Here is a 173,179-nt window from a genome sequence, read left to right on the forward strand (position 1 = left end):
ATGACCACACTTCGGTGTGGTTTTTTTGTTTTTCTGCCAAGCCAATGTTAAGAAGTGTATGCTTTATTAATCCAGCTGCCAATTTGGAAAAGCGCATTTTGAAACTTATCTTTGGTGTGAAGGTTCCACCGGAACAAGCGACGATGTTTGGTTTGAGTACATGGACTTTTATCAAATAGAGTGTCAAAGCCTAGTGCATACTAAACGAAATCGAATGAAAGGGGCACGAAATAAAATGTCGACGACAACTCAGGAAAAACCAAAGCAAGCCTTTCCACCGCAGCACCAGAATCAGCAGCCGGGAATAGAGAGCCAGATGAATCCAACTCCGGTATTCGAGGACCGGCAGTATAAAGCGGCCGGTAAGCTAACTGGAAAAACGGCATTAATTACTGGTGGGGACAGCGGAATTGGCAGAGCTGTCGCTGTGACCTATGCCAAGGAAGGCGCTGATGTAGCGATTGTATACTTAAATGAACATAGTGACGCGGAAGAGACAAAACGACAGGTGGAACAAGAGGGCCGTCGGTGCTTATTAATTTCCGGGGATATTGGAAATGAGGCGTTTTGCCAAGAAGCTGTAGAGAAAACAGTGAAAGAATTGGGCTCGCTTCAGATCTTAGTCAATAATGCGGCCGAGCAGCATCCGCAAAAGCAATTTGAGGATATCACGGCGGAACAGCTGGAGCGGACGTTTCGGACCAATATATTTTCGTTCTTTTACTTAACTAAAGCCGCGTTAAAGCATTTGAAGACGGGTGCTTCCATTATTAATACGACATCGATCACTGCGTATCAAGGGAATGAAATGTTAATTGATTATTCTGCGACAAAAGGGGCCATTGTAACGTTTACACGATCCTTGTCCTTAAATCTTATCAAGAAGGGAATCCGTGTTAACGGTGTAGCTCCAGGACCTATTTGGACACCCTTAATCCCGTCAACCTTCGACGAACAGCAGGTCTCCCAATTCGGTGCAAATACACCGATGAAGCGTGCGGGACAGCCAGAGGAGCTGGCACCGAGCTACGTATTCTTAGCAAGCGATGATTCCTCCTACATGTCCGGGCAGATTTTGCATGTGAATGGTGGTACCGTGGTCAACGGATAGGTAGTGATTAAATGGTGTCATGATTGGAATTGAAAAACGAGCCTAAGCAATTGCAAAGGCTCGTTTTTATATTGATATTAAGGAAAATCGCGGGCGTAAGCATCAATCATGCCTCTAAGGCGATACAAGGCGGAGGTAAGCTTTGCATTCATATCGCCATCCCGATTTTGCTTCGTGTACTCGTTAAGCTCCGTGTAAAGCTCGCTCATCGCAAAACGGGGATCTTCTTCAAGCAGTGGTTGTTCACCTGCAGACTGCGTAACGACCCCATTTGTTAGGCGTTCAAAGTCTTTTTCTGAATATTGATTTACATAGGACTGGATTTTATCGACTTGCGCCTGGACTGATGCAGGGATATTTTCTACATTATTAAGCTCCGCCAGTAATGCTGCTACTTCACGTTTATCCATACGACAACGCCTCCTTCAATGAAGCACTTCGAACTTAGGTCCATTCTAGTTTGTCCAAGGGGGTCGCTCCGCATGAATGCATTTATGAAACCGAATTAAACCTTAACAGGAAAGAAAAACGCTTGCCCCAAAAGGAACAAGCGCAGCTTCAATCATTAGGCAGCTCTTCGCATCGTGCTTCCTAGATAAGAATGGTACCAGATCTCGGACACGGCAATCAAAGCAGCAATTAAGAAAGATTCCCCGCTGGTAAGTCCCCATCCCAACTGTGCCGATACGAACCATAAAAACAAAAAAGCAAGACCGAAATCTGCAATGGTTGCGATTGTGTTGTTCGTAGCAGGAAGCACCATACGATCTCCCAAAATATAAGCAATAACGCAAAGTGCGACAGCTGCTATGGCAGCTTCCCAGAAGGTCGCGTCAGAAAGCCAGTAAATGAGCGGTATTGCGATAATTCCGTTCAGCATAAGCTTGACGAAAAATTTACCCATGCGATCAACTCCTTATTTAGAAATGAATGACCCATACTTGGTTTTCCCAAGCATGCTTCGTTTCATTCAGGGAGTATGTGCATGCAGCTTACGCTCACTAAGTGGAAAATGCTGCTTTTTGAGGAAATTGAAGCTCGTAAAGTGTCTTATAACGGCCATTCTCTGCGAGTAATGTGGAATGAGTTCCGCTCTCTATGATGGTTCCTTTCTCTAAAACGCAGATGCGATCGGCATTTTGGATTGTCGAAAGACGATGTGCGATAATTAAACAGGTTCGTCCGGCCAGCAGAGTGGCGAGAGCCTGTTGGATAAGGGTTTCTGACTCCGTGTCCAAAGCTGCAGTTGCTTCATCCAAAATGACAATTCGCGGATTTTTCAATAGTGCTCGAGCAATAGATAAGCGCTGTTTCTGACCGCCGGAAAGCTTGACCCCGCGCTCACCGATGGCGGAGTCATAACCATGCTCAAAGGATAAAATAAAATCATGGGCGTTAGCTGCTTTAGCGGCTGCGATCATTTCTTCATCGGAAGCATCCGGTTTTCCATAGCATATATTTTCACGTATCGTCCCATTCAGTAAAATATTATCTTGCGAGACAATGCCGATTTGTTCCCGAAGCGAACGAAGCGTTACGTCCCTGATCGGAATACCGTCAATCGTAATGTTCCCTTCCTGGGGATCGTAAAAACGAGCGATTAAATGAGCGATCGTAGATTTTCCGGAGCCTGAGGAACCGACTAGCGCTGTCGTTTGTCCTGCTTCAAGCACCAAATTAAAATGGTGAAGCACGGGGTTCGCTGCCTGATAAGCAAACGCGATGTCCCGCATTTCGATACGGCCTCCAACAGGAGGAAGGGACTGCGCTCCTTCCGCTTCGATGGTGTCCGGCTGCGCAGCTAAAATTTCGACGATGCGCTCATAGGCCGCTGCCGATTGCTGGATGGTGTTGATGAGCCGGCTGAAATGTCGAACAGGGCTCTGTAACAATCGCAGATAAGCAAGAAAGGCAACAATTGAGCCGATCGTTAGGCTTTTGTCATGCATAGCGAACCATGCCCCAAATCCGAGAACCGCTGCGTAACCGAGGTAGTTGATCCAATCAATGATCGGTTCATATATGTTACGGAGCTTAACGGAAGCAAGGTTTGCCAACATGTTTTCCCGACTGCGGGCGGCAAAACGCTCGGATTCGTATTCCTCGCTTGCAAATGCTTTAATCAATCGAATACCGGAAAGAGTATCCTGCAAATGGTTGCTTACTTCGGCGTTTGACTTTTGAACGTTCCGGTACAAGCCTCGCATTCGCTTGCTAAAATAACGTGTGGTGAAATACATGAGAGGGAATGTAGCTAGTGCGATTACGGTTAATTTCCAATTCGCGAAAAACATGTAGCTGACAATTCCTACGAAAATAAAAACATCCGTAATGATTTGCAGCATCCCTGAGGAAATCAGCTGCTGCATCATGCCAATATCGCTTGTAACCCGCGACATCAGATCGCCGGTCCGATTGCGGTCGAAAAATTTCATGTCTAAATACTGAATATGCCGGTAGAGCTCATTTCGCAGCTCGAAGATGGCCTGCTGTCCAATTTTTGCCATCGAAAACGTTGTAATATATTGAAAAAGGCCAAGAAAAGCCGATGCCGCCAAAATGCCGAAACCAACCCAGAGCAGCTGGGAATAGGCGCTGTTCGGGATGATGGAATCAATCGTGTATTGTACAAGCTGCGGAATCGCAAATTCAAGTAATGTAATGGCCAGGATGCTGAGAAAAGCGGATAATAATAGTCCATACTTTGTCCGAACATGGAAAAATAGTCGTTTGTACATCGCCCAAACCGTGCCTGGATTCGCTTTTGACATTTGTCCATATCGGGAAGAATTTGTTGATGGCGGTGGAACTGCAGTATTTATAGTCATCCCTCCTCTGTGAATTACTAGTTCAATCCCATCGCAGCTTCGTAGAACCCGAACCCCATCATTATATAGTAATGAGATTGATCGAATGGTGTCAATATCGTCTTCATGGCAGAAGACGCTCCCCCGAATGGAGAGAGCGTCTTCTTTTTTAATGCAGCAAAGGCGTATCGTTCTGCTGTTTCTTTTTTGGCTTCAGCTTTTTGGCGAGCTTCGGCAAATGCTTCATGCTGCGCATCATGTTGCCCTTGCAAATCGGACAGGCTGGGGTCGACTCTTCGACAAGCTCTTCCCGCATCCATGCTTTACATTCGCTGCTTCTGCATCTCCAAATGGGGACGGGGCTTACCTCGGGCTTAACCGTTTCAATATCCATAAGAACGACACCTCCCGCCATAAGATTCCCATTTGAATTTTTGCTCATTCCGGTTGAGGGCTCTGTCTTATTTTACATCTTGAAGGTAGGGTTTTCGAATGAGTCCGCTTCTCCATAAACGTCCATTTACACGGACTTCGATTTTGGCACGAGCGAATTCCTCATTCCAATCGTCTTTCACCTTTTTAAATTGGGAATGGTTTTGCCTATTCATTTCCTCGCCAAGGCCGAAGATATCGGCCTTATATTTGTTTTGTGCTTTTTCGATTACCTTCTTGATTTCCTCTTCCAGCTTCGTTTCAATCTTTTCTTCATACTTGCGGAATGTTTCCGGTTTTTCCAAATCATCGCTGCATTCCGTACTGATTAAACGGGAGCCAAAATAGACGTTGATGAGAAAATGCGGCGAACCGTTTTTGTAGCTTGCTTTTATGATTCGGGTGGTTGAATCGATCTGTACCGTGAATTGTTTGTTTTTTGCACAGGCGATGGATAGATTTGTTCGTTTCAATTTCTTTTGAAGCAGCAGCATGTAGGGTATCTCATGAACCGGAAGAATCCCTTGCAAATGCTGCCCTCTAAATACGCCAGCTCCTTCCATAACGACAAGTGCGCTGGGCTCCACCTTCTTCAGGTTTTCTGTTGAGCCGCCTGATTTTGCGTTGCCTTTGACACGAACGACTGCGGTTACAGGCTCGCGGCCAGGCGAAAGCAGCGCTGAGACAACATCCTTCATTCGGACGTCTGGATCGCCGCCCCATTCCTCGTACAAGGTAGGCATCTGGATGTTTAACTTCATCGTAGAAGCTTTCTGCAGCGGATACGTAATTTTTAATATGTTGGCTGCGGGCACGCCCTTTGAAATCAAGATGTTAAAATCGTCGCGAATTTCGCGGTGTCTTTCGAGAAAATCGAAAAATTCCAGCATTCCGGCTTTTGCGATTTGTTCACTGATGACGATGACACGCATGTGGGAAAAGACGAGATGTCTGGATAATCCGATATTCAATTTTTTGGCCAGCTCGGCAATGTTATCTCCTTCGTGGCTGAATACAACGGTTGGGGCGGAGTCCCCTTTTGTTTTCGGATTGAGTTCCGTTCCATTTAGCACTTCGACCGTTAAGCGATATTTATGGTCCTTTGCTTGATCGATCGCTAAGCCGGTTACAAGGGATATTTCGTTAAGCTCCAATCGATCCCAGCAACCAGTAAGAATCATAAAGAGAAGGAGGGAGCACCAGATTTTCAACCAGATTCGGCAATGTTTCATTGGTTATCTACCTTATCCTTTGATGGTGGTGACGGATTATGTGCGTTGGGCTGTTTCGTTTGATTCGGCGAACGAAAGGTTTCTGGGCGTTTTTTCATGGACCAAGCGGGAAAGCGGACAAACGTGTCCTTCTGGTCTGCGCTAAAAAAAGGCGCAATAGGCGATAAATAAGAAATACCGAATGAGCGTAAGCTGCACAAATGCCCGACCATCATCATCAGCCCGAGTAAGACGCCGTACAAGCCCATGAAGCCTGCGATAATCATAAATACAAAGCGTAATAACCGGGAAGCATTCGAAAAATTGTAGACGGGCGCCACAAAGCTGGCAATCGCCGTTAAGGCCACCACAATAACCATGGCATTGGAGATGATTCCAGCTTCTACGGCAGCTTGACCGATCACAAGGCCGCCGACGATTGAAATCGTGCCGCCGACAGCCCTTGGCATTCGTACACCGGCTTCGCGCAAAATCTCGAAGGTAAGCTCCATGAGAAAAGCTTCAACGACCGCGGGGAAAGGCACGCCTTCCCTTTGCGCAAGAATCGTAATGATGAGCGGCGTCGGGATCAGCTCATGATGAAAGGAAATGACCGCAACATACATAGAGGGAAGCAGCAGTGATATCATAAACGCAAAGTGTCGAATAAGCCGGAGAAAGCTGCCCATGAAAAAAGATTGGTAGTAATCCTCGGAGGATACGGCAAAATCGTTAAATATCACCGGTACGGTGAGTACAAAAGGAGTGCCGTCAACAAGGATGGCCGCTTTCCCTGAAAGGAGATGAGCGGTTACGGTATCCGGCCGCTCCGTATTGTATACAAGCGGAAACGGAGTAAAGCTTTTATCCGTAACGAACTCCTCCACGGTAGCCGATTCAAGGATGGCATTCGTATTAATTTTGTGCAGCCTTGTGCGGATTTCCTCTAAAATTTCGTTGTTAATAATGCCGTCGATATAAGCAAGCACGACTCCAGTGCCGGTTTCTTTTCCTATCGTAAAGCTTTCAAAACGAAGCGAAGCATTTTTTATTCTTTTGCGGAGCAGGTTTAGATTCGTAAATAAATCCTCAATAAAAGATTCCTTCGGACCTTTAATAATCGTCTGCGTGCTTGGCTCGGAAATCGAGCGTTTATTGCTTTGCTCAGCAAATAACAGAAGAACGGACGGTATGCCATCGATCGCGACTAAAGTATAACCGCCCAGCAGCTTTTGCACAGCAGATTGTTCGGATTCGGTATATTCGTGCAAAATGCCGGCGAATAGCTGATCACCAAATTTCGTCCAGTTCTCCGTGCTCCATTCCGTTCCTTTTTCGTTTCGGGTAAGGGCGGATGCTGCGGATAGTGGATGAAGAATCCGGTCTGTAATCGTCTTTAAGTCAGCCATCGCTTGTAAATAACAAACGAGCCCTTTGTTGCCTCCGATGTGAACCGGTTCAATAATAAGATCCATCGATTTCCCGAATATCGTTTGAAGTCTTTTTTCTAAGGCTTCGGTTTGAACTGGCAGTGACGCATGGCTCGAAGCACTAGGGATGCGGGCTTGCATTCTTTTAACCTTCTTTCCATCGGGCTTTGACGTATAAAATAAGAAGCAGCAGCAGTGGAAATCCAATCTGAAAGGGCATATGTAAATAGAGCGGAACGAATTTCACCCCTTCTTCAATATGCTCAGAGAAATTTCCAGCGATCAGCTGTGCAAAAATACTGATCAGTAGTCCCGTGGGAACGATAAACTGTCGGTAAGGGATGCGGAATAAGTATTCCAAGCCCTTGAGGCCCGAGAAAAAAAACAGACTTATTTTCACCAGAATTCCAAGCATCATAATAAACACGACTAGGGCGTCCAGTCGTTCGATAAAGTTCGCGATCGAAACCTCTCGAACAGCGCTCAGAAGTGGAAAGGTGGACCGTTCTGCCATTTCCGGACCTAAGACGGCGAGCTTGAGCGCGGTATGATAGCTTAAAAAGAGCCCCACTGTAACTACCGCCCAAAGGCTCGTTCTTGTAAGCTTTTTGAGAGGGTTAAATTGAGCCATTACAATAGTAATTACAATTGCTTCTCCAAATGGAAAGCCGATGAGGGTCGGGAACACAGCTTTCGCGATGGGCTGTAAACCGTCGGCTAGAATAGGCCTAAGCCGCTGCAGGTCAATATCTCCGCCTATCAGTAAAAAGGCGCTGATCATGAGCAGGAATAAGATGAAATAGGGAAGGAAAATTTGTGCGCTTCTAGCGAGTACCTCCGGTCCGAGATAGAGGATGTAAATAACAGCTATCATAAATAGGATAGAGATCGCTTCGATGGGCGTTTGCGGCAGCACGTCGGTTACGAGCAGCTCGGAAAAATCCCGCAAAACACGGCTTGCAATATAGAAGAAATAAAGGATGTAAGGTAGTGAAAGAAGCATTGCCGCCCATTTTCCGAACGAAGCCTCCATCATCTCGTACAAATTGTTGCCTGGACATAAACGGCTTAATAGACAGTACATATACATTATCAGCACACCAAACAGTGTCGCGGCAAGGACGGCAATCCATGCGTCCTGCTTCGCTTCAGCTGCGATCCCGACCACAACGGAGGTACCGGTTTGATGAAAGAGAATTAAGACGAATAATTGCTGAGGTGAAATAACTTCCTTAGTGTTCATGGGTTGGTTTCGCCTCCGAACGGCTCCGTTTTGCAAGATACCGCCGATAATCGATGTATAATGCCGATCCGAGAGAGAGAAGGAATGTCATCAATAGCATGTATCGGGCATTACTCATAACACTGACGTAAAGATAATATATAGCGGTGAACCAGGGGATACGGTAAATAACCATATCGAAGCTGACGACTGAAATAAAAAGGAAGAACATGATCAAAACAGATGCTGCAGTTACCATGGGTCCTCCCTCAGGATCATATGCTAACCATTTCCTGTTGTTTTTGGTTAGTATGGCAACGCCTCGGACTTCTTATGAATAACAAATAAGGCGTGAATCCTTCCTAGGCTGCATATAGATGAAATAATACGAAAATAGCGGCTGGATTGCCGCATTTACAGGAGGGGGCCAGTTCATGAACCGGATCCGATTAAACCTCTCGAAACGGATTTCTCTGCTTACCATGCTGATCGGAATTTTACTTATTGTGGTTGGAATCTTGCAGGTGATTCCGGAAACTGGACTTCTCGGGTATGTTTGGCTTGTAGGGGCGTTTGGGGTCACGATATTCCATGGAATTAATGTGTGCACGAAGTCTGCAGCTGCCTTTGCGTATGTAGACAAGCTGAGCAGGAGCCGTACCAAGGTGCGGGGGCTTGCGAAATAAGGAATTCAGGCAGCCCGCAAAAGGGTGGACAGGCTTCATGGAGCTTGGCGGATGTCGGTAATCGGATAACCCGATGGGGGGCGTCCGGTTCCACAAAAAAGGACACGAAAACGCATGGTGTGTGCGTTCCATGTCCTTTTTGTTGTAGGTTAGTCTACTCGTACCTCGATCGTATCGGTTCCGCTGAAGCGGCTGCCGTCGGTGAGCCGCCCGCTTACCGTGACCTCGAGTGTGCCGCTTGCACCAGTGAGAGCTTCATTCACTTTGCTGCGATCAAAGGTAACCACGGCGTTATGCTTTGAACCGCGCTCGCCGCGCGAATCGCGGTCATTTCCATGATCTTCGTCGTGCCGGCCTTTTGGAGCTTCGGCGGCAATGACGGAGCCGTATACGCTCATGGTTACGGAAGCTTCGTCAATGGAGGCTCCGATATTTCGGTCCAGCGAAACCCGAACAGTTAAGGGCTGTTTGCCTCCTCTATCCTTTAGTTTCACGTGATTTGGATGAACAGCGATTTTGGCCGGAACGGTGACGTAGATGTTCGGCTTGGCCGGAGCTGTCATGCCTTCTCCAAGATAATAGCTCGTGTGCGGCGGCTGATTGTAGGAAACGTTCTGCCATGCAATCCCTAGCCGATACACCGGATCATGCATCAGGGTGGGCAAACGGTAATCGGTCAGGTGCGTCGTCGTAAAAATACGCAGTGCACTGCTGTCCGCCGTTCTCCAAATTGCTTCTTCTCTCCAATCGCCCAGCAAATCCGCCTGCAAGCTCGGATTGCCTTTCGTGTAGTTGTTGGAACGCGTGTTTTCGGCTGTTAACAGGTTAACGGTTTGCTTCGTCTCATAATTCCACTTATCGATTTTGCCGATACCGTCCGGTGCATTCCAATTATGATCCAGCAGCTCGCGCAGCAGATCGCCATCCCACCAAATGCCGTGATTAATTGAAGAAGGAATTTCGTCGCCGATTTTTTCACCTTTGGCGTTAAATAAACCGAACCCGCCGGATGCCCATACCTCTTCGCCAACATAATTCGGATCAATATCGGCGGACATGCCGCGGCCTGTGTCTTTGCCGGTGTACACTCCCCAGATTGTTTCGCCGCTGTCGGCATCACGGAATTCGAGACCGTACGGGGAGGTTTTTGATTCGTGAACCTGGAACACCTCCATGCCCGGACGAGCAGGGTCTAGATCACCCAGGTGCATCGCATCGCCATGTCCCAGACCGGTAGTGTAGAGACCCGTTCCGTCGTGATCGATCGCGCAGGCGCCGTAAATGATTTCATCCTTCCCGTCGCCGTCGACATCAGCCACGCTGAGGTTATGATTGCCTTGGCCGGCATAGCCGCCGTTGCCCGGGTCGTTGCTGTCGAAGGTCCATACCTTCGTGAGCTGGCCGTCGCGCCAGTTATAGGCTGCCAGGACCGCGCGGGTGTAATATCCGCGTGCCATGATCAGGCTTGGCCGCTCGCCGTCCAAATATGCGACTGCTGCGAGGAAGCGGTCTACGCGGTTCCCGTAGCCATCGCCCCAATCGCTGACATTTCCGCGCGGCGGATCATAAGGCACGGTGGCCATTTCTGCGCCAGTCAGGCCGTTGAAAATGGTAAGGAACTCCGGCCCATCAAGCACGCGCCCTTGATCATTGCGGTAATCGGCATTGGCGTCGCCGATGACGCGGCCTGTTCCGTCGACCGTGCCGTCGGCAGTCTTCATCGCGACTTCGGCTTTGCCGTCGCCGTCCAGATCGTACACCATAAATTGGGTGTAATGCGCCCCTGCACGAATGTTGCGTCCAAGGTCGATACGCCACAGAAGTGTGCCGTCTAGCTTGTAGGTGTCGACATAGACCGGACCGGTAAAGCCGTTTCTGGAATTGTCCTGCGAGTTGGATGGATCCCATTTCAGGATAAGCTCATATTGCCCGTCGCCGTCCACATCGCCAACACTTGCGTCGTTTGCGCTGTATGTATAAGGCGTTCCATCCGGGTTCACGCCGTCCGCAGGCTTCTGCAGCGGAACATCGAGATAAGGGTTAGCCCAAACTCCTGCGGAGGCGGCATCTCTTTGCTCGCGTCCGCCGATGACGGAACGGACGGAATAGGTTCCGGAAGCGCTTCCTTTTTTATCGATAAAGTTGGTGCTTCCAGTAATAGGAGAGGAATTGATTTTTTTACCGTCACGGTAAAGGTTAAATGCGATCTCCGACGGATCGGTTCCGAGCAAACGCCAGCTTACAAAAATCCCTTCATTCGTTCGTACAGCGACAACGCCCCGATCCAAATATTCCATTTGGCGGTTCATCTGGACTGCCTCCGTTTCGGCTGCGGCTGCTTGCTGCAAAGGCATCCCTAATACTGCGACCTGCATACAGCACAATAACGAAAGACCGGTTTTCCCTAGACGGGATTTTGTTTGTTTCCACATCTTCATCAAACCTCCTCGTATGAATTAGTGACCGCGTTTAAGGGTTGGACCCTCCGCGGCTCGGCTCTTTCACGGTAAAGGATAGTGCGCGTTCCCGGCAATCGGATATTTTCGCTCAAGTTGGATTCTTTTGATTGCAAAAAAGTGAAAGGCGCAGCAAAAAAGTCTAACATCTGGATACACGCGGAAAGTGTGGAAGGGGAGCTTTGCAAGAATGTGTCATTGTTGGGAAGGATGCACTTCGTTACGATACAAGATACGAGTACAGTTATCATTTTAACTGGAGAATGAGCATCTCATTATGAAATGAACAAGAGGGAGGACAAAAGCATGCCGGTTACACCGATACAGCCGGCCCTTCTCGGCAAAATCGATATTAGCCGGGCGGGACCGCGAAGCAAGATGCTCCTTGGGGATATAAATGGCGACGGGAAAATGGAAATGGTGATGGTGCAGGCGGACGATCGGCAGGATGTTCGGTATATCCCGCATCAGGTTCAGTGTATTACCGCCTTTGATCTATCCGGGGAGCTCCTTTGGCAAAATGGGACTCCGAGCGAGACGGCGGGAGGTCCGGGCTCGGATTATCCTGCACAAATTTACGATTGGAACGGTGACGGGCAGCTGGAGGTGCTGTGCGTTATGGATAACCGCTTTCGTATTTTGAGCGGTCAAGACGGGACGGAGCTTGCCTCGTATGAGCTGCCTTCGACGGAAGCGCATGACTGCATTATTATTGCCAATCTATCCGGGGCGGACCGGGCGTCGGATGTCATTTTGAAGGACCGGTACCACAACATGTGGGCGCTGGACAACCAGTTTCAGCTGCTTTGGTCGTACACGGGAAACCCGGGACATTTTCCATGGGCGTACGATTTGGATGGCGATGGCCGTGACGAGGTGATGGCCGGATACGATCTGCTCGATAGCACGGGCAGGAAGCTATGGTCGTGCAGTGAGCTTGAAGATCATGCCGACTGCGTCTGGGTAGGAGATGTAAATGGGGACGGTCAGCCGGAGCTGGTGATCGGCGGAAGTGTAACGGTGATGTACGACCGCACCGGCAGGGAGCTGTGGCGCTATGAAGGCTCTATCGAATCGCAGCATGTTGCGCTAGGCAAGTTTCGCAAAGATCTTCCCGGCTTGCAGGTCGCCGGGTTGGATCGGATTGTACGCGGCGATGCCAATAATGCAAAGGGGCGCGACGCCTTGTTTTTGCTGGACTGCGAAGGCAAGGAGGTGTGGAAGGAAGCTCGTACGACGGACGGATGGCTTACCATTATTGAAACGTTGAGCGGCTGGGATGACAGCGGCTTGGATTATATTATGGCCTACCGCAGAGGCGGGGGGCTGCCCCCGACACTGGTTGACGGGGAAATGAACGCGGTTGTGCAGTTTCCTGCGGAAGGTTACGTTGTCCACGCGGATTTGCTCGGGACGGGTCGAGAGCAGGTCATCATCTATGGGGAAGGAAGCGCATCGATCTTTTCAGCGGTGCATATGAGTTTACAGGGGAATGGGACGGCACTCGGGCCGCTGCCGCAGATTAAACGGCTGTACAGCTCGACGTTGTATCCGGGAGGACAATTGGAATAGATATGGGAGGGAATTGAAGATGAGCTATATTCAACCCAAGCAATCGATGGCCGCCAGGTGGGCGGGAAACACCGATGAAACGCTGCGAACCATTGCCAATCGCTTCGTAGGCGTTCATCCCAAGCATCCGCCGGTGCTGCGGACGTCGAGCAGAGCGGGCTTTATACGCGGGGAGGATTATCGCTACGAAATGAATCTGGGCCAGCGCTTCGAAGAACTGCTGCCGGGAAGTTACGTTTATGTGTGGTCAAAGCTGTGGCAGGACAAGGATGGAGAGCTTCCCTTCAGCGTTAGCTGCTACAGCCCTGTTCGTGTGTATATTAATGGGATTGTACAGTTTGAATCGAATTTGAACGATGATGTGTTTCCTGAGCGGAAAACGGGCTTTCGAGGCAAGCTGTTACAGGGATATAACGATATTATGCTTGAATTTACGGCGGTAGGCACCGGCTGCGGCGGCCGCTTCGGAACGGGCTCCGTCAAAGGGGCACCGCTGCATTTCCTCTGTCCGACGCGGGAGCGGGAAGGGCAGGAGGGCTGGATTTACAGCGAGCCGCAGAAGAAGCGATGGGAGCAGCTTCCTGTAGGGGAGCAGTCGGAATCAGAGCTGGCGGAAGGGACGGGCAGCAGATGGTACCCGGAGCGCCATTGGACACCGAAAGAGCTCGAGAAGGGCGTATTCGGCCGGATTTTTGGCGGCGAGGGTCCTGAGCAGGGGCTGCTAGCGGGCTCCATTGGTTTCGCTTGGTCCACGCTGGTCAATCCAATGCCTAGGGAAGCCGTTCTTTCCTTGAAAGGGAACTATTGCGGACCCTTTACCTTGCTGGTCGATGGAAAGCCTATGCATCGGGAGCGGCAGGCTGCCGGCCAATTTGAGCTCAGCCTTAAACTGGGGTACGGCGCGCATGACGTGCTGATCCGTTCCGAATGCGCTTCCACCAGTGAATGGGGGATTACCTTCGAGCCCTTGGACGCGAAGCTGTCCATCCAATGGGCGCAGCCTCGACCGGTGGAAGGGCTAGCGGATCAATGGCTGTACCTTGGACCGTTTCAGGCCGGCAGTGCGCCGGAGTCGTCAGCCCTTCATCGGATCGATACGGTCTACGGGGAAGGCGAGGAGCAGACCTACTGGCGTGCGGATTTGCCGGAAACATGGGTGCGTCCGTTTTTGGAAAATCCGATGTTTGGACGGTGGAATTATCCGCTTGGCGTTACGCTGTACGGCATACTGCAAACCGGGCTTGAGCTGAAAAGCCCGGATTTGACTGAGTACGTGCTTGCGCATATCGAGCAGTGTACGCGTTTTAACCGCTATGCATTATGGGATCTATCGCAGTACGGTGCTCCCGGCTTGAACCACCAGCTGGCGCTGATCGACAGCCTGGACGACTGCGGATCGTTCGGGGCGACTATGCTTCGAGCGGATCGGGTACGGCCGCTAGAGGGAACAGGTGAGGCGGCGGATCGCATCGCCGACTACATTACGAGGGAGCAGGATCGACTGCCGGACGGAGCGCTGTACCGGGTACGCGGCACCACTGATTTTATGAAGGATACGATGTGGTGTGACGATCTATATATGAGCACGCCGTTTCTTTGCCAATATTACGAGCGGACGGGTGATCCGAAGTACGTAAACGATGCGGCGCAGCAATTTATGCTGTACAGATCCTACTTGTTTATGCCTGATCAACAAATCATGCATCATGTGTACGATTTGAAATTTGGCAGAGGAAACGGGGTGCCGTGGGGAAGGGGCAATGGCTGGGTATTGTTCTCCCTCACGGAGCTGCTGGCCGTGCTGCCTGAAGAGCATGAGCGAAGGGAAGAGCTGCTTGCCTTTTTCCGTGAGCTGTGTGTCGGGTATTTACGTTTACAAGGGGATAATGGCCTTTGGCATCAAGTGCTGACCGATCCCGAATCGTACGAGGAGGCCTCGTGCACATCCATGTTCATCTATGCATTTGCAAGGGGCATTCGCTTTGGCTGGCTTCAAGAGCAGGCCCCATACGTGCAGGCGGTTAACCGTGCATGGGATGCGCTCACCCGCAGATGCCTGGATCAATTCGGCAATGTGTACGGTGTCTGCCGCGGCTCTGGCTATTCCCACAACGCAGATTATTATAAGCATCAGCTGGGCTGGCTGCTGAATGATACCCATGGAATTGGCATCGTGCTTCTTGCCGGAATCGAAAAACGAAAGCTCGATACGTACTTAACGTCCATTGGGGTGAGCCATGTAACCGTGGTACATTGATTTTGTAACTGAAAAAACAACCCTCCCCGTAAACTGGATTTCGGGGAGGGTTTTTGCTAAAAACAAGGAATTTTAACGTTTTATCACTGTTTTTTATACAGTCAACTTATTCCGGTTTGAATAAAGTTAAGGCAAGGGAGGCGAGATCGCGTAATGAAGGAATCTTTGTTCACCGTTTGGAAGCGGCTATGGGCCGGGAATCGCAAAAGCAAAGGCACTTTCTATCGGAAAACGTTAATTCTCATTTTGTTCATTACCTCCATTCCCGGTCTAATTACCGGCCTGCTTATTTACGGCTTTGCAGCGGAACGAATTGACCATGAGCTGGTGCAGCTCCATAAAAATCAAATTGCCCGAAGAGCCGAGACACTGAATCAACAGCTGAGTAATTTAGAGCTGACCATTTCACATTGGGCATATGACCCGAAATTTGATTTTGGCCTGGCAGAAATCGATTTTTACCGGGACTTTCATATTACTCGCGATATTACGAGAACCTTGCTTATTATGGAGGGCTCTATGCCTCTAACCGGAAAGCTTGAATTTTATGTAAATGGGACGCTCCCGGCCTTATTTAATCCGAATTTTCACTTGATGTCACCCGATTCTCAGGAGTGGAGCGGCTTTCAGGATATGCTGAGGGATGGGGCGCCGGTCTATTGGACCCTGCTGCCGTCGAAGACCGGGGGTTCCGGGGATCTTGAGCTGGTGCTCGTTCATGAAATGCCGGGGGGAACGATGGAGCCCTTTGGTTTACTTCTGACACGATTGGATGATGAAAAGGTAACGAGTTTGTTGAAAGCGCTAACACCGTATGAAGAGGGAGAAGCATTTCTTATGCGTTCGGACGGGACGATGCTGGCAGCGACCCATTCGCAGGAGCGGTCGGTGCTGCTGCAGCAACAGCTGCGGGAAGAAATCGGCAAGAAGGGGAAGGGGTCATTTTCTTTTCTATGGGAATGGGAAGGGCACACCTATTCGGTATCGTACGGCCAGTTTGAGCGGATCGGCAGCGAATGGATCTATGTATCCGCAGCGCCGATCAGTGCCATTACGAAGCCAGTTGTTTTTCTATCGAAGATTGTTGTGGGATTAAGCGCCGCAAGTATGCTGCTGGCCTGCCTGCTTTCTTGGTTTGCTTCAAGAAAGCTGTACTCCCCGCTGCAGCGCCTGCTCCGGGTGCTCGATGGAGGCGGTGGATCAAGCGAAGCCGGGGGAGACGTGCAGGATGAATTTGCAAGAATTGAGCGTAGATGGCGGCAGCTGTCGCTCAAAAGCCTGGATTTGCAGCTGGAGCTGGAGCGGCAAATTCCACAGGTGAAGCAGGGCTTTTTGTATCAGCTGGTCCAAGGGTATCTCGTTTCGTATTCCGAAAACGAGCTGTTGAAACGGATGAAGCAGCTCGGGCTGCCGGCGGAGGATCGCCGGTTTCATGTGATGTATATTCAGCTTAACGGGATGACGAAGGCAAGTATGAGCGGGAGATATGGTCAAAGGGACGAAGGGCTCGTTACTTTCGCTGCGACGAATATTATTGAAGAGCTTTGCAGTACGCGGCTTCCGGACAGTCCTGTGATCAATTTTCATGATTTATCCGTATGCGTCCTTTACGGTGCCCAGGCTCAAGAGGCCGAAGTCCAAACGAAGCAGAAGCTGTCCGTGCTTGGCGATGAGATCATCCATTCCGTCAGCAAAGTGCTTAAGCTTTCCGTTACGGTTTCGATAGGCGGGGCTTCGGTATCGGTGAAGGATGTGCCCGGACTGTTAGAGGAGGCCAAAATGGCTGTCAGCTTCCGCAGTTGGGAGGAGGCCAATCAAATTGTAGATGCATCCCTTCTTCGAGGAGAGGAAGAGGGTGGAAGATTCCAATACCCGTTTGCGGTGGAAAGGGAAGTCGTGCAGGCCATGCGTACGGGCAGGCTGGAAGAAGCAGAGGAGAAGCTGCAGGCCTTTCTTGGGGAGCTCACTTTTGGCGGGGCTAAAGAAATGGATGTGCAGCAAGGGGTTATGAATTTGCTGGGAAGCCTTGAACATGCCATGATGCAGTCCGGCTTTAGTCCGAATCAGCTGCTGGGACCGTCAACCCGGTATGAGCAATTGAGCTCCCTCCGCGAACCGGACGCGATTCAGCGGTGGTTTGCGGATCATGTCATCGCTCCATTTATTCGAGAAATGGAATGCCGTTCCGACTATAAGCTGAAACGAATGATTGAACAGGCGATGGCGTATCTGGAGCTCCATTATATGCGGGATGTGTCGCTTGACGATTGCGCGGAGCATTGCGGAACGAACGCCTTTTTGCTGAGCCGGTCCTTTAAGCAGGTGTCGGGTAAAAATTTTATTGATTACATTACGGACTTGCGAATGAACAAAGCAAAGGAGCTGCTTCGCGACTCGCAGCAAAAAATTAACGAAATCGCCGAGCAGGTCGGCTATCAGCATAGTTACTTTAATCGGCTGTTTAAACGATATGAAGGGTTAACGCCAAGCCAATACCGGGAAACGGTTCGCAGGATGTAAGCCGCGCCGGGCTAGGCACAGCAACATAGTCAAAATTGCCGCAAAAAAGGATCAGATCTTAGTGTAAGCGCAATCAAGAATGTCTTATTGAAGGAAAGCCAGGTGGACACCAGAATGAGAGCAGTACGAAATCGAAGTAAAAGAAAGGGGTGGAAACGATGAGCGGAATATCTGCCAGCCCTGCAGAGGAAAGGCCGACCGGCCCGGCTCCTAGGAAGGGCCCCTGGTCGGAACGGCGCTTTGCACGGAGGCTGAAACGGGATAAGTGGCTTTACTTGCTTCTGCTCCCAGGCTTGCTGTATTTTCTTGTATTTAAGTACGTTCCGATGTGGGGCGTTGCGCTCGCGTTCAAAGATTACCAGCCGTTTACCGGCTTTTGGCACAGCGAATGGGTCGGCTTCGAGCATTTTAAAAACTTTTTTCAGAATCCGGATTTTTTCCGTATTTTACGAAACACATTGCTGCTATCGCTGTATAACCTTGTTTTCTTCTTTCCGGCCCCGATCATACTTGCCCTTCTACTAAATGAGGTCAGAATCGCCATTTACAAAAAAACGCTGCAAACCTTAATCTACGTCCCTCATTTTATATCGATGGTCATTGTGGCGAGTATAACGTACGTGATGCTGACGACAGAAGGCGGCATTATCAACGAGCTGATCTTCCAGTTCACCGGTGAGAAAATCAACTTTCTCTCGAACCCAGAGTGGTTCAGGGCGTTGATTATTATTCAAACGATCTGGAAGGAGAGCGGCTTTGGCACGATTATTTTTCTTGCGGCTTTGGCCGGCGTCGACGTGGAGCAGTACGAGGCTGCTTATGTAGATGGAGCAAACCGCTGGAGACAGCTGTGGCATATCACGCTCCCGTCGATTCGCAGTACGATTGTCATTTTGCTTATTTTGCGTATGGGGGATGTGCTGGAAAATGGCTTCGAGCATATTTACCTGATGACCAATGCGCTGAACCGTGATGTGGCGGATGTGTTTGACACCTATGTTTATATGGTCGGCATTACACAGGGGGCGTTCAGTTATAGTACCGCCGTCGGCCTGTTCAAGTCGATCGTGGGCGTAATATTGGTTTTCGGCAGCAATTACCTTGCGAAGAAATTTGGGGAGAACGGGATTTATTAAGCCCGAAGGAGGTGAGCCGGAATGGGAAAGTATTACCGAAGCTTTGGGGGAACCTTGTTTGATTGCGCGAACTATATCGTGCTCGGCATCTTCGCCATCGTTACGATTCTGCCCTTTATCTATGTCGTGGCCGGATCCTTCGCAACGGATACGGAATTAACCCAACGATCGTTCTTTTTATTTCCGAAAACGTTTTCACTTACTGGATACGAGTACATTTTCTCCTCGAATACGCTTTTCCGCAGCATTGGGGTCTCGATTTTTATTACCGTGTTTGGCACGTTAGTAAATTTACTGTTTACGGTGACGATGGCCTATCCGTTGGCGAAGCGGGATTTGATGGGGCGAAATACGGTTTTAAACCTGGTCGTGTTCTCGATGCTGTTCTCCGGAGGAATGATTCCAACGTATTTGGTTGTCAAAAGCCTTGGGCTGCTTGATTCGTATATGGCGCTTATTTTGCCCGGTGCCATTAGTGCGTTCAACTTGATTATTGTTAAAAATTTTTTTCAAGAGCTGCCGCCGGGCTTGGAGGAATCGGCACGGATCGACGGCTGTACGGAAATCGGCGTGCTGTGGAAAATTGTGCTGCCGCTTTCCAAGCCGGTATTGGCTACGTTCGCGCTGTTTTACGCGGTTGGCCATTGGAACAACTTCTTCGCGGCGTTGCTGTACATTAATGATTCCGATAAATGGCCTCTGCAGGTGCTGCTCCGCCAAATCGTGCTGCTTTCGCAAAGCAATTTTGGGGATGCGTCACAGCTGGATCCGACCTATGTTCAGCCGCCGGAGCAGACGATTAAAATGGCCGTTATCGTGGTCGGGACCCTGCCGATCCTGCTTGTTTATCCATTCCTGCAAAAGCATTTTGCGAAAGGCGTTTTGATTGGTTCGATTAAAGGCTAACCCATGAAGCCTTATCCATTAGAGGAGGAATATAATTATGAAAAGAAAAATGAAATCGTTTTCAGGGAAAAAGTGGGCGGCATCGCTTTTAGTTACTGCACTATCAGTTACTGCTGCGGCAGGCTGTTCGTCCGGCGGCACAACGGGTCAAGGCGAGCAGCCGCAGCCCAATGGGGAAAAGGGAGCTGAGAAGCCTCTTGAGCTGACGATTATGCTGCCTGTTTATAAAACGACGATGCCGGGCGATAATGGTCCGGTTGTACAGGAAATTGAAAAATACACGAATACGGATTTAAAGTTTGAATGGGTGCCTAACAATTCGTATCCCGACAAATTCAACATTACGCTCGCTTCCGGGAAGCTCCCTAAGATTATGGTTGTTCAGGGCAAGCTGCCTTCCTTCATTAATGCAGTTCGCACCGGAGGATTTTGGGATTTGACGCCTTACTTGAAGGATTATAAAAATTTGAGCCAATTTAATCCAATCGTACAGAATAACGTATCGATTGACGGGAAGGTGTACGGGTTATACCGTTCCCGCGCTCTCGGCCGCTACGGGGTATCGTACCGCAAGGATTGGCTTGATAACCTCGGCATGGAAATTCCAAAGACGATCGACGAATTTTACGAGATGCTGAAAGCGTTCTCTGAAAAGGATCCGGATGGGAACGGCAAGGATGATACGTACGGTATGGTCATTTCCAAATATACCGGTCCGTTTGATATTATGCAGATTTGGTTCGGCGTACCGAACAGATGGGGTGAGGATGCGGACGGCAAGCTCATTCCGGCCCATATGACGCTGGAATATTTAGACGCGCTGCGCTTCTTCAAGAAGCTTTACGATGAAAAGCTGATAAATCCGGATTTTGCCGTTATGGATACGGAGAAATGGGGAGATCCGGTTGTAAACGGGCAAGCGGGAGTCATTGTTGACGTGGCCGATCAGGCGGCGCGGCTGGACGATAAAATTCATAGGGCGCTGGCTCAAGCCGGAAAAGATGAGCCTGATCGCCATTATATTGATGTGTTCGGGGCAGTAGAGGGGCCGAAGGGGCTCCGCAACATGCCGACTTCAGGTTACGCTGGAATGGTCTCCATTTCAAAGTCCGGCGTGAAGACCGAGGAGGAGCTGAAGAAGGTTCTTACCTTCCTCGATAAAATGAACGACAAGACGGGGCAAATTTTAGCAACGAACGGAATCGAGGGCCGGCACTACAAAGTGGTGGAAGGCGGCATCGAGCCAAGTAAGGATGTAGCGATGATGGAATCGGAGCTGGAGGGCTTGAACCAAATATTAAGCTATGTACCGGAAGACCTTGCTTTAAAGGTCAAGCAGACACCGCTTCGCGAGAAGACCGCACTTATCCAGAAGGAAAACGAAAAAATTGTGGTGCCGAATCCGGCGGAGCCGTTCGATTCCACGGTTTATGCACAGAAGGGTGTGCAGCTTGACAATATTATTAGTGATGCGCGCACAAAATATATCGTGGGACAAATTGACGAACAAGGAGTCAAGGATGCGATTGAGCTTTGGAGGAAGAGCGGCGGCGACGATTATATAAAGGAAATAAATGAGATGTATCAAGCGGTGAAAAAGAAATAAGCGAGTTACCTTAAAAGGCTTAAGCGGCGCAGAGCGTGGATGCGCCGTTTTTTGCCGTTTACACATGCTCAGCCTATAATGGGAGAAAAGGGGAGGGGGCGGCCGGATATGCTGCAATGGATCGCGATTGTCACGATGCTGATTGATCATATCGGGTATGTTTGGTTCCCGGAGGAGCCGTTATACCGCATTATTGGCAGAATGGCGTTTCCGATTTACGCGTTTTATGTCACCGTTGGGATGAGCCGCACCCGCAGCTTAAACCAGTACATGCTGCGGCTGGGCATCCTCGCCCTGCTGTCACAGCTGCCCTATGCCTTATTGTTCGGCGAGCGGAGCATTAATGTCATTGGAACGTTTTTTGTCTCCGTGTTTGCATTGTCACGGGCGGAGCAGTCGCAGCGGGGTTATGAGAAAAGCTTCTGGCTAATTAGCGCAGGGCTGCTGCTTCAGCTTCTTGAATTCGACTATGGAGCCTACGGACTATGCCTAATGGCAATCTACCGCTACACTCGTTCCTGGTCTATGGTAGGCTATCATTTGGCGCTGAATATGGCGGCGTGGTTCCTTCTCGGCTGGTGGATCATCCTATGGAGCATTATTCCGACAGTAATCATTGCGTTTGTTGCAGAGCGCAGGGACGGGGCAAGACCGGTGCCCAGCTGGCTTTGGCGTTCATTTTATCCGGCCCATTTGGCTGCACTTGCGCTCATGAAATATACATAAAAAAAAGGGAATCCGTATAGGGCATTGCTGCTCCATGGATTCCCGTTCGTTTCTATTTGTTAAACTGATACCAGTTCTTTTGGTTTTTTAGAATCCTGATTTTGTGATTCTGCTCCGTCTGCAGACGGTTCCTCTGCTGCTTTCATCGAAGCTTCTTTCTCTTCGTCACTTCTCTCCTCCTGCTTGTCCTCCGCTGGAAGCTGATCAGAAGCGGCATCAGAAGTGTTTAGAGATGCGTCTTCATATTTTCCTTCTTCTGCTTTACTGTCGTGTGGCTCCATTCGTTCCGTCGGCGGCTGAAGCTTTTCCTCCAAGGTATCAATTCCTTGTTCCTCTGGAAGCTGGAAGCGCTCAAGCTCGCTGAAGAGCTCGGCTGCCATCTGGTTCATGCGTGCAGCTCCATGAGCCACGCGATTTACGGATTCGTTCTGTTCAATTGTAGTGGAGGTTATTTCCTCAACACCCGCCGCCGTTTCTTCGGCAATTGCTGCCACCTGCTGGAGAGAGTCGACAAAACGCTCATTTTGCTTCAGGGCAGTATCCATTCGCTGATCGACCTCATCGATCTGCGTCCCGATTGCATTGACGGCCTCCCAGATCGCATCAAATGACCGATGCGCTTCGTGGACGAGCGAATTTTGCGTTTGCAGTGAAGATCGGGCGCCTTCCAGTCGATTGCCGACAAGCTCGATTTGCTGCTGCAGCTGCTCGATCGTCTTACTTACAGACTTAGACGATTGATTCGTCTGAACGGATAGGGCGCGTACTTCTTCGGCAATGACAGAAAAGCCTCGACCGTGCTGGCCTGCACGAGCGGCTTCGATGGCCGCATTTAAGGCAAGCACATTCGTCTGGTTTGAAATATCCGTAATCGCGCGGATGATGCCGCCGATTTGCTGCGATGCTTGTAAAAGCTCAGAGAGAGAGCTTCCAACCTGCGCCATTTCCTGATCCGAGTGTTCCGCTGACTCCTGCAGCTGGCGAATCGTTTCAGAGCCGGTATTTACGCTTGAAGACACTTCTTTTTCCGACTGCTTAACCATGTTTGCGAAGCTCTTTACCTCATGCAGCTGATGTCCAAGCTCATGCACGGATGATGCGCTTCGATCGGCTTGAACGGCCTGCTGGTTCGCACCCATCGAAATTTCCTCCATCGCATTGACGATGTTCGCATGACTTCCGGAGGCCGCTTGGGTGAATTGGTGAAATGAAGTCGCCTGCTCCTGCAATGACGATGCAATTTGTTTGGTATGTACCATCATGGATGAAATTCGATCCGCCATATGGTCGATATGATCGCTAAGTCTGCCAAGCTCATCTTTTCGCCTAGCATTAATTTTAGCCCTGAAATCTCCCAATGCGAGCTGTTCAACAGATTGCTGAATCGATTGAATTTGCCGTATAAAGGAACGAATAATCAGGAAACCTATAGCTGCAGCAATAATCATTACTACAACAATTGATGATTGCGACACACGCGAGGAGTCGGAAATCAATTGCTCGGAGGCGGCAATAGAAGCCTCTGCTTTTGCGGAGAATATAGAGACGAACCCGTCAACCAGCTCGAAAATATACTGCTGATGGGCTTCTGAGGTTTGATAGACGCGGATAAGTTCATTGTTCAAAAAATTGGGAGCCAGGGTTTTATCGCCTAGAAGCTCTTTCGCCCGGTCGAAATTTCCGACAAATTCGGTAGACACGGTTTTGAGCTGCTGCGAAGCCTTTCGTTCCTCCGCCGATTCCGCCTTTTCGACGAGCTGCTCGACCTGCTGCAAGAAGGTAGCTTTTTCTTTATTGTAAGCTGCCGCTAATTCTTCATTGCGGCTAATAATGTAACCGGCAAAAATGTTGTTCATGGATTGCACGCTAGCTTTTAATTCGTAAGCATGCTGCTTTTCATCGACTCGTTCATTCTGAAAGTGGATCTGGCTGCGGATTTCGCTCAGCTGGGAAATGCTGTACCATCCCGATAAACCAAAAATAAATAACAATGCTGCAAAGGCGGTGATAAGCTTTCCTTTCATAGACCAATTCGTTATTGCTTTTGAAGATACAGATCGAAGCCGAAAGAACCTACCTGATGGTTTCATTTCATTCCCTCCATATGAGTAAATACCTAATTTGATCTCTTTGATTAGTAATTTTACCTATATTTATTTAACTTTCATGATTACTTTTGTTAACGTTATGTAAAATATGTTCGAACAATGTCGAACGTCCTGAAAATGTACCACGACATATTTTTACATAGCGTTTACAAACTATTAAAATTGCGAAAACAAACAGGGCGTAATATTGGGCTTGTCGAACAAAAATAAAAATGTTTTAAGGAGTGGTCATTCGTGGCAAACAATGTTCTCCGTAAAGGTACACTAGTAGTTGCTTCCGCAGCACTTGCATTATCTCTTGCAGCTTGTGGCGGTAAAGAAGCAACGAAACCAGCAGAAAATCAAGGTGCGGCTCCAGCTGAACAACCAAAGGCTGAGCAGCCTAAGAAAGAAGAGCCAAAAGCAGCGAAGCTGGCAGGCGATATCAAAATCGACGGTTCTTCCACGGTTTACCCGATTTCTCAAGCGGTAGCGGAAGAATTCATGAAGAAGAACAAAGATGTTAAAATCACAGTTGGTCTTGCTGGTTCCTCGAACGGCTTCAAGAAACTGATCTCTGAAGAAATCATCATCGCGGATGCGTCCCGTAAGATTAAACCGACTGAAATCGAAGAGCTGAAGAAGAAAAACTTCGAAGCGATCGAAATGCCAGTTGCTTACGACGGTATCACTGTTGTAGTTAACAAGAAAAATACATTTGCAAAAGAAATGACAGTTGAAGAGCTGAACAAGATCTGGGCGAAGGATTCCAAGATCAAAAAGTGGAGCGAAGTTCGCGCTGGCTGGCCGGACAAAGAAATCAAGCTTTACGGTCCTGGAACAGCATCCGGAACATTTGAATACTTCACTGAAGAAATCAACAAGAAGGCAAAAGAATCCCGTACTGATTACACTGCGTCCGAGGACGACAACGTTCTTGTTAAAGGTGTAGAATCCGATGAGTTCGCAATGGGTTACTTCGGCTTCTCCTACTATCTGGAGCACAAAGACAAGCTGAACGCGGTTGCGATCAAGGTTGATGCTGCTAGCCCTGCTGTAGCACCTACTACTGAAACCATTGAAAACGGTACGTACAAGCCGCTTGGACGTCCGATCTTCATCTACCCGCGTAAAGACGTTTTGGAAAGACCAGAAGTTAAAGAATTCCTGAAGTTCTACATGAGCGCTGAAGGCCAAAAGCTTGTTGAAGCTGTAGGTTACGTTAAGCTTCCGCAAAAAATGTATGACGAAAACCTTGCACATCTGAAATAATTGTCAAAAAATGTGTTGAAAATCATTCTTTTAGAACGGTAAAATGGAAACCGTGGTGTTTTCGGGGGATAACCTGAAAATGCCACGGTTATCCGATTATTAGGTACATATCTCCAAGGGAGCGTTCTATGGACTTTAAAAAGAGAAGGTCATTGTTTTCTGCCGATTCACTGATGCCAAAGCTGCTTCTGGTTTTTGCGGCGATCTCCATTTTAACGACCGTTGGAATTGTGGTTGTTCTATTAGTGGAATCGCAAAAGTTTTTTGAGGAAGTACCGTTTCTAGACTTTATAACAGGAACGGAATGGACTCCGCTTTTTGCGGACGGTAAGTTTGGCGTGCTTCCGCTGCTCGTAGGCACCTTTATGGTTACGGTCATTGCAAGCTGCGTGGCTCTGCCAATCGGACTGGCCAGTGCGATTTACTTGAGTGAGTACGCACACGAGAAGGTTAGAAAGGTACTGAAGCCTGTCCTTGAAATTTTGGCTGGCGTGCCGACCATCGTTTATGGCTTTTTTGCCTTGACCTTTGTAACTCCGATTTTGCGTTTTCTTATTCCGGCGACCGAAGTGTTTAACGCATTGAGTGCCGGCTTGGTTATTGGGATTATGATTATTCCGCTCATCTCCTCGATGAGTGAGGATGCGATGTCCGCAGTGCCTCGCTCTCTGCGCGATGCGGCCTACGCGCTTGGTTCAACGAAGCTGGAAGTAGCGACAAAGGTCGTTGTACCGGCAGCCTTTTCTGGAATTGTGGCATCATTCGTGTTAGGTATTTCCCGTGCTGTAGGCGAGACGATGATCGTTGCGCTGGCTGCAGGTGCGCTGCCGAATATGGAATTCAATCCGCTGAAAAGCGTGGAAACACTGACCGCTTACATTGTTGCTGTCAGCAGTGGGGACACCACGGTTGGTTCGGTTGAATACCAAACGATTTATTCGGTAGGGATTACCTTGTTCACCATTACCCTGATTATGAATATTATCGCGGGTTATATTTCCAGACGGTTCAGAGAGGAGTATTAATACGTGGAACCCAATCAGAATGAATTAAAACGTATCATGGCCCGTAAGCGAAAAAATTCTTTGTTCCACGGCATTTTTTTCGCCTCAACCATCGTCGGTGTTGTATTTCTCGTGCTGCTTATAGGACAAGTCGTAATGAAGGCAATTGGCTGGCTGGATTGGCAGTTCATTACGAGTATGCCTTCGAGAAGACCGGACGCATCCGGAATTTTGGTCGGTATCGTAGGTACCTTTTATTTAATGCTTATAACAGCGCCGCTTACGTTCATTATTGGCGTAGCTACTGCGCTTTACATGGAAGAATATGCGAAAGATACGAAGCTCAGCCGAATCATTCAGACAAACATTTCAAATTTGGCGGGTGTGCCCTCGATTGTATATGGAATCTTGGGATTAACGATTTTTGTGCGTATTCTTGAGTTTGGCAACAGCATATTGGCGGGAGCTTTAACGATGACCCTGCTCGTTCTGCCAATCATTATTGTTGCTTCGCAGGAAGCAATTAAGGCCGTGCCTATGGCTCAGCGTCATGCATCGTTTGCGCTTGGAGCCAACCGTTGGCAAACAATTGTCCGGGTCGTGCTTCCGTCCGCTTTCCCGGGAATTATGACGGGCGCGATTTTATCGTTGTCCCGTGCGATTGGCGAGACAGCTCCGCTGATCGTCGTTGGTGCCGTAGCCTATATTGCCTTTTTACCGGAAAGCTTGCTTGATCAATTTACGGTTATGCCAATTCAAATTTATACGTGGTCGAGCTTACCGCAAGAGGAATTCCAAAATGTGGCGGCTGCAGGAATTGTTTTGCTGCTCGTCATGCTGCTCAGCATGAATGCGATCGCCATTTACTTGCGCAATAAGTATCAAAAACGCCACTAAACCGGACGTTTCCTTGGGAGGCACGAATCATGTCCATAGTAAATGTAAACAATGTTGACCTGTATTACGGTGAATTTCATGCTTTAAAGTCCATAGACATGTCGATCGAAGAAAAATCGGTTACGGCGTTTATTGGTCCGTCAGGCTGCGGAAAATCGACACTTCTTCGTACGCTCAACCGCATGAATGATATGATTAAGGGTGTGCGGATAACCGGTGAAGTGAATATTGGCGGCAGCAATATTTATTCTCCGAGTGTTAACGTGGAATTGCTTCGTAAACGTATTGGAATGGTATTTCAGCAGCCTAACCCGTTTCCGAAGTCCATTTATGATAATGTCGCATATGGTCCACGGATCCACGGAATCCGCGATAAAAAAAGATTAGATGAAATTGTGGAACGAAGCTTAAAAGGTGCCGTTCTTTGGAATGATGTTAAGGATGTGCTTAAAAAGAGCGCGTTCAGTCTTTCCGGCGGTCAGCAGCAGCGCCTATGCATCGCGCGTGCGCTAGCTGTTGAGCCAGACATCCTGCTGATGGATGAGCCGACTTCAGCGCTTGATCCGATCTCCACGTTGAAGATTGAGGAGCTTGTGCAGGAACTGAAAGAAAACTATACAATTATTATCGTTACGCACAATATGCAGCAGGCAGCTCGTGTTTCCGACGATACCGCGTTTTTCTTGAACGGCGAGGTCGTAGAATTTAACAAAACCGAGCGTATTTTCTCGAACCCGCAGGACCAGCGTACCGAAGATTACATTACGGGACGTTTTGGATAAACGAAATCTTCTTGTTTTACAAAAATATGTATAATCGAAATGCAGGCGTATATAATGTACATATGTTTGCATTTAGGCGCCGAAGGAGCGTGAATCTATGGATACGCGAATGAGTTTTCATCAGTCGCTGGAGGATTTGCAGAAAGAGCTTCTTTCCATGGGGAGCGATGTAGAACGGCAGCTGCACAATGCGGTAGAATCGCTGCAAAACTTGGATGAAAGCCAAGCCCGTGCTGTTGTCGATTTCGATGATAAAATTGATGAAGCAATGCTGCGTATTGAAGAGCGCTGCCTTCGCCTCATTGCACTGCAACAGCCTATGGCCAGTGACCTGCGTCTCATTGGTATGACACTGAAGGTTGCAATCGACTTGGAACGGATCGCCGATCATGCAGTAGATATTGCGAAGATTACGATTCGGCTGTTCGGTCAGCAGTTAGTGAAGCCTCTGGTCGATATTCCACGAATGACGGAAATCGCAAGAGAAATGCTGCGCGGCTGCTTAACCGCTTTTGCTGAGAAGGATATCCATAAAGCAGCGGAATTGGCTAAGAAAGACGATGAAGTCGATAAAATCTACAGCACTGTAATGACCGAAATTGTGAGCCTTATGGGTTCTGATTTTACAACCAATAAACAGTTAACTCATCTGCTTATGGTCGCTCATTATATCGAGCGAATTGCCGATCACACCACGAATATTGGGGAAGGTCTCATTTATCTGGTGACGGGTAAGCGGAAGGATTTAAACGTATAATTTACAGAAGATAACCCTCAGACTTTTCGACAAAGGATGGGGGTTTTCTATTTTTTACAATAACTTAACATGATTCTGCAGAATTATACATTTTCCTAAGTTATAATATACGGATAGATAGAGAGTTAGCATACGATCGTTACTGCGAGGGGATTACCGTGATTACTATAAAGCCGTTTGAAGCAGGTTTTATTGACGAGTTGTCGGAAAGAATGACAAGCGGGATTGTTGGAATCAACTATTTGGACGTCGCTCGATTAGCTGAAATTGAGCAACAATATGGACGGCCTTTTTGCGTAAAGCTGATTCAATTTGTCAAAACGACTTTAGCGAATCTAGTAATGGATCTTCCGTTTGTATTTTCGACAAAAACAGTAGGCGATGATTTTTTTATATATGCATATGTTGAAAGCGGCGTAGAGCAATATGTTCAGCAAATGCTGAAAGAGCGGGGAAGCTACTTAAAAACTGCGATAGAAGCTGCGATCAAAACTCAATTTCCGTCTGTTGAAGGTATCACATTACATACAGGCAGTGCTGTATTGACCCATATTGCGGATAAGCCATTGGAGCTGATTGTGTACACAGCTATCAAAGAAGCTATTCGTCAGGCCAAGCAAAAGGCGGTTGAAGCAGAGGAAGATGGCAAGAAGTCTGAGTTTTTAGAAATCTTATCCAATCAATTATTAAGCTCGGTGTATCAACCTATTATTTCATTAACAGATGGAAATGTGTTCGGCTACGAGGCGTTAACGAGAGGACCGATAGGGAGCTCATTTCATTCACCTCTTCCTTTGTTTGAGTTTGCAGAGCAGGAGGGGTATTTATATTCCCTAGATAAGGTAACCCGGGAGAAAGCCGTCGAAGGACTTCGAGGTTTAAAAAACGGACAGCGTGTTTTTATCAATTTAATGGCTCAAATCATAAATGATCCTGATTTTAATCCGGGGCAAACTCGAAAACTACTGAAACAGTATGGCTTAACGCCGAACCATGTCGTATTTGAAATTACCGAGCGCTACTCTGTCGAAGATTTCAAAACGGTCAAGAAGGTGCTCAGCCATTACCGCGCGCAGGGCTACCAGATCGCCATCGATGATGCGGGGGCCGGTTATTCATCCTTGCAAGCCATTGCTGAGCTTCAACCGGATTATATAAAGGTAGATCGTTCTCTCATTCAGGGGATCCACGAAGATAAGGTTAAGGAATATATATTGGAAACCTTTATTTCATTTGGCCGGAAAATGAATGTGAAGATCGTAGCTGAGGGGATTGAGACCGTAGAGGAATTGCACAAGCTCATGCGTATGGGTATTCACTATGGACAAGGTTATTTACTGGGCAGACCGAATAAAGAATTACATATACCGACAGAAGAAATTACCCGGGAAATAGTTCGACAACGCGAAATGTTAGATAGTGTCGTATCGCTCCTTACGATCGGGGATTTGGCGACTCCTGTCAAAACCTTTTTAACTTCCGACCCGTCTTCCAAGGTCGCCAATTACTTCAAGGCAAACGAAGAAGAGCAGGGTGTAGTTATTGTTAATGAGCAAGGAGTGCCGGCGGGGTTAATGATGAGAGACAAGCTGTTTCAGCAGCTTGCAGGCCAATATGGAATTTCACTCTATTGGAATAAAGAGATTCGATTGCTTATGGATAGCGAAGCCCTTATTGTTGAGCATCGTCTTTCACCTGAAATTGTTTCCCAAATGGCCATGGCGCGCGATATTCGTCGCCTGTATGATTTTGTTATTGTCGTTAAAGATCAAAAAATGGTGGGTGCTGCGTCCGTACGTACGATTTTGGAGTCCATTACGCAGGTGCGGATGGAACATGCACGGGTATCCAATCCGTTGACCGGTCTTCCCGGCAATATCCAGATTCAACGCTATATTCGAAATTGTATTTCTCAAGGCGGCAGATTTTCAGTCATATATATTGATCTGGATTACTTTAAATGGTTCAATGATCGGTATGGTTTTCACAAGGGAGACGAGGTCATTCAATACACAGCCGATATTTTACAGCAAACCTTGTCCGCGTGCGGCAATCCGCATGATTTTGTAGGGCATATCGGTGGCGATGATTTCATCGTAATTTCGACGACAAACGAACCGTCTTTGCTTTCTGAGGAAATCATTCGTCGATTTAGCCAGGGCGTCTCCATTCTCTATGAAGAGGAGCAAGAAGAAATCGTCCGTGACCGCTATGGGAATCAAGTTGTAGGTGCAAGCTTATCTTTATCTCTTGCAGTCGTTGTTTGTACAGAGGATGCGGCGGTTACTTCGGAAGGGATTTCCAGAATGGCTGCTGAGCTCAAAAAGCAGGCGAAGGAGCAGCAAGGAAATTCCATGGCAATTACATATTTCAATGAGATGAAGACATCCGTTTAATCCTCAAAAAAGCTGACAAGATCCTCAAGTCGCCGTATGACGGCGATTTTTTTTGTCCCGATCATGCGCATGCCATGGCCTTCTATCCGGTTAGGAGCAATCCAAATCGCGTTCATGCCGTATGACGTGGCGCCGCGAATATCTTTATTCCAGCTGTTCCCGATCATCACACAGTGATTCGGGGCTGTACGGGCTGCATCGGAAGCACGTGCGAATATGGCGCGTCCTGGCTTGCGGCAGTTCACCATTTCAGGAGTCAAAATAAGACGATGCTGAAATAGTTCATTTGTTCCGGATTCTTTCAAAACATGGATCACCCGATCTTTGCTCTTGTTGCTGATAATTCCTAGAGGGCGAAGGTTAGATAAGGCCTGCAGCGTTTTTTTGGCCCCGTTGCGAAGATGGACCGTTTTGCTGCGGGCTGCCTGATATTCTGCATAAAAACGGTCAACCCACTTTCGATTGTATTCAATCGGGTAGAGGTGCACTGCTTTCCGCAGCGCAGACCGGAATCTGGCTTCCTTGCGAAGCTTCCGCTTTCGGGTTAATTGTTTATGCATTTCTTCCATAAAACGGCGATACGCTTCTTCGGGTCTAAAAGCTTCAGAATCCGAATCCGGTGCCCATCTTCCTATCATATCGTTAAGTACCTGAATAAAGCACTCTCTAGAGGCCGCAGCTTCATCGGTAAGTGTATCCGTTACATCGAAGAAGATGACGCTTGACCGTTTATAATTCGCCCAGTTTTGCATAATAGTATGCCCCTCCGTTCGACAAACCGTTCTCTTCTATATTGTATGTGTTTCCCAACTTATTGTGTTATGATGGGTACAGGTTTGTACCAAATTGAGGTGATTTTATTATGAGCAAATTGATTATATTGGACGGGAATAGTATTGCGAGCAGAGCGTTTTATGCGACTCCGCCGCTTACCAATAAGGCGGGGACGCCGACGAATGCTGTATTTGGCTTTACAAACATGCTGCTTCGGTTAATCCGGGAAGAGCAGCCAACGCATTTTCTGGTAGCCTTCGATGCAGGGAAAATCACCTTCCGGCATGAAGGATACACCGAGTACAAGGGCGGCAGAGCCAAAACTCCGCCTGAATTATCGATTCAGTTCCCGTTAATTAAAGAACTGCTTGATGCTTTCAGCATTCAGCGTTTTGAACTGGAGGGGTACGAAGCCGACGACATTATCGGTACGTTAACCAAAGCAGCGGACGAGCAGGGTCAGGAGGTTCTTGTTGTAACGGGGGACAAGGACATGCTTCAGCTTGCTTCGGATAAGGTATCGATCGCGTTGACCCGAAAGGGAATCAGTGAGGTGGAACGATATGATCCGAAGGAAATCCAAGAGAAATACGGGCTAACACCGCAGCAAATTATTGACCTGAAAGGGCTCATGGGGGATTCTTCCGACAATATTCCTGGGATCCCGGGTGTAGGCGAGAAAACAGCACTGAAGCTTCTAGCGGAGTATGGATCGGTTGAAGCCGTACTTGAGAATGCAGACGCTCTTACCGGAAAAATGAAGGAGAAGGTAAGAGATAATGCGGAGAGCGCAAGAATGAGCAAAAAGCTGGCGACCATTTTCCGTGAGGTGCCGATGGAATTGGATTGGGAGCAGCTTAAGTACGAGGGGTATGAAGGATCTGCGTTGAAATCGATGTTCCAGCAGCTGGAGTTCAAATCCTTGCTGGAAAAGATGGACTTCGGATCTCCGGATGGCGTATCTGCTTCAAGCACTGCTCAGGCGAGTGAGCAGCTGGATGTAACGGTGGTTGTAACGGCGGATGACGTGCAAAAGCTGATGGATGCGGTAAAGCACTCCCCAGACGGAACAGCGGTGCATGTGGAAGTGATTGGCGAAAATCCACATGGCGCTGAAATTATCGGTCTTTCCGTATTCACAACAGCAAAAGCAGAGGAGCAAGACGGATTAGCTTTTTATGTACCTTTTGCGAAGCTTACGGATGCTGTTGGGGAGCCGATCCGGCAATACCTTGAGGACGGAAGCCAGCTGAAGCTGATGTACGATGCGCACAAGGCACAGGTTGCGCTGCATTGGCAGGGGATTTCGCTGCGCGGCATTGCGTTTTGCTCGCTGCTTGCGGCGTATCTAATCGATCCGACTGAAGCAGACCATACCTTAAACGGACTTGCGGAGAAATACGGGCTTCCGGCGCTTCCTTCCGATGAGCAAGTGTTTGGAAAAGGCGCGAAGTTCCACGTGCCGGAAACGAATGTAACGGCAGATCTCTTGGGTCGTAAAGCGTTAGCGGTTTCCAGGCTTGTCCCGATTCAGAAGGAGCAGCTGGATAAAGTCGAAATGAACCGGCTTTATTATGAGCTGGAGCTCCCTTTGTCCGGCGTATTGGCGGTCATGGAGCTGCGGGGGATTCACGTCGATGCAGCGGATTTGAAAAATTACGGCAAGGAGCTCTCGGAGCACATCAGCAGGCTGGAGCAGCAAATTTATAGTCTGGCAGGCACGGAGTTTAATATCAATTCTCCAAAGCAGCTGGGTGAAATATTATTTGAAAAATTAGGTTTACCTGCATGGAAAAAAACGAAAACCGGCTATTCGACCGATGCCGAGGTGCTGGAAAAGCTGGCGCCATATCATGAGATCGTGGCGAATATTTTGCATTACCGCCAACTGGCCAAGCTGCAGTCCACTTATGTGGAGGGGCTGCTCAAGGAAATCAACGGGCGTACCGGGAAAGTGCATACATACTACCGTCAGACGATTGCCGCAACAGGACGGCTAAGCAGTCAATTCCCGAACCTGCAAAACATTCCGGTCCGGATGGAAGAGGGCAAGAAGATCCGAAAAGTATTCGTGCCATCCGAAGAGGGCTGGCTAATTCTAGCGGCAGATTATTCGCAGATCGAGCTTCGGGTACTCGCTCATATTGCCGGGGACGAAAAGATGAAGGAAGCCTTCATTTCCGACATGGACATTCACACCAAAACGGCGATGGACGTATTCGGCGTTTCCAACGAGCAAGTCGATTCCAATATGAGACGGCAGGCGAAGGCGGTCAATTTCGGAATCGTATACGGCATCAGCGATTACGGCCTTTCACAGAACTTGAACATAACCCGGAAGGAAGCGGCGGAGTTTATCGAGCAGTATTTGGCGGCTTTCGAAGGGGTACGGCGCTATATGGAAGATATCGTTCAGAAGGCGCGGCAGGACGGGTTTGTATCAACACTGCTGCAGCGCCGCCGTTATTTAGCCGATATTACGGCTTCCAACTTCAATAAACGTTCCTTTGCGGAACGCACGGCGATGAACACGCCGATCCAGGGTACGGCTGCGGACATTATAAAGCTTGCGATGGTACAGATTGAAGAACGGATGCGCAAAGAAAAGCTGAAAAGCCGCATGCTGCTTCAAGTGCATGACGAACTTGTATTTGAGGTTCCACCGGAGGAGCTTGAGCTGATGAAGAAGCTTGTCCCAGAGATCATGGAAGGGGCGCTTGCGCTTGATGTGCCGTTAAAAGTGGATGTGTCCTATGGCACCAATTGGTATGAGGCGAAGTAAGCAAAAGCAATCGCCGCGCACGGCAAATCCGGTATAATGGAGTTTAGAGGTGAAGAATCATGCCGGAATTGCCGGAGGTAGAAACCGTCAAACGAACCCTAAATGAGCTGATCACAGGGAAAACGATACAGAAAGTAAGTGTGCATTTGCCGCGAATTGTTCAGCACCCGGAGGACCCGGGTCTATTTGCGGCTATGCTCGAAAGCCGCACCTTTCGATCCGTTGAAAGACGAGGAAAGTTTCTTAGGCTGCTAACCGATGATTTGGTGCTGGTTTCCCATCTTCGCATGGAAGGCCGTTACGGCCTTTACGCTTCCGACGAACCTGTGGAAAAGCATACCCACGTCATCTTCCATTTTACCGATGGAACAGAGCTTCGCTACAAGGATGTACGCCAATTCGGTACGATGCATTTGTTTGCTTTAGGCGAGGAATTTACAAGGGCGCCGCTGCATAAACTGGGATTGGAGCCTTTGGACGAGCAAACGTTTACGCTTGAAGTGTTCCGAAGGCTGCTCTCCGGCCGAACGACGAAGATTAAGCCGCTGCTGCTCAATCAGGAGGTTGTCGTCGGAATCGGCAACATCTATGTGGACGAATCACTCTTTACTGCAGGCATTCACCCGGAACGCGAAGCTTCGAGCCTAAAGCCCGCAGAGGTGAAGCGGCTTCACCAAGCGATTGTGGAAACGCTGAGCAGCGCTGTGGCTGCAGGTGGTTCATCGGTGAAGTCATATGTAAATGGCCAAGGGGAGATGGGGATGTTTCAGCAGGAGCTAAAGGTATACGGCCGTAAAGGTCTGCCTTGCGAGCGCTGCGGAACGCCGATTATCCGCACGGTTGTCGGCGGCAGAGGAACGCATACTTGTCCGAAGTGCCAGAAGGACAAATCACGCGCATAAGACTGCTGCATAGAATGAACCTGGGGCGTTCGCGCCCAACGTTCATTTTTGCAGGAGGGCTGCTTTATGCCGGGTTTGACATCGTTACTGATGCTCTCGTTAGCGGTAAGCCTGGACGGTTTTGGGGTCGGTATGGCTTACGGCCTGCGGAAAATCCGCGTGCCGCTGCCTTCGATTCTTATTATTGCTTTATGTTCAGGCGTAACCTTATGGTTATCCATGTATTTGGGTTCGTTTCTATTCCATTTCGTTCCGGAAGCTTGGGCGCAATCTATCGGAGCGTGGATACTAATTGCTGTCGGAAGCTGGGCCGTATATCAGGTTATTACGCAATCGTATGAAACCGAGGATCCGGTTCCTGCGCCGCAGGACACCCATGCATCTGTGAAGTCAGACTTATCCGTGATGCAAATATTAAAGACGCCTTTGACCGCAGATAAGGACCGTTCCGGTACCATTTCAGCTGGCGAGGCCATTTTGCTCGGCTTCGCGTTATCTCTGGATTCGCTCGGTGCGGGGATCGGCGCTGCTTTGCTGGGACTGCCGATGCTTGCTACATCGCTGGCAATTATAGTAACCAGTGCGGCCGCACTGACGGCTGGACTGCGTACCGGCTTTTCACTCGGACGGAAGGCTTGGGCCAGAAGGTTATCCCTTGTTCCGGGAGGTCTTTTAATTGTTATGGGTATTTTAAAGCTAATGTAATTTGAGGACGGAGGATGGCGGCATGAATATCGGATTAACGGGAGGCATCGCCTGCGGGAAGAGCACAGTCGCCGATATTTTCGTGCGTCTTGGCGCCGTTCTTGTCGATGCAGACCAAATCGCAAGAGAGGTTGTGCTTCCCGGTCGTCCGGCTCTTCGGCAAATTGCCGAACGATTTGGACAAGCCGTACTGAAAGAGGACGGAACGCTTAACCGTAAGCGGCTCGGCGAGCTCATCTTCGGCAATGTAGATGCGCGAAAAGATTTGGAAGCAATTATCCATCCGCCGATCCGTGCGGAAATTACAGAACGGATTGCATACTGGAGCGCGAATGGCGAAGGAAAAACGATCGTTTTCGATATTCCTCTGCTATTTGAGTCCAAATATGAGGGACTGCTGCCTGATACGGTAGTCGTTTATATCCCGCGGGAGCTGCAGCTGAAACGTTTAATGGCAAGAGACGGCATAAACGAGTCGGAGGCAGAGCAGCGTTTACTGGCGCAAATGCCGATCGAGGAGAAACGAAAGCTCGCAGCACATGTCATTGACAATAGCGGATCTATGCAAGAAACGGAGAGTCAAGTAATCAACTACTTACAAAAGAAAGGCTTATTATGAGTATTTTTCGTAAAAAGCGCTTATACGCTCTTTTGTTTGTCATCATTCTGCTTATCCTATTTTACAATTCGGAATGGTTGTCCCGCTGGCTGTATCCTATCCCTTATCGAGAGGATATTGAAATCAGCGCTCAAAATTACGACGTGGATCCGATGCTAATTGCAGCGATTATCCGTGTGGAAAGCAATTATAAGCCGGATACCCTATCCAAAAAAGGTGCTGTGGGGCTTATGCAGGTTATGCCCGATACCGCGGAATGGATCGTAACGCAGGCTGGCTTTGCAGATTTAACGAATGAAAAGCTGGAGCGGCCGGATGTAAATATTGAGGTCGGGGCATGGTACATACGATCATTAATGCAGCAGTTTGCCAAGGATGTACAAAACGGAAATGTGGAAGACCGTATTGCAATCGTCGCGGCTGCTTATAATGCCGGTCCCGGAAGTGTTCGTAAGTGGTTAAACGCAAAAACATGGGATGGGCAAGTTGTAAACCTGCAAAAAATCCCTTTTGGAGAAACAAGACATTACATACAGCGAGTTTTGTATTATTATAAGAAGTATGTACAAATTTATGATGAAAAAGCGCTGGAAGGCCAATAAGATTGGCCTATCCAACGCCGCTAAAGAACATTACATCTTATCGTGCGAATTGACCTGCTAGGGATTGCTCAGCGATTTGAACAAGACGGCGAGTAATGTGACCCCCGATTGCACCGGTATCACGTGTAGCCATATGGCCGTAGTACCCGTCTTGCGGGATCGCGATGCCCAGCTCTTGAGCTACCTCAAATTTCAGTTGTTCTAGAGCTTGGTTCGCCTGTGGTACTACAAGCGTATTGCTGGAACGAGATTGTCCTGCACCCATTGTTGTCACCTCCTCTGTCGTTGTAATGATAGTATGTGCGAATTCCTTCATCTCATAACAGGTACTAGTTGGGAGGATTTCCATGAAATGCCCCTATTGCGAACATGCCGGCACCAAGGTGCTGGATTCGCGCCCAGCCAACGAGAATAAATCGATTCGGCGCAGGCGTGAATGCGAGAAATGCAGTAAACGGTTCACCACCTTTGAAATGGTGGAAGAAACACCGTTAATCGTCATTAAGAAAGACGGAAGCCGGGAAGAATTTAACCGGGAAAAGATGCTCCGCGGATTAATTCGTGCATGTGAAAAGCGTCCCGTATCGATCGAACAGCTTGAAGTGATCGTGTCGGATGTGGAGCAGGAAATACGGAATACGGCTGATGCTGAAGTCGAAAGCCGTGATTTGGGAGAGCTGGTCATGCGGCAGCTGTATCCTGTCGATGAGGTAGCTTATGTTCGTTTTGCTTCCGTGTATCGTCAATTCAAGGATATCGATATGTTTATGAAAGAATTGAACAGCTTGTTAGGAAAAAACAATTTAGGTCCATTAAAATAAGAGGATATGACAATTAACGACTTCGTTCATTTCGGAACGGGGTCTTTTTTGTGCCCAAAGCTCGGGACCGTGCATATAGTAATGCAAACCCTGTTTGGGAGGGAAGCCGTACATGACAAGGGACGAGTTTATATCGATCGTGGCTCCCATAGCTGTTGAGCTGAGGCTGGAGGGCTCCCCAGTGTATCCCTCTGTCCGAATTGCACAAAGTGTATTGGAAACCGGAGGGAAAATTCAGCCCTGGAATAACTTGGTTGGATTGAAGGTAGGCAGTGGTACTCCAAATCCATACTGGGACGGGAGTTATGTAGACTACTCCACATGGGAAGTCGTGGATGGAGGACGTAACGTTAACGTTAGAGCCAACTTCAGAGCATATAACAGCATCGAGGATGGCTACCGGGATCAAGATTTATTTTTAACCATGAATCGTAGATACATTCCGGTTCAGCAGGCCCAAAATCCGCAAGCTCAAGCCGCAGCTTTTGAAAGCAGCGGGTATGCCACGGACCCGCAGTATGCGGAAAAGCTGATTTCCATTATGAATCAATACAATTTATTTCGGTTTGACCGGGAGGTGGAGGCAGTGTTAGAGCAGCTACGTGCACAAATCGAACAATTACAGCAGCAGCAGGCTCAGCTTACGGAGCAGCTGCGTCAGTTGAATGCAGCTTTAACCGTTGAGGGAATCCCAGATTGGGCCCAAGAAGCGGTTCAGGCCGCCGTAAACAAAGGAGTTCTAAATACGCCCGAGGGCGGCAGCTATGATTTTTATCGTATGATTACGATTTTGCACCGTTTAGGCCTATTCTCTTAAGTACCTAGAAAAAACCCCTTCAAGCATAAGCTCGAAGGGGTTACTGATTTACACGCCCACAGGCTCGGGTCTTTCGATTTGCAGCGGAGGTGGGACAAGCCATCCTTTTTCTTTATTCAGTCTTAAGATTCGTGCGGCGAATACCGCCTTCGTGGCATGGTATTTCGCAAACAACGCTCCGACATCTTCACGAGTAGACATAGCGATCGCTTGGCTGCAGGCAGTAAGGCCAACTGCAGTGTCATGGGCTAAAAACATGGCGATTTCAGGGTCCATAAAACGGGCGCCAACGGGGATGTCTTCCCATTTCGCTTCCGGACGTTCTGGAAGAGCTGGGGCTGGAGTAATGCCGTTGTCCAGAAGGAGCTCATCACATTCCTTGCTTTCGAGCTTGGACTGTTCCATCAAGTCCTTCAGCATTGCTTTAACGTCCTTATCACCTGCGTGGTAGCTCCAAGCTTGATAGCAGGAAAAAAGTCCTTTAGCCATCATTGACATGCTCCAAAGACTGCTAACCTCGCCGTAATTCAACGGTTCATTTTTCGGATTGCCGCCAAGAATTCCCATTGAGTGATGTCTCCTTTTTTTTAAAGTAGAAATCCAATGGTATTGTTCCGCCCAAGGAAGCTGATCATCCGAACCAATATTTAATGCAATGCGCTTAGGTTAATCGTTAGGGGTTCTGTCCAAGTAGAGCCGGGTCACGGAGGTGAAGTCGTGGCTGCGCACCTCTTCTGAAGTCGCTTTTTCTTCCAGCTCATCCTGCATGTTCATTCCCGGAGCCATCGTCGGTTCATGGTTCGTTTTAATATGCTGGTTTTCCTTCAATGTGTTCACCACCTTTCGTTATAGCGTCCTGCGATAAGAAAGGTGTTATTCATGGTTATCGTGGGAAGGCTTACCTATTCTCCTTGACAGCGTTCGCGCGGTATTGCCCAGGGGTCATGCCGGTCCATTTTTTAAAAGCAAGCTGAAAAGCACTTGGCTCGGAATAATGCAAAGCATACGCGATGTCCCCGATCGTAAATTCCTTTCGCTTTAAATATGCGATAGCAAGCTCCTTTCGAACGCGTACCGATAATTCATGATACGTCGTTTGTTCTTCTTTTAATTTATGCTGAACCGTTCTTTCACTAAGGCCTAAAGATTCGGCTGTTTGCTTTAAGGTTGGGAGGAAAGTGGGAATACAGGTTTTCATCCACTGTACGATCCGTTCGGAAAGACGGTCGTCACGATTCAGCTCTGCCTGGGTTGCCTGAGCAAGCGATTGAAATACGCTAAGAAGCTTGGGATCCGAATACAGCACCGGATATTCCAACACTTCTTTATTCATAACAAGCAAATTTTCCTTCTGGGAAAATGCCGGTGGAAGCCCAAAACTCTCTCGATAAGGCTCTGTGTGAGACGGTGCTTCGTGTGTAAAATGTACTGCATGCAAAGGAGTGGAGCGATTGCTCAACCGGCTGATCATGCGCTGCATGGAAACAGCCATCTCCTCGATGCAATGCCTCGTTAAACCGGAGGGATACTGCGCAAACAAGCGAAGTGAAACTTCGAACCCTTGTAAGCTCCAGTCGATATTAAAGCTGCTGCACAAAAGAGTGTTATACCGTTGATATGCCGAGAGCGCATCCGCAATCGTCTTGGAATGCATCATTACATAACCAACGACACCCATATCGGCGAAATCCATGAGTTCCCCTTGGTGCAGTCCAAAATGCTCGTCATGCGTAAAAGCTGCTGCAGCCATAATTAAACGCTCAAGCTCCGCGCCGGGAAGGCGTGCTTCCGGATCCTCAAGAAGAGCCGTGTTGAACCCGACGCTCCGGAAAAAGCTCTGCGTATCGTATCCTTGCTGAACAATCGTCTTCATGATCGGGAAGATCATGGATACGGCTACACCGGAATTTGCCAAGCTAAGCAGCTCCTTTTGCGTGAAATAGTAACTTTCTTGCGCAATTGATCATTTCTAGCGGAAAAGATTAGGTCTATGCTAATTGTAGTTAGAGGATGGAGGAGGAAGCAAGAGATGAAAGGAAAAAATATCGTTGTTATTATCGGACATCCCGATCCGGAGAGCTATTGTGCTGCTTTGGCAAGAGCTTATGAGGAAGGCGCAATTGAAAGCCATGCGCAGGTTCGTACCATCGACCTGGCCAGCATCCAATTTGATCCAAATCTGAAATATGGATATCGCCAAAGAACAGAGCTAGAGCAGGATTTGAAAGAAGCGCAGGAGCTGATTCGCTGGGCTGATCATTTGGTGTTTGTTTATCCGACGTGGTGGGGGGCAATGCCTGCTATATTAAAGGGATTTATAGATCGAATCTTTTTGCCGGGCTTTGCGTTTCAATCCCCGGAGAATTCTTTGCTTTGGGAGAAGCTTCTGAAAGGGAGATCGGCAAGGCTGATTGTAACGATGGACACCCCTTCATGGTATAACAGATGGATTTATAAGCATGCGGGGCACAACGTGATGAAACGCAATATTTTACACTTTTGCGGAATAAAGCCCGTACGCATAACCGAGGTTGGTCCGGTTAAGCCATCCTCGGCCGCGCTGCGGGCCTCGTGGTTAAAGCAAATGAAGCAGCTTGGTTCTAAATTATCATAATTGACGATCCTACCTTGCACGCATGAACCGGTTTCGAAATAGATAACCGCTTGCAAGTAGCGCGATACCTGATACGAGGTAGAGAGGAATCATCATTCCGGCATCGGTAAACCAGGATCCGTCTGTCGAAGACGTGCCTAAGAAGTTAAAGACAGGGGTTTTATTAACCGGACCTAGATACCAAACAATCATATACAAAACCTCAAAGGTTCGGCTTGTATTTGTTAAAACCCCGCAGACTAAAGCGAAACTCGGGATAAGGAATACACCGGTTATCCCATAGGCTAGCAGCTCAACATTATGTTCGAAAAGCAGGCGGAGCAGCATTGGACTTACGACAAGGAAAGTAAGCAGGACTCCGGCAGTCCAAACTGCAATGTATTGGCGGATTTTCCCGTATGGGCTCGATACCATAAGAAATTGAGTGTGAAACACGGCTTCCCTGCTGCCCATTTGTGACCAAAGCAGCATTGGCCATATCCATAAGATCGGCCACAGCATCCACTGGATCGAGACAGCAGAAGGTATAGCCAAACATAATATAGACAGGATACCTGCAATGACGTACCAGCCTGTCGAGGTTTTCTTGGTCAGCAGCCACCATTCGGCTGCAATGAGCTTGGCCAGAGAGCTTTTTCCGGTAGCTGGAGTAAGCTCATCGGCACGAATTTGAGAAACAGGGTGTCCCGTAACCACAGGCAGAGCCTCGAGGTACGGCTCGGAATTCGGTTGGAGTGCTTGCACCGATTGTTTTGAAAGCCTTCTGCCCCTTGGATCCTGAAATCCCGGGAAAAGCAAGGCAGCTACAAGCACGGCAGCAGCGGCGGCGAGCAAGAAAGTGCTTTGCTGCATCACGAGCTCGGTGGTCCAATCTAGACCCTGCCAAACAAACAGCTCAATCGGCTGATCCGGCACAAGAATTCCGATCCCGTAGGTTCCGGAAAAATCCGGCTTGATAGCGGCCATTTCCTTCACCATGTCGCTGGTCACTACACTAACTCCGTAAGACATCGTTTCATTCGAGGAAACCACAAACACGAAGTACAGCACAAAGAACAATACATTTCCAATTCCCCCTTGCAGAAGAGGGCGTGTTTCAAATATGACGGCAATGGCTGCAACGACAGACATGATCGGCAGGGTTACAAATATAAAAGGAGAGACAAGCGGCCAAAGCTCAATTTCAAGCACCTCACCACGAACGAGCTGCATGACCAGCGCCGTTGCCGCAACCGCGGCAACGATTAGCGTAAGCACTGCAAAATTGCTGATCGTCTTCCCGGTCAAGTAAGCGAGTTTATTCACGGGAGTACTGGCGATGATTTGTCCTACTCCAGATAGATAGTCCCGCTGAATGCTGTTTTTAACTAGAAAGAAGCCGAACAGTGTAAGAAATAAAGCAGTTGAAAGCGCAACAGTGCCGCCAACCCATGCGGAATTGTATACGCCGCGGTAATTTTCACCCAAATGAAGGGTAATGTAACCTGATTCCATAGGCGGCACAAAAAAATAAGCGATTAGCATTGATAATCCAATCGCAGCGAGAAATGAAAATTGCCTGATCCGTTCAAGCAAGTCGGCACGGGTAATAGAAAATATCGCACGAATACTGCCCATGCTAGAAGCCTCCTCGTGTTGTTCGAATGTACAGATAGGCATCTTCAAGGGTCGGTGCCAGCGTAGAAGCTTCGGGATGCGGCAGACGATCGGAAACAATCCGCAGCTGCAATCCATTTTCCCGCCTGATCGTTCCGCTGATCGTCCATTGGGAACGGGCGCTTTGCAGCTGGTGATCAGGAATCGTTACGGACCAAACCTTTCCCTGAACACCGCGCAGCAGCTGGGAAGGGTCGGCACTCGTTAATAATTGTCCCTTGGACATAATGGCAATTTGATTGGCTGTTGCTTCGATATCGGAAACGATATGTGTCGAGAATAGGATGATTCGTTCACCGGATAAATCCGTCAAAATGTTGCGGAAGCGCACCCGTTCCTCCGGATCGAGACCCACTGTTGGTTCATCAATGATCAGCAGCTTAGGGTCATTCAGCAGCGCTTGCGCAATGCCAACCCGCTGGCGCATCCCGCCGGAGAAGCTGCCGATCGGACGTTTCAGGGCATCGTGTAAATTCAGGAGCTCTAGAATCTCCAAAATGCGGATTTTTAAGTTCCAGCCCCCTAGACCTTTCAGTGCGGCAACATATTCAAGAAATTCAACGGGGTTTAAATGAGGATAAACGCCAAAATCTTGAGGCAAGTAACCAAGAGTGCGGCGTAATTCATTGGGTTGTTTACGTATGTCGATGCCATTCCAAGTGACGGTTCCTTCCGTCGGCTCGGAAATGGTGGCGAGAATTCGCATTAAGCTCGATTTTCCGGCGCCGTTCGGACCTAATAATCCGATGATGCCGGGCTTCAGTTGAAGGGTTATATCCCGCAGAGCATACTTATCCTTGTTATATCGTTTGCTGACACGTTGTATTTCCAGCATTTCACTTCGACCTCCTGTTTACGATAACCTACTCTCAAACAGTATAGGGTTTGAAAGTAAATACAAAGTAAACAGGAGGCAACATGCAGCTTAATTATGCAGAGGAAAACGGACAATAATTGCGGTTCCCTCTTGTAGGCGGCTCTGTACTTGTATGGAACCCCCATGGGCTAGAACAATTTGATACGCAATTGCCATTCCAAGACCTGTGCCGTCCGAATGCCGTTCTGTTGTTGTTCCGCGATAATACTTATGGAATAGATGCTCCATAGTACCCTCATCCATACCGTTTCCGTTATCCTCAATGCGGATTTCCAGATGCTCGTTATCCTTTTTCAAAAGAACTTGCACAGCGGTTCCCGGAGGATTATGGAGGATCGCATTAACGAGTAAATTATGCAGCGCTCTCTGAAGCAGCTTTTCGTCGAGCATGATGTCAAGAGATGACAGTTCGGATTCAAAGGTGAGGGTAAACTCGGATGCCCGCGGGTCATTCACCGTATCTGCGACGATCCGGCGTATATATTCAACCGCATCCCGGATCTCTAGATTGACGGGAAATTGCTGACCGTCAAGCCGGAAGGAGAGATTCAAATCTCCGATCAGCTCCTCCATATGATCCGCTTTTTGCTGGATTTCGCTTAAAAAGTTGTTTTGCTCGTCCCGATTCCACGTGTACTGCGGAGAAAGCAGCATCGAAGAGTATCCTTTGATATAGGTAAGCGGAGTTTTAAGATCGTGGGAAATTCCTGCGATCCATTCTTTTTGCATATTATCAAGACGAATTCTGTCCTGCTTGCTTGTTTCTAAAGTTTCGGAAAGGTCGTGCAGCTGTTCGATGACTTCTTTATACAAATGATAAGGCCTTTTCAATTTCTTGTCCTTGCTTTTGAAAATGAGCTGATCCTTCGGGTCTGTATAGTTTCCGCTCGCCAAGCGATGAATCATGCCGATGATATAAAAAAGCGGTCTTCCGATATACCATCCATATACGGTTACAGAAGTGCCGACAATCGTAAATATTCCGATAAGTACAGCGAGATCCTGTTGGTCCCCGCTTTGCGGAAACAGTGATTCGGCTGTCACTAAGCCGATGCTTAAGATAAAGCCAAGAAGCATCAGACTTACAGCTAAATGGAAGGCAAGACGGAGAATCATGCGGATATTCGATTTGATTTTCATACTGCAGAACTCTTATGAGGCGGGACAAACTTATAACCGATGCCGCGCAAATTTACAATAATTTTCGGATCACGGGGATCTGCCTCTAGCTTTTTCCGCAGTCGTGATATATGAATAACCACCGTTTTTTCGTCCCCCATGAGAGACGTTCCCCAAATGTTATCGTACAGTTGCAGGGCGGTGAACACTTGTTTCGGGTGGTCGCATAAAAAGCAGAGCAGCTCAAATTCCTTTGCCGGACAAATGATCTCCGCACCACCTACGATAATTTGGCCAGCGCTTTTATCTAATACAAAGGCTCCGTAGTCCAAGACGGAAGGCTTTTGCTGAACCACCGCGGCTTGATATAGGCTCTGCCTGCGCAGCTGCGCTTGAATTCGAGCAACCAGCTCTAGCGGGTAAAAGGGCTTTGTGATGTAATCATCTCCGCCTAATCCAAGGCCCATAACTTTGTCTAAGTCCCCCGAACGTGCGGTTACAAATAGGATCGGGACCGAGGAAATCAAACGGATCCGCTGACAAAGCTCGAAGCCGCTCGTATCGGGCAGCATGACATCGAGGACGATTAAATCAAACGGCTGGGCTTCAAGCAGCCGCAAGGCCTCTGAGCCCGTCGCTGCGGTCGAAATCCGCTGAAACCCTTCTTTCCGCAGCAGGGTTTCCATCATGGTTAAAATTCCTTTTTCGTCGTCTACCAATAAAATGTGCCGGGAGTGCAGAGCTACCACAACCTTTTGTAAATTTGCTCTTCCAATTTGTTCCTGCGCAATGATTATACCAAATATTTCGTGAGCGGGATAAACGCAAACACACCGCTCAGCACTTTAGCTTAAGCGGTGTGTTATTGAATGCTGCTATTATTTTCGGGAAATGTTTGGGAGGAATTTACCTCATGTATGATTTCATTTTTTAAGTCCCGCGTACTCTGTTCCTTGATGGTCTAAATGCTTTAGTTATGTCAAAAAAGCCACCGTTCACATTTTCCTTTTCGGATTCAGAAAGCTCTTGAGGCAGATCGTTTAATTTAATTTCTTGTTTTGCTTGTTCCAATTGTTCTTTGTTTTCGGACATGTAATTCACCTCTGCTTGTTAGTAATCCCATACTACCATCATAAATGGATTGGGGAAATCCCCCGTTTGGGGGATAGGATTCACTGGTTTACTTCGATCTTCGCTGTCGGTTCTTGCGATGAATTTTTCAGCCCATTGCTGGTCGCACTCGTTCCTTCAACGCTGTTGACGCCGGTACCGTTCGCAGTCGCGTCAATATTTTCACTCCCGTTCCCGCATCCTGACAACAGTAATAGTCCTATAAGTCCCAACGTACAAATCTTCTGTGGTATTCTCATCTCACCTCATGCTCTTTTCCTAAACCTCCGGTATGTTACCACCATTGGTAACAAGCGTAAGCTGTATGCGTGCGTCAGCATAAACGATAAAAGGCGTAACCAGTTTCCTGGTTACGCCTAATCTTACGTGTATGGACCCTAGCGGGATCGAACCGCTGACCTCTTCGCTGCCAGCGAAGCGCTCTCCCAGCTGAGCTAAGGGCCCAAAAAATATAGACAATCCCGTATATAGTGACGAATTTGATTATATATTAAAGCATAGCAGAATTGCAAGTTAAAAAATATTTAACCGATGTTATATTTTTCGAAGACTTTTGACATTTTTCGTGTTAAAATGTTGAGCAAAAAAGGAGGATACGCTGACATGGAACAACGTGAACAGTGGGGCAGCAGGGCCGGGTTTATATTGGCCGCTGCGGGCTCAGCGATCGGTCTTGGAAACATATGGCGTTTTCCATATGTGGTTTATGAAAACGGCGGGGGAGCGTTTCTAATCCCGTACTTTTTTGCCCTTCTAACGGCGGGGATTCCAATCCTTTTACTGGAATTCGGCATTGGTAGAATGGGTAAAGGCTCAGCGCCTTTATCGTTCAGTAAATTGTCCCGCAAGTTTGAATGGCTGGGCTGGTGGCAGACGCTCATTTGCTTCGTCATTACCACCTATTATGTCATCATCATCGGCTGGGCGATCAGTTATTTCTTCTATTCCTTTAACCTAAGCTGGGGTGAGGATACGAAGGCGTTTTTATTTGGTTCCCATCTAGGTCTGCCGGATGATGTCGTTACAGAGCAGGGCTGGAATTTCGGGGGCATTCAGTGGAGGGTTTTCGTTCCGCTTGTTGCAGTTTGGGCAGCTACATATTTTGTACTGATTCAGGGTGTGCAGAAGGGGATTGAAAAAGTAAGCAAGGTGTTTATGCCGCTTCTCGCGGTGATTATGGTGATCTTTGTCATTCGTGCAGCAATGCTGCCGGGTGCAAGCCTGGGTCTGAATCACCTGTTTACACCGGATTTCGGTAAAATTTTGCCTCCGATTTTAGGGGGAACGAATGAAGCGTGGTACACGGTGTGGATCGCGGCCTACGGTCAAATTTTCTTCAGCTTGTCCATCGCGTTTGCCATTATGGTAACGTACAGCAGCTATCTAGATAAAAATCAGGAAGTCAATAACAGCGGCTTCATTATGGCCCTGAGCAACAGCGGATTTGAATTTTTGGCGGCAATCGGGGTTTTTGCGGCGATCGGTTTTATGGCGCAGTCCTCAGGTGCAGATGTGAAGGATGTCGCAACTGCAGGCGTGGGTCTTGCTTTCGTCGTATTCCCGAAAATTATTAGCTCCTTCCCGATGTTAAACAGCGTATTCGGAGCCATGTTCTTCTTGGCGCTTGTTATTGCCGGGTTTACTTCGCTGATCTCCATCATCGAGGTGCTGATCGCTTCGGTTATGGATAAGTTTAATATTACGCGGAAGAAGGCAGTTAATCTGGTCGTGGGGTTATCGGCGCTTGTAAGTATCGGTTATGCCACAGGAGCGGGCGTCGTCCTGCTGGATATTGTCGATCACTTCATCAATAACTTTGGTATCGCGGTATCTGGGCTGATTGAAGTGATTTTGATCGGTTGGTTCTACAATATAACGAAGATTCGTAAGGAAAACAATCTGGTATCGGACTTTGCTGTAGGATCCTGGTGGAACGTCATGATCCGGTTTGTCACTCCGATTATCCTCTTGTTTATGGGCTACAAAAACTTGGTTGATGAGCTGGCGAAGCCGTATGAAGGATATCCGGCTCATGCCATTATGACCTTTGGATGGACAGTTGTCGGCATTACATTTGTTGTTTCCTTTGTCCTGGCTTATGCGTTCAAATGGAGAAGGAACCCGATGGAGGTGCGCTCATGACCGGACCGGCTTTAGCGATGTTTGTGTTTGGAGCAGTTCTGCTTTGGGGCGGCTTGGCGCTGATGATCGGAATTGCCTTAAGAAAAAGCAAAAAATAAAGATAAATGTCAACGGAGGTCGGCGATATAAAGCCGCCTCCGTTTTTTTTTTGCATTTTACCTGTGCTCTGTACGAAATTGTGTCGGCGACATGCCGTAGGCTTCACGGAATACGCGGTGGAAGTAGGAGTAGCTCCCAAAGCCCGAGGTGAGTGCAATTTGTTCTAATGTCATTCCCGTGTAGATCATCCGCTGAATCGCTGTTGAAAGCCGAATTTCCACCGCATACTGCAGCATTGTTTTGCCAAAGCATTCTTTAAACAAGTGGACGGCCCGCGATACGCTGAGTCCGACATGCTGAGCAACATCAAGCACTTGAAACGGCTCAAGCGCGTGCTCTTCAATAAAGGATCGCATTCGGAATGCGGTAAAGGTTCGGCCGGTCAGCGGCGCCGATTCGAGGGTGGCCTCGTCTATGGCAAGACATAAGCTTCGCAGCAAATATTCGACCAGCTCGCCGTTCGCACTCCTTAGTCTGCGTTTTTCCGAGATGATTAGTTTCCACAATCCGGTAAGCCGATCCATAGAGTATATGCGGTTTTTTGCCGTCCGTGTTCTTCGGTGCCACCATTCTTCCAGCCATTCCCCGCTGCACATCAAGTAATAATCGCCGCTCGCTCCTGTACCGCCTATCTTTCCGGACTCTTCGCCGATCATAAGCTGATACGGGTCTCCGGGCTTGTAGAGCAGCAGCTCCCCGGCCTCAATCCTTGTGAGACGGCCTTCTACGAATGCAAGACATGAGCCCTCCGTCTGCAGACGGAACAGAAAGCCCTGGACGCCGTCAAGCTGTTGGGTATGAAATGGATGAATATGATAAGAATAACCGCATAGATAAACATTGGACTCCATATTGAAATTGCCTCCGCCCGAAGGAATCAACCCTCATGTTCACTGAAAAAACAGCAAGATCGTTCATGTTTTAGCATCTTTGGTTATGTTCATTGTAAAGCTTTTTGGACTAACATGGAATTAGATCGGTAATGCTTTGAGCATGTTCATAATGTTGGTGAACGGGGGGAAGCTCCAAGTGGGAAAAGTAAGCATTGGCTTGCAAATGTATACGATTCGCGATGCAACCGCGGTCGATTTCAAGGCTGCTCTGCGTCAAGTAGCGGAGCTTGGTTATGAAGGGGTTGAATTCGCAGGATACGGCGACATTCCGGCAGGCGAAATGAAACAGCTGCTGGAAGAGCTGCAGCTTAAGGCGATTGGGAGCCATGTCGGGCTTCATGCACTGCGCACGAATCTGCAAGAGGAAATTCAATATTTAAAGGAAATCGGCGGCACGTATTTGGTCTGTCCCTATATATTGCCGGAGGATCGTGGCAGTGAAGAGGTGTGGAAAGAGCTGTTTCGCTTTTTTGGCGATGTAGCGGAAAAAACAGCAGAGCAGGGCCTCATTTTCGCTTACCATAATCATGATTTTGAATTTGTTGATCAAGCGGACGGTCGTTTCGTATTTGACGCTCTCTTTGCGGCAACACCGGAGGACAAAGTAAAGGTGGAAATGGACATAGGCTGGGTTGATTTTGCAGGACAAAGCCCAATAGAATATATTGGTAAATACAGTGGACGTCTTCCACTTTTACACTTGAAGGATTACCGCAAAAAGGATGACGGGTCCATTGATACGGTCGAGCTTGGCCAAGGGGTGCTGCCGTTGTTCGATATTATTCGGGCGGCGGAGCATGCCGGAACGGAATGGCTGATCGTCGAGCAGGATCAATGCGCAAACCCGCCGATGGAAAGCATTCGCGACAGTATGCGCTGGCTCGTATTGAATGATCCGAGAACATAATGGATATAAAGGAGTGTACTTCAAACCAATGGAAAAATTAAAAGTTGCTGTTATTGGCTGCGGCTCGATCGCAAAACATCGCCATATCCCAGAATACGCTGCTCGTGAGGATGTCCAGCTGGTCGCTTTTGTAGATCCGGTAAAGGAACGAGCAGAGCAGTTTGCACAGCAGTATGGCGGCAGAGCCTATGCGAGCTATGAAGAGATGCTGGCCGCTGAAAAGGTGGATGCGGTAAGTGTATGTACGCCGAATCAGACGCATGCGCCGGCGTCTATTGCCGCAGCCAAAGCTGGGGCGCATGTCCTGGTTGAGAAGCCGATGGCCGCTTCCGTAGAAGAGGCTCAGGCGATGATCGAAGCGGCGGAAGAAAATAAGGTGAAGCTTATGGTTGGCCATAATCAGCGCTTTATGCCTCCGCATGTGAAGGCAAAGGAAATACTGAAGTCCGGCCGGCTTGGCAAGGTGCTGTCGTTCCGCACTTCCTTCGGGCATCCGGGACCGGAGGCTTGGAGTGTGGACGGCCGCGAGAGCTGGTTTTTCCGCCGTTCGGAAGCCATTATGGGGGCCATGGGCGATCTGGGTGTGCACAAAGCAGATTTGATCCGCTGGCTGCTGGATGATGAAGTCACGGAGATCGCTTCCTTTATCGAAACGTTGGATAAAGGCGAGACGGATGTAGACGATAATTCCGTTTGTTTGCTGCGAATGAAGAGCGGTGCGATCGGTACACTGGTAGCCAGCTGGACCTATTACCGCGGAGAAGACAACAGCACGATCGTATGGTGCCAGAACGGTGTGCTGAAAATTGGCACGCATCCCGAAGACCAGGTGATCGTGGAGCTGCGCGACGGTTCCGTCGAGCGGATGAAGGTCGGCGAGATTGCGACGAATACGAAGCAGACGACTAGCGGTGTCATCGATGAATTCGTAAAGAGCATTCGCAACGGCACACCGCCAAGTGTTCCGGGTGAAGAGGGCTTAAAGTCGCTGCAAGTGATTTTAGCGGCTTTCGAAGCGGATGAGTCCCGTTCTGTTGTAGCTATCCCGCAATAAATTACGTGCGATGCCTATCCTCCCCGGACGAGAAAGGGTATAATTGGGTAATGTAACCAACCTGCTGTGGAAAGGGGAACGTAACATTGAACGTACAAGTCGACTGGAAGCAAGCGGAACCAGGAGTTCAGCGTAAAATTACGACCGTGGGCAAAGGCATGATGAGCATGCTCGTTAAGTTCGAAGCCGGTGCAGAGGGATATGAGCACTCTCACCCGCATGAACAGCTGACCCTCGTTGTTAAAGGAGCGTTTGATTTTAAGATTGACGGTCAAACGACAAGAGTCAATGCGGGAGAAAGCATTTATATTCCGAGTAATGCCAAGCACGGCGTGCAGGCTATTGAAGAGGGTATGCTGTTTGATACATTTACGCCGGTGCGCGAGGATCTGCTGGAGAAGGACGGCGTAAAGCTGGACTAAGCTGGACAGTGCCGGTAAAAAATAAAGGCTGCTTATGGATTGCCCTTGTAGAGGGATCCGTAAGCAGCCTTTTCTGCACAGTGGCTGTGAAGCTTACTTGCTATTTCCGAGCTATGGAATTTGATGTTCCGGATTATTTAACCTCAAAGGAGCTTTTCAACGATACGATCCGGTTGTAAATGATTTTTTCCGCGCCTTCCGACTTGGGATCGACGTTAAAGTAGCCATGGCGGAAAAATTGGAACTTATCCATCGGCTTGGCATCCTTCATGTTTTGTTCGACGAAGCCTTCAAGCACCTGCAGCGAATTCGGATTAATGTGAGCGAGGAAGTTATCTCCGTCCTCCTTCGCATCGTCGGTAATGAGCGGTTCATACAAACGGAATTCGGCAGGTACGGCATGCGACGCTTCAACCCAGTGGATGGTGCCCTTCACCTTCCGTCCGGTAAAGCCGGAGCCGCTCTTCGTTTCGGGATCGTACGTACAGTGAATTTCCGTGACGCGGCCGTTTTCGTCTTTTACTACATGTTCGCATTTAATGAAGTACGCATGCTTTAATCGCACCTCATTGCCAGGGAACAGGCGGAAATACTTGGCCGGTGGATTTTCCATAAAGTCATCGCGCTCGATGTAGATTTCACGGGAGAACGGAATTTGGCGATTGCCCATTTCCGGATTTTCCGGATTGTTCTCCGCATCCAACCACTCGACTTGTCCCTCCGGATAATTCGTAATGACGACCTTGATCGGATCGAGCACCGCCATCGTGCGAAGGGCCTTCAGCTTCAAATCCTCACGGATAAAATGCTCCAGCATCCGCTCGTCGACTAAGCTGTTCGCGCGGGCAACCCCGATTTCGCGGCAGAAGCTGCGGATCGCTTCCGGGGTGTAGCCTTTGCGGCGAAGCCCGGAAATGGTCGGCATGCGCGGATCGTCCCAGCCGTCGACCACCTTTTCATCGACAAGCTGCTTCAGCTTGCGTTTACTCATCACCGTGTTTGTCATATTTAAACGGGCAAATTCATACTGCTTTGGCTTCGCATCTGTTTCACAGTGTTCAATGACCCAGTCATAAAGCGGCCGGTGATCCTCAAACTCCAGGGTACAGATCGAATGGGTAACTCCCTCAAAAGCGTCCTCAAGCGGGTGAGCATAATCGTACATCGGATAAATGCACCATTTGTCTCCCGTATTATGATGATGGGCATGAGAAATGCGGTATAATACCGGATCGCGCATCGTAATATTCGGTGAGCTCATGTCGATTTTGGCGCGAAGCACCTTCTCGCCGTCCTTGAACTCGCCGTTTCTCATTCGTTCAAACAAATCAAGATTTTCTTCCACACTACGGCCGCGATAAGGACTTTCCGTTCCCGGCTGTGTCAGTGTCCCACGCTGCTGACGGATTTCCTCTGCTGAGGAATCGTCCACATAAGCTAGTCCTTTTTGGATCAGCACAATTGCTTTCTGATACATTTCTTCAAAGTAGTCGGACGCAAAAAAGAGTCCGTCCCACTCAAACCCGAGCCAGCGTACATCCTCTTTAATCGAGTTGACGTACTCCACGTCTTCCTTTAAAGGATTCGTATCGTCAAAGCGCAGGTTTGTTCTTCCCTTGAAATCGTCCGCAAGCTCAAAATTCAAGCAGATCGACTTCGCGTGTCCGATATGCAGATATCCATTCGGCTCAGGCGGGAAGCGGGTGACGATTTCCTGCATTTTACCCGCCTTTAAATCTTCCATCACGATCGTTCGAATAAAGTTTGACACATTGACATTAGACGTTTGCTCCACCTTCATCAACCCTTCCGAAGCGACAAATGTTTTTGATTATTGTACTATGATACACAACCTTTCGGCAAAAGGCTCGGTTTTTTTGCTAGATTTTACCCATAGCTGCATTCTTTTGATGCCATTGCTACCTTTACGATTCGTTGCGCGTACTCATGACCGTTAAAGGTACTTCAAGCTCCTCGCCGTCATTGCCGGTGCTGCCATAAAATTCGCGGTCCATGCGGATGTTCGCCTGTTCGGTTTCCGTTTTCTCGCGGTTTTCCTCCGGCAGCTCGCCAGATTGCTTGATTTCGTTCATAGTGATGCCTCCTTTATAATACTTTGCCAATAGTGTTGCCCAATAATGGTAATCTCACTCTTTTCATTGCTGTACAGGGTATGCTACATTTGAGGGTAGTTCGTATGCTTGGAATCGGAGGATGCGCATGTCAAACAAAGACGAATTAATCCGGTTCGGCGTCTCCATGCCGGAGCGATTGGCTGAGCAGTTTGATGATTTTATCGCGGCAAAAGGATACGGCAACCGTTCTGAGGCAATCCGCGACTTAGTTCGCAAGGCGCTGCTTGAGCCCGGAGCCATAGAGTCCGATCAGCTTGTCGCAGGCACGATCGTTATGGTATACGATCACCATGCCAGTGAGCTGTCTGCGCTGCTTACCGAGCTGCAGCATCGGTATCACCATGACATTATTTCGACGATGCATATTCATTTAAACCACGAGCAGTGCTTAGAGGTGCTTGTCGTTAGGGGGATGTTAACCCGTCTGCACGAGCTGCATCGGGCGATTCAGGTGCTGAAGGGCGTGCTTTATGCGGAATTGTCTGTGACGCATATTGATATGGATGATATGCACTCCCATTCTCATCCTCATTCGCACCCTCACTCTCATTCAAGCCCGAGGGAGTGAGCTGTCTATCGTGGACGGCATAAATAGAGCATGATATAATGTGAAATTAGAAAATGATCCGATGGGGAGAGGGGGCGGAAGCTGATGAAGAGAATACTGTGGACGGCAATGATGGCGGTTTCCGTGCTGCTGCTTTCGTCGTTTGCTTTACCGGACCCCGATCGGCCCGTGGTCAATCCGTTCGGTGTGACGGATCCGCATGTTCCGACACCGTATATTAAGTTCAGCGAGGACGGAACGGTTCTGTTCGCCGACAGTGTCCAATTTTGCCAATAGCAGATAGGAGCTCACGAATGCTGATTCATGTGGTGATGTTTAAATTAAAGGAGCCGACTGCCGATGTGCTGCAGCGGACAAGAGATGTATTAATGAGCATGAAGGGCAAAATTCCGGAGCTTCTCGATATTCAAGTCGGAATCGACGTGCTGCGTTCGGAGCGGTCTTACGACCTTGTGTTGACAACAACGTTTGAATCTTTGGAAGCGATGCAGGCTTATCAGGTGCATCCGATCCATCAAGATGTGATTGAGTATATCAAAACAGTAAATGAACAATCGATTGTCGTTGATTACATAACGGAATGACATCCGGGCAAGGCGCCTTTTCCAATACGGGAGAGGCGCTTTTCCTGTTTCGGAACGTTCAGGCGATGATGGCGGATTGAAGGGGGAGCGGTATGAGCAAGTTTTTTTTATTTATTTTTTTAGCGTGGCTGCTGGGGAATCCTTTTCTTGCATTCGTGGTGCTGCTTATTATCATTTATGTGCTTGACCGGCGCTTTGTCGGGGTTTTCCCGAGCATCACCCGGCCTATAAAACGGGATGCCCGGCTTCGAAAGCTGCGCCGTGAAATCGCGTTGAACGCTTACGATACAAGCGCCAAGCATGAAGCCGCAAAGCTGCTGATCGAAAAAAAACGCTACAACGAGGCGTTGAAGCTGCTTCATGAGGTTGCAGAAGTAAAAGAAGACTCGGCAGATGTAAAGTGGAAGCGGGGCTTTTGCCTGCTGCGCACCGGGCAGATTGAGCAGGGAGAGCAGTCCATTTGCGAGGCCTTAGAGCTTAACCCCCGCGTTGGATACGGTGAGCCATATTTGCGCTTGGCGGAGGTATTCGCGGCATCGGATCGCGAGAAGGCGCTTCGGTACCTGGAGTCCTTCCGCGGCATTCATTCTTCCTCCTGCGAGGGGAATTATCGGCTAGGGCAGCTGTACCAAGCTTTAGGACAATCGGAAGAGGCGAAGCGAGCTTATCGGGAAACGGTAGACATTTACCGCACCCTGCCGAAATACATGCGGCGCAAGGAGCGCAGATGGGCGCTGCTTGCTGCGTTCAGACGCTAAGCGGGAAGGTAAGCGTCAAAGCTTGACGCTTGTCCGAGCAAAGACTACACTGTAGGTGCGAAAGTGATGCGGGAGGAATTTTACATGAAGCAGGTATATAAAGCGTTAACGATTGCCGGATCGGATAGTGGAGGCGGCGCAGGCATTCAGGCCGATCTCAAGACGTTCCAGATGCTGAATGTTTTCGGCATGTCTGCGATTACGGCGGTAACGGCCCAAAACACATTGGGCGTGCATGGCATATATGATCTTCCCATTGAGGCCATTGAGAAGCAAATTGACGCCGTAGTCACGGATCTCGGCGCAGATGCCGTAAAGACCGGGATGCTCTCCAAGCCCGAGGTTATTGAGGCTGTTGCGGCGAAGGTGAAGCAGCACGGGCTGGAGAAGCTGGTCATTGACCCGGTCATGGTGGCCAAAGGGGGAGCATCGCTCTTGGCTGAGCAGGCCAAAGCATCGCTGCGCAGCATTTTGCTGCCGCTCGCTTATGTTGTTACCCCGAATATTCCGGAGGCGGAGGTACTGACCGGCCGGGAAATTCGCACGTTGGATGAGATGAAAGAGGCCGCCCGGCGAATCGTTGAGGAATACGGCGCCAAGGCTGCTATTGTGAAAGGCGGACACCGTGCGGAAGAGCCGACGGACGTGCTTTACGACGGGAAGGATTTTCGCCTGTATACCGGCTCCCGCTACGTAACGAAGCATACCCACGGAACCGGCTGTACGTTCTCTGCGGCAATTGCGGCGGAGCTGGCCAAGGGAGCAACTCTTCATGATGCAGTTCATGAAGCGAAGCAGTTTATTACCCACGCGATATCTGAGGAGCTTGGAATCGGCGGCGGACACGGCCCGACAAATCACTGGGCTTATTCAAATCGGAATCCAAAGTAGGTGGCGTAAATGAAAGATTTAAAGGATGTCATGGAGGCTTTAACGATATTATTAGTAATCCTTCTGTCCTTTCCGGTAACGATATGGCTGTTGAAGCGCAAAAATAAACGTAATGGATGAACGAAGAAGGAGCGGTCGGGATGTATTATGTGAACGAGGAGCAGATTCAGAGTCGATTTAACGTGCTTCCGGTAATACGTGAAGCAGTAGAGGCTCTGCAGGAGAAAGATGTGTGGGGAGCGGCCGAGTATTTTGCCGGCGAGCGGGCTTTGCATCTTGCCCTGGAAATCGTTACGGATGTCGGAAGCCTGCTGATTGACGGCTTTATCATGCGTGATGCGAGCAGCTATGAAGATATTATCGACATTCTTAAGGGGGAAGAGGTATTCCCCGATTCCCTTTATGAGCCGCTGCTTAAGCTGGTTAAGCTGCGCAGGGCACTTGTGCAGGATTACTCGGAGTTACAACGCTTAGGCAAAGAATCATTGTTCCCGTTAACGGAACTTCCGAGTCTGCTGGAGCAGTTTGCCGAATCCGTGAACCGGTTTATTATAGCGTCCAAGTTTTGAAACATAATCGTTTCATAATTTACGAAAGCCTGAATATAAGGTAAAATAAAGAGAAGTATGCTATTTTCAGGCTTGGGACGGTGAACGGTTATGAAAAACGAGGGGGAACAATCGACAAGGCAGCAGCTGCTCGTTTTGCTGAAACGGCACCGTACGTTAAGCGTTGCGGATTTGGCGCGATTTCTGGGGATTACCGAAATGGCGGTTCGCCGCCACTTAAATACGCTGGAACGCGATGGCTTTATCGATTCCAGCCTGCAGAGACAAGCCATGGGCCGGCCGATGTATGTCTACTCTTTATCGGAGTCTGCCGATGACCTGTTTCCGAAAAATTATTACGGACTCACCCTGGACCTTCTGGAAGAGCTGGAACGGGAAGAGGGGACATCGCTTGTGACCAAGCTGTTTGAGCTGCGTCAGCGGAAGATGGAGCGTGCCTATTCCGAGCGGATGCAGGGGAAGAGCTTGGAGGAGCGGGTGGTCGAGCTTACTGATATTCAAAATGGCGGAGGCTACATGGCGGAATGGGAGCGCGACGAGGAGACAGGCTCTTTTATCGTTCGGGAATACAATTGCCCTATCTCGCAGGTTGCGGGGCGTTTTGAACAGGCTTGTACTTGTGAGCTCAGTTTATTTGAAACCCTATTAATGGCATCCGTTGAGCGAACAGAGTGCTTGGCGAAAGGCGGCGGCAAGTGCGTCTACATCGTACAGCCGTCCGGACAGCGGGAAATTTCGTCCGACATATGAAAGGCGGTTCTCGATAAGAGAATCGCCTTTTTTGACAATATACTGATCTATTTCAGGATTCCTATCGGTATCAAAGCTCTTGTACAGCGGCTGGGACGCGTCGAACCAAAAGCAGTGTCTAACGGTTTATGGCTTGAATCAAGCCTCTAGCTTTTTCTGCAATCCGGTTATATTCACCCGAAGCCATCGCATCACGCTGAATTAAGTAGCTCCCGACCCCTAAGGCATAGCAGCCAATATCCATAAATTGCTTGGCATTTTCCGCGTGAATTCCACCCACAGGGATAAAAGGTATGCGGTCAAACGGGCCCATCAGTTCTTTTACATAAGAAAAGCCAAGGCTGGCGCTAGGAAACAATTTGATCGCAGAAGCTCCTGCGTTCCATGCCCGCACGATTTCGCTCGGCGTCAGCGCCCCGGGATAGATCGGAAGCTGTTTGGAAACGGCGTGTCGGATCAGCGTCTCATCCGTATGCGGCGTTACGAGAAATTGGGCCCCTGCTTCGGCTGCAGCATCGGCGTCCTCGGTCGATAAAACCGTGCCGGCGCCAACCCACATCTCGTCCCCGAATTCCTTCTGAAGTGTGCGGATCAATTGGGTTGCACCCTCGGTGTTCAAGGTCACTTCCAGCACGCGCACACCGCCTTTCAGCAGCGCTTCTGCGGTCTTGAGCAGCTCCTGTTCTGCTACCCCTCTAGCAATTACAATCAGCTTCGTTTGTTCAAGCAGGCGAATGCCTTGATCTTGCTGCATCCTACGTCCCCCCTTATGGTTTGCCCCATTATACAGTTCTTTTTTTTCACTGTAAATTGTGCTACCCTCACAATAGAAAGATGTCGAAGAGAGGAAGATGATCTTGGAATCGTTATCGATAAAATTAACGTCGTTATCAAGCAAAGGCGGCTGCGGCTGCAAAATCGGTCCGGGTGAGCTTTCGCAAATTTTGCGCAGCATTCCGGAAGGCGTGCGTGATCCGAATTTGTTAGTCGGTACAGAGACGAATGACGACGCGGGGGTGTACAAGCTGTCGGATGATTTGGCGCTTGTGCAGACCGTCGACTTTTTCACACCGATTGTTGACGATCCGTATTCCTTCGGGCAGGTGGCCGCGGCCAATGCGCTTAGCGATGTGTATGCCATGGGTGGAAAACCGCTGACCGTGCTGAATATCGTTGCATTCCCGATCAAGACGCTGGATAAGGCGATTTTAGGCGAAATTTTGCGCGGAGCGGCGGACAAGGTTCGCGAAGCGGGCGCAGCCCTTGTCGGCGGTCATTCCATCGATGATCAGGAGCCGAAATTTGGTTTGGCGGTGACCGGGACGATTCATCCGGATCGGGTAAGAACGAATGCCGGCGCGAAGCCTGGAGATAAAATTATTGTAACCAAGCCGATTGGGGTCGGGATTTTGACCACCTCGATTAAGAAGGATCAGCTGTCGCCGGAAGAGGTCAGCCGGGTGACTCGTGTGATGACCACATTGAACAAAACGGCAGCGGAAACCATGGAGCCGTATCACGTTCATGCTTGTACGGATATTACCGGCTTCGGTTTGATTGGTCATACATTGGAAATGGCCAAAGGCAGTGGAGTTGAGATTCGTCTTTATCAGGACCGCGTGCCGGTGCTCCCGCGTGTGCGCGAGCTGGCGGAAGCCGGATTTGTACCGGGCGGAACCAAAAACAACTTTAACCATGTCAAGGATTCTGTAACGTTCGATGCGTCGATCGATCAAATTGGACAATATATTTTGTGCGATGCGGTAACGTCTGGAGGGCTGCTGATTGCCGTTGAGGGATCGCAGGCTGATGAGCTGGTTGCAAAGCTGAAAGCAAATGGCGTGGAAGCAAGCCTTATTGGAGAAGTTTTCGCGGCACAATCGCAGGAAGGCCGAATTACCGTATCCGTATCGGAAGGATGAGACGATAAGTTGGTTCAAGACATCACCGTTCAGCATATGCTGCAGCTTAAAAATGAGAAGGGCGTCCAGCTCGTGGACGTCCGTTCTCCTTCGGAGTTTAAAGAAGGAACGATTCCGGGAAGCGTCAATATTCCGCTGTTTACCGATGAGGAACGGGCGGAGATCGGCACGTTGTACAAGCAAGATAGCATTGAAGCCGCCAAGCAGCGCGGGCTCGAAATTGTATCGGCCAAGCTGCCTGCGTTTGTCCGTGAGTTTGAAGCGCTGCCTGGCCGTAAGGCGGTATTTTGCTGGCGCGGCGGCATGCGCAGTAAAACCTCGGCAACGCTTATTTCGTTAATGGGCAACCGCCCTTATCGATTGTCCGGAGGCGTCCGCGCTTACCGCAAATGGGTGGTCGAGACGCTGGAGGGCTTTGATTTTCGCCCCAAGTGTATCACGATCAACGGGTATACAGGAACCGGCAAGACGAAGCTTTTGCGGATGCTCGACGAGCGCGGGTTCCCGGTTCTCGATTTGGAGGGAATGGCGCAGCATCGCGGATCGATTTTCGGACAAATCGGCCTTGAGCCGAATAATCAGAAGACCTTCGAATCGCTGCTTGTACATCAGCTGCTTGAAGTAAATGACCGGCCTTACGTACTGTTGGAAGCCGAGAGCAAAAGAATCGGCAAAGCCGTCGTTCCCGATTTTATTATGAACGCCAAAGAGCAGGGGAAGCTGCTCTTTATTGAAATTCCTATTGAGGAGCGTGTGCGCAACATAATTGCGGATTACGAGCCGCAGACTCATAAAGAGGAATGTATTGCCGCGTTTGAGCGGATCAAGCGAAAAATTCATACGCCGGTGGCTGCCGAAATTGAAAGTTATCTTTTGAGTAATCGATTCGAAGAAGCTGTCGCTCTGCTTCTGGAATACTATTACGATCCAAGGTACGAGCATGCGATCTCTCAATACGAGAGAGACAGGCTTGTCATAAAAGCCGGAAACGTGGAAGAAGCCGCCGATAAAGTGGCCGATTATCTTAAAAAAATGTCTGATTTCTAAAAAAATGTTCGATATTTGTGTCATCTCCTCTCTATCTTTCTTATAATGGAGGTAGCTGGGCACTAGCCCGGCAGGATTGTAAGCCGAAACGGGGTGAGACGGATGTTCATGGAAATCGGAGTAGGGATTGGTGTTCTGCTTGCATCCATTGCGTTTTGCGTACTGGTCGTGTACGGGGTGCGTACACTGCAATCGCTTCGGAATTCACTTGATGAAGCGAACAGGACACTGCAGGAGGTACAGAAGCAGCTGGATTCCGTTTCTGCGGAAACGGTAAAGCTGATCCAATCCAGCCATCAGCTGACCGCTGATGTGCAAACGAAGATGAAGCAGCTGGACACTGCTTTTGGAGCAGTGCTCGAGGTAAGCGGAGCGGTCCATGAAGTCACGTCCTCTGTCAAGCAGGTCTCCTCAGCCGTATCCCATACGGTCCGATCCAATGTGGAGGGTGCGCTACATAAGCACCAAGGCAAGTTGGCGGAAGCGACGGAATGGGTAACTCTTGCCCTTCAGGCTTGGCAAAAAATCCAATCTTATCGGAAAACGAGCAAAGGAGAGGATTCGAATGTCGAACAATAACATGAACGGGAAAGACTTTTTACTAGGTGCCGTAGTCGGCGGTGTCATCGGGGCGCTGACGGCGCTGCTGGTTGCTCCGAAGAGCGGCAAGGAGCTTCGCGGGGATATTGCGGAAGGATACCGTCAAGCGAGTGAAAAAACACAGGAGCTGGCGCAAAACGTAGGAGCGAAAACGACGGAGCTTGCTTCCACCGTAAATGCAAAGGCTGTTGAGGTGGCTGGTAAGGTGAAGGAAACAGCGAATGTGCTCACTGAGGATATGCGATCTTGGAGAGACGCACGCCGTGAGGCTGCTGCGGCAGCGGAAGATGTCGCCACTGCTGAAGCTGCAGTAGAAGCAAAAGCAGAAGTAGAAGTGAAGGCTTTGGAAGCGCCAATCGACGCCACGGGTACGGAAAATGCGGCTGAGGGTACAGATCCGTTAAAGACGAATACGTAGTGGCTCTACGGATAATGTAATAATGTAAAAAAAAGGGATACGCCCGGATTCATGGGCTGTATCCCTTTTTGGTTAGGATGAGTTACCATTTAGAGGAATCAAACTTGGTCATGTCAATGCCTTCCCAAATGTTCGGCACCTGCAGCTCTTCAGCCTTTTCATGAACGACGAAGGCGGTAGGCAGGTAACGTTCGCCGTATTGACTTGCCGGGCTATTAATCGTTTCAAAGCCGTCCTTTGTCCCCGGAGCCCCTTTCACAAGGACCGTGGAGGAGCCGCCGTCAAGATTAGCTGCGATAACGGCGTCATGCTCGAGAAACACGTTTTGAATGTCGTAAAGGGTAGCTCCAATACTATGAGGCTGACGGCCGTCGATGACAGCAAATAGGATCGTTCCGTCCGCAGTTTGCGCCATACTTGTGCGCGGAGCAATGCCCCAGCCGTCGGCATGGTTTTTAATGAGCCCTTCACCATTGACAATAAAGCGAGGAGCGAAGGTTACCGCTTCTTTGACATTCATTTTAAGCAGTTCGTTCGGTTTATATTTACCGGCTATCATAACGCCGTCCTGATCCAGTCCGACAACATGGATCGGGGTATTCATGTCCCCGTCATGGTATAACACTTTCCCGTCAGAAATGACGATTCCGATCGGCTGGAAACCATTACCCTTCCAATTCGGATCGGCAAAGCCGCCTCCGTTAACCCCGTAAAGCGCTCCGGTTCGTTTTACCATGGAGCTGACCTTTTCACCTTTGCCCGCTTTATTCGGCACTACGAGCCGGATTTTTTTAGGATCATTAACGATAAGCAAATACCCTTTCCAGTTTGCCCCGGAAATTTCCTTCACCTCAGCGAGAGGCTTCTGTTCCTTTTCTTGTGCATTCCTTGACACGACCGGTGCAGAGACCGGCTTGACCTCAGCTTCCGCCATCTCGTCAAATCTTGCCCAGTATTGATTCACGCGCTCTTTCAGGTTTTGTTCACCGATTAAATATTTTGCCCAGTGTCGATGCTGGGTTGTAATAAGCGTATCGGCAGCCAAATATCGGAGCTGGGTTCCCCATGGAGTCAAGTAAAACCAAATGGTAAAGAGGATCGCGCTGATTCCAAGCACACTGAAGCTATAAGCGATCCACCGTTTTCGTTTTAGCTTTTTCTTCTTTTGTCGTCTTCCCGGCGTTGTGGTAGGGGTCGGGTTCATCTCGCTCTCCTTTCAAAATCACAAAAAATCTCTAGTAACTAGACGAAATAGGCACAAAAAAGGTTTCAAAAAGCGAGAAAACGAAAAAAAGCCCCGAAGGGCGTTTTCGTGATGTCGAATCAATGATACAAGGTGATATGGGATTTTAGAAAATGCTCAAAATCCTCAGCAGGCAGAGGGTGGCTAAAAATATATCCTTGTATCTCGTCGCAGCCGCTTCTTTTCAAAAATTCAAGTTGTTCCATCGTTTCTACGCCTTCAGCCAATGATTTCATCTTTAACTGCTGGGACATTGCGATCAATGCAGTTACGATGGCGGCATTATCCTCGTCATCGGTAACATCCCGAATAAAAGACTGATCGATTTTCAAAGTGTGAACGCGGAACCTTTTTAAATAGCTAAGAGAAGAGTATCCTGTACCAAAATCATCTATCGATATTCGCACACCGAGCTGTTTCAGTCTGCTCATTGCTTCCGTTATGAATGAAACGTTCTTCATAGCTACGCTTTCTGTAATTTCAAGGCAAAGCAGGTGCGGAGGCAGCTTTGTTTCCAATAAGGCATCCTCGACAATTTGCACAAATCCCGGCTGATGGAATTGATTCATCGAAATGTTTACCGAGACGCAAAGAGGAGGAAGTCCGTTACGCAGCCATTGTGCATTTTGCCTGCACGCTTCGCGGAGCACCCAGTTTCCAATCGGAACGATGAGTCCCGTTTCTTCGGCGAGTGGAATAAACTCTCCCGGGGAGACCATTCCGTATTTGGGATGTTTCCAACGGACAAGGGACTCCATCCCGAACGTTTCACCGGTATGAAGATCAACAAGCGGCTGATAATAAAGCAGAATCTCGTCTTTTTCCAGCGCTTTGCGCAAGTGATTTTCTAAATTTAATCGTTCCATCGAACGCAAGTTCATTTCCGAATGATAAAACTGATGCGTGTTCCCGCCCTTTTCCTTGGCACGATACATCGCTGTATCCGCGTGCTTTACAAGTGCCTCGGCCGAGCTTCCATCGGCAGGATAAATGCTTACTCCGATGCTTGCCGATACAAACAATTCTTGCCCACCTACCAGGAAGGATTCCCTCAGGATGGCATGAATCGACTGGCAAAACGCATTAACCTCGTCGACATGGTTAATATCCGACAATAAAACGATGAATTCGTCCCCGCCAAATCGGGCGAACAGATCTTTGCTCTGCACAATGGAGGATAAGCGAGTACTCAGCTGTTTTAGGAGCTCGTCCCCCATGTAGTGGCCTAAGGTATCGTTAATAATTTTAAAGCGATCTAAATCAAAAAACAGCACGGCCATTTTTTTGCCTGTTTTTTCACAGTGGGCAAAATGCTGGTTTAATTTATCGTGAAACATCGTTCTGTTTGGAAGGCCGGTGAGGGAATCATGATATGCCATATGGGCAATTTTCTGTTCCGCTCTGCGCTTCTCATTCACGGCATGGATCGTTGCGTACGAACGCAAAAAACGTTCATCCTCATTCTGAGCAATAAACGAATTCAATATTTCATCCGTGCGCTGATCAAGCGTCTCATGCTGTTCATTGGCAGCTGAAAGCATTTTAAGCACGTTCTCAATATGATTCTTATGTATTCTTGCAACGGAAGCCGTTTTTGTTTTTCGGTCATGGGGATTGCCCAAAAAAACGATGCCTTTCGTGCGATCATATTGTTCAATTTGGTTCATGTTCACAAGGTTACCGCTGTCAATCATGCGAAAACCGGCCTCGAATAGCATTTCCTCCAAACTATCAAAAGAAATGCTAAGGTAATAGAGATTATCTTTGGTGTGAACAATATATTGTTGATCTCTTCCTTGATCGATACGTACGATATCCGAAGCATCCAGCATAAAAAAGTCGGATCCCCGTTTACCGTCGCGTGTAACTGGTATTTTTTGTGCCATGACTGTCAGCTCCATGTGGTAGAGAAAGGATGAGGCTGCCCGATAATGGGCAGCCCGGTTATGTGTAAGATTACTTGTTCAGCAATTCTGCCGGAGTTTCCGGACGGTGGAAGTAGAAAGTGCAGCTCGTCGTTGCAAAAAGAGATGCTACTGCTACAAGAACAAGATTTGCGATAATAGCGACTTTTTTCAAGCTCCTCTCCTCCTCTCTAAGAAATTGACAAGCTGGTATGCCTGTTTAGTTATTGTTAATGACTGCGCTAAAAACGCAGCCGATAACAACGAGGATTGAATCATCAGGTTAGAAAGCACTAGGAGTAACGCGGCAAGCTTGAGCAAAGGGTAATATTTCTCATCCAGTCTGCTGTGTCCTTTCAGGCCACTTGGCGCATAGATGAGTATAATAATCGCGCATACAATGGTGCATGCAAATCCTGCGTACCAGTAATCCCAGCTGACGAAGGATAACAGCGTTAGAATGAGCGCGGAAGCAACTGAACAAACCGTTGATGAGGAGAGATGAGCTCCGCCGCTTAGGAAGCGGGCAGCAGCAAAGGCAACGAGGATAATCGCAGCTTTGCCTAAAGTGCCTGCAATAGCGGTCAGGCCAATGGTAAGAACAATAGTAAGCAGATTATTCAGTACAATGATAAGAGAATATACGAGCACTGCTTCGGAGGCAGCCTCGGAATGCTGATTGCGAATGGATCTTGCAATTTTGACAGCCCCATTTTCGATCATGCCCACGTTATTTATTCATCCTCTCATAACGTTCCTCGATTTGCTTTAAATTACGCAAATATATGATATACAAGGATATGCATAAAATAGCAATCAAACCAGTTAAAATCATGATTAGAGAACGCTGTTCCGTGAAAGAAACATAGGCAAATTGGGTGCCTGCAAGAGTAATGATAATGAATATGCCTAAAAAGAGGTTTAAGCTTTTAACAGTGTATTTCAGCTTGAACCGATTCACAATAAACATAAAGCCGAGTCTTTTTTTCTCGATGAAGAATACTAGAAGAAAAATGATAATCGCTGTCGAGGATTGCATGATTGACTCGCTTAGATTCGAGGAAATCAAGGATGCATTCGTTGTTAAGCCGATCTCAGTCAGCAGTGCGACAAGCAGGGTTTGTACAACCACAAAGGTAAGAAATCCCGTAATCATCACTAACGTTGAATATAGAAAAGGCAGGTTAAAGGATAGTGATAGAAGCAGGACAAACAACAGCATGTACGTAACCGGTGCATAAATTTCTAAGTTGAGAAAGTCACGTTGAAACAGCGACATGAGATTGATGACTGATGCGATCCCGATAATTCTGCCAAGGGCATATCGTACAGGAATACGATACATGGAGAGTGATAAAACCACAAAAGCAGTACCTTCAAGGATTGAAGTTACTATTTTAAGTAAGTATGTGTAATCCATGGATGTCTCCTTCGCCCTTTCAGGCTTATTCCTATTTTACGACAAGTGATGAAATATGCAATATAGTCAAAAGGAACTATTTTTTTACAGGTTAATATTTGGAAGAATGCATAAATAGTAAGAATGAAAACGCTTCGAAAACCGTTGAATGTTATATATACGACAATAACTACAATGGTACCACTTTATCGTACAACAATTGATAATCTTTGTCGATATAAGGGATAAATATTCTAAGAGAATAAAGAGAACAATTTCGCGCGTTTCAATTTATTCAACAGCAGGAAGCAGGGCTTTCAAAGACGGATGAAGTTTGCATCGTGTTTACAATTTGGACTGCATTTTTTCTGCATTTTCTGTCGTTGCAAAGGCACCTTTTCTATGAAATAATCATATTCTACCGTATCGAGTGCAATTATTCTCAACATGGAAAAGGAAGCGGTGCAGCTGTGCCATCTTCACAAGCAATAGCAATTTTAGACTCGGGCGTAGGCGGCCTAACGGTTGCCAAAGAGGTCATGCGGCAGCTGCCGCAGGAACAGATCATTTACTTCGGCGATACGGCGAGAACACCATATGGCCCCCGGTCAGCAAATGAAATTGTAAAATTCACGATGGAAATTGTCGATTATTTGCTTCAATTTCAGCCTAAGCTGCTCGTGATCGCCTGCAATACGGCTACAGCCGTAGCCATCGATCATATCCGCGCGATGGTATCGATTCCGGTAATCGGGGTAATTACTCCCGGTGCGAGAGCAGCGATTAAGTCAACACGAAACGGCATTATCGGTGTGATCGGAACGGCAGGGACGATACGCAGCGAAGCGTACGATCAAGCGTTAAAAAGAATTTCCCCAAGCATACAGGTATACAGTAAAGCCTGCCCTTCGTTCGTACCGCTCGTGGAGCGGGGTGTTTTTTACGGAGAAGAAACGGATTTGGCCGTATCGGAAGCTTTAGCGGGGCTAAAGGAAACACCCATTGATTGTTTAATCCTTGGATGCACTCATTATCCATTTTTGAGCGAATCGATTCATTCCTTTATGGGGCCTGATGTGACACTGATCTCATCGGCTGACGAAACGGCAAGAGAGATCAGCACTGTACTATATCACCGAGGGCAATTGGCGGAATCGCAGGAATTGCCGATCCATCGCTTTTTTTGCAGCGGCGATCCGGTGATGTTCCAACGTATTGCGCAAATGTGGCTGAACGAGCATATTACGGTCACACCGGTTGTGTGGCAGGTTCCTCGTTTCATTTAGAATAAGTCGATATCACATGAATAGAGCCCTCTGAGCATAAGGTGGAACATAACCTTGCGCGAAGGGGGCTTTTTCATGTGGTTTTGGGCTGAGGTTGGACCCGAAGACACACTTGGGCGTATGGCGAGACGCTTTCGAATAAATACAGCTTCGCTGACTGCAGCAAACCCAGAGCTGGGTGAAAGCGGAACGGTGGTTCCCGGACAGATGCTGCGGATTCCGAAAGCGGGAGACCGTCTTCATCACATCCAGCCGGGGGATGATTTGGAGAGCATCGCCGAATCGTATCAGATCACGCAGTCAGCTTTATGCAGCGCCAACGGCTTACATGCAGCATCCGGACTTGCGAATCAGAGCTGGATACGCATCCCGGCAAATAGTGAGAAGGCATGTATCGTTGATCCTTCGTATAATTACGGCTTTTTAGAATTGGAGGAAGACATCCAAAGTCTCTGTGCGAAATACCCGTTTCTTCGCTTAGGCTCAGCGGGCGCATCTTTTCTGGGAAGAGAGCTTCATGTGCTGGAGCTTGGAACCGGGCAAAGAAAAGTGCACGTCAATGCGGCATTCCATGCGAATGAATGGATCACCTCTCTTCTACTAATGGGCTTTATGGAAACGGCTGCGGAGGCGGTTGCCCAAGATACGAGCCTGCTGGGCTTTAACATGCGCCGTTTATTGGAAGAGACGACACTCGTTGCCGTGCCGATGGTAAATCCGGATGGGGTCGAGCTTGCGATTCAAGGATTACGAAAAAATCATCCTCTCTTTGAGGAATTGCTGGAGTGGAATGGTGGGTCAACGGATTTTACCCAATGGAAGGCAAATGCAAGGGGAGTTGATTTAAACGATCAGTTTCCTGCACATTGGGAAGTCGAAGCGGCGCGAAGGGAAGCGATCGGTCCGTCGCCCCGAAATTACGGGGGCGATGCGCCGCTCACAGAGCCGGAGGCCATCGCAATGGCTGAGCTTACACGCAGCGGCCGCTTTGATCTGGTGGTGGCTCTGCACACTCAGGGACAAGAAATTTATTATAATTACCGCGGAATGGAGCCGCTGAACTCGATCGATATTGCAAAGCGGATGGAAGCGGTCAGCGGCTATAAGCCGGTTTATTTAGAGGGCAGCGATGCAGGCTACAAAGATTGGTTTATCCAAGAATTCCGCCGGCCGGGTTTTACGGTGGAGGCAGGGCTTGGTGTCAATCCGCTTCCGCTTTGGCAATGTCCGGAAATGCAGAAGCAGATTAACGGAATTATCATGTGCGCACTTGCGGAGCGGTAGCTCCGTTTTTTTTAACGTTATAGAATTTATAAGTTTCGCTGAGGTCGGAACGAGTAAATTCTATACCAAGGAAAACTACCGCTTAATGACGTACCCGCTTCTTTGAAAGGACTTCGATAGAAGTTTTTCTTATAGCGTTGAAATCGTTCACTCTAGACTAAAAATTGAACTTGATGCTGCGGGAAGTTACAATAATAGATGCTGTTTTGATTTTACGTGAGGGGAATTGGAATCCGTTGAATATATTTGGAATAACCTCGATCATTTCTGTCGTATTCATTATCGCCTTGATCGTGTCAGGATCTGTGTTTAGAGAGCGGTCCGAGGCTTATCGTAATCGAGCGAGCTTGATCGTGATCGGGGTATGGATCCTGACCGTAGCCGTCGCGGTTGTGATCACAGCGACTATTTCTAAGGGGTAGGCCGGTCTGATGGACCGCTCCTGCGAGGCAGGGTTGCGGAACAAGCGCCGTTTGGCTACAATAGGTTAAAACTTATTTTGAGGTGCCGGTATGAATTGCAAAATTACAAGAAACGCAGCAAAGGTTATTTTGGCCGAATTAGAAAAGGAAGAAAATAAAGAGCTGAAGCTGCGCGTGATGGTAACACACAGCCATGGCGACCATGCCCACTACGGGATGGATTTAGATACAGCGAAAGAAAACGATGCGGTTGTATCGACGGATAAAGGGGTTGACGTACTCCTTGACCGCAATGAGCCAATGCTTGACGGCGTAAAAATTGATTACTTGTATTTTCCTCAAGAAGGCTTCGTCATTACGAATCCGTCCAAGGGAAATCACGGCGACCATTAATCTATGGCCAATGATATACGCATCTGCGATAAGTGCAAGCATATCCGGTTAAAAACGATCGTTCCGAAGCTGCAGAAGCTTGCACCGGACGATGAAATCAAAATCGGCTGTAAATCGTATTGCGGGCCATGCTCGCGTTTTGCTTTTATCTTTGTTAACGGAAGATATGTAACCGGTAAAACCGAAGATGAAGCAATCGAGAAAGCAACGAAATATATAAAGAAGCCGTAAAATAGGAACGCCGGTTCGGGAAGCGGAAGCTCGCTTACCGAACCGGCGTTTTTTACGTTTTTATTTTATTTTTCTCAAGCAAATGCCTTGCGTATTGAATTGGGGCACGGAAGCCCGCGTCCATCGCCTCCGGACCGAACAGCTGGAGTACGGATTTGCCGGGTTTAATATTGACCTCAATCAGCCATACTCTTTGCTTCCGATCAATCGCAAGATCGACTCCAAGCTCGCAAAACCGTTTGCCGTACACACGCTCCAATACTTTAGGAAGGCGGCGGGACAGGCGTTCCACTTGCTTGAGAATCGCCTTTTGATCCTCATCGTTGAAGCGTTTGGCAAGACCTTCCTCTAAAGGCTCCGCCGTTCCTCCGCTTTTCAGGTTTGAAGTGATCTCTCCATCCTTGCCATGCCGGATCGCTTGTGCGCTTATGATCCATTTTCCCAGACCGTTTTTTTGCAGCAGAATACGAACATCGTTCGTTCGTTCGTGCTCGTCGCGAATGTCGATCCATTGTTGGATCAAGTATCGGCGCTTTGCAAGCAGAGCTTCAAGCCTTGCGGCCGCCTCCGAACGCTTGAACGAATAACCGGGTTCTCCGGATGGCTGAAAGAAGCAGCTTTTATCGGGCTGCTCTGAAAATTTTATAATTCCCTTGCCGCCTTTTCCATTTAACGGCTTAATCATAACCGTGCGATACCGACGTACCATTTGAAATATATCATCCGTGGTTTTGGCCAGCTTCGTTGGAAGCAAGAACGGCCGAATCGAGGTGTTCAAAAGCTGCTTGTGGATTCTCCATTTATTCCCAAGCGCATAGCCTACAAAGGGAATCGATGGATTCGCTTTAATTTGTTTTACTTTACGAATAGTGGCACGATTGGAGTAATAGCCGATATCATGAACGATGGAAGGAAGGGGGCACTCTGTTTTCTCCCAGCCGCTCGAATTCCGTACGAATCCTTGAATGCATTGTTTCGACAAATTAACGCTGCTTGGAGTAAATACGATGATATCGTCAAAATTTTCCTGCTGGGCCGCGCTCCGGTATCGGTCCCAAAATCGAGGCCGCGGCGACTTCGATCCTGTCATGATGCCCAAAATGTGCATATTCACCGCTCCCGTTAACTAAAATCTTTCTTCCCTCTACAGCATATTCATTACTGGGCAAGAATGTTCAGTTTGCCAATCGTTCACTAAAATTGGTTATCGACAAATTGGGTAGATTGAACTATTATAATTATGAAAAACACGAATTGTGTCGCATTGGAAAAATATGCGGCTGAACGTACACTTAAGCAATAAACTCGCAGGGTTTCGAGAGCGGCAAAGCTTGTGAAAGCAAGTGACGCAAAACTACAGGGGCTAAAGCAGAATTGCAATGCCAGCCAGTTGCCGAAAAGCGATGACCGTAAGGAACCATCCAGCTTTTTCGAATAATGCGAGCTCCAAATGATAGAATGGGATAAGGGGAGCCGTACATAACATGATGGATGGTACACAGGAGGCCTTACGGCAGGGACGTATTCTTCAGGTCGGAAAAGACTGGATCGGAGTAATTCATAAAGGGGAAGGTCCTGTTTTTTTTGTCAATCGTATGATGTACCCTTTACAGGGCAGCGATTGGGACATTGAACTGTTTCTCGGAAAATGCGGAGCGATGTTTACTTTTTACTGGGAAGGTGCAGCCGTTATTTCCGTGAAGCTGAAGGAGCATGTCGATGTGCTGCTGGGGATCCATGATGATAGCTATGGCGGCAGGCAAGCAGGCATGCGGTAAGAGAATGTCAATAGGGAATCAGAACGGAGCGTCTTTCTTAGGAATGGCGCTTTTTTGCTTTGAATGGTTCTTATTGGAGATTGGAGCGGTTCGGTCTGTCGTGGTATAATTTTGAAAGGGGAAAGGAGTGCAGAAGCTTGGTTAACATGGATGATGAAGAATTAAAGGAAATTACACGGCAGAGGCAATTTACGCTGCGGTTAAATATATTTTTCTTTGCTACGTTTGTGCTTTTCTCGGTGCTCATTGTAAATTTGGCAATCCTGCAGTTTGTCAGAGGGAAAGAGCTGGCTGCACAGGAGGCGAAGATTGGGTCGATGAGCTCAAAAATTGCGCCGATCCGTGGAAATATTTACGATGCGAACGGTTATCCGATCGCATATTCGGTTTCGACGCAGACGCTGTTTTACCGCATTGAGCCAGGCATGAAAAAGCCTCATTATATTGAGCTGGCATACCGGCTGGAGGACATTTTTAAGAAGCTGGACGAATCGGCGGCCGCCCGGGGCGTGGCTCCGGTGAATGCCGTCTTGACTGCGGAAGAGATTATTAAACGGATGGACGTCGGCTTCGATTTAGAAGGAAAGGCGACCAAGGAGCCAAGCTATTATGCTGTGCCGAGGGTCATTAAATCGGGCTTGAATAACGAGGAAATCGCTTATTTCATGGGGCATCGCGACGAGCTTCCGGGCTTTGAGATCAATGAGGAAAGCATTCGCAAATACCATGATGACAATGATGAATATATCGCCGCCCAATTGATCGGCTATTTGCGTCCGTACAATACGGAGCAGAACAATAAAAATTCCCCGTACTTCGGCAAAAAAACGGACTATCTTCCGAATGAATATGTAGGGATCGATGGAATTGAGCTGATGTACCAGAATGAGCTGCGCGGTAAGAACGGAGTGAAAAGTTACCCTGTCAATGCCGAGCAAAAAATTATCGGGAAGGTTTCCATAGAGAAGCCGGTCAAAGGCGAGAACTTGTTTTTGACCATCGATAAAAACGTACAGCTGGAGGCGCAGCGTGCGATAAGGCAGAATCTTGAGTATATGAAATCAGCAGAAGCAAGGGCGTTAAAATTCCCTTACCTTGGGAAAAATGCTGCTTCGGGATATGCCGTAGCAATGGAGGTTCAGACGGGACGGGTGGTTGCCATGGCCAATTTCCCGGATTACGATCCAAACATTTGGCATGGTGGATTGAGTAATCAACAACTCTTTGATATTAGGTTTCGGTACGCGAACGGTACGATCCGCGAACGGTACACTGATGTCCCAAAAGGGGAGGACCACGGAAATCATCCGAGCTCACTAGTCCCGCTAGGCTCGACCGTAAAGCCTTTAACCGTGCTCATAGGACTCAATGAGGGGATCATTACATCACGGGAACGTTACTACGACTCTGGTAAATTTTCCTATGGACGGGATAATTCGACGATTCGTAATGCCGATGAAACGGCATTTGGCAATATAACTGCGGAATCCGCGATCCGATTCTCTTCAAACACCTTTATGGGGGAAATGATTGCACTTCGCTTGTATAACAAGCATGCAGGCGAGACGATAAAGGTGTGGGATTCGTACATGAAAAAGTTCGGTCTCGGCGTGGATACAGGGAGTGGATTACCTTACGAGAATGCTGGGGATCTTTATTGGGAGAAGCTGGACGAAACAGTGCAGTCACAGATCGTCTTCGCATCCTTTGGACAGATGGCTCGATACACCACTTTGCAGCTTGCGCAGTACACGACAACCCTTGCGAATCGCGGCAAACGGTTGAAGCCGCTGCTTGTCGATTCCATTCGTGATTCCGAGGGGAATCTGGTGAAGCAATTTGAACCGGAAATTTTAAATGAAGAGAAATTCCCTGCAGAATATTGGAATTTGATCCAGCGGGGGATGGAGAGTCCGGTTTCCGGTTTTGACAACTTCCCGCATACACTCGTTCGTAAAACAGGTACATCCCAGTCGAGTATCCGTGGAAGCATTGTCGATAATGCCGTATTTATCGGCTATGCTCCGGCGGAGAATCCGAAGCTTGCTGTAGCGGTTGTCGTTCCAGAGGGCGGGTACGGACGTTATGGTGCTGCTCCGATCGCACGTAAAATTTTCGACGCATACGACCAGTATTACGGATTAAACAAATAGGGGAGAAGAAATAGATGAAGAGATATGGCAAAAAACTAGTTGCAGCTGTTGTCGCGTTCGGGATTTTTGCCAGTCTTGCAGGCGGGCCTGTCAGCGGCTCAGCCGATGAGATTTACCGGGATCTTGGCGGACATTGGGGCAGGGCGACGGTGGAATGGGGCGCGAAGCTCGGGATCGTCAACGGTTTCCCTGACGGTTCCTTCCGTCCCGACGATAAGGTAACTCAATCGCAGTTTGTGACGATGCTGCTGCGGGCTTTCCCGAAAAGCGGGGTAAGGTCCGCGGTGAGTGGGGATTGGTACAAGCCGTATTACGATAACGCTGTTTCCCGGCAATGGCCTGTTTCTCTGGAGCAGCGCGATACTGCGCAGACCCGCGGTGATGCAGCACGAATTGTGGCGGCCGCACAAGGCAAGCTGCTGGGTGTCGATGCAGCTGTTCAATATTTGCTGGACACGGGGTTAGCGAAGGGGAAAACCTCGGCAACCCTCTCCGGTTTTGGCAAGAACGATGCTGTAACACGAGCGGAAGCGGTCCAATTCATTAAAAACGCTCTGGACAGCAAGATGCAGCTTAGCGATTCCGCCCAAGCCGCCAAGGTCCAAAAAGATCGGGAATATGTGATTCGCGGCATCTCGCTCGGAATGAGCGAAAAAGATGTGAAAGCGGCCTTGGGCCAGCCGAACCGGATCGATGCCAGCGAATACGGATTTCAATGGTATATCTATAACAAGGATTATTCGAAGTATGTCCAGGTAGGCGTTCAGAATGGAGAGGTCGTCGGGTTGTATTCGAATTCGAACAATTGGACCTCCAAATCGGGAATTAAAGTCGGTATGGGTGCCGATGATGCCCGCAGGAAAAGCGGATTCGCTCTCGACAGCATTCTAAAGGGGAATACGCGTTACCTCGTGCCGCAGACGGGCGAATTTGATTTGTTTTTGCAGGATGGAGCTTACGTTACGCTATTCTATGATAAGCATGAAGATATGAAGGTGACGGCGGTACAGGTGATTGAGGAGCAGACGGAGCTGGCTAAGGAAGGGTTCTACGGTACCTCAAGCGATGCAATAGGCCGAAGCTATGAGCTGCAAATTTTTGACTTGGCGAATGCAGTCCGTGTGCGTATGGGGTTAAAGCCATTTGCATGGGATGACAAGCCTGCCGGAACGGCAAGAAAACATGCGGTTGACATGGCGGAGCGTGATTTCTTTGAGCATACGAACCCGGACGGTGCGAATGTAGGCGATCGGCTGGAAACGGACCAAATCGCTTACCGTTTAGCGGGTGAAAATATTGCAGCCGGGCAAACCAGTGCTATCTTTGCGCATGAGGGCTGGATGAATTCCGAAGGGCATCGGAAAAATGTGCTGGGCGATTTCGAGCGCCTTGGCGTCGGGGTTGCCTTTGGCGGAAGATACCATGTATATTATGCACAAAATTTCTACACTCCATTCTAAGGATCAGTTATAGGCTCACGTTAAGCGAAAAGCCCTGCACTCCCGTAACGATATGAACGGGGAGGACAGGGCTTTTTTACCGTTTCTAGGGCAAAAAGCTGCACATCACGAACATAGGGAATACCCTTGTGCGGCAGATGTAACAGCTCGAAGCGTCTATCCTAGCTGCGTGGAGGAAGCGGGCCTAGGTATTGATACAATTGACACTCGATCCGTCCGTTGTAAAGCTTGCGCTTCTTCTCGGCTTTGCGTCCGATATACTGCTCAAATTCTTTGTTTGGACTAAGTGCAAACAAAGACCATGAAGGATAATGGATGAAGGAAGAGCCGAATTGCTTAAGCGCTGCATCTGCTTCCTTTTCCGTGCCCAGCCGCTCGCCGTAGGGCGGGTTTGTAATAAAGCAGCCGTAATCGCCGGTTGGGCGAATTTTCGCTGCAGGACCAATGGACAAGCGAATTTCGCGGTGCAAGCCGGCGGCCTTAACCGCTGCTTCCGCGACCTCAATCGCGCTAGGGTCGATGTCGGAGCCGGCGATTTCAAGCGGGATATCGTCCTTTACCGAATCGTACGCTTCATCGCGCACATCGTCCCAGATGTCCTCACCGATCTGCGGCCATTGATCGGAAGGAAACGTCCGCCGCAGGCCCGGCGCAACATTCCACGCAATGAGCGCTGCTTCGATAGGAATCGTTCCCGACCCGCAGAACGGATCGTACAGCGGCCGGTGCGGCCCCCAGCGCGACAGGATTACCATCGCGGCAGCGAGTGTTTCTTTAAGCGGGGCCTCGGTAACGAGCTTCCGGTACCCGCGCTTATGCAGGCTAGGGCCTGTGGTATCAATTGTCAAGGTAGCAATATCTTTCAGCAGGGCTACCTCGATCACATACCTCGGTCCTGTTTCTTCAAACCATTCGGTATGATAGCTTTGCTTCAGCTTCTCGACAATCGCTTTCTTTACAATGCCTTGGCAGGCGGGCACGCTAGTCAGCTGAGATTTATGGGATTTCCCTTGAACAGGAAACTCAGCGTCTCCTCCGATCCACTGCTCCCAAGGCAGCGCTTTGGTTCCTTCGAACAGCTCGTCAAACGTGCTGGCCGGAAAACGCCCCATCCGGATCAAGATCCGGTCGGCCGTGCGAAGCCACAGATTAGTCCTCGCAATATCTCGAACCGTCCCATAAAAGGTAACGGACCCATTATCCGTCTGCTGCTCTGTATAGCCCAGATCCATCAATTCTCTAGCGACAATGGCCTCCAGCCCCATCGGGCATGTGGCAACGAGCTCTAAACGTTCCATCATTTTCACTCCGACTCGGTTGATATGGTAAACTGAATTCATTATAGGGGAAAGCGGGAAGCGGCACAAATAAACGAGATTGAACAATAGGAGATGAATAGCATTGGCAAGAAAAGAAGAAGCATATGATCCGGCTTTGGTTCAGCAATATATGGATTCTTTATACATAAAGGATGCGGAGCTTGAACGAATAAAGGCATCGATCCGTGAAAACAGTATGCCCGAAATATCAGTTGAGGATAGTTATGGGAAGCTGCTGTCTTTGCTGGTCAAAATATCGGGGGCCAAGAAGCTTCTCGAAATCGGTGCGTTGGGCGGTTACAGCGGATTATGCCTACTGCGGGGTCTGGAGGGGGAAGGAAGTCTAACCTCTCTCGAGCTTAAACAGGAATTTGCCGATGTGGCTCATGCGAACCTGAAGCAGGCTGGGTTCAAAGGACGTGTTGAATATCGCATTGGCGAAGCATTGACTACCCTTCAGGAGCTGGAGAACGAGGGGAGGACCTTTGATTTCTTTTTTATCGATGCGGATAAAGGGAATTACCCCAACTACCTGGAATGGGCGATCCGTCTAGCGAATCCGGGAGCAGTTATAGTGGGAGACAATCTTGTCATGAGGGGACGCATATTTAAAGCCGAGTCCACCTCCCCTTCCGTGCAAGCAATGAAACGCTTTAACGAAATGATGGCGGCGGATTCTCGGCTTGAAGGCGTGCTGCTCCCAGCTTATGACGGATTGGCAATCGCCAGAGTTAAGACGAAGTCGAACGATTGACCCCGCGCTCTCGCAGCTGGACGTAAGCCCAAGCTGCGCCGCAGAGCAATATTCCGGTAGCCATAACGAAAACCCCCTGTATGGTGATTAAGCCGGACACGGCTCCTCCGATTGTGGGGCCAAGCATATTGCCAAGGCTAAGGGACGAGCTGCCGAAGCCGTAGGCCCGGCTTTCCATGCCGTCAGGCGTAAATTTGCGGATCAGCGAGTTTACGGTAGGGATCATCCCGCCAATGAAAAGTCCGAGAATAAAGCGGACGGTTAACAATTGGCCAACGTTGGTTACAAAGGCTTGCGGGAGGGTGGCGATTGCTGCACCGATCAGCGATACGATTAATATCTTTTCTCCCCCAATCCGGTCCGAAAGCTTTCCCAGCAGCGGAGAAGCGATCATATTGGAAAACCCGGTAACCGAACCGACCAGCCCTGAGAATAAGGCAAGCCGCTCCTCGCCGTGAATTTGCTGCACGAACAGCGGCATCAGCGGCATGGAGCTCATCATTGAAAATTGAATAATAAAGGTGGTAGCCAATAAGACAGGGATTTGTCTGATTTTCGCCAGCTTCCGAAAGCCCTCTGCAACGCTGATGGAGGGCTTTTTTGCTGCTTCCTTCTTATCGAATTTATCTTTGACGGTTAAGAGCGCGAGCAGGGAGGAGGTAAACAGCAGTCCTCCGGTAATATAAAAGATCGGCCGAAAGCCGCTAATTTCCGCCAAGACCCCGCCGATGACCGGACCAAGAATCGTTCCGGCCACCATCCCCGACTGCAGCGTGCCCATCGCGAAGCCCATCCGTTCTTTCGGCGCGGAGGCTGACATTAAGGCCACAGCCGCTGGAACGAAGCCGGAGATCGTCCCGTTCAGGACGCGGAGCAGCAGCAGCTGCCACGGATTGACGGCGAAGCCCATCAGCGTCATGACGGCCGCCATACCGAAGCCGGATCGCAGCAGCATTACTTTTCGGCCGTAGCGGTCGGCGACCTTGCCCCAGAACGGCTGAAATAGAAACGCCGTAATAAAATTGCCGGCAAAAATAACTCCCGCCCATACCGCCACCTCATGGGGATCCGTAACTCCCATTTCTTGAATATAAAGAGGCAAAAAAGGGACGATCATCGTCATCCCCGACATAACAAAAAATTGTCCGAACCACAAAACGGCCAAGTTTATTTTCCATCGCTCCATCGTTGTCTGCTCCGTTCTGTCCAAGAAAATTGTAATGATTTCCTATAAGTATGCATAAAAACTTCCGTTTTGGCAAAAGGTACCTAATAGAATGTTTATGAAGGAGTGTGAAGGAATTGCCATTCGGAGCTCATGAATCGATGGAAGTTCACGAAGTATTAACGGAAAAGATTAATATGATTGATCACTTTGCAATGTACGCTCAGCAGGCGCAAAGCAGCGAGCTGATGACGATGCTGGAAAATCATTTGCAGGAGACGATTCATTCTTACGACGAACTTGTAAGCTATACTCACGATTATAATCAAGCAGTGCCTGTACCGACGAATGCGGGGATGCCTGCAGCGGATTACGAAAGTATCCGTTATGCGCTGCGTCAGCCGGCGCCGGTTGGTCCTCAAGCCGGAGGAACGCTCGATGACCGGCAAATTGCAACGGCCGTTCTGCTGGCTCATAAAAACTCGGCGAAGAACCATATCACGGCCGCATTAGAATGTGCGGACCCGAATATTCGCCAAATGCTTCTTAATGGTGCGGTGATTTGCACAAATTTTGCTTATGAAATATTCCTTTATATGAATCGTGAGGGGATGTATCAGGTTCCTACGATGCGCGACCATACGGCTAAAACGATGCTGCATGCATTCCAGCCTTCTCAGCCGCAAATGGCGGAACAGCCATATCTGGAAGGAAGCAGCGGACAAGAGAATTATTACGGCTCAGCTGCCCAAAGCCAAACTGGGGGTTATGAGACTGCGAGATACAACGAGATGTCCGCTCAGACGATGCGCCAAGGAGGCGCCTCGTCGGCAGGATACGGTGGTGCCGGGACAAGCTATAATCCAAACAGCGGGTTGAGTTATCAGAGCAATTCATCTTATACCGGATCCAATGCAGCAGGCAGCTATGCCGGCTCGTCTTATCCAAATCAAAGCGGTTATATCGGCACTTCCGCTTATGGCAATCCGGAAAATAACGGGTATATGAACGCTAATCAAACGGGGTATGCTGGAGGACGAAGCCAAAACTACAACGTAAACACGGGCTTTGCAAATAACCGAGAGTTTTCTGCCGGTCAGGGCTATGCCAGCACAGCAAATGCAGTCTATGGCGCAAGCGGTGCAAGCTCGTCCAACGTGTCGGGCGGAATGGGTGAAAACAGCATGAGCTACATGCAGAATCCTTATTACGCCAGCAATGCAAACCAGATGAATACCAGCATGAAAATGGGCTCACCTTACGGAGGCATGAACCCAATGAATACAAGCTACAGCGGCATGAATTCAATGAACCCAAATGCAGCAAATCGTCAAGCTTATGCGAATCCGCAAGCCGGTTATCAAGCACAGGGCGGCTATGAGCAATCGCAAAGTCATGCTCCGTTCCCGGCGGAAGCGGGTGCGCCCGAAAATCTGCTACTGGCCGAGCAGCAGGCCGAGGAGATGAAGGCTAGCACGAAATCTCCGAATCGCGAGGCGGCAGCTCAAGATGGCGGCAAAAAGACGCAAACGGCTTCTTCACGCAGTGCTTCTTCCACAGGGGAGAAGGCGGAAACAACCAGCGCAACGAAAACGGGCGCATCGACAACGGCATCTCGCGTTCGCTCCCGTTCCAAGTCGGCTTCGACGGAGCAGGACAAGCGTGATAATGTGTTTGCCGGCGGTCCAAGCGGCGTCAACCATTAAATAAAAGATCAGCCAGCGGCGATGCAAAAACCGCTGGCTTTTTTCATTTTGTCACGGGTTTGAATCCGCTTCTTCACAGAAACCACCAAGACACGAGCAGTAACCGATGCTATAATATCGATATGGAAAATTCTCGCAAGCAGTCCTTTGAAGCCCGGAAAAAGAAGCTTCGGAAACAACGGTTGCGCAGATTTCGGCTAATAGGCGCCTGCCTTCTTGTCCTTATTATTGTTGGGACCGGAGTTTACTTTTTTAACAGTCAAATGAAGTCGCCGGAAACCGTTTCGGAACGCTCTAGGGAAACGGGAACCGCCAAGGAAGCGGAGGAATCGGGAGAGCGGAACTCAGGCTCGGATGGGGTGTCTGAGCTTCCTGATCATGGAGATCGGGTCAGACTTGCCTTTGTTGGAGATATGATGTTCGCAGATAAGGCCGGGGAAATGCTGGAGCAGCACGGTTACGATTATCCGTATATCCATGTCGGTCGTTTATTGAAAGATGCGGACATCACCGCTGGAAACTTGGAAACCCCGATAACGGAAATTGGGGAGCCTGCGGAAAAGAAACAGTATTCCTATCGATCTTCCCCGAAAGCAATTCCTCCTTTAGCCGATTCGGGCATGGATGTTTTGAATTTGGCGAACAACCACGCCATGGACTACGGAACGGCGGGTCTTCTAGATACGATAAAGCGCTTGCGTAAGGCTGGCCTTCATACGGTAGGAGCAGGAAAAAACGCGGACGAAGCGTACCGGGCGGCAATCTTAGAAGCCAACGGAATTAAGGTTGCGTACGTCGGCTTCAGCAGAGTCATCCCTAAGATTGATTTTTATGCTACGAAGACAAGAGCGGGTATGGCTGAAACTTACAGTAAGGACAAGGCTGTTTCGGCAATTAAGCAGGCGGGAAAGCTGGCTGACCTTGTGATCGTCATCGTACACTGGGGAGAGGAGCGTAAAGAAACTCCTGTCGTTTATCAACGGGAATTAGCAAGAGCTTATATTGATGCCGGGGCGGATCTAGTAGTAGGCAGCCATCCGCATGTGCTGCAGGGCTTTGAGGTATACAAAGGCAAATGGATAGCGTACAGCCTCGGTAATTTTATTTTCACGATAAATCCTAATAAGCTCACATGGAATTCTGGCATTTTGCAAGCGGACTGCGGCAAAAGCGGCGGCTGCTCGCTTTCGTTCGTTCCGGCTATAACGAAGCTGGCTCAGCCTGTTCTTTTGGAAGGCGAAGAAAAACAGGCTCTTTATCGAAAGCTTACCGGCTTATCTATAAATGCAGAATTAGATAAGGAGGGGCGAATTCGGGAACGCAAGCAGCAAGCAAGTAAAGATTGATTTCACAAAGACGGGATGGATACAGTATGAGCCAACAAGTGAGAAATGTATTTTGCGTAGGAAGAAACTATAAGCTGCATGCGGAGGAGCTCGGAAATGACATACCGACCGAGCCGATGATTTTTTCGAAGCCGACGCACGCGTTGGTCCCTATGAACGGGGGAACTGTCCAGCTTCCAGCGGGTGTAGGAGGAATTCACTACGAAGCGGAGGTTGTGATTCGAATTGGCAAACGGTACGAAGCAGGCGCTTCTGCAAACGATGTGATCGATGCCATTGCGCTTGGAATCGACTTTACGCTGCGGGATGTGCAGAGCGAGCTGAAGAAGCAGGGATATCCGTGGCTTGCCGCCAAAGGATTCCGGAATTCTGCGCCGATTACGGCATTTCATCCGTTTCCGGGTCTGGAAACGCTGCAGAGCAGCACCTTTTCGCTGTTGAAAAATGGCGAGGCAGTGCAGCTGGGTGATACCTCTCTGATGATCTTTCCGTTTCAACGGATCGTGGAGCACGTTGGCGGCATCTACGGTCTGGATGAGGGGGATATCATTTACACCGGAACACCGGCTGGAGTTGGAGCTACAGAGGACGGGGATCATTTCGAAATCCGATTCGGTGAGGAAGCCTGGGGGACATGTACGGCGCGAATTGGATAAGCACTAATCCAAATGCAAAAAGGCCGAGGGAGCAATCATGCTTCCTGAGGCCTTTTTTTATTCGGTATGCATTTTGTCCTGATATTGATCACGGATTTGAATGATTTCGGGCAAACAATCCATGAAAGCATCTACGACCTCCGGGTCGAAATGCTGTTCCCGTTCTTCTTGAAACAATTGCAAGATCCGGTCGAGCTCCCATGCCTTTTTGTAAACACGATCGCTCGCCAGTGCATCGAATACATCGGCAATTGCCGTAATCCGGCCAAAAATATGAATTTCTGTGCCTTGAAGCCCGAGCGGGTACCCTTTGCCGTTCCATTTTTCATGATGCTCGTATGCCACAATCGCTGCGGTTTTGAGAATGCGCCGGCTGGAGTTTTTTAATAAACCGTAGCCGATGGTTGTATGTGTTTTCATGATATCGAATTCTTCGTCGGTTAGCTTACCGGGCTTCTTCAGGATCGAATCCGGAATGGCAACCTTTCCGATATCGTGCATCGGCGATGCGATTTTTAACAGCTCGCATTCTTCATCGGGAATACCGAGTCTCTTGGCGATCAAATAGGAGTATTCAGCAACCCGTTTAACATGGTTCCCCGTTTCCTTGCTTCGGCTTTCGCCGATTTCACCCATCGTATAAATGATTTCCTTCTGAGTCTCTTCAATTTCCTGATGCAGCATAACCGACTCAAGCGATTTTCCCGCATAAGATGCAGCCAGCTCCAGGTATTGCAGATCCTGAGGCGAGAACACTTGAGCATCCGTCAGCTTATTTATGGCCTGATAAGCACCAATCGTAACTCCCTCATTATTTCGAAAAGGTACGACCAGCATCGCCTTGGTGCGATATCCGGTCCGCTGGTCAACGGCAACAGCCCCTTTGTCCAGCATTTCGCGGAATTCTGCATTCGTATAGGCATTATCTATGAAAACGGGCATTCCCGTTTGAACGGCGTGTCCGACCAATCCGGCATTTTTGGGAATACGGATGCCTTCTACCCCATGAGCTACCGTTGTGTACAGCTCGTCGGTCGCGGGATCGATGAGCCAAACCGAGCAGCGGTCGGATAATATCATATCCCGGCCCATGTTCGCCATATGTTTAAGTACGCGGGTAAGCGATCGTTCATTGGCGATCTTCGCGGTGTACTCGAATATGACTTTTAGCATTTGCTCAGGGGTTAAATCTTCTTTGCGCTGTTGCTCATGCTCCATGCTGTTTTCATTGCGCACGTTGTATTCTCCCTCATACGGGCAAAGCCCGTTCTTTTGTTACTTCGTCCATGATGTGCATCCCCATTTTACCAAACCTGCGGCCGCCTTCCTACATGTATTTTCGCTGAACACCTTCGAATTTTGGACAAGTTATGGAAAAATTTACTAGTAAATTCGTCGAAAATTCGTTATTCTTAAGATAGTGATGAAAGAAGGAGGCTGCCGTCATGTATCAGCTGAAGGATCGGGAATTGATATTTGTTTTTACGGGTCCGGACGGCTCCGGGCGAAAATCCCTTGCCGATGCGGTTGGAATGACGCTGGAAATGCGGAAGGTGCTTTCCTATACGACCCGGGAGCGCAGAGCATTCGAGGTGGAGGGCCAGGATTATCATTTTGTCACCAGGGAACAGTTTTACAAATGGTTAGGAGCGGGTGAATTTCTTGAGGCGGTCGAAATTGACGGCAACTGGTACGGAATCCTTAAGCAAGGACGTCGAGGAAATGTTCCGAAAAATCGGCTGTATTTATTTGATTATCAACCACGAGGGTGCGGAAATTTTGAAAACGCTTTACGGGGATAATGTAATTCGTTTGTTCATATATGCGGATCGTGAAACGGTTCGAAAGCGGCAGCAGGAGCTAGGCTTAGCGGAGGAAGATATCGAGCGGCATATGAGTCATTATGAGGAAGAAATGAGTTACATGCCAAAATGCGAGCATGCCTTTGAAAATATAGATATCGGGCATACGACGTACGAAATTACGAATGTGCTGGAAGGTTATTTACAGCGCGACTTGGTAGATAAGGATTAAATTCGGTACAATGGGCATAACCGCAAGCGGTTAATGTCCATTATTTTTTTGCAGGATAGGGGTTCGTCACAACATGGAAGCTCATCATTTTCGTATTATAGATAACTCACAGCTTTTATGGCCAAGCCCGCTGTATCCGTTCGCCCTGGAAGACGAGCTAATGAAGCAAGCGGAGCCAGGCGGGGATATTATTGTCCATTTCTGGAAAGAGCCTAGCGGGTTAATTATTGGGCTGCGGGACCGGAAGCTGCCCGATGCACCGGCTGCCATGCAGGAATTGCAGAAGGAAGGAAGACGCGTAGTTGTTCGCCATTCAGGCGGTGCGGCCGTGCCGTTAGATTCGGGTGTGCTGAATGTAACCTTCATTTTCCCTTCCGCTAAGGGGAATAAATCGGCGTTTGCGGACTACCGCGGCGACTTTCAGTTTGTTTCCTCCTTCGTTGCGGAGGCACTAGAGTCCTTTGCGCAGGTCAAGGCAGGAGAAATTGCTGGGTCATACTGTCCCGGCGAATTTGACCTGTCCATTGAGGGACGGAAGTTTTGCGGAATTGCCCAAAGAAGAACGCTGCAGGCGAGAGCGGTTCAAGCTTTTTTCGTCGTTGAGGGGAAAGGAGAAAGCAGAGCACAAGCTGCGAGACGCTTTTATGATCGTGCAGCTCTTGGGGCCGAAGAGGGCCAGTATCCTCAGGTGCTGCCGGAAACCATGGGAAGCTTATGTGAGTTAGCTGGGATCGATTCGACGACACAATTCAAAGCTCTTATTGCAGCGCAGCTGGACAAGCTCGGCAATATTACATGGTCTAAGGACGGCACAGAGCCGCAAGTTATAATGAAGACCGTTGCCGAGCTCGCTGCTAGATACGATCGCTAACTAACGGTGTGTCACTCTCTAGGCGAAGATGCTATTTTTTTAGAAAATAGGAAAGCGCCTCGGGCATTTCCTGCTGCCAAAAGCCCCAAATGTGCGTACCGGGCTTTTCTTGATAAGTGAGCTTCGCCGCCTTCTGCTCCAATAACGCCCGGGTATGGCGGTTCCAGGCAAGGAAATCAAAGGTGCCGCGTTCTGTTTTGACCGCGGTTTCTTCGGTTCCAATTACGCTGTACAGCTTAAGCCAAGACAAGTCGCTTTGTTCGGACAAGGCATCGGCCGTCGTCTGCAGAAAAGCCCCGGACATGGAAATGACGCGTTGAAATAAGTTGGGATATCTTAGGGCAAGATGTAAAGAGACAGTGGCTCCTAAGGAATCTCCGGCCAAGATGCGCCCTTCCCTTTGCACATTCCATTTGGACTCAATAAAAGGAAGAAGCTCCTCGGCGAAAAAGGTTGTGTAAGCTTGGTGCAGATCCCCTTCCGGAGTATACTCCGCTGTCCGTTTTGTTTTGTCCACATCTACGCCTACGACGATAAAGGGCTCGATGCCCTCATCCAAAATCAACTGAACGGCATGTGTTGCAATGCGGCCGAAGTTAAAAAAATCTTCACCGTCCTGACAGTAAACGACAGGTGCCGACACGAGCTCGTGGTATCCAGGAGGGATCAGCACACGGATCGAACGCGCGTCCGATAAGGTGCTCGAAGCGACAGTTTCTTTTACAATTGTCCGGTTATAATAACGTGAGTTATCCATACCATTCACCTTGTTTTCCTCTGTTATATAATTTGCTTTCGTTTTATTATAACAGAAAAACTCAAACAAATAACGACTTCTTATGGAAATATACAATATTGTATTATATAATCTATGAAGTCTGTATTACTTATTTCACATTTGGGTCTTATTTTAAATACGAAGAAACAGTGAGGTGTTCGCATGAGCAAGGCGCATGAAGTACGCATCGACGAAATTAAGCCGTTGTCCGTGCTGGCTGAGGATGGAACGGTCGTAAATCAAGACATGGTTCCGCAAATGTCCGATGAGCAGCTTCGGGAATTGATGAGACGTATGGTATTTACCCGCATTTGGGATCAGCGTGCAGTAAGTCTTAGCCGTCAAGGTCGTCTTGGTTTCTATGCACCGGTTTCCGGTCAAGAAGCGTCGATGGTCGGCAGTGAATTTGCACTTGATAAAGAAGACTGGGTATGCCCAGGTTATCGCGACATGCCGCAGCTCGTATGGCATGGTTACCCGATGTATCAGGCGTTTTTATATTCCCGCGGTCATCAGCATGGCGGCCAAGTACCGGAGGGCGTAAACATTTTGCTGCCGCAAATTATCATTGGCGCGCAAATCGTTCAAGCTCCGGGCGTTGCTATGGGTTTAAAGCTGCGCGGCAAGAAGAACGTAGCGATCGCATACACCGGTGACGGCGGCTCTTCCCAGGGCGATTTCTACGAAGGCATGAACTTTGCAGGCGCATTCCAGCTGCCATGCATTTTCTTCGTGCAAAACAACGGCTACGCGATTTCGACGCCACGTGCAAAGCAAACTGCTGCCGAAACGATTTCGCAGAAGGCAGTTGCAGCGGGCATCCGCGGCATTCAGGTAGACGGCATGGACGTCCTTGCGGTTTACAAAGCAGTAGAAGAAGCGCGTGAGCACGCATTAAATGGCGTTCCGACTTTGATCGAGGCGTTGACTTACCGTTTCGGGCCGCACTCCATGTCTGGCGACGATCCAACAAAATACCGTACAAAAGAAGAAGCGACAGGCTGGGAAGCAAAAGACCCGCTCGTGCGTTTCCGCAAATATATGGAAGCAAAGAAGCTTTGGTCCGAAGAAGACGAAACAAAGACGATCGAAGAAGCAAAAGAATATGTAAACGCGCAAATTAAGAAAGCGGAAGAAACGGAAAAAATGACGGTGGCGGGCCTTATCGATTCGATGTTTGAAACGACGCCTGCGCATCTTGAAGAACAGAAGGCGTGGTTTAAGTAAGTTTAAAATCGAACGATAGGGAGGGCTGCACAACCATGGCACAATTAACAATGATTCAAGCAATTACGGAAGCAATGCGGCTTGAGCTGCAGCGCGATCCGAATGTAATGGTATTCGGGGAAGACGTAGGCCACGTCGGCGGCGTATTCCGCGCGACAGAAGGTCTGCAGAAGGAATTCGGAGAGCACCGCGTATTTGATACCCCGCTTGCGGAATCCGGCATCGGCGGTTTGGCAGTGGGTCTTAGCGTACAGGGCTTCCGTCCGATTATGGAAATTCAGTTTATCGGCTTTATGTTCGAAGTTATGGACTCCATTTGTGCACAGGCGACTCGTCTTCGTTACCGCTCCGGCGGAAGATACAATGCACCGATGGTTATTCGTACACCGTTCGGCGGCAACGTAAAAGCTGCAGAGCTTCATACGGACTCGCTGGAAGGCATGATGCTGCAAACACCAGGCATTAAGGTTGTTGTTCCATCGAACCCTTACGATGCGAAGGGCTTAATGATTTCCGCGATCCGCGATAACGATCCGGTCTTCTTTATGGAGCACCTCAAGCTGTACCGCACATTCCGTGCCGAGGTACCAGAAGGCGATTACACGATTCCATTGGGTAAGGCGAACGTTGTTCGCGAAGGTAAGGACGTAACGATTATCACTTACGGCGCAATGGTTCATACTTCCTTGAAGGCAGCGGAAGAGCTCGCGAAGAATGGCGTAGAAGCCGAAGTAATCGACCTGCGTACATTAATTCCGCTCGATATTGAAACGATTGTGGAATCGATTAAGAAAACAAACCGCGCGATCGTTGTTCAGGAAGCGCAAAAAACAGCAGGTGCGGCAGCAGAAATCATTGCCCAAATTAATGAAAATGCAATTCTGCACCTGGAAGCTCCTGTTCTTCGCGTAGCGGGTCCAGATACCGTTTATCCGTTCGGTCAAGTGGAAGAGCTTTGGCTCCCTGACCCGGCTCGGATTATGAAAGCAGTCAACGAAGTACTGCAATTCTAAACAAACACGGAAGGAGGCTGAACGATAATGGCAAACTTTGAATACCGTTTCCCGGAGCTCGGAGAGGGCCTTCACGAAGGCGAAATCGTGAAATGGCACATTAAAGCGGGCGCCGAGGTAAAAGAAGACGATATTATTATGGAAGTGCAGAACGACAAGGCGGTTGTTGAGGTACCATCGCCGGTTACCGGCAAGGTGCTTGACGTTAAGGTTGCTGAAGGCACGATGTGTACTGTCGGCCAAGTGATCGCTGTGTTTGACGTTGTTGGCGAGCTTCCGCCGCAGGCTGCACACGGCCATGCGGAAGAAGCGGCACCGGCGGCAGCTCCGGCAGCGAAGCCGGCAGAAGCAGCTCCAGCGCCTGCTGCAGCTCCGCAAACGACGACGGCAGCAGAAGCGCGTCCGGAAGCGACGCCGACTGACGTGCTGGCGACGCCAAGCGTGCGCAAGCTTGCACGCGAGAAGGGCGTGCCGATTGCAGAGGTGCGCGGCACCGGCAAGAACGGCCGGATCACTCGCGAGGATGTGCTCGGCTTTACGCCTGGAGCGCAAGGCGAAGCAGCGGCACAACCGGCTGCAGGCGCGGAAGCGGCGAAGGCTCCGGCCGCAGCGGCAGCTCCTGGCGAGCGCGTAGAAGAGCGCGTACCGCTTAAGGGCATCCGTCGCGCGATCGCAAATGCGATGGTGAAGTCGGTATACACGGCACCGCATGTTACGATCATGGACGAGGTTGACGTAAGCGAGCTGATTGCTCTCCGCGAAAAGGCGAAGCCTGTTGCTGAGAAGAAGGGCGTTAAGCTGACTTATCTTCCGTTCATCGTGAAGGCATTGGTTGCGGCTGCCCGCCAATACCCGGTATTAAATGCTTCCATCGATGACGAGAAGCAGGAAATTGTATACAAAAAGTACTACAACATCGGTATCGCTGCCGACACGGATAACGGCCTGATCGTTCCGAACGTCGCAGACGCAGACCGCAAAAATATTTGGACGATCGCAAACGAAATTCGCGACCTGGCTGCTCGCGGCCGCGAAGGAAAGCTTGCTCCGAACGAGCTGAAAGGCAGCACCATTACGATTACAAACATTGGCTCCGCAGGCGGCATGTTCTTTACTCCGGTTATTAACTGGCCGGAAGTGGCGATCCTCGGAACAGGACGCATCTCTCAAAAGCCTGTTGTGAAAAACGGCGAAATCGTAATCGGCAACGTTATGGCGCTTTCCTTGTCGTTTGACCACCGTATCATCGACGGAGCAACAGCACAAAACGCATTGAACTACATCAAAGAGCTGCTTGCTGACCCGCAGCTGCTTGTTATGGAGGTGTAAGCGATGGTCGTTGGTAACGTAACAAACGAGGTTGATGTTGTCGTTGTCGGTGGAGGCCCGGGAGGCTATGTTGCAGCAATCCGTGCCGCACAGCTTGGCAAAAAGGTTACGCTCATCGAGCGCGGCAATGTCGGCGGTGTTTGCTTAAACGTTGGATGTATCCCATCTAAGGCTTTGATCTCCGCTGCCCACCGTTATGAAGAAATGCATGAATCCCATGACATGGGGATCAGTGCGGAAAACGTGAAGCTCGACTTTGCGAAGGTGCAGGAGTGGAAGGACGGCATCGTTAAAAAACAAACCGGCGGTTTGGGCATGCTGTTCAAGGGCAATAAGATTGAAGTTGTTCAAGGCGAAGCGTTCTTCTTGGGCGACAACGTAATCAGCGTTTCCAGCGAGCTGCAGGGCACTCGCTACCAATATAATCATTGCGTGATCGCCACAGGCTCCCGGCCGATTGAGCTGAAGACGTTCCCGTTTGGCGGACGTGTTCTCTCTTCCACGGAAGCGTTGAACCTAAAGGAAATTCCGAAGAGCATGGTCGTGATCGGCGGCGGTTACATCGGCGTTGAGCTTGGTCAAACGTATGCGAAGTTCGGAACGCAGGTTACTATTCTTGAGGGCTCCGATATGGTTCTTCCGGGCTTTGAACCAGAGCTGACTCGCTACGTAGGCAAAAACCTCAAGAAAATTGGCGTTGAAGTTGTAACCAATGCGTTGGCGCAGAGCCAAACGCAAACCGATAAAGATATTACCGTTACGTATACGGTTAACGGGGAAGAAAAGCAGGTAACTGCGGAGTATGTGCTCGTAACTGTAGGCCGCCGTCCGAACACACAAGATATCGGACTTGAGGGCATGGGCGTTAAGATGAACGACCGCGGCTATATCGAGGTCGACAACACGGGCCGTACAAGTGTATCGAACGTCTATGCAATCGGCGATATCGTTGCCGGACCGGCGCTTGCGCATAAGGCGTCTTATGAAGGCAAGGTGGCTGCAGAAGCCATCGCGGGTCATCCTAGCGTGATCGATTACAAGAGTATTACAGCAGTAGTGTTCTCCGATCCGGAGATTGCATCGGTTGGTTATTCTGAATCGGAAGCGAAAGAGAAGGGCATCGAGATTGTAACCGGTAAGTTCAACTATGCTCCGAACGGCCGCGCACAAGCATTGAACAAAGGCGAGGGCTTTGTGAAGCTTGTGGCAAAGAAGGAGAATGGAGTGCTGATCGGTGCGCAAATCGTCGGTCCGAACGCTTCCGACTTGATCGCGGAGCTTGGACTTGCGGTGGAAATGAGTGCAACGCTTGAGGATATCGAGCTTACCATTCACGCACATCCGACGCTGGGCGAAATCGTGAAGGACGCTGCGGAAGCGGCGCTTGGCCATCCGATTCATTCGCTCGGGAAATAAGGAAGCAGCAAAAGATTCATTTTCTTGTACGTAAACGAATAAAAGGCTGACCCGATTTGGCAACCGTCTTGTACGGTGTGCCAAAACGAGGGTCAGCCTTTTTTGTTTGAACAAATTAAACAATTCCGGATTTAAGGCGAAAAGACTAGGCGCAGCCTATACGTATTTCTTCAACCATTCCAGTAAGGCTTCTGTGAACGCTTGGGGCTGTTCCAAATTCGCCAAGTGTCCTGCTTGGTCAATGACCTTAACGGATGCTTCGGAAATGGCGGACGCCATTTGTTTGGCTCCATCTGGAGGAGTAATGCCGTCTTCGGATCCAACCAAGACGAGAACCGGAATTCGGATATCGCCGAGCGAGCTTGTCATGTCTGCGCGTTCCGCCATGGCCAGAGAAGCGGCTGCGATGGCTTCCGGCGATGCTTCTCGGATCATCCGGTCAACTTGCTGTACCAGCTCAGGTTTTACGGTCGAAGCATTCGGAGCGAGCAGCTTGCCAAGCATCGCCTCACTCGCTGCCCCGGATCCATTGGCTATAACTGCTTCGGCCAGCTTGCGTCTTCCTGCTTTACCTTCCTCTGTGTCATTACCGGCTTTTGTATCGGCAAGCACAAGGCCGCCTGCCAGCTCGGAATGGCGTTGGAGCAGCTCGAAGCTCACGTAACCTCCCATCGAAAAACCTACAATAATACATTTGCGTATTTCAAGAGAAGAAAGCAGCTCAGCGACTTGATCGGCCATCTCGGCAATGGTAATCGGGTTCACAACAGGACTTCCCCCAAACCCTGGCAGATCAGGGGCAATCACATCATAATCTTTTGATAACATTTCAATTTGCGGCTCCCACATCGTATGGGAAAAAGGAAAACCATGAATAAGGACTACCGGATAACCTGAACCTTTGCGTACATAATGTAAAGCTGGCATAACATCAACCTCCTGCTATCATTTTGAACTCACTTTATCTACAGCTAGTTCGAGTTACACGAAAATGAAAGGACGTCCGTTAGAAGAGCTTGGGACGTCCTTTCCGCGTAAGGATGTTTTATTGCGCGAGCTTTTCCATTTCCGTCAGCAGATCCTCGAATACTTCCATTGCTTGACGAATAGGCTCCGGCGAGGACATGTCAACACCGGCACGCTTCAAAATATTGATGGAGAAATCGCTGCCGCCGCTCTTTAAGAAGCCTAAGTAACGATCGACTGCCGGCTGGCCCTCCTCCAAAATTTGCTTTGCAAAGCTTGCTGCCGCAGAAAATCCGGTCGCATATTTGTATACATAGAAGCTGGTGTAGAAATGAGGAATACGTCCCCATTCCATTTCGATATCCTGATCTACGACCATATCCGAACCGTGATACTTGAGATTCAGGTTGTAGTAAATTTCAGAAAGCGCTTGAGGAGTAAGGGACTCACCTGCTTCCGCTTTCTCATGGATGATTTTTTCAAACTCGGCGAACATCGTCTGACGGAATACCGTTGTCCGGAATTGATCGGCATAATGCGTCAAGAGGAACATTTTTTCCTTGGCATCCGTTGTTTTTTCCAGCAAGTAGTTATTAAGCAGCGCTTCATTCAACGTCGACGCGACTTCCGCCAAGAAGATCGTATATTGGGCGTCGCGGTATTTTTGTGTGTTGTCCGAGTAGTAGGAATGAATCGCGTGGCCCATCTCATGAGCAAGTGTGAACATGCTGTTTAAGTTGTCCTTATGGTTGAGCAGCACATAAGGATGAGTGCCGTAAGCTCCCCACGAATAGGCGCCGCTGCGCTTTCCTTCATTTTCGTAGACGTCAATCCAGCGATTGTCGTAGCCTTCCTGCAGCACGCGCAAATAATCGTCGCCGAGCGGCTTTAAGCTTTCTTTGACGGTTTGCTTCGCTTCTTCGTACGGAATGTTCATATCGAATTCGTCGACAAGCGGGGTGAACAGGTCGTACATATGAAGCTCGTCAACCTTCAGCAGCTTTTTGCGCAGCTTCATGTAGCGGTGGAGCAGCGGCAAATGCTCATGAATCGTGGAGATCAGGTTGCTGTACACTTCGTTCGGGATGTTGTCGCCGGAAAGTGACATTTCCAGAACCGAAGGGTATTTACGGGCTTTTGCGTAAAATACATTTTTCGTTACGTTGGCGGATAAAGTGGCTGCCAGTGTGTTTTTTTGCTTTGCGTACGTAGAATACATCGCTTGGAATGCATTTTTCCGTACCTCACGATTGCGGCTCTCTAAAAACTGGATATACCGTCCATGTGTGAGCTCAACTTCTTCGCCTTTTTCGTTTTTTACCTTAGGGAATTTCATATCGGCGTTGTTCAGCATACCGAAGATCGTTCCCGGTCCTTGGGCGATGCTTCCAGCCTGGGCAAGCAGTGCTTCTTCCGGCTTGGAGAGGGTATGTGGCTTTTGGCGCAGCATTTCTTCAAGAGTAAACTTATAATCGGCAAGCTTCGGATCGGCAATGAGTGCTTTGAGCTGCTCTTCAGAAAGCTCCAAAATTTCCGGAGTAATGAAGGATAAAGCTTCCGATGCTTCTACGCTCAGCTTTTTTGCTTTATCGGACAGGGCCATGGCCGCCGGCTCCGCCATATCCTCGTGATGCTTCATGTTGGCATAAACATATACGCGCTCGCTATGTAGTCCGATTTCATCCTCAAGAGCGAAGCAATCGCGAATGGCGTCGGCGTTGTTCAGCTTTCCTTGAAATTGCTTTACCTTGGTAAGCAGCTGTCTTACCTCGGCATATTCCTTTTCCCAAGCTTCGAGGTTTGGTACTAAATCATCCAGATTCCAGCGATGCTCTGCAGGAACCTCCGAGCGTTTTGTTACTTGTGTAGCAGTGGTCATAGTATCCCTCCTATATGGGTTTGCCGCCGAGTCAGCCGAAGCGGACGGGACGGCGCAAATCGTTAACGATAAAGCTAAAAGTGCGGGAATCGGTTTCATTGGGGCATTCTCCTTTCACCCCAATAGTATGACCGTTCCATTTTGCCATTATCATATCAAACCTATGCCGCGCCCCGCAAAAAATGAATGATCAAGAGCGTAAAGGCGGAGGCGACCATAACGATGGACAAAAGGGCGAGACCTCTGCGAAATGGAGGAGCGATGGTGTCTTTTTTTAGAATGAGAATGAAGGCAAAGGCAAAGGACACGATGATAAATGCAAATAAGGAGCCGCTTTCTGTCACGTTTTTCCCTCCATCAATTGGTTTAGCAACATTATGACATACAGCCGCATGGATTCCAATTCGCAGGGGGACACTTTGAACGGAAAGGATGCGTGATGACAACATGGCAACAGCCACATTAACCAAACCGAATAATCCGGTAAACGCGGATGAAACGACTCCCTCCTCAGGGCTAAGCGCGGCACGATTTGTATTGGACCAGCTTTCGGCTTGGGGGGTAGAGCGTATATATGGCGTTATTGGCGACGGGAATTTATATTTCCTCGACGAAATTCCAAAGCAGGGGCGAATTGAATATATCGCCTGCAGGCATGAGGAAGCGGCTGCGTTAATGGCCTGCGCCGAGGCGAAGCTGACCGGGCGAATCGGGGTATGCCTTGCGACCAGCGGGCCGGGAATGGTGAATTTGTTGAACGGCCTGGCTGACGCACAGATGGACAGTACACCGGTGCTGGCCATTACGGGACAGGTCGATACGAAAAAAATCGGCACGCCGACAAAGCAGTATATCAATCAGCAAATGATGTCTGCGCCGATCGTTTCCGATGCGCAATCTGTGCAGATTGGATCGCCAGATTCGCTTCCTGATGTACTGCTGAGGCTCCTGACAACAAGCACGGTACAAGGAAGTGTTTCCCATTTAACGGTGCCGAAGGACTTGTGGCAGCAGCCCGTGAAGGGGAAGGTGACTCCGTACCGGAAGCATTTGCACCAGCCTCTTCTTGCTCCGGAATCCGTTATCCGCGAGGCTGCGTCCTCGATTGCCCAAGCGGCAAAGCCGGTTTTATACGCCGGGCGCGGAGTAAAGGGCATGCAGCAGGAGCTGGTTGAGCTTGCCGAGCTTTTACAAGCACCGGTCGTTGTCACGATGCCGTCGAAGGATGTGTTTCCGAATGGGCATCGTTTGTTTGCTGGCGGACTGGGCCAAGGGGGCAGCGAGGCATCTTCGATAATTCTTGACGAGAGCGATTTAATCGTCATGCTGGGGACCTCGTGGTGGCCGGAGGAGTATGCGCCAAAGCATGCGAATATGATCCAGTTCGATATTGCGGCGGAGCAAATTGGGCAAGGACACCCGCTTTCGGCCGGTGTGGTCGGCGATTTGAAGCATGCCCTTCCGTTGGTGCTGGAAGATTGCCGTCGCGCCGCTTCCGGAGTAAACCGCAGCAGCTGGGCGAAGCGGACGGAAGAGATCATCGGGCAGTGGAACGATGTGTTAAAGCAGGAATTGAATTTGGACGGCTCGCCAATTGCGCCGCAGCGAATCATGAAGATTCTTTCTGATGTTTGCGACGAGGATGCGGTTCTTTGCGTGGATACCGGGGATCATACTTTGTGGTTCGGGCGGGCTTTCGAGGCGAAACGCCATGATATCCTTCTATCCGGGATGTGGCGAACGCTTGGTTTTGCACTTCCTGCCGCGATTGCCGCGAAGCGTTCCGCCCCGGGACGTCAGGTGGTAGCGATCGTCGGTGACGGCGGAGCGGTGCAAACCTTGCTGGAGCTGAAAACAGCCGCTCAGTACCAGGTTCCGCTTGTGCTGATCATCCTGAACAACGGATCGTATGCGATGGAGAAAAATAGAATGGAGCAGGCGGGTTTAAATACCCTAGGCAGCTTGCTTCATAATCCGGATTTTGTCGGAGTAGCGGAGGCTTGCGGAGCCAAGGGCTATAAAGTAACGAGTCCTGCGGAACTGGAGAAGACTCTGCGCCAAGCGCTTCAAGAGAATGGACCGGTAGTACTCGATGTGGCGACAGCAGATACCATGGTGCCGCATACATCGATTTAACGAAAAGGCCGGGATCCGCGAAGCGGAAACCGGCCCTTTTTCCATGGTATTGGTGTATTAAACCTCACCGAGCGCTTCCAAAATAGCTTGACGCTCCTCCTCGCTGCCCTGATACCTTTCTTCTGAGAAGCGGTGATTCGCCCAATTCATGAGCTCGGGTCTGCTGAGGAAAGTGCGTGTATCTTCGCCCCATTGATCGGAAATTTCGCGCACGACGAGCTGCTTGCCTTGAATTTCTACGGTGAGCATATTCCATTTGTCATGCTTGTAAATTTGAACTTTCTTGTTCATGTAAAGCATTCCTTTCCAAGATGTTTATGTTATAGTTAGTATTGTACCATTAAATCATGCGTGAGCCTAACGGATCAGTTCATCCGGAAATGCTCAGCGGTGGGTTGGTGGAACGTACAGACGAGCTGAGTTGGTTTGCTAGGTTTGTTGAGAAGAGATGAGCAGAGGAGAGAAGAGCATGAAAGAAGTAAAACCGTATGAACAGGCCGGGTTTGCGATGACCTGCAGGTCTTATCCTGAATATGAAGCGATGTTTTCCTTTAAGGAACGGCCGCTGGGCAGCGGACCGGTGCTGGATGTGGCCGGGGGCGCTTCTTCCTTCGTGGCGGAGGCGTGTGGACAAGGGCTTGATGCAGTGGCGGTTGATCCGTTGTATGGACAAACGCCGGAGAAGATTGATGCAAACGGCTTACAAGAAATTGAAATTTCCGCCGGGAAATTAGCAGCACTGCAGGAGCAGTTCGACTGGACATATTACGGCTCTGTGGAGAAAAGTACGGAAATGAGAATCCGCTCCCTTCGAGCATTTTCAGAGCATTATGCGAAACAGCCGGAACGGTATATCCAAGCCTCGCTTCCGAGCCTTCCCTTTCAGGACGAAGCGTTTGAAACGGTGCTTTGCAGCCACTTTTTATTTTTATATGGCAATGCGGCGCTGTCCGAATCGTTTCACTTGGAGGCGCTCGAGGAGCTGCTGAGGGTTACAAGGCCGGGTGGAGAAATTCGCATTTATCCGCTCGTCACACTGGCATTCAAGCCCTATTCCGGATTGGAGACGCTTGAGCAGCAGCTGCAAAAAAAGGCTTGTTTTATAAGGGAAAATTCGCAGCTTCCGTTCATTCCCGGCTCAAAAACGTATGTAATGATAAGGAAATTTGATAGGTAATCCTAATTGCAAATTAATGACGTTAGATATATAATGATACCAATCGTCACCCAAGTGGCGTCATTTTTAGGAGGTAGTGTACTTGAAAGGCACAGTTAAATGGTTTAACGCAGAAAAAGGCTACGGCTTCATCCAAGTTGAAGGCGGCGACGATGTATTCGTCCATTTCTCCGCAATCCAAGGCGACGGATTCAAAACTCTTGACGAAGGTCAAAGCGTAGAATTCGAAATCGTACAAGGCAACCGCGGACCGCAAGCTGCAAACGTCATTAAATTATAAGATTTATCGTCTTATATAATATATGATGTCGAAAGCGATCAACTCCCGAATCTAGTTCGGGAGTTGTTTTTTTTTATAGCAGTAGTGTAAACTAATAGGTGCAAAATGTCAGGATAGGAGAGTTGTTGATATGCCGAAGTTTAAACTGTTTGCCGCCAAAAAAGGGAAGCAGGACCAGGCGAGAAACAACCAGTGGGTAAAGCTGGCCCGTGAAATTTATGTTCAAGCGAAGCAGGGCGGGCCGAATCCGGACGCAAATTTCGCGTTGAAAACGGCAATTGCTAATGCCCGTGCGGTTAATATGCCGATGGATAATGTAGACCGTGCAATAAAAAAAGCAGCGGGAGCCGGGGAAGGCAACGTTGATTACGAAGAAATTTATTATGAAGGCTATGGCCCCGGCGGCGTAGCCATTATGGTAAAATGCTTAACGGAAAACCGGAACCGGACGGCTGCCGACGTACGAGCAATTTTTAATAAACGCGGCGGAAATATGGGGGAAAGCGGCTGCGTGGCCTATATGTTTGATCAAAAGGGCGTGCTTTCTGTTTCCCGTGAGGAATTCGAGCGTGACGAGGATACCGTCATGATGGAAGCGTTGGAAGCAGGAGCGGAGGATGTGCTTGTAAATGAGGACAGCTTCGAGATCACAACGCATCCGCATGAATTTGAGTTAGTGAAATCGGCGCTGGAGCAGCAGGGCTACAGCTTTGATACTGCTGAGATCCGCTGGATTCCGCAAAATACGGTAGAGGCCTCGGGAGAAAATGCCGAGAAGCTGCTGAAGATGATGAGCGCGTTCGAGGAAAATGATGATGTTCAAGACGTATTCGCGAATTTTGAAATTAGCGATGACGAAATGGCACGGATCGGACAATAAGGTCCGATCCGCCGATAAACACCGTATCCATCAGCTGTTCATGCTGGTTGGTGCGGTGTTTTTTCGTTCCATGTAGCTGTGCAGAGCAAGGAAGCTAAAGAAGGCAATTAATGCGGATATTGCCGCAAACAAGTAGGTCGCCTGGCCGCCAAACTGGTCAAAGATGACACCGCCGATCGATCCGGAGGCAAGACCGGCCAAGCCGAGCCAAGTGACGGCAAACACAGCCTGCCCTGTGGCGCGGTATTCGTCAGGAATGACGTTTTGAATATACCGAATGGCCGTAACTAAAAAGATCCCGAAGGAAAAGCTGTGCATCAACTGAAGAAATACAATAGCGATCGCTGTATCGGCAATGGAGTACAGCGCAAATCGCACGGCATAGACAAGTGCGGCGAACGCCAGCAGCGGCAGCTCCTTAAAGCGGTGGCCGTAGCGGGCCATCAAGAAGAATACCGGAATTTCGCTGACGGCCGACATCATCATCGCCCATCCGATTACGCTTTCTTCCGCTCCCATGGACTGCAAATACAGCGACAAGAAGTTGTCGTTTGCCCGATGCGCTACGGACATCAGGAACAAGAAAAACAAAAACAACAGAAAGGTCGGTGAGCCGATCACCTTCCAAATTCCTGCAAAGCTAAGCTTGGAGACACTGCCGCCTTTCCGATCCTGCAGGCCAAAGGTGACAGCGAGTGTAAGCGCAGCGGCGATCATGACCGTCCACAGAATCGCATCCGAGTGCATCGACTTTAAAATATACCCGACGACCACCGCCGTAACTGCGAAGCCGATGGAGCCCCAAACACGGAACGAAGCGTAACGCCCTTGCTGCCCTCCCAGCGAGTTTAAGGTGAGGCTGTCCTGCAGTGTAATCATTGGGGTCTGGAAAAAGTAGAAGAATGCCATGACGATTGCGACTGCGGCGAACGATTCCAGTCTGCCGACGAAGAATATGGTAACCAGCTGTCCGATCAATATGATCCACAAAATTTTGACGATCGTTTGAAACCTGTCGCTTACATAGCCCCAGAGTAGATTGGAGCCGATTGAAATGAGCGGGCCGAGCGACAGCACGAAGCCGATTTCGGTTTTGCTGTACCCTCTGGCATCCAGCCAAAGCGGAATATAAGATACAACGCAGGCCATCGTCATAAAAATACAAAAAAACGTGATTTTCAAAAAGTACTCGTGACGTTTCATTTATAAGCTCCGATCCGATTTTCTCGTTATAAAATTTGTTTGCGAATGCTTGCTGTGCAGTCGCAAAATGGTTGCAGCGACAAGCAGCTCACCGAACAATCCGAGCGATTGGGCTAATGCTCCGATCATGCCATTCCATGCTGGAACGAAAGCTACGCACACGATCAAGGTTGTCAAGGTAACGGAAACGTTCGCCGTCTGGGACCAAATGGTAGTTTTGGTCTGGCCCTTGAGCAGCAGCAGCCCGTTAAAATAATCGAGCCAAGGGAAAACGAGCGTTAAGATCACAAATACGCGGATCGTCCGCAGGCTTTCCTGCGCCAGCGCCTCCCCGGCATCCATTAAGCTTGTTAGGATCCAATAGCCGACAGGCGTATAACCGATGATGGTAATGAGCAGCCCTGGAATAAAGCTCAAGAGAAGGGTAAAGCGAAACACCGTGCCTGCATCTTTTCGATAAAAATTAAGTACGATTTGGTGTACGTAGGAAAAAAAGCTTGTAACTAGGTTGGTTAAGCTGGCGGCTACCGCAAACGATGCAATCGCCAGCGCCAGGTTTTCGGTTTTTCCTAAAAATGCATTGATGGCCGGACCGATAATGACCGCGATAAAGGATGAGTAGAGCAGCGGCTTATAAAAACGTAAAATATGCGCCGGCCTTTGAACCTCATGCGACTCCAGCTCATTCGGCATTTCTTTAAGAACCTTCCGTCCTTCCCAGACCGCAACCAAGCTTTCAATCATCATCCCGACCAAAAAGATGATTGCACCGACTGCACCGCTGTTGACCGAATCCGTTACAATAAAGTAGCCGGCTGCCGCCACCATGCCGATCAGGCGAATGATCATGCCGATTGTCAGCCATTTGGTGCGCATCGCAGAAATGATAATGCCGTGGTACAGACAGCGCAAGCCGGAGAAAATGCTGACGAACATGAGTACGCGGTAAACATCGATGATTCCGTTAAGCAGAGCTGGCTCGGCATCGAAAAGCGAAGCGAACAGCCAAGTTCCGAGCGGAGTATAGGAAACGATTCCCCCGACAATAAGCACGCAAGCAAAAAGCACTACGGATACTTGCCACATCGCACGAAAGGAGCGCTTGTCGCGCACGAGCGCGGAGCAGGTCTGCCTAAGCAGCACGGCCGGTTTTTCCGTGATGGCCAGCAGGCTCATGGCAATGGCGTACGTGGCAATGATGTATTCCGGATTGATACCGCGGGTCAATGTCGCATTGATGATGACATGGGAAAAGGTGACTAAGCTGGCGGACAATCCGAGCGGCAAGAAGAAGGCAAATAATTGCCGGAACGTGATGCGTTGTTCCCCGCCCATGGGGCTTCGACCTCCCTAAGATATAATACGTGATAGTATACCACGAGATGTGGTGGAACGGGGATAATGATTGTGATACAGTAGAAGGGAAACATTTCTTTTACCTGCAGCGTGAAGGGGAGAGGCTTTATGTTTAAGCCGGAAAGCCAATTTACATATAACGAGAGACTAGGCATTCCGCTTCCCGATCTAAAGAAGGATTGGGAGCTGTTTAATGAGCAGGAACGGGCGGAATTGCTGCTGTATTGGGAAATGGTAAGGGGTACGATTCCCGACCATATCCAAAAGTTCGAGAGAATGATTATCCGAAAGCAGAGAGAGCTGGATCACGAGCCGAATTTTCTCCGCTCCTGCCGTTTAAATTCGGAAATTGCCGAGCTGGCTAGCTGCATCAATGACCTGCATATTTGGTTCCGATTAAATCAGGATGTGCATGCACAGCCGAAGCATCATTAAAGCGTTATGGCTAGTCGACGATGGAGGCTTAACAGGGTGGTTTGCAAAATAAGCTATTGTTTAACAATCAATTGTGCCGGAGGGACCTGCCGTGAGCTCAATAAACGCAACTAGGAGAGTACCGCAAGGCCCCCTCCATCTTATGTATAGAGTTTACCGATATATTCTGCCGGATGTCGATGCAGAGCTTACGCGCTGGGAACGTCGCGCGGAAAGCATCCCTGACCCGGAGCTGCGCAAACAGGCGCTCGCAAGCATTCATTCCAAACGCTTCCACTGCCAAGGCGGCGCAGTATACGCTGCGGCGCAGATGGAATACCGGCATGTGCTGATCCCGCTGATTGTCGCTCTGCAGACGATCTCGGATTATTTGGACAATTTGTGCGACCGCAGCACCTCGCTGGATCCGGATGATTTCCGTCTTCTTCATCAATCCATGCTGGATGCCGTAAATCCATCCGCTTCGGTACAGGATTATTACGCCTACCGGCAGGAGAAGGATGACGGGGGTTATTTGGAGGCGCTTGTAAGAACGTGTCAGACATGCATTTGCATGCTGCCTTCTTACAGCGCTGTTTTTCACGAGGTGACCCGGCTTGTTTCGCTTTATGGCGATTTGCAGGTGTACAAGCATATTCGCAAGGAGCTTCGCGAGCAAGAACTCCTGGCTTGGTGGGAGCGGCATCGGCATGGTTATCCGGATTTACTTTGGAATGAATTTGCCGCCGCAACAGGGTCCACGCTCGGTATGTTCACGCTATTTATGATTGCGGCTGAAGAAGGCGTAACTGCAGACCGGGCCGACGTCATTAAAGATGCATATTTTCCATACGTGTGCGGTCTTCATATTTTGCTTGATTATTTAATCGATCAAGAGGAGGACCGGATCGGCGGCGACTTGAATTTTTGCAGCTATTACAAGGATGTTGGCGAAACCTCGGAAAGACTTTCCCGAATGGTATCCCAGGCAAGGCTGCATATCGGCAAGTTGCCGAACCCGCGTTTTCACCGTATGATTATAGAAGGGTTAGTGGCACTGTATTTGTCCGATCCGAAGGCGCGTATGCAAGGCGCTGTCCGCCTGGTCACTCGAGATGTGATGAAGAAAAGCCCGTTGATGCGGATTTTCTTCTGGGTAAACAGCATCTTTATACGAAAAAAACAGGAAGTAACCCTTACATAACCTATACATTCAAAACATTCGTGACAGGAGGACAAGACAGTGTCGGTAAAATCGATTGCGGTTTTGACAAGTGGTGGGGATTCTCAGGGCATGAACGCTGCAGTGCGTGCTGTCGTGCGGAGCGGGCTGTTTCATGGTTTAAAGGTGTTCGGAGTGCAGCGCGGATATTATGGATTAATTCACAATGATATCCGGCCTATGGATCTCCGCAGCGTAGGTGATATTATCCAGCGCGGCGGAACGGTGCTGCAAACGGCACGCTGTAAAGAGATGATGACGCCGGAAGGCCAGCAGCTTGCAGCAGAAAATTTGCGTAAGCTGGGCATTGACGGTTTAGTCGTTATCGGTGGAGACGGATCATATCAGGGCGCCAACAAGCTGAGCCAGCTCGGGATCAAAACGATGGGGCTGCCGGGAACGATCGATAACGATATCCCGTTCACGGATTTTACGATTGGATTTGATACAGCGGTGAGCATTGTAGTCGACGCGGTTAACAAGCTGCGGGACACGATGACCTCCCATGAGCGTTCTTCGGTTGTTGAGGTTATGGGCCGTCACTGCGGCGATATTGCGCTCTACGCCGGTCTTGCGAGTGGTGCGGAAACGATCATTGTCCCTGAAGTACCCTTCGAAATTGAGCAAGTAGCAAGACGGATGAAGGAAGGCTTTGAAGCGGGCAAGCGCCATAGTATCATTATTGTTGCCGAAGGCGTTGGCAAGGGCGAAGATATCGCGAAGGGGATTTCGGATCGGACGGGTCTTGATGCGCGTGTAACGGTGCTTGGACATATCCAGCGCGGCGGCACGCCAACGCATAACGACCGGATTCTTGCTTCCCGTTTGGGGGATTTCGCCGTCCGTAAGCTGATCGAAGGCGATTCGGGCAAAGCTTGCGGCGTTATTCGCAACGAGCTGGTGGCTACGGATATTGCAACCGTAGTTGCGACTAAGAAGCCGTTTAATATGGATCTTTATGATTTAGCACTGCGGTTATCGCAGTAATAGAAGAGAAGGGCGCAGGAAGCCGATGAAGGCTGAATGCGCCCTTTTTGTAATTAGGAGTACTGGAGCGCCTTCAAAATTTCCGCTGTAGGCGGATTCCCGTCGATGACGGAAGCGATACGTCAGTCCTTGCCGATGACAACGACCGCGCGCTGGACACTAAACAAGCCGAGAAGCTTGCCGATTCCGAACGCTTTGCGGACATTGCCGTCTGGATCGGAAAGCAGCGGAAAATCCAAATTGTATTTTTCGCTGAATTCACTGTGTTTCTCAAGTCCGCCCGGATTTACGCCAAGCACAACTGCATCGACCTGTGCATACTGCGCTTTGGAATCGCGTGCGGCGCACAGCTGAGCGGTACAAACCGGCGTGAAATCGCGCGGATAAAAGATAAGAACAATCGGACGCTGTCCTAGATAATCGGACAAGCGGATCGTACCTTGCGTGCTTTCGGCTTCAATGGCCGGTGCCAGATCGCCAGGTTTTGCCAAAGGAAAGACCTCCCCAGGATTCGTTATTCCGTGTTGTCGTTTCGTTTCAACCTCATTGTACCAAAATATGACCGGTCACATGACGAAACTCACTATGTAATGTCGGTGAATTGGGATAAACTTACATCTGAATGAAACGATGGTTATTATGGTAAGGAGAGAAAACCAATGTCAGAGAAACCCGATATCCGGTCGTTTTTTGCCAACCGCTTTGTGCAGGCGATCTTGATATCCAACTTGTTTTTGCAGGTCGGGATTTGGGTGCGTAATTTTGCGATCCTCTTATATGTTACGGACCAGACGAACAATGACCCGATCGCCGTATCGCTCATATCTGTAGCGGAGTTTGCCCCTATTTTTATTTTTTCGTTCATCGGCGGCACCTTTGCCGACCGCTGGAAGCCGAAACGCACGATGGTATGGAGCGATTTGCTCAGTGCGGCATCGATCTTTTTCGTGCTGCTGGCGCTCGTTTACGGTTCATGGAAAGCGGTGTTCTTCGCGACACTCGTATCTTCGATTTTGTCCCAGTTTTCACAGCCGTCAGGCATGAAGCTGTTCAAGCAGCATGTGCCTGAATCGCAAATGCAAATGGGGATGTCGCTATTTCAGACGACGATTGCTTTGTTTATGATCTTAGGCCCGATGCTTGGAACCTACGTTTATTTTCAATTCGGAATTCAAACGGCGATCGGAATAATGGGTGTATGCTTCCTGCTCTCGGCAGCTGTGCTGATGTTCCTTCCGGCGGATCGGACAACAGAAGCTCCGCGGGAAACGAAGCTGTTACAAGAGATGGGGGCAGGCTTCCGGTATGTGCTCTCCAACCGTCTGCTGATCACGCTGGGCGGAGTATTTCTTACCGCAGGCTTTGCCCTCGGTTTGATTAACCCGCTGGGAATCTTTTTCGTTACCGAGACACTTGGATTGGAAAAAGATTTCTTACAGTGGTTTACAGCGGTTAACGGTGTTGCGATGATCATCGGAGGAGTGCTCGCCATGGGATTGTCCAAAGGGATGGCTCCCCAAATGATGCTGGCGATAGGGATGACGGTGAGCTTTCTTACAATCGGCGTCTTTGGACTTACGGAAACGACCTGGATTGCATTGACGGCACAGTTTTTCTCCGGTCTGCTGCTGCCGGCGATTCAAATCTCGATTAATACGATGATTCTCAAAAACACAGAGGAAGCTTTTGTCGGCCGCGTGAATGGGATTATGACGCCGCTCTTTATGGGAGCGATGGTCGTTACGATGAGTGCAGCTGGAGTTCTTAAACAGCTCTTAAGCTTGCCGATGCTGTATCTTACCGCTTCGGCGCTGTTCTTGCTTGGAGTATTGATATTGCTTCCGGTACTTCGTCTTCCGGCTGCTGCGGCTCCCGTGGCTCCCGTACAGCAAGGTGAGATCTAAACAATTTAAGCAAAATTTTGTCTCGGTCGAATAGACCGGGACTTTTTATTTTGGGTAAATATGATACGATAGCATCACACCAACCCGCAGCTGTGAAGACAGGGGGATCATTCACCGTGGCATTTGTTCTCATATCATTATGGACCGTGTCTTTGTTTTTGTTATTTGCTGATATTCGATCGCCCGTCCTGCGAAGACTCGCGTTGTTGTCGTTTTGCGGCGGAGCGGGAGCGCTGGCCGCTGTGATTGATGAAAGCGTGCTTCCTTACGTTGCTGCTTACAGCGGCGGAGCCTATCATACACTGTATCAGATTATGGCGGCTTCTTCGCTGACTTCGTACTACGGGGTGCCTTATGCATTTCTAATATTCGCGATTGCTTATAACCCGAAGACGGCGGCAAGCGTTTGGTCCAAGAGGCTAATTCTGCCTCTGCTCGTGCCGATCATCGCCTGTCTGTTGCTTACGCCGCCGTATAATCAAATGTATCCGATTACGTATCCGGTCGTCGCAAGCTGGGCCGTTCCCTACATTCTTACAGGGATGGTCATTATGATGTTCCGCAAGGAATACCTCCCGGTAGCCCGCAGAACCCATTTTTTTACCAGCTTAGCTGTGCTTGCTCCGGTCTCGAATTCCATGATGATGAATTACGTGCTGCCCAGCTTCGGTATGCTTCGAATGTGGGTGTACAATACGTGGATGATTGCTTTTGGCGTTTGTGTGTTTTTGTTTGCCTTATTTACCTACGGGTTTTTAGGTACACGGATTCTGGTGGAGCGCCGAAAGCTGGACACGACCCTGCGGGCGATTACCTCTGGTACGGCGATATTAAATCATGCCATTAAGAACGATGTCGGGAAAATGCGTCTTTTTGCGGAAAATATGAAGGATTATGCGCAGAAAACGGAGCAGCCGGAGCTGATGGAGGATCTTGATGCCATGATGTCGGCCGCGCAGCATATTCAAGACATGATTGCTAGAGTTCATGAGAAAACGCAGGATTTGGAGCTGCATCCCGAACGGGTGAGTGCGGATGATTGGGCTGCCGAGGTAGTTAGGCGGTGCGGGCCGAAGCTGCGTCATGTGACTGTCCATACGTCTCTTGCGAAAGGGTATTTCCTTGAAATGGACCCGGTACAAACCGGCGAAGCGCTTCACAATGTGATTGCCAATGCGTCCGAAGCGATGACCGGCGGCGGGGAGCTAACGATTGCGTTATATCCGGCGAAACAGGAGCTCGTGCTTGAAGTGAAGGATACGGGTGTTGGCATGGATAAGAAGGAGCTCAGCCGCGTGATGGAGCCTTTTTATACAACCAAAGGTTCGGCCAATCTTAATTTCGGGTTAGGGGTCCCGTACGCTTATCATGTCATGCGCAAGCATGGGGGATCCCTTCATATTTCCAGTGAAAAAGGAAAAGGAACGAGCGTCTATTTTATATTTCCAAAAAAACGAATCCTTCGCGCATAACCATCATTCGGCAAGGAAAGGAGCAACGGTCATAAATGGAGCAGCAAATCCGTGTATGGATTGTTGAAGATGATAAAGATTGGCTTAGGGGACTGACCTCTTACCTGAATCGTCAGGACGATATCAAGGTGATCGAATCCTTCGGTACGCCGGATGAAGTGAGAAGCCGTCTGGAGTTGGTAACCGGTGGGGAGGCCGATGTGGTCCTGATGGATATTATGCTTGAAGATCGGCCTGAAGGAATTGTGCTTGCCGAAGAGGTGTCGCTTCAGACCGGAGCGAGGGTTATTATGCTTACTTCGATGGAAGAGAAGGAGCTCATATTCCGTTCCTTTCAAGCGGGCGCAATCGATTATCAGCTCAAAACAGGATTTGAGCAAATACCGGAGGCGGTGCGTACGGCCTTTCGGAAAGAATCACCGATTTCTCCGGCTGCCGCCGATCGTCTTCGGGAGGAGTTTCGAAGATTAAAGAAACTGGAGCACGAATTTCATGTTAAGGAAGTGCGGGATAAAGTTACGCCCAGTGAGCTCCAGCTGTTTGAGCTGATCGGCAGCGGATATACACAATCTCAAATTGCCGATAAATTGGTAATCTCCATCCGCACAGTTAAAAATCATGTCGGCAACGCTTTGAAAAAGCTCGGTCTTTCCAGCAGCAAAGAAGCGGTAGAAAAATTGAAGGGTTTAGGAATTTTGGATGTAGAAAAAAAGAAGGAGCAAAAATAAAATAAACCTGTGCCTATGTTTGCAGTAGGGGTGCACCTATAACCGGGCGAATACATACACTGCATCATAGCTTCTAATGGATCACATAAAAAAAGCTTATAAAACTTGAGGTGCAGGAAGTGGAACTCGATATTGCGTTAATGGGGCTGCTGGTCGGTGTATTGGTCGGTTTAACCGGCGTAGGCGGCGCTGCGCTGCTTACTCCTATTTTAGTACTGATCGGCATCAACCCGAGTGTGGCCGTCGCTACGGACTTGTTTTATAATTCAATCACAAAATTGTTCGGAAGTATTCAGCACATTCGCCAAAAAACGATCGACATGCAGCTGGTGAAATATTTGGCGATCGGCAGCGTGCCTAGTGCGCTGACAGCGATTATGCTGCTGCATTTTTACGAGCCGCTGCATCAGCATCAAGAATCGGTCATTAAGCATGCGCTTGGGATTGTCCTTGTGCTGGTTGCGGTTGCAACGATTGTAAAGCAGTTTTACGACCGGCTCGGCTCGAACCGCTGGCAGGATAAACCGATCTCGGAGAAAAAGCTGCTGACGATCGGAATCGGCTGTGTGCTCGGATTTGTCGTAGGGATGACCTCGATTGGATCCGGTTCGCTGTTTGCTTTGGCGATGATTTATTTATACCGGATGTCCTCGGCAACCTTGGTCGGTACCGATATTTTGCATGCGTTTTTGCTTGTTTCCGCGGCGGGTGCGGTGCATGCTTTCTTCGGGAACATTGATTACATGCTGGCGTTTAATTTGCTCATCGGCTCGATCCCGGGAGTGCTTGCAGGCAGCAGCCTTTCTGCGAAGGTGCCCGCCAAGCCGCTGCGGACCGCGATGGCCTTCATCATTTTGATCAGCGGGATTAAGTTGATCTAAAGCAAAATATGCTATGAGAGGCAGTACTAACGAAAGTTAGTACTGTTTTTTTATGGATATTTGTACAAAATGAAAGGGAAGCAACGTTGTGAATGGGGGATGACGCGTATGGAAAAATGGTTTGGAGCGGATGCTGCGGGACTCGGGTTTGTCATGTTTAACCGGGAGCATTGGGCTGCACTCATCGTTTCGCTGGCCGTTTCCGCAGCGATCGTGATTTGGCGGAAAGAGCTGCGACGGGGACAGGTGAACCGCATTGGAAGATGGCTGCTTGTCGGAGTGCTGGTTTCCTTTGAAATCACACTGCAGCTGTGGTATGTAATCAATGGAGAATGGGCGCTGCGGTATTCGCTTCCGCTGCAGCTTTGCAGCATTACGCTGCTGCTCTCGGCCGTAATGGTGGCGAGAAAAAGCCGGACGCTTTATGAGCCTTTATATTTCCTCGGAATCGGCGGAGCGCTGCAGGCGCTGCTGACGCCCTCTCTTGATTTTGCATTTCCGCATATGCGCTTCATTCATTTTTTCGCAGCGCACGCGGCGATTATTGCGGCCAGCATATGGATGACGGCGGTAGAAGAGCTTCGGCCTACCCTCCGCTCTGTGGGACGCGCCATGATGTGGCTGAACGGAATTGCTCTGATTGTATACCCGATCAATGAACTGACAGGGTCGAACTATATGTTTTTGTCACGCAAGCCGCCAAGCGCCTCCATATTGGATTTGCTGGCGCCGTGGCCGTGGTACATTTTACAGCTCGAGCTCATTGCAGCCGGTTGTTTTCTGCTTCTTTGGCTGCCGGCAAGGGCAAAAGGACGTAAAAAAGCCGCTGTTTCCGGAAACGACTAAAGAGAATCTCTCTTTGAAGTCGAAGGATTGACCGGAAACTAGCGGCGCAAGTATAGTTGTGAATTATTTATATTGGACGCCTTCTGTGTATGAATTGTTAGCATCCCACAGCAGGTATTCGTTGACGCCATTATCCTTGAGCGCTTGGATTTGCGCTTCGATTTCTTTGGCGCCGTACGGAATATAGCCCTTTACCCAGGTCGCAGTGAAATCTTGAATCCACGGGCGGACGATCGGCTTAAGCTCTCCGAGCGATTCCAGCTTCTTATGGGTGTCGATGGTCGCGCCGGCGATCGTTTGATACGGCGCAGCATCCGGTACAGGGGAGCCAAACCAGCCGGTTCCGTAATGGCTAGGGTAAATCATCGGACAAATAACGTCCACGTTGGCGGAAATTTTCTCGAAATCCTGCCCGATTCCTTCGGCAGCCGGTACAGATGCCGCGTAACCGAAAATATCGACGCTGACCCGCACGCCGAGCGGTGTGAGCTGCTCCTTGGCGTATTTGACGAAGTCCGCAACAATATCGATGCGCTTGCGCTCATCCTTCTCGTACGTTAAGGTATCCGCCCGCTTTTCAAAGCCTTCCGGGAAACGTACATAGTCAAATTGAATCTCTTTAAAGCCTAATGCTGCCGCTTCTTTCGCTACTGCAATGTTGTAATCCCAAACTTCCTTACGATAAGGATTTACAAAGCTGTCGCCTTTGCCGTTGCTCCATACGCTGCCATCGCCGTTTACAAAAGAAAGATCAGGGCGTTTCTTGGCGAGGAAGGTGTCTTTAAAGACAACGACCCGGGCAATCGGGTACACTTCATGCTCTTTTAACGTGGTCATCAGCTTTTGGATGTCGGGAATCGCTTTTTCGATGGTCGCGAGGCCGGTGATTTCCGGGTTTTCCGTGGCATACGTAATGTATCCGCGGTCGTCCTTAATATCGATGACCAGTGAATTAAGCTCGGTGTCATCCATAAGCTTCAGCAGCTTTTCCAATCGGGCGCCGCCGGCACTGTATGCGGTCGAATAAACGCCTTTAATGACAGGGGCATCGGGCTGCGGATCCGACTTGTTCACGAGCGGTTTACCTGACTGTTCAATGAATGCGGCTTGCCTGGATGCTTCCGCAGCGGCGGTGAGCTGCTCGACGGTAACATCGTTAGCGGTAGAACCATTGGACAACTGACCTAGCAGAAGCATGAAAGCGGCTAATAACTCCATATCTTTGTCTACTCTCCCATTTTGAAGTAACTCTATTATAAGGCAAAAACCGACATGAGCCTATCAAAATTTATTGGTATATGCCATTTGCTGTCGCATCGTGGGATGCTTCTTTTTTTACATGGAATGTTGTAGGATATAGGAGTCAAACGAGAGATGAATTTCACTTTAACGTAGAGAGAAGATGCTGGAGAGAATGCTAAAACAATTTCGAGTACTGCAGGCGATTACGTTTTCGTATTATGCGACTCAAGCGGTGCTGCTGCCTTTATTGCCTTTATATTTCCAGACGAAGGGATACACCTCGCTGCAAATCGGAGCGCTGATGAGCTTCGGCCCGTTTGTCGCCATTTTTGCTCAGCCGCTGTGGGGCTTTCTCAGCGACCGGTTTCAAACGGTAAAGAAAATTGTCTGGGGCCTGTGGGCGCTGATGCTGATCAGCAGCATCGGGTTATTCTCGGCAACAGATTATACACTTTCGTTCCTGTTCATGCTGCTCGTTTATTTCTTTCAAGTGCCCTCAGCGCCGCTGCTGGATTCACTGACGATTAAAGTGGCGCAGGAAACCGGGAAGTCGTACGGAGGCGTCCGACTGTTCGGTTCGTTAGGCTTTACGGCGATTGCGCTCAACTCGCATTGGATTTTGCAGTGGATCGGCGGGATCCAACATTTACAATATATGTATTGGGTATTGTGGATATTTCCACCATTGTTTTTGTTTTTCTTAAAGGATCAGCCGTCCAAAGGGGAGCGGATTTCTCTTAAGTCACTTAGTGTGATTTTGCAAAATAAGAGGCTGCTGTGGTTTCTTGCGATGGTGCTGGTGCTCATGATTCCGCACCGGATGAACGACGCTTTGTTCGGGCTTTACTTATCTGACCTTGGAGCTTCGGCTGCGTGGGTAGCAATAGCATGGGCGCTTGCGTCCTCAAGCGAAGCTCCTACCTTTGCATTTTTGGGCCGGTATTTGAATCGGTTTCAGGAGCTGGCGCTGCTCGGTATTGTAGGGGTGCTCTACACAATCCGGTGGGGGATGTATGCACTTCTGGATGATCCGTATGTGCTCGGAATGTTGCAAACGATGCATTCGGTCACATTCGCGGTATTTTGGATCGTTTCGGTTCAATATGTTGCCCGAACCGTTCCTCAGGAGCTCCAGACGACAGGACAATCGATGCTGGCCTCGGTTTTCTTAGGCTTATGCGGTGTGATCGGCGGGTTCGCGGGAGGAGCGATTCAGGAGGCGTATGGAGGAGACGGAATGTACGCGTTTGGAGCAGTGTTAACTGCGGCTGCCGCTCTGCTGTTTTTCGGTACGAGAGCATATTACAGACGTTTGGATATGCGCATGCCATTAAAATAATACGGAAACAAAAAAACCGCCAACCTTGATGAGCTGTACCCCTAATGTTAGACATAATCTAACGTTGGAGGTGCAGTTCACGGTTGACGGTTTTTTCTATAGATCAAACGCTATTGCAAAAGCTGTTGTTTCTGGTGCTCGCAAATGCTGTACTTAATAATATCCAGTGCATCTTCCGCTTCTAATTGCGCCAGCCCATCCCGCAATACGATAACGGATTCCAATTCTTCTTTCTTGAGAGTGGGATACATCTTTGGGGAACATCTCATGACAATGCTTGCTAATGTAACGGTTTCCATGTTCATGGTAGATCACCCTCCAATAGCAGAATTGGTTTCGATACTTCTCCAGTATATCATATCCCTCTATGTATTTTTAATGGATAATTCAGTGAGTTTAGGTCCGCCTGAATTCTCCCATAACACCGACGGTTTCTACGATGTTCACAAACGCTTTGGGGTCGGTCTCCTTAATAATTTTGCGCAGCTCGGCTAATTCATAGCGGGTGGTGACGGTCATTATCATATCCCGCTCTTGATGGGTGAACGCTCCCTGCGTCTTGATTGTGGTGACGCCGCGCGGAATTTTTAGCAGCTGCTCAATCATTTTTTGTTTCTGTGTTGTAATGATAAAGGCCGTAACCTTGATATGCCGAATATGAATTGTATCTACGATTCTTCCGGCAATGTAGATCGAGAGCATCGAAAACAATGCAGGGTCCCAGCTGCCTTTATAGTAGCCGAGGGCGGCAATAATAATGCCGTTGATGGCAAAAAGGAACGTCCCGAGAGGGAAATCCCGCGTTCTTGTAATAATCGCAGCGATAATGTCCATCCCGCCCGTTGAGCCTCCCGCCCGGAACGAGATTCCTGTGCCGAATCCGATAAGCACACCGCCGAATATGGCCGCTAGCATCGGCTCGCTGTTGAATTGATATTCGGGGATCAGCTGCATGAACCAGGTGGTGACTATAACGGATAAAATGCTCAGCACGATAAAACGTCTGCCGATGGTTCTCCAGCCCCAGATTAAGATCGGAACATTAAGTGCGAAATACGTAATACCGATATTCCAATTGGTTAAATAACCAAGAAACATCGCGATACCTGAGATGCCGCCGCTGATCATCGAATGCGGGATTAAAAATTGGTTGAATCCCCAGGCTGCAAGAGCTGCCCCGATTATGATCGATCCATACTCGAATAGTGCTTTCATTCGTTCGCCTCCAGCTGTGCTTGCCGATTGGGCGGATTCCAAGGGGGAACGTTTATTTCGAAGCACGCATAAAGGAAATCTCCGATTCCGATACGCGCTTCCCTTCCATGGCTACAAATTTCCCGTCCTGCCATTGAAGGTAGAAAAACTGGTTGTTGCCACCCAAATAACGCCAAAGTGTGACGTCATCGCCGCTGCGGAAATCCGTGTTGCCCTCCGTACGCGTAAAATCATTGCGCGTATATTCCAAATTGTAGGTCGTTCTTCCATCAAGCACAAGCTCGGTAGGAACGTCGCTTGGATTATCAAGGGCTCCTTCCAAGAATGTGCAGAGACAGCAATCGTAAATTCGGCCTTTTTCTACGATCAAGCAAATAATTGTACGGCCGTTTTGCAAATAATAAGCAAAACGGTGAGGAGGATAGCCGCGGTCGGAATAAATCACTTTTCCCGACACGATATATTCTTCCAAATCAACGGTTATAATATCACCGACGCTTGTATTTTCAAATGGATTAAACGGCTGCTCCGAAGGGGGGATTCGTTCAGGCTTCAGCAGATTTCCAATGCGTTTAAAAATAGACATAGTGATCCCTCATTTGCTTTAATGTTTACTTAACCATGAAATACGGAATGAAAAAGATTTCGTTTCATCTGTATTGTGATGCGATTGTTGTGTCACTATGGCAACTAAAAGCATATGATGGGAAAACGCCGCTCCATACATTGGCAATTGTCCGGCAAACTATGCTATAATGATTTGAATGTTCTTAAAGGTTACGTCAGTTAGATTAAACTCGGCTCCGGAAGGAGCTTTTGTTTTGGGCGCAAGTGGGAACTTTTAAGGATAATGAGAAAGGGGCAAACTGCCCCATTACAAAGGAGTAGAAAGCGATTGACAACGTTTCAAGATTTTAACCTGGATCCGAAGGTAGTAAAAGCAATTACGGAGATGGGCTTCGAAGAGCCGACCCCAATTCAGGAGAAGGCGATTCCGATCGCGATGGAAAATCGCGACATGTTCGGCCAAGCACAGACGGGAACAGGAAAGACGGCAGCTTTTGCCATCCCGCTTATTAATAAAATTGATCCGGCCGAAGAAAGAATCGTGGCCCTGATTATGACCCCGACTCGCGAGCTCGCCATTCAAGTCGCAGAAGAAATCAGCAAGCTGAGCCGCTTTAAGCAGGTTCGTTCGCTGCCGATCTATGGCGGTCAGGACATTGTACGCCAAATTCGAGCATTGAAGAAGCGTCCGCAGGTCATTATCGGTACACCTGGACGTTTGCTCGACCATATCAACCGTAAGACGATCCGTTTGGACGATGTGCAGACGGTAATCTTGGATGAAGCGGATGAAATGCTGGATATGGGCTTCATGGAGGACATTACGTCGATCCTGAGCCTGGTGCCGGAAGAACGCCAAACGATGCTGTTCTCCGCAACGATGCCGCCGAACATCCAGAAGCTGGCGAATCAGTTCTTGAAATCGCCGGAGCATGTATCCGTCGTTCCGAAGCAGATAACGGCACCGCTGATTCAGCAGGCCTACATCGAATTGAACGAGAAGCAAAAGTTCGAGGGCTTAAGCCGATTGCTTGATATGGAATCACCGGAGCTTGCGATCGTATTCGGCCGCACGAAGCGCCGTGTCGACGAGCTTGCGGAAGCTCTGCAAAAGCGCGGCTATTCGGCAGACGGCCTGCATGGCGACTTGTCGCAAAACCAGCGTGATGCGGTTATGCGCAAATTCCGCGACGGCAGCATTGACGTGCTGGTTGCAACGGACGTTGCAGCGCGTGGACTTGACGTTTCCGGCGTAACGCATGTTATTAACTTTGACCTTCCGCAGGACCCGGAAAGCTATGTTCACCGTATCGGTCGTACCGGCCGCGCCGGTAAGGAAGGCACCGCGTGGACGTTTGTAACGCCGCGTGAAATCGATCATTTGCATTTTATCGAAAAGCTGACTCGCCAGAAAATTGCAAAGAAGCCGCTGCCAAGCTTAGCAGAGGCGATCGAAGGAAAGCAGAAGGTAACGGCGGAGCGGATCCTGGATACGATTCAGGCAGAGGATTTTAATGAATTTAAAGGCCTTTCGATTCAGTTGTTGGAGCAATACGATTCGGTTCACCTGCTGGCTGCAGCGATTAAGCTGTTAACCGGTCCAACAAAGAGCGAGGTTCAAATCGAGCTTACACCGGAGGAGCCGCTGCGTGCCAAGAAGCGCAGAATGGACGTACGCAACTCCGGCCGCCGATTTGAAGGCGGTGGTGGACGCTTTGGCGGTGGAAACCGCTCCGGCGGCGGCTCCGGCCGTTCGGGAGACCGCAAGGAAGGCGGTCGCGGCGGCTACCGTAATGAAGGCGGACGCGGTGGTTACCGCGAAGACCGCGGTGAAGGCGGATATCGCGACCGTACGCGCAGCGGAGATAAAATTACAAGAGGGCCTCGCCCGACGACTGGAAGCAAACCGACGGGTGATTCGAATCCGAAGGATTTTGCAAAGATTTAATGGCTGGGGAAGCCCTCAAGAGGGGGCTTCCCTTTTCTTTCCTAACCGACTGTATTATAGTTAAAGAAAACCGCAAGGAGGAGCTGCTTTGGAATTTCGCGGAATGATGGGCGGGCTGTACCGAATCTCCGAATGGATCATGCGTTTTTCGACCATTAACTTACTTTGGGTGATCTGTTCCATACCGATTTTTTATTTATTAGTTTCCGGGGTTATGGCTCAAACGACGGATCAATTAATCTCGGTCCTTATATTAATGGCCATTTTATCGCCGTTTACTTTGTTTCCTGCTACCTCAGCGATGTTCGTCGTTGTCCGCAAATGGGTGACGGGGAACGAGGATGTTCCGCTGTTTAAAACCTACTTCCGCGGCTATAAGGAAAACTATGTAGCCAGTATGCTTGGCGGCATTATCTATGTGGTTTTAAGCGTCATTATGGTCATAAATTACCGTTTCTACATCGGACAAGAAGGCACCTTAGAGTATTTAAGCATCTTGTTCGTCGCTTTAGGTGTCGTGCTTATGGCTTCTTTGTTCACGTTTTTCTGCATTCAGGTTCATCTTCATATGAAGCTGCTGCACGTTCTGAAAAATTCCATCCTGTTGACGGTAGGACAGCCGATTCGAACGATCATGACAATTTTAACGAACGGTTTTATTCTTTACTTGAGCTTTTTTCAGTTTACGTTTTTAATCCCGTTTTTTATGGGCACGTTAATTGCGTATACGACGTTTTGGCAGTTCAATATCGGTTTTACGAAGATCACAGAGAAGATTCAGGCGTTGGAAGAACGGAACAATGAAGCGGACGGGGAAGACGGTTCGGCTGATGCAAGCGATACATTCACGGAAAAGGCAGCCTCTGTGGAAGAGAAGCAAGACAACGCCGCTGACCGGAAGTAAGAGGGGATCCAGCAGCCCGTATAGGATTGGCAGGCCTTCCAAAACATTCGACCTCGGCGTCGGTTTACTTTCGCAGCGGATGGGGCTATAATAAAAACAACAAAATCCTGCGATGTACGTTACGGTTATTCGTTGTTTTGAACCAATGAATTGTTTCTAGGGAGACCTACATTTCTCTGATGCTGACACGCCCTCGAAAGGGGACTTCAAATAGGCAGAGACGCGGTCACCCACCTGCGAGAGCGGGTTCGAAACACAGGAACCGGACGGCATTGGCGGGTTTTTTGTTTGTTTTTTTGGGGATACATATGAAAAGGGAAGCAGCAGTCTGGTTAAGCCAGACTGGCGCTTCCCTTTTTTGGCGTGTTATTGCTGCTTTGCAGCCGATTCCGTAAGCTTGTGCATCGTACTGCGCAAGATCCCGTATTGCTCGCGGAAAATATCGTACATTTCGTTATAGGCACTTTGCGACTGCGGGTTCGGTTCCGTCCGCGTTACCTCTTGAATCCATTGGCCGCACAGCTCAGGAATGGAGGCGGTCGTTACACCGGAAGCAGCCATGACTGCCGCGCCGTAGGCCGGACCGTCGGTCGAATTGACGGTTACGACCGGAATTCCGAAAATATCCGCCATAAGCTGTCTCCAGAACGGGCTGCGCGCCCCTCCCCCGTTAACGCGAAGCTCCGACACATCAGCGCCGGCTTCGCGGATCAGCTCCAAGGAATCGCGCAATCCGAAGGTGATGCCTTCGAGCACAGCGCGAGTGGCATGCGCTTTGCCATGACGAAGGTTGAAGCCGACAAAGCCTCCGCGTGCCTTCGGATCGGGATGCGGGGTACGCTCCCCCGTCAAATACGGAAGGAAGAGCAAGCCTTCGCTGCCGCGCGGCGCTTCTTCTGCCAGAGCGGTCAGCAGCTCGTATACATCGCGGCCCGACGCAGCGGCCTTGGCCTGTTCCTCTCCGCCGAAATGGTTTTTCCACCATTGGAAGGCGCCGCCTGCGGAAAGCATAACCCCCATGCGATGCCATTTGCCCGGTACTCCGTGGCAGAAGGCGTGAAGCCGCTGCTCCGCATCGGCTGTATATGCGTCGTCGTGGATAAACACGACGCCGGATGTGCCGAGGGCAACGGAGGCGATGCCGGAGCGTACGACACCGACGCCGACTGCGCCGCAGGCTTGGTCGCCGCCGCCGGCAACGACCGGCGTTCCGGCCTTAAGGCCGGTCTTCGCCGCGGCCTCCGCTGTCAGGGTGCCGACAATATCGCGGCTTTCGAATAGAGGCGGAAGCCACTCCATCGGGATGCCGAGCTTATCGCATACATCGGCAGACCAGCTGCGCTGCGCGACGTTTAGCAGCAGTGTGCCGCTAGCGTCGGCAACGTCCATGCCAAGCGTGCCGGTCAGCTGCAGGCGTACATAATCCTTCGGCAGCAGCAAATGGCGCACGCGCGCAAAATGCTCCGGCTCACGGTTGCGCAGCCAAACCGCCTTCGGTGCGGTAAAGCCAGTCAGCGCACGGTTGCCGGTCAGCTCGCCGAGACGCTCCCGGCCGACCTGCTGCTCAATCCACTCGCACTCGGCTTCCGTCCGCTGATCGCACCATAATAGCGCGGGCCGAATAACCTGCAGCGCTTCGTCAAGAAAGACCGATCCGTGCATTTGCCCGGACAATCCGGCTCCGGCGACCTCGTCGGGCTTCACTCCCGTTTTATTTAGCAGGGCTTGAATACACTGTGCGGACGCTTCCCACCAATCTTCCGGCCGCTGTTCCGCCCAACCGGGGTAGGGCTGCAGCAACGGATATTCCGCGCTTGCACTGCCTTTTACACTGCCTGCTTCATCGATGAGGATACATTTGACCGCTGATGTGCCTAGGTCGATCCCTAAAAAATATGCCATTTTTGCCGCGACCCCCAATTAGTTTGTTTAATAACCATACTAAGTATAGTATACTATATTCGCAACAAAAGAAAGAAATCCTCCATAGGACGAAAACGAAATGATATAATCAAATATGAAAGTTTATCCATATGCATCCTTTGCGATGACGATCATTCTTGTAAGGAGCCCGAACTCCATGTTTCCAGAACAACGGTATATGAAGATTGTCGAGATGGTCTCGCAGAAAGGCATGGTAACCGTCGCAGAGCTAAGTGCTGCGCTAGGGGTATCCTCGGTCACCATTCGCCGGGATTTGGAGAAGCTGGAGGAAAACCAGCAGCTGCTGCGAACGCATGGCGGGGCCATTCCTCCGGCAAAGAACGGGGTGCTGGTACCGGGCGAACGCACCTTTACTGAAAAATACGAAGCCCTTTCGGATGAAAAAGAACGGATTGCCGCTGCGGCTGCAGCTATGGTGGAGGCAGGGGAGTCTGTGCTGTTAACCCCTGGCACAACAAGCATGAGCTTGGCGAAGAAGCTGATTGATAAATCAGGGGTTACCATCGTTACTAATGCGGCCAATATTGCGGTGTATGTTAGTGAAAACAGCGAATTAGACGTGATCATGCTTGGCGGCAAAATGAGAAGCTCCTCTTACGCGCTTGTCGGAGCTTTGACCGAGCTGACGCTAAGGCAAATCCGTGTCGATAAGTTATTTTTAGGAGTGGATGGCTTCGATCTGGAGCAAGGCTTAACGACGCCAAGCCTATCGGAAGCGAGCATTAATAAGCTGATGATGGAGTATGCGAAGGAAACGATCGTTGTCGCTGACCGGACGAAGTTCGGGAAAGTGACGCTATCACATATTGCTCCTGTTTCAGCGATAACAGCAGTGATCACGGATTCGATGCTTGATGCAAGCTATGTTCAGCAATTGAAGGAAGCGGGAATTCAAGTGGTACAAGTATAACTAAGAAAAGGATTGCCAAATCCTTCCGCATATTTTACTATTAAAACGAAAACATTCGATCATTCATGATCAATAATGAAACCATGCGGAAGGTGATGCTCATGGAACAACATCATTTGGAGCAGCTGAGACGGCAGTTTATAGATCGTTTTGGGGGAGAGCTTGCGGACATTCGAGCGTACCATTCTCCCGGTAGAGTAAATTTGATCGGCGAGCATACGGATTACAACGGGGGTTCGGTATTTCCGGCGGCGTTGACGTTCGGCACGACCATGCTGCTTCGCCAAAGAGACGATCGGACCGTTCGGTTCGCGTCCTTAAATTTTCCGGAGCAATCGGAAGTGGACATTGACCGGCTTTTCTATGACAAACAGGACGCTTGGGCGAATTACCCGAAAGGGGTGCTTAAGGTGCTGCAGGAACAGGGATATGAGCTTGGGGGCTTCGATATTTTGTATTGGGGCAATATTCCGAACGGAGCGGGGCTGTCGTCGTCGGCTTCGATCGAAGTGGTCACGGGCTATGGTGTGCTGTCAGCCAGCGGACATACGGTTGACCGGGTTCAGCTTTCCCTCCTTTGTCAAAAGGCGGAAAACGAGTTTGTCGGAGTAAACTGCGGGATCATGGATCAGTTTGCGGTGGCCAACGGAAAGCAAAGGCACGCTATCCTGCTGCAGTGCAATACGTTGGAGCATGAGCTTGTACCGTTTCATGCGCCGGGTTACAAGCTGGTCATCGGCAATACGAACAAAAAGCGCGGGCTGGTCGATTCCGAATATAATGCCCGGCGCAGTCAATGCGAGGAAGCAGTCGCTTGCTTACGCAGGGCCTTTCCTGATTTAACGCTGCTGGGCAAGCTTACGCCCCAGCAGTATGAGGAGCATGAGCAGCTTCTAACGAGCGAGGTGCTGAAGAAGCGCGCCCGTCATGTGATCGAGGAGATTGATCGGACAAAACGCGGCGTAGAAGCGCTTCGGTCAGGAGATTTGAAGGAGTTTGGCCGATTGATGAACGGCTCGCATGATTCGCTGCGCGATCTTTATGAAGTGACTGGACCGCAGCTGGATGCGATGGTGGAGGAAGCGAGACGAGTTGCAGGGGTTCTGGGCTCGAGAATGACCGGGGCCGGCTTCGGCGGGTGCACGGTCTCGCTTGTGGAGCAGGGAAGCGTTGATGCATTCATCGAAACTGTCGGATCGCGATACACCCAAAGAACAGGGTTAGCACCTGAGTTTTACGTTTCCGAAATCGGCGACGGTGTTCGAGAATTATTATGATTTTAAAAGGGGGGGACCTTTGATGGCAGTGCTTGTAACGGGTGGAGCAGGATATATTGGATCACACACGGTAGCGGAGCTTTTGGCCGCAGGGGAAGAGGTTGTCGTCGTCGACAGCATGGTTACGGGTCATCGCTCGGCTGTGCTCGGCGGAAAGCTGTATGAAGGCGATTTAAGAGATGCGGAATGGTTGGAAAAGGTTTTTTCAGAGAATGATATTGAGTCTGTAATCCATTTTGCCGCCAGCTCCTTGGTTGGAGAAAGCATGAAGGACCCTGGTAAATACTATCACAACAACGTCTACGGTACGCTGTGCCTGCTTGAAAAAATGGTGCAGCATAACGTCAAGCGTATCGTCTTTTCATCCACGGCGGCTACTTACGGGGAGCCTGAGCAGGTGCCGATTGAGGAAACGAGCCGCACGCTTCCGACGAACACGTATGGAGAGACGAAGCTCTCGATGGAAAAAATGATCGCATGGTTCGAGGCGGCGCATGGCATCAAATACGTTTCGCTGCGTTATTTTAATGCGGCGGGAGCACATGAAAGCGGCCGGATCGGTGAGGATCATCGCCCGGAAACACATTTGATTCCGCTGATCCTTCAGGTTCCGCTTGGTCAGCGGGAGCATATTTCCGTATTCGGCGACGATTATCCGACCGAAGACGGGACCTGCATCCGCGATTATCTTCACGTATCTGATCTGGCGGATGCGCATCTGTTGTCTGTTAAGCGGCTTCGCGAAGGCAAGGACAGCGCTATTTATAACCTTGGCAGCGGCAATGGCTTCAGTGTAAAGCAAATGATTGAGTCTGCGCGCCGAATTACCGGCCATCCGATTCCGGCAGCAGTAGTGCCGCGCAGGGAGGGCGATCCGGCGGTATTGATCGCTTCTTCGGAAAAGGCGAAGCGTGAGCTTGGCTGGACACCGAAGCGGGAGCAGCTGGAGACGATCATCGGCTCGGCTTGGAAATGGCATCAGGCCCATCCGAACGGCTATGATTCGTAATTAAAGAGAAGGAGGCGGGATCCGACGTGATGCAGGAAGAACAAATTGCTTCCCAAATCGAACGCTTATTGGACTACGCCGAATATCATCGGCTTCTTGACTCGTATGACCGGATGGAAACGAGAAATGCTCTGCTCGATTTATATGGGTTATCGGAGCCTGATGCTGAAGTGCTTGAATCGTCGGGAATCCACCAGGCGGCAGGCCGACGTAAGGAAGCGCCGCCGCTAGCCGACATTTTGGAGCCATTGGTGACTGCCGCGGCAGAAAAGGGGCTCATTGCCGATAATACGCCGATTTATCGCGATTTAATGGATGCAAGGCTGATGGGGCTTGTGATGCCTCGCTCGTCCGAGGTTGTGCGCCGGTTTTCGAATACTTCAGGGGATTACGGCATCAAGAGGGCTACGGACGAGTATTACGCAATGTCGATTGCTTCCAATTACATCCGTATGGATCGGATTCGCCTTAACGAATATTGGACGGCTTCCACACCATTTGGCGAGCTTGAGATTACGATCAATTTATCGAAGCCGGAGAAAGACCCGAAGGACATCGCGGCTGAACGAGCCGCCCCTCAGGGGAACTACCCCAAATGCCTGCTTTGTTTAGAAAATGTAGGATACGCCGGCCGGGTAAATCATCCGGCAAGGCAAAACCATAAGGTCATTCCGCTCGTTTTAAATCGGGAGCAGTGGTATTTCCAGTATTCACCTTATGTTTATTATAATGAGCACAGCATTATTTTTAAGGGAACGCATTCTCCCATGGCGATTACAGAAGAAACCTTCGGCCGCCTGCTTGATTTCGTCGAGCAGTTTCCGCACTATTTTATCGGCTCGAATGCAGATCTGCCGATAGTCGGGGGATCGATACTCAGCCACGATCATTTCCAAGGCGGCAGGCATCGTTTTGCAATGGAGAAGGCGGGCGTAATTTCACGGTTTGAAAGTGAGCAATATCCTAATGTTCAGGCAGGCATCGTTCATTGGCCGATGAGTGTGATCCGGCTGCAAGGAGAGAGCCGCGATGAGCTGGTAAGCTGTGCCTCGCGGGTGTTATCCGGCTGGCGGGCGTACAGCGATGAGCAGTGCGGGATTTTGGCTTATACGGAAAATGCCGGCGAGCGCGTTCCGCATAACACGATTACGCCGATAGCGCGTGTGAATGCCGATGGAAGATATGAGCTGGACCTTGTACTGCGAAACAACCGCTGCACGGAGGAGCATCCTGACGGCCTGTTTCATCCGCATCGGGAGCTTCATCATATTAAGAAGGAAAATATCGGTCTGATCGAAGTGATGGGTCTGGCTGTGCTTCCGGGCCGGTTGAGCCGTGAGCTGGAGCAGGTTTGCGCAATGTTAACCGGTCAAACGGCGATGCCTGATATTATGCAAGCAGGACATCCGCTTGAAAAGCATTGGCCATGGATCGAGAGGCTTGTCAAACAGTATGGTGCCTCCCTTCAAGCCGAAGAGGCTCGCAAAATCGTTCGTCAAGAGGTTGGCGAAATCTACAACAAGGTACTGTCCCATGCCGGCGTTTATAAGCAGGATCCTCAGGGGCAGGCTGGATTTACCCGGTTTTTGCAAAACATAGGATTCCAAAATACGTAAGCATAGAGGAGTGTTACTATGGGTGAGGTACGAATCGAGAACATTCAATATCAAGAATGGGGAAATGCTGTACGTATAACCAATGGTATGGTGGAGGCCGTGGTTAGTATCGATTTTGGTCCGCGTGTCCTTCGCTGCGGCTTTGTCGGAGGACAAAATTTCTTTATGGAAAATACGGCCAAAACGCTTTCGGCGGAAGGACCCGAATTTGAAGCATTTGGCGGGGGCAAATGGTATATTTACGGCGGTCACCGTTTATGGACGAGTCCGGAAGCGCTGCCGCGCACATATTATCCGGACAATGCGCCTGTTAGCTGGTGCGCTACCGACAATGGAGCCATGTTCACTCCTCCGGCAGAAAAATGGACGAATATTCAGAAGGAAATTGAGATTTCACTCCAGCCGGAAGGGACCGTATTTACGGTAGATCATCGGATTACGAATGTCGGTCCGTGGCCGGTGGAATTCGCTGTGTGGTCGCTTTCCGTAATGACGACAGGAGGAACGGCGATCATTCCGAACGCTGACCGTGAAACCGGACTGCTCGCTAACCGTTCCGTTGTTTTATGGCCTTACAGCAAAATGAATGATCCGCGTGTAACCTGGGGAGAAAAAGTGACCTTGATTCGTCAAGGAAACGGCCCAACACCATTTAAGCTTGGAACCCCGAATGAAAAGGGCTGGGCTGCATACTTCCTGAACAATCAGCTGTTCCTCAAGCAGCATGAGCATAAAATCGGAGGTACTTACCCGGACGACGGGTGCTCCTTCGAATCTTATGTGTGCGACCACTTTTTAGAGCTGGAAACGCTTGGGGAATTGCGAATGGCTGCCCCTGGCGAGGTGCTGGAGCATAAGGAAAGCTGGAAGCTTGTTGATGGTATTGACATCAACCTGGCTGATGAGACGGAAATCCTAGGCAAAACGTCAGAACTTTTGGACTAATCCCCTTTTTCTCGCATAAAAAGAATGGTAAGATAAACAATAGTTGCTGCAGCGGACTATTGGGGGGGAACGTACAACGTGCTGAAACGAACGCTAATTGGTCTCATTCGCAGTTTTGAGACGACCGGGGAGAAGGCGCGGACGCCCGAGCTTAAGACACGCTATTATAAGCTTTCCAAAGAAAATGCGTGGGAAGAGCTCGTGAGCATTATGAAGAAAAAGCCCGGTTATAAAGTGTTGCACGAAGTAAAAAACGTCGGTGAAATCGTATGCGAGAAGCGAACGATTACCGGTCGTGTACAGGATATTACCATAACCGTCATTGCCGTGAGTCCGGTAAAGACAGCTGTGGACATTTATTCTGCATCTCGAGGTTCTCTAGGGGATTTAGGCTCGAATTACCGTACGATTCTGGATATATTTCGGACGATTGACTCTAAGCTGAGTCAGTATAAGACAGAGTCGTAATTGGGTTGTTAGGCGGCGATTTGCCGTGAGCAGTGGACAATGCTTTAATTGGCCCTCAGTTGGGGGAATTAAGGTGTTGTCTTTTTGTTTTTTCGGTGGTGGTACTGCGATGATAAATAAAAAACCGCCAAAGCATTGAAGCTTCAGCGGCTTTCGATGGGCGCTCCGATTCGGGGCGCTTAATGCACCATATTACACAAGTGCTTTTGCAGCAGCAATTGCTTTTTCGTAATCCGGATGCTCCGTCATTTCACCAAGATATTCAACATAAGCAATCTTGTTGTTCTGGTCAACGACAAAGATCGAGCGCATCAGAAGCTTCAATTCGTTAATGAGGACACCGTATGCTTCGCCGAATGCATTTGTTTTGTAATCGGAGAGCATCACGACTTTGTCCACACCGGCAGCACCGCACCAACGTGCTTGGGCCATTGGAAGGTCTACGGACACGGTCAATACTGCAACGTTGTCGCCAAGGCCTGCAGCTTCTTCATTGAACTTGCGTGTTTGCGCGTCGCAAACGCCTGTGTCAATCGAAGGAACGACGCTGATCAGCTTAACTTTGCCTGCGAAATCCGCAAGAGAAGCTGTTTCTACAAGGGATTTATTCAGCGTAAAATCTGGAGCTGTGTCACCGATCTTCAATTCAGGTCCGACGAGGGTAATCGGGTTTCCTTTCAGAGTGGCTACACCGGTACGTTGTTGTGCCATAATAAGTAAATCCTCCTTATTGCCGTGTATAGTAATTTCACACAGACTATTATAATATGTTTAAGGAAACATTGTCCAACTCGCGGTACTTAAGGTTATGTAAACGGGGAGATTAGTTTTGGAACTTAGACAGCTTCAATACTTTGTGAAAGTGGCAAGAAAGCAGCATGTCACGCAAGCTGCAGAGGAACTGCATGTTGCGCAATCGGCGGTTTCGCGGCAAATTCATCAGCTCGAGGAAGAGCTTGGTATTCATTTGTTTGTGCAGAAGGGTAGAAACGTACAGCTTACACCTGCGGGGAAACTGTTTTTAGCGAGAATTGAAGGCGTGCTTACCGGCTTAGACCGGGCTGTACAGGACCTAAGGGAATTTATGGACCCTGAACTTGGCGAAATCCGCATCGGCTTTCCTCACAGCTTAGGGATTCATCTGCTGCCCTCCGTCATTGCTGATTTCCGGAAGGATCATCCGAATGTGAAGTTTAAACTGCGTCAGGGAACCTATCACAGTTTAATTCGTGATGTGCTGAAGGGTGATCTCGATTTATCGTTTATTTCCCCGGTGCCGGAGCAGCACGAGGCGCTGACCGGTCAGGTGCTGCTAACGGAGGAGCTGCACGCCATCCTGCCGGTTGGACATGTGCTTGCGGATTATCAGCATCTGCGTCTTGAACAGCTGAGAAATGAATCATTCGTTATGTTTAGCGAGGAATATTCGCTTAGAGCAATCGTGCTTGACGCCTGCCGCAAAGCTGGATTTACTCCGACGATCGGGTTTGAAGGCGAAGAAACGGATACGATCCGCGGATTGGTGGCGGCCGGGATGGGGGTTAGCCTGCTGCCCGAAATGGCGCTAAATGAGACGAGCCCCTTAATGCCGGTGCGCTTACGCATTAGTGAGCCTAAGGTGACACGTACGATCGGCCTCATTAATCGCTCTTCCGGTGAAAAGCTGCCACTCGTTACGGAGATGTTCCGGCGGTTTCTGCTTGAATATTTTCAAACCGAATAGTAGTGAAGACACAAGCAACCCCCTTACCGCTGCGGCAAGGGGGTTGCTTGTTAGATTGGAGCTATTCTTCCTGACGGTTAAAGATCCAGATGTACTCAAGCAGCTGGATCACACTGATTAGAGCGGCTGCTACATAGGTTAACGCTGCAGCGTTGAGCACCTTACCGGCTGAGCGTTCTTCCTCGTTGCGAATAAAGCCGAGCGAAACCATCGATTCTCTAGCTCTGGAGGAAGCGTTGAATTCGACAGGCAGCGTAACGAGCTGGAATAATACGGCCGCACTGAAAAGCACGATACCGAGCAGCAGCAGTCCGGAAAGCTTAAAGAAGAAGCCTCCGAGCAGCAGCAGCGGAGCAATGCCGCTCGAGAAGTTTACCAGCGGGAACATGCGATGTCTTGCCACCAGCATCGGATAACGCACTTTATCTTGAATCGCATGGCCGACTTCGTGGCAGGCAACGCTGACGGACGATACCGAGTTTCCGTAATAAACCGGCTCGGAAAGGCGGACAGCCTTCGCGATCGGATCGTAGTGGTCTGTCAAACGTCCAGGAACCGGTTCGATCGGTATATGATGTAATCCATTGTCATCCAGCATTCGGCGGGCCGCCTCATAACCGGAAAGACCTGCAGAGGTGCCTACGGATTCGTATTTTTTAAATGTACCTTTGACGCGGAATTGAGCCCAAAGACTGACGGCAAATGCGATAAGGATTAAGACGGTAAACGGTGTGAAAAACAATGTGTGTCACTCCTTTTAACAATGAGATTGAATATTGGACAACTATTGAACATATATGCCTTATAATTTCCGCCCATTCCTGTCTTATGAAGAAGCAGGATTAAAGCAGCGGGCCTTTGCTTAACAGCAGCAGCAGCGATTCGATGCAGGCAGCGCTGCTTGGGGTTAAAGCTTTCAAAACATGCTTTGCTTGATTTGGCTTCAATTGTTCAAGCATCGGGCTTATTTCTTTAATTTCGCGCTCTAGCTGCTTCATATGAAGCTGAATGGCTGTAAGTTTCTCTGACACCTCTTCGCTCCGGATCGTTTTCCCCCAATGCTCTAGGCTTTCTTTAATTTCCTCCAGCGTATATTTCTCTTGTTTCATCCATTCAATACGCTTTAGACGAGCCAAGGTTTCATCGCTATAAAGTCGATAGTTTGTATTAGAGCGCTTCTCCGGGTGAATCAAGCCGAGCTTTGTATAATAGTCGATGGTTCGAGAGCTTACTCCTAGCATAGATGCAAGTTCGCCGATTTTATAAAGCTTCATATCCCCATGGCATCTCACCTCCAGGTCAAAGGACCGTTTCTTCTATAATAATAAATTTTATATGAGTAAAACCATACAGTCAAACGTTACGGTTTTATGAACGACTCCTTTCATTTCAACGCCAAAAAAAGGAAAGTGAAGAGAGGGAAATTAACATAATGTTTAAAATACGAATTATCGACCCGTGAAAAAACGGTAATTTTCGGCTTTTAAAAAATAATTCCGAAAAAAACATTGTCAAATCAAACAACGGTGATTATAATGACAATAAGATTATCATAAGATGTTATAAAACATCACACAAGGAGTGGTCGACATGGTGAAAAAGTTTTTAGCAGCATCCGGACTTCTGTTGACGCTGTTTCCCGGAATGGCTCTCGCAGCCGATGAAGTAACACCTGCACAGCTCAATCTGGCGATTGATACGGTATGGATTATGCTGGCGGCAATCTTAGTCATCTTCATGCAGGCCGGCTTTGCACTGCTCGAAACCGGTGCAACCCGAATGAAGAACGCGGGTCACGTCGCTGGGAAAACAATTTTAACCTTCGGGATTTGCGCACTTGCATTTTGGATGTTTGGTTTTGGTTTATCGTTTGGTAACGGTAACGGCCTGATCGGCTTGACCGGATTTTTCCCGAATGGAACAGAAGAGCAGGCTGGAATGTTTGAGGCGCTTAGCTTCTCCGGCGTTCCGCTTTCCGTAAAGTTTTTGTTCCAGCTGGCCTTTGCCGGTGTTTCGCTGGCGATCGCTTGGGGGGGCTTTGCCGAGCGGGCGAAATTGTCCGTGTACTTTATTTTCGGCGTACTCTTCACCGTATTGATTTATCCGTTCATTGCGCACTGGATTTGGGGCGGCGGCTGGCTCGCAGCACATGGCAAGCAGGACTTCGCAGGTTCGACGGTCGTGCATTTAACGGGTGCAACAGCGGCTCTTGTAGCAACGCTTCTGCTCAAGCCACGTCTTGGCAAATATAACAAAGACGGCAAACCGAACATGATCCCGGGTCACAACCAAGTGCTTTCGGTATTGGGTGTAATTATTCTTTGGATCGGCTGGTTTGGCTTTAATCCGGGCTCGACGCTTGGCGCAGTAAATGACGGCTTCTTTGGTTATATCGCACTTAACACGAACATGGCGGCTGCAGCCGGCGCGGTGGCGGCAATGATCGTTTCGTGGATTTATTTTGGCAAAGCAGATATTCCTAGCATGCTGAACGGTGTTCTTGCCGCACTCGTTGCTATCACAGCATCCTGTGCTTTTGTAGAAACTTGGGCTGCTGTTGTTATCGGTCTCGTAGCTGGCGTGTTAACCTTCTTTACAGCACAATGGTTTGAAAAGGCAGGCATTGATGATCCGATCTATGCGTTCTCTGTACACGGGATTGCCGGGATTTGGGGATCACTTTCCACCGGTTTCTTCGCTTCACCACGGTTGGTTGAAATTACAGGAGTGGGTAAGGAAGGCCTTTTCTACGGCGGCGGATTCCATCAGCTGGGCGTTCAGGCAATGGGCGTAGTGGTTTGCTTCCTGTTTGTTGCCATCGTATCGTTTATCATTCTCAGCATTATGAAAGCAACAATGGGGCTTCGTGTTACGGAAGAAGAGGAAATCATCGGTCTGGATCTGAGCGAGCATGGTACGTACGGTTATCCGGAGCAAATGAAGAAATCGACAACTAATTCCAACGGAGTAACCTTTTAACAACAAAGAATGTATAAAGTAAGCAATGTCGGGGGAGGAGAGGCATATGCCAAGAGAAGGCGGTTTACAGGCTTGGACGACTGAGGCGCAGAACGCTTCTTCAATTGAGGAGCTGCGTACGATCCGGGAAAAGCTCATCCAAACCAGGCCGCTGCCTCCTGCCGGCCAAATTGTGAAGTGGAGTAAACAAATCAACGGCTTTTACGATCAACTAATCCGGAGGACCATAAAGCTGACCGAGCAGACGATGCTGGACAGCGGGATGGGTCCTCCTCCTGCTTCTTATGCATTCCTTCTATTCGGGAGCGGCGGCAGATCGGAGCAAACCTTATACAGCGATCAAGACAATGGGCTGATTTACGAAGATGATGCAAATCCGCAAACTAAAGAGTACTTTCAATACTTTGCTGAACAAATAAAAAATAATTTGGAATTACTCGGGTTCCCGCCGTGTGATGGAAATGTGATCTGCACGAATCCGATGTGGAACCAACCGTTTACGGACTGGGTAAAGATGTTGTCTATTTGGTTCTCGGAGCCGTCGTGGGAACATGTCAGGTATTTACTTATTACCGCTGACCTACGTTTTTTGTACGGGAACGAAGAGCTTAGCACCCGTCTGCAAAAGGGTTATCGAGAATTAATCAATCAACATCCGGAAATCATCGGGACCATGCTGAAAAATACGCTGCATCATAAGATCACGTTAGGTTTATTCGGTCAGCTGATCCGTGAACGTTATGGAGTCGAGGCAGGCGGCTTTGACATTAAATACGGTGCTTATATTCCTCTCGTAAACGGTATTCGGCTTCTGGCGCTGCGTGAGAAAATTGAGGCTTCCTCGACACTGGAGCGAATTGAAAGCTTACAGCAATGCGAGGAGCTTTCCGCATATGGTTTGGATTGGACGACTGCTTTCGAAGATGTGTTGGAGCTGCGTCTGCAAACTCCTTACGAGGTTAAGGAGGGTGTGTATCACGCGCAAGCGGCCTTAAAGAAGGAACAGCTTAACCCAGAAGTGCTGGTCAAATTAAAAAGAGCGCTTCATACGGGCAAACGACTTCAAAGGCTGGTTAAAAAGCTGGTGCATGAGCCAGGAAAGGGATAGGAGAGTGGGTCTATGAGACAAAATGATCGGCCTCCGCGCATGTGGGACATCTACAAAAAAGGGGGAATCGGTCCTGCCATCGCTTCGATGTTTGGCGTACAGAGCGCACAGCAGATGGCCTTTATCCGCTCCGTAATGAAGGAACAGCGTAAACAGCCTTTATTTGAGACCCCTTTGGCGGAGCTTGAGCTTGCTGTATTTGATCTTGAAACAACCGGCTTTTCGCCCTATAACGGAGACGAAATTCTTTCCGTCGGCGCTGTTCAGGTGGACGGGACCCTAATGAAAGAAAAGCAGTTCTACAGTCTTGTGAACCCCAAAAGAAGAGTGCCTAAAGAAATCACGAACCTCACAGGCATTACGAACGAAATGGCAGCAGAAGCGCCTGAGTTGATTGATGTCCTGCATCGTTTTTTAGAGTTTGTTGATAAAAGAGTGCTTATTGCCCATGGAAGCGGCCATGATAAACATTTTTTAAATGCGGCTCTGTGGAAAACTTCTCGGGTCAATTTAAGCCACCGCCTCATTGATACGATGATGATCGGCAAGTGGCTGTATCCAAAATGGAAGCACTACGATTTGGATTCCATGCTGAATCACTTCGGTATCGAAATTACCGAGCGTCACCATGCCCTTGAAGATTCCCTCATGACTGCCCGGTTATGGACAGCATTATATGAGGAAATCTCGGCAAAGCAGGTGCATACGCTCGGTGATTTATACGCGTATTTGAGCCGTCATTAGCTAGCTGACCTTTTTGTCCGGCTTGATTAAGAAGAACACTAACCCTAAGGTAATTAAAGATAATGCGCCTACTGTCGTAAAGACAAGCTGGTCGGATTTGTTCATTAAAAAGTCGAACAGCGGCGGTCCGGCAGCTACCCCTAGGAAACGAAGGCTGTTGTAAATCGAAGTGATTGCACCGCGTTCGCTTTTTTGCACTGCTCCGGTAATCAGCGTATTAAGGCACGGCAGAAGAAGTCCGGTGCCGATACTGCTGACGGTAATGAATCCAATTAATAAGTAAATGTTTTTCGTAAATAGTGTTGCGACCCCAAGAGCAACGGTCATCATCGCTAACCCAATGTTCATCAGCCAGCGCATTAACACTCCGTTTTTCTTAATTTTGGCCCCTGTAATATAAGACGTGGAAACCATTGCAAGCAGTGGAATTGCCAAAATTAAACCCTTCATGACGCCTTCAATGCTGTACGGCGGTTCTTCCAAAATGTTGGACAAGTAAAACAAAATCCCAAACAGAATAAACAGGCCGAGAGAACCGGCAATGAAGGACGTGATTAACCAACGTCCTTTTTCTTTGAGAATGGAGCCGATCGAGTGCAAATATTCTTTTAATTTTTTGGGTTCCGCTTTTTTCTTCGGTTCCTTGATCAAAAACATTACGGCGACAAGGGCGATTGCACAAAACACCGGAAAAGCAAAAAATGCCGCATACCATACAATTAATGCCAGTGCAGAGCCGATAATCGGGCTAAGCACTTTTCCTGTCCCGTTGGATGCCTCGAGAATACCTAGTACCTTACTTTCCGAGCCGCCTTTGTACAAGTCGCCGACAAGCGCCATGGCGATCGGGGCCGTGCCGGCAGCACCTAACCCTTGCAGGGCACGAGCAATAATGACAATGGTGTAGGAATTCCAAACTGCGCCGAACCCTGCTAAAATCCCGGCAGCCCCGTACACGATCAAGGAAGGAATGATAATTCCTTTTCGCGTAAACCGGTCAGATAAATATCCGAGTATAGGGATGAAAAGACCTGCCGCTAACGAAAACAAGGTTATGGTTAAGCTGGATTGAAACTGGCTGATCCCAAGCTCGCGCTCCATCTGTGGGAGAACCGGAACGATGGTGGAGTTGCCAAGCACCAGTACGAGCGGGATGGTTGCGATAGCCAAATACTCCCACACACTTCCTTTCGCTCCTCCGCCCTTGGAAGAACCTTTTTTTTCGGAGTCAGCGGAGTCATGCTCTTTCACATCAATGTCGCTTTCGAAGAAAATACCTGGTCTTCGGCTCTTTGTATGTGCCATGGATTGATCTGCTCCTCTGCCTTTGGTTGTCTTTACTTTTCCCGAGGGCTGTCCGGTTCATTCGATTGCATACGGTTATGGAAAAAAGTGATGAGAAAGGGTAAACTAATATCAAATTGCAAACACTACAATGAATATAGAAGCTTTCAAAAATGGGGGAATTACGACATGAAACGGAATTCGCTGATCATCTTTACCGTCGCTGTTCTCACTGGACTCGCTTTGTTACAAAGCTTCGTTTGGGCGAAGCCGAAGGAAGAGCTGCCGAAGAAAAACTTTCTGGCTCCATCGTTTCAGTTGGTTGGCATGGACGGCCAGAACATTCAAGTAGGCGGGCCGAAGGACAAGCCTTATCTGATTAATTTTTGGGCTTCCTGGTGCGACCCGTGTCATATGGAGGCTCCGGATTTTGTTAAGGTATACGAGCAATATAAGGACCAAGTCGAGATTTATGCGGTAAATGCAAGGTCCGTAGATAAAGCGGAAGAAGCGGCGGATTTTGCGAAGCAGTACGGCTTTAATTTCCCTGTTCCGGTAGATAAGGACGGAGATGTCATGAAGCTTTATCAAGTGTATGGATTTCCGACGACTTACTTTGTAGACCGGAACGGCATCATTCGTGACATTGCGTTGGGAATGATTCAAGGGGAAGAGCTGGAGAAAAAAGTGAAGCAATTAATCGACTAAAAAGATTGTAGAGAGAGAATGGGCGGGGACGAAATGAAAGGGGACCATCCTTTAATTTTGGTGCTGGGATTTGCTGCATTAACGGTAGTGCAGGCGTTCGTCCCAAATCCACTTGTAACCTTGGGAGTGCCTGTAATTCTTGCACTTTATGGTTTGTATGTGTACCGCAAGGAATGGTTAGCAGCAGATTGGAATGAAGTAAAACGCCCAACGGTATGGGCGGCGGTGTATCGATATTTTGTTCCAATGATTGTTTTGCAAGCGGCAGTGAATGCGATCATGCGTTATGCGGTTGGTTTGAAGCCGCCGGAGCAGGTCTCGGAGCTGGTGCAAATGCTTCCGGCATTGCCGGTGTTTGCTGTCCTGCTTTCTCCGCTAATCGAGGAAATTGTGTTTCGCAAGGCCATCTTCGGAGGAATCAAAAGTAAGCTCGGCTTTCCTGCGGCGGCCGTGATCAGCTCTCTATTGTTTATGACGGCGCACGGCAATTATGCGGCGTTTCCGGGGTTGTTTATCGCTGGATTTTTTCTGTGCCTTGCTTACCACAAGACGGGCAGCATCACGGTCCCCATTATTATGCATGTTGTTCTGAACTTGCTCTCCATCGTCGGTTCAAGTTTTGTTTGAAAAGGAAAGGGCGGCCCGTCGAGGGCCGCCCTTTCCTATGATATGGTCTTAGTGGTTAACGAGCCCGATACGTTCGGATGGGGCTTCCGCGATCGCTTCTCGGCGGGTTTTGCCGATCAAAGCATAACGGATGCTGTCAATAAGTGCTTCCCAGCTGGCTTCGATAATATTTTCAGAAACACCTACTGTGCTCCAGGAGTTATTGAAGTCAGAGGATTCAATTAGAACGCGTACTTTTGCAGCAGTTGCATCGTTTTCATCAAAGACGCGGACTTTATAATCCGAAAGATGAATATTGCGAATATCAGGGTAATATTTCTCCAGAGCTTTACGCACCGCATTGTCAAGTGCATTTACCGGACCATTTCCTTCGGCTGCTTGATAAACGGTTTCGCCATGAACCTTCAGCTTCACTATTGCCTCGGAAATAACGGAGCGATTTTGCGATTTTTCGACTAAAATTTTAAAGGATTCAAGTGCGAAAATTTCCTCGATTTGTCCGAATGCGTCGCGCAAAAGAAGCTCTAAAGAAGCATCGGCACCTTCAAACTGATATCCTTGATGCTCCAGCTCTTTAATTTTCGCAATAATGCTTTTCGTTTTCTCATTCTCATTGGAGAAGTCGAGGCCAAGCTCCTGTGCTTTGAACACAAGATTGCTTTGTCCGGCAAGCTCCGATACGAGCACCCGCTGCTTGTTTCCAACGAGCTCCGGCTCAATATGTTCATACGTTTTCGGATGCTTTAAAATTGCCGAGACATGGATTCCGCCCTTGTGGGCGAAGGCTGCCGTACCGACAAAAGGCTGATTCAAAGGCATATGAATATTGGCTAATTCGTTAACGTAGCGCGCAACCGAGCTGAGCGTTTTTAGCTGATCAGCGGAAATGACATCGTAATTCAGCTTTAGCTGCAGATTCGGAATCACGGAGCACAGGTTTGCGTTGCCGCAGCGTTCGCCGATTCCGTTAATGGTGCCCTGCACCTGCCGCGCTCCCGCTTGAACTGCGGCAAGGCTATTGGCTACGCCAAGCTCACAATCGTTATGCGCATGAATGCCGATTGGAACGGTGAGCTCCGAGCACACTCGGGAAACGATTTCGGAAATTTCACCCGGAAGGGTTCCGCCGTTCGTATCGCAAAGCACAACCCAATTTGCTCCGGCCTCCTGCGCTTTACGAATTGTCTCCATTGCATAGTCGGGGTTGTTTTTATATCCGTCGAAGAAATGCTCGCCGTCGTAGATTACTTCCAGACCTTGCTCCCGTAAATATTTCACGGAATCGTAGATCATAGCCAAGTTTTCATCGAGTGTCGTTTGGAGGGCGGTATGTACATGGAAATCCCATGACTTCCCAAAAATAGTCGCTACCTGCACTCCGGACTCTACAAGACGGTTTAAGTTTACATCCTCGGAAGCCGACATTCCTTTCCGCCTAGTGCTCCCAAATGCGGTAATCTTCGCATGGCGGAGCCCGATGGACTTGGCTTTTTCAAAGAATTCAATGTCCTTGCTGTTTGAGCCTGGCCAACCGCCTTCAATATAATGAACGCCCAATTCGTCAAGCTTTTTAGCGATTTTTAGTTTATCGTCGACGGAGAAGCTGATGCCTTCTCCCTGAGTTCCATCCCGTAGCGTGGTATCAAATATCGTTACGCTTTGCCGCATGGCGGTGAAATCCCCCTCGATACGCAATTATCAAATAATTATACCATTCGTTTTCTTAGCTTGACCAGCCTCTTAACGAAATTGTATGCTTGCACTGCAATATTTTTGATGAAGGAGGCTCCGGTTAATAGGGGAAATCACGGCATACCTTAAAACCGGATGTAAACGCAAATGGTCCATCAATCACAGGCGCCCCGGAAGGCGCGTATCATATTGCATATCGATATGAATGCCTTTTACTGCTCTGTGCACGAAGCGGTGGAACCCCATCTGTACAAAGGGAAGCCAATGGCTGTTGCGGGCAGCGTAGAGCTTCGGAAGGGTATTGTCGTTACATGCTCATATCCGGCGCGAGCCCGCGGAGTCCGCACGGGGATGCAGGTCAGGGAGGCGATGCGCCTTTGTCCGGACTTGATTTTGCTGCAGCCTGATTTTGACCTGTACCGTAGGTTTTCTCTTGCTTTCCTTGAAATTGTAGAAAGCTATTCGCCGCTGGTGGAGGCTACCTCCATCGACGAATGCTTTGTGGATATTACAGGCTCCAGCCAGTTTGGTGAGCCTCTTGAAATTGCTGAAACAATCCAAAAGCGGATTGCTGCAGAGTTGGGTCTTCCCTGCTCGATCGGTGTTGCACCAAATAAATTACTGGCAAAAATGGCGTCCGATATGAAAAAGCCGAACGGGCTGACCGTACTGCGAATTCGCGATGTGCCCAAGGTGCTTTGGGATAAGCCCTGCGCTTCGTTGTTTGGAATTGGAGCGAAAACGGCGGAAAAGCTGAAGCGGCTGCAAATTCACACGATCGGTGAATTGGCCACTTGTCCAGAGGCGGACTTAACGCGCATGTTCGGTGTACTAGGCGTTCATTTGAAGCAGGCAGCCAACGGTATAGACTTGTCCCCGGTTACTGCGGAAAGGGAGCAGAGTAAAAGCGTCGGGCACACGGTTACCCTTCCGAAGGATGTTCTGAGCTTTGAGGATGCCGATCGAGTGTTTCTGAACTTGTCAGACCAAGTGGCCCGAAGACTCCGCAGACAAGGATTAACCGCATCTACCGTACAAATTACAGTTCGCCGGCCGGATATGGTTACGATTACGCGTTCGTTCACGCTGCAAGCTCCGACTGATGACGCAGCCGATTTTTACAGGGAAGCGTGCAGGCTGTATCGAAAGCACTGGATGGAAGGAAAACCCGCGAGGCTTCTTGGCGTAACAGCGCAAAATATAAAGGCTAAGTCGGAAACGCCGATTCAGCTTGATCTTTTTGAGTACGAGAAACAACCGAAGCGGGAGAAGCTTGTGGAAACGATGGATGCGCTTCGGGATAAGTTCGGTGAAAGTGCAGTATTGACCGCAGGAATGCTGGGAAGCGACCCATCGGCCCGCATTCGCGATAAAAAGCGAAGAGGGACGTCTCTGCAAATGGATCATTTGAGGGATCGGCAGCCGAAAGAAGAGCAGTGAATATTGCTTTGTCCGCAGTTTCCGTTTGAACTTTAGGCGTATTTGTATTATATTGTACGTTGAGGGTATGAAATGAGGATGAAATCAGAGGAGGAGTTATTGACATGGCAAAATACACATGGGTAGATAAAGAAACTTGCATCGCTTGTGGCGCTTGCGGCGCGACTGCACCGGACATCTACGATTACGACGATGAAGGTCTGGCGGAAGTTATCTATGAGGGCGATAACAACCGTGGTGTAATGGAAATTCCGGACGATTTGTTTGACGATCTGCAAGATGCAGCTGACGGCTGTCCAACAGACTCCATCAAAATCGCTGAAGAAGCTTTCAACAAATAATACTCGAACTTATAAAAAAGCCTTTTCTGAAAAGAAAAGGCTTTTTTTATTTTTCCGCTCCTGTATAATTCTCCTTATATTTCATCATTTTTCATCAAGAATTAACATAAAATTGTATCTTATTTTGGAAAAAAAGGGGATTTCCATGAAGAAGAAAGACTGGCGTACGGTCGGTTTGGGTAATGTCATCGTTCTTTTGCTGACAGCGATCATTTTTTTATCCAGTACGCTCGAGACACTTACGTACTCGTTGTATGATTTTAACATGAAACAGTCCATGACGAATGCGCCTCATGAGGATATTGTGGTCATTGGAATTAATGACAGTGATTTGAAAACGATCGGCACCTTTCCATGGGACCGGGACGTTTATGTGCCGCTCCTCCATAAGCTGAAGGATGCTAAGGTGGTCGGATTTGATATTACCTTTTCAACGGAAAGCAAAGATCCGGCTCATGACATCGCTTTTGTCGAGGAATTGAAGAAACATAAGAATGTGATTATTCCGCTGATTGGAATGACAGAGGGCGCAATTTCACGAAAGACCACCTTTAATTCAAACGGAATGTCGGTGCGTTCAGTAGACGAAGCGATGCCGGAAATTGCCGCCGCCTCGATTCCGGCACATATCAATCGTATAGAAGATAACGATAAGACGATTCGGCAATCGGTCCTGCAAATTCAGCTTCCGGATGGACGTGCCTTTCCTTCGCTCGCTCTAAAGACTGCGGAGCTGGCAGGTGCGGGTACCGGCCCCTATTTGAATGCTCCAGGCAAAGTCATCGATATTCGTTATGATGCGCACTCGTATGACTTTTTTACGGTCTCCTTCCATGATGTTATCAGCGGTAAGGTGCCGGAAGAAGTATTTAAGGACCGCATCGTATTTGTCGGAATGACTGCCGCAGGATACGATCAAGGCAAAACGCCGGTCGACAATTCGATGTATCTGGTTTATGCGCATGCGAACATCGTAAATCAACTGCTACAGGGCTCGCAGGTGAAGGTGGCGCTTCCGTTCGTATCTGTGCTGCTCATTATGCTGCTGCTGGCGGTAACAGCGGTCGCTGTGTGGAGAATGAAAGCAATCGCAAGTATGCTTTATGTATTTGCTGCAGCCGCTGTGCTGTTGGTTGGACAGTATTTTATTTTCTCAAATACAAGCTGGTTTGTGGAAACCGTTTATCCGATCGCTGCACTCTTTTTGGCGTACTTAGCGAATATTGCGATGAAGACCTTTTACGAGACGAAGCAAAAGAACTTTATAACGAAGCAATTTGGCCGGTACATATCCCCTGAGCTTGTGAAGGAAATCGCCAGCAGCGGTCAGGAGCTGCAGCTCGGAGGCATTAATAAGGAGCTGTCGATCCTTTTCTTGGATATCCGTGGCTTCACTACATTGTCTGAACGACTGAAGCCGGAAGAGGTCGTCGATTTTTTGAATACGATGTTCGATATGATCACCGATCGTGCTCTCAAAAACCAAGGTTCCATTGATAAGTTCATCGGTGACGCTGCAATGATTTTATTTAATGCTCCGCTTGATGTGGAGGAGCATCCGTACTGTGCGGTGAAAACGGCCTGGGATATTCAGCAGGGGATGAAGCAGGTTCGCGAAGAAATCGAGGCAAAGTATGGCGTGACAATTTCATGCGGGATCGGGATTCATACCGGAGACGTCGTTGTAGGCAATATCGGATCCTACTTACGGGTGGACTATACGGCGATTGGCGATAACGTCAACACGGCTGCCCGAATTGAATCGCAGACGACAGCGAATCAGATTCTCATTTCGGAAGCTACGCATGAGCGAGTGAAGGAATTTTTCGATGTGAACTTTGTCGGGGAAAAGATGATGAAGGGCAAAACCGTCGGCGTGAAGCTTTTCGAGATTACAGGGCACAAGGGAATTCCCGTTAGTCTCGCAGGTTCGAAGGACGTTACCAAGGAGCGGGGAATCCGAACGGTGAATGCGGGAGAAGCCATGTGATTTTTTTGCAGGGAAGGATTGTCTGTATAGATAAGCCGAATTACAATGAAATAAAGAATACATTCGAATGCTGTCGAATGTGCGAAATGCTGGAAGGAGCAACGTTGTGAAAAGGAAACTCAGTATTGTTTTAAGTTTGGCGCTGCTGCTTAACTTAATTTGCGCGGTTGGGGCCCCTGTTTCTGCGAAAACAGCCCGTTCCGCTGTTGTCGTAACCGTGGCTGGCAGTGTCGACATTACGAAGGCAGGCGGTTCAAGAAGCTTTCCAGCCTTCGAAGGCATGACATTAAATGAAGGCGATCGTATTGAAACCAGCTCCGGCTCAAGCTTGGTGTTAAAAATATCGGACAGCGGCCATGAAATTACGGTCGGAGAAGATGCGGATGTTTATGTGTCCGAACTGAATGAAAGCGGCGGAAAGAAAAACGGCTTTAAGGTATGGGTCGGGTCGATGTGGAATAAGGTGACCTCACTCGGCGGTTCGGATGAATATGAGGTGGAAACATCGACTTCCGTTATGGGAGTAAGGGGCACGAATTTACTCGTCTACTCGAACCCGAACGGATTGGACAAGCTGTTTGTTGCCTCCGGTATAGTCAGTGCGTCGACGATAACTCAGGCGCCTACCGAAAAAGCAAAGACATCACAGCCTGCAATTAACCCTCAATCTAAATCTGAAGTTAGATCGGGACCTGTTTTAGTGTATCCTACCTTGAACGCGGAATTTTTTATAGAATCAAAAAAACCTGGAATTGAAGTGACTGAAAACATTACCGTCGTTGATTCTGCGGAATTTATCAAACTTGCCACACCAAAGATGATCGAGTCTATAATTTCAAGTAAAAACGCTGTAGATCAAGAGAATGCAGAAATGATTGAAAAATTCCGTAATCAGATTGCCGAAGGCGGACAAATCGAAGGTACGCTCACGATTAGATCGCAGGAGGAGCTGCAGCGTTACGAGCAAAACACTTCGAATTTGATTTCTAATCTTGTGAAGCAAGCGATCGATGAAAAGAAAATCAAAGAGCAGACGGTCAATGAAATGAACAAGGATTTGAATCATAAAATTGATTTGAAAACCGTTCCTGAGTTGGATCCAACGGCGGGAATTGACCCAACAAGCCAAGAGAAGCTGGAAGAAACAAAACGTGCTTTGGATGAGTTGTTGGCAGAGCAGAAGAAACAAAAAGAAGCTGCTTATAACGAAGCGATGAAAAGCTATACGTCTGGACAGCTTTCAAGAATAGTAGAGGAAAAGAAGAAGCAAGAGAATGCGAATACAAAAGCATTAGGAGAGGTTAAGGAAAAGGCTATTGAAAACTATAAAAATTCTCTTGATGCGATGGAAAAAGCAAAGTTCCAGCAGCAAAGTGAAAGCGCGCAGCAAAAGCTGAGCAACCAGCAGCAAAAGTCCGGTGAAACGCAAATCCCTGCAAGGCCGAGCACCGGCACATCCAATGACAGTGGGAGCGGAAGTGATGGAGGAAGCGGCGGAACATTACCAGCCATCGCCTTAACTACTCTCCATTCCAGCATAACTCCGTTGGATGAGGTCATAAGCGGGAAAGCAACCTCAGGGGCCGATGTGAAGCTGTTCGTCGGTTCGAGCACCACGCCGGCTGCAAGCGCGACGGCGGCTGCGGATGGAACCTTCTCGCTTTCTCTAGCGAATAAGCCTGCGATTGGCGGGACGTATAAGGTAACGGCTTCGAAATCCGGCTATACCTCGCAAAGTGTAACCTTAACGGTAAAGCCGGCGGTTTCGGTACAGTCTGCCGGCGATCAACTCAAGGTCAAGCTGAACGGCTTCTCCGGAACAAAAGCGATCAAAGCAGTGCAGCTGCATTTTTCACATTCGACGTCCCTTGGAACCTATGACGGCTATGTACCAAGCGGGCCGCTGAACGCAGCGGAAAATGCCGATATGCTGAAAACGGTAGCTGGGACAAATACCGCGGAAACGATTTTTGCAGGCGTGGCGAATACAAGCGGAGGCTTGGAAGTAACCGGTGACGCAGAGCTTGTAAGCATTCGGTTTGTATCCACACAGCCAAACCAATCTTCCGGTGATGTGAAGCTAGTGAAAGCGGCATTTTATGATGTAAATGGTGTGCTGTTCTATGAATTGCCGGTTGGAAATGCCGATTTGCCTGCTGCTGTAACGATTACGGCAGCACCGCCGGCAGTGACACAATGAGTGAGGGGTATAGAATCATGATGATACGAAAAGCGAGCCTGCTTGCTGGGCTTACCGCGATGCTGGTTGGCGCTGTGCCGGTTTGGGCTGCTGCTTCGGAGCATGTTACAGGAAGCACGGGAAAAACGTTACTAGACGTCGCTGTTGCAGCGGGGTCAGGAACATTTGAGGAAAAGGACGCGAATGCACAGCAGGCCTCCTTTCGAGCTCCAGGTGCAGTTGCAGTGGGCCAGGACGGCAGCCTTGTTATTGCGGACACACGAAACCACAAAATTCGGAAAGCGGCGAACGATAAGGTAACGACCTACGCGGGACCGGCAGTATCGATTTTTAATGACGACAAACAACTGCCGGCTGGTTTACTGTATGACGGAACAAGCACGGAGGCGTTCTTTCAGCGGCCGGAAGGAATTGCATTCGCTAAAGACGGCAGTCTTTATGTGGCGGACGCAGGTAACCATGCAGTTCGTAAAATTTCAGGAGGCAAGGTAAGAACGTTAGCCGGAAGCGGCGTGCTCGGTTATGCAGATGCCAAGGGAGGAGCCGCTCAATTTTATGAGCCCTCCGATCTTGCCGTTACGAACGAGGGCGTGGTGTATGTTGCAGATCGTCTGAACCATGCAATTCGCAAAATTACGCCGGATGGCAGCGTTACAACGCTGAACAAACGTTCCGAACGTGCGGTCGAGGTTTATCCAGGGTATGTTGTGCCTGCAGGGGACTTTAAAGACGGATTGCTTTCGGAGGCGTTATTTAATGAACCCTCAGGTCTTGTGCTTGATCAGAAGGGGAATTTATATGTAAGTGATACGGGAAATCAACGGATTCGATACATCGATTTTACAGCTGGAACCGTAACTACCGTGGCAGGGGGAGCGAAGGCCCTGGCAGATAAAAACAGCTTATATGCGGCGGGCGACTATAAGGACGGTACGGCAGCGGATGCTCGCTTTAACTACCCGCGCGGGCTGGCGCTTGATGCGGAAGGCGGCTTAATCGTAGCAGATAGTCTCAACCATTCGATCCGCTATGTGAAGGACGGATTTGTTTCTACACTAGCCGGCAGTCCGGAAGGTGAGCATGGCTTCAGCCTTGGAACAGAGAGCTCCGCAAGATTTAACCGTCCGGCAGATGTAGCAGTGGCAGCGGACGGAACGATTTATGTAGCGGACACGTTCAACAATCAAGTCCGTTCGTTAAAGTATTATCAGCTTCCGGAGGGATTACCATCGGACGGCACGATTTCCGTTGCACTGGGCTCCAAGCTGATCGCTTTTGATGCGAAGCCGGAGCTGGCTAACAATCGTACGATGGTCCCTGTACGATTTATTGCCGAGGCGGTCGGTTACGAGGTAACCTTCCATCCGAACGGAAATGAGACGATCATTCGTTTATCCAAAGGAGAGACGGCTGTGGAATTAGCTGTCGGCAGAGCCGAGGTAACACGTACCGTAAACGGGGAAAAGACAAGCCGGGCCATCGATGCCGCTCCTTACATTAAGGATAATCGGACTTATGTCCCTGTTCGCTTTTTCGCAGAGGAAATCGGACTGGATGTACAGTGGGCTGCCGATCGTCAGACGGTTGTGCTGCGTACGAAATAACCTTTGATAGACAAGCCTGTTGAGCAATCCTCAACAGGCTGTTTTTATGGCCGTCGGCAAAAGAAAGACAGCTCGCAATAGAGCTGTCTCAGAGTAGAAGAGTCGAATCCATAAAGACGGAATAAGGGCAGTTACCCGTTGATAATAAGTAGAACGGCGACGGCAATAACAATAACTCCAAATACAGAAGAAGCCCAGATGATAGCTTTTTTGTTGACCTGCTCCTTTTTCTTGCCAAGGGTAGGCGCCGGCTTTCGTTTCATTGCCATAAAATCAACCTTTCCATGAACGTTTTATGTCTTATGTATGTATTGTAAACGTTTTATTTTAACCTTTCAATGCTGGCGCGGGTTGTAAACGGATACGAAAAATTTGGAAGCGTAAATAGGCCCGCTTTATTTTTTTGCAGCAAAGCGCTAAACTGAACAATAGATTGCGTAGAATCGGGGGAGTCATCATGCTGTATCGTTCTGTTGTAAAGCCAATCGCCTTCCGGATGGATCCGGAGCGCGCGCATCATTTATTTATCGGGGGCTTGGGAGTATCGCGTTCTGTGCCAGGGGCCGTACCGATGTTTCGAACAATGTACGGAGTCCCGTCACACCCGGCATTGAAAACGGAATTGTGGGGAATCCGTTTTCCCAATCCAATCGGGCTGGCTGCCGGCTTGGATAAGAACGGCGAAGCGGTGACTGCATTTTCCGCCTGCGGCTTCGGTTTTATGGAAGTAGGCACCGTGACGCCAAAGCCGCAGCAGGGAAATGACCTGCCACGCCTTTTTCGGCTGCCGCCCGATGAAGCGCTTATTAACCGGATGGGCTTTAACAATGAAGGGGCCGCTTCCATGGCGGAACGCTTAAAGAAGCTGTATCCGAATTACCGGATTCCGGTAGCGGTGAATATTGGAAAGAACAAAGTAACGCCGAATGAACAGGCGGAAGAGGATTACCGTCTTTGTATTCAGCAACTGTATCCGTATGCTTCTTTCCTTGTGGTAAACATCAGCAGTCCGAATACGCCGGGACTGCGATCGCTTCAGCACGGAGAAGAGCTGAACCGCCTGCTTCAGGCTGTCACTGCCGAAGTGGAGCTGCAGAGAGCAAAGCTTAGTGAAGCAAAGGCAAGGCCGATTTTGGTGAAGATTGCTCCCGACTTAACGGAGGACGAGCTGAGACAAACGGTCGAGGTAATTCAAAGCAACCCGGGGATCGCAGGCATTATCGCGACGAACACAACGCTTTCGCGGGATGGATTAACTCATCCCAACAAAGAGCAGGCAGGCGGCTTAAGCGGACGGCCGCTGACGAAGCGTTCCACTGAAATTATTCGCCAAACCTATGCCCTGACCAAAGGGAAGCTGCCGATCATCGGGTGCGGTGGCATTTTTTCGGCGGAGGATGCATATGAAAAGATACGGGCCGGGGCCAGCCTGATTGAAATTTATACCGCACTTATTTATAAAGGGCCGGATATAAACAAGGAGCTGGCTTCTGGGCTTGTCCGGCTGCTTGAACGGGATGGGTTTACGCACATTTCGCAGGCAGTGGGGGCGGATCATCACGATTAACCGGAAACGGAGGCATCCCGCATGGACGGAAGAGACTGGAGAAAGTTTCTTGTTCCCTACGAGCAAGCGGTGGAGGAACTTAAGGTTAAATTCAAGACGATGCGTTCTGAATTAAAAATTCGCGAGGGATACTCCCCGATTGAATTTGTTACAGGACGGGTCAAAAAAGTGTCCAGTATTTTGGAAAAGGCGAAACGGCTTCAGGTTCCCGCAGATAAGATCGAACAGGGGATCGAGGATATTGCCGGCATTCGCATCATGAGCCAATTTGTCGAGGACATCCAGCGTTTGGCGGAGCTGATCCGGCAGCGTAAGGATTTGAAGGTTGTTTATGAAAAAGATTATATAACGAATACGAAAGAAAGCGGCTACCGCAGTTTTCATATTATTATTGAGTATCCGGTTCAAACGGCGCTTGGGTTAAAGCCGGTGTTGGCCGAAATTCAGATCCGGACATTGGCGATGAATTTTTGGGCTACGATCGAACATTCCTTAAATTATAAGTTTAATGAGGAGCTCCCGCCTAAAGTGCGTGAACGGTTGAAAAAAGCGGCGGAAGCAGCCTATCTGCTCGATGAGGAAATGTCGAGCATCCGTGATGAGGTTGTGGAGGCGCAGCAGCTTTTCGACGAAAAATCAACGATCGTTGCGACGATATTGAACGCGATTCAGGAGCTGTACTTCTACAACCGTGTAAAGGAAGCTGAGCATTTTCAGCTTGCCTTCAATCAACTGGCGGATAGTGATAATGTCCGCGCATTGAAGGAGTTGTCTGGCAGGATACAGAAGGTGCTGAATGAAGCTTTAAAAGAACATTATGATTTGGAGTAAATGCTGCTTATGAAGATGAAGTATGATCCGCTATATGTTGCTTTCATTTATTACTTCAACATCGAGCGGGATTATTTTGAATGTCATGAGGTTATGGAAGAGTTGTGGCTTGAAGAAGGCCGAGATCCGCATTATCAGGGATTACTGCAAATTGCGGTCGGCCTGTATCATTTTCGCAATGGCAACGTTTCCGGCTCCATCAAGCTGTTTTCCCAGGGGATTGATAAGCTCGGAGCGATAGTAGGAGATCGTTACGGCATCCGGCTGCAAAAGCTGGTTGATCAATCCGTGGACTATGTGGAAAAGCTGAAGCGCATAGAGCAGGAGCCGTTTTCATTTTATGATTTGACGATTGAAATCGTGGATCCGGAGCTTGATGGATTGGTTGAAGAGCTGAGAAAACAGCCCCCTGTTAAAGGGGAGCAGGAGCACTAAACCGAGCTTATGGTTTGCAGGATTTTGCGGGGCTTTGTCAGAGGGTATCGTGGGTTATAATAAAATAGATGCATACAAAAACGGCTGATCGTAATCAGCCGTTTTTGTATGTTTTATCAATTTCCATGCGGATTTGCTCGGCGCTTTTTCCTTGCTTAACGCCTTCAATGGTGTCGCGAAGCTCCAGTAAGCAAACGCCGCAGGTTGCACCATGGTTTGTCCATTCGATTCCCTTCTCGGAATGAGAGCGAACAAAGCAGCGGTATAAGGAATCATGCGGGTCATCATAGTCCATGCAGCCGCAGTAGCAGTCGAGCTGCTTTAAAATATCGGCATGCTGTTCTACCTGAGCATAAAGCTGCTGGGTGTTGTCAGTATATTGAGCTAGAAATTTCGGCATCACATCCGCAGATTTCGTAAACTCGAATATTTCCGCATCGTTATGCTTATGGCCGTCATTCCGCGAAAAGCAGCCGGTTAAAGCCAGCAGGATCGTGATCACGGAGAGTCCCGTCCAAATCCATCGTGTGCTCTTCATCGTTTAGAGCCCCTTATATTTGTTCAAGAAATCAGTGAAGGTTTGCTTGGAATGCCCGCCGGTTCCATCCTCAGCGTATCCGCCTTCGATGCGTTCTACTTCTTTACCATCCTTGAAGTAAACGAGTGTCGGAGTATACTGAATGTTATATTTTCTCCAGCCTTCCTGGAACTCGTCCAAATTATACTTTGGAAGCTCCACCTTCAGCTCATTGGCCAGAGGGCTGAGCATTGGCGTCGTCGCGCGGCAGTGCGGGCAGGTTGCGGCGAAGAAGTAGACGAAGCCCGATTCCTTATTGGACAGCTTCTGATCCAGCTGCGCCGGCAAAATGATATTTTGGTAGTTCTCGTCCTTCAGCAGCTTCACCGTCTCCGGATTGAGTTGGTTGTATGGCTTCTGGTAAGGATTGTCCGCATTGCTGTTGACATTATTCGATAGCTGATTAATGATAATGAGTACGGCAATAAGAGCTACGAAAACCGACACATAAGCGATAATTCGTCGGTTTAATGAACGTTTCTTGTTCATGTTCAGTTTCCTCCTTGTCCAACTTGCACATATTATATCATACGAAAGCGCATATGCGCTTATGAAAATATAGTGAACATGAAAAGAGGGTTCTACATGCCGGTTCTATTGCCGGAATTATTTGAGCGTCGGATGAAGGAGCTGCTGGGGCCGGAATTTCCCGCGTTCCTGCAATCGTACGACGAGCCGCGTCTTTATGGATTTCGGATGAATCCATTGAAAGTAACGCTTGAAGGCTGGGCCAACATTTCTCCATTTACGACAGAGCCGGTTCCTTGGTGCGCCACCGGTTTTTATTATAAAGAAGGGGAGCGCCCCGGTAAGCATCCATACTATCATGCCGGCTTGTATTATATTCAAGAGCCGAGCGCCATGGCGCCGGTTGAGCTGTTGGACGTCAAGCCCGGTCTACGCGTGCTTGATTTATGCGCGGCTCCAGGGGGTAAATCGACGCAGATCGCCGGCAAGCTGGCTCAAACGGGGCTGCTCGTGAGCAACGATAACCACCCGGATCGGGTGAAGGCCTTAATGAAAAATTTGGAGCTTTGCGGCGCCAGAAATGTGATTGTGACGAATGAAACGCCTGAGCGGCTTGCGGAAGCATTCGCACAATATTTTGACCGTATCCTGATCGATGCGCCCTGCTCCGGGGAAGGCATGTTCCGTAAGGAAGAGGAAATGGTGAAGGAATGGAGCGAGCAGCTCATCGGCTGGTGCGTACGGACGCAGCGTCACATTTTGGACAGCGCGGCTGAAATGCTTGCTCCGGGAGGGCGGATCGTCTATTCCACCTGTACCTTTGCTCCAGAAGAAAACGAAGGACAAATTGCCGACTTTCTATCGCGTCATGCGGATTTTCGCGTCGTGCCGGCTGCGGGCCCATGCTTTGCGCAGGGCGAATCCGCTTGGGCGGACGCTCCGCCTGAGCTCGACGGCACGGTCCGGCTTTGGCCGCATCAGCTTAAGGGGGAGGGGCACTATGCCGCTGTGCTGGAAAAGATTGCGGATGGCGAGCTGCCCTATCATCAAGCCGAGGATGAGCGTGTGATTGCAGCGGTGCAGCCTGCGCCTAGACAGAAAGCGGCCGATGAACGCAGCAAGGCTAAGGCGCAAGCGCTAAAAGCGGGCCGCCCCACTGAGTATGGCAAGCGGGATAAATTTCAAGCCGTGAATAAAAAGCTGGCTTCAAAGCGCCCGGATAAAGCAGGGCCGGTAGATACATCCGGCGTGTCGAGCTTCCTCGCCAGCTTTGCACCGGAGCTGCCGCCAGGCAAGCTGCTGCTGCGCGGCTCGTATATCTATTGGGAGCCGGCAGGCCTGCCGGCTTTGGACGGGCTTCGCGTCGTCAGGCCGGGCCTGCCGCTCGGCATGCAAACGCCGCATCGCTTTGAGCCGGCTCATGCGCTGGCGCTCGCCCTGTATCCGGAGAGCTGTGCTCGTCGTTTACAGCTGGATCCAAAGTCCGAGCAGGTTATCCGCTATTTAAAAGGCGAGACGTTGAGCATTGAAGAGAGTGAGCTGTACAGAGCCGAAGGGATTCCATCCAAAGGCTATGTGCTCGTATGCGCAGGGGCGTATCCTCTAGGCTGGGGCCGCTGGTCGGAAGGAATGCTCAAAAATGATTATCCTCCCGGCTGGAGATGGACGTAGCCGGGTGGATCGGCAAGGAGGTTCGAGTGATGAAGCAAACAGAACGGCTGGATAAAATATTGTCTCACATGGGTCACGGAACGCGCAGTGAGCTGAAGAAGCTGGTCAAATCGGGGGCCGTAACCGTAAACGGAATAAAAGCGAAGGACAGCGGAATTCAGGTTCATCCCGTGAACGACAGAATCGAGGTTTATGGGGAACCGGTAATATACCGTGAATTTATTTATCTCATGATGAATAAGCCGCAGGGTGTAGTTTCGGCTACCGAGGATAATCGGGATCGGACCGTAATCGATCTGCTGCCGAAACATTTGCGGAACTTCGAGCCTTTCCCTGTCGGCCGTCTGGACAAGGACACCGAGGGCTTCCTGTTGCTCACCAATGACGGACAGCTGGCCCACCAGCTGCTTTCTCCGAAAAAGCATGTGCCCAAAACTTATTTTGCCGAGGTAGAGGGAAAGGTGGACGAGCAAGACGTTTCCGCGTTCCGCAAGGGAGTTACGCTTGAGGACGGATACGAAACGATGCCTGCAGAGCTGCGTGTGCTCTCTGCCACCGAACAGGGGATGGAAGGCTGGCTGTCGAAAATAGAACTAACGATTATGGAAGGGAAATTCCATCAGGTCAAACGGATGTTTCTCGCTGTTGGCAAACGGGTGCGGTATTTAAAACGTTTGTCGATGGGCCCCTTATCGTTAGATAAAGAATTAAAGCTGGGACAGTTCCGGGAGCTTGCCGAGGAGGAGCTGAACCAGCTGCGTGGAGAGGATGACGGCAATGAGTGAAAGAAAGTTCGATCTGATTGCACTCGATGTGGATGGAACGCTGCTGACCGATGAGCACAAGCTTACACAGGCCACGATTGAGGGGCTCCGAAAGGCGCATCAGTCAGGGATTCATATTGTGCTCTGCTCGGGACGAGGACCGTTAAGCGTGTTTCCAATTCTGGACGAGCTTGGACTCGAGGGGGTTGCGGTTACGCATAACGGTGCTGCAGTGGTGAATTCAGCTACCCGGGAAGTGCTGTATGCTTCCCATTTTGGCGTCGAGAACGTAAAGGAGCAAATTGCGTACTGCCGCAGCAATGCCATTCATTTTGACATGTGCACCGTTTTTGACCTACATACAGAACAACTTGATGAAGAAAGACAGGCTCTCTATCGGAGCTTCCTTATCGATCCTGTCAAGCTTGAAAAGATTGAAGACCTGAACGGTACGGTCGTAAAATTTACAGCAACCGGTCCGGAAGAGGTGATGGACCGCGTTGAAAAAGCATGGGGACCCGGGGCAGACGGCTTTCGCAACATTCGCAGCGGAGCTCATTTTGTCGATGTGATGCGGGAGGGCGTGAACAAGGGAACGGCGCTCGCCGAGCTCTGCAAGCTGTGGGGAATTGCCCCGAATCGTGTGATTGCGATGGGGAATTACTTTAACGACATTGATATGCTGCGTTTTGCCGGATTCGGTGTTGCCATGGATAACTCTCCCGATGGAGTCAAAGCGGAAGCCGACGCCGTTACGGCATCCAATAATGAAGAAGGCGTGCTGCGGGCGTTAGAGAAGTATGTTTTATAGGGTTAATTCCCGGATAGTTTCCTCCGATTGGGATACGCTATAGGCGATGTCATATCGAATCTGGAGGGAGTTAGCATGAGTCAAATCGTTTTGAGACCCGACTTGAAAACGGCGGGCGGCGAAGTGAACGACATCATTCACGACGGTCGTTTTGTAGGCAGCGTTACATTGGTTTACCGGGAAGGGGATCGAATTTGCGGCTCCGTCCAACTGGATAAAGAAACGCTGTCCTTTTCCCAAAAGAAAAGAGTAATTCGTCATGTGCAGGATTACGTGCAATCAATGGTAGATGCCGTAGAGGCCATGGATTGTGATGTGATGGTTACTTATGGGCAGTATGATCACGTAATTGCTACGTCCAGGGAAATTGAAGAGGACATCGAGGATGAATTCCTCATGGATCAAGAGCCGTACGCTTATTACGATGAAGTGGTCAATACAGAAGATGAGACACGATTTGATGACGTAGATCCGAATGACTCGGATGAGCTCGTGATGGAAAATCAGAATTTCCGTGAGCAAATGTATGAGCTTGTTATTGTCGGCGAAAGCCGTAACCGTATTGAATACCATGTTTATACGCCGAACATGGAATGGGTTGCGGAGGCGTTCATGCGGATTCAAGGGGATGACGTTACAGGCGACATTACTTTTATGTCTGAACCGACGGAAGATGAAATCGAAGCGATTACCGATTTGATCGTATCGGACTTCGATGAGGATGAAGTGGATACGTTCAATTTCCATATGAAGTTCGATGGAGAAATTATTGAGACGATTGAGCTGACCCATGAGGATCTGGTGGAAGAGGATACGCTGGCGATGCTGGAAGATGACGATGAATACGAAGAGGAGCTGGACGTCTTCCCAGGGAAGGGCTCAGACTATTCCGTAATCATGGTCCGCGATGACGAAGATACTTTGACGTATGAGGTGTATGATCAAAAGCACGGCGGACTTCCGATCGGAACTGCGACCGTAGATATAGCGACTCGTCAGGTGACTGGATTTATCGACCTTCGCGATCGGGGCGCAACGCCTGACCGTGAACTGATCGCTTCTCTGCTCATGCAGGAAATCGACAAGGAACGGGATTACGATACGTTCAATCTAACGGTTATGTGCAATAACCGTCCCGTTGATGAAATGATGTTTGAAATGGAAGCCGTTCATTAAGCATTGAAAAGGAAGCCCGAACGAATTTACGGGCTTCCTTTTCTTATTTCCGGGGGAATATTTCAGTTAGAAATCGATTCCTTAAACACATCGAGCCGCTGCTTTGCTAACTGGTAGTCCAGCGACAGCTCGAACAGCATACGCAGCTGCGGCTGATGCACCACGCGATTTTTGACCATTGTGTATAAAAACGGCTTTTCCTGCTTCATTACCCCGATCAGCTCAGCTAACGGCGGCGGGACTTCGCTTCTGGTCCGTTGGAGTTTAAATAAGAAAGCCAATGTTCGATCTACCTCTGACCAATCATCACGAACGCTATCCATAAAAACAGCAACTTGCTGCTTTAGGTCTGCCTCCACTTTAATTTCCCTCCTTTGGTCTTATGTACATAAGTGTCTATATACCTAACTAATTCGGGGATAAATAGGTAATTCCTCCAATGAAATATGTAGTATTATGTCGAATGGGAATTTTTTTTGGTTTAGATCGGTTGATGTTTTTTCGCTGCTTGCTCGTCTAGGTATCTGCGTTTATCCCCATTGTGGGTGGGAGAATGCCATGATATAATCAAACGTAATGCTTTTTGAGATGTGGTGAATAATTATGGATTATGAAATCCCCCGTAAAGTACAACAGCTAGGGGTAGACATTCAAGAGAGTCAGCTTAAATACCATGATCGGCTGGTGCGTGTGTCCAAAGAATTTACGTTCGACAGCGCCCACCATTTGCACAATTACGAGGGGAAATGCAAAAGCTTGCATGGGCACACGTATAAAGTGCAGGTGGTAATGATCGGTCGTGTAGACGAGCGGGGAATCTCCATCGATTTTGGAGATATGAAGCGAATTGCGAAGGAACGGGTGATCGACGTTCTTGATCATCGTTATTTAAACGATGTGCTGCCGCCGATGAATACGACTGCTGAAAATATGGTGGTATGGATTTACGAGCGGTTGCTGGAAGGCTTGAAGGAAGAAGGCTGGTATCCGCGGGTTCGGATGGACATGGTAAGATTATGGGAAACCCCGACGAGCTATGCTGAAGTGACCCGAGAGCTGATGGAGGACGAGAATGAGCAATAACGACGTGCTGAACATTCGTCTCCCGATGGTTGAAATATTTGAAACGGTGGAAGGCGAAGGCACTAGAGCCGGGTTTCCCACCGTTTTCGTTCGTTTATTCGGCTGTAATTTGCGCTGCGTTTGGTGCGATACGAAATATTCCTATCCGCCCGCTGAGGCGGAGTTTGTAATGAGCATCGGGGAAATTGTGGAGAAGGTCCAGGCTTTCCACTCCACGCATCTCTGCCTGACTGGCGGGGAGCCGCTGCTTTACGGTGAGAGGTCGGTTGCGCTCATTCAAGCATTGACGAGCGGAATAGAGCGTCTGACGGATCTGCACATTGAAACGAACGGGGCCATTGATCTGGAGCCGTTTCTAAAGGGAGTCCACTCTCCAAAAGTTCGTTATGTTATGGACTATAAGCTTCCGGATTCCGGGGAAAACGATAAAATGGTTCTCTCCAATTTGGAGCTGCTGCGTCCTCAGGATGAACTAAAGTTTGTTATAGGCAGTGAGCGGGATTTTGAAGCAGCCGTAGAGGTTTTGCAGGCTTATTCCATTCGGGCGCTTCCCCTGTTTAGTCCCGTATGGGAAACGATGCCGCCGCATAAGCTGGTCTCGCTAATGCTGGAGAGGGGCCTGTCCCAGGTAAAGCTGAACATGCAGCTGCATAAGGTCATTTGGGACCCGGCGGCGCGCGGAGTATAGTAGAGTGAATAGGTTTGCATGAGCATGGATCGGGGGCGAACGTGTGAAAAAGGCAGTAATCATTTTAAGCGGCGGACTGGACAGTACGACGTGTATGGGATTTGCCAAGGAAGCAGGGTACGAGCTGTACCCGTTATCGTTTGATTACGGACAGCGGCACCGCAATGAAATCGAAAACGCGAAGAAGGTGGCTGCGCATTATGGAGTGGCTGACCGGCACCGGATCGTTTCGCTGGGCTTCTTGCGTGAATTCGGCGGCAGCGCGTTAACCGATGACGGCATTGCTATTCCCAAGGTAACAGCGGATGGCGAGGAAGGAGAAATTCCGGTTACCTATGTTCCCGGCCGGAATTTACTCTTTCTGTCGATCGCGACCTCCTTTGCGGAAGTAAATGAGGCGGAAGCGATCTATATCGGGGTCAATGCGCTGGATTACAGCGGATACCCGGACTGCCGGCCCGAATTTATTAACAAATTTGCCGAAGTCGCTACCCTTGGCACCAAAGCTGGTGTTCAGGGCACACGATTTAAGGTGGAAACTCCGCTGATTCAATTAAGGAAAGCGGAAATTATTCGGGAAGGCATGCGCATGGGCGTGCCGTACCATTTGACGACGTCGTGCTACAATGGCGGCGAAGAGGCATGCGGCGAATGCGACAGCTGCAGACTTCGCCTGAAAGGCTTTGCGGAGGCGGGAAGCGTCGATCCGATCGCTTACCGGGCAAGGTAGAATCAATTCGTTTCGTACGGGATCGACCAATACATCGTTTAGAGCTGTGAAAGCTGGGCGAAATGCCCGGCTTTTTGTTTTTCCCGTACCGTTTACAGGGGAAATATGCTACCATGGTGTGGAAAACATTGCCTTTTTATAAGGGGAGGAATTGTGATTGTTTACACGTCCGGAAGCAAACGAATACGCTTCATTCTATGAAGGTTATATCCGGTCCGTACCGGAAGGGGATTTGCTTGTTATTTTAAAGGAGCAGCAGGATGAATTGGTTCGGGTTCTGAAATCCGTTCCCCAAGATAAAGAGGATCATCGGTATGCAGCGGATAAATGGACGATTAAGCAGGTTGCGGGGCATATTGTGGATACGGAACGGATTATGGGCTACCGTCTGCTTTGTGTGTCGAGGGGAGAAAGCCAATCCTTACCGGGCTTTGATCAAGACAGCTATGCTGCTGCCGGCGGTCATGAGGGGCGTACGCTAGCCGATATTACGGAAGAATTCGTCACGCTGAGACAATCTACGATTTCACTAATCCGCGGCATTCCCGAGTCGGCGTGGACGCGTACCGGCGTGATGAATAGTAAAAATGTTTCGGCCCGTGCCATTGCCTGCGTAATTGCAGGTCATGAGCTCCATCACCGAGTTATACTTGAGAAGCAGTATCTAGGAAAATAGTACTTATAATATTGGTAAAAAGATATATATTTATATTTACTCTGTTAAATAAGTAAGGTAAAATGATCCTGAAATTACAGTTAGTATCCAATCCATGATAGCCCGCATCCTCCCGTGACCATATGCCAAGGATCGGGCTTTTGTTCTCGGCCTATGCAAGCAGCTGCCCTGCGGCACGCAGTATAGATTGCTTAATGAGAACTTATCAGTCGAGAGGCGGTAGTTTCTAAGGATGAACGAGCTTGTTCTAATGGAGGCCTATTTAGACTGGCTTCAAGGTATTGAGCCTTACGGTTATCACCTGCTGCTTACTCCAATTTCCGAGCAGAAATGGTCCCCCTTCCACATCATTTGCCATATATGGCTTTGGGACACGTACGTGTTAACGCATATGGTTCCACAAATGAGGCAGAATGCGGTAGTCATTTTTGTCGATCATCATATCATCAATTCTCAGGTCAGCTATTTTATCCCGGAACATGTCGAGGGTATGAAGCGAAGATTTCGCCAATTCCGCGAGACGAGGCAGGAGCTGCTTCGAGAGCTGGAATCGAAATGCAGGGACGCCTTTACGTTTTATGTGGGGAAAAAGGAAACGAAAATACGGGATTTTATCTCTACTTATATTACGATTCATGACCGCCACCATATGGGGCAAATCAATGCTTTTCTTTTCAGAATGAGCAGCGGAGAGGGCGTTAGCTGACATGACTGCAACAATTCGCAGACTCAAGGCAGGCGAGTCTTATCCATGGAGTCTTCTGCTGCTTGCCGATCCGCACCGTGAGATTGTGGAAAGCTATGTTTCCAAGGGAAGCTGTTATGTGCTGCAGCAGGAGCAGGAGGTAATCGGCGTGTTCGTGCTGCTTCCTACTAGGCCGTTGACAGTTGAGTTAGTCAATATTGCCGTAGCCGAAGCCTATCAAGGAAAGGGTTATGGGAAAAAGCTAGTGCTTGAAGCGGTGCGAATGGCAAGGGAGAGCGGATACAAAACAATCGAAGTCGGAACTGGCAACTCCAGCATCCCACAATTGGCGCTGTATCAAAAATGCGGCTTCCGAATAATCGGCGTGGATCTGAATTTTTTCCAGCTGCATTACCCGGAGCCGATTATGGAAAACGGGATGGTGTGCAGGGATATGATCCGCCTGCAGCAGCACCTGTAGAGAGGGGATATCGCCGATGAACGAAAAGCAGATGAGACGATGGGAACGTAAGCGCAGTAATGGAAAATGGAGCTTTGTGATTTTGTCAGGCATGCTTGGATGGGGGATTCCGACGGCCATTTTATTTACGATCTTCACCTTTATTTTAGATCACGGGTTCCAGTGGGAGCAGATCGGTTCCGACTTCTGGGAGACGGCAGTTACTTCACTTATCGTGTTTCCTCTAGGGGGCATTGGATGGGGCCTCATTATGTGGTTTATAATGGAACGCTCCTATGCTCAGGCCAACAATAAAATGAAGTAACTTGGTGTACGCAGATAAGCGGAGCCGGATGGTAAAAGTGATAGAACGTATTTTTTGGGAAAAAGCTGCAACAAAACCGGCTTTCTTCCCGTATGATTATTATCAATGGAAAGAAAATGGAGGGCTTTACGGCACCTCCTTTTGCTTTACCTGTTTATGCAGATCGGATGCTGGAGCATCGGATGGAAACGGGGATTACAGCAAGAGAGGATGATGGGAAATGGCTGTCAAACGCTGTGGAAGCTGCGGGGAATCGAATTCAGAGCACGCCATGATGTGTCTCGTGTGCGGGTCTTCGCTGCGGGAAGCACCAATCGAGGGGACACCGGAAACGGAAAAGGAGTACTCCGGAGTCTTGTCGGCCTCTACCCACGTATCAAGCTGCCCATACTGCAGCGAAAGGCTGGAGCCGGGTGCATTAAAATGTAAATACTGCGGCAGTACGGTGAACCGGGCAAGAACGATGCGGCCGACTTATACACCGAGCAGCTCCTCGTCGATGAACGGGTGCTTTACCATCCTTTTGTTTGTGGTAACTTTTTTTATCCCTATTGTTGGCTTAATCGTAGGGGGATTTGTTTCGTTTAGTGACGATCCCGATAAGAGCAGTATCGGAAAAGCGTTATTTGGTTTTGGGTTTGTAATGCTGGTGATCTTATTCTTATTCGCCCTAATCCGTTAATGATGAAATAAGTATAATGAGGAGTGCAGCTTGCAGATGAGACCGATACGAAATTCGGCCAAGGCGGTTATTATTCAGGATAACCGCCTTCTTTTGACCGTAAATCAGGGACAGCAGGGCCAATATTATTTGTTTCCCGGCGGTGGGCAGGAGCCTGGAGAGACGCTTCGTGAGGCAGTTGTGCGGGAATGTATGGAGGAAATCGGGCAGGAGGTCGAGCCGGGCGAGCTCCTCTGCGTCAGAGAATACATCGGGAAAAACCACCAATTTGCCCAGTGGGATTCGGAAATCCATCAGGTTGAATTTTATTTTGTTTGCCGTTTAAAGGCGGATCCATCTGAGGTAGAGCTGAGAAACGGTGCGGTCCCTGACCCTGCGCAGATTGGAGTAGAATGGGTAGAGCTTGAGCGGTTAAATGAAATTGAGCTTTATCCGAAAACTCTTGGGACAAGCTTTCAGCGAGGTAAAGCAGGGAGCGTGTACATTGGTGATGTCAATTGAAGGATCCGGTCCTAATCGTTCCCTATGATCCGGCGTGGCCCGGACAATTTCGGAGGATCGGCTTGGAGCTGAGGCGGATTTTCAAAGAGGCGGCGATTCGCATCGATCATATTGGATCCACCTCCGTGCCTGGGCTGGACGCAAAGCCGGTTATTGACGTTCAGATCTCCGTACGTCAGCTGGACGATGCTTATATTGACCGGCTGGAAGCAGCCGGTTGGATATACCGCAAGGACAACCCAGATTTGTCTAAACGGTATTTTCGCGAGCCTTTGGGATGCCCGAGAGTACATATTCATGTGCGTGAACAGGGGAGCTGGTCGGAGCAACTGAGTCTGCTCTTCCGCGACTATTTGAGAGCCCATTCGGAGGACTGTTCACGTTATGCGAAGCACAAATATGAGCTGATGAAGCTTTATCCATCTCAACGAACGAAATATATTGAGCAGAAGGGGCCGCCCATATGGGAGATTTTGCAAAGGGCCCATGTATGGAGTCAGCTGACGGGCTGGAAGCCGGGAGAGAGCGACTGCTGAGCCGTAGGAAAGCTAAAATTAATTCTTTACACCGAACCTATTTCGGGATATCATGAAAAAAATCAATAGTAAAAATTCCCATAATACGTAAGCAAGGCGCACCACAGCTTTATGAAGTGGCTGCATCGTTTACATACAAACATCAAAGCCGCCTAATCCTGCGGCTTTTTTTTATCAGGGGGGATTCGGTTGTACGAGAATAACGAAGTCCATAATCAATATCGTTATACCGCCTATCTTTACGACCTGGATCCGCGCCCTGTCGTTAAGGACGATATCCCGTTTTATTTGGAGCGAGCTGCTCATGCGAACGGTGAGATCTTGGAAATCGCTTGCGGGACGGGCAGAGTAACGCTTCCTCTGGCGAGAGCGGGCTTTCCGGTAACCGGGATCGATTTATCCGGAGAAATGCTTGCGGAGCTGAGCCGGAAGCTGCAGTATGAGCGCCAGGAGGTTCAGGAACGGGTTAACACCGTGGAGGCTAACATGGCTTCTTTTGAGCTTGGACGCGAGTTTGCGCAAATTATTATTCCGTTTCGGGCTTTTCAGCTGCTTACGGAAGAAGATCAGCAGCTCGCCTGCCTGGCCTGTATCCGAAAGCACTTAACCGATGATGGACAGCTTATACTCGATGTATACAAGCCCTACGGCATCTTGGATGAATCCTGGGTGCAGCCGGAGACGGAGGATTGGACGCTCGAGCTGCCGAACGGCAGAACGGTACGCCGGACAAGCGTCCGCAAGACCATTGATGTGGAGCGGCAGATTAATTACCCGCAGCTGAATTATTATGTTACGGAAAGCGATGGGCGAACAGAGAAGCAGGTGGAGCCGCTGGCGATGAAGTACTACTACGAGGATCAGCTTCGCGATTTGCTGCAGCGGGGCGGCTTCTCCGTCACGGAATCCTATGGATATTATGACGGGCGTCCAACGGATCACGGGCCGGAGCTCATTTTTGTTTGCAAAAAGCATTAACTCCGCTGATCCATTTCTCGATATTGTACAACGAGGCTTATCCGTGCAGCTATAAGCTTATTGCGAAAGAGAGGTGATTCTCCTTGTTGGTGCTGAAAATGCCGAAGGAACAAAAAGAGCTGCTTGTGGAGAAGGTGCAGGCGTATTTTGAACAAGAGCGGTCTGAGCCGATCGGGCAGCTTGCTGCGGAGCAGCTGCTTGATTTTATGCTTCAAGAGATCGGGCCGCACGTGTACAACAAAGCGATTGCCGATGCCCGGCAGCTTTTGATGGAGCGGATGGCTTCGATTGAGGATGAATTGTATTCGATGGAGAAACCGTTGGTGCGCAGGTAATGCAATTCATAAATGCCGCATCGGAATATGGAACGAATTGAGCACAAGCACCACATGACGCAAATCGAGAAGGAGCTGAAACTATGATTTTAGAAATTGCAATGCTTGAAGTGCGCCCGGATCGGACAGAGGAGTTTGAGCAGGCATTTCGCGAGGCGTCAAACATTATTTCATCCATGAAGGGATATATATCCCATAGTCTTCATCGCTGTTTAGAACAGGACAACAAATATGTGCTCCACGTACATTGGGAAACGTTGGAGGATCATACGATCGGCTTCCGGCGATCGGAGGAATACCAGGAGTGGAAGCGGCTGCTTCACCATTTTTACGATCCGTTCCCGGTTGTGGAGCATTTTGAACGGGTGTCGATTTCGTAGAAGTAAGACTTGAAGGAATCCGAACTTACGATGTAATTGCAGGCAGGAGGGGAAAGTATGAATCAGACGGTTTTTAATGAAGTGGTTGAGAAGCTTCAGTCCTGTACGTGCGGGGGACATCACCCCATTCAATTCGATCAGATTATTGTCGAAGAGGGGGCACTGGCAAAGGTAGCCCCTTATCTTGGCGAAAAAGGCTTTGTGCGTCCAGTGATCATAACGGATGAACCAACATTCGGCGCTGCCGGAGAACGGCTTGCCGCATTTCTGCAGGAAGCTGGGAACAGCAGTTCAGTTTGTATACTGGAAAAAAACGCGGCTTTGGATGTCGTAGCGGACGAAGCCTCTATCGTTCAGGCCATGCTTGCCGCAGCGCCCGGCACCGATGTGCTGCTGGCAGTCGGATCGGGCACCATTCACGATGTGACCCGGTTTGCCGCATTTAAGCTGAGCTTGCCGTTCGTCTCCATTCCTACAGCAGCTTCGGTGGACGGGTTTACTTCTGCGGGGGCGCCCGTTATTTTGCGCGGTACCAAAACAACGGTGCAGACGGTTCCGCCGGTTGCATTGTTCGCCGATCTTACCGTGCTTGTGCAAGCGCCGCGCGAGCTGGCTGCCGCAGGCTTTGGAGATATGCTGGGCAAATGCACTTCGCTTGCGGATTGGCGCGTATCACATTTACTGGCAGATGAGCCCTACTGCTCTTTGGCGGAATCGATAACGCGCGCTTCGCTGGAGCGCTGCCATGCTAACATTGAATTGATCCGCAGCCACTCGAGCGATGGCATCAAGATTTTGCTGGAAGCTCTCATTATTTCAGGCCTTGTGATGCTTTCTCTCGATCATTCGAGGCCAGCTTCCGGGGGAGAGCATCATCTCTCTCATTATTGGGAGATGGCATTCCTGCGTGAGCAGAAGCCGCAAATTTTGCATGGGGCGAAGGTTGGGGCTGCGACGGTAGTGATCGCCAAATTGTATCAGCAGCTTGCTGCTGAGCTTGGCCCGAAGGATGCAGAACGCCTGCCTGAGCAATTCCGCGAGCGATATCAAAGCCGCTGGAAAGAGATTGCCGCAGCCCTGCGGGATGTGCCCGATCCGGCTGAGCTTATCGTATGGCTGCGCACCGCTGGAGCCGGAACCGCCCCTTCAGAGCTTGGAGTCCATGATGACCTGCTCCAAGAGAGCATTCAACGGGCTGACCGCATTCGCCCCCGGCATACGGGGCTTTGGCTGCGAAACCGGCTTAACTCGGGCACATAGGATCGTCACATAACGTGCTTTACCAAAAAATCCAGGCTTTGAGTGGGATTTCTCACTTCTGGAAAGCTATTGCTTATGCCTCTCATTCCCATTACGGCAGCGTTCAGACTCTGGTAAGATTACCGTGTGAGAACTTCTTTTCGCCTCAAGCTGAAACGAAACTGGCTGTTGATACGTTTATAGAGAACAAAGGAGGCGAGAACGAGATGGACTTGAATGTTATTGTAGTGGAGCGTAAAGAGGACGGTCAATTGGTGACCATCGACGAACGCCGCTGGAGTCAAGCTATGATTAATGCGACCCAGCATGCTAATTTCGTCGTAGTCGGCGGTCAGGAATATGAAATGCTGGAAGGCCGGCTCAATATTGAAAAGCAGTTCCTCGAGCTGCTGGTTTTGAAGGTAGTTGCAGAATAAACATCGTGAAAAACAGAGAGTGAACGGAGGATGAACATGTCAGAAGGTGCTACGCCGAAACCTCTTCGTGTGCTTTCCACGTCCCTAGGAGTGCTGCTTGCCGGCCAATTGTTTTTAATGCCTGCCGTTGCAAACGGGACATCGGCTCAAGCGGACGGCGGGCCGAAGCTCGTAGAATGGTCGTCGGAAGAGGTTAAAAGGTATTTTGATCCGGTAGTCGATTGGAACATTCCGCTCCCGGCTCAGGAAGAAAATCAAGAGCAAGCTCAAGGCGGAAGTGGATCCGGCGGCTCCACAGGATCCGGTGGGTCGACAACTGTCGTTCACCATTACGGCGGCTTCGGTTGGGACGATCTGCTGTTATATCATATGCTGCTCGGGAACGGACGCCCTTATTCCACTACAAGCTGGAGCAAGTCACGCCCGGTATACGATGTACGCACGAATAAACCGTATCAGCCAAAAACCTATTCAAGCGGCACATTCCAAAACCGTCCGGTGGCCGGCTCATCCGTCCCGACGACGTCTTCCAAATCGGGAACCTATACGACCAAGGGGACTGCGCCTGCTTCACCAAGCTCCAGCTCCGTATCCAGCAGCAAATCGACATCGTCGTCGCCCGGAGGGATTGGCGGAAAGTCGAGCAGCTTCAGCTCATCCGGCAGCTCGTCGGGCAGCAGCTTTAGCTCATGACGGTATTTGAAGTGATCGGCCGGCCCGATCCGCAGCGCAGCAGGCTGGTGGAAGAGCTCGGTCGTCTCGGATTTACTTGGGCGGATATGGAGGGCGATCCTTATTGGATCGATCAGCTCGTCGTAATGCGAAAGGATGTTTATCAGGAACTTCAGGCTGCTTCCGAGAAGCTTTGGACGATTTTTGATAAAACGGTCCGGTTTGTACACGGCAGTCCGGAGTTTTATAAGGAGTTGGCCATCCCGGAGGTGTTATGGGCTTCACTTGATTTGCTTCCGTTACCGCCTGCGGGTCAAATTAGCCGTTATGCCAGATTTGATTTTTCTATATCGCAGGATGGCGCGATCAAGCTGTTCGAGTTGAATGCCGATACGCCTACAGGTTATGTTGAGGCTTCGGTTGTAACGCCATGGATGTGTGAACGTTTAGGGGCGGAATCCGTGAACGGCAGCATGCCCGGCCTCGTTCAGCAGGCTTGGCAGTCCTGGAAGCCGGAAGCGATGGCCTGCGTTGCTTACGGCCAGCATCTGGAGGACAGCGGGACGATTGATATGCTGGCGAAGCACAGCGGCCTTCCCGTGCGAATGCTGGATTGCCTTGATCTTTGGGTAGACGAAGGGATTCTTAAGAGCCGCGAAGGGGATTCCATTGGCAGTCTTTATGCGCTTTATCCGAAGGAATGGATGGCTGTCGATGAGGGCGGGGAAGCGTTAGCGTATGCGGTGGAAACCGCGCGCCTGCAGCTTTATAACCCGGTGCATGCCATATTGCTGCAGTCCAAAGGACTGCAGGCGGTGATCTGGGGCCTTCATGAGCTCCGTGCCCCCATTTTTTCGGAGGAGGAGCATCGGACGATCAGCCAATACATGCTGCCAACCTACAATATGCCTGTTTTGGAAGCAAATTATGTATCCAAATCGATGTTCGGCCGCGAGGGCGGGTCGGTGAGGATGTATGATAAAGATGGTCAGCTCGATGTGGAAGATGAAGAAGGCTACGATACGAGTGAGATGTTCGATTGTGTTTATCAGCAGCGTGCGGAGCTGCCGAAGCTGTCGTTCGCCGAAGGAAGGCAGCTGCATCTGCTTACAGGGATGTTTGTCATCAATGGAGTGCCATGCGGTCTGCTGGGTAGAGCAGGCGGCTTAATAACGGGCAACTCGAGCCATTTTGCAGCGATAGGAGTGAAATAGTTGAAGCAAAATAACCGAATGACCGGATTTTTGTTCGTTGGTCTCGGCATCGTCATTATTTTATTTATGATCGGCAATGCGTTCAACGACGAGCCGGAGGTTTTGGATTGGCAGCACCAATCGAGCTCCTGGACGACGTCCAGCGGTTCTGTGCAAACCAGTGTTTCGGAAACTCGAACCTCTGTGCCATGGGATTATAAAATTGAGCAGGCGAAGGTTGGCGATCTTATTGGCGCTGACATGGTGATTCTGCCGAACAATGAATTGCTGCCGAATGACCAAAATTATGCTACCGGCGATAACGTTTGGGTGCTCCAGCATATGACCGCGGAAATGCTGACGGATCCGAATGGGCGCAACGACGTGACGATGTCCTCATGGCGGCCGATCAAGTCGTACAAATCGGAAGCAGAGGCCAAAAGCGATTTGGAGAATTTGAAGCTGAGTCTCCAAACCGAGGTTGATTTGGTTGGTGTTTATAAGACGGAATTCGAAGGGAAATTCCGGCATTTCGCCGTAATTAAGCTCCCGACGGGCCACCATATCAAGCAGCCGATTGCAGAAGACCGATACACTGCAATGAAAGACAAAAAGCAGGTAAAGGTCACGCTGGAGGAAGTGCATGATTATGCGGATTATGACTTGGCCATGGCTAAATTCAGGGGGTGGGCGGAATGATCGTTTTTAATATTGTAATCTCTTTAGTCGTTATCGTGTTTTTGCAATTTCTTGGAATGTGGATTTTCAGCATTATGACGCCATATAATGATCTGGATGAGCTCAAAAAGGGCAATCAGGCGGTCGGTTTGGCGATGGGCGGAAAGTTCCTCGCAACGGCGATCGTTCTCGGAGTTGCAGCTTACACGAACTCATCGATTTGGCATATGGGACTATGGTTTTTAATCGGTTATGTGTGCTTGATCGCAACGTACTGGATTTTCGATTGGCTCACACCGGGGATTTCATTGTCGCGTCAACTAAAAGAGGGAAACACGGCTGTAGGTACTTTGCTTGCGTTTGTATATGTAGGCATTGCGCTGGCCATCAGCAGCGTAATTATTTAATTTCATAAGAAAACCGCCTTCTCATCCAGAAAGCATTCCATTTTGGAAGCCGTTCTGAAATTGAGAAAAGGCGGTTTTTTTCGTTATAGTGGATATCGTTCCTAAAGGCCCATCGTCATCATTTTCGGCGCGTAGCGGGTCACTTTATTTTTGCCGGTCGTCTTGGAAACATACATTGCTTCGTCGGCTTCCTTCAACAATTGCTCGGAGGTGATACCTTTGCGGTACTTGCTGAACCCGACGCTCACGGTTACGCCGGCCTCTGCTTCTATTCTGCTTCGAACCCGTTCCGCTGCATCTTCCGGCTTCACGCCGGGCTCGGTAATCAGCATCACGATCTCCTCGCCGCCGTATCGTCCGGCAATACCGATCTCCTCGCTTTCCTCATTGACGATGTTGGCGACATGCTTCAGAGCCTCATCCCCTTTTTGGTGCCCTTGGGTATCATTGAGCTTTTTGAAGTTATCGATATCGCAGAAGATCACGGCTACCTTACGGTTGGCTTGAACGTACCGGGTCACCTGACGAATAAAGAAGGTCCGGTTATAAATTCCCGTTAATCCGTCCGTAATAGAGGATTTATATACAGCCTGCATCAGCTCAACAACGCGGTCAAAGACAAGCAGAAAAAGCATAAAGAAATAAATAAAGGGCAGAAACAGTTCTACGGTTGCAAAAAAGAGAGATTTTCCGTCAGTAATATATTTGTTCAGCATAAAAGCGCCATGAGCTACGAAAAAAGCGGTTAAACCAATTTGATATTTATGGGACTGTCCGATGTTCGGAGAGACGAAGAGAAAGCATCCGAACAGAAGAACGAACATATAAATTTCGAACAGCATATCAATCATCATCAGTGCTTGGTTGTCCGCCGACGGGGAAGCGCCTTTCCAATAAAAATGAAGCACGATCATGGCGATGGATACCAGCAGCGCGAAGGTGAAAAGAAAGCGCTGAAGCTTGCGCGTCGGATTATACAGCTGGTAAATGCCCATATTTGCAAAAAGAAATGCAATCATTTGCATCGCTTCAAAAATGTCCTTATTTCCACCGCTCCCCGAGACGATAAAGAATATGGAGATAAGATAACTGATAATCATCAAGGCGAGCGACAGTGTCAGCGTACGATAAGCAAGCTTTCCCCGACTCATCATTAAACGGACCGACATCGTTCCAATCAGAAGCAGCATAATGATAATGCAGCTGTCTGTAAAGAAGCGTCCCATCGGGCCGGTCACAAAATGAGCGAATGTCATGGTGATTTTTCCCTTCTCCGGCGATTTGTATAATAATTATCGGTCAAAAGCGGCAAATTGTATAGGTTTCTCGGGTCGCATTTCTTTTTTTGCAATCGAAAGCTACAATAGAAAGAAGCATGGACTGGGAGGTGGATGCCGTGAAACGGAAATTGAGCGTCCTGCAAGCGTTATTTTTCCCTCCGGAGCAGCCCGGAGGCGTTTCCTCCATGGTGCCTTATATCCAAGAGGGTTTTCAGAAAATAGGCTGGGAAATGGAGCTGTTTTACTTGCCGAAGCGGGTTCGGCAAAAAGGCTCGGAGGAAATTCGGTTTGAAACGTTTGACTGGACACCCTATGGGGGATGTCCAGTGGTGGACAAATATATCCAGACCATGAAGGATTATATTTGGTGGACGAAGCTGCGTATGAAAAGTACCCCGGATGTGATTCATGCCCATCATCCGATCGCCGCACTGGTGATGAAGCAGCTGTTCCCGGAAATTCCGGTTGTGATGACGATCCACTCCAGCTATGAGCGGGAGCTTTTGCTTAACCGAAAAATTAAGGAAGGCGGACCGGAGGAACGGTTCCTGACCTCCTTATATGGGGAAATGGAAGCGAAGCTTGATCGGATCATGACGGCTTCCGAAACGTTTAGAGGATATTTGTCGGCTTATTTGAAAGAGCCGGAACGAATTGTTGTCATCCCTAACGGTTTTGACGAAAGGCGATTTCGTCCGATCGCCCATGAGAATGCCGTACCGCAGCTGATCACGGTTTGCCGTCTGGTGCCTGCAAAGGGCATCGATATTTTGCTGCAGGCGTGTGCGGAGCTAAAGAAGCGGGGCCATCCCTTTGTGCTTCATATTATTGGAGACGGGCCGATTCGCAAGGAGCTTGAAGGCATGGCCACGGACTTAGGTCTTTATGAAGATACGATATTTTACGGGTACATGCTTCATCCGGAAGAGTTTATGCCGTTTTTTGATGTATTTGTGCTGCCCTCAAGGGCTGAGGCATTCGGTTCGGTGTTTGCCGAAGCTGCGCTTTGCTGGCTTGCTTTGATTGGTACAAATGTCGGAGGAATCGCTGAGCAGATCGAGGACGGAGTCAACGGTGTGCTGGTTCCGGTGGACGATGCCGACGCATTGGCTAATGGAATTGAGAAGGTGCTGGTCGATCCGGACTTCCGCTATCAGCTGTCCCGCGCGGCTTGGGACAATGCGAAGCAGAAATATTCCTTAAGCCGAGTGCTGTTTCAGCTAAAAGAGCTGTATCGTGAGGTAGCTCTCCCGGAATAAGAAAAGCGTGACCGCCGATTGAGGGGTCACGCTTCTTTCCTAATTTAAGAATTATTTCATTGCAGGTCCGCCGAATAGAATGCGGTATTCCCACGAAGTTCCTGCGATGGAGTCAATGCGTACACCGCCGGATTCAGGGGAGTACGTATGAAGCAGGGAGCCGTTTCCAAGGTAGATGCCTACATGTGTGATGGTTTCTGTCGATTTATTAATACCAGCGTAGTCGGAAGCGTCGTTGCCCTTATAAGACATGAAGAATACGAGATCACCGCGCTTCATATCGGCAAGGCTGGCTACCGTGCTGCCTTGGCTCTTCACGTAATCACCTTGCTCACGGGAGTCGCTCGGAATCATGACCTTCAGTGCATCCCAGAACGCTTGCTGCATCAGATCGGAGCAGTCAAAAGTAGCGGTGTCCAGACGCTTGGAGCCGAATTCGTATGGTGTGCCCATATATTTGGAGGCAGCGGAAATGACAGCTTCAATGCGGTCGGCAAGCGGCATCATTACTGAGGTTACAGAGAAGTCGGAAACGCTGTACTTCGAGCCGCTGCTGAAATACCCTTCCATACCATTAAGATCCTGTGCACGGTACCAGTTGTCATTGACTTTTTCAAGAACAAGCATTTCATCGCCCGCTCTGAGAAGTCGGTACGCCGTGGAATCCGTCGTCGGTGCCGGACGGAAGTTTACGTTTGCGATAATAAGTGTATTGGAAATGACTTTAATATACTTTTCATTGCTGGACGAGTAACCAACTTTACCGTTGGAATCTTTCACTTGATACCAGTATTGGTTTACAGCGGCGAGAAGTGTGACAACCTCGCCCTTCTTCAGATAACGCATGATATTGCTGGATGTAGAAGGCTCGTCACGGAAGCTGACTCCGCTGACGACAAGGCCTTTTGTTTCGGCCCCGTTAGCTGAAACGGCTTTCGGGGAACCCATTGCTCCTGCAAAAACGATCGCGAATGCCAGAAAGATAAAAGTAAGTTTTTTCATGTTGTTATTCCTCCGTTTTGTATGTGTTAGTTTTCGTAGTTATGTCAGTGGGACGGGGGATCTGGCAATGAACTTTCGCTTGAGCGGGCAACACCTCCAGTGTGAAATAAAAAGGCACCTCCTCGATTTCCGAAGGAGGTGCCTTAAAGTGCGCACGATCTTTCGGCAGCTGGCTGGCATAGAACGTATTTGTTCGTTAGCCCCTCTAGCTTTGCGTCCCGGTTTTTCAACAGGTTTGCTATTATCGAGATGATGAGGATATGCAGTTTTGACGGCTGCTAGACTAGCTGGTTAGCATGTCCGTCGTGCTTCGTAGCCTTATTATAGTTTGTGGGGGTAGCTCCATAACATACTTCAATAGGCACAATTTTCATAGAGAAAAATTAGTAGATTCCGCAGGCTTGTTTGGTAAAACATAGGACAATAGTATTGGTGGCAGTTTCCTATAGACAAATCGGGATAGCTGCAATCAAGAAAATATACATTAGGAGCGCAATGATGAATAATATCGTATATTGACTGTAGCATGTCCTTGGTGTAAAAAATTTTTGACAAAATGGAAATCTTAGTTTACCTTTTGGATATAATAAAGTACATGTATGGGGAGTGTTGGATATGTCGTACCAAGAAAAGAGAAGTATTGCTTCACTGATTACAGCGATTTTCATTTTGGGAGCGTATAGTATCTACTCATACGGGAAGCTTCAGTCGGGTGCGGTTGCCATAGGCGATTTGAAATTTTGGGCTAATACTATGCTCATGTTTATCGGTCTAGGAATAGTTGCAGTCATTGTCATTCAAATCATTTTTCACATTCTACTTTCTGTGTCGGTTGCAGTGAAGGAAAAAACAAGGAATGGCCGGTGTGATGATAAAACAATCATGAAGACCATTGAATCAGAAATGGTTACCGATGAAATGGATAAGCTTATTGAACTCAAATCCGGAAGGGTTGGCTTCATCGTTGTAGGTATTGGATTTGTTACAGCGCTTGTGTCGCAGACGCTAAGCGATTCAAGTGCAGTCATGCTAAACATCATGTTTGTATCATTCTTTGCAGGCTCTTTGTTTGGGAGTGTAATTCAGCTTTACTATTACCGAAGGGGAGTATAAGGTGGCTAAGAAACTACACATTACAAACAACATTCGAAGATTGCGGTTCTTTGCCAATGAAATGACTCAGCAGCAGCTAGCTGAAAAAGTAGGAGTCTCAAGACAGACCATCAATGCTATTGAAGCGGGAAAATATTCTCCCTCGTTGGAGCTTGCATTCAATATTGCCAAAGTGTTTGGCGTTAAGATCGGGGATGTTTTTGATTATGAATAACAATAAATCGATCGCGAGATTGGTGGGACTTTTGTATATCATTGGGACAGCCGCAGGAATAGTAAGTGTTGTATTTACCGGGGCGGTGATGGGGAGTACGAATGTACTTATGAAGGTTCCAGCAAATGTTGATCAAGTCAAGCTAGGGACTCTCTTTATATTGATCATGGCTATTTCACTTGCAATGGTTCCGGTTATCCTCTATCCCATTGTAAAAAAGGTTAACGAGGCTTTGGCTCTTGGGTATGTTGTTTTCCGTGGGGCTCTTGAGACGGTTACTTATATGGTTACCGCGATTTGGCTGCTGCTGGTGGTGTTGAGTAAGGAATATGCTAATACCGTTTCTTCCGACATGGCAAGCTTTCAGGGCCTAAGTCATTTGTTATTGCAATCAGGGGAACAGATTCATTCTATTACAATGATTATATTTAGCTTGGGGGCTTTGATGCTTTATTATCTGTTATACCAATCGAAGCTAATACCAAGATGGCTATCGGGTTGGGGATTTTTTGCAAGCATAATTTACTTGGTTACAGGTGTATTTGCCTTGTTTGGAACCGTAGTTACCGTTGTATTGCTGCCGCTTGCTTTACAAGAAATGGTTATGGCGGTGTGGCTCATCATCAAAGGATTCAAACAAGAAAATGCTTGAATTCTGAATCATAAATATCATAACCATAATAGATCCCGTCTACTTTATCTTAGATGCGCTAACCGTTTTATGCGAACTGATTTTTGCTATATTTCTGTTTAGTTATAGGGTTCGATCCTGTTAGATAACACCTGGGGAAAACGAAGTGAGCACTTGCTCCCATTAGAAATCAAATCAAATAATGATAAAGTGAGCGGCGGTTCCCTTATGGAATTCGCCTTTTTTCGTTAGGGTAAGTCATACGAATGAGGAACAAGTGTTTGTATTTGTCCTTTTTCACTGGTAAAATAGGAGAACGAAATGGTTAAAGGGATGGGGAAAATGGGGACGTTTCGCTTTATTCATGCGGCGGATTTGCATTTGGACAGCCCCTTCCGCGGGCTGTCGGATATTCCGGCCGCCGTTCGGGAGCGGTTGCTGGACGCTTCCTTCCGCGCGTTAGATTCATTGCGCGAGCATGCGCTGCGGGAGCAGGCCGCGTTTGTAGTCGTCGCGGGCGATGTTTATGATATGGCCGACCGTTCTTTGCGGGCGCAGCTGCGGTTTTATGAAACGGCGTGCGGGCTTGCCGAGCAAGGGGTCGGCATTTTTGTCGTGCATGGCAATCACGATCCGCTGCAGGGCAGACAAATTCGGCTCGATTGGCCTTCGGGCGTTCATGTGTTTGGATCGGAGCAAGTACAGGCGGTGCCGGTGAGAGACGGACAGGGACGGCTTATCGCTGTTGTTCACGGCATTTCCTTCGGACAGCAGGCCGTGACGGACAATTTGGCGCTGCGCTTTCCCGCCGCTGACATTCCGGCCGCGGGGCCCGGTGAGATGCCGCTGCAGATCGGACTGCTGCACGCCAATGTTGACGGCACACCTGATCACGACAACTATGCGCCGTGCCGCAGAGAGGATTTGGCCGGACGGGGCATCGGTTATTGGGCACTTGGGCACGTACATACAAGAGCGGTCCTCGCGCAGGAGCCTTACGTGGTTTATCCGGGAAATTTGCAGGGCAGAAGCGTTCGTGAGACCGGAGCGCGCGGCTGCTATACGGTTACTGTAACCGATGGAAAGATCGCGAAGCTGGAATTTGCCGCGCTGGACGCCGTACGGTGGTTCCGACGCGCAGTTTCGATCGAAGGGCTGAGCCGGGAGACCGAATTGGCCGAGCTTATTGAGCAGGAGCTTACGACTATCCGCGATGAAGCTGAGGGTCGCGATGCGATGGTGCGGATTCAGCTTACGGGCAGGGGGCCGCTGCATGAAGCGATTCGAATCGCAAGCCTTCGAGAGGAGCTGGCTGGCGGTTACCGGAGCGCTGAGGCGGAGAAAGCACGGCGGGGCGAGCCTTTCCTATGGCTGGAGCAGCTGGAGGATCAGACGCTGCCCGAGCTTGATTACGAGCTGCTGCGGGAGCAGCCCGGTTTTCTTGGCGAGGCGCTTCGCTTGACCGACCGTCTTGCGGAGGACGAAGCCGCTTTAGTGGAATTGTGGGAGCAGACGATTGCGCCGATGCAGCACCAGCCGCGGTTAGCTCGATGGCTTCAGACACTGAAGCCGGAGGAGCAAAGAGCGCTCTTACGGGAAGCGGAGCTGCTGCTGATGGAACAATTGGAGCCGGCCGGCGAAGGGGAGGGGGCGCTGTGAGCATGCGGATCGAAAAGCTGGATTTGAAGGGCTTTGGCTCCTTTTCTGACCAGGTGTATACGCTGGATCAGCCGCTGACGCTGTTTTACGGCCCGAACGAAGCGGGCAAAAGCACGATGCTTGCGTTTCTTCGGGCGATGCTGTTCGGCTTTGCCGGCAGGGCGGGCATGCCGGAGCGTTATGCGCCACGCGGCGGAGGGCGTCATGGAGGCGTCGTGACGCTGAAGCGGGCAAGCGGGGAGCGGCTGCGCATTGAACGCTACGATGCAGCGGTCAAGGGCAGGGCTCCGCGCAGCGGGGTGGCAAGAGTGTATGCAGAAGATGGTTCCTTCGGGGGAGAAGAGCTGATTGGCGAATGGCTTGGCGGCATCTCGGGGGAGCTGTTCCGCAGCATTTATGCATTCGGGCTAACCGAGCTGCAGGAGCTGCGGTCACTGCAGTCCGACGAGCTGAACGCGTATTTGTATGGGGCGGGGCTGCATGGAGGGCGCGGGTTGATTTTGCGCGCGGATCGGAAGCTTACGTCTGGTATGGAGCAGGTGTATAAGCCGCGCGGCAAAAATCAGCCGTTAAATATGACGTTAGCGCAGCTTTCCGCTATGGAGTCGGAGCTGCTGCGCGGAGAGGATGAGATTGCCGTATATCAGCGGCTGCAGGAAGAGCTTCTGCGCCTGGAACGGAGCAAACGGGAGCTGGAGGAGCGGCTGTCCGGCGGGAACAGCGAGTCTTCCAGATTGCACGCATTAGTGACAGCTTGGGAGCCGTGGCTTCGATTGCTGCAGGTGGAGCGTTTGCTTGATCGGCTTCCGGAGCTTTCCGGTTTTCCGGAGGATGCGGTGCGCAGATATGAGGCGTTAACGGAAGAAGTGGAGCAGCTGACGGACGGGCTGCTGATTCTCGATGGAGAGCTGGACAAAGCGCAGCGGGAAAGCAGGGAGTATAAGGAGCAGCTGGCGGCGCTTGAAGCGGAAGATGGGGCTATCCGCCGTACGATGACGGCGGAAGAGCTGCGCGACGCCCTGCGCGATGCGGAGGTGGAGCTGGCGAAGCTGCGGCTGCTGCTGGAGGAGTGGCAGCGGCTGCTGAGCGAGGAGCAGGGCCGCACGCCCCCGGCACAAGCCGAAGCGGCTCCAGCCGGGGGCGGCCGCGCCCGCGCGCACTCGCGCACGCGACAGGCCGGCGGCGATCGCGCGCTGCCGTGGCCCGTGTGGGCCGCCGCCGCGCTAACTGCGGCTGGCAGCGCCCTGCTGCTCGCGCTGGACG

General features: G+C 49.4%; 180 protein-coding genes, 1 tRNA gene, 1 other RNA gene and 2 riboswitches. Of the genes, 124 read left to right on the plus strand and 58 right to left on the minus strand.

Annotation, left to right across the window (positions count from 1 at the left end):
* Positions 1–235: 235 nt before the first annotated feature.
* Positions 236–1,111 (plus strand): SDR family oxidoreductase, encoded by an 876-nt coding sequence (locus GQS10_RS11455; protein WP_166242209.1) that lies wholly within the window; start codon positions 236–238, stop codon positions 1,109–1,111.
* 77 nt (positions 1,112–1,188) lie between these two features.
* Here the strand turns inward: GQS10_RS11455 and GQS10_RS11460 are convergent, their stop codons facing one another.
* The 7 genes from GQS10_RS11460 to GQS10_RS11490 all read right to left on the minus strand — a co-directional run bounded on the left by GQS10_RS11460 (position 1,189) and on the right by GQS10_RS11490 (position 8,234).
* Positions 1,189–1,521: a hypothetical protein gene (locus GQS10_RS11460; protein ID WP_166242211.1), complete on the minus strand. Its 333-nt coding sequence runs from the start codon at positions 1,519–1,521 to the stop codon at positions 1,189–1,191.
* A 155-nt stretch (positions 1,522–1,676) separates the two neighbouring features.
* Positions 1,677–2,015: a DUF2512 family protein gene (locus tag GQS10_RS11465; protein ID WP_166242213.1), complete on the minus strand. Its 339-nt coding sequence runs from the start codon at positions 2,013–2,015 to the stop codon at positions 1,677–1,679.
* 97 nt (positions 2,016–2,112) lie between these two features.
* Complete coding sequence (locus GQS10_RS11470) at positions 2,113–3,882, minus strand: ABC transporter ATP-binding protein (RefSeq protein WP_166242215.1); 1,770 nt, start codon at positions 3,880–3,882, stop codon at positions 2,113–2,115.
* A 205-nt stretch (positions 3,883–4,087) separates the two neighbouring features.
* On the minus strand, positions 4,088–4,312 hold the full coding sequence (locus GQS10_RS11475) for a cold-inducible protein YdjO-related protein (protein WP_166242216.1): 225 nt from the start codon (positions 4,310–4,312) through the stop codon (positions 4,088–4,090).
* Between the two features lie 67 nt (positions 4,313–4,379).
* Complete coding sequence (locus tag GQS10_RS11480; protein ID WP_279537997.1) at positions 4,380–5,582, minus strand: Ger(x)C family spore germination protein; 1,203 nt, start codon at positions 5,580–5,582, stop codon at positions 4,380–4,382.
* Positions 5,579–7,132, minus strand: coding sequence for a spore germination protein (locus GQS10_RS11485; RefSeq protein ID WP_166242220.1), 1,554 nt, complete (start codon positions 7,130–7,132; stop codon positions 5,579–5,581). Before GQS10_RS11485 ends, GQS10_RS11480 begins: the two co-directional genes overlap by 4 nt.
* A gap of 4 nt (positions 7,133–7,136) precedes the next feature.
* On the minus strand, positions 7,137–8,234 hold the full coding sequence (locus GQS10_RS11490; RefSeq protein WP_166242222.1) for a GerAB/ArcD/ProY family transporter: 1,098 nt from the start codon (positions 8,232–8,234) through the stop codon (positions 7,137–7,139).
* A gap of 413 nt (positions 8,235–8,647) precedes the next feature.
* On the opposite strand from GQS10_RS11490, the gene GQS10_RS11495 reads away from it, so the two are divergent.
* The gene (locus tag GQS10_RS11495) at positions 8,648–8,899 is read left to right on the plus strand and encodes a hypothetical protein (RefSeq protein WP_166242224.1); all 252 of its coding nucleotides are present in this window, start codon (positions 8,648–8,650) and stop codon (positions 8,897–8,899) included.
* A gap of 149 nt (positions 8,900–9,048) precedes the next feature.
* Here GQS10_RS11495 and GQS10_RS11500 read toward each other — a convergent pair whose 3' ends face one another.
* Positions 9,049–11,331 carry a rhamnogalacturonan lyase gene (locus GQS10_RS11500; RefSeq protein ID WP_424991786.1) on the minus strand — a complete coding sequence of 761 codons (2,283 nt, stop codon included), beginning with the start codon at positions 11,329–11,331 and terminating at the stop codon, positions 9,049–9,051.
* 330 nt (positions 11,332–11,661) lie between these two features.
* Between GQS10_RS11500 and GQS10_RS11505 the strand changes: the two genes are divergently transcribed.
* The 7 genes from GQS10_RS11505 to GQS10_RS11535 all read left to right on the plus strand — a co-directional run bounded on the left by GQS10_RS11505 (position 11,662) and on the right by GQS10_RS11535 (position 22,078).
* Positions 11,662–12,927 carry a hypothetical protein gene (locus GQS10_RS11505; RefSeq protein ID WP_166242228.1) on the plus strand — a complete coding sequence of 422 codons (1,266 nt, stop codon included), beginning with the start codon at positions 11,662–11,664 and terminating at the stop codon, positions 12,925–12,927.
* A gap of 19 nt (positions 12,928–12,946) precedes the next feature.
* The gene (locus GQS10_RS11510; protein WP_166242230.1) at positions 12,947–15,184 is read left to right on the plus strand and encodes a glycoside hydrolase family 88/105 protein; all 2,238 of its coding nucleotides are present in this window, start codon (positions 12,947–12,949) and stop codon (positions 15,182–15,184) included.
* 153 nt (positions 15,185–15,337) lie between these two features.
* Positions 15,338–17,704: an AraC family transcriptional regulator gene (locus tag GQS10_RS11515; RefSeq protein WP_166242232.1), complete on the plus strand. Its 2,367-nt coding sequence runs from the start codon at positions 15,338–15,340 to the stop codon at positions 17,702–17,704.
* A 158-nt stretch (positions 17,705–17,862) separates the two neighbouring features.
* Positions 17,863–18,840, plus strand: coding sequence for an ABC transporter permease (locus GQS10_RS11520; RefSeq protein ID WP_166242234.1), 978 nt, complete (start codon positions 17,863–17,865; stop codon positions 18,838–18,840).
* 21 nt (positions 18,841–18,861) lie between these two features.
* Entirely contained in the window at positions 18,862–19,746 is an 885-nt protein-coding gene (locus GQS10_RS11525; RefSeq protein ID WP_166242236.1) for a carbohydrate ABC transporter permease, read from the plus strand.
* 37 nt (positions 19,747–19,783) lie between these two features.
* Positions 19,784–21,352 carry an extracellular solute-binding protein gene (locus GQS10_RS11530; protein WP_166242238.1) on the plus strand — a complete coding sequence of 523 codons (1,569 nt, stop codon included), beginning with the start codon at positions 19,784–19,786 and terminating at the stop codon, positions 21,350–21,352.
* Between the two features lie 108 nt (positions 21,353–21,460).
* The gene (locus GQS10_RS11535; RefSeq protein WP_166242240.1) at positions 21,461–22,078 is read left to right on the plus strand and encodes a TraX family protein; all 618 of its coding nucleotides are present in this window, start codon (positions 21,461–21,463) and stop codon (positions 22,076–22,078) included.
* A 59-nt stretch (positions 22,079–22,137) separates the two neighbouring features.
* Here the strand turns inward: GQS10_RS11535 and GQS10_RS11540 are convergent, their stop codons facing one another.
* Positions 22,138–24,102 (minus strand): methyl-accepting chemotaxis protein, encoded by a 1,965-nt coding sequence (locus tag GQS10_RS11540; RefSeq protein WP_166242242.1) that lies wholly within the window; start codon positions 24,100–24,102, stop codon positions 22,138–22,140.
* Positions 24,103–24,420: 318 nt separating this feature from the next.
* Between GQS10_RS11540 and GQS10_RS11545 the strand changes: the two genes are divergently transcribed.
* The 6 genes from GQS10_RS11545 (at position 24,421) to GQS10_RS11570 (ending at position 31,273) form a co-directional block, all read left to right on the plus strand.
* Entirely contained in the window at positions 24,421–25,437 is a 1,017-nt protein-coding gene (locus tag GQS10_RS11545) for a phosphate ABC transporter substrate-binding protein PstS family protein (RefSeq protein WP_166242244.1), read from the plus strand.
* Between the two features lie 128 nt (positions 25,438–25,565).
* Complete coding sequence (pstC, locus tag GQS10_RS11550; protein WP_166242247.1) at positions 25,566–26,462, plus strand: phosphate ABC transporter permease subunit PstC; 897 nt, start codon at positions 25,566–25,568, stop codon at positions 26,460–26,462.
* A 36-nt stretch (positions 26,463–26,498) separates the two neighbouring features.
* Entirely contained in the window at positions 26,499–27,338 is an 840-nt protein-coding gene (gene pstA, locus GQS10_RS11555; RefSeq protein WP_166242528.1) for a phosphate ABC transporter permease PstA, read from the plus strand.
* A 29-nt stretch (positions 27,339–27,367) separates the two neighbouring features.
* Positions 27,368–28,120, plus strand: coding sequence for a phosphate ABC transporter ATP-binding protein PstB (gene pstB, locus GQS10_RS11560; RefSeq protein WP_166242249.1), 753 nt, complete (start codon positions 27,368–27,370; stop codon positions 28,118–28,120).
* 97 nt (positions 28,121–28,217) lie between these two features.
* Positions 28,218–28,877, plus strand: a complete 660-nt coding sequence (gene phoU / locus GQS10_RS11565; RefSeq protein ID WP_166242250.1) for a phosphate signaling complex protein PhoU — start codon at positions 28,218–28,220, stop codon at positions 28,875–28,877.
* 158 nt (positions 28,878–29,035) lie between these two features.
* Positions 29,036–31,273 (plus strand): EAL domain-containing protein, encoded by a 2,238-nt coding sequence (locus GQS10_RS11570; protein WP_166242251.1) that lies wholly within the window; start codon positions 29,036–29,038, stop codon positions 31,271–31,273.
* On the opposite strand, the gene GQS10_RS11575 is transcribed toward GQS10_RS11570, so the two are convergent.
* Entirely contained in the window at positions 31,270–32,025 is a 756-nt protein-coding gene (locus GQS10_RS11575; protein ID WP_166242252.1) for an HAD family hydrolase, read from the minus strand. The genes GQS10_RS11570 and GQS10_RS11575 overlap by 4 nt on opposite strands.
* A 110-nt stretch (positions 32,026–32,135) precedes the next feature.
* On the opposite strand from GQS10_RS11575, the gene polA reads away from it, so the two are divergent.
* The 5 genes from polA (at position 32,136) to GQS10_RS11600 (ending at position 37,657) form a co-directional block, all read left to right on the plus strand.
* The gene (gene polA / locus GQS10_RS11580; RefSeq protein WP_166242254.1) at positions 32,136–34,829 is read left to right on the plus strand and encodes a DNA polymerase I; all 2,694 of its coding nucleotides are present in this window, start codon (positions 32,136–32,138) and stop codon (positions 34,827–34,829) included.
* A 59-nt stretch (positions 34,830–34,888) separates the two neighbouring features.
* A complete protein-coding gene (gene mutM / locus GQS10_RS11585; protein ID WP_166242256.1) occupies positions 34,889–35,731 on the plus strand; it encodes a DNA-formamidopyrimidine glycosylase in 843 nt (280 codons plus the stop codon).
* 66 nt (positions 35,732–35,797) lie between these two features.
* Positions 35,798–36,436, plus strand: coding sequence for a sporulation membrane protein YtaF (gene ytaF / locus GQS10_RS11590; RefSeq protein WP_166242258.1), 639 nt, complete (start codon positions 35,798–35,800; stop codon positions 36,434–36,436).
* 22 nt (positions 36,437–36,458) lie between these two features.
* The gene (gene coaE / locus GQS10_RS11595; RefSeq protein WP_166242260.1) at positions 36,459–37,055 is read left to right on the plus strand and encodes a dephospho-CoA kinase; all 597 of its coding nucleotides are present in this window, start codon (positions 36,459–36,461) and stop codon (positions 37,053–37,055) included.
* A complete protein-coding gene (locus tag GQS10_RS11600) occupies positions 37,052–37,657 on the plus strand; it encodes a lytic transglycosylase domain-containing protein (RefSeq protein ID WP_166242262.1) in 606 nt (201 codons plus the stop codon). The genes coaE and GQS10_RS11600 overlap by 4 nt, the downstream gene beginning before the upstream one ends.
* A 37-nt stretch (positions 37,658–37,694) precedes the next feature.
* On the opposite strand, the gene GQS10_RS11605 is transcribed toward GQS10_RS11600, so the two are convergent.
* Positions 37,695–37,922, minus strand: coding sequence for an alpha/beta-type small acid-soluble spore protein (locus GQS10_RS11605; protein WP_166242264.1), 228 nt, complete (start codon positions 37,920–37,922; stop codon positions 37,695–37,697).
* Positions 37,923–38,004: 82 nt separating this feature from the next.
* On the opposite strand from GQS10_RS11605, the gene nrdR reads away from it, so the two are divergent.
* Both nrdR and GQS10_RS11615 read left to right on the plus strand, forming a co-directional pair.
* Entirely contained in the window at positions 38,005–38,478 is a 474-nt protein-coding gene (gene nrdR, locus GQS10_RS11610) for a transcriptional regulator NrdR (RefSeq protein WP_166242266.1), read from the plus strand.
* A 112-nt stretch (positions 38,479–38,590) separates the two neighbouring features.
* The gene (locus GQS10_RS11615) at positions 38,591–39,295 is read left to right on the plus strand and encodes a glycoside hydrolase family 73 protein (protein ID WP_166242268.1); all 705 of its coding nucleotides are present in this window, start codon (positions 38,591–38,593) and stop codon (positions 39,293–39,295) included.
* Between the two features lie 48 nt (positions 39,296–39,343).
* Here the strand turns inward: GQS10_RS11615 and GQS10_RS11620 are convergent, their stop codons facing one another.
* From GQS10_RS11620 to GQS10_RS11630, 3 genes are all read right to left on the minus strand, one after another.
* Positions 39,344–39,862: a DUF3231 family protein gene (locus GQS10_RS11620; protein WP_166242270.1), complete on the minus strand. Its 519-nt coding sequence runs from the start codon at positions 39,860–39,862 to the stop codon at positions 39,344–39,346.
* 99 nt (positions 39,863–39,961) lie between these two features.
* Positions 39,962–40,123, minus strand: coding sequence for a hypothetical protein (locus GQS10_RS11625; RefSeq protein ID WP_166242207.1), 162 nt, complete (start codon positions 40,121–40,123; stop codon positions 39,962–39,964).
* Between the two features lie 70 nt (positions 40,124–40,193).
* On the minus strand, positions 40,194–41,210 hold the full coding sequence (locus GQS10_RS11630; protein ID WP_166242272.1) for an AraC family transcriptional regulator: 1,017 nt from the start codon (positions 41,208–41,210) through the stop codon (positions 40,194–40,196).
* 114 nt (positions 41,211–41,324) lie between these two features.
* Here GQS10_RS11630 and GQS10_RS11635 point away from each other — a divergent pair, with 114 nt between their 5' ends.
* On the plus strand, positions 41,325–41,909 hold the full coding sequence (locus GQS10_RS11635; RefSeq protein WP_166242274.1) for an NAD(P)H-dependent oxidoreductase: 585 nt from the start codon (positions 41,325–41,327) through the stop codon (positions 41,907–41,909).
* Positions 41,910–41,918: 9 nt separating this feature from the next.
* On the opposite strand, the gene GQS10_RS11640 is transcribed toward GQS10_RS11635, so the two are convergent.
* The 7 genes from GQS10_RS11640 to GQS10_RS11670 form a co-directional block, all read right to left on the minus strand.
* Positions 41,919–43,526 carry a hypothetical protein gene (locus GQS10_RS11640; RefSeq protein ID WP_166242276.1) on the minus strand — a complete coding sequence of 536 codons (1,608 nt, stop codon included), beginning with the start codon at positions 43,524–43,526 and terminating at the stop codon, positions 41,919–41,921.
* A gap of 1 nt (position 43,527) precedes the next feature.
* Positions 43,528–44,400: an ABC transporter ATP-binding protein gene (locus tag GQS10_RS11645; protein ID WP_166242278.1), complete on the minus strand. Its 873-nt coding sequence runs from the start codon at positions 44,398–44,400 to the stop codon at positions 43,528–43,530.
* A 90-nt stretch (positions 44,401–44,490) separates the two neighbouring features.
* The gene (locus tag GQS10_RS11650; protein ID WP_166242280.1) at positions 44,491–45,582 is read right to left on the minus strand and encodes a sensor histidine kinase; all 1,092 of its coding nucleotides are present in this window, start codon (positions 45,580–45,582) and stop codon (positions 44,491–44,493) included.
* Positions 45,579–46,301 carry a response regulator transcription factor gene (locus GQS10_RS11655; protein WP_166242530.1) on the minus strand — a complete coding sequence of 241 codons (723 nt, stop codon included), beginning with the start codon at positions 46,299–46,301 and terminating at the stop codon, positions 45,579–45,581. Before GQS10_RS11655 ends, GQS10_RS11650 begins: the two co-directional genes overlap by 4 nt.
* 190 nt (positions 46,302–46,491) lie before the next feature.
* Positions 46,492–46,653 carry a hypothetical protein gene (locus GQS10_RS11660; RefSeq protein ID WP_166242282.1) on the minus strand — a complete coding sequence of 54 codons (162 nt, stop codon included), beginning with the start codon at positions 46,651–46,653 and terminating at the stop codon, positions 46,492–46,494.
* A gap of 80 nt (positions 46,654–46,733) precedes the next feature.
* Positions 46,734–46,880, minus strand: coding sequence for a hypothetical protein (locus GQS10_RS11665; protein WP_166242284.1), 147 nt, complete (start codon positions 46,878–46,880; stop codon positions 46,734–46,736).
* Positions 46,881–47,063: 183 nt separating this feature from the next.
* A tRNA-Ala gene (locus GQS10_RS11670) sits at positions 47,064–47,136 on the minus strand.
* Between the two features lie 159 nt (positions 47,137–47,295).
* Here GQS10_RS11670 and GQS10_RS11675 point away from each other — a divergent pair.
* Both GQS10_RS11675 and GQS10_RS11680 read left to right on the plus strand, forming a co-directional pair.
* Positions 47,296–48,834 (plus strand): sodium-dependent transporter, encoded by a 1,539-nt coding sequence (locus tag GQS10_RS11675; protein WP_166242286.1) that lies wholly within the window; start codon positions 47,296–47,298, stop codon positions 48,832–48,834.
* The gene (locus tag GQS10_RS11680) at positions 48,831–48,932 is read left to right on the plus strand and encodes a MetS family NSS transporter small subunit (RefSeq protein WP_166242288.1); all 102 of its coding nucleotides are present in this window, start codon (positions 48,831–48,833) and stop codon (positions 48,930–48,932) included. Before GQS10_RS11675 ends, GQS10_RS11680 begins: the two co-directional genes overlap by 4 nt.
* Positions 48,933–48,989: 57 nt before the next feature.
* Here the strand turns inward: GQS10_RS11680 and GQS10_RS11685 are convergent, their stop codons facing one another.
* A complete protein-coding gene (locus tag GQS10_RS11685; protein WP_166242290.1) occupies positions 48,990–49,784 on the minus strand; it encodes a helix-turn-helix domain-containing protein in 795 nt (264 codons plus the stop codon).
* 178 nt (positions 49,785–49,962) lie between these two features.
* Here GQS10_RS11685 and GQS10_RS11690 point away from each other — a divergent pair, with 178 nt between their 5' ends.
* The 3 genes from GQS10_RS11690 (at position 49,963) to GQS10_RS11700 (ending at position 52,209) form a co-directional block, all read left to right on the plus strand.
* Positions 49,963–50,733 carry a TIM barrel protein gene (locus GQS10_RS11690; RefSeq protein ID WP_166242292.1) on the plus strand — a complete coding sequence of 257 codons (771 nt, stop codon included), beginning with the start codon at positions 49,963–49,965 and terminating at the stop codon, positions 50,731–50,733.
* A gap of 28 nt (positions 50,734–50,761) precedes the next feature.
* Positions 50,762–51,787 carry a Gfo/Idh/MocA family protein gene (locus GQS10_RS11695; RefSeq protein WP_166242294.1) on the plus strand — a complete coding sequence of 342 codons (1,026 nt, stop codon included), beginning with the start codon at positions 50,762–50,764 and terminating at the stop codon, positions 51,785–51,787.
* A gap of 86 nt (positions 51,788–51,873) precedes the next feature.
* Positions 51,874–52,209: a cupin domain-containing protein gene (locus GQS10_RS11700; RefSeq protein WP_243735119.1), complete on the plus strand. Its 336-nt coding sequence runs from the start codon at positions 51,874–51,876 to the stop codon at positions 52,207–52,209.
* A 133-nt stretch (positions 52,210–52,342) separates the two neighbouring features.
* Here the strand turns inward: GQS10_RS11700 and GQS10_RS11705 are convergent, their stop codons facing one another.
* Together GQS10_RS11705 and GQS10_RS11710 are read right to left on the minus strand one after the other, a co-directional pair.
* Positions 52,343–54,010: a glutamine--tRNA ligase/YqeY domain fusion protein gene (locus tag GQS10_RS11705; protein ID WP_166242296.1), complete on the minus strand. Its 1,668-nt coding sequence runs from the start codon at positions 54,008–54,010 to the stop codon at positions 52,343–52,345.
* Between the two features lie 124 nt (positions 54,011–54,134).
* Positions 54,135–54,302, minus strand: a complete 168-nt coding sequence (locus GQS10_RS11710) for a hypothetical protein (RefSeq protein WP_166242297.1) — start codon at positions 54,300–54,302, stop codon at positions 54,135–54,137.
* 127 nt (positions 54,303–54,429) lie between these two features.
* Here GQS10_RS11710 and nikR point away from each other — a divergent pair, with 127 nt between their 5' ends.
* The 7 genes from nikR (at position 54,430) to GQS10_RS11745 (ending at position 58,464) form a co-directional block, all read left to right on the plus strand.
* Positions 54,430–54,912 (plus strand): nickel-responsive transcriptional regulator NikR, encoded by a 483-nt coding sequence (nikR, locus tag GQS10_RS11715; protein ID WP_207952242.1) that lies wholly within the window; start codon positions 54,430–54,432, stop codon positions 54,910–54,912.
* 84 nt (positions 54,913–54,996) lie between these two features.
* Positions 54,997–55,188: a hypothetical protein gene (locus tag GQS10_RS11720; RefSeq protein ID WP_166242301.1), complete on the plus strand. Its 192-nt coding sequence runs from the start codon at positions 54,997–54,999 to the stop codon at positions 55,186–55,188.
* 17 nt (positions 55,189–55,205) lie between these two features.
* Complete coding sequence (locus tag GQS10_RS11725; RefSeq protein ID WP_166242303.1) at positions 55,206–55,496, plus strand: Dabb family protein; 291 nt, start codon at positions 55,206–55,208, stop codon at positions 55,494–55,496.
* Between the two features lie 92 nt (positions 55,497–55,588).
* The gene (locus tag GQS10_RS11730; RefSeq protein WP_166242305.1) at positions 55,589–56,254 is read left to right on the plus strand and encodes a tetratricopeptide repeat protein; all 666 of its coding nucleotides are present in this window, start codon (positions 55,589–55,591) and stop codon (positions 56,252–56,254) included.
* Between the two features lie 84 nt (positions 56,255–56,338).
* Positions 56,339–57,145 carry a bifunctional hydroxymethylpyrimidine kinase/phosphomethylpyrimidine kinase gene (thiD, locus tag GQS10_RS11735; protein ID WP_166242307.1) on the plus strand — a complete coding sequence of 269 codons (807 nt, stop codon included), beginning with the start codon at positions 56,339–56,341 and terminating at the stop codon, positions 57,143–57,145.
* A 140-nt stretch (positions 57,146–57,285) separates the two neighbouring features.
* Complete coding sequence (locus GQS10_RS11740) at positions 57,286–57,714, plus strand: DUF86 domain-containing protein (protein ID WP_166242309.1); 429 nt, start codon at positions 57,286–57,288, stop codon at positions 57,712–57,714.
* A 90-nt stretch (positions 57,715–57,804) separates the two neighbouring features.
* Positions 57,805–58,464 (plus strand): helix-turn-helix transcriptional regulator, encoded by a 660-nt coding sequence (locus GQS10_RS11745; protein ID WP_166242311.1) that lies wholly within the window; start codon positions 57,805–57,807, stop codon positions 58,462–58,464.
* 118 nt (positions 58,465–58,582) lie between these two features.
* Here the strand turns inward: GQS10_RS11745 and GQS10_RS11750 are convergent, their stop codons facing one another.
* Entirely contained in the window at positions 58,583–59,218 is a 636-nt protein-coding gene (locus GQS10_RS11750; protein WP_166242313.1) for a bifunctional 4-hydroxy-2-oxoglutarate aldolase/2-dehydro-3-deoxy-phosphogluconate aldolase, read from the minus strand.
* A gap of 97 nt (positions 59,219–59,315) precedes the next feature.
* Here GQS10_RS11750 and selD point away from each other — a divergent pair, with 97 nt between their 5' ends.
* The 4 genes from selD to GQS10_RS11770 all read left to right on the plus strand — a co-directional run bounded on the left by selD (position 59,316) and on the right by GQS10_RS11770 (position 62,451).
* Positions 59,316–60,386: a selenide, water dikinase SelD gene (gene selD, locus GQS10_RS11755; RefSeq protein ID WP_166242315.1), complete on the plus strand. Its 1,071-nt coding sequence runs from the start codon at positions 59,316–59,318 to the stop codon at positions 60,384–60,386.
* Between the two features lie 9 nt (positions 60,387–60,395).
* Positions 60,396–61,433: a tRNA 2-selenouridine(34) synthase MnmH gene (gene mnmH, locus GQS10_RS11760; RefSeq protein WP_166242317.1), complete on the plus strand. Its 1,038-nt coding sequence runs from the start codon at positions 60,396–60,398 to the stop codon at positions 61,431–61,433.
* 102 nt (positions 61,434–61,535) lie between these two features.
* Positions 61,536–62,012 carry a DUF948 domain-containing protein gene (locus GQS10_RS11765; protein ID WP_166242319.1) on the plus strand — a complete coding sequence of 159 codons (477 nt, stop codon included), beginning with the start codon at positions 61,536–61,538 and terminating at the stop codon, positions 62,010–62,012.
* Positions 61,999–62,451 carry a YtxH domain-containing protein gene (locus GQS10_RS11770; RefSeq protein ID WP_243735120.1) on the plus strand — a complete coding sequence of 151 codons (453 nt, stop codon included), beginning with the start codon at positions 61,999–62,001 and terminating at the stop codon, positions 62,449–62,451. Before GQS10_RS11765 ends, GQS10_RS11770 begins: the two co-directional genes overlap by 14 nt.
* A gap of 82 nt (positions 62,452–62,533) precedes the next feature.
* On the opposite strand, the gene GQS10_RS11775 is transcribed toward GQS10_RS11770, so the two are convergent.
* From GQS10_RS11775 to GQS10_RS11795, 5 genes are all read right to left on the minus strand, one after another.
* Positions 62,534–63,655, minus strand: a complete 1,122-nt coding sequence (locus GQS10_RS11775) for a phosphodiester glycosidase family protein (protein WP_166242321.1) — start codon at positions 63,653–63,655, stop codon at positions 62,534–62,536.
* 119 nt (positions 63,656–63,774) lie between these two features.
* Positions 63,775–65,580 carry an EAL domain-containing protein gene (locus GQS10_RS11780; protein WP_243735121.1) on the minus strand — a complete coding sequence of 602 codons (1,806 nt, stop codon included), beginning with the start codon at positions 65,578–65,580 and terminating at the stop codon, positions 63,775–63,777.
* Between the two features lie 70 nt (positions 65,581–65,650).
* Positions 65,651–65,773 carry a cyclic lactone autoinducer peptide gene (locus GQS10_RS11785; protein WP_166242325.1) on the minus strand — a complete coding sequence of 41 codons (123 nt, stop codon included), beginning with the start codon at positions 65,771–65,773 and terminating at the stop codon, positions 65,651–65,653.
* Complete coding sequence (locus GQS10_RS11790; RefSeq protein ID WP_243735129.1) at positions 65,770–66,321, minus strand: accessory gene regulator B family protein; 552 nt, start codon at positions 66,319–66,321, stop codon at positions 65,770–65,772. The genes GQS10_RS11785 and GQS10_RS11790 overlap by 4 nt, the downstream gene beginning before the upstream one ends.
* Before the next feature lie 7 nt (positions 66,322–66,328).
* The gene (locus GQS10_RS11795; RefSeq protein ID WP_166242329.1) at positions 66,329–66,943 is read right to left on the minus strand and encodes a hypothetical protein; all 615 of its coding nucleotides are present in this window, start codon (positions 66,941–66,943) and stop codon (positions 66,329–66,331) included.
* Between the two features lie 524 nt (positions 66,944–67,467).
* On the opposite strand from GQS10_RS11795, the gene racE reads away from it, so the two are divergent.
* The 5 genes from racE (at position 67,468) to GQS10_RS11820 (ending at position 70,613) form a co-directional block, all read left to right on the plus strand.
* Complete coding sequence (gene racE, locus GQS10_RS11800; RefSeq protein WP_166242331.1) at positions 67,468–68,283, plus strand: glutamate racemase; 816 nt, start codon at positions 67,468–67,470, stop codon at positions 68,281–68,283.
* Between the two features lie 75 nt (positions 68,284–68,358).
* A complete protein-coding gene (locus GQS10_RS11805) occupies positions 68,359–69,567 on the plus strand; it encodes a M14 family zinc carboxypeptidase (protein WP_166242333.1) in 1,209 nt (402 codons plus the stop codon).
* Between the two features lie 236 nt (positions 69,568–69,803).
* A complete protein-coding gene (locus GQS10_RS11810; RefSeq protein WP_166242335.1) occupies positions 69,804–69,989 on the plus strand; it encodes a hypothetical protein in 186 nt (61 codons plus the stop codon).
* Between the two features lie 90 nt (positions 69,990–70,079).
* Complete coding sequence (locus GQS10_RS11815) at positions 70,080–70,382, plus strand: iron-sulfur cluster assembly accessory protein (protein ID WP_166242337.1); 303 nt, start codon at positions 70,080–70,082, stop codon at positions 70,380–70,382.
* Positions 70,383–70,385: 3 nt separating this feature from the next.
* Positions 70,386–70,613 carry a YuzB family protein gene (locus GQS10_RS11820; protein ID WP_166242338.1) on the plus strand — a complete coding sequence of 76 codons (228 nt, stop codon included), beginning with the start codon at positions 70,386–70,388 and terminating at the stop codon, positions 70,611–70,613.
* A gap of 52 nt (positions 70,614–70,665) precedes the next feature.
* Here the strand turns inward: GQS10_RS11820 and GQS10_RS11825 are convergent, their stop codons facing one another.
* A complete protein-coding gene (locus GQS10_RS11825) occupies positions 70,666–71,721 on the minus strand; it encodes a YheC/YheD family endospore coat-associated protein (protein WP_166242340.1) in 1,056 nt (351 codons plus the stop codon).
* 205 nt (positions 71,722–71,926) lie between these two features.
* Positions 71,927–72,011: riboswitch (cyclic di-GMP riboswitch) on the plus strand.
* An 86-nt stretch (positions 72,012–72,097) separates the two neighbouring features.
* Between GQS10_RS11825 and GQS10_RS11830 the strand changes: the two genes are divergently transcribed.
* The 3 genes from GQS10_RS11830 (at position 72,098) to GQS10_RS11840 (ending at position 76,004) form a co-directional block, all read left to right on the plus strand.
* The gene (locus GQS10_RS11830; protein ID WP_166242342.1) at positions 72,098–72,391 is read left to right on the plus strand and encodes a hypothetical protein; all 294 of its coding nucleotides are present in this window, start codon (positions 72,098–72,100) and stop codon (positions 72,389–72,391) included.
* A 146-nt stretch (positions 72,392–72,537) separates the two neighbouring features.
* The gene (locus tag GQS10_RS11835; protein WP_166242536.1) at positions 72,538–74,544 is read left to right on the plus strand and encodes a peptidoglycan D,D-transpeptidase FtsI family protein; all 2,007 of its coding nucleotides are present in this window, start codon (positions 72,538–72,540) and stop codon (positions 74,542–74,544) included.
* A 14-nt stretch (positions 74,545–74,558) separates the two neighbouring features.
* Positions 74,559–76,004 carry a CAP-associated domain-containing protein gene (locus GQS10_RS11840; protein ID WP_166242344.1) on the plus strand — a complete coding sequence of 482 codons (1,446 nt, stop codon included), beginning with the start codon at positions 74,559–74,561 and terminating at the stop codon, positions 76,002–76,004.
* 161 nt (positions 76,005–76,165) lie between these two features.
* Here GQS10_RS11840 and GQS10_RS11845 read toward each other — a convergent pair whose 3' ends face one another.
* Complete coding sequence (locus GQS10_RS11845) at positions 76,166–77,302, minus strand: THUMP domain-containing class I SAM-dependent RNA methyltransferase (protein ID WP_166242346.1); 1,137 nt, start codon at positions 77,300–77,302, stop codon at positions 76,166–76,168.
* 151 nt (positions 77,303–77,453) lie between these two features.
* Here GQS10_RS11845 and GQS10_RS11850 point away from each other — a divergent pair, with 151 nt between their 5' ends.
* Positions 77,454–78,077 carry an O-methyltransferase gene (locus tag GQS10_RS11850; RefSeq protein ID WP_166242538.1) on the plus strand — a complete coding sequence of 208 codons (624 nt, stop codon included), beginning with the start codon at positions 77,454–77,456 and terminating at the stop codon, positions 78,075–78,077.
* On the opposite strand, the gene GQS10_RS11855 is transcribed toward GQS10_RS11850, so the two are convergent.
* Positions 78,055–79,263 carry an MFS transporter gene (locus tag GQS10_RS11855; RefSeq protein WP_166242348.1) on the minus strand — a complete coding sequence of 403 codons (1,209 nt, stop codon included), beginning with the start codon at positions 79,261–79,263 and terminating at the stop codon, positions 78,055–78,057. The two genes, GQS10_RS11850 and GQS10_RS11855, sit on opposite strands and share 23 nt — an antisense overlap.
* Before the next feature lie 116 nt (positions 79,264–79,379).
* Here GQS10_RS11855 and GQS10_RS11860 point away from each other — a divergent pair, with 116 nt between their 5' ends.
* The 3 genes from GQS10_RS11860 to GQS10_RS11870 all read left to right on the plus strand — a co-directional run bounded on the left by GQS10_RS11860 (position 79,380) and on the right by GQS10_RS11870 (position 82,950).
* A complete protein-coding gene (locus tag GQS10_RS11860) occupies positions 79,380–80,948 on the plus strand; it encodes a spore coat protein (RefSeq protein WP_166242350.1) in 1,569 nt (522 codons plus the stop codon).
* A 263-nt stretch (positions 80,949–81,211) separates the two neighbouring features.
* Entirely contained in the window at positions 81,212–82,294 is a 1,083-nt protein-coding gene (locus GQS10_RS11865; protein WP_166242352.1) for a CapA family protein, read from the plus strand.
* A gap of 26 nt (positions 82,295–82,320) precedes the next feature.
* Positions 82,321–82,950: a fumarylacetoacetate hydrolase family protein gene (locus tag GQS10_RS11870; protein WP_166242354.1), complete on the plus strand. Its 630-nt coding sequence runs from the start codon at positions 82,321–82,323 to the stop codon at positions 82,948–82,950.
* Between the two features lie 57 nt (positions 82,951–83,007).
* On the opposite strand, the gene GQS10_RS11875 is transcribed toward GQS10_RS11870, so the two are convergent.
* Positions 83,008–84,186: an HD domain-containing phosphohydrolase gene (locus GQS10_RS11875; protein ID WP_341805055.1), complete on the minus strand. Its 1,179-nt coding sequence runs from the start codon at positions 84,184–84,186 to the stop codon at positions 83,008–83,010.
* 209 nt (positions 84,187–84,395) lie between these two features.
* Here GQS10_RS11875 and GQS10_RS23655 point away from each other — a divergent pair, with 209 nt between their 5' ends.
* From GQS10_RS23655 to GQS10_RS11885, 3 genes are all read left to right on the plus strand, one after another.
* A complete protein-coding gene (locus tag GQS10_RS23655; RefSeq protein ID WP_341805056.1) occupies positions 84,396–84,752 on the plus strand; it encodes a hypothetical protein in 357 nt (118 codons plus the stop codon).
* Positions 84,730–84,984 carry a hypothetical protein gene (locus tag GQS10_RS23660; RefSeq protein ID WP_341805057.1) on the plus strand — a complete coding sequence of 85 codons (255 nt, stop codon included), beginning with the start codon at positions 84,730–84,732 and terminating at the stop codon, positions 84,982–84,984. Before GQS10_RS23655 ends, GQS10_RS23660 begins: the two co-directional genes overlap by 23 nt.
* Before the next feature lie 73 nt (positions 84,985–85,057).
* Positions 85,058–85,855: a lipoyl protein ligase domain-containing protein gene (locus GQS10_RS11885; RefSeq protein WP_166242356.1), complete on the plus strand. Its 798-nt coding sequence runs from the start codon at positions 85,058–85,060 to the stop codon at positions 85,853–85,855.
* 31 nt (positions 85,856–85,886) lie between these two features.
* On the opposite strand, the gene GQS10_RS11890 is transcribed toward GQS10_RS11885, so the two are convergent.
* Complete coding sequence (locus GQS10_RS11890; RefSeq protein WP_166242358.1) at positions 85,887–86,612, minus strand: alpha/beta hydrolase; 726 nt, start codon at positions 86,610–86,612, stop codon at positions 85,887–85,889.
* A 183-nt stretch (positions 86,613–86,795) separates the two neighbouring features.
* On the opposite strand from GQS10_RS11890, the gene pdhA reads away from it, so the two are divergent.
* Genes pdhA through lpdA form a run of 4 tightly spaced genes read left to right on the plus strand, consistent with a single transcriptional unit; the run spans position 86,796 to position 91,618 of the window.
* Positions 86,796–87,860: a pyruvate dehydrogenase (acetyl-transferring) E1 component subunit alpha gene (pdhA, locus tag GQS10_RS11895; protein ID WP_166242360.1), complete on the plus strand. Its 1,065-nt coding sequence runs from the start codon at positions 86,796–86,798 to the stop codon at positions 87,858–87,860.
* Between the two features lie 35 nt (positions 87,861–87,895).
* Positions 87,896–88,873 carry an alpha-ketoacid dehydrogenase subunit beta gene (locus GQS10_RS11900; RefSeq protein ID WP_166242362.1) on the plus strand — a complete coding sequence of 326 codons (978 nt, stop codon included), beginning with the start codon at positions 87,896–87,898 and terminating at the stop codon, positions 88,871–88,873.
* 27 nt (positions 88,874–88,900) lie between these two features.
* Positions 88,901–90,202 (plus strand): dihydrolipoamide acetyltransferase family protein, encoded by a 1,302-nt coding sequence (locus GQS10_RS11905; RefSeq protein WP_166242364.1) that lies wholly within the window; start codon positions 88,901–88,903, stop codon positions 90,200–90,202.
* A 3-nt stretch (positions 90,203–90,205) separates the two neighbouring features.
* Positions 90,206–91,618: a dihydrolipoyl dehydrogenase gene (gene lpdA / locus GQS10_RS11910; RefSeq protein ID WP_166242366.1), complete on the plus strand. Its 1,413-nt coding sequence runs from the start codon at positions 90,206–90,208 to the stop codon at positions 91,616–91,618.
* A 156-nt stretch (positions 91,619–91,774) separates the two neighbouring features.
* Here the strand turns inward: lpdA and GQS10_RS11915 are convergent, their stop codons facing one another.
* The 3 genes from GQS10_RS11915 to GQS10_RS11925 form a co-directional block, all read right to left on the minus strand.
* Positions 91,775–92,545 carry an alpha/beta fold hydrolase gene (locus tag GQS10_RS11915; RefSeq protein ID WP_166242368.1) on the minus strand — a complete coding sequence of 257 codons (771 nt, stop codon included), beginning with the start codon at positions 92,543–92,545 and terminating at the stop codon, positions 91,775–91,777.
* Positions 92,546–92,663: 118 nt separating this feature from the next.
* Positions 92,664–94,463 carry an oligoendopeptidase F gene (gene pepF / locus GQS10_RS11920; protein ID WP_243735122.1) on the minus strand — a complete coding sequence of 600 codons (1,800 nt, stop codon included), beginning with the start codon at positions 94,461–94,463 and terminating at the stop codon, positions 92,664–92,666.
* A gap of 161 nt (positions 94,464–94,624) precedes the next feature.
* Entirely contained in the window at positions 94,625–94,807 is a 183-nt protein-coding gene (locus GQS10_RS11925; RefSeq protein ID WP_207952244.1) for a hypothetical protein, read from the minus strand.
* Positions 94,808–94,910: 103 nt separating this feature from the next.
* On the opposite strand from GQS10_RS11925, the gene GQS10_RS11930 reads away from it, so the two are divergent.
* Positions 94,911–96,599 (plus strand): thiamine pyrophosphate-binding protein, encoded by a 1,689-nt coding sequence (locus GQS10_RS11930; RefSeq protein ID WP_166242372.1) that lies wholly within the window; start codon positions 94,911–94,913, stop codon positions 96,597–96,599.
* Positions 96,600–96,656: 57 nt separating this feature from the next.
* On the opposite strand, the gene GQS10_RS11935 is transcribed toward GQS10_RS11930, so the two are convergent.
* Complete coding sequence (locus tag GQS10_RS11935; protein ID WP_166242373.1) at positions 96,657–96,890, minus strand: hypothetical protein; 234 nt, start codon at positions 96,888–96,890, stop codon at positions 96,657–96,659.
* A gap of 178 nt (positions 96,891–97,068) precedes the next feature.
* On the opposite strand from GQS10_RS11935, the gene GQS10_RS11940 reads away from it, so the two are divergent.
* The 3 genes from GQS10_RS11940 (at position 97,069) to GQS10_RS11950 (ending at position 98,936) form a co-directional block, all read left to right on the plus strand.
* Complete coding sequence (locus GQS10_RS11940) at positions 97,069–97,776, plus strand: methyltransferase domain-containing protein (RefSeq protein WP_243735123.1); 708 nt, start codon at positions 97,069–97,071, stop codon at positions 97,774–97,776.
* A gap of 82 nt (positions 97,777–97,858) precedes the next feature.
* Positions 97,859–98,056 carry a cold shock domain-containing protein gene (locus GQS10_RS11945; protein WP_166242377.1) on the plus strand — a complete coding sequence of 66 codons (198 nt, stop codon included), beginning with the start codon at positions 97,859–97,861 and terminating at the stop codon, positions 98,054–98,056.
* A 130-nt stretch (positions 98,057–98,186) separates the two neighbouring features.
* A complete protein-coding gene (locus GQS10_RS11950; protein WP_166242379.1) occupies positions 98,187–98,936 on the plus strand; it encodes a YebC/PmpR family DNA-binding transcriptional regulator in 750 nt (249 codons plus the stop codon).
* Positions 98,937–98,966: 30 nt separating this feature from the next.
* Here GQS10_RS11950 and GQS10_RS11955 read toward each other — a convergent pair whose 3' ends face one another.
* Positions 98,967–100,139, minus strand: a complete 1,173-nt coding sequence (locus GQS10_RS11955; RefSeq protein WP_166242381.1) for an MFS transporter — start codon at positions 100,137–100,139, stop codon at positions 98,967–98,969.
* Positions 100,140–101,474, minus strand: a complete 1,335-nt coding sequence (locus tag GQS10_RS11960) for a multi antimicrobial extrusion protein MatE (protein ID WP_166242383.1) — start codon at positions 101,472–101,474, stop codon at positions 100,140–100,142.
* Between the two features lie 129 nt (positions 101,475–101,603).
* Here GQS10_RS11960 and GQS10_RS11965 point away from each other — a divergent pair, with 129 nt between their 5' ends.
* The 3 genes from GQS10_RS11965 to pfkA all read left to right on the plus strand — a co-directional run bounded on the left by GQS10_RS11965 (position 101,604) and on the right by pfkA (position 104,118).
* On the plus strand, positions 101,604–101,930 hold the full coding sequence (locus GQS10_RS11965) for a hypothetical protein (protein WP_166242385.1): 327 nt from the start codon (positions 101,604–101,606) through the stop codon (positions 101,928–101,930).
* Positions 101,931–102,072: 142 nt separating this feature from the next.
* Positions 102,073–103,113: a tetraprenyl-beta-curcumene synthase family protein gene (locus tag GQS10_RS11970; RefSeq protein WP_166242386.1), complete on the plus strand. Its 1,041-nt coding sequence runs from the start codon at positions 102,073–102,075 to the stop codon at positions 103,111–103,113.
* Between the two features lie 39 nt (positions 103,114–103,152).
* Entirely contained in the window at positions 103,153–104,118 is a 966-nt protein-coding gene (gene pfkA, locus GQS10_RS11975) for a 6-phosphofructokinase (RefSeq protein WP_166242388.1), read from the plus strand.
* A gap of 122 nt (positions 104,119–104,240) precedes the next feature.
* Here the strand turns inward: pfkA and GQS10_RS11980 are convergent, their stop codons facing one another.
* Positions 104,241–104,609: a peroxiredoxin gene (locus tag GQS10_RS11980; protein ID WP_166242390.1), complete on the minus strand. Its 369-nt coding sequence runs from the start codon at positions 104,607–104,609 to the stop codon at positions 104,241–104,243.
* A 168-nt stretch (positions 104,610–104,777) separates the two neighbouring features.
* On the opposite strand from GQS10_RS11980, the gene GQS10_RS11985 reads away from it, so the two are divergent.
* The 5 genes from GQS10_RS11985 to GQS10_RS12005 all read left to right on the plus strand — a co-directional run bounded on the left by GQS10_RS11985 (position 104,778) and on the right by GQS10_RS12005 (position 109,949).
* The gene (locus tag GQS10_RS11985; protein WP_166242392.1) at positions 104,778–106,022 is read left to right on the plus strand and encodes an MFS transporter; all 1,245 of its coding nucleotides are present in this window, start codon (positions 104,778–104,780) and stop codon (positions 106,020–106,022) included.
* Positions 106,023–106,138: 116 nt separating this feature from the next.
* Positions 106,139–107,494: an ATP-binding protein gene (locus GQS10_RS23665; protein WP_166242394.1), complete on the plus strand. Its 1,356-nt coding sequence runs from the start codon at positions 106,139–106,141 to the stop codon at positions 107,492–107,494.
* Positions 107,495–107,529: 35 nt separating this feature from the next.
* Positions 107,530–108,222 carry a response regulator transcription factor gene (locus GQS10_RS11995; protein WP_166242396.1) on the plus strand — a complete coding sequence of 231 codons (693 nt, stop codon included), beginning with the start codon at positions 107,530–107,532 and terminating at the stop codon, positions 108,220–108,222.
* 140 nt (positions 108,223–108,362) lie between these two features.
* Entirely contained in the window at positions 108,363–109,103 is a 741-nt protein-coding gene (locus GQS10_RS12000; RefSeq protein ID WP_207952249.1) for a sulfite exporter TauE/SafE family protein, read from the plus strand.
* 108 nt (positions 109,104–109,211) lie between these two features.
* Positions 109,212–109,949: a YwaF family protein gene (locus GQS10_RS12005; RefSeq protein ID WP_166242400.1), complete on the plus strand. Its 738-nt coding sequence runs from the start codon at positions 109,212–109,214 to the stop codon at positions 109,947–109,949.
* A gap of 63 nt (positions 109,950–110,012) precedes the next feature.
* Here the strand turns inward: GQS10_RS12005 and GQS10_RS12010 are convergent, their stop codons facing one another.
* Complete coding sequence (locus GQS10_RS12010; protein ID WP_166242402.1) at positions 110,013–111,167, minus strand: putative glycoside hydrolase; 1,155 nt, start codon at positions 111,165–111,167, stop codon at positions 110,013–110,015.
* Positions 111,168–111,363: 196 nt separating this feature from the next.
* On the opposite strand from GQS10_RS12010, the gene GQS10_RS12015 reads away from it, so the two are divergent.
* A complete protein-coding gene (locus GQS10_RS12015; RefSeq protein WP_166242404.1) occupies positions 111,364–112,530 on the plus strand; it encodes an MFS transporter in 1,167 nt (388 codons plus the stop codon).
* A gap of 110 nt (positions 112,531–112,640) precedes the next feature.
* Here the strand turns inward: GQS10_RS12015 and GQS10_RS12020 are convergent, their stop codons facing one another.
* From GQS10_RS12020 to GQS10_RS12030, 3 genes are all read right to left on the minus strand, one after another.
* On the minus strand, positions 112,641–112,835 hold the full coding sequence (locus GQS10_RS12020; protein ID WP_166242406.1) for a hypothetical protein: 195 nt from the start codon (positions 112,833–112,835) through the stop codon (positions 112,641–112,643).
* Between the two features lie 91 nt (positions 112,836–112,926).
* Positions 112,927–113,745, minus strand: a complete 819-nt coding sequence (locus GQS10_RS12025; RefSeq protein ID WP_166242408.1) for a YitT family protein — start codon at positions 113,743–113,745, stop codon at positions 112,927–112,929.
* A gap of 52 nt (positions 113,746–113,797) precedes the next feature.
* Entirely contained in the window at positions 113,798–114,331 is a 534-nt protein-coding gene (locus GQS10_RS12030) for a DUF4178 domain-containing protein (protein ID WP_166242410.1), read from the minus strand.
* A gap of 309 nt (positions 114,332–114,640) precedes the next feature.
* Between GQS10_RS12030 and cshA the strand changes: the two genes are divergently transcribed.
* The 3 genes from cshA to ssrS all read left to right on the plus strand — a co-directional run bounded on the left by cshA (position 114,641) and on the right by ssrS (position 117,450).
* Positions 114,641–116,260 carry a degradosome RNA helicase CshA gene (cshA, locus tag GQS10_RS12035; protein WP_166242412.1) on the plus strand — a complete coding sequence of 540 codons (1,620 nt, stop codon included), beginning with the start codon at positions 114,641–114,643 and terminating at the stop codon, positions 116,258–116,260.
* An 88-nt stretch (positions 116,261–116,348) separates the two neighbouring features.
* Positions 116,349–117,164, plus strand: a complete 816-nt coding sequence (locus tag GQS10_RS12040) for a YesL family protein (RefSeq protein WP_166242414.1) — start codon at positions 116,349–116,351, stop codon at positions 117,162–117,164.
* Between the two features lie 101 nt (positions 117,165–117,265).
* A non-coding RNA gene (gene ssrS / locus GQS10_RS12045) (6S RNA) lies at positions 117,266–117,450 on the plus strand.
* Between the two features lie 80 nt (positions 117,451–117,530).
* On the opposite strand, the gene xylB is transcribed toward ssrS, so the two are convergent.
* Positions 117,531–119,066: a xylulokinase gene (gene xylB, locus GQS10_RS12050; RefSeq protein WP_166242416.1), complete on the minus strand. Its 1,536-nt coding sequence runs from the start codon at positions 119,064–119,066 to the stop codon at positions 117,531–117,533.
* A gap of 178 nt (positions 119,067–119,244) precedes the next feature.
* On the opposite strand from xylB, the gene GQS10_RS12055 reads away from it, so the two are divergent.
* The 6 genes from GQS10_RS12055 (at position 119,245) to GQS10_RS12080 (ending at position 125,333) form a co-directional block, all read left to right on the plus strand.
* Positions 119,245–120,018 (plus strand): DeoR/GlpR family DNA-binding transcription regulator, encoded by a 774-nt coding sequence (locus GQS10_RS12055; RefSeq protein WP_166242418.1) that lies wholly within the window; start codon positions 119,245–119,247, stop codon positions 120,016–120,018.
* 101 nt (positions 120,019–120,119) lie between these two features.
* On the plus strand, positions 120,120–121,295 hold the full coding sequence (locus GQS10_RS12060; protein WP_166242420.1) for a galactokinase: 1,176 nt from the start codon (positions 120,120–120,122) through the stop codon (positions 121,293–121,295).
* A 22-nt stretch (positions 121,296–121,317) separates the two neighbouring features.
* The gene (gene galE, locus GQS10_RS12065) at positions 121,318–122,304 is read left to right on the plus strand and encodes a UDP-glucose 4-epimerase GalE (RefSeq protein ID WP_166242422.1); all 987 of its coding nucleotides are present in this window, start codon (positions 121,318–121,320) and stop codon (positions 122,302–122,304) included.
* Positions 122,305–122,333: 29 nt separating this feature from the next.
* On the plus strand, positions 122,334–123,920 hold the full coding sequence (locus tag GQS10_RS12070) for a UDP-glucose--hexose-1-phosphate uridylyltransferase (RefSeq protein WP_166242544.1): 1,587 nt from the start codon (positions 122,334–122,336) through the stop codon (positions 123,918–123,920).
* Positions 123,921–123,938: 18 nt separating this feature from the next.
* Positions 123,939–124,865 carry a hypothetical protein gene (locus GQS10_RS12075; RefSeq protein ID WP_166242424.1) on the plus strand — a complete coding sequence of 309 codons (927 nt, stop codon included), beginning with the start codon at positions 123,939–123,941 and terminating at the stop codon, positions 124,863–124,865.
* A gap of 78 nt (positions 124,866–124,943) precedes the next feature.
* Entirely contained in the window at positions 124,944–125,333 is a 390-nt protein-coding gene (locus GQS10_RS12080; protein ID WP_166242426.1) for a DUF1499 domain-containing protein, read from the plus strand.
* Between the two features lie 192 nt (positions 125,334–125,525).
* Here GQS10_RS12080 and tpx read toward each other — a convergent pair whose 3' ends face one another.
* Positions 125,526–126,044 (minus strand): thiol peroxidase, encoded by a 519-nt coding sequence (tpx, locus tag GQS10_RS12085; RefSeq protein WP_166242428.1) that lies wholly within the window; start codon positions 126,042–126,044, stop codon positions 125,526–125,528.
* 118 nt (positions 126,045–126,162) lie between these two features.
* Between tpx and gltC the strand changes: the two genes are divergently transcribed.
* Complete coding sequence (gene gltC / locus GQS10_RS12090; protein WP_166242430.1) at positions 126,163–127,056, plus strand: glutamate biosynthesis transcriptional regulator GltC; 894 nt, start codon at positions 126,163–126,165, stop codon at positions 127,054–127,056.
* 61 nt (positions 127,057–127,117) lie between these two features.
* Here gltC and GQS10_RS12095 read toward each other — a convergent pair whose 3' ends face one another.
* Together GQS10_RS12095 and GQS10_RS12100 are read right to left on the minus strand one after the other, a co-directional pair.
* Positions 127,118–127,798, minus strand: coding sequence for a zinc metallopeptidase (locus tag GQS10_RS12095; protein ID WP_166242432.1), 681 nt, complete (start codon positions 127,796–127,798; stop codon positions 127,118–127,120).
* Positions 127,799–127,898: 100 nt separating this feature from the next.
* On the minus strand, positions 127,899–128,330 hold the full coding sequence (locus GQS10_RS12100; protein WP_166242434.1) for a MerR family transcriptional regulator: 432 nt from the start codon (positions 128,328–128,330) through the stop codon (positions 127,899–127,901).
* Positions 128,331–128,646: 316 nt separating this feature from the next.
* Between GQS10_RS12100 and GQS10_RS12105 the strand changes: the two genes are divergently transcribed.
* The 3 genes from GQS10_RS12105 to GQS10_RS12115 are packed head-to-tail and all read left to right on the plus strand — an operon-like array spanning position 128,647 to position 131,887.
* A complete protein-coding gene (locus GQS10_RS12105) occupies positions 128,647–130,035 on the plus strand; it encodes an ammonium transporter (protein WP_166242436.1) in 1,389 nt (462 codons plus the stop codon).
* Between the two features lie 46 nt (positions 130,036–130,081).
* Complete coding sequence (locus GQS10_RS12110; protein ID WP_166242438.1) at positions 130,082–131,143, plus strand: DUF294 nucleotidyltransferase-like domain-containing protein; 1,062 nt, start codon at positions 130,082–130,084, stop codon at positions 131,141–131,143.
* 12 nt (positions 131,144–131,155) lie between these two features.
* Positions 131,156–131,887, plus strand: a complete 732-nt coding sequence (locus GQS10_RS12115) for an exonuclease domain-containing protein (protein WP_166242440.1) — start codon at positions 131,156–131,158, stop codon at positions 131,885–131,887.
* On the opposite strand, the gene GQS10_RS12120 is transcribed toward GQS10_RS12115, so the two are convergent.
* Complete coding sequence (locus tag GQS10_RS12120; protein ID WP_166242442.1) at positions 131,888–133,192, minus strand: MFS transporter; 1,305 nt, start codon at positions 133,190–133,192, stop codon at positions 131,888–131,890.
* 168 nt (positions 133,193–133,360) lie between these two features.
* On the opposite strand from GQS10_RS12120, the gene GQS10_RS12125 reads away from it, so the two are divergent.
* On the plus strand, positions 133,361–133,879 hold the full coding sequence (locus GQS10_RS12125) for a TlpA family protein disulfide reductase (RefSeq protein ID WP_166242444.1): 519 nt from the start codon (positions 133,361–133,363) through the stop codon (positions 133,877–133,879).
* 33 nt (positions 133,880–133,912) lie between these two features.
* Entirely contained in the window at positions 133,913–134,506 is a 594-nt protein-coding gene (locus GQS10_RS12130; protein ID WP_166242446.1) for a CPBP family intramembrane glutamic endopeptidase, read from the plus strand.
* Between the two features lie 48 nt (positions 134,507–134,554).
* Here the strand turns inward: GQS10_RS12130 and cimA are convergent, their stop codons facing one another.
* Positions 134,555–136,174: a citramalate synthase gene (cimA, locus tag GQS10_RS12135; protein WP_166242448.1), complete on the minus strand. Its 1,620-nt coding sequence runs from the start codon at positions 136,172–136,174 to the stop codon at positions 134,555–134,557.
* Between the two features lie 171 nt (positions 136,175–136,345).
* Between cimA and GQS10_RS12140 the strand changes: the two genes are divergently transcribed.
* From GQS10_RS12140 to GQS10_RS12160, 5 genes are all read left to right on the plus strand, one after another.
* Positions 136,346–137,638, plus strand: coding sequence for a DNA polymerase IV (locus GQS10_RS12140; RefSeq protein ID WP_166242450.1), 1,293 nt, complete (start codon positions 136,346–136,348; stop codon positions 137,636–137,638).
* Positions 137,639–137,742: 104 nt separating this feature from the next.
* Positions 137,743–137,979, plus strand: coding sequence for a ferredoxin (locus GQS10_RS12145; protein ID WP_166242452.1), 237 nt, complete (start codon positions 137,743–137,745; stop codon positions 137,977–137,979).
* A gap of 145 nt (positions 137,980–138,124) precedes the next feature.
* Positions 138,125–139,969 carry a CHASE2 domain-containing protein gene (locus GQS10_RS12150; protein WP_166242454.1) on the plus strand — a complete coding sequence of 615 codons (1,845 nt, stop codon included), beginning with the start codon at positions 138,125–138,127 and terminating at the stop codon, positions 139,967–139,969.
* Between the two features lie 106 nt (positions 139,970–140,075).
* Entirely contained in the window at positions 140,076–142,169 is a 2,094-nt protein-coding gene (locus GQS10_RS12155; protein ID WP_166242456.1) for an Ig-like domain-containing protein, read from the plus strand.
* 17 nt (positions 142,170–142,186) lie between these two features.
* Positions 142,187–143,773: a stalk domain-containing protein gene (locus GQS10_RS12160; RefSeq protein ID WP_166242458.1), complete on the plus strand. Its 1,587-nt coding sequence runs from the start codon at positions 142,187–142,189 to the stop codon at positions 143,771–143,773.
* A gap of 131 nt (positions 143,774–143,904) precedes the next feature.
* On the opposite strand, the gene GQS10_RS12165 is transcribed toward GQS10_RS12160, so the two are convergent.
* On the minus strand, positions 143,905–144,042 hold the full coding sequence (locus tag GQS10_RS12165; RefSeq protein WP_166242460.1) for a hypothetical protein: 138 nt from the start codon (positions 144,040–144,042) through the stop codon (positions 143,905–143,907).
* A 188-nt stretch (positions 144,043–144,230) separates the two neighbouring features.
* Between GQS10_RS12165 and GQS10_RS12170 the strand changes: the two genes are divergently transcribed.
* From GQS10_RS12170 to GQS10_RS12180, 3 genes are read left to right on the plus strand one after another with little or no spacing between them, the layout of a single operon-like run.
* Positions 144,231–145,340: a quinone-dependent dihydroorotate dehydrogenase gene (locus GQS10_RS12170; protein WP_166242462.1), complete on the plus strand. Its 1,110-nt coding sequence runs from the start codon at positions 144,231–144,233 to the stop codon at positions 145,338–145,340.
* A gap of 21 nt (positions 145,341–145,361) precedes the next feature.
* On the plus strand, positions 145,362–146,171 hold the full coding sequence (gene yjbM, locus GQS10_RS12175) for a GTP diphosphokinase (protein ID WP_166242464.1): 810 nt from the start codon (positions 145,362–145,364) through the stop codon (positions 146,169–146,171).
* Between the two features lie 9 nt (positions 146,172–146,180).
* Entirely contained in the window at positions 146,181–146,606 is a 426-nt protein-coding gene (locus GQS10_RS12180) for a DUF309 domain-containing protein (RefSeq protein WP_341805058.1), read from the plus strand.
* Positions 146,607–146,700: 94 nt separating this feature from the next.
* Here the strand turns inward: GQS10_RS12180 and GQS10_RS12185 are convergent, their stop codons facing one another.
* Entirely contained in the window at positions 146,701–147,144 is a 444-nt protein-coding gene (locus GQS10_RS12185) for a PCYCGC motif-containing (lipo)protein (RefSeq protein WP_166242466.1), read from the minus strand.
* A gap of 3 nt (positions 147,145–147,147) precedes the next feature.
* Positions 147,148–147,672 carry a thioredoxin family protein gene (locus GQS10_RS12190; protein WP_166242468.1) on the minus strand — a complete coding sequence of 175 codons (525 nt, stop codon included), beginning with the start codon at positions 147,670–147,672 and terminating at the stop codon, positions 147,148–147,150.
* Between the two features lie 96 nt (positions 147,673–147,768).
* On the opposite strand from GQS10_RS12190, the gene GQS10_RS12195 reads away from it, so the two are divergent.
* From GQS10_RS12195 to GQS10_RS12210, 4 genes are all read left to right on the plus strand, one after another.
* Complete coding sequence (locus GQS10_RS12195) at positions 147,769–149,322, plus strand: RsmB/NOP family class I SAM-dependent RNA methyltransferase (RefSeq protein ID WP_166242469.1); 1,554 nt, start codon at positions 147,769–147,771, stop codon at positions 149,320–149,322.
* A 29-nt stretch (positions 149,323–149,351) separates the two neighbouring features.
* The gene (locus tag GQS10_RS12200; RefSeq protein ID WP_166242471.1) at positions 149,352–150,107 is read left to right on the plus strand and encodes a pseudouridine synthase; all 756 of its coding nucleotides are present in this window, start codon (positions 149,352–149,354) and stop codon (positions 150,105–150,107) included.
* A complete protein-coding gene (locus GQS10_RS12205; RefSeq protein WP_166242473.1) occupies positions 150,100–150,897 on the plus strand; it encodes a Cof-type HAD-IIB family hydrolase in 798 nt (265 codons plus the stop codon). Before GQS10_RS12200 ends, GQS10_RS12205 begins: the two co-directional genes overlap by 8 nt.
* A gap of 75 nt (positions 150,898–150,972) precedes the next feature.
* Positions 150,973–152,073 carry a hypothetical protein gene (locus GQS10_RS12210; protein ID WP_166242475.1) on the plus strand — a complete coding sequence of 367 codons (1,101 nt, stop codon included), beginning with the start codon at positions 150,973–150,975 and terminating at the stop codon, positions 152,071–152,073.
* A 62-nt stretch (positions 152,074–152,135) separates the two neighbouring features.
* Here GQS10_RS12210 and GQS10_RS12215 read toward each other — a convergent pair whose 3' ends face one another.
* Complete coding sequence (locus tag GQS10_RS12215) at positions 152,136–152,432, minus strand: hypothetical protein (RefSeq protein WP_166242477.1); 297 nt, start codon at positions 152,430–152,432, stop codon at positions 152,136–152,138.
* 244 nt (positions 152,433–152,676) lie between these two features.
* On the opposite strand from GQS10_RS12215, the gene queD reads away from it, so the two are divergent.
* From queD to GQS10_RS12315, 20 genes are all read left to right on the plus strand, one after another.
* A complete protein-coding gene (gene queD, locus GQS10_RS12220) occupies positions 152,677–153,156 on the plus strand; it encodes a 6-carboxytetrahydropterin synthase QueD (protein ID WP_166242479.1) in 480 nt (159 codons plus the stop codon).
* Positions 153,146–153,844, plus strand: coding sequence for a 7-carboxy-7-deazaguanine synthase QueE (locus GQS10_RS12225; RefSeq protein WP_166242481.1), 699 nt, complete (start codon positions 153,146–153,148; stop codon positions 153,842–153,844). Before queD ends, GQS10_RS12225 begins: the two co-directional genes overlap by 11 nt.
* 43 nt (positions 153,845–153,887) lie before the next feature.
* On the plus strand, positions 153,888–154,574 hold the full coding sequence (gene queC, locus GQS10_RS12230) for a 7-cyano-7-deazaguanine synthase QueC (protein WP_166242483.1): 687 nt from the start codon (positions 153,888–153,890) through the stop codon (positions 154,572–154,574).
* Positions 154,575–154,731: 157 nt separating this feature from the next.
* Positions 154,732–155,250 carry a DinB family protein gene (locus GQS10_RS12235; RefSeq protein WP_166242485.1) on the plus strand — a complete coding sequence of 173 codons (519 nt, stop codon included), beginning with the start codon at positions 154,732–154,734 and terminating at the stop codon, positions 155,248–155,250.
* 232 nt (positions 155,251–155,482) lie between these two features.
* Positions 155,483–155,956 (plus strand): DinB family protein, encoded by a 474-nt coding sequence (locus tag GQS10_RS12240; RefSeq protein WP_166242487.1) that lies wholly within the window; start codon positions 155,483–155,485, stop codon positions 155,954–155,956.
* 1 nt (position 155,957) lies between these two features.
* Positions 155,958–156,416: a GNAT family N-acetyltransferase gene (locus GQS10_RS12245; RefSeq protein WP_166242489.1), complete on the plus strand. Its 459-nt coding sequence runs from the start codon at positions 155,958–155,960 to the stop codon at positions 156,414–156,416.
* A gap of 16 nt (positions 156,417–156,432) precedes the next feature.
* Positions 156,433–156,720 (plus strand): hypothetical protein, encoded by a 288-nt coding sequence (locus GQS10_RS12250; protein ID WP_207952245.1) that lies wholly within the window; start codon positions 156,433–156,435, stop codon positions 156,718–156,720.
* 92 nt (positions 156,721–156,812) lie between these two features.
* The gene (locus GQS10_RS12255; RefSeq protein ID WP_166242491.1) at positions 156,813–156,995 is read left to right on the plus strand and encodes a hypothetical protein; all 183 of its coding nucleotides are present in this window, start codon (positions 156,813–156,815) and stop codon (positions 156,993–156,995) included.
* Positions 156,941–157,402, plus strand: a complete 462-nt coding sequence (locus tag GQS10_RS12260; protein WP_166242493.1) for a double zinc ribbon domain-containing protein — start codon at positions 156,941–156,943, stop codon at positions 157,400–157,402. Before GQS10_RS12255 ends, GQS10_RS12260 begins: the two co-directional genes overlap by 55 nt.
* Positions 157,403–157,438: 36 nt before the next feature.
* A complete protein-coding gene (locus GQS10_RS12265) occupies positions 157,439–157,903 on the plus strand; it encodes an NUDIX domain-containing protein (protein ID WP_166242495.1) in 465 nt (154 codons plus the stop codon).
* Complete coding sequence (locus GQS10_RS12270; RefSeq protein ID WP_166242497.1) at positions 157,900–158,439, plus strand: GrpB family protein; 540 nt, start codon at positions 157,900–157,902, stop codon at positions 158,437–158,439. Before GQS10_RS12265 ends, GQS10_RS12270 begins: the two co-directional genes overlap by 4 nt.
* Before the next feature lie 189 nt (positions 158,440–158,628).
* Positions 158,629–159,417 carry a class I SAM-dependent methyltransferase gene (locus GQS10_RS12275; protein WP_166242499.1) on the plus strand — a complete coding sequence of 263 codons (789 nt, stop codon included), beginning with the start codon at positions 158,629–158,631 and terminating at the stop codon, positions 159,415–159,417.
* Positions 159,418–159,506: 89 nt separating this feature from the next.
* The gene (locus tag GQS10_RS12280) at positions 159,507–159,752 is read left to right on the plus strand and encodes a DUF2164 domain-containing protein (protein WP_341805060.1); all 246 of its coding nucleotides are present in this window, start codon (positions 159,507–159,509) and stop codon (positions 159,750–159,752) included.
* Between the two features lie 83 nt (positions 159,753–159,835).
* On the plus strand, positions 159,836–160,132 hold the full coding sequence (locus tag GQS10_RS12285) for an antibiotic biosynthesis monooxygenase family protein (protein ID WP_166242503.1): 297 nt from the start codon (positions 159,836–159,838) through the stop codon (positions 160,130–160,132).
* 57 nt (positions 160,133–160,189) lie between these two features.
* Positions 160,190–161,392: a sn-glycerol-1-phosphate dehydrogenase gene (locus tag GQS10_RS12290; RefSeq protein ID WP_166242505.1), complete on the plus strand. Its 1,203-nt coding sequence runs from the start codon at positions 160,190–160,192 to the stop codon at positions 161,390–161,392.
* 206 nt (positions 161,393–161,598) lie between these two features.
* Entirely contained in the window at positions 161,599–161,808 is a 210-nt protein-coding gene (locus GQS10_RS12295) for a hypothetical protein (RefSeq protein ID WP_166242507.1), read from the plus strand.
* Positions 161,809–161,844: 36 nt separating this feature from the next.
* On the plus strand, positions 161,845–162,501 hold the full coding sequence (locus GQS10_RS12300) for a hypothetical protein (protein WP_243735125.1): 657 nt from the start codon (positions 161,845–161,847) through the stop codon (positions 162,499–162,501).
* A complete protein-coding gene (locus tag GQS10_RS12305) occupies positions 162,498–163,694 on the plus strand; it encodes a glutathionylspermidine synthase family protein (protein WP_166242511.1) in 1,197 nt (398 codons plus the stop codon). The genes GQS10_RS12300 and GQS10_RS12305 overlap by 4 nt, the downstream gene beginning before the upstream one ends.
* Complete coding sequence (locus GQS10_RS12310) at positions 163,695–164,372, plus strand: hypothetical protein (RefSeq protein ID WP_243735126.1); 678 nt, start codon at positions 163,695–163,697, stop codon at positions 164,370–164,372.
* Positions 164,369–164,758, plus strand: a complete 390-nt coding sequence (locus tag GQS10_RS12315) for a DUF350 domain-containing protein (RefSeq protein WP_166242513.1) — start codon at positions 164,369–164,371, stop codon at positions 164,756–164,758. Before GQS10_RS12310 ends, GQS10_RS12315 begins: the two co-directional genes overlap by 4 nt.
* A 101-nt stretch (positions 164,759–164,859) precedes the next feature.
* On the opposite strand, the gene GQS10_RS12320 is transcribed toward GQS10_RS12315, so the two are convergent.
* Positions 164,860–166,014: a GGDEF domain-containing protein gene (locus GQS10_RS12320; RefSeq protein WP_166242515.1), complete on the minus strand. Its 1,155-nt coding sequence runs from the start codon at positions 166,012–166,014 to the stop codon at positions 164,860–164,862.
* A gap of 152 nt (positions 166,015–166,166) precedes the next feature.
* On the opposite strand from GQS10_RS12320, the gene GQS10_RS12325 reads away from it, so the two are divergent.
* Positions 166,167–167,297, plus strand: coding sequence for a glycosyltransferase family 4 protein (locus GQS10_RS12325; RefSeq protein ID WP_166242552.1), 1,131 nt, complete (start codon positions 166,167–166,169; stop codon positions 167,295–167,297).
* Between the two features lie 51 nt (positions 167,298–167,348).
* On the opposite strand, the gene GQS10_RS12330 is transcribed toward GQS10_RS12325, so the two are convergent.
* Complete coding sequence (locus tag GQS10_RS12330; RefSeq protein WP_166242516.1) at positions 167,349–168,299, minus strand: C40 family peptidase; 951 nt, start codon at positions 168,297–168,299, stop codon at positions 167,349–167,351.
* 161 nt (positions 168,300–168,460) lie between these two features.
* A riboswitch (cyclic di-GMP riboswitch) is annotated at positions 168,461–168,549 on the minus strand.
* A 365-nt stretch (positions 168,550–168,914) separates the two neighbouring features.
* Here GQS10_RS12330 and GQS10_RS12335 point away from each other — a divergent pair.
* The 5 genes from GQS10_RS12335 to GQS10_RS12355 all read left to right on the plus strand — a co-directional run.
* Positions 168,915–169,412, plus strand: a complete 498-nt coding sequence (locus GQS10_RS12335) for a hypothetical protein (protein ID WP_166242518.1) — start codon at positions 168,915–168,917, stop codon at positions 169,410–169,412.
* A 1-nt stretch (position 169,413) separates the two neighbouring features.
* Positions 169,414–169,626 (plus strand): helix-turn-helix domain-containing protein, encoded by a 213-nt coding sequence (locus GQS10_RS12340; protein ID WP_166242520.1) that lies wholly within the window; start codon positions 169,414–169,416, stop codon positions 169,624–169,626.
* The gene (locus GQS10_RS12345) at positions 169,619–170,278 is read left to right on the plus strand and encodes a DUF4386 domain-containing protein (RefSeq protein WP_166242522.1); all 660 of its coding nucleotides are present in this window, start codon (positions 169,619–169,621) and stop codon (positions 170,276–170,278) included. The genes GQS10_RS12340 and GQS10_RS12345 overlap by 8 nt, the downstream gene beginning before the upstream one ends.
* Positions 170,279–170,578: 300 nt before the next feature.
* On the plus strand, positions 170,579–171,916 hold the full coding sequence (locus GQS10_RS12350) for a metallophosphoesterase family protein (RefSeq protein WP_166242524.1): 1,338 nt from the start codon (positions 170,579–170,581) through the stop codon (positions 171,914–171,916).
* Positions 171,917–171,918: 2 nt separating this feature from the next.
* Positions 171,919–173,179 (plus strand): AAA family ATPase (locus GQS10_RS12355; RefSeq protein ID WP_243735133.1); only part of this gene is annotated, 1,261 nt, incomplete at its 3' end.

The sequence above is a fragment of the Paenibacillus turpanensis genome, assembly GCF_011421635.1.
Lineage (GTDB): Bacteria > Bacillota > Bacilli > Paenibacillales > YIM-B00363 > Paenibacillus_AK > Paenibacillus_AK turpanensis.

What these genes read in the sequence shown, in the direction of transcription:
- GQS10_RS11455 (WP_166242209.1), top strand. Translation starts at nt 236, where the DNA reads ATGTCGACGACAACTCAGGAAAAACCAAAGCAAGCCTTTCCACCGCAG.
- GQS10_RS11460 (WP_166242211.1), bottom strand. Translation starts at nt 1,521, where the DNA reads ATGGATAAACGTGAAGTAGCAGCATTACTGGCGGAGCTTAATAATGTA.
- GQS10_RS11465 (WP_166242213.1), bottom strand. Translation starts at nt 2,015, where the DNA reads ATGGGTAAATTTTTCGTCAAGCTTATGCTGAACGGAATTATCGCAATA.
- GQS10_RS11470 (WP_166242215.1), bottom strand. Translation starts at nt 3,882, where the DNA reads ATGTCAAAAGCGAATCCAGGCACGGTTTGGGCGATGTACAAACGACTA.
- GQS10_RS11475 (WP_166242216.1), bottom strand. Translation starts at nt 4,312, where the DNA reads ATGGATATTGAAACGGTTAAGCCCGAGGTAAGCCCCGTCCCCATTTGG.
- GQS10_RS11480 (WP_279537997.1), bottom strand. Translation starts at nt 5,582, where the DNA reads ATGAAACATTGCCGAATCTGGTTGAAAATCTGGTGCTCCCTCCTTCTC.
- GQS10_RS11485 (WP_166242220.1), bottom strand. Translation starts at nt 7,132, where the DNA reads ATGCAAGCCCGCATCCCTAGTGCTTCGAGCCATGCGTCACTGCCAGTT.
- GQS10_RS11490 (WP_166242222.1), bottom strand. Translation starts at nt 8,234, where the DNA reads ATGAACACTAAGGAAGTTATTTCACCTCAGCAATTATTCGTCTTAATT.
- GQS10_RS11495 (WP_166242224.1), top strand. Translation starts at nt 8,648, where the DNA reads ATGAACCGGATCCGATTAAACCTCTCGAAACGGATTTCTCTGCTTACC.
- GQS10_RS11500 (WP_424991786.1), bottom strand. Translation starts at nt 11,331, where the DNA reads ATGTGGAAACAAACAAAATCCCGTCTAGGGAAAACCGGTCTTTCGTTA.
- GQS10_RS11505 (WP_166242228.1), top strand. Translation starts at nt 11,662, where the DNA reads ATGCCGGTTACACCGATACAGCCGGCCCTTCTCGGCAAAATCGATATT.
- GQS10_RS11510 (WP_166242230.1), top strand. Translation starts at nt 12,947, where the DNA reads ATGAGCTATATTCAACCCAAGCAATCGATGGCCGCCAGGTGGGCGGGA.
- GQS10_RS11515 (WP_166242232.1), top strand. Translation starts at nt 15,338, where the DNA reads ATGAAGGAATCTTTGTTCACCGTTTGGAAGCGGCTATGGGCCGGGAAT.
- GQS10_RS11520 (WP_166242234.1), top strand. Translation starts at nt 17,863, where the DNA reads ATGAGCGGAATATCTGCCAGCCCTGCAGAGGAAAGGCCGACCGGCCCG.
- GQS10_RS11525 (WP_166242236.1), top strand. Translation starts at nt 18,862, where the DNA reads ATGGGAAAGTATTACCGAAGCTTTGGGGGAACCTTGTTTGATTGCGCG.
- GQS10_RS11530 (WP_166242238.1), top strand. Translation starts at nt 19,784, where the DNA reads ATGAAAAGAAAAATGAAATCGTTTTCAGGGAAAAAGTGGGCGGCATCG.
- GQS10_RS11535 (WP_166242240.1), top strand. Translation starts at nt 21,461, where the DNA reads ATGCTGCAATGGATCGCGATTGTCACGATGCTGATTGATCATATCGGG.
- GQS10_RS11540 (WP_166242242.1), bottom strand. Translation starts at nt 24,102, where the DNA reads ATGAAAGGAAAGCTTATCACCGCCTTTGCAGCATTGTTATTTATTTTT.
- pstC (WP_166242247.1), top strand. Translation starts at nt 25,566, where the DNA reads ATGGACTTTAAAAAGAGAAGGTCATTGTTTTCTGCCGATTCACTGATG.
- pstA (WP_166242528.1), top strand. Translation starts at nt 26,499, where the DNA reads ATGGCCCGTAAGCGAAAAAATTCTTTGTTCCACGGCATTTTTTTCGCC.
- pstB (WP_166242249.1), top strand. Translation starts at nt 27,368, where the DNA reads ATGTCCATAGTAAATGTAAACAATGTTGACCTGTATTACGGTGAATTT.
- phoU (WP_166242250.1), top strand. Translation starts at nt 28,218, where the DNA reads ATGGATACGCGAATGAGTTTTCATCAGTCGCTGGAGGATTTGCAGAAA.
- GQS10_RS11575 (WP_166242252.1), bottom strand. Translation starts at nt 32,025, where the DNA reads ATGCAAAACTGGGCGAATTATAAACGGTCAAGCGTCATCTTCTTCGAT.
- polA (WP_166242254.1), top strand. Translation starts at nt 32,136, where the DNA reads ATGAGCAAATTGATTATATTGGACGGGAATAGTATTGCGAGCAGAGCG.
- mutM (WP_166242256.1), top strand. Translation starts at nt 34,889, where the DNA reads ATGCCGGAATTGCCGGAGGTAGAAACCGTCAAACGAACCCTAAATGAG.
- ytaF (WP_166242258.1), top strand. Translation starts at nt 35,798, where the DNA reads ATGCCGGGTTTGACATCGTTACTGATGCTCTCGTTAGCGGTAAGCCTG.
- coaE (WP_166242260.1), top strand. Translation starts at nt 36,459, where the DNA reads ATGAATATCGGATTAACGGGAGGCATCGCCTGCGGGAAGAGCACAGTC.
- GQS10_RS11600 (WP_166242262.1), top strand. Translation starts at nt 37,052, where the DNA reads ATGAGTATTTTTCGTAAAAAGCGCTTATACGCTCTTTTGTTTGTCATC.
- GQS10_RS11605 (WP_166242264.1), bottom strand. Translation starts at nt 37,922, where the DNA reads ATGGGTGCAGGACAATCTCGTTCCAGCAATACGCTTGTAGTACCACAG.
- nrdR (WP_166242266.1), top strand. Translation starts at nt 38,005, where the DNA reads ATGAAATGCCCCTATTGCGAACATGCCGGCACCAAGGTGCTGGATTCG.
- GQS10_RS11615 (WP_166242268.1), top strand. Translation starts at nt 38,591, where the DNA reads ATGACAAGGGACGAGTTTATATCGATCGTGGCTCCCATAGCTGTTGAG.
- GQS10_RS11620 (WP_166242270.1), bottom strand. Translation starts at nt 39,862, where the DNA reads ATGGGAATTCTTGGCGGCAATCCGAAAAATGAACCGTTGAATTACGGC.
- GQS10_RS11635 (WP_166242274.1), top strand. Translation starts at nt 41,325, where the DNA reads ATGAAAGGAAAAAATATCGTTGTTATTATCGGACATCCCGATCCGGAG.
- GQS10_RS11640 (WP_166242276.1), bottom strand. Translation starts at nt 43,526, where the DNA reads ATGGGCAGTATTCGTGCGATATTTTCTATTACCCGTGCCGACTTGCTT.
- GQS10_RS11645 (WP_166242278.1), bottom strand. Translation starts at nt 44,400, where the DNA reads ATGCTGGAAATACAACGTGTCAGCAAACGATATAACAAGGATAAGTAT.
- GQS10_RS11650 (WP_166242280.1), bottom strand. Translation starts at nt 45,582, where the DNA reads ATGAAAATCAAATCGAATATCCGCATGATTCTCCGTCTTGCCTTCCAT.
- GQS10_RS11660 (WP_166242282.1), bottom strand. Translation starts at nt 46,653, where the DNA reads ATGTCCGAAAACAAAGAACAATTGGAACAAGCAAAACAAGAAATTAAA.
- GQS10_RS11675 (WP_166242286.1), top strand. Translation starts at nt 47,296, where the DNA reads ATGGAACAACGTGAACAGTGGGGCAGCAGGGCCGGGTTTATATTGGCC.
- GQS10_RS11680 (WP_166242288.1), top strand. Translation starts at nt 48,831, where the DNA reads ATGACCGGACCGGCTTTAGCGATGTTTGTGTTTGGAGCAGTTCTGCTT.
- GQS10_RS11685 (WP_166242290.1), bottom strand. Translation starts at nt 49,784, where the DNA reads ATGGAGTCCAATGTTTATCTATGCGGTTATTCTTATCATATTCATCCA.
- GQS10_RS11695 (WP_166242294.1), top strand. Translation starts at nt 50,762, where the DNA reads ATGGAAAAATTAAAAGTTGCTGTTATTGGCTGCGGCTCGATCGCAAAA.
- GQS10_RS11705 (WP_166242296.1), bottom strand. Translation starts at nt 54,010, where the DNA reads ATGAAGGTGGAGCAAACGTCTAATGTCAATGTGTCAAACTTTATTCGA.
- GQS10_RS11710 (WP_166242297.1), bottom strand. Translation starts at nt 54,302, where the DNA reads ATGAACGAAATCAAGCAATCTGGCGAGCTGCCGGAGGAAAACCGCGAG.
- nikR (WP_207952242.1), top strand. Translation starts at nt 54,430, where the DNA reads ATGTCAAACAAAGACGAATTAATCCGGTTCGGCGTCTCCATGCCGGAG.
- GQS10_RS11720 (WP_166242301.1), top strand. Translation starts at nt 54,997, where the DNA reads ATGAAGAGAATACTGTGGACGGCAATGATGGCGGTTTCCGTGCTGCTG.
- GQS10_RS11725 (WP_166242303.1), top strand. Translation starts at nt 55,206, where the DNA reads ATGCTGATTCATGTGGTGATGTTTAAATTAAAGGAGCCGACTGCCGAT.
- GQS10_RS11730 (WP_166242305.1), top strand. Translation starts at nt 55,589, where the DNA reads ATGAGCAAGTTTTTTTTATTTATTTTTTTAGCGTGGCTGCTGGGGAAT.
- thiD (WP_166242307.1), top strand. Translation starts at nt 56,339, where the DNA reads ATGAAGCAGGTATATAAAGCGTTAACGATTGCCGGATCGGATAGTGGA.
- GQS10_RS11740 (WP_166242309.1), top strand. Translation starts at nt 57,286, where the DNA reads ATGTATTATGTGAACGAGGAGCAGATTCAGAGTCGATTTAACGTGCTT.
- GQS10_RS11745 (WP_166242311.1), top strand. Translation starts at nt 57,805, where the DNA reads ATGAAAAACGAGGGGGAACAATCGACAAGGCAGCAGCTGCTCGTTTTG.
- GQS10_RS11750 (WP_166242313.1), bottom strand. Translation starts at nt 59,218, where the DNA reads ATGCAGCAAGATCAAGGCATTCGCCTGCTTGAACAAACGAAGCTGATT.
- selD (WP_166242315.1), top strand. Translation starts at nt 59,316, where the DNA reads ATGATCTTGGAATCGTTATCGATAAAATTAACGTCGTTATCAAGCAAA.
- GQS10_RS11765 (WP_166242319.1), top strand. Translation starts at nt 61,536, where the DNA reads ATGTTCATGGAAATCGGAGTAGGGATTGGTGTTCTGCTTGCATCCATT.
- GQS10_RS11770 (WP_243735120.1), top strand. Translation starts at nt 61,999, where the DNA reads ATGTCGAACAATAACATGAACGGGAAAGACTTTTTACTAGGTGCCGTA.
- GQS10_RS11775 (WP_166242321.1), bottom strand. Translation starts at nt 63,655, where the DNA reads ATGAACCCGACCCCTACCACAACGCCGGGAAGACGACAAAAGAAGAAA.
- GQS10_RS11780 (WP_243735121.1), bottom strand. Translation starts at nt 65,580, where the DNA reads ATGGCACAAAAAATACCAGTTACACGCGACGGTAAACGGGGATCCGAC.
- GQS10_RS11790 (WP_243735129.1), bottom strand. Translation starts at nt 66,321, where the DNA reads ATGATCGAAAATGGGGCTGTCAAAATTGCAAGATCCATTCGCAATCAG.
- GQS10_RS11795 (WP_166242329.1), bottom strand. Translation starts at nt 66,943, where the DNA reads ATGTATCGTATTCCTGTACGATATGCCCTTGGCAGAATTATCGGGATC.
- GQS10_RS11805 (WP_166242333.1), top strand. Translation starts at nt 68,359, where the DNA reads ATGTGGTTTTGGGCTGAGGTTGGACCCGAAGACACACTTGGGCGTATG.
- GQS10_RS11815 (WP_166242337.1), top strand. Translation starts at nt 70,080, where the DNA reads ATGAATTGCAAAATTACAAGAAACGCAGCAAAGGTTATTTTGGCCGAA.
- GQS10_RS11820 (WP_166242338.1), top strand. Translation starts at nt 70,386, where the DNA reads ATGGCCAATGATATACGCATCTGCGATAAGTGCAAGCATATCCGGTTA.
- GQS10_RS11825 (WP_166242340.1), bottom strand. Translation starts at nt 71,721, where the DNA reads ATGCACATTTTGGGCATCATGACAGGATCGAAGTCGCCGCGGCCTCGA.
- GQS10_RS11830 (WP_166242342.1), top strand. Translation starts at nt 72,098, where the DNA reads ATGATGGATGGTACACAGGAGGCCTTACGGCAGGGACGTATTCTTCAG.
- GQS10_RS11835 (WP_166242536.1), top strand. Translation starts at nt 72,538, where the DNA reads ATGGATGATGAAGAATTAAAGGAAATTACACGGCAGAGGCAATTTACG.
- GQS10_RS11840 (WP_166242344.1), top strand. Translation starts at nt 74,559, where the DNA reads ATGAAGAGATATGGCAAAAAACTAGTTGCAGCTGTTGTCGCGTTCGGG.
- GQS10_RS11845 (WP_166242346.1), bottom strand. Translation starts at nt 77,302, where the DNA reads ATGGAACGTTTAGAGCTCGTTGCCACATGCCCGATGGGGCTGGAGGCC.
- GQS10_RS11850 (WP_166242538.1), top strand. Translation starts at nt 77,454, where the DNA reads ATGGATTCTTTATACATAAAGGATGCGGAGCTTGAACGAATAAAGGCA.
- GQS10_RS11855 (WP_166242348.1), bottom strand. Translation starts at nt 79,263, where the DNA reads ATGGAGCGATGGAAAATAAACTTGGCCGTTTTGTGGTTCGGACAATTT.
- GQS10_RS11865 (WP_166242352.1), top strand. Translation starts at nt 81,212, where the DNA reads ATGAAGTCGCCGGAAACCGTTTCGGAACGCTCTAGGGAAACGGGAACC.
- GQS10_RS11870 (WP_166242354.1), top strand. Translation starts at nt 82,321, where the DNA reads ATGAGCCAACAAGTGAGAAATGTATTTTGCGTAGGAAGAAACTATAAG.
- GQS10_RS23655 (WP_341805056.1), top strand. Translation starts at nt 84,396, where the DNA reads ATGTATCAGCTGAAGGATCGGGAATTGATATTTGTTTTTACGGGTCCG.
- GQS10_RS11885 (WP_166242356.1), top strand. Translation starts at nt 85,058, where the DNA reads ATGGAAGCTCATCATTTTCGTATTATAGATAACTCACAGCTTTTATGG.
- GQS10_RS11890 (WP_166242358.1), bottom strand. Translation starts at nt 86,612, where the DNA reads ATGGATAACTCACGTTATTATAACCGGACAATTGTAAAAGAAACTGTC.
- pdhA (WP_166242360.1), top strand. Translation starts at nt 86,796, where the DNA reads ATGAGCAAGGCGCATGAAGTACGCATCGACGAAATTAAGCCGTTGTCC.
- GQS10_RS11900 (WP_166242362.1), top strand. Translation starts at nt 87,896, where the DNA reads ATGGCACAATTAACAATGATTCAAGCAATTACGGAAGCAATGCGGCTT.
- GQS10_RS11905 (WP_166242364.1), top strand. Translation starts at nt 88,901, where the DNA reads ATGGCAAACTTTGAATACCGTTTCCCGGAGCTCGGAGAGGGCCTTCAC.
- lpdA (WP_166242366.1), top strand. Translation starts at nt 90,206, where the DNA reads ATGGTCGTTGGTAACGTAACAAACGAGGTTGATGTTGTCGTTGTCGGT.
- GQS10_RS11915 (WP_166242368.1), bottom strand. Translation starts at nt 92,545, where the DNA reads ATGCCAGCTTTACATTATGTACGCAAAGGTTCAGGTTATCCGGTAGTC.
- pepF (WP_243735122.1), bottom strand. Translation starts at nt 94,463, where the DNA reads ATGACCACTGCTACACAAGTAACAAAACGCTCGGAGGTTCCTGCAGAG.
- GQS10_RS11930 (WP_166242372.1), top strand. Translation starts at nt 94,911, where the DNA reads ATGGCAACAGCCACATTAACCAAACCGAATAATCCGGTAAACGCGGAT.
- GQS10_RS11935 (WP_166242373.1), bottom strand. Translation starts at nt 96,890, where the DNA reads ATGAACAAGAAAGTTCAAATTTACAAGCATGACAAATGGAATATGCTC.
- GQS10_RS11940 (WP_243735123.1), top strand. Translation starts at nt 97,069, where the DNA reads ATGAAAGAAGTAAAACCGTATGAACAGGCCGGGTTTGCGATGACCTGC.
- GQS10_RS11950 (WP_166242379.1), top strand. Translation starts at nt 98,187, where the DNA reads ATGCCGAAGTTTAAACTGTTTGCCGCCAAAAAAGGGAAGCAGGACCAG.
- GQS10_RS11955 (WP_166242381.1), bottom strand. Translation starts at nt 100,139, where the DNA reads ATGAAACGTCACGAGTACTTTTTGAAAATCACGTTTTTTTGTATTTTT.
- GQS10_RS11960 (WP_166242383.1), bottom strand. Translation starts at nt 101,474, where the DNA reads ATGGGCGGGGAACAACGCATCACGTTCCGGCAATTATTTGCCTTCTTC.
- GQS10_RS11965 (WP_166242385.1), top strand. Translation starts at nt 101,604, where the DNA reads ATGTTTAAGCCGGAAAGCCAATTTACATATAACGAGAGACTAGGCATT.
- GQS10_RS11970 (WP_166242386.1), top strand. Translation starts at nt 102,073, where the DNA reads ATGTATAGAGTTTACCGATATATTCTGCCGGATGTCGATGCAGAGCTT.
- GQS10_RS11985 (WP_166242392.1), top strand. Translation starts at nt 104,778, where the DNA reads ATGTCAGAGAAACCCGATATCCGGTCGTTTTTTGCCAACCGCTTTGTG.
- GQS10_RS11995 (WP_166242396.1), top strand. Translation starts at nt 107,530, where the DNA reads ATGGAGCAGCAAATCCGTGTATGGATTGTTGAAGATGATAAAGATTGG.
- GQS10_RS12000 (WP_207952249.1), top strand. Translation starts at nt 108,363, where the DNA reads ATGGGGCTGCTGGTCGGTGTATTGGTCGGTTTAACCGGCGTAGGCGGC.
- GQS10_RS12005 (WP_166242400.1), top strand. Translation starts at nt 109,212, where the DNA reads ATGGAAAAATGGTTTGGAGCGGATGCTGCGGGACTCGGGTTTGTCATG.
- GQS10_RS12010 (WP_166242402.1), bottom strand. Translation starts at nt 111,167, where the DNA reads ATGGAGTTATTAGCCGCTTTCATGCTTCTGCTAGGTCAGTTGTCCAAT.
- GQS10_RS12015 (WP_166242404.1), top strand. Translation starts at nt 111,364, where the DNA reads ATGCTAAAACAATTTCGAGTACTGCAGGCGATTACGTTTTCGTATTAT.
- GQS10_RS12020 (WP_166242406.1), bottom strand. Translation starts at nt 112,835, where the DNA reads ATGAACATGGAAACCGTTACATTAGCAAGCATTGTCATGAGATGTTCC.
- GQS10_RS12025 (WP_166242408.1), bottom strand. Translation starts at nt 113,745, where the DNA reads ATGAAAGCACTATTCGAGTATGGATCGATCATAATCGGGGCAGCTCTT.
- GQS10_RS12030 (WP_166242410.1), bottom strand. Translation starts at nt 114,331, where the DNA reads ATGTCTATTTTTAAACGCATTGGAAATCTGCTGAAGCCTGAACGAATC.
- xylB (WP_166242416.1), bottom strand. Translation starts at nt 119,066, where the DNA reads ATGGCATATTTTTTAGGGATCGACCTAGGCACATCAGCGGTCAAATGT.
- GQS10_RS12055 (WP_166242418.1), top strand. Translation starts at nt 119,245, where the DNA reads ATGTTTCCAGAACAACGGTATATGAAGATTGTCGAGATGGTCTCGCAG.
- GQS10_RS12060 (WP_166242420.1), top strand. Translation starts at nt 120,120, where the DNA reads ATGGAACAACATCATTTGGAGCAGCTGAGACGGCAGTTTATAGATCGT.
- galE (WP_166242422.1), top strand. Translation starts at nt 121,318, where the DNA reads ATGGCAGTGCTTGTAACGGGTGGAGCAGGATATATTGGATCACACACG.
- GQS10_RS12070 (WP_166242544.1), top strand. Translation starts at nt 122,334, where the DNA reads ATGCAGGAAGAACAAATTGCTTCCCAAATCGAACGCTTATTGGACTAC.
- GQS10_RS12075 (WP_166242424.1), top strand. Translation starts at nt 123,939, where the DNA reads ATGGGTGAGGTACGAATCGAGAACATTCAATATCAAGAATGGGGAAAT.
- tpx (WP_166242428.1), bottom strand. Translation starts at nt 126,044, where the DNA reads ATGGCACAACAACGTACCGGTGTAGCCACTCTGAAAGGAAACCCGATT.
- GQS10_RS12100 (WP_166242434.1), bottom strand. Translation starts at nt 128,330, where the DNA reads ATGAAGCTTTATAAAATCGGCGAACTTGCATCTATGCTAGGAGTAAGC.
- GQS10_RS12105 (WP_166242436.1), top strand. Translation starts at nt 128,647, where the DNA reads ATGGTGAAAAAGTTTTTAGCAGCATCCGGACTTCTGTTGACGCTGTTT.
- GQS10_RS12110 (WP_166242438.1), top strand. Translation starts at nt 130,082, where the DNA reads ATGCCAAGAGAAGGCGGTTTACAGGCTTGGACGACTGAGGCGCAGAAC.
- GQS10_RS12115 (WP_166242440.1), top strand. Translation starts at nt 131,156, where the DNA reads ATGAGACAAAATGATCGGCCTCCGCGCATGTGGGACATCTACAAAAAA.
- GQS10_RS12120 (WP_166242442.1), bottom strand. Translation starts at nt 133,192, where the DNA reads ATGGCACATACAAAGAGCCGAAGACCAGGTATTTTCTTCGAAAGCGAC.
- GQS10_RS12125 (WP_166242444.1), top strand. Translation starts at nt 133,361, where the DNA reads ATGAAACGGAATTCGCTGATCATCTTTACCGTCGCTGTTCTCACTGGA.
- GQS10_RS12130 (WP_166242446.1), top strand. Translation starts at nt 133,913, where the DNA reads ATGAAAGGGGACCATCCTTTAATTTTGGTGCTGGGATTTGCTGCATTA.
- cimA (WP_166242448.1), bottom strand. Translation starts at nt 136,174, where the DNA reads ATGCGGCAAAGCGTAACGATATTTGATACCACGCTACGGGATGGAACT.
- GQS10_RS12140 (WP_166242450.1), top strand. Translation starts at nt 136,346, where the DNA reads ATGGTCCATCAATCACAGGCGCCCCGGAAGGCGCGTATCATATTGCAT.
- GQS10_RS12145 (WP_166242452.1), top strand. Translation starts at nt 137,743, where the DNA reads ATGGCAAAATACACATGGGTAGATAAAGAAACTTGCATCGCTTGTGGC.
- GQS10_RS12150 (WP_166242454.1), top strand. Translation starts at nt 138,125, where the DNA reads ATGAAGAAGAAAGACTGGCGTACGGTCGGTTTGGGTAATGTCATCGTT.
- GQS10_RS12160 (WP_166242458.1), top strand. Translation starts at nt 142,187, where the DNA reads ATGATGATACGAAAAGCGAGCCTGCTTGCTGGGCTTACCGCGATGCTG.
- GQS10_RS12165 (WP_166242460.1), bottom strand. Translation starts at nt 144,042, where the DNA reads ATGGCAATGAAACGAAAGCCGGCGCCTACCCTTGGCAAGAAAAAGGAG.
- GQS10_RS12170 (WP_166242462.1), top strand. Translation starts at nt 144,231, where the DNA reads ATGCTGTATCGTTCTGTTGTAAAGCCAATCGCCTTCCGGATGGATCCG.
- yjbM (WP_166242464.1), top strand. Translation starts at nt 145,362, where the DNA reads ATGGACGGAAGAGACTGGAGAAAGTTTCTTGTTCCCTACGAGCAAGCG.
- GQS10_RS12180 (WP_341805058.1), top strand. Translation starts at nt 146,181, where the DNA reads ATGAAGATGAAGTATGATCCGCTATATGTTGCTTTCATTTATTACTTC.
- GQS10_RS12185 (WP_166242466.1), bottom strand. Translation starts at nt 147,144, where the DNA reads ATGAAGAGCACACGATGGATTTGGACGGGACTCTCCGTGATCACGATC.
- GQS10_RS12190 (WP_166242468.1), bottom strand. Translation starts at nt 147,672, where the DNA reads ATGAACAAGAAACGTTCATTAAACCGACGAATTATCGCTTATGTGTCG.
- GQS10_RS12195 (WP_166242469.1), top strand. Translation starts at nt 147,769, where the DNA reads ATGCCGGTTCTATTGCCGGAATTATTTGAGCGTCGGATGAAGGAGCTG.
- GQS10_RS12200 (WP_166242471.1), top strand. Translation starts at nt 149,352, where the DNA reads ATGAAGCAAACAGAACGGCTGGATAAAATATTGTCTCACATGGGTCAC.
- GQS10_RS12205 (WP_166242473.1), top strand. Translation starts at nt 150,100, where the DNA reads ATGAGTGAAAGAAAGTTCGATCTGATTGCACTCGATGTGGATGGAACG.
- GQS10_RS12210 (WP_166242475.1), top strand. Translation starts at nt 150,973, where the DNA reads ATGAGTCAAATCGTTTTGAGACCCGACTTGAAAACGGCGGGCGGCGAA.
- queD (WP_166242479.1), top strand. Translation starts at nt 152,677, where the DNA reads ATGGATTATGAAATCCCCCGTAAAGTACAACAGCTAGGGGTAGACATT.
- GQS10_RS12225 (WP_166242481.1), top strand. Translation starts at nt 153,146, where the DNA reads ATGAGCAATAACGACGTGCTGAACATTCGTCTCCCGATGGTTGAAATA.
- GQS10_RS12240 (WP_166242487.1), top strand. Translation starts at nt 155,483, where the DNA reads ATGAACGAGCTTGTTCTAATGGAGGCCTATTTAGACTGGCTTCAAGGT.
- GQS10_RS12245 (WP_166242489.1), top strand. Translation starts at nt 155,958, where the DNA reads ATGACTGCAACAATTCGCAGACTCAAGGCAGGCGAGTCTTATCCATGG.
- GQS10_RS12250 (WP_207952245.1), top strand. Translation starts at nt 156,433, where the DNA reads ATGAACGAAAAGCAGATGAGACGATGGGAACGTAAGCGCAGTAATGGA.
- GQS10_RS12255 (WP_166242491.1), top strand. Translation starts at nt 156,813, where the DNA reads ATGATTATTATCAATGGAAAGAAAATGGAGGGCTTTACGGCACCTCCT.
- GQS10_RS12260 (WP_166242493.1), top strand. Translation starts at nt 156,941, where the DNA reads ATGGCTGTCAAACGCTGTGGAAGCTGCGGGGAATCGAATTCAGAGCAC.
- GQS10_RS12265 (WP_166242495.1), top strand. Translation starts at nt 157,439, where the DNA reads ATGAGACCGATACGAAATTCGGCCAAGGCGGTTATTATTCAGGATAAC.
- GQS10_RS12285 (WP_166242503.1), top strand. Translation starts at nt 159,836, where the DNA reads ATGATTTTAGAAATTGCAATGCTTGAAGTGCGCCCGGATCGGACAGAG.
- GQS10_RS12290 (WP_166242505.1), top strand. Translation starts at nt 160,190, where the DNA reads ATGAATCAGACGGTTTTTAATGAAGTGGTTGAGAAGCTTCAGTCCTGT.
- GQS10_RS12295 (WP_166242507.1), top strand. Translation starts at nt 161,599, where the DNA reads ATGGACTTGAATGTTATTGTAGTGGAGCGTAAAGAGGACGGTCAATTG.
- GQS10_RS12300 (WP_243735125.1), top strand. Translation starts at nt 161,845, where the DNA reads ATGTCAGAAGGTGCTACGCCGAAACCTCTTCGTGTGCTTTCCACGTCC.
- GQS10_RS12305 (WP_166242511.1), top strand. Translation starts at nt 162,498, where the DNA reads ATGACGGTATTTGAAGTGATCGGCCGGCCCGATCCGCAGCGCAGCAGG.
- GQS10_RS12315 (WP_166242513.1), top strand. Translation starts at nt 164,369, where the DNA reads ATGATCGTTTTTAATATTGTAATCTCTTTAGTCGTTATCGTGTTTTTG.
- GQS10_RS12320 (WP_166242515.1), bottom strand. Translation starts at nt 166,014, where the DNA reads ATGACATTCGCTCATTTTGTGACCGGCCCGATGGGACGCTTCTTTACA.
- GQS10_RS12330 (WP_166242516.1), bottom strand. Translation starts at nt 168,299, where the DNA reads ATGAAAAAACTTACTTTTATCTTTCTGGCATTCGCGATCGTTTTTGCA.
- GQS10_RS12335 (WP_166242518.1), top strand. Translation starts at nt 168,915, where the DNA reads ATGTCGTACCAAGAAAAGAGAAGTATTGCTTCACTGATTACAGCGATT.
- GQS10_RS12345 (WP_166242522.1), top strand. Translation starts at nt 169,619, where the DNA reads ATGAATAACAATAAATCGATCGCGAGATTGGTGGGACTTTTGTATATC.
- GQS10_RS12350 (WP_166242524.1), top strand. Translation starts at nt 170,579, where the DNA reads ATGGTTAAAGGGATGGGGAAAATGGGGACGTTTCGCTTTATTCATGCG.